The sequence below is a fragment of the Streptomyces sp. NPDC059201 genome (assembly GCF_042754585.1).
In the GTDB taxonomy this organism is placed as follows: Bacteria; Actinomycetota; Actinomycetes; order Streptomycetales; family Streptomycetaceae; genus Streptomyces.
In genome coordinates this window covers 162227-345558 of the sequence record NZ_JBHZBB010000011.1, presented here as the reverse complement: position 1 = coordinate 345558, position 183332 = coordinate 162227, and the positions used below count along the sequence as shown (strand labels likewise).

Here is a 183332-nt window from a genome sequence, read left to right as displayed (position 1 = left end):
TCGTCGACACGCACCTGTCCCGCGCGGTCGACAAGGCACAGGGCTGACCGAACGCAGACGCAGACGGCCGCTGGGCTCCGAATTCGGAGCCCAGCGGCCGTCTGCGTTCCCCGTCGAGCAGTGGCGCGCGGCACTTCATCTGCAAGCATGGCTCCGGCCCTCGCCGTCAGTGATCACCTTCGCCGTGACGGTGTGGCCCCGCCGCACCCGCAGCCCGCGTCCCATCGGATCCAGCCGGTGCAATGCGGTGTGCGGGGCCCGCGGTCGACGAGCTCGTCGTCGCCGGCCAGGTGGCACGGTCCCAACAGTCATAGGCGTTCTGGTCCCCTGCCTGCCATCTCGGATCGCGCTACCCGGAGATTGCTCGGCCGTTCGAGACGACCATGCCTCCAACCTGACAGACTTTCCTTCCATTTTCCGGCAAAGCGGGCTCCCGCCTGGCAGGCCCATGGATGCCTGTGAGCCAGGGCACGATGGCCCGCCAACGCTCTCCGCCGATAGTCGCGCGCCCGCTCGCGGCAGCCCGCACGCTCACCCTCGTCAAAGCGTCTTGACCAGGGTTGGGGTCCCTCTCGGGAAGCGACGCGGGATACCAAAGTTCGCCTTTCGGCCGGAGCGCGCCAGTGATGCCCTCACCTCCCCCTTGCGATCAGGGTGAGACCACACACAACTCCCCATAACAAGCGTCGAGTTGCTAGGAATCCGATGGTCAAGCACGGTCATCACCAGTAGGTTCACGGCATTCGAACGAGGCCCGCTTGTTCGACGCTCAAGGGGAGGTAGCAGATCGTGAAGCCCAGGGGGGGAACCTTGGCTATAGGACTCGCGGTTCTGGCGCTGACGCTGGGGATGGCCCCGGTAGCGGCGTTCGGTGAAGATTCCGCACCTCAGCAGGAGGGTGCGGCATCGCCACCGGTGACCGAGCCCTACGCACCGCAGACCAGGTCCGCGTGGACCATCGAGCCCGGACCCGCGCCGGCCAGCCTCGACGCGACCTCACCGACCGATGACGTCATGCCGGTCGTCGCGGACCGCATCTACGAGCTCGGGGCGGAACGAGGATTTACGCGGCAGCAGACGGACTACGCCAGCCGATCGATCTCAGTGCTCTGGAAGGGCACTCCGCCGGCAGACGTGGCGGCCTATGCGGCGAGCAGCCCGCTCGGCGTGACAGTCAAAATCACGGGCGGTGCGAAGTATTCGCGCGCCGAAGCCGAGGCCGCGCGCACGCGTGTCCTCAACAGCCCGGAGGCCGCCCGCCTGGGTATCACCTGGAGCGATCTCAACGACGACGGCAGCGGGGTCACCGTCGGCATCGCCGCACGCTCGCACATTGCGGTCGCGGACGAGCAGCTGACTGAGCTGCGCGAGGCCGCCCAGATACCCGACGTAGCGCTCAAGACGGGTGTGCAGGCGCCTGTCGGCTATTCGCGTGGCAATGACGCGCCGCCGTGGAAGGGCGGCATCCGGACCCGTCACCCGGACGGAGGCTGTTCCAGCGGGTTCGCCGTACTGGCCGGGTCCGCCGGACGGTTGATCAGCGCGGGACACTGTGACCGGACCGGTAACGGGTCCGTCTCTGACGGTGCAGGGCAGCTCATCGCTTCCGGCAGCTCCTCCGTGGCGTATCTCCCTGGCATCGACTCCCTTCTGATCGATCCTGCGAGCTCCCCTGCCACCACCCCGAGCATCTTCCGCGGCGGATACTCGAGCACGTCCACTTCGCTCGTGAAGAACTGGGCTTCCAACTGGCCTGGAGACCCGGTGTGCTCCTCGGGTGCGAGCACGGGCGAGCACTGCGGCACGGTCTACGACGACGGCGACGTCGTCACGCTCCACGGTGCGAACGTCGGCGTGATCCAGGTCGCGGCCCCGTCCGGACAGATCATGGGCGGCCAGGGGGACAGTGGCGGACCGATGTTCAAGAAGGTCACGGGAGGGGTACAAGCCCGGGGCATTCTGCTCGGCCCGGACCTCGCCACCGGCTCCTCCACGTACTCCTGCGGTTCCACGGATCCGAACGTCGGTCTGATCCAGTGCTCGCGCTGGATCAACTACGTGCCCATCAGCACCATCCTGAACACCTGGGGTGTCTCTCTCGAGACCGGATGACAGTCCCCGGTCTCCGGCCGGAACCAGCACCATCGGCCCGCACCGCTCGTCTCGGCGACAGGGCGGGCCTCACCCTCTTGCACACACCGTGTCGGAATGACCCCATCACGCGAAGGAGCGGGACCTGATGCCCAGAACCCCGGACCGGCACGCCAACGGCGGCGGCAAGACAGCGCAGACGATGCAACGGCGAACCAGCCGAACGCTCCGTGGCACAGCCGTCTTCGCAGGCTGCCTGCTCCTCGCCACGGCGACCGCAGCGTGCGGCAAGGCAAGTGAGAAGCCTACGCAGACCGGGGACAACCCCGCAGCCGTGAAACCGGCGAGCACCAGCTCGGCAGCGACCTCGAGCCAGAAGCCCCCCGCCCAGATCGTGACCCGTGAAGCAGACGACCCCTTCCCTGGGCTCTACGCCCATCTTCCCGGAACTCTCGTGATCACCGAGGGCAACTGCGTCGGGGTGAAGACCGCCGAGAACAAGAAGCCCGAGCTGATCGCATGGGGCAACGGCTGGTCGGCCCGCGAGGAGAACGGCAAGACGGCCGTGTACGACTCCGAAGGCAAGCTCTTCGCCCGGGAAGGCGACAAGGTGGGACTGGCCGGCGGGTACCTGGACCAGTTCGCCGACCACCCCTGCGCCACCGGCCGTGTCTTCGAGGCGAACAACGCCCAAGCTGCCCCGTAGGGAGCCGAGGAGGCCCTCCGCGCATCTTTCGGCGCGAACCAGGAGAGGCGGGCACTGCCTTGCTCGCCTGGCTGATCATTTCAGGACGAACTCAGCCACGGGCGTCCCACCCCGGCGATCACGTCGGCAGAGTGCGCTCCGTGAGTCCCCAGCTTGTTCCTGACGGCCTGTGGGGGCGGGTAGCCCGAATTGCCGCCCGCCCCCGAATACCGTGCCGATCTCCACCAGAGCCTGCACAAACAAGTCTGCAGCCTCATGCGGCTCCGCCGACCGCAAACCTCGTCCTGGAACGATCACCCAGCCCGCGGGGACCTGCTTGGTCTCAGGGCTGGCTTCTACCCGGCCCGAGCCCTTGCGAGAACACCGCTAGTGCTCTGACCGGGAAGGTTCGCCGGGTCGACGGTTCTAGCGGTTGGATGCGCGGCGACGTCCGTTCCGACCGCTGGGGGTGTGGTGGCAGAGCCCGTCCGTGTGCGCAGGTTGACCGACCAGGAGGGGCAGAAGCTGCAGCAGATCGTGCGCCGGGGCAGTTGTCGGCGTACACCTGAATGTGCTCATGCGGGTACGGGTGAACGTGCACAGTTCATGTAGTACGACAGGCGTTCCCGAGCCTGTGCAGGGGAAGGCTGCCACTGGTGTTTACGCACGGGGCTCTGGGTGTGTCAGCGGTGGCTGCGATCCTGTACCCCGTGGGCGAGAAGACCTTGTGAGCGCTCATGGATGAGCTGAGCTGTCGCCGTGGTGACCGGCACAAACGGTTTGGAGTGGCTGCGCGGGGAGCTCCTCTTCAGGTCTGGCCTCGCGGCGCAGCCACGCCGGCCAAGCGCACCCCATGGCCGCCGTGGTCTCGACACAAGGCGCCCGAGAGAGCGACCGCGGATCTCTGTTCGCGAGAAGGCTGGTGCCCCTACCCTCGTTGCACGTGAAGACGTACGGGGGAGGACGGGACATGCACGCTTCGGAGTTAGCAGCGGCAGCGGTCAGGCTGCTCACAGATGAAGCACCTACTCGAGCTGAACAGCAGGCGGCCGTCCGGGAACTGGTCTGGGGGCGGCTGGGCCGAAGTGCGTTGGGCGCCTCCGCGCTTTTACGATTCCATGAGCAGCCCGGCGAGGGCTCAGCGGCGATCGTCGCCTCCGTGCTGGCCGACGAGTTGCGCGCGGACCAGGATTTCGCCGGGCTCATGATCCGAGTCCTGCGTCTCCCTCCTGCATCCTCGGTTCAGGTACCGGCTGCCAACAGTGTTACTCAAGGCCCGGTGGCACCTCCGGTTGCACCGCCCCCACCGACCGTGTCGCCCGCTGCAGGCCGTCCAGATCCGGCTGTAGTCCGGGAGGTGTGGCTCCTCGGGCTCCCGCAGGCACTTTTGGCCTACATCGTCCTCAGCGTGGTGGTGGCGAACGATGCAGGGAAGTTCCTGGAGGTCGCCATTCTCTTGGTGTCATCCGGCTTGGCCGCCTTCGGTGTGTGGATTGGAGTACAACTCCTGCGTCGACGCATACGTGGGCATCTACTCGAAGCCGGGATCGTGCTCGACGTACTCGTGCTGGCCAGGCTGGTCCTGTGGATGGTGCAGCTCTAAGCGCCTCGTCCGGCAGTCATCAGATGCTGCAGATGTCCAACAGCGGTGCGTCCCTACTTCGGCCGTGAGGTCTTCTCGGGCCGGCTGCCGGGCACAATCCTCGGTGGATAGTGCTTTCTTTCACCACCGATCCATCCCTGCGGCCTGGCTTGTCTCGCTGAAGACCGCGTCGATCATCTGCAGGCGAGGCAGCACCACTGGGCTGAGCTGCCTCTCCCTGACCAACTGCCCAGCCAGCCGGAAGGCGTCATCGAAACCCAGGGCTTTCTCGTCCGGCGGCACGTCGTATTTCTCCAGCCAAGCCATCTGAGCCTTTGGAGCTGCCGCGACCGCGACCACCGCCTCGATCAGCATGCGACGACGCGCCGAAGGAGCAGGAACGTTCGTGAGGTCATCGTGACACTGCTCCCCTCGAGTCGAGCGGTCACCCTGTCGTCCCGCTGAGCACGTTCGCCCGTACTTCATTGAGCACATTCCTGGGTACCCCGACAGCAGTACCAGTTCGGTGCGCTACCGGCGCGCGATGATGCTGCTGGCCTCGGCCGATGGGAACCGGGTCCCGGTGATCGCGAAGCTGGTGCAGGCCGACGAGGACACCGCCCGGGATGTGATCCACCGGTTCAACGAGATCGGCCTGGCCTGTCTGGACCCTCGGTGGGCGGGGGGCCGTCCCCGCCTTCTCAGTCCTGACGACGAGGACTTCGTCGTCCAGACGGCCACCACTCGCCCGGCCAAGCTGGGCCAGCCGTTCACCCGCTGGTCCGTCCGCAAACTCGTCGCCTACCTGCGGAAAGTGCATGGTCGCGTGATCCGCATAGGTCGGGAGGCGTTACGGTCCCTGCTCGTCCGTCGCGGCGTCACCTTCCAGCGCACCAAGACGTGGAAGGAGTCCCCCGACCCTGAGCGCGATGCCAAGGTCGACCGCATCGAGGAGGTGAAGGAACGCTTCCCGGACCGCGTGTTCGCGTTCGACGAGTTCGGCCCGCTCGGCATCCGCCCCACCGCCGGAGCCGGCTGGGCTCCCACCGGTCACCCCGAGCGCCATCCCGCGACCTACCACCGCACCCACGGGGTGCGGTACTTCCACGGCTACTCGGTCGGCGACGACACACTGTGGGGCGTCAACCGGGCCAGGAAGGGCGCCGCGAACACCCTGGCCGCGCTGAAGTCGATCCGTGCGGCCCGCCCGGACGGCGCCCCCATCTACGTGATCTTGGACAACCTGTCCGCACATCGAGGCGATAAGCTCCGCAGCTGGGCGAAGAAGAACCGTGTCGAGCTGTGCTTCACTCCGACCTACGCGTCCTGGGCCAACCCGATCGAGGCCCACTTCGGGCCGCTGCGGCAGTTCACCATCGCCAACTCCCATCATCCGAACCACCCGGTGCAGACCCGGGCGCTGCACGCCTACCTGCGCTGGCGCAACCAGAACGCCCGACATCCCGACGTGCTGGCCGCCCAACGCAGGGAGCGGGACCGGATCCGCAGCGAGAAGGGCGTCCGTTGGGGCGGACGGCTGGCGAAAGCCGCGTGACCTGGCGAACAGCACCATCAACACTGACACTATGACCGTTGATCATGAGGCGCTTCACGCCAGCTGGAACCGGACCCGCAGCCACCTCGACGACGCCCGAGCCCACCTGGCAGGCCGGCCGGACACCGATCTCGCAGCCACGCTTGAGTTCTTGGAGCACAACGAGTTGGGACTCGCCTTCGACTGCCTGGTCGACGTTGGTGACGACCTCGACCTGCCGCTCGCCTTCTGGCAGCACCTGGACCGAGCAGCCCGTGAGATGCGGCTCTACAGCGAGGCGCTGCACAAGCCCCACCTGACAGCTGCCGACCTCTGCCGCCGCCACCTCGCCGCCGCCTCCGAGCGCGAATGACCCACCAACCCGGCGAACCTTCCCGGTCAGAGCACTAGCGACGCGATCCCTGGTGACAGCCGGGGCATTCGGTCAGCTGCTGAGGATCGATACGCCACGGGCCGAACCACAACTTGCGCACCTCGGCTTCATGTCGGGCCCTCTCGACGCAGCGCCCACTCATCCCGTCACTGATGCCTGTTCAGGTGGTGTGCGGTGCGGCGAGGAAGACCACGTGGCACGAGAACCTCCTGGATTACGAGCCGTTGGCGCGGGGTCGCGTCAGGTTGCCGGTGTGACGAAGAGGTGGCCGGCCGCGCTCTCCGGCGGGTTGCGGCGCAGCACCGGGGTGGGTGAGGCGAGAGATGCGGCGAAAGCGGCGACGAGATCATGGGGAGCGCTCGCGCTGAAGGCCGCGGTCCACTGGTAGGGAGCGCCGATCACCGGCGCGGCCCACGTCTGCCAGCCCGGCAGACCGGGGCGCGGGTCGCTGTCGCAGACCAGCTCTGGCAGCTCGGCCCAGGCGAACCCCGCGGACATGCCCGGGTCCCAGACTCGGGTGTCGGGGGTGTCGATGTCACGGGCCCAGCCGTGCGCGCACAGGGCGTCGAGGACGCGCTCGGGGCTGTCGTAGTTGACGGCGGGGTCGGTTCGCGCCTCGGTGGCGAGGAGGAAGTCGGCGATGGCTTCGGGGGGTGTGCCATTGGTGAAGCAGGCTGTCCAGTCCATCACGGCGCTGGCCGGGTGCTGGCGGGCCGAGACGTGCCAGGCGACCTGGAGATCGCTGAGAAGGAAGTCGTGGGAACCGCGCACCCACTCGGCTCCGGCAAGTCCGCGGGGGCTCAGGTGCAGCAGGGTGGAACGGGCCGTCGTCCATGTCGACCAGCCGGCCTCCGCCAGGACATCGGCCACGCGGTCGGCGAGCTCGTCGTCGTCGCCGGCCAGGTGGCGCGGTCGCACCCAAAACGCGGGTGGCGAGGGGTAGAGGAAGTGGTGCGGGTTCAGGGGCGCCTCCAGGCGGTAGAGAGTGGGGCTACTGCGCGACGATGCCCGTGCGCGAGCGGCGGGGCGCTTCGGCCGGCTCGTGCCAGCCTGCGGCGACGGTGACCACCGGCGGGACGGGGCCGAGCTGTTCGCCGTTCTCCGTCACGTAGACCGTGGTACGGCCGAGCGCATCCTTCATTGCAATGACGTCGGCGATGCCGTGCCGCAGAGGGAAGAACGGGTTGATGGCGAGGCGCACGGGGGCGTCGGGGTCGATGGCGGAGAGCCGGTCGATGAGGTCGCGTGCGGTGAGGATGGAGGACAACAACAGCTCCTAACGGAATCGGGCGAAAGGGGCGCGATCAGCCGTGGGCAGCGGGAACGGACGTGGCCAGCACGTGGTCGACGGCTGTGGTGACGACGCCTGCCGGGGTCTCCCTCTGGAAGGAGACGCCGTAGCCGGGCATGTCCGCGGTGCCAGTAACGGCGAGTTTCATGCCCTCTCCGTCGGTGATGACGTCCATCGGGTGCCCGGGGCCGAGCAGCCACCGCAACTTCGGCTCGGCGACGGTGGTGGAGAAGCTTGGCTCGCAGCATCGACGGTCATGGGCATTCACCTCTCTGACCTGGTGCTTTTCGGGAAGGGGTCTACGGTGACATCCCTTCCCGCCTGTCCACCAGTCCTTCCGCCCTACTTCTCGTCTGCCTCCGGCGAACCGAATGGTTCGGGCGCTGGAGTAGGGTCTCGGCTTCTGTGGCCAGACCTCGGGCAGGGTGGCCAGTGAGCCTTTTCCATCTTGATTAGCTGGCGAGTTCGAGGGCGACGACGGCCCGGACGAGGGCTGCGATCCGGGTGGTGCTGCAGCGGATTTTTCGCAGGAGCCGCCAGCACTTGAGGGTCGCCATAGCGCGTTCGTCGAGGCTGCGGATCGTGGCGTGGTCAGGGTTGTGACGTCGGCGCCGGCCGCGCAGGTGCCTCCCCCGGATCGGGACGCGTATCGCGGCGTCGGCACTCTGATACGCCTTTTCGGCCCAGCACTTGATGTTGTCGGCGGCGAGGGCGTCGGGGATGCCGTGGGTCCGGGCCGCGGTCAGGTCGTGGGTGGCTCCCGGCAGGGCGTCGGAGGCTCAGATCAGGCGTCCTGCGGGATCGGCGAGGACCTGCACGTTCATCCCGTGGTGCTTCTTCTTGCCCGAGTAGTACGGCCGGTCGGCGGCGATGCGGTCGATCGGGAACACGGTGTTGTCGAGGATCACGTACGCCTTCCGTCGAACGGTCTCCATGGCCTGCTCCAGGGTGGGCGCGAGGGCGGCGAGCAGATCGACGGCCTCGCGTATGTAGCGGTAGACCGTGGCGATTCCGATCTGGAAGCCCGTGTCGAGACGGGCGTAGGTATCGCCGCACCTCAGATGGGCCAGGACGAGCAGGGCCTGCCGGCCGCAGACCAGGCGGCGCCACCGGGAACCGATCCGGCGACGGTGGTCTGCGAGCAGACCGGCGAGGTACCGCAGGGTGCGGGGGGACAGATCGATGGCGGACGGGTAGATAAGCGCGCGAAGCTCCTGGCGGACTGGTGATCTTGGTCGTGAACCGTCTACCAGGAGCTTTCTTCATGCCCACCGCCGGGGCTGCCGATCCGACCACCCGTTAGGTTGGAAACGGCTGACTGGCGCGACGACTCCGGGTCGACATCCGACTCCCGCGCCACCAACCCGGACCGCCGCCCACTGGACTCCACCAGCGTGACCGCGTCCCTCTTGAACTCCCCGAGTACCTCACAGCACCCATGAGGACACCCTCTCCACGGCCCCGAAGATCCGCTTCTCTGAAGTGTCCACAATCCGGGGTGAAGCCCAGCTCCGACATTGCCCGATCAAGTTCGGTGGTCGTGGCCGATGGAGGCGAAATACGATCTCGCCATTCAGGACAGTCCATTTGAAGGGCCGAAATCCAGGATCGTCCCGGGTGGAACCGGTCCCTCCCCCGCGTAGGTAGCGCCCAGCGGTGCCGCCGGTGAGTCGTCCTCGGCGAGCGTCAGACTGGGCCAGGGCCCGGCGAGGGTCGCGTCGTCCAGAGTGATGCCGAGGTGGTCGAGTACGAGGGCCACCACGGGCGCCACCCCGCCGCCCTCGCTTTCGTGTGCGGCGAGCACCTCTTCCACCCGATCCCACCAGGGGCCGAGTGGTTCGGATCGGCTGTGCTCCATGCCGGGCTCGAAGTGCTCGACGCACTCGCCGTCGCGCCAGTGCTGGAAAACGTCGATTCCCTCGGTGGTCGCCATGCTGTACGTCTCGGTTCCCCGAGACAACTCCGTGAGCAATTCCTGCCCAAGACCGATGTGGCCTTCCTCCTCGACGCAGAAGGCCCATTCGCCGATCCTGCCGGCCCGCAGCAGCGAAACCATCCCGTTGCCCGAGTAGCCCGAGGGCAGATCCGAGGCCGCATCCCAGTCGAGCAGGCGCGCCCGTTCCGGATCGACCCCGTACCGGGCGAACACCTCCTCAGGGCCCAGACCGCGGGTGAAAGTAACGCATATCCAGGACCTCGCCCACTCCAGCGAAGCCACGTCCACGCCTGCACTCATGATCTGTCTCCGTCATTCACGCCTGACACCGCCCGCCAGAACCCAGCCGCCCAGGCTCTACCTGGTGAGCCAAGCACGGCGGGGAGCCCTGATCATGATGCCTGGCTCGTGCGGCGAGGTCGGTGCCTGGTAGGACTCCCAGTGGCGTCCTACCAGGCCAGGACACTTCAACAAGACTTTATTGTGCGCTCGTAGAGGCCGAATGCAGGCGTCGCTACAGGATCCGGCGGGGCCGTCGATGATTCAGCGACTGCCGGTGGCAAGTGGCGACACGCTGAAGGCTGCGGTCCGTACGACCGAGTGAGACCATGCGGGCCGCCGCCGTGCCGGTTCGGAGAGTGAGCGTGCTCGCCGAGACAGCGGATCTTGGCGTGGGTGATGTTGTGGCGGCGCTTCCACTGCTTGAGGCGCCGGCCCCGAAACGGTACGCGGACGAGTCCACCGGTGCCTTGATACGCCTTGTCCGCCCAGCATTTGAGTCCTGCTTCGGTGGGGGCTTCGATGATCCCGTGCTGTCGCGCGGCGGTCAGGTCGTGAGTCGAGCCGGGCAGAGCCGGCGAGGCCAAGAGCAGTCGTCCGAAGGGATCGGTGAGGACCTGCACGTTCATGCCGTGGCGCTTCGTCGCGGACCGGCGAGCGCCACGCGAGTGAGGTGTCAGAGCGGCGCTGTACGGCGATAACCGCGTTGCGCACGTGGGGAGTTGGTCGAGGGAGATGGGGCCGGAGCCGTGGGGGCCGAGCGTCGTGCGGGGGAAGGGTGCCGCCGGAGTGGCCGCGGTCGTGATGCTGCTGGTGGGGTGCAGTGGCGGCGGGGGCAACGGCGGGCAGAAGCCCGAGGGGCAGGAACGTACGGCCACGACGGGCGCTGCGCCCACAGAGGAGCGGAAGCCCCGGGTGGAGGTGCCCGCCGCCTTCGACGGCACCAAGGGGTGGGCCGTGGAGTCGTCGGAGGGGCTCAGCCGTCCCGTGTACGCGCCACGTACCAAGGAGGTCCTCTTCCTCAAGAACGCCCGGGACGGCAGGTCCACGCAGGTGGTGGCGCGGGATCTGCGGACCGGTGTCGTGCGCTGGACCGGCGCGCCGGTGGAGCTGCCGGTGTCGGGGCAGGACGGCTCGGTGGACGGCGAGGTGACGCTCCTCGTGACCTCGAAGGGCGAGACCGACTACGCGGTGGTGAAGTTCTCGGGCGAGACGGGCGGCGACGGGGCGTCCAAGTCCCGCGACATCACGCGGCTCACAGTGTTCCCGGCCGGCGGTTCGGGCGAGGTCGAGGCCGGCCGTACCTTCGAGTTCCCGCACAAGAGGGAGTTCTTCGCCGCCCAGGACAGCGGCGGCGTGGTCTACACCTCAACCAAGCTGTGGGGCACGGAGGCGAAGCCCGTGTCGGTGGACGTCGCCACGGGCGAGCGGACCACCTACACGACGCGCGAGCTCGCGGCCCCGAACGGGGTCCAGGGGCCGCTGGCCGCTGTGCCAGCTGCCTCCTCCTTCTGGCTCGGCGGCGGCAGCTGGCACAGCGGCCAGAGCGAGCCGTCCGACGCCACGCAGGGCATCCTCGGGTTCGTAGAGCCGCGCTACCTCGGCGGCGTGATCGTCGCGAACTGGTCCGCCGGACAGCAAGGCGCGATCCGCCGGTACGAGGTCCGCGACCCCGGCACCGGCAAGGTACGGGTCACCGTGCGCTGCGAAGGGAAGCCCGTCGACGCGGACGCGGGCCGCCCGCGACGACCTGGTCCGGCGGCCGCTACGTCCACGCGGGCCCGTCGTGCTGGACCTGCGCGAGAACAAGGGCTACTGCTTCGAGGACACCGAGGACCGCAACAGGGTCACGTTCACGTCCGTTGACGCCGAGCGCCGCATCGCCTACGGAACGGTCCCGGCCGACCGCGCCGGCTGCCCCCCGCTCCCGGTCGAGGTCGACCTGGCCACCGACAAGGTCACCCCGCTCGGCCCTGACGTCGAGCCTCCCGCCTGGGTCGCCGAGGGCGTCACCGCGTACGTCCCCGAGCACGGCGAGCGCTCGTGGGTCGCCAGCTTCACGGCGGGCTTCTACCCGTCGAAGTAAGTCGCAGCTCCGCTGCAGCACCAACCGAATCACCGACGTCGTGAAGGCCGTCCTCGTCCTTCACCACTCATCAGCAAGAGGTTGGGAAACGCTCAGTGTGTGGAATGCTCGCTGGAGAGCTCACGCCTCGGGAGTTCACCTTCCGGATTCACCAGCGCCACGGTCAGGGGCTGCCCCTGACCAAGCGCCTCGCTGAACTCGACGACGAGCACGACATCCTCGAATACGGCGACAGGACCGTGGACCAGGTGGATGCCGAGGTCACCGCGGAAGCCCGCCGCCTCGCAGCCCACCCCACGGCTCCCGCCGAACCCACGGATTCGCCTAGCGGATACACACGGACCGACCCGCGAGTTCCCGCTGAACAGACTTCGGTTTCCCTGAACCTACGGGCCTCTCGGGGCTTGGTACTGGTGGACTCGCCTATTCGACTGTCGACAGTTTCGCCTGGGGGTCAGCCTGCTGGTGACCGTACGTGGTCGTCGGCGTGGCGACTCCCGTCTTCTCCGACCTCGGATGCGGGGCGGGTCGCGATGACGTCGTGGTAGCCGAGGGCGTCGACGACGGGGCGGTCATCTCCAGGACCCACTGTGACGGATCGCTCCGGTCCGGGCGGCGGCTGTGGGGACGCCGAGGTCGTTGCGCCGACCGGAAAGGACAGCCGTTCTTCACGGTGGCGTCGGCGAGGGCGAGCCAGGCCGACATCGACACCACGGGCTCAACGAGTCACCCCGACAGGTCGCGACACCTGGTTGCGGCACTAACCTGCGGTGGTGACCGGAACCGAGCTGGATGAGTTGATCGTTGCCGACGGCGCGGCGCTGCGCGCGTGGCTGCTGGACAACCACACCGCCTCTCCTGGCGTGTGGCTCGCCCTGACCAGGAAGGGCGGCACCGTCACCACACTGACCTGGCAGCAGGCGGTCGACGAGGCACTGTGCTTCGGCTGGATCGACGGGCAGGCCCGCAAGCGCGACGAGGAGAGCTCCTGGCGGCGGTTCACCCCGCGCCGGCCGCGCAGCGTCTGGTCCCAGCGCAACGTCGCCAACGTGGCCCGGTTGGAGGCGGCCGGCCTGATGCAGCCCGCAGGCCGCGCCGCGGTCGACGCCGCGAAGGCCGACGGGCGGTGGACGGCCGCCTATGCGCCGTCATCGGAAGCGGAGGTGCCGGCCGACCTGCGCTTCGCAATCGCCGCCGACCCAGCGGCGCAGGCGATGTTCGAGGTACTCACCAAGACCAACCGCTTCGCCCTCATCAGCCGGGTCAATGCCGTCAAGCGGGCCGAGACGCGAACCCGGAAGATCGCCGAGTACGTGGCGATGCTGGCCCGGCACGAGACGATCCACCCGCAGAGAGCCAGGCCGGCGGACCCGCCGGCGTCGTGACCGGGCTCCTGCCGGAACGGACAAACCCAGCCTATTGAGCCGAACTGTTCTCGAAGCCCTGCCTCGTCCGCTTCAAGACGGGTGAAGGTCTCCGCTGGTGCGCGGCCGGCCGTATCGTTCGACGAGGGCGTTGCCGATCGAGGCCAGTTGGTCTCGGACCTCCGGAGGGCCGGTCACCTCGACCCATTCGACCAGCCCGGAGAGCTCGCCGGCGAGGATGTACTCATGGGGGCCGCGGATCACGACCTCGATGCGGCCATCGGTCGTGGAACCTCCCACGTCGAGCCGGTCGCCGAGCGCCATCCGGAGGATGCCTATCCCGTCGGGTGTGCATACCGCCTGGACCTCCAGCGGCGTTCGTTTGCGATCGACCTCTTTGGCGATCTCGTACCAGCTCTCGGCAAGGTCGAAGTCCCCGGGTCGGTGCACGGGGTCGCCGGTCGGGTCGGCGGACGACACGCGGTCGATCCGGAAGATCCGTCGGCCGGTCTCGGTGTTGGAGACGAGATACCACACAGGACCTTTGGCGACGATGCCCAGCGGGTGGACGGTTCTCCGGGTTTCGACGCCTTTGCTAGCGAGGCGGCCGGTGCTCGATCCGGCTCGCCCCCCATCGCTGCGGGTCTACGACCAGCGACGCCGCCGCTGCCTCGGCCTGCACCTGGAAGGGCTTCGGTAGAGCATGGACGAGCTTGCGCAGAGCTGCTTTCATCGCCGGCGTCGCATCCGAGGCCGGACCGACAGCCAGGAACAGGGCGCGTGCCTCACTGGCGGTCAACCCGGACAGGTCGGTACGAGCGCCGCCCACGAGGCGCCAGCCGCCGCCTCGGCCCTGCACGGAGTACACGGGCGCCCCGGCCATGGCCAGGGCGTCGAGGTCACGTCGGGCGGTGCGCTGCTCAAGGGCCACACCCGCGGGCCCGTGTTCGTCACGCACCGGCGCCCCGGTCCGGGGAAGGTCGTCAGACCCGTGACATCTGCCCGGACACCGGCTTCGCCCGGTTGTCGTACGGGCAGGCCCGCGCCCTGCTAGACGAACACACCGCTGTGTGCGGGCCGGGCACCGGCTGGGACCTGCACGAGTACCGGCACTCCTCCCTGACCCGATTCGGCGAGCAGGGCGCCTCCCTGCTGATGCTGATGGCCAAGTCCCGGCACAAGAAGCCGGAGAACGTCCGCCGGTACTTCAAGCCCTCCCCAGAGGCCATCGCGGAACTCACCAGCCTGCTCGCCCCCCGGGATGCCCTGCGCTGTCCGGCAGACGGCACGTCTAGGCTGCTCGGAGTAACACCGGGAGGGAAAGACCGTGGCGGACGAGCAGGAGCTGGCCGAGACCCCGCGTCGGCACTGGCAGGACACCTACGCCGCCCACCCGGGCATGTACGGCGAGGAGCCGTCCGAGCCCGCGGTCCACGCCGCCGCCGTATTCCATGCTGCGGGGGCCCAGGACGTGCTGGAGCTGGGGGCCGGGCACGGCCGCGACGCGCTGTTCTTCGCCCGCGAGGGCTTCACCGTCCAGGCCACCGACTTCAGCCCCGTCGGGCTGGAGCAGCTGCGCGGCGTCTCCCGTTCTCAGGGGGTCGAGGAGCGGGTGACCACCGCGGTGCACGACGTGCGCGAGCCCTTGCCGCTTCCGGGCGACTCGGCGGACGCGGTCTTCGCGCACATGCTGCTGTGCATGGCGCTATCGACGAAGGAGATCCACGCCCTGGTCGGCGAGGTCCGCCGCGTCCTGCGGCCCGGCGGCGTGTTCGTCTACACCGTGCGGCACACAGGCGACGCCCACTACGGCGCCGGAATCGCGCACGGCGACGACATCTTCGAGCACGGCGGCTTCGCGGTCCACTTCTTCGGCCGCGAGCTGGTCGATGCCCTCGCCGACGGCTGGACTCTGAACGATGTCCATGCTTTCGAGGAGGGCGAGCTGCCCCGCCGCCTGTGGCGCATTACCCAGTCTCTGCCCCGCTGAACGAGATCCCCGCTCCGTCGGCGTACATCACCGTCGACGGCACCGGCCTGCTGCGCGTCACCCTCCTGCTGAGGCTGCGCGCCCGCATCGCCGACGCAGGAGCGGGCACGGTCGTCCACGTCGTCGCCACGGACCCCGCCGCCCCGCTCGACCTGCCCGCCTGGTGCCACATGACCGGCCACAGCTACCTCGGCCCGGTCCCCGACGACGCCGGTCGGCCGGTGTACGCCCTGCGGCTGGCCGCTGACGCGCGGTCCACCCGGCCGGACCCCCCTGGAACCCGGCCGCGCCGGGCCGCTGAAGACGTCTCACTCCTCCTCGGCGGCGTCCGAGTCGCGCAGCGGCCGCAGGCCGCCGGGCAGGTCCGGCACGGAGGGTTCAACCCCGTCGGCCGGCAGCGGGGTCGCGCTCGGCGACGTGCCGCGCAACCGCGTCGACGCCAGGGCCGGCCGTAACGCCCCAGGGAGCGCACGGAGGTGTGGCGCGAGCCCGCACCGTGATCGTTCTCAGCGCTGGGTGGTCGGGGTCTCCTGCTCGTCCTTCGTCTTCTTCCGCCGCACCGCGATCAGGGCCCCGCCGCCGACAGCGATCAGGAGGCCGCCGGCCGCGAGGAGCCAGGTGTTGGAGTCCGCCCCCGTGTTCGCGAGGGAGCCCTTGGCAGGCGGGGTGGTCGGCGGGAGCACGGGTGCGGTGGCGGTGGACTGGCTCGGGGTCGGGGTGACCGGCGGGGTCGTCGCAGGCGTGGTGGGCGGGGTGCTCGGGGTGACTGGCGGTGTGGTCGGCGGGGTCGTCGGAGGCGTGGTGGGCGGCGTGGTCGGCGGGGTCGGGGGCGTGGTGGGCGGCTGGGTGGGCTTGCCCTTCTTGGTGTTGGTGAAGGTGGCGGTGGTCTTCTCGGCGGGCTTCGCGGTGATCTTGACCGGGGTGGTGTCGAGTTCGTAGCCGGTGGGGGCCTTGGTCTCGGTGCCGATGTAGGCGGTGCCCTTGCGGGAGGAGACGAGGAGCTTGGTGGTGGCTGTGCCGTCCTTGCCGGTGGTCAGGGTGACCGCCTTGCCGGTACTGGTGGCGGGGGTGATGTTGATGACGGCGCCGGCCAGGGGCTTGCCGGTCTTCTTGTCGGTCTTTTTCACCAGCAGCTCGGCGGGCTTGAAGGTGTCAATGATCGTGAGCTTCGCGGTGTACTCGGGGGTGACGATGACGTCCTGGTCGGGGGCCAGGTCGTGGAGGGGGCTGCCGGAGTCGGTCTCCTTGAGGCGGTAGGTGCCGGGGAGGACGCCCTCGAAGAGCAGGATGCCGTCAGCGTTCGTCTTGCCGGTCAGGGCCTTGGTGCCGTTGAGGGTGTCGAGGAGAGCGAACACTGCTCCGGCCAGGAGGGTGCCATCCGGGTCCTTCTTGGTGATCTCGACGGCGCCCGGCGGGATTTCGGGGGCGCTGGCGAACGCGGTCGGGGCCCAGATCAGGGAGCTGGTCGCCAGGGTGGTCGCGGCGACGGTGGCCGCGGTACGGCGGGGGGCACGCATGAAGAAGGGGTTCTCCTCGGTCAGGTGATTGGTGGGACGCCTCGCGGGCGGAGTCAGTGGGAGCGGGCAGCCGGCGTTGGGCTGGAGGCCGGGACGGAGCGTGCGGGAGGCGGGCTCGTCCGCAGGGGGGTGGAGGTGGCTGCGTGCCGTCGGGAAGCGGCCTGGACGATGGCGCGCTGCCTGTCCATCGGCATGCTGGCGATGCGTTCGACGGCGTCGGCGGTGTCGGGGCCGAGGCGGCGGCCGGTGAGCTGGGTGACGGCTGCGGCTTCGGCGAGCATGCCCTGGTCCAGCGGGAGGCCGAGCATGTCCATCACGTAGAAGCGGGCGTTGCTCAGGGTCTCGGTGACGGGCATGCCGTCGTGGGTGCCGCTCTCGGCGAGGTCGAGTACGGCCTGGGTCGCTTCGTGGAGACGGGTGAGCAGGACGGTGTCGGTCGCCCAGAGCGTGGCGTGCCACCGATCGGCCCACGGGCCGGGTTCGGCGACGCTCCGGGCCGCGGTGAGGGCAGGGCACGAGACCTGGACGAAGTCGATGATCGCGGTGCGCAGGCCGGTGAGGTCGGCGCCGCCCCAGGGAGGCAGGCCGTCCTCGTGCCAGTCGCGTACGACTCCGTGGGCGGCGCCGGGCCCGAGTTTGGCGTCGCGGCGGGTGAACGTGCCGTGGTCTGCGAAGCGGAGGTGGCAGACGTCGAGTTCTCCTCGGTCGGTGTGGATGACGGACAGGCGCAGGCCGTCGAACTCCCCGGCCCTGATCGTCCGGGCGAACTCGATGCGCAGCCGGATCGGCGAATCGGCCGGGGAGGCGTAGTAGACAGCCGTCTGATGGGTGTGGTCACCCAGGGACCGGCGCCGATGTAGGCACGGTCGGCAAGAACGGGGACCCCCTGGCGTTCGCAGATCCGGATGATGCGGTGCGCGGGCCGCGGTCAGGTCATGGGTACGGCCGGGCAGCGCGGGCGAGATCCACAGCAGCTTGCCCGCGGGATCGGCGACGACCTGCACGTTCACGCCGTGACGGCGGTGCTTCTGGGAGAAGTCGGCCCGACTGTCGCCGACCCGGTCACACTCGGCGAGCGTCCCGTCGAGCAGGACGTAGTCCGGATCGGCCTTGCGCAGAACCCGCAGGAGGCCCGGCGCCCGGCCGGACAGGTGCCTGACGACGGCCTGGACGTAGGCGTGGGCGGTGCCGACGGATATGCCGAACCCGGCGGCGATCTGCGCGAGCGTGTCGTGCCGGCGAAGGTAGACCAGGCCCACGAGAGCACGCTGGTGGGGCGGGAGCTTACAGCGGCGGTCACCCTCACGGGTGACGATGAGCATGGATACCCACTCGACCAGAGCATGAGGCAGGTCGAGTGCGGCAGGATGGGGAACCAACAGGGCTCCTGTGCCGATGGGTTGAGACTTCGAACACCTCCCTCAACGGCACGGGAGCCCTGTGCGTTGCGGTCCTCATCCTGACTCGGCCTGGATCACTCGATCAGTGGCCACTCTGAAAGAGCTCAGTGCTCGCCCAGCACACACAAGGTCGCTGACCTCATCAAGGCCGATAGAAAGGGCTAGAAATCCAGCCCGGCGTGTGGTGAGAGGACGCACGTCGGCCCTTCGAGCATCCGGACCCCGCCGGCAGTCGGCGTCGCTCCCATGGTCTTCTCTGACGGGATTCATGGCGGCCTGTTTATAGTCGCCAACCGCGCTGTCGGTCGGGCCGTGAGGGCGGAGGCCTGTGGGGTCAGCTTTGGTGAGTGGGTTGTCGTGGCCGTAGGTGTCGGCATCAACGGGGTAACCTCAAGTACGGGGCAGCCCACTACACTGACACAGAACCACGAGCCGAATGATCACCGGCCAGCAAAATACCGGCAGGAAAGTCAGAATGGTTCACAGACATGGGGCGACTATCGTGCAGCAGCAGCGCAACTCACGGTCTCATCTCATGAGCCGATGAACATCGATGCCACGAGGCAGGCCACCCCTGCCAAAGCAAAGACGTCCGCCCTCCACTCCCATGTCAGAGCCCTCTCCACCACACCACCTGCCCGACCGTTCCTTCGCCTGCGGACATGTCTCTCTATGCGGTCGGCAGCCTTTGTCGATGTCCCCACGAAATGGTCAATCAGCGATCTGCCAAATGCCATCGAGTTAATCTCACGACCATCAGAGGTGGCCAAGGAAAGACCCTGCGAACTCGCGATTGAGCGTACTGAACCCACTGGAACGGTGTACGTAAGAAGCGGATTTACGATCTTCACGGTTGATCCCAGAAGGAGAATCCTGGACCCAGCGAATCGCCAGATCACAAAAAGCATCTCCAGCATCAAAGAAGCCGCCTGAAGATCTTCCCTTTTAATGTCTCCCCACCCCTCCGCCATCACATCGGCAAGGATGACCAAAATGACCAAAGTGAACAGCATCGAAAACACCAGAAGGGATCGACGCCTCAACACCATCTTGCTCTTTGTCATCTAATTACCCCAGATTTCCATCACCGCAAGGGTGTGACACTGCGGCGAGGCGGCGTCACACCCTTGACAGCTTACCTTCAGCAGGACCCCTGATAGGAACTAGACCATTCGACTCCATTTCCTCCGTAAGCGCCAAGGCTAGTTCCACCTGCCCCGCAGAACCCTACGTTGAAGCCCGCATTCACGGCCATGTTGCCGTAAGTGGCTCCCCAGTTGATGGCTCCATTGGGATTTTCGACGGTCGTCCACGACTTCGGACTACCGCCGACACCTCGCACCCCGGGAACCTTGGTTTTGATAGCGGTCGGCACGCGACTGAGCGCCTTGGTGCCGAAGGCCTGCGTCCAACTGGTGGCACCGCCGAAGGAGCGGCCGAAAACGCCTGCGGCCCCGCCACCGGCTGCCGTCCATGCCAGGTCCTTACTGAAGGACCTCACATCCGGCTGCCCCGCCATGTCCCAATTCACTCCGAATTTCACAGTCGCAATGCTAGCTCCGGCGATGATGCAGGACCCCGCCGAGACAACAATACAGGTCCCGAATCCGACTACCGTCAATCCGGTTTGAATTCCATCCCAGTTGTCGGCGACTAGAAGTTTGGTGTTGGACCAGGCGGATCCCCAGTTCCCCTTCTTTATGCTGCCCAGGATGCCATCACTCTTGCGCTGCTCAATGGCTCGCCTCTCGGCAGCCTTGGACTTTATTGCGGCAACTTCCTTCGCGTCGTAGTGATAAACTTTGTAGTTTGCCGGGTCCGCGCGGTACGCCTTGTATTTCCGTTCGGAATCGCAGTCCTTGCGCGGGCTCTGGTTCCAGACATACTGGCCGCTCTTCTGAGTGTAGTAGCCGGTGGTCATGCCCCGGTCCTGGGCCCAGTAGGAGTCGGCGACGCCGTTGCCGCCGACCGGGCCGTCGGGGCGCAGGCCCGTCGGGTCCGACTTTGTGAGCGGGTTGTTGTGGCCGTAGGCGTAGGCGTTCATCTGGGCCGGGTCGGCGAAGTCGATGATCGGGTCCACGGAGAGGAAGCGTCCGAGGGTCGGGTCGTATTCGCGGGCGCCGAGGTGGGTCAGACCGGTGGGATCGTTCGTACCGCCGACGAAACCGCGGGTGCCGAAGGCCGCCGGCTGGGAGGTGCGCAGCTCGCCGAAGGGGAGTTGCTTGCGGTGGGTGACAGCCAGAGTGCTGACGTTGATGGCGGTCAGGGCGGTGCCCTGGTGGTCGCCGACGAGGTAGGAGATGGCCGATCCGGTGTGGACCGCGACGGTCTCGCCGGCGTGGGTGTAGTAGCGGGTGGCGGTCTTCGTGGTGCCGTTGGCCGCCAGCTTCAGTTCGTCGCCGTTGGGCAGGGTCAGCACCTGAGTGCCGTCCGCGTTCTTGGCGAGGAGGCGGTTGCCGTCGGCGTCGTAGAGATAGCTGGTGGTCTCGCCGCCCTCGGTGAGGGTGGCGAGGTGGCCTTCGACGTCCCAGGTGAGGCTCTGGGCCCTGGTGCCGATGGCGCGGTGGGTGGTGTTGCCGGTCGCGTCGTACTGGAAGGTGCTGATGCGGCCGTTGTCCGGGCCTCCGGTGACGGTGGCCTGGTCCACCGCGTGCGGTCGCGCGGCTCCGCCGGGGGTGTACGCGGTGGTGGCGCCGGTGAGCTTGTTCTGCTGCTCGGTGCGGTTGCCCAGTTTGTCGTACCCGTAGGTGAGCCAGTATGCGTTCGGGCCACCGACGCTGGTGGTGGTCGGTGCCGTGGCGCAGTCGGTCTTCGCCGTCCATGCCTGGGTCAGTCGGCCGAGCTGGTCGTTGGTGAAGCACTGGCGGTCGGTGGATGCGGTGGCGTCCTGGCCAGTGGTGCTGGTGATGCCCGTGACGTTACCCGCCGGGTCGTAGGTGTAGAGGGAGCGTTCGACCCGCTGGGGGGCGAGGTAGCGGTCGGTGACGCGCTCGACGAGCCGGCCGGTGTGGGGGTCGTATGCCTGGTCTCGCCAGACCTTCTTGTCGAGGGAGTCGCCAAACTCGGTACGAGTGGGCCGGCTGAAGTGGTCGTACCTGACGTTGGCGACGAGCACGATATCGCCGCCCCGCGTCGTGCGGTACGGAAGGTCCTCGGCGTTGTAGCCCGTTATGACCGTCTCTGCACCGATGTTTCCGATCGCCGGATTCTCCGTCCAGCTCAAGGCGCCGGTCTTCTCGTCGTATCCGTATCGCCAGCTGTAGGTGCCGGCAAGGCCGCCTGCGGCTGTGGGGACGGTGAGGCTTGACGAGGTCGGCTGGTACCGGTCGTTGTATCCGCCGACCTGTTCCTTGTACTCGACGCCGTCGGCGTAGCGGCTGCTGCTGGTGAGCTGGCCCTTGGCGAGTGTGTCGTATGTCCACTTCGCGAGGGTGGTGGTGCCGTTCTTGAGCTCGGTCTTGCGGCCGAGCTTGTCGTAGACCGTGGTGAGGGTGTTGCTGCGGGCGTCCTTCGCGGTGACGATCCGGCCCAGGGCGTCATAGGTGAGGGTGCTGAGGCCCTTGTCGGGGTCGTCTACCTCGGTCTTCTGTCCTCGGCTGTCGAATGTGTACGACCAGGTGTTGCCGGCCGGGTCGGTGACCGAGGTCGGCTCGCCGTATTTGCCGTATGTGTAGGTCGTGGTCTGCGGCTGGGTCTGTCCGGCGCCGGCGTACTGGGTGAGCTGGGTCGTGCGGCCTCTGGCGTCGGTCACCTTCGTGGTGGCCGTCCCGCCCTTCGGCGGAGTGACGGTGACCCGGTCGCCGTCGTAGGCCGTGTTCGTCTCCCATTTGAAGTCGCCGAGGTAGTAGGAGGCTGCCTTGGTGACGCGGCCCAGGCCGTCGTAGGTGTTCTTGGTGACGTTGTCGACCTGGTTCTCCTCCTTCGCCGTGTAGAGGTTGGTGGAGGGAGCGACGTCGCCGTAGTAGGCAGCGAAGGTCTTCCACGCCCAGCCGCGGGTGTCGTAGCGGGTCTCGGTCAGGACCGTATGGGTGGTGCCGTAAGCCGGCGTCTGCGTCTGGCGCTCGCGGAAGAGGCCGTCGTAAAGCGTGTACGTGACGCGGTACTCGCCGTTCTGCTTGATCGTCTTCGTGGTGACGGCGTTGGCCTGTGTCTTGGAGATCTTGTATTCGTATGCGACCGACGGCTGGGTCGCATGGTCGGCCTTGGACCAGCCGGGCTGCCACACCTTCAGGACACGCCCGAGGCCGTCGTGGACGGCGTCGGTGCGCTTGCCGTTGGCGTCCACGGTGGCGGTGGCGACGCCGCGCAGCGGGTCGTAGGTCGTCGTCGTGGTGTGGTTGAGGGCGTTGGTGACCTTCACCGATGTGGGGATGCCCGTCGCCGGGGTGTATGCGGTTGTTGTGGTGTTCCCGAGCGCGTCGGTGTCCGTGAGTTCACGGCCGTGCTGGTCGTAGGTGTGCTTGGCGGTGGTGAGGTACCCGGTGCCCGCAGCGTCCTGCTCGTCGAGGCGGGTGACGTCCCCCTTCACCGGGACGGCGGTGAGCGAGGTCGCGTTGTCGTAGTAGCGGCGCTCGGTGGAGATCAGGTCGGCCGGCAGGATCGTCGGCGCACCGCAGGACTTCGCCACGGTCTTGATCTCGGAAGGCAGGCCGAGGATGTCACCGGGCGCGTAGGTAGTCGTGGTGCACTCCTCGTCGCCGGACTTGGCGGTGTCGCCCAGCCGGGATTCGGTGAGAAGGTTGCCGTTCCCGTCGAAGGTCCGCTGGGTCTCGGTGGTGCGCCAGCCTTGGCCGACGGCGGTGCGGGTCCTCTCCTTCGCCCCGCCAGTGATGTAGGCGTGACGGGCGGGCAGTCCTCCTGCGCGGTTCTCGGTAGCGGTTGCGGCGGATACCCACGGGGTGTAGCTCGTGGCGCTCACCAGCTCGCCGCCGTCGCCGTTGTAGGTGGCCTCTTCGCGGACCATGCCGGCGAACGCCTCGTGATCGGTGACCGCGACAGGGGTCGTGCTGCTGTCCTTGACCTCGTCACCGGGGATGCCGCGGAAGTAGCGGTACTCCTTCAGCGTCTTCGCGAAGGGGTCCGCGCCGACGCGCACCTGGACCCGGCCGAAGCCCTTGCGGTCGCTGTAGGTGAGGTGCTTGGCCTGGGTGAACTCGTCATCCTGGGCGAGCGTCCACTTCATGCCGTCGGGGTAGCTGTATCCGGTGCGCTTGGCCGGGGCGCCGCCGGTCTTGTCCTCTTCGAGAACAAATTCCACGGCGTAGGCGTGGAACCAGTCGAGGTAGGGCTCGTAGTTCTCGCCGGGTGCCTGGGGCGGGGACCACTTCACCGGGTAGCAGCGTCGGTTGTTCGAGGAGGGCGAGGGAACGCTGCTCGCGGAGCAGTCCTGAGGGGTGTATCCGATGCCGATGGTGCCGCCGGACTCGGTGTGGATCGCGGTGACGCGGTAGCGGCGTAGGGCGTCTACCGGGTCTGGCTTTCCACCGGTCGTCGCGCCCAGGACCCGGTTGGGCAGCGAGGTGCCGTTGAAGCCGACCGGGGGCAGTGTGACGTCTCCTGTGCCGGTGTGGCCGGTGCGGGTGATGGACTTCAGCCACAGGGGGGCTGTGCCGTCGCCGGTTCCGGGGAAGTTTGAGTCCAGGGCCCAGGTGTCGACTGGCGTCCACGCGCTCCCGGACCAGTTCTGGGAGGCGATGGTGGTGAGCTTGTAGCGGGTCCAGAAGGACGGTGAGTAGCGGTTCTTGCATTCGGTCCCGGAGGCGCAGTACTGGTCGAAGGGTACGTCCGGCCAGTTCTTCGCGTTGGTCGCGTCGAAGGTCGAGCAGCCGGTGATGCAGCGCTCGGAGTAGACGAAGGCGACCCTGACGGGGGGCTGGGTGTAGACGGTGTCCTTGTTGAAGCCGTACTCGATGCGCTTCAGGTAGCCGCTGCGGTCGTACACGGTGGCTGTGGAGGAGCCGGTGTTCGGGTCGACGTTGCGGCCGTAGTAGTTGGTCTCCTCGCCCCAGTAGTACGTCATGGCGTCGCCGTGCGGGTCGATGACGTAGTCGAGGTTCCAGCGCCATGCCTGCTGGCACCAGGCGTCCTTGAAGGAGGCGTTGTAGCAGGGCTCGTCTACGTGGTTGCCGAAGACGGGGACGGTCCAGGTGGAGCGGGTCTCCTGCTTGCCGGAGACCCAGCCGTCCAGCCGGTTGGCGCCGAAGTAGTACTGGGTGCCGTCAGGCGTGGTCACCTTCCAGTACTCGCCGTTTTCGTCACCGTTGTTGTCGCCGTAGTTGTTCCCGGCGACGCTGACCGCCTTCTCGATCGTGGTGCCGTCGTCGGACTGCAGGTGCCACTTCCCGGTGGCACTGTTCCTGATCAGCTGGTTGGTGCGGCCGTTGAGGTTAAGGACGGCGTTGTCCTTCTTCCAGCACAGGTCGCCGACCTTGGCGGTCGCGTAGTTGCTCCCCGCCTTGTCGTCCATGCAGGAGACGTACTGGCGCTCGATGTAGCCGGGCTCCATCGTCCAGCCGTCACCGATGCCGCCAGGCTGGTTGTTGGTGGCAGCGGTGCGTCCGTCGAGAGAAGTGGAGCTGTAGCCGATGGACAGCTTGGGGCTGACGTCACCGGGGACGTCAGGAACGGTTAGGTCGTAGCTCCAGTTGAAACCGCCGCTGCTGCCGCCCGCCGACCACGAACCGGAGGGGGACAGGGGTGTCGCCGTGTAGTTGCCGGAGGCGCCGCTGGCGCCGGCGGTGGCCGCCAGAACGGTGGCTTCTCCGGCCATGGCCGAAAGCGAAACTGGCGCGCTGAGCTTCCCGGACTCGGTGTCGTTGACCGTGGGCAGGTCGGTCGCCTTGTCACACCCCTCAGTCTCGGGAGTGGTGAGCGCGCAGGCCGGCAGGGTCTTCAACTGCAGACGCGAGGCCCAGTCGCCTCCATAGGCGTGGCGGAATGCCTCATAGTCGACCTCCACTTGGACCTCGCCCGTTGCCGTCTGCAGTGGCTGGACGGCGATCACGACGCCCTCGACCCCGAGCCGATCCGCGGCGTCCCGGCCCAGAACGCGAACCCGAGTCCTTTCTCCGCTCTTCGCGCCCGGCTGAATGACCCGGACACCGGAGACGGTTGAGTCGGCCAGCGGGAGTTGCGAGGCGTTGGTCTTCGCGGACCGCAGGAGTATGGATGCCTGGCTGAGGCTCTGCTCGCCCGAGGCCGCGGCGGGCCATGTGACGTTTGGGGCCTTCCACGTGGTGTCGGTAGCTGCCCGGTCGTCGGCCGGCGTTGCCAGAGGCGTCACGGGTTCGACCTGTATGGGGTCGACCTGTTTCGGTGCGGCCGGTGTCCAGGCGACGGCAGCAGCTGAGACGGGTCCGCCTAGGAGGCCCGCCGCCAGAAGCCCAGCCGTCAGGACTGAAACCGTCCCGACCATCTGACTGGATCTAGATGTTCTTCTCATGTGCGGTTGCCCCACCCCTTTGGTACATGCGCGATACACGCAGATCATGAACCGACCGAAGCTAACAAGCCCACGGACGGAAGTGAACATCTGACTGAAAAGCAAGCTGCTACTAGATCAAGTTGTGACTAAACCTGCAGGCCAGAACACTTCATGTCCTTCTGAACCTGCATCAGATGGATGAATTCCAGACAAGTGGCAAGGTTGGGCCCCCTGGAGTCGGGACCACCGCTCATGCGACCTACTGTTCGAGGCGATCCATCCAGGGAGGGGAAGCGTGAAGAATCGCACCACCAGAAAGAGACCGGCGCTGGCCGCCGTCGTCGTGGCGTCCACGGCAGCGGCGTTGCTCGGCACCGCGCTTGCGCCGCAGGGAACGGCAGCGCCTGCCGCCGATGGCACGGAACCGGGACTGACCGCCTCACCGCCGCCGTCGCCCGAGGAGCTCGCCCTCCAGGAGGCGAAGGAGACCGGCGGGCAGGCCGAAGTCATCGCTCGTCGTACCGAGAACTCTCAGCTCTTCGTCGACGCATCGGGCACATTCACCGAAGACCGCTATGTGCTTCCCCGGTGGACGCTGCAGGACAACGCGCTTGTCCCCATCGACACGACGCTCGTCAAGACCGATGACGGCCGCGTCACCACGCGCGCGACCAAGGCCGACATCTCGTTCTCCGCCGGCGGTACAGGCACGACCGTCACACTGGGCCACAACAACCAGGCTTTCGCCCTCAGCTGGCCGCAGGCGCTCCCAGAGCCAAGGCTCAACGGTGACACCGCCACCTATCCCGAGGTACTGCCGGGCGTCGATCTGCTTCTGCGCGCGGGTAACTCAGGGTTCAGCCAGCTCCTGGTCGTCAAGACGCCCGAGGCAGCCGCGAACCCCGAGCTGGACACCATCCGTTTCGGCATGTCCACCGACGGCGTCGATGTCGCGACAGACCCCCACGGCAATCTGACCGCGACCAACTCGCTCGGCCAGGAAGTCTTCACGGCTCCGGCACCCCGCATGTGGGACAGCTCTGCGCCCGCCGGCCTCGCCCGGACAGCCATGGCACGGGCCCAGACGACCTCACCCGACAATCTCTTCGAGCCTGGACAGGCAGCCAAGCAGGCCGATCTGGACGTATCTGTCGGTGCCGGCTCGCTCTCGCTGACTCCGGACCAGTCCCTGCTCACCGGCGAGGACACGACCTACCCGGTGTTCATCGACCCCGAGTACGCGATTCCCGGCGCACGGGAGGCGTGGGCCATCGCGTACCAGCGCACCCCGAACACCGCCTACTTCGGTGGGGCGGGCTGGCACAACTCTGACGAGTCGGTCGGGACGAACACCGCTCGTGTGGGCTACGAGAACGTCACCAACGGCCTTGCCCGCTCCTTCTTCCGCATGGACACGAACAACCTGTGGAACACCAAGAAGGACATCAAGTGGTCCACATTCTTCATTGAGAACAACTGGTCCTGGTCCTGCGAGCACCGCCCGGTCGAGCTCTGGCTCACCGGCGGGATCTCCTCCGCGACCACCTGGAACAACCAGGACAACGATGACATGTGGGCGACGAAGAGCTACGTCGTCGACGACGCCCGCGGCTGGAGCAGCGCGTGCCCTGGGGGGAACCTGGCCTTCGACGTCACCCCGGAGGCGGTGAAGGCACAGAACGGAAAGTGGGGCGCCATGACGTTGGGGCTCCGCGCCTCCAACGAAAGCGATGTCTTCGCCTGGAAGAAGTTCGACGCGGGCTCGGCCAAGCTGAGGACGGTCTACAACACGTACCCCAACGCGGTGAGGTACCCCGACACCAACCCCGACACGGGCACGACAGAGTGCGTCGCCAATCAGGGCATGCTCACCAAGACACTGGGCAACACCGATCTCATGCTCCGGGGTGTCTTCTCCGATCCTGACGGCGGCATGGTCAAGGCCCGCTTCGTCCTCTGGCCCTCGGGGCACCACGACTCGGGGCCGAAGATCAACACCACCGTCGACGTGACGTCGGGCAATGGTGCCAGCCTCATCGTCACCAAAGAAAAGCTGGAGAAACTCGCAACCGCCTCAGGCACGGAAACCTTCTTCTGGTATGCCCGAGCAGAGGACGGCGAGCTCAGCGGAGCTTGGACCAAGTCCTGCCAGTTCGTTTTCGACTCCAGCAGTCCCGAGACTCCTCCGACGGTCTCCTCGACAACGTTCCCGGACGGAACGAACGGCTGGCCCGCGACCACCGGGATGGCGCGCGATCCCGGATCCTTCAACGTGATCGCCCACGACTCCGGTCCCTCACCGAAGATCGAGTACTGGACCGACTGGGACCCCACCGTCCGCAAGACGACCGGAACGTGGGTGACCCTCACCCTCAGACCGCCATCGGCCGGCCGGCACATCCTCAGCGTGCGCTCCATCGACGCGGGCGGAAACATCTCCCTCACCACCCGGTACTCGTTCTACGCCAACAGCCCTGGAACTCCCGATGCACCCGGTGACCTGAACGGCGACGGCACAGCCGATTTCTACGGCGTCCGCACCGACGGCGAACTGTGGATCTACAGCGGCCAAGGTGACGGCGGCCATGCCGCCGCCAGCGTCGCCTCGGGGCAGGACTTCAGCGGGTCCTCGATCTCCCACCGCGGAGACTGGAACCAGGACGGATACGAAGACCTCATCGCCCTGGTCCCCGGCGCCGACGGCAAGAAGGAGCTCAAGCTCTACCCGAACAACGGCTTCGGCTATGCCTGCACGTCGTCGGTGGACGAACAAGCGGACGGCGCCAAGTACTGTCAGTACGACGTGGTGACGTTCGACCTTCCGAAGCGTGCTGCCAACGTACCCCTGCTCTGGGCAGACGCCAGTGAGATCCTTGCGGTGGGTGATGTCGACGGCTTCATCGACCAGGACACAGACGGCGTATACACCGAGGGCAAAGATATCCCCGCCCGCCCCGACCTGCTCGTCAAGCGAGCCGGCGAGCTTTGGCTCGTCTTCGGAACCTCAAGCAAGAACCTCGATACGGTCAAGGACCCGATCAAAGTTGGCACCGGTGGCTGGACAAACCTCAGCCTCGTCGCGCCTGGTGACTACGACAAGAACGGACACGTCGACCTCCTCGCCCGGGACAAGGCCAGCGGCGAACTGAAGCTCTACCGCGGCATCGACAAGAGCGGCATGGGCCTCGGGAACGGATCGGCCTCCAGCGTCATCGGCGTCGGCTGGACCGTTGCCAACCGTCCGCTCTTCACCGCCGTGCCCGACGCGAACGGTGACGGAAAGTCGGACCTCTGGGCCACGAGCGGCGATGGAAAGCTCCTCTTCTACTCGAACCCCGCCGGAGTGGGCACCGTCGTCGGTAACGGGGGCTGGAGCGAGTTCCAGAGCCTCTCCTGACCCCGACACCAACACCATCAGCAAGAAACCGTCCTGCTCGCAGGAGAGCCGCAAGCGTCGATAGGGCCGCCAAGCGGTAAGGCAACGTGCAGGCGCTCGGCTGGAAACAGCCGAGCGCCTGCCATCACGATGGCCGACCGCAAGGCTGCAGTCACTGGTCTCGCGGTCACGTCACTCACCTCCGCGTCCGGTGATCTCAAACTCGTTCGGTTCCCGCTCGCCAGACGCAACGGACGGCCGGATCCCGGGGCTGTACGGGGCATGAGCCTGGCCCGAACCGACTTCTGGCAGCCCTGTCTACGGATCCGTACAACCTTGAACGGCTGTTACAAGTCTGGTGTGAGTGATGTGAACGTCCCTCACACCGCAGCACAGGAGGTCCCACCCTTGAAGCACCTCAGCCCGGCCATTGCCCTAGCTGTCGCCTTGAGCGCAGGTGCCTTGAGCACACCGGCGTTCGCGGCTCCCACGGCTGAGTCGGGACCCGGGATGACGGCGGACGCGATCGCACCGCTGGCCATACCCGCCGATTCCGTACTGCTCAGCGCCGGGAAGACAGGCATGCTCAGCCGGACCGGGACCGGTGGCGCGGCGGTGCACCGCTGGACGCGTCTGTCGGACGGTGCCACCACTGTGCTGCCGGCCGGGTCCTACTGGGGGAGCGCAGGTACCGATCTGGTCGTGTCCCAGAAGGGGGCCGTGTTCACGCTCACCGACATGAGCGGGACGACGGGGCCGGTGGTGATCGACACCTCGGCGTTCAACACCGCCGCCACCCGGTACACGCTGGACCGTGTCGTGGGCGAGTCGCTGCTGATGACAGCGACCGTGGGCGGCGCCGAGGAGTTCCATCTCGTCTCCCGGGGCGAGGACGGCCAGGTCGGGGACCGCAAGCTCGACCTGGCCAAGGGTTCGCGGCCGATGTTCAGCTACTCCTCCGGCCCAGACAGCCTGGCCATCTCCTACGGGGAGCCGATACAGAACGGCTACTACCGTGGGCGGCTCAGCACGGTGGACGCGGCCACCGGGGAGATCACCGCCTCCCACTACTTCCTCCCGGAGGCGCTCGACACCGCGATCGCCGTGACGCCGAACCACCTGACCTGGGTGCTCGGCCCGTACGGGGACAACCCGCAGCTGCAGGTGCTCTCCCGCGCCACGGACGCACCGGTGGCCACCACGCCGCTGCTGCGCCGGCAGATACACGGCCTGACGGTGCACCACGTGGGCGACTGGGTGACGCTGGTCAAGCCGGGCGGCGGCACCGCGACCTCCCCCCACCCGTACACCCCGCTCACCGCGAGGTCACTGAACGGCGCGGCGGACGTGCCGCTGCTGGACCACGCGGCCTCGGTGGCGAACAGCCCCGACGGGAGCCTGCTCGTCCTCGGCGGCACCCTCACACACGGCGAAGGCCTGTACCGGATCGCCCAGGACCCCGCCACCGGCAAGCCCACCGCCACCCTCCTGCGCTCCTTCAACCGGCCGACCGCCCTGGCCGTGGTGAAGGAGAACCTGCCGCCGGCCGGCACGCTCGACTTCGACCGCGCGGGCGGAAAGCTGAACGCCGGCTGGACTCTCAGCCGCTTCAACGCCGGCACGACCCTGACGCTGACACACACGGCGTCCGGCCGGACCGTGAAGATCGTCCAGCAGCCGCGCGCGGGCATCACCACCCACTCCCTCACCTGGAACGGCCTCTACAAGGACGGCCTCCCGGCCTTCAACGGCGGCTACACCTGGACGATGAAGGCCGCCCCCGCCAACGGCGTCGGCCCGTCCATCGAGCGCAAGGGCTCCTTCACCCTCACCCGCGCGCCCCGGCCGCACGACTTCGACGACAACGGCTCCCCCGACGTCCTCGCCCGCCACTGGGACGGCCATCTCTCGTCGTACGACATCCGGCAGATATGGAGCCTCGAGCCGTACGAGTCGCCCTACGAACTCCCGATCGGCGGCGGCTGGAACGTCTACGACCGGATCCTCGCCGCCGGAGACCTGGCCGGCACCCGCACCGGCGACACCGTCGCCCGTGACAAGAGCGGCATCCTGTGGCTCTACCAGGGCAGAAGCGGCCACAAGACGCCCTTCGCCCCGCGCACCCGGATCGGCGCCGGCTGGGGCATCTACAACCAGCTGGCGGCCGGCTCCGACCTGACCGGTGACGGCCGCCCCGACCTCCTGGCCACCGACAAGACCGGCGTGCTGTGGCTCTACCGCTCCACCGGCAACCCCCAGAGCCCCTTCGCAACCCGCAAGAAGGTCGGTGGCGGCTGGGGCGTCTACAACCAGCTCACCGCCACCGGCAACCTCGCCGGCGCGGGCGCGGGCGACCTCGTCGCCCGCGACAAGGCCGGAGTCCTCTGGCTCTACCTCGGGAAGGGCGACGGCACCTTCGCCGCCCGGACACGGATCGGCGGCGGCTGGAACACCTACGACGAGATCATCGGCATCGGCGACGTCGACGCGGACGGCCGCAACGACCTCCTCGCGTCGAACGGGTACATGACGGACGAAACCGTCCTGTACGTCTACCGGGGAACCGGCCAGTGGAAGACGCCCTTCACCCCGCGGCAGTCCGACTCGGTCGAACAGCGAGCCTGGCTCGGAAACCTCTTCTGACCCAGCAGAACCTCCTGCCAGCGGCATGCCTGAGGCCCTGGCCTGAACCTAGGCATCGCGCTCACACGACGACGAGGCGCCCCCCCTGGGACTGGGCGGCGCCTCGTCGCCGTGCCGGCAGTCAGCAAACGGGCTTGAGGTGGGCGGCCTTGAGAGGAGTGACGATTCACTTAGGGCTTGCCGGGAATCAACACGTTGGTTTGATCTTGTTTTGGTCGGGGTTGAGGAACCTGGTGATGTCTTCCCGTGTGCGGAATCGGGCTGTTGAGGCGGGGAGGTGGACACCATGGGCTTCCAGGAGTGGGCGGACATCTTTCGCTGCGCGGCTGATGGTCATGGGGGTGGTGTTGAAGAGCTGGCCCAGGAGGTCCATGGCCGCGAGTTTTCGCAGGTGGAGCACGGTGACCAGGACCCGGTCGGCTGAGGTGAGTTTGGCTTTGGCACCTGCGCCAGGGGCCACCAGACGCTCGTGACCTCGACGTGTGCGGAGGATTTGCTCGCGTCCAACCTCCATCGCTGGGGTCATCAGGTCGATGAGTTCGCTGAGCTGCCGGCGGGTCATCCCGGTCAGTTCCGGGTCCTGGAGCAAGTGCCGTGTGAGGTGAGTCGGTCTGTCTGCCGGGGCCTCGCCAGGTGTGCTGCTGGTGGTCGCAGCGTCTGTCGGATGCTGGGGGTGGAGAGTGTAGTTCCAGTAGCCGTGGAAGCGGTGGCAGGTGATGGGCAGGGCGGCGATCTCCTCGTCGCTGATGCGGATGCCGGTGGGGTACTCACCGCTGTCGAGTTCGGCATGCACGGTGAGGCCGGTGCGGCTGGTGGTCGCGGCGATGGTTTGGAGCATGACTTCGTGGCTGGTCAGGGGCCTGCCGCGCCAGTTCATGGTGATGTGAGAGAACAGCCGGTGCTCGATCTTGTTCCACTTCGAGGTCCCGGGCGGAAGGTGACACACCGTGATCTCAAGGCCGGTCTCGGCAGCGAGGTCGGCGAGCTGGGTCTTCCAGCCGCGGGTGCGGTAGCCGTTGGAGCCCCCGCCATCGGCGGTGATCAGCAGACGGCGGGCGCGGGGATAGTCGTGCCGGCCGCGGGCCTGCCACCAGCGCCGGATCGAGGCGACGGCGAACGCCGCGGTGTCGTGATCGGTGCCGATGCTGACCCAGCCAGTGTTCGCCGCCATGTCATGGATTCCGCAGGGAATCGCTTTCTCGGCCTGGCCGGGGAAGTCGTGCGTCTTGACCCTCACAGGCTGCCCTGAGGGCTGCCATTCGTGCCCGGCGTTCTTGTAGTCGCCGATCAGTTCCTTCTTCTTGCTGTCCACGCTGATCACCGGGTCACCGGCGTCCCTGTGGTCTCGTGCCTGGTCGTTGAGGCAGCGGAACTGGCCGTCCCTGTCGGAGTGCTGGGCACCTTCGATGGTCTTGGAGTTGGCCTGCAGACTGAAGCCTTCCTCCCGCAGCAGGCCGGCGACCGTGTCGGCGGAGACTCGATGGCCCTGCCGGGTCAGCACCACAGCCAGCTTCCGGGTCGACTTCGTCGTCCAACGCAACGGCGACATCGGATCGCCCCGCTCGTCGGGCTCGACCAGCGCAAGCAGTGCCGGCCGCAGCCCCGGATCAAGGTCCACAGCCTTTTCCGACCCCCGCCAGAACGACGGACCCGCCCGACCAGAACCTGACCAGACTCCACTTCAGCCGCACCGCGCGAGACCGTGCCCTCTCGAACCCCGGCCGCGGCAGCGACGAGCCTGATCCCACCATGCCCGAGCGACAGCGCTTCCGCCCCTATGGCCAGCCGACGCTGCCGCTCGTCCAGATGCGGCAACCATGCCTGGAACTTCGCAGCCAGGACGGCCTCGATCCCCTCCGGTCTCCCCATACCAGAACAACGACTCCCACAGCCGGAAGCCACGACTTGATTCCCGGCAAGCCCTTACGAGTTGGTGCGTGATAGTGGGTGAGGCATCCGTGCTGGTGGGTGGCATGATCCGATCGTGACGATCATGTTCGACCGGATGGTTCTCGCGGATCAGGTGTTCACGGGCATCTCCCGGCTTCATCTCGCCCGCCTGCTTGAGGAGTTGGCCGACCCGTGGCAGGCCGCTGTCGAAGGACGATGCCACCAGACACGCGGTGGGGCCAGGAAGCGAGCGGCAGGGGCAGGCGCCCGGCATCAGTTGGTGTACATCGATCGGCTGGTCGCCACACTGATCCACCTGCGGCACGACCTCCCACACTCTCTCCTTGCCCTGCTGTTCGGTGTCGACCGCTCCACCGTCACCCGCGCGATCGGAGAGATACGCAGGCTCCTGGCCGAGCGGGGATGCGCGGTCCCCGACCGCCCTGGCCTGCGGCTTCGAACCCTGGCGGACGTGTTCGCTTATGCCCAGGCCGAGGGCGTCGAGCTGCGGCTGGATGCCACCGAGGTCCAGGTCCGCAGGCCCCTGGCCGGCCGTGGCGGACGCCGTGCGTTCGTCTCGGGCAAGAAGAAGCAGAACACGATGAAGGCCACCGTCGTCGCCGACCGTCAAGGCCGAACGCTCTGGACCGACGCCCTGCGGCCGGGGCGGATGCACGATGCGACCGCCGCACGCAATGAGGGCATCGGCGTCTGCTTCCAGCACTTTCCGGACGTGGAAGTACTGCTGGACGACGGCTACCTCGGTCTCAGACGCGATCATCCTGGCCAGGCCATCACGCCACCCAGAAAGCCGAACAAGATCGCCCTCGCCCGCCCCGCCGGCAGTCGTGCCCGACCGCACCGAGGCGGCGGAGGAGAGGCAGTTGCTGCTCGCGACCGCCACCGCCCACCCGCTTAGCGGTCCCGGCATCGCTGAGCAGACCGGTCGCCCTCGCCTCCCAGCCCGACGGTGCCGGTCTCGAACAACAGCGGGCCCGCACGTACCAAGTACGTGCGGGCCCTCTTGCTGAAGAGATCAGACCTTCCAGGCCGGTCAGATCTGCAGGATCAGCGTCTCCACCTGGTCGAGCGACGTCACGCTGGCCCGGGCCGCGTCCCGCGCCTTCGACAGCTTCTCCATCCACTCGATCCGCTGATCGGCCGGCAGCGGATCCTCTCCGAGCTGGGCCCGCAGACGGCGTGCCTCCTCAAAGTCCGTCATCAGCGTGTGGGCGGAGTCCACGGCCCGCTGGTAACTCCCCTCGACGAGCTCGACACGGGCGGGCAGCTGCTGCCGCAGCGCGTCCAGCTGGTCTCGGGGGTCGACCCGCACCTCCTCGCGGGAGGTGCCGCCGTCGCCGGCACCAGCACTGTTCCCGGTGCCCATGGAAGTGCTGGCGTCTCCTCCGGCCGGGGCCGGGCGGCCGAGCTCCACGGGGAACATCTCGTCGAACCACGCCTTGTCGGCGACGTAGCCGGTGGGCCGGCCCTCGATGTCCGGGGCGATCACCATGCCCGCGGTGATCGGCGTCCGGTCCTTCTCGCTCCAGTGCTGCTCGCCGTAGCAGACCATGGGCGTGCCGTCCTGCGCCTCGGGCGGCTGCGTCGCGTCCGGGTGCTCCAGCACGGCCTTCGCGAACGCCAGGAGAAGGGCCCGGCTGATGTTCGGGACGTTGCTCTGCGTGTACGCCAGGGTAAGAGCGGCGAGGGCACTGCTGGGGGTGCGGCGCACGCCCTTGCGCCCTTCGTTCGCCTCACTGCCCTGGCCGGGCGTGATGAACGGCTGCGGCGCGTGGATCAGCGCAGGCGCCATCCGCTGGACCAGGGCGGTCCAGGCGGTCGGGTCACCGGCCTCCGCCCCGAGGAACAGCTCCTTGAGCGGCCGGGGGTCCTGCCCGGCGCCCTCCTTGATCTCCGTCGTACCGAAGAAGCCCAGCGCGGAGAGGATGTTGCCCCGGTGCAGAAACAGCTGCGCGACAGCCGCGGACCACAGCCGCGTACGCGCCTCGGCCGTCTTCGCCCGGATCTGGCTCCACGCCGGCTCCTGCAGTGCGCACCGCACGATCGGCCAGAACCGCCCCGTGTCACGGACGGTCCGCCTGCTCGACTTCGGCGTCGTCTCGGGCGGGATCCCGGGAAACACGAGCGCGGTGATGGCCCGCACCGCGATGTCGCGCAGCACGACGGGCGAGACCTCCTCGCCGGCGGGGACGAGCGGCTCGAGCGGGTCGAGCGGCCCGTTGGCGGTCAGCGCGTCGCGCACGCCGGCCAGGTCGAGGAGGTCCGCACCTCGGGCGTTGGGGAACGCCCCGGCAAGGGCCGTGGCCAGGAGCGACGCACTGGCATAGGAGTCGACGAGCGTCGCGAACAGGGCGATCAGGCGCGCATCCTCGTCGTAGGGCTGAATGCCGCGCAGGTGGTCGTTGACGTTCAGCGTCCTCAGGACGTGTTCCAGCGCCTCCGGCCTGCTGCAGCCGATCACGATCTCCGCAGACACCGTGGCGATCTTCCCCGCCCGCAGCGACGGGTCGGTCAGCTCCGTTTCCGGGTGGGCAGCGTCATGGTTGAGCCGGGTGGAGATCCGGTTCAGGATCTCCCGCAGACTCAGCAGCAGCAGCCCGGGGTCGGCCTTCTCCTTCGGAAGGGACACCAGGGACTGGGGCAATCCCGTCACCAGGTGCTCCGGACGCACGCGGAAGACGTCCAGACGGGCCAGCGCCCGGTTGTTGCCGGTCACGGCGGCCAGCCGCCACGGCTTCGACACCGTGCCGTCGGAGCTGGTGATCTGCCACTGCTGAAGGACGTTCATGCCCTTGGAGAGCTGGCCCGCGTCCACCAGGGACTCCACCAGGTCGTACCCGCGGGTCCTGCCGGCACGCTCCAGGCTCTCGGCGGCGTAGCGCTGCAGGTGGAAGGCCACCGCGTACGGCTGCTCCGCCAGGACGAGCGCTGCCTTCGGCTCCCCCTCCTCCTCCGCGGAGCGGACCACGGGGCGCGGCCTCCGGTTACCCAGGGCAGCGAGGAGGACCTGACGCCTGTCCTCAAGCTCGGTCACGCGGCGAAGGGCGTCCTGGTGCTTCTGCGTGGCCGCCGCCAGCGCCTGCGCGGTGTACGGCTCGTCTCCCGGCGCGCGACGGCAAGCCTCCGCCTCCTTCTCGGCGGACTTCGCGGCCTTGGTGGCTTCCTCCAGCGCCGCCTCGGCGGCGACGAGGTCCTCGACGCGCTGGTTGGCCTCCGGGAGGGGCGGGGACCAGGCCGGGACAGTGCGGTCGTTGAGGTGCCACGGGGCAGCCGCGGCCCCGTGGATATCGCACATCAGCAGCAGCACCTGGTCGGTGCCGGCCTGCACGAGCCGGTGAGCAGTCTGCTTGAGAACCCTCTTGCCCCGCTGGGTGGAGATCAGGTTCTTGATCTCGGTGTCCGGGAGAGCGGTAGCGAGACCCTCGGTGATCGCCTGCCGGGGAGGCGGCACTACCTCCAGGGCGGCGCAGGTGTTCTCGACCGCGTCCGCGAGGCGCTCACCCCAGATGGTGGTGCCGATGTAGGGGTAGTCGCCGTCAGGCCGCTTCGTGGCCATGGTGTCGTCCTTCCACCCGGCCGTGCCGGGGCAAGCACAAGCCCCGTCTCTCGGGGACATGACACGCGCCCGAGCGCAAAGCCTCGTGCCGGCAAGACGTGAACCGGCACCCATGAACGGAGATGCGCGGAATTCCCTGCCCCGTACGGTCCACCTGCCAACGTCCGAAGAAGGATCAACCCGACAGCACCATGGGGCGCTTGGGAATCTCGCAGCTTGCTCCTGCTCCGCCGACGGCGGCATGAGGCGGACGCCGGTGATGAGCCACCGACGTGCACCGCCGAATGTGCCACCGGTCTCGGCGCCCCGGCGAGCCGAAACGGCAGAGTTCACTAGATCAGGTGAACGGCCCCCACGAAGCCTGAGTGCAGAGCGAGTTGAGGTAAGAACAGTGCGCCGGGAGTCAGGGCCGCCAAGGGCGCACCTCTCCCACCGTGCTCCCATCTCCCCGCCGACCACGCAGTACGCGAGCAGGGCCAGCCCGGCGACCGGAGTGCCCCATGGACAATGGCGTCGTGGCCTTGACCGGAGAGAAGTACGCCCAGCTCAACCAGAACGAGCCGACCTCGGACGACGCCGGCGGGGGACGCTGGATCGCGTGCGACGAGTCTGGATGGGATGGCGAGCAGCTCGTCGGCCGGCAGCGCCGTTTCCTTGTCTTCGCGTCCGTCGCCATCGACGACGCCGAGGCGGCCCCACTGATCGACACTCTGCGTAAGCAGGCCCGGATCCAGCAGGCCGGGGAGCTGAAGTTCCGCCTGTTCAAGGACCGCGAGGAGCGGTGGTCCCTGCTGAAGGATCTGTGGGGCCCCGCCTGCGCTCTGCACGAACGCTGCTCGGTGTACGTGGTCGACAAGGAGTACGCCGTGGCAGCGAAGGCGATCGATCTGCTGCTGGAGGAGAAAGCGCACGCCGAAGGGCGGAACCTGTACGCCGAGGGCAAGGCGCGCGCCATGGCTCGGACCCTGGCGCTCCAGGGACCGCGTGCCCTTCCGGGCGCGCTGTTCGATGCGCTGATGTCCTCGTTCGTGGCCCTGGCTTCCCAGCGCGCCCTGGGACGGGAGGAAGCCGCGTTGGGGGCGTTCTTCGCAGCGGTCGAACAGGCATGGGGCGCCTCGACGCGGCGGCCCGTAACTGAGGTGCTGGCCCAGGTGCGCTCCGCCCGGCCGTACGCAGCGGCCCTCCACCAGGAGGACTCCCCGTTCCCGTCGCTGGAGATGCTCATCCCTGCGGTCACTCAGACAGCCCGCCGATGGGGACACAGCCTCGGGCTCGTCAGTGTCCTCACCGATGAACAGCGCGTATTTACCGACGACGTCCTTCGCACGGTGCTGGAGTACGCCACCAGCCCGATAGGCATGACTCTCCTGACCCGCGAGAGGGGCGCCCCCGTGCACACCGTGCTCCGCGGCTCTTCCGCCGGCCACCCGTCCATCCAGCTGGCCGACCTGCTGGCGGGGGCCGCAGCGGCCGTGACCGAACGCCAAGTAGGCAACCCCTCCCCCGCCGCCGAGGGGCTGTGGCCGGTCATCGTGCCCTTGGTCGAACAGAGCTCGTTGATGCCCTACGACAACCCGGGCCGCCAACTCGCCGGGATCGAGACCCGCCGCACGCGGCGGTCCGGGTAGTACTCGCAGGGCAACCTGCCGAGATCCTCGTTCGGACCTTCAGGGCAACATGCGTGGCGAAAGGTAACTGAGAATCCCCGGTTAGCCTAACCGGGGATTCTCTCGATGATGGGTACTCCACCGCCACTTCCTGCCCGCCCGTCGAAAGGCCCCGACCGACAGAGATGCCGAAGGAACACGCCACCCCCGACCGCACTGCAATCACGCCCGGCCGGCCTTCACGCCGCCGCGTAACTGGCACGGAACAAGTCCTGGGCTTGCTCCAGGTCCTTCTCGCTCCGCAGGCGAACCTCCAAGTCACCTGTTCCGTGGTGCCCCACGCCCGTCACATTCCTGATGAAGCCAGGGACAAGGTCAACCTGGGCGGGGTCGAGGGACAGATACACGTGGACCTTGGTGCGCTGAGGAGGGCAAACGCTCGCGAAGTTCTGCAGCCGCCGATAAGCGCTGTAATGCTTGCGCTGCACCTTGGTGATCCCATCACCGAGGCCCAGAAGGACTTCGTCGATTGCAGCGGCCAGCTCCGCGATCCGCTGGTCCCCTGCCGGGGCGCCCCGATCCGCCTTTGAGTGCTGCTCCGCGCCACCCTGCGTAGGCAGCCCAGAGGCTGTGACCAGGGTCTCAAGCCCGAACAGATCCGCGCCGAAGAATCGGTAGCGGACGAGGTCGATACTGCGGCGATGCTCGCGTACGGCATGGAGGTCATAACGGGTGTAGTCGCCGGCGACACAGATCAGTCGAGGTCCGCTCCAGAGCACCTGGGCCGCCGCCGCTGCCCCGAGCTGTTCGCGGACCAGGTGCTCAAAATCGCTTCGGTGGTCCACGAGCCAATTCAAGTAGAAAAGTCCCTGGTTGATGACCTGTTGACTGAACCACTGGCGGAGTTTTCGCAGGTCAGTGACCTTGCGCTAGAGGCATCGTTGAGTTGGCCATGGAGGCATCGAGAGACCTGTCAGCCCTGACCGTCCCCTTGGTCGGAGAGCTGGTGGTCATGGCTGATCCCTGGGACCCCTACCGGCTCATCGACCCGGCTGGGCAGCCGGTCGAGGGAGCTGGCGCCTTCCTGCGGGATCTGCAGGGCGCGGGTCGTTCGGCGGCGACGGCCCGTTCCTACGGGATGGATCTGTTGCGCTGGTTCCGCTTCTTGTGGGCTGTCGAGGTGCCGTGGGACCGGGCGAGCCGGATCGAGGCGAGGGACTTCTCCCGCTGGCTTCAGATCGCCGGCCAGCCGAGGCGTCCGCACTGGCGGCGCCCGAGTGAGGCGGGTCGGTGGGCCGCGGGCGGGAAGCCGTACGCACCGTCGGTACGAGCGCACAGCGAGACGGTGCTGCGGACCTTCTACGACTTCCACCGCGACATCGGCACCGGACCGGTCCTCAACCCGTTCCCGCTGGACCGGTCACGTCGCGGCCGACGGGCTCACGCTCACCGCAACCCGATGGACCCGCCTCGCAACGAACGCACCGGGCTCTACCGGCCAAGAGTGCCCAAGAGGGTGCCCCGCAGTGTCCCTGATGAGGAGTTCAACGAGATCTTCGCCCGGCTCCCGTCGCACCGGGACCGCGCACTGGTCGCCTTCTACATCTCCACCGGCGCCCGGGCCAGCGAACTGCTCAGCACATGGCAGGCCGGCGTCGATCCGGGGCGCCAGCTGATCTCGGTGGTCCGCAAGGGCACTCGGGAAGTCCAGGAACTCCCCGCCTCGACCGACGCGTTCGTCTGGCTGCGGCTCTACCAGCTGGAGATGGACGACGCGATCCCGCGAGGGCGACGCCTTCCGCTGTGGTGGACCCTACGCTCGCCGTCGAGACCGCTGACCTACCACGCGGATCACCGCATGTTCGAGCGGGCGAACGCCAAGGCGGGGACGTCCGCGACGCTGCACGCGCTGCGGCACACCGCCGCCTACCGGATGTCCGAGGATCCCAGTCTGCCCCTCACCGATGTCCAATTCGTTCTTGGCCACGTCCAGTTGACCACGACACAGCTCTACCTCACGCCCCGCAAGGAGGTGGTGATCCGGCGACTGCTGGCCCACCACTCCGAACAGGCGCGGCAGGCAGCCGTCCGCATCGCACCGCCTCCCGCAGCCGACTACCGGCCGGAGAGCCTCGATGTGCTGTTCGGAGCCGGTGCTCGATGAGCACCATCTTGTCGGCGGACGCCGACCGCGCACTGGCTCTCGGAGTTTCACCTGGGCGCAACCGCGCAATGGCCGCCCAGAAACGCTTCCCCGCCCGGACCGTTCCTGACAGTTGGCCGGGCACCGAGCGCTCGCGCGCCGAGGCGGCCCGACTGCTGTCTCGTCCGCCTTACACGCTGGAGAACGCCGGCAGCGAACTGCACCACAAGCATGGCATCGTCATGGTGCTGGACTGGCTGGAAGACCAGCCCGGGCAGACCTGGCAGGAACGGTGGCAGGCCAGCGGTATCGAGCAGGCCGGCGCCGCCTGGCGGCCGGTGATCAATCAGTGGCTTCACGAGCGCGGCCTGAAGGCAGCCTGGCGCATGCCAGTGGTGGGCCGGGCCCTGACAACGTTGATCAGCGCTGAGCTCCTGCGGCCGTCGGTGGAGTGGCTGGCCGCCGGCGCCAGCCGCCAAGGAGTGTTGGTCCGCTCCATGGCACACAGCCGTGATCCGCGCGGATTTGAGCGCCTGCGCGAGCTGGGCGCTCAGGTCCAGGGCGTGAGCCCGGGCGCTGTCAGCACGACGCTCTGCCGCAGCGCCCTCATCCTCGCGGCGAAGGGCGGCAGGCTGGCCGACATCACCGTCGGTGATGTCCTGGAACTTCTTGTGATCCAAGCCGTAGTGCTCAAGCGGGCGATGGCGGGGACCGAGGTATTTTACCGCCTGCTGCACCAGTTCGGGGCCCTCGGGGAGGGCGCCCCGCAGAATCTGCGCGAGGTCCGTAACCTGGGACAGCGGACACCGGAGGAGCTGATCGACCGCTACGGGCTGATCTGCCGTCCCATCCGTGACCTGCTGGTGGACTACCTGCGGGAACGCCAGCCCGCGCTGGACTACAACAGTCTGAGGTCCCTCTCCTACCACCTCGGCAAGTGTTTCTGGCAGGACATCGAGCACCATCATCCCGATGCCGACAGCCTCCGCCTCGCCTCGGACGTCATCGGGCAGTGGAAGCAGAGGATCCGCACCAAGGACAAGACCGTCACCGGTCCCGACGGCCGGCGCACGAGCGCAAAGGTCGAGAGGCTCAATCACCGGGACACGCTCACCCAGGTGCGGGCCTTCTACCTCGATATCGCTCAGTGGGCCCTGGAAGATCCCGGCCGCTGGGGCCCGTGGGTGGCACCGAGCCCGGTGAGGGCTGACGAGTTGGAGCACCGCAAACTACAACGACGACGCAAGGCGCGGATGGACGCCCGCACCCGTGAGCGCCTGCCGGTGCTGCCGATTCTTGTCCGCTCGGTCGACCAGCTTCGCAGGGACGCTGCCGCGGAATTGGAAGCCGCCCGACACACCAGCCCCGGCGAGGTGTTCACCGCAGCCGGTCAGCAACTCGTACGCGCCGTGGTTCCGCACGGAACGGCCGGCCGGATCTGGGCCGAGGACCCGGACACCGGCAAACGCCGCGATCTGGGACTCGAGGACGAGCGAGCCTTCTGGACCTGGGCCGTGGTCGAGGTCCTGCGGGCCACCGGCATCCGCATCGAGGAACTACTCGAACTCAGCCACCACAGTTTGGTCCAATACCGGCTGCCCACCACCGGTGAACTCGTCCCCCTCCTTCAGATCGTCCCGTCGAAGACGGACACCGAGCGGCTGCTGCTGGTCAGCCCCGAGCTCGCCGACATCCTGAGCGCGATCATCTGCCGAGCCCGAGACAGCTCCGGGGCCGTTCCCCTGGTCCGTTCCTACGACCGCCGCGAATGCGAGTGGCAGGCGCCAGCCCCGTTGCTGTTTCAACGACGCATCTCCGGCGAGGACCGCGCATTCACCGAGGAGACCGTCCGCACCATGCTGGACCAGGCCCTCATCACCACGGGCCTGACCAATACCACCGGCGACCCACTGCGCTACACACCGCACGACTTCCGCCGCCTGTTCATCACCGACGCCATCCTCAGCGGACTGCCACCGCACATTGCCCAGGTCATCGCAGGCCACCAGGACATCAACGTCACCCTTGGTTACAAGGCCGTCTATCCCGAAGAAGCGATCCAGGCACATATGGCCTTCCTGACCCGCCGCCGATCCATCCGCCCAAGCGAGGAATACCGCGTCCCCACCGATGATGAATGGCAGGAATTCCTGGGACATTTCGAGCGGCGCAAGGTTTCCATCGGTGCCTGCGGCCGCGCGTTCGGCACCCCCTGCATCCACGAACACGCCTGCGTGCGCTGCCCGATGCTCTGGCCCGACCCCACCCAACGCGACCGGATGGTCGAGATCCGCGACAACCTAATCGCTGGTATCGCCGAGGCCGAGCGCGAAGGCTGGCTCGGAGAAGTCGAGGGGCTCCAGGTCAGCCTCGCCGGGGCAGAAGACAAACTCGCTCAACTCGATCGCCGCCGCGGCCACCACACCGTTGTCGACCTCGGGATCCCCACTCGGCCGCCAGCTACCAGTCCCGCGACCAGCACCTCGTGAAGGTAAAATGATCAGAGGATATCCGTGGTCGCCGAGAAGCTGTGCCGCCTACACTCCAGCCCATGCGCAGTGTGTTCGTGTTCCCCACAGTTGAGCGAGCTGAGACCGTCGCCTTACTCGATCGGCACCTTCCCCAGCAGCGCGATCCATGGACTCTGGACGGCAACCTCTACATCGAGATCGACGATGAGCAGACCGGCTACCTCTTCTACTGCTGGGATCCCGACGACGTGGCGGCCATCGAAGCGGCCGTCGGATACCACCCCACCTGGGCTGTGCAGATCGACATCTCCGGGCGGATAGATGGCACCGCAGAGATCCACCAACTGACCGCGCTGCTGCTTGAGCACGGAGGCGTGGCGATCGACGACTACTCCGCCCACCCCTGGACCTTGCAGGAAATCGAGACCGGAGCAGTGAACGAAGGTCTGCACTTCTTCGACTTTCGCGCCTACCACGAACTCAACCGCGGGCAAGCACATTCCTGACTGATCGGCACTCGAGGTCAAGTTCAGAGAAGACTCCCGGGTCCAGCCCCCGCTTGTACTCGACAACGACAGGTGCACCATTCCTGTCCAGCCCGAGCGAGTCGATTCGACCGGCGTGGACCGGCCCCGTGCCGTACTCGGACGCAAGAAAAGTCACACCAAGCAGTGTCTGCATATTGACCTCGAAGAACCGCTGCACGCATGCCTCTGTAGCAGCGAGCCGCGAAGTAACCTCACTGGCCCCGCGACTCGTCGCATGAAACAACCGCAGTCCCAACACCCCCTCCATTAGACCATCGTCAACGCGAAGCGCCCCTCATCTATTTCCTCACGAAGGACTCGTTTCGCAAGGACGTGCTTCAAAGAGTGGATTCCGCTCGGGGCTTCGCGCCACCAAGGGGCAGCAGCACCGCAACGCCAGTGGACTGGCTCGCCAGGGGCTGTGCCTGGAACCTCTGACACCACGCACCGAGCACACACGCTGGCCATGCACCGACTACGCAAGCCAGCCGTGACTCGACTGCCGGCCCCACAGAGGACCGCCAACGCACCTACACCTGCCCTCAGTGAATCCCGAAGCATTTCCAGATTACCCAAAAGCCATTGGAGCATTCGAATTGCACGAGATAAATTGCGCACCCAAGGAATCCGATTACAGCCTTGCTCACATTCGTGCCACATGGAATGGAACAGGCAGCGTGGCGGAAGCATCCCGGGCATTTGGTTTCTCGCGCGCGACCGGCTACGAGTTGATTCGACGGGGCGCGTTTCCCTGTCGCGTGCTACGCATCGGGCGCACCACGCGCGTCGTCACCGCGTCCCTGCTTCGTGTGCTCGAAAGCGGGGAGCCCGAGTACAACACCGGGCCGGTCTGTGTCTGAACTGAGGGCGCTTGGCATCTTCGATCGGAACGGCGCCGCGGTTATCGCCGGCAGAGAGCGGAACGAGGCCGTAGCCCGGGAGCGCCCTGCGGTTGGCATGACTTGGCGAAGCCTCCGTCATGGTCAACCATAACGAAGCCCCGGCTCGGGGGATCCCGGCCGGGGCTTCGCGTGTCACGTGGTGTCACAGTCTCTGCGAAGTGAGGCGGACTGAGCGCCGCGCACCGCGCAGTTTTCGCACTGCATCGACTGTGTGGACTGTCCTGGAAGGGTCCTACGACCTGATCATGTGGAACGCGTAGTCGACCGCGCAGTTCCCGTCCGCCTTCTCCATCCAGGCATCCAGACCAGCCCTGAGTGCCTGCCCCTTCGCCTGCACCGCGAAATCCACGATCGTCGTCGTCCCGCCCCACGCCGCCGCCCGCGTTCCCGTCTCGAACGTGTCCGACGCGAACGTGCCACCGAAAGGCAGCTCCATATGCGTATGCGCGTCCACCCCGCCCGGGATCACGTACTTCTGCGACGCGTCGATCACCCGGTCCGCGGTCCACTCCTGCGTCCCCGGCGCCGCCAGCGCCACCACCCGGCCATGCTCGATCAGCACATCCGCGTGCACCTCGTCCGCGGCCGTGATCACAAGACCGCCGGTAATCAGAGTCCGAGTCATACCCCAGCCATCCCTTCACGCCGACCACCGAACAGGCCACCACCGGCACAGGCCGAGGCCACGCCCTCGCCCGCCGGCCCCCTCACGCCGCCACCTCGCACGACACACGGCCTACTCCGCCAGAAAACCCCTGGTCACGCGACCGAACGAAACCCTTGGCGTACCTCGCGTTGCACCAGGCGAAGTCACCGAGGCCGCCGGGCTTGCCGTCGGCGTCACTGCGGAAGGAGGCGGCGTCAGCGACGTTGGCGGGGCTCTGCTCGGCGGCGTCCCCGACGTCGTTGCCCCACTCGCTTAATCCCGGAACGACAGCTCAGCAGCGTCCGTCCGGGCGTGAATCGGGGTTCGTGCCATGCACGCACTAAAACAGGTCGACGCCCGAAGAGCCGGGATCGGAAGAACCCTCAGGGCAGCGACACTTCACGGCGAATCCGAGAGTGGCCACTCACGTGCGCGGTCATCGGTACGACGTGGTTTCTGCGCTGGGACCTGAGGACAGGCCGCTGGGAAGTGCCCACCGCAGATTGAGGGCGCAGAACATAGCACGGAGTCTCCGGTTAGGCGAACCGGGGAATCTGCGGATGATTACTGAACAGATGCCAAAGGCCAGTGCCGAACCTGAGGCACGCGAAAGTTCAAGCCTCGGGCGCAACATCGGCGGTGCGTTCTCCGTTCGCGAACGACCCCGCCCCTCACTGGACTTCCGCGCCGATCCGTCTAGTCTTCCGTACTCCCAGGAACCCGATCACCCTTGCCCCCCGATCCCATTCCCCCCAGGCCCTGCACCGCGCCATCCTCCGATCAAGCAGCCTCCGTGCGATCTGCGCACGACTGTGAGATGCCCCTGAACGATCCCCGTCCGCTACTTCTCACCAGCGGGTGGTACTCAACCAAGGAGCTTGCCATCCATCTCAGTGTCGACGCTTCGACATTGCGCCGATGGCGTAGCGCTCAGCCGCCGCAAGGTCCTCCCTTCATCTCGGTGTCGGAGCGCGTCGTCATCTACAGCGTGACCGACGTCGAGGATTGGCTGCATAGCCGCCGCACTGCCCCCAACCGGAAGGCTAGATGACCCGCATAGAAACCGTTCCCATAGGCGTGCGGCTCTCAACAGACATCGAATACAGACCCAGCAGGGCAAATCCGTATCGCGCACGTGTCCGCTGGTTCGATCCCATCACCAAACGCCGGAAGTCCCTGTCCGAGGGAAAGGACAGTGAGGACGAGGCGCAGGAGTGGATCCAGTCCATCATGGAGGCCGCCGAAGCGGGACTCGCTCCCTCGACGGCCACGATGCAGCTCTCCACCTACGGTGACTCCAACATGGAACTGGCATTGCGTGGGCTTGAATTGAAGACGCGCGATCCCTATCTCTCGGGATGGAGGCTCCGCGTCGTGCCTTCGCTGGGACATCTGCCCGTCCGAATGATCACGAATGGTGCGGTCGACCGCACCGTACAGAACTGGATCGCCGACGAGCACGGCCTGTCGACCGTCAAGAACACCCTCGCCGTCCTGGTCTGCGTCATGGAACAGGCGGTTCGTGACGGCATCATCAAGATCAACCCAGCTCGCGTCACAGGCTGGCAGAAGCTCTACAAGCAGGCCGAGGACGAGCTCCTCGACCCGCGGGCGCTTGCCCTGCCGAACTGGGAAGCCCTGGTCGAGCTGGCCGGCGCACTCGTTGCCGCCTCCTACGGCGAATACCGGGGCTGGGGCGAGGTCGTCCTGTTCGCCGCCTGTACGGCCGCGCGCATCGGTGAGGTCTCTGGCTGCCGTGTCGGGGACATCAACACGACCAACTGGATCTGGACCGTCCGGCGCCAGACCACCCCCGCTCCTGGCGGCCTCGTCGACAAGGGAACGAAGGGCAAACGGGCCCGCCAGGTCCCCATCATCGAGGAGATCCGCCCCCTCGTCGCCCAGCGCATCCTGGCCGCCGGCCCCGATCCCGACGCGCGCATGTTCACCGGCCCCCGGGGCGGCCGTATCTCCACCGCCGTCCTGCGCGACGCGACCCACTGGGACGACGTCGTCCTGAAGCTCGGTTACGAACACCTGCGCCGCCACGACCTCCGCCACACCGGTCTGACCTGGCTCGCCGACGCCGGCGTCCAGGTACACGTCCTGCGAAAGATCGCCGGCCACGGTTCACTCACCACCACGCAGCGGTACCTGCACCCCGACGTACACAAGATCACCGCGGCCGGCGCCGCGCTGTCGGCACACCTGACCGCACTCCGTGCGCCGCGGTCCCTGCCGAGCCCGATCGTGGTCGCGCGCTGACCGGTCAAGGCCGTTGGTCCCCAACTGGTCCCCACGAACGAGACAGAGGCCGTTTCAGATTGCTCTGAAACGGCCCCTGATCTGCGACTTCGAAAAGTCGGGACGACAGGATTTGAACCTGCGACCCCTTGACCCCCAGTCAAGTGCGCTACCAAGCTGCGCCACGTCCCGTTGCCCGTCTGACCTGGGGTTTCCCCCGGCCTGGCGTGCAAGAGAACCATACCGCACTTCCGCTGGTGGTCACGAACCGCTTTTCGGGCGTCACGGTGGGCGTCGCAGCGGCGCCACGGCGGGCGCCACAGGGCAGTGGCATATGTCAGTGGCATAGGGCATCGGCATGTGGCGGAAAGACGACCCTCCGTGAGGGGGTTCCGACGGAGCGTATAGCTCCAGAACACGCAAAACACATCCGGAAGTGATCGTCAATAGCACCTGTTTCGGACAAATACCGAGGCGATATTGATCCACCCCGGAAAGATCAACACCATGAACGGGTCGGCCTGTTCGGGACGGGACCACCGCCGATGCACCACCTGCTCGGACCACGCCGGGCAGGCGTTTCGCAGGGAGGTACTCGTATGGACAGCTACTTCAGCAGCCGGCTCCATCATCGGCTACGGGAGACGGTCCGTGGCTTCGCGGAACGGGAGGTGAGGCCCCGGATAGACGAGATGGAAGCCTCCCGGACGGTTCACCACGAGCTGTCCCGGCTCATCGCCGAGCAGGGCTGGTTGGGCGCGACGATCAGCCCCGAGTACGGCGGCATGGGTGCGGGACACCTGGCCAAGACGATCATCATCGAGGAGCTGTCCCGGGTCAGCGGCGCCATGGGCGCCATGGTCCAGGCGTCCCAGCTGGGCACCGCCAAGATCGTCCACTTCGGCTCCGACGCCCAGCGCAAGACCTGGCTCCCCCGGGTCGCCTCGGGCGAGTGCCTGCCGACCATCGCCGTGACCGAGCCGGAGTCCGGCGGCCACGTGCTGGGCATGGCGGCGAGCGCGGTACGGGACGGCGACGACTACATCCTCAACGGCAGCAAGGTCTACGTCGGAAACAGCCACGTCGGCGACCTGCACGGCGTCGTCGTCAGGACCGGCCCCGGGTCGAAGGGGCTCACCGCCTTCCTCGTCGAGTCCGACCGCCCGGGCTTCCGGCTCGGGCCGCAGCAGCCCGCCATGGGACTGCACGGCTTCAGCTTCGGCGAGCTGATCTTCGAGGACTGCCGGGTGCCGGCCGCCAACCGGCTGGGCGACGAGGGCGACGGTCTGGCCGTCGCGTACTCCTCCAGCGTGCTCTACGGGCGGGCCAACCTCACCGCCGTCTCGCTCGGGATCCACACCGCGATCCTGGAGGAGACCACCCGCTTCGCCACCGAGCGGATCCGCTACGGCAAGCCGCTCTCCGAGCTGCCCACGGTGAAGCTCAAGCTGGGCCAGATGCAGTCCCGGCTGATGACCGCCCGGCTCGCCGCGTACCACGCGGTGCACCTGCTCGACCAGGGCATGTCCTGCGACACCGAGCTGATGAACGCGAAGCTGGTGAACGTCGAGTCGGCCATCGACTCGGGTCGCAACGCCATGGAGATCCACGCCGCCGCCGGTCTCTTCACCGACCGGTCCATCGAGCGCTACCTCCGCGACGCGCACCACATCTTCGCGCCGGCCGGCACCTCCGACATCCAGCTCCTCCGGCTGGGCGAGGTCGCCCTCGGCCAGGACAAGGGCAGCTGGTCGGAGCGGCTCTCCGAGCTGGTCCGCACCCCGGACCTGGAGCCCGCCTCCGCGTGACGGGACGGGTGAGGGCCCGTACGGCATGCCGTACGGGCCCTCACCACCGCGCGGACGCGGGTCAGAACATGTTGTCCTCACGGCGGTGGATCTGCTCGACCAGCTCCGCCGCCATCGCCTTGATGGTCTCCAGTCCTGACCGGCCCCACGGCCGCACGTCGGTGTCGACCACGCAGATCGTGCCGAGCGCCACGCCGGTGCGGTCGATCAGCGGCGCGCCCATGTACGACCGGATGCCGATCTCGTCGACGACCGGGTTGCCCGCGAAGCGCGGGTAGTCGCAGACGTCCTCCAGGACGAGCGCCTTCCGCCGCACCACGACGTGCGGGCAGTAGCCGTGGTCGCGCGCCATGAACCGCCCGACGCCGCCCGAACCGGCCGCCGTCGCGCCCAGGTCGCTGCCCGAGTGGGAGCCGCCCGGGGTGTGCAGGCCGGCGAAGAACTGCCGGTTCTCGTCGATGAAGTTGACCATCGAGAACGGGGCGCCCGTCACCTCGGCGAGCCGGTGCGCGAACTCGTCGAAGGCCGGCTCCGGGCGCTCCCCCAGGCCGAGTTCGCGCAGCCGCCGGACCCGGTCCGGGGCCTCCTTGTCGATGGGGGTCAGGAGGAGGTGACCGGTCGGGTCGTAGGTCATGACGTGACTCCGAAGCTCGGCTCGCTGGCCGGTGTCGAGTTGAGGAGGTGCTGGACGAGGGTCAGCAGGGTGCTGATGGCGGAGCTGGAGATCCGGGCGTCGCAGAGGACGACCGGCACCGCGGCGTCGAGGTCGAGCGCCTGCCGGATCTCGTCCGGGTCGTAGCGGAAGGCGCCGTCGAACTCGTTGACCGCCACGACGAAGGCGATGCCACGGCGTTCGAAGAAGTCGATGGCGGAAAAACACTCCTGGAGACGCCGGGTGTCGGCGAGGACGACCGCGCCCAGCGCGCCCTCGGACAGCTCGTCCCACATGAACCAGAACCGCTCCTGGCCCGGGGTGCCGAAGAGATAGAGGACGTTGCGGTCGTCGAGGGTGATCCGGCCGAAGTCCATCGCCACGGTGGTCGTGGACTTGCTCTCCACGCCCTCCAGGCTGTCGGTGGCGGCGCTGACGGAGGTCAGCAGCTCCTCCGTGCTGAGCGGTTCGATCTCGCTGACCGCGCCGACGAAGGTGGTCTTGCCCACGCCGAAGCCGCCCGCCACCAGGATCTTCAGCGCGGTGGGAAAGGGATCGGCCGGGAAACCGTCATGGCGTTCAGAGCCGCTGTCGTAGGCCATCGAGCACTGCCTCCAGCAAGGAACGGTCGGATGGGTTGGCGTGGAAGCGCGGGGCGCGCGCGGTGAGGGCACCGCAGTCCACGAGGTCGGAGAGGAGGACCTTGGTGACGACGGCCGGGAGCCTTAAGTGCGCCGCGATCTCGGCCACCGAGGTAGGCCCGTCGCACAGCCGGAGGGCCAGGCTGTGCTCGGGGCCCATGTGCGCCTGCGGGCCGGATCCGGTCGCCATCACCAGGGAGAGCAGGTCGAGCGAGGCGGTGGGCTTGGTCCGGCCGCCACTCACGGTGTACGGGCGGATCAGCCGGCCGGCCGCGTCGTCGAGCCAGGGCCCTTCCTGCGGAGGAGACACGTTCACTGACCGGCGCCACCCGCCGCTGCGGCCGCCTGGCGGGCGGGCGTCACCAGGTACGGACGGACGCTCTTGACCAGCATCGCCATCTCGTAGCCGAGGACGGCGGCGTCGGCCTCGCGTCCTGCGAGGACGGCCAGGCAGGTGCCGGATCCGGCGGTGGAGACGAAGAGCAGGGTGGAGTCGAGCTCCACGACGACCTGCCGGACCTCGCCGCCGTCGCCGAACCGGACGCCGGCGCTGCGGCCGAGCGAGTAGAGCCCGGAGGCGAGGGCCGCCATGTGGTCGGCCGCGTCGGGGTCGAGTCCGTGGACGGATTTCACCAGGCCGTCGGAGGAGAGCAGGACCGCGCTGCGGGTGTACGGGACCCGCTGGACCAGACCGCTCAGCAGCCAGTCGAGATCCGAGGAATGGCCGGTCGGCACATTGCTCGCCATCGTGTATCTACTCCTTGTGAGCGTCGCCGTGACGCAGCGACTCCTGGGGGGTGGGCTGGGATTCGGCGAGGCCGATCCCACGCTGGAACGCGGCCATCAGGCCGGGGTCGTGCAGGGCGTGCTCCTCGCCGTGGCGGGCCTGCGGCTCGTCGCGCAGCTGCGGGACGAGGTGTTCCTGGGCGCGCCGCTTCGGCAGATCGGGACGGGCGGGCGCCTGTGCCCGGGGTGCCGGCGGGGCCGGCGGTGCGGAGGAGCCATAGCCCGCGGGGACGGCGGGCGCGGGGGACGCGGCCGGCGCCACGGGGGCGGGGGGCTGGTAGGGGTACGCGGCCGGGGCCGGCGCTTCCGTCGGTACGGAGACGGGGGCGGCGGCCGGGGCGCCGAAGGGGCCGGGGGCGGGCGTGGGCCCGGGGGCCGGGGCCATGGCGGGCGGGAGCGGCGCGGAGGGGGCGTCGGGCCGGGGGTTCGGCTGGGGCGCCTGCGGCGGCTGCGGTGCCTGCTGTGGCTGCGGTGCCTGCTGCGGCGGGGTGTGCCGCGGCGGGGCCTGCTGCGCGGGGATGTGCGACTGCGGGGCCTGCTGCGGGGTGCCGCCGCCGGTGACCGCGGCGGTCTGCCGCTCGTGTTGGGCGAGGCCCTCCGGGTCGGCGCCGAGGAGGCCCTGCGGGAGGACGAGGACGGCCTGGATCCCGCCGTAGATGTTCGACTGGAGGCGGACGGCGATGCCGTGGCGCCGGGCCAGCGCGGAGACGACGAAGAGGCCGATGCGGCCGTCCTGGAGCAGATGGGCGACGTTGACCTGGTCGGGGTCGGCGAGCAGGGCGTTCATCTTGCTCTGCTCGGCGACGGGCATGCCGAGTCCGCGGTCCTCGACCTCGATGGCGAGGCCGGCGGTGACGTACTGGGCGCGCAGCAGCACGGTGGTGTGCGGCGCGGAGAAGACCGTGGCGTTCTCGACGAGTTCGGCGAGGAGGTGGATGACGTCGGCGACGGCGTGGCCGCGCAGGGTGCCGTCGATCGGCGGGACCAGCTTGACCCGCGGGTACTGCTCGACCTCGGCGATGGAGGAGCGGAGCACCTCGGTCATGGTGACCGGGTTCGACCACTGGCGGCGGGAGATCGCGCCGCCGAGGACGGCGAGGTTCTCGGCGTGGCGGCGGATGCGGGTGGCCAGGTGGTCGACGTGGAAGAGGCCCTTGAGCAGCTCGGGGTCCTCGACCTCGTTCTCCAGTTCGTCGAGGAGCTGGATCTCGCGGTGGACGAGGGACTGGAGCCGTCGGGCGAGGTTCACGAAGACCTCGACCTTCTGCTCGTCGCCGACGCTGCTGGAGAGCCGGGACGCCTGGACGACGGCGGCGACGGCGACCTCGTGGGAGCGGGTGAGCTCGGCGCCGAGCCGGTCGAACTCGTCGCCGCCCGTGGTGACGGGGAGGGCGGGCCGGGGGGCCAGGTCCTCGCCGCGGCGCAGCTGTTCGACGACCGTGCGCAGTTCGCCCTGGGCCTGGGTGGCCTCGCGGCGGAGCGCGGCGGCGCGGTCGAGCACGGCCCGGGCGACGCGGTCGGCGCCGAGCGCCGCGGCGGTCACCGAGGCGATGGTGAGGGCGGCGGCTCCGGTGAGCGCGGCCCACAGGCCGGCGGTCGGGGTGGTGCCGGTGGAGCGGAGGGTGAAGAGGACGGCGGCGGCGCCGCCGAGGGCGACCGCGACGGCGGGGAGGACCGAGGTGCGCAACAGCTGGGGGCGTATGCGGACTTCGGCGGGGGTGGCCGTCGCGGACCTGGCCGGAGGGGTGCCGGTGGACGTGGTGCGGGCGCCCGATCGGCCGTGCCGCCCGCCCTCGCGGCGGTCGGACCGCGGGGCGGGTGCGCGAAGTTGTGACATGGGAGTCCTTGGTACGTGCCCGGGATTGCGGCGTACTGAGGGGTACTTGGGGGTACTCGTGGGCTGGGGGTCTGCGGGGGAGGCTGCGGGTGGGACGGCAGGTGCGATGAGCCTACCGATGATCACCGACCACTCACTGTAGTCGTCAACCGTTCATGTGTGGTGTTCAGTTGGCAAACTTGCCCGTAGACCTGCGGAGTCTGCTACCGGCGGCGGTATGCGTGGCTGATATCGATTGGCCGAAAGTCGCCCAACCGTCAAGAGAGTTGCCGCGAGCGGAACCGTACGAAAGAGGGCGGAGACGCCAATTGACCTCCTTCCTCTGCGGAAACGCGCCCGGTCCGCGCCCGACCGGAATCCCCGGAAGAGGACCGAACCGGCTTCCTCAGGCCATACTTGTGACACAGCGTCACCGGGTTCGAGTGCGACACCGGCGCCTGCCGGCGCCTGCCGGGGTCGGCTCCGGCCATAACCGTCGGTAAGACCGGAACCGGCCACACCGACGGGGCCCGTCAGCGGGTACGGAGGGCGGATGCCGCCCGCCCGGCTCCGGCGAGCAGCGGGAGGAGGACGCATCCGGCCAGCGCGAGGACGGCTCCGCCGAGCAGCGAGAGCCGCAGGCCGGAAAGCGACAGGGCCTCCCCCGGCGCGAGGCCGCCGGCGAGGAGGAGGGCCGCGAGGCCGAACGCGACGCCGAACTGCTGGGTGGTCACGAGCAGTCCGCCCGACACCCCGTGCTCGTCGGGCCGCAGGACGGCCGCGGCGGCGACCGCCGAGACGACACCCACGAGGACCAGCCCGAACCCCGTCAGACAGCTGCCCACCACGACGAAGCCCCAGGCCCCCGCCCCGAGGGGCGTCAGCGCGAGGACCGCCATGCCCGCGGCGACGGCCCCCAGACCGCACCCGTACGCCCGGACGGCTCCGAGACGGGCATGGAGCGGCCCCGCCACCCGCGCGCCGAGGGCAGCCGCGGCGGCGTCGGGAAGGAGCATCAGCCCGGTGGCCGACTGGGACCACCCGAGCGGCCCCTGCATGAGCACGGTGACGAAGAAGACCATGGACCCCCCGGCGGCAGGCGCCCAGGCACCGGCGAGATTCGCCAGCCGGACGGGCGGCCGGGCCAGCAGTCCCGGCGGGATCAACGGCTCGACGGGCTCGCGCCCGTCGCGCGCCCGCCTGTCGTGCGGTCGCCCGCCGTTCAGCCGGGCCCGCAGGGCGAGGGCGCAGGCCGTGCCGGCGGCCAGGATCAGGGTCGTCACCGGCCATCCGCCGACCGACTCCGGGGAGAGGGCCGCGGTCGCGGCGACGACGCAGGCGGCGAGGAGGAGAGCGCTCGCCGTGTCCGGGCGGCCCGTTCCGGCGCCCGCGCGGTGTTCGGGGACCCAGCGGGTGACCATCAGAAGGGCGGTGGCGGCCAGGAGGGCGCAGGCGGCGAAGATCGCGGGCCAGCCCAGGGCCTCGGTGATCACCCCGCCGAGGACGGCTCCGCAGGCGAAGCCCAGGGACGCGCCCGCTCCCCACCAGCCGAGCGCGAGCGCGCGGTCGCGGGGCGAGGGAAGCGAGGTGATCAGGGCGAGGGCGGCGGGCGTGGCGAAGGCCGCCGCCGCGCCCTGGGCGATCCGGAGCGCGACCAGGGCCGCGAAGCCGGGTGCGCCGGCGGCCGCCAGGGAGGCGAGGGTGAAGGCCCCGAGTCCCCAGAGGAGCAGTCGGCGCGGGCCGAGGACGTCGGCGAAGCGGCCCGCGCAGAGCAGGAGGGAGCCGTACGCGAGGGCGTACCCGGAGAGCACCCATTGCAGCCCCTGCGCGCTCACCCGGAAGTCCTGCCCGATCGCCGGCAGCGCGACGTTCGCGATGGAGAACTCCAGGGCCACCAGCAGCTGTACGGAGGAGAGGGCGACGACGCGGCGCCAGGGGCGGTCGCCGGAGGTCATCCGGCGCTACCGGTTCCCGGGTCGCGCGGGAACACGGGCAGGTGGACGAGCGAGACGATCGACGGGCGCGGGTCGCCCTCGGTGGCGACGGCGAGGGTCTGCGCCACGGTCCCGCGCGCCGCGGCGACCAGGGACTCCAGGGCCAGGAGGGTGCCGCCGCTGCTGACCACCTCGTCGACGAGGGCGACCCGGCGGCCGGCGATGAGGGCGGCGTCCGCGTCGTCGAGGATCAGCTCCTGCTCGCCGGGGGTGCCGATGCTGCGGACCGGGACCCGGATCGGCTCGACCATGTGCGGGCGGAGCTTCTTGCGGGCGACGGCGCAGGGCAGGCCGGTGCGCTGGGCGAGGAGGTGGGCGAGGAGGATGCCGCCGGACTCCGGGCCGAGGATGACCTCCGCGCCGGAGTCGAGGCGCTCGGCGAGCACGGTGACGGCCTTCTCCAGGAGGGGCAGGTCGCCATACAGCTTGAGGAAGGCGATGGAGACCTCGTCGCCCACGGGGACGATGGGGAGGTCGCGGCGCAGACCGCCGATGTCGATGGTGTGGACGGACATGGTGCTGCTCCTGATCGGGAGGGAGGGGCTTCCAGGGAGGAGGGGGGCTTCCTGGGGGGGGGGAAGGGGGTGGCCTCAGGCCGGGTAGGGGCGGGGCTGGGCGGCCAGGGCGGTGCGGAGTTCGGCGAGGCGGTTGAGGCGGGGCGAGCGGTGCGGGAAGACGGTGCTGCCGAGGACGAGCAGGTCGGCCCCGGCCTCCGTCATGCCCGGCGCGGTGGCCGGGCCCATCGCGCCGTCGACCTCGATCTCCCGGATCGCCCCGCTGTCGCGCAGGGCCGACGCGGCCGCGACGGTGGCGCGGGTCTCGGGCCGGAAGGGGCGGCCCGCGCCGCCGGGTTCGACGCTCATGACCGTGAGGCGGTGCGGCCGCAGGTCGTGGACGAGGGCGCGCGAGATCGTCTCGCCGGGGTCGACGGCGAGGCCGACGGCCGTGCCCCGGGCCGCCGCGTCGCGCAGCGCCGCGCCGGTCCCGTCCGCCGCGCCGGTGAGCGACCGCTGGTGGACGGTGACGGTCGTCGCGCCGCGCGCCGCCGCCTCCCGTACGGCCGCCGCGGGGTCCACGAGCATGATGTGGACGTCGATCGGCAGGTCGCAGGCGTCCCGCAGGTCGCTGATCGTCTCCAGGGGCAGGCCGAGTCCGCCGCCGAAGGCGGGCTCGACCAGGTCGACGTGGAGGCGGGTGACGCCGAGGCCGTACAGCGCCTCGACATGGCTGCCGATACGGGTCTGGTCGAGGCAGACCACGGAGATGGCCAGCTCGGGGCAGGGGGCGGCGGCTTTGGCGCCCACCTGCTCAGCGGTGAGTGTCATGAAGGGGCTTCCGTTCGGGCCCCGCCGGCGGGGCCGGGGGCTTGCGTTCGGGCGTTCGGTCCTGTTTCCGTTCCGGCTGACCTGCGGGCGTTCGGTCCGGTGGTCCTGCCGGCTTTCGGACCGGGGGCGGGAGGGGCGCCGTGGTGCCGAGCCAGTCGGTGAGGGCGGGGGCCAGCCAGGGCATCGCGGGGCTGACGGTGAGGCCGGGGACGTCCGGCCGGTGGCCCGCCGCGTCGGTGGTGTGGACCCCGCGCAGCACGCCCGTACCGAGCAGGCGCTCCAGCCGGCGGGTGCCCGGCGCGGTGAGCCGGAGGTGGGTGGCGACGACGTCCATCGCGACGTCCGGATCGCGGGCGCGCAGGGCGGCGGCGACCTGCTCCACCGTCGCCGCGCTGGTGATCAGGTCGTCGACGACGACCGCGTGCCGGACCGGACCGGCGCCGCGGGGCGCGTGCAGGGCGACGGTGACTGTCTCGGGGCCGGTACGGCGCTTGTCCGCGACCAGCAGCGGGAGTTCGAGCGCGGAGGCGAGCGCCCCGACCTGTCCTGCGGCGCCCGCGTCGGGGGCCACCAGCACCGTCCCGTCGCGCAGCAGGGGGCGTATCAGGCCGGTCCTGAGGCCGTCCGCGGGGAGGAAGGCGAGCCGGGTGCGGGTCCGCGCGAAGAGCTCCTGGAGGAGGTCCTCGGCCCCGGAGGCGAGCGAGACGATGGCGTCGAGGCCGGCGGCGGCGGAGAGGTCGGCGAGCAGGCCGGCCATCACAGGCCGCCGCTCGCCGGGCACCCGCCGGTCGTGGCGCGCGTAGGCGAGGTGCGGGAGGAGGGCGATGACGCGGGTGGCGCCGTGCTCGCGGTAGCACCGGGCGGTGGCGAGCAGGCTCATGAGCGAGAGGTCGGAGGGGGTGCCCGCGCCGGTGACGGACTGGCAGATCACGACCGTGCGCCCGGCCGGGTCCTCGGGGAGGTCGACGCACAACTCGCCGTCGGGGAAGGTCCCGTCGGGCGCATGATGGGCCGTCACCGACCAGCCGGCCCGGCGCAGGGCGGTGTCGAGGGCGGTGGGGTGGCCGGGGAAGGCGGTGGTGAAGTCCCGGCAGTAGGCGACCACGACGGCGGGGCGGCTCACCCGACCGCCTCCACGCCCGCACCGGCCTCCGCACCCGCACCGGCCTCCACGCCCCCACCACTGCCGTCGGCGTCCGGCACCACCATGCGCAGCGCGTGCGTGATGTCGTCGCCGTCATAGTGGTACGCCGCCAACTCCCGCAGGTTCGGCGTGGAGTTGACGGCGACGGTACGCGTCAGCGTGCGGAACAGCGGGACGTCGGAGTCCGCGTCCCCGAAGGCGACGACCTCGTCCACGGCGAGCCCGAGCCGCCGCCGGAGGCGGTCCACGATGAGCGGCTTGTCCTCCGGATCGAGGATGTCGGTCGGGTAGGTCGAGGCGAAGACGTGGTCGAAGCCGTCGAAGAGCTCGGCGAAGGGCAGCGGCGACATGGTGATCAGGCAGGTGACGACGGAGCGGGCCCGTAAGAGGGCCAGCGTCTCCGGGATTCCGCCGATCTTGGGGCAGCCGGCGAAGGCGGTCGGGTAGAGACCGGCTCCGGCGCGTTCCCAGGAGGTCAGGCAGTGGTCGGCGAAGGCGGTGCTGTCGATCAGTCCTTCGCGGTACTCCCGCTCCAGGCGTTCGACCGTCGCCACGTCCCCCGCGGCGAGCCCGATCTGGCGGCACGCGGTGGTGCCGGGGATCAGGGTCCCGTCCATGTCGAAGACGGCGAGTCCCGGCCAACCCGCGGCCGGCCGGCGGGTGTCCGGGTCGAGGGGTGTCATCAGTCGGCCTCCTCACGCCGCCGAGAAGAGGTGCGGCAGGCTGCGGTGGTGGGCGAGGGCGTCGAGCAGCTCCCCCGGGTCGGACGAGATGGCGATGTTGTCCAGATACTGCCGCCGGACGAAGCCCTCCTCGACGGCGTGCCGGACGTAGGCCAGCAGCGGCTGGAAGTAGCCGTCGACGTCGAGGAGTCCGCAGGGCTTGCCGTGCAGGCCCAACTGGGCCCAGGTGAGCACCTCGAAGAGCTCGTCGAACGTGCCGAAGCCGCCGGGCAGGGCGACGAAGGCGTCGCCGAGCTCGATCATCCTGGCCTTGCGCGCGTGCATGCCGGGCACGACGTCGAGCCGGGTGAGACCGGGATGGGCGACCTCGTGGGCCACGAGGTGTTCCGGGATGACGCCGATGACGGGGGCGCCTCCGGCCAGGGCCGCGTCGGCCAGCGTGCCCATGAGACCGCCGCCGGCCCCGCCGTAGACGAGCCCCAGGCCGAGGGTGGCGATTCGGCCACCGAAGTCCGCGGCGGCGTCGGCGTAAGAGGGCCGAAGTCCGGACGAAGCTCCGCAGTACACCGTGATGTGACGCACGAGGAATCCTGTTCTGAGTAGTACAGGTGGAACGGAATCGAATTTCGGACAGATGGCGCGTCCGAAGCGTCGCGGAAAGCGGCGACGATCATTTCTCCGGGGCCGCCGAACACGCTTCGGCGAGGAATGGATCCGGACACTCCGCGATCGTTTCCGGCCGATCGAGGGCTGGTTTACGCGGGGTCCGTCTGGCTCAGTCATACGTACGAGCAGGTCGGACTGTAGCGCACATCCGTAACGCTCTGTCCAGTGCAAATCCCAGTCTTGTCACGCAGTCATGCGTATGACTACTGTGACGCCCGCTTGCCCCGGGGCATTCCGGTCCTGGGGCTTATCGCGCTGCGCTACGTGAGTTCGACCATTCGTCTCTTCCGACGGGAAGGTTCCACGTGAGTCAGTCTGTCCAGCTTCTTGTCGACGCCCTGCTCGTGATCGGCTTCGGGGTCCAGCATTCCGGCCTCGCCACACTCCGGGTCAAACGCGTCGTCAAAGCGAAAACCGGTATAGAACCCTTGGCCTGGCGTTCCGTCGAATCCCTGGCGAACGTCGTCTACATCCTGGCCGCCGCGGCCCTCTGGCAGCACACGGACACGGTGGTCTGGGAGCTCTCGGGCTCCGCCATGGTGATCATGTACGCGCTCGCCGTGGCGTCCTGGCTCTGGTACTGGCAGCTGCACCTCTTCGAGTACGACTGCGGTCTGGCCTTCGGCTCGACGACCCTGGTCTCCGAGGCCGCCGGTGCCGGCCGGCCGAAGATAACCAACTGGAAGGTCGGCAGCCGCCGTTGGATACGGTTCCCCGTCCACACGGCGTTCTTCGGCATGTTCTTCCTGCTGCCCACGATGACCACCGACCTGCTCGTCCTGGCCATCGTCGTCAACGTCTACAACGTGGTCGGCAGCATCCTCTACGACAAGCGCCTCATCAAGACCGCCGGTGAGCCCTACCTGCGCTACCTCGACGTCACCGGTCTGATCTTCCCGCCGGTCTACCGTGCCCCCAAGGGCGCGGGCGACATGCCGATGCCGGCCCCGTCGCACTGGCGCAAGCCCTCGATGCACCTGCCCGGTCTGGTCGTCGGCCTCGGGCTCGGCGCGCTCTACCACGTCCTCCTCGGCCCGACGGCCATCACCCCGATGGACATGCTCAAGGCGGGCGGCGCGGGCCTGCTGGGCGCCGTCGTCACCGGCCTGCTGCTCGGCGCGATCCTGAAGCCCAGGGCCGCCGACTGGGCGCAGCAGCAGACCGACCTCTCGACCACCGTGGCCCTCAACGCCGCGACCGGTGTGGTGACATGGGCGACGATCGGCTGGATCCAGACGGGTCAGGCGCCGTCGTTCGCGGCCTTCCTGCCGCTGTGGTTCATCGTCCAGTACCTGGGCCACGTCTTCGCCTTCCTCGCCGGCCGCCGCAAGTGGACGGTCTCGCTCGCCGACGACGCGACCGCCGGTGCGCACGCCGACGCGGCCGCACCGGCCGCCTCTCCGGCCTCCACTCCGGCCGCCGCGCCGGAGAAGCCCCGGATCGGCGTCACCGCGCGGACGAACACCGCGGGGGGCATCAGTTGACGGACACTCTCGTCTCCCCCGGGCAGCTGCCCCAGGAGCGGACCCGGAGCCTGGACATCCCGCTCCGCCGCCCCACGGGTCAGCACCCCTACTGGCACCGGGACGAACCCGTCCTGGCCGTCGCCCGCGTCGACCCTGGCTACAGCGGCCTGATCGAGCACTTCCCGGCCGGCTGGAGCCACCTCGTCCGGGCCAAGTCCCTCCTCGACGGCGTCGCCGCCCTGGACGTGCCGGCCCTCGGCGGCCCGGACGGGGAGCGCGAGCAGAGCGCCTCCCTCGTGCGGGCGGCGGCCGGTGAATTCCGCGCCTTCGCGGCGGCGGAGAGCGCCCCCGGCACCGAGGTCGCGGTCCTGCACGCGCGGGACGCGGCGCGGCGTCTGGACGCGTACGCCCTGACGGGTGCCTGGGAACCGGGCGTCGTCCGGGAGCCCGAGCCCCGCGCGCCGTGGCTGTACTGCGGCCCCATCGCGAGCTGGGCCATGCGCACGGCGGACCGTTCCATCGGCCTCCTGGTGGCCGCGCCGGCCGCCGAGGACCTCCAGGCCGAGGTGGACGTCGTCACCCTCCACACGGACCGGGTCGCCGAGCGCGTCGGCCAGGTCCTGGGCGGCGAGGTCCGCCCGGCCCAGCCCGTCCAGCCTGCGATGCACGTGCTGCACCTGCTGCTCGGCGGCGGCGAATCGGCCCTCGGGCACAAGAACTTCGCGCACTTCTTCCCGCTGGAGGCGGAGGGGGCCCAGGTCCTGGGGCGCGAGTTCACGGTGGTCTTCGCCAACATCCACCAGGCCCGTCTCCGGCACTGCTCCCTGCGGCTCTTCGAGGAGATCCAGGGGCGGGAGGCCGAGACCCGTCCGGACGGACTCCTGCGCGCCTCGCTGCGCTGGTTCCGCGGCCACGACCTGGCGCACTTCTGGCGCCGGACGACGGTGACCGGCGAGGGCACGCCCGCCGAGGGGCTCACACCCTTCGAGCGGATGTCGCTGGAGGAGACGTACGCGGACATCCTCGGACTGGTCTCCGCCCTGCTGTTCGTCTCCGACCTGCACCTGTCGGAGGCGTACCGGGCCGAGATGTACCGCTACCTCTCCCGCCGGCACCACCACTTCGCCGACACCGCCGCGGCGGTCCTCACGGCGGGCTGGCTGCGCCGGAACGACGTGCCGCTGGAGCCGGAGGCGGGCGTCCGCTGGCTCCAGGCGGGGCTGCCCGCGCTGGAGGAGCTGGCCCGGGTGCTGCACCGCACGCTGTGGGAGGGGGACGGATCGGCCCTGCCGGCGCTGCGCTCCGCCCTCGCCGCCGGAGGCGCGTACCAGCACCACCGCGCCGACGCCTTCCGGCTGCTGCCCACCGATCTCTCGTACACCTTCGGCTGAAAGACACCATGAAACAGCGCACTGTCATCATCTCGGGCGCCTCGTCCGGCATCGGGCTCGCCACGGCGCGCCGGTTCGCCGCGGCGGGCGACCGCGTGGTCAACCTCGATCTGACCGCTCCGGCCGACGGGGACGCCGTCGGTGAGTGGATCAAGGCCGACGTCACCGACTGGAGCGGGCTGCGGGCCGTCGTCGACGGGGTCCGCGCCTCGTACGGCTCGATCGACGTCGTCGTCGCCAACGCCGGTATCAGCATCCGGCGTTCGTTCACCGACATGACGGAGGACGAGGTCCGGTCCCTGCTCGACATCAACCTCATGGGCGTCATGGCGCTGTGGCAGGCCGCGGCCCGCCACATGATCGAGGCGAAGAGCGGGGTGCTGCTGGCCACGGCCTCCACCAACGCCTCGGCCGGCTACCCCTATTACGCCGACTACAACGCGTCCAAGGCCGCGGTGCTCGCGCTCGCCCGCAGCGTCGCCCTGGAGCTGGCTCCCCACGTCCGCACCGCCTGCGTGAGCCCCGGCTACGTGATGACGCCCATGCAGCGGGCCGAGTACACGGACGAGATGTTCGCCGAGGTCAACGCGAAGATCCCGGCGGGGCGGCACGCCGACCCCTCGGAGGTCGCCGAGGCGTTCTACTTCCTCGCCTCCGACGGCGCCCGCTTCGTCACCGGCCAGCAACTCGTCGTGGACGGCGGCGAACTCGCCGGCGGCACGGCCTCGTCCCACGGAACCGTCTTCAACTGAGGGGAGCACCCGACATGCAGAACGATCTCGTCCTGAGCCGCCACGGCGGCGGCTGCGGCACCCTGATCACCGCGGAGAACGGCCGGGCACTGGACAGCCTGGACCGCGGGTGGCTCCTGGAGGAGCTCGCCCGCTCCGGCCACCTGGTGCTGCGCGGCTTCGCCCCGTCGATCGACCAGTTCAACGCGCTGGTGAACACGGTCTGCACGCGCACGACCCTGGACCCCGCGCGGGAGTTCAGCGAGGGCACCACCGTCCAGAAGGTCGACCTCGGCACGGACGCCGTCGGGCTCCACACGGAGCACGGCACCAACCCGCTGACGCCGGACGTCACCTGGTTCATGTGCGAGAGCGCGGCGCGCGCCGGCTCGCAGACCACGGTCTGCGACGGCTACGACGTGTGGGACCGGCTGGCCCCGGAGACCCGCGAGCTGTTCGAGCGTCAGGACATCGTGTACTCCCGCAACATCGCGGAGCACGCGTGGCGCGCGCTGGCGTCCAGCCTCCTGAACGGCTCCAAGCCGGACGAGGAGATCACCGTCGGCGACCTGATCGGGCTGGCCGCGCTCTTCGGCGAGGACAAGCTGCGGATCCGGGCCAACGAGGACGGCTCGATCCACTACGTCTACAAGGTGGCGGCGGCGCATCCGACGCTCTTCGGCGAGCGCCTCGCCTTCGCCAACAGCATCCTCGGGCCCTCGTACCACTACGAGAAGCCGCGGATCGCCTTCGCGGACGACACCGAGCTCCCCCAGGAGGTGCTGGCCGACATCGAGAAGGTGACGGCGGAGCTGACCGAGAACATCGAGTGGCAGGACGGCGACGTCGCCATCGTCGACAACACCCGTGTCATGCACGGGCGTCGGGCCATCGAGGACGCGGGCCGCCGAAAGATCTACGTCGCCCTGGGCTACGTGGACGACCGGCGCTGACCGGCCGGCGCCGGGGCCGTGCCACAGGGCACGGCCCCGGCCGCTCGGCACCCCCCACACCCCCCACACCCCGCCCCTCCCCCACCTCCCCCGCGTCCGAAAGGAGCCCGTCATCTCTACGTCCCACGCCACCCACAGCCTCGGCGTGCTGCGCGCCGCGTCACCGGACAAGCTGCCGCTGTACCGCCTGAAGGACGGCTGGTCCTACCTCCGCTGGAGCGACACCTCGAAGTTCTCCGAGGAGTTCCAGTCCACCGTCTTCTCCCTCCTCGTGGAGATCTCGACCAAGGCGTTCGGCGCCGACATGACGCCGTACTGGCGTGACCGCAGGGCGGGCCGCTTCTTCGAGAAGATCACCACGTTCTGCCTGCTCGTCGACCCGCTGGGCAACGTCAGCGGCTGGACCGGCTACCACCGCCGGGTCTTCGGCAACGCCCACTGCCTCTACCTCGACTCCAGCGGCGTGCTGCCCGACTCGCAGGGCGGAGGCCTGATGGGCCACATCCACTCCAAGATGATCATCCAGGAGTGTCTGCGCTACGCGCCCCGCCCGGTCCACCTGCTCGCCCGCACCGAGAGCCCGGTGGTCTACCGGCTGCTGCGCAACGGCTGCGGCGCCGACAACATCTGGCCCTCGCCGCACAACGAGGTCAGCCGCGAGGTGTCGCTGATCGGCGTGGACGCGGCCGAATGGCTGGGCCAGAGCGAGAAGTTCGACCGCGCGAGCCTGAAGATCGTGGGCGCGTACGACAACCTCGACGCGCTCTACGGCGACCTGCCGACCTGCGGCGAGCCCGGCATCGACACGTTCTTCCGGGAGAACCTCCGCCCGGAGGACGCCTACATCGTGGTCGCCCGCGCCGAACTGCCGCGCATCGCCCGCGAATGGGCCCGCCGCGAGGTGCGGGCCGCCCGCGCCCGCCGCGCCCGCACCGCGGGCCGGCGTCCGGCCGGCGCGGCCGGGGGTCGCTGACATGACGTCACAGGACTTCTCCGCGGACACGCTCGCCGAGCGGGCCAAGACCGTGCTCGCACCGCTCGGCACGGGCTACCTCGACGAGATCGAGCGGCTGTACGTCGACCTCCACCGGCACCCCGAGCTGTCCGGCCAGGAGGAGCGGACGGCCGGGATCGCGGCGGACTCGCTGCGCGCGGCCGGATACGAGGTGACCACCGGGATCGGCGGCCACGGCGTGGCGGGGCTGTTGCGCAACGGCGAGGGACCGGTCGTCCTGCTCCGCGCCGACATGGACGCCCTGCCGGTCCGCGAGGCGACCGGCCTGGCGTACGCGAGCACGAGCGAGGCCGTCGACGGCGAGGGCGCCACGGTGCCGGTCGCCCACGCCTGCGGGCACGACGCCCACCTCGGCGCCCTGCTCGCGACGGCCACTCTCCTGGCCCGGTCCCAGGACTCCTGGAGCGGCACGGTGCTGGCCGTCGCTCAGCCCGCGGAGGAGACCGGGGACGGCGCCGCGGCGATGCTCGACGACGGGCTGTACGCCAAGGTGGCCAAGCCCGACGTGGCGCTGGCCCAGCACGTCGTACCGCTTCCGGCGGGCATCGTCGGGCACCGTACGGGTCCCATGATGGCCGCCTCCGCCGTCGTACGGGTCCGTGTCCACGGGCGCGGCGGCCACAGCTCGGCGCCGCAGGCCACGGTCGACCCCGTCGTCATCGCCGCGCACATCGTGACCCGCCTCCAGACCATCGTCGCGCGGGAGACCGACCCGGCGGACTGCGCGGTGGTCAGCGTCGGGTACCTGCACGCCGGCACCAAGGCGAACATCATCCCGGAGACCGCCGAGCTCGGCATCAGCGTGCGCTGCTACGACAACGCGCTCCAGGTCCGGCTGCTCGACGCGATCCGCCGCATCGCGGCGGCCGAGGCGGCGGCCTCCGGGGCGCCGCGTCCGCCGGAGGTCACGGTCACCGAGGGCGTCCCGGTCAACGACAACTCCGCGGAGCACACCGAGACGGTCAGGGCGGCGCACCTGGCCCACTTCGGCGAGGGCCGCGTGGTGCCGATGCCGCTGCTCGCCGCCAGCGAGGACTTCCCCTACTTCGGGGCCGCGGGCGCCGGGCCGCACTACGACGGCGACGCGGTGCCGACCGTCTACTGGGTCGTCGGCAGCGCGTCGCTCGACGCGTGGCTCGCGGCGCCGGGCGACACTCCTCAGGAGAAGGTGAAGAGCCTTCCCGTCAACCACTCCCCGCAGTTCGCGCCCGATCCCCGGCCGACCCTGCACACCGCCTCGGAGGCCCTGGTGACGGCGGCCCTCGCGTACCTGACCGGAACCACCAGCCAAGGACTCTGATGTCGACGAAAACCACCCAGAAGATCGGCTTCCGGGAGGCCACCGCCCTCGGCGTGGGGGGCATCATCGGTGCGGGCATCTTCGTGCTCAGCGGCACCGCCAGCGGCATCGCCGGTCCGGCGGTGGTCGTCTCGTTCGGCATCGCGTTCGTCGCGTCGCTGATCCTCAGCCTCTGCTACGCCGAACTCAGCTCCATGCACGACGACTCGGGCGGCCCGTACGCCTACGCCAAGCGCCATCTGCCGCCGTTCGTGGCGACGGTGGTGGGCTGGGCGAACTGGGGCGCCTGGATGTGCGCCAGCTCGTACGTGGGCATCGGCGTGGGCAGTTATCTGCACCTGCTCGTGCCGTCGCTGAGCCAGCCGGTGGCCTCGACGCTGGTGATCGCCGTCTTCACCGGCCTCAACCTGCTCGGCATCCGCTTCTCGGGGAAGGTGCAATTCGTCGCGCTGGTCCTCACCGTGCTCGTGCTGCTCGGCTTCATCGCGCTGGGCGCCACGCACGTGGACACCGCCCTGTACACGCCGTTCATGCCGCACGGCATGAGCGGCGTGCTCCAGGCGGCGCTGATCGGCTTCCTCGCCCTGACCGGCTGGGACGCCATCGTCGTGTCGGCGGAGGAGATCACCGAGCCTCGGCGGACGATCCCCCTGTCGATCCTGACGAGCCTCGGCATCTCCTTCATCCTGTACGCGGGACTGCTGCTGATCGAGAACGGCATCATCCGCTGGGACCGGCTCGGCGCCTCGGAGACCCCGGTCGTCGACGTCAGCCGGGTCTTCTTCGGCACGCACGGCCCGTTCGTCGTCAACTGCATCGTGCTCATCGCGCTGTTGGCGGCGGTCAACGCCAATCTGATCGTGATCTCGCGCTCGTCGATGGTGCTCGCCCGGGACCGGCTCGCCCCCCGCTTCCTGGAGTCCACGGCGACGAGCCGGCAGGTGCCGGTCATCGCCATCGTCTGCGCGGGCATCGCGCAGGTGGTGATGTCCACGGCGGGGAATCTGCGCTTCGCGGTCTCGGCCACCGGATTCCTCTACACCCTCACCTTCATCACCTCGATCGTGGCGCTGTTCATCGCCCGCCGGCGCGGACTCACCGCCTCGTTCAAAACCCCGCTGTACCCGGTCGTACCGGCGCTCGCCCTGCTGCTCTGCTTCGTCTTCATCACCTCCGCGGGCACCCTGGGCATCCTCACCGGCATCGGCTGGATCCTCCTCGGCCTGCTGGTCGCCCGCTGGACGAAGCGCTCCAAGGGCGACGCGGTCCCCGGCCCGGAGGCGGTCCGGGACGACGAGGTGCCGGCCGAACGCGGAAGCGTCTGAGAAGGCGACGGCCCATGAGCCCCTTACCGATCGAGGCCGAGGCCGAGCACGCCACCGGCCTCGTCATGCCGCCATAGCTGTGGGCCACCGGCTTCTTCTCGTCCGACGCCTCCGCGCGTACCGCCGAGCCCCTGGAAGGGCCGGCGGTACGGCCGTTCGAGATCCACTCGGAGCCGTACGAGATCCACTCGGAGCCGTCCGTGTGACGACGCCGTCCTCCTCCGCCCCTGTCCCGAGACTCCTTGCCGGGTGGCCGATCCGATGACCGCAGAGACCCATGTCCACTCGCTCGACCTCCAGTTGGATATCACGCTCCCCCACCGGCGGGGCCGCAGCGACCAGTTGACCTCCGCGCTGCGGCAGGCCATCGAGAGCGGGCGGCTGCCTCCGGGCGCCCGGCTGCCGTCCACGCGCGGCGTCGCGTCCGATCTCGGGCTGGCCCGCGGCACGGTCATCAGCGCCTACCAGCGGCTCGTCGCCGAGGGGCTCCTGGAGACGGCGCACGGCTCGGGCACCCGGGTCGCCTCGGCCCCGCCGCGCGCCGCCGCGCCCTCCGCCGCCCGGCAGCCGGGCGACGGCGCCGCCGCCTGGCGCTGGGACCTGCGGCCGGGGCTGCCGGACATGACCCTGTTCCCCCGCGTGGCCTGGGTGCGGTCCACCCAGCGCGTCCTCGTGAAGGCGCCGGCCGGGGCGCTCGACTACGGCGATCCGCGGGGGCAGCCGGAGCTGCGCCGCGCCCTCGCCGACTATCTCGGGCGCAGCCGCGGGGTGGTGACCCATCCGGACCGGATCATCGTCTGTCACGGCTTCACCCAGGCCCTCGGGCTGGTCGCGGGCGTGCTGGCCGAGCGGGGCGTGGGCACGGTGTCGGTGGAGGACCCCTGCTATCCGCTGTTCCGCGAGGTCGTACGGCTCGCGGGGCTCCGTGCCCACCCGGTGGGCGTGGACGGGCGGGGGCTGCTGCCGTCGGGGTTACGGGGCGGCGCCGTCGTCGTGACCCCGATCCACCAGTACCCGCTGGGCGCCGCCCTCGCCGAGGACCGCCGCAGGGAGCTGGTGGCGTGGGCCGAGAAGGCCGGCGCCGTGATCGTCGAGGACGACTACGACGGCGAGTTCCAGTACGGGCGGCGCCGGCTGGGCGCCCTCCAGGCGCTGGCGCCGCACCGCGTCCTCTACGCGGGGACGACGAGCAAGACGCTCGCGCCCGGGCTGCGCCTCGCCTGGCTCGCCGTGCCCCCGGCGTGGGTGGAGCCGATCACCGCCGCCAAGCGCGTCGCGGACCAGCACTCGGCCGCGCTGACCCAGATGATCTTCACGGACCTGCTGCGCTCGGGGACGTACGACCGCCACATCAGGAAGTGCCGCAACCACTACCGCGAGCGCCGTGACCGGCTCGGCGCGATGCTGGCCCGCGAGGCGCCCTCGGCGCGCCTGGTCGGCGAGGACGCCGGGCTGCACACCCTCGTACGGTGGGACGCCGACGGCCCCTCCGAACGCGACGTCCTGCTCGCCGCCCGCCGGGAGTCCCTGGCGCTGACGGGCCTGAGCCCCTACTGGGGAACCCCCGGCCCGCACCCGCCCGGCCTGGTGGTCGGCTACGGCACCCCTCCCCAGCACGGCTACGCGGGCGCCCTGGCGGCACTGGCCCGCACGCTCCGACGCGGTTTCCAGGACTGATCGCTTCCGGATCCCCGGCCCGCCGGGAGGCTTCGCCTAACACCTCGCCGAGCACCTCGCAGGGACGCTTCCGAAAAGACTTCCTCAGCCCTCCCGTATTTCTTCTCCGCGGAATTCCCCCGGGCGATTTCCCGGGCTTTCCCGACCCCGAAGGAATACGCGCCCGCCGAATGGACCACCTGGTCGCGGCCTCGCTGAACCACTCGCCCGACGCGAAACGAATGACGACTATCATCGACAAGCTCGCTCAAGGCGAGACAAGTCCACAAGGTCTCACAAAGGGGGCCGAAGCGGTAAAATTGCGTGTTTTCGATGATTTGTACATCTGCGTTCTGGATGGATGAGAGTGAATGAGAGAAAGTGAAGCCCCCCGCCCGGTGACCGCCGCCGACGTCGCCCGGGTCGCGGGGGTCTCCCAGTCCACCGTCTCCCTCGTACTCAACGGCAAATGGCACGGCCGGGTACGCGAGGAGACCGCGCACCGCGTGAAGCTGACGTCCGACAGCCTCGGCTACCGGATCAACCAGGCGGCCCGCACCCTGCGCCTGGGCGGCACCGGCACGGTCCTGCTGGTCGTGCCCACCCTGGAGAACCCGGTCTTCGCCGCCGTCCACGCGGGCGCCGCGCGCGCCGGGGCCGAACACGGCCTCGGCGTCGTCGTCTTCCCGCTCGGCTCTGAGGACGGCTGCGGTCCGTTCCCCGTCCCCAAACAGTCGATCGACGGAGTCCTCGCCTGCTCGATGCCGGCCGACGACGTCGCCGGACTCTCCACCGGGCTCCCGCTGGTGATCCTCGACGACACCCCGTACGGCCACGCCCCGACCGTCGGCATGGACGTCGGCGACGGCATGGCCCAGGCCCTGGCCCATCTTGTCGCCCTGGGCCACCGCCGCATCGTCCACGCCCGGGCCACCCGCCCCACCTGGACGTTCACCCGGCGGACGGAGGTCCTGAACCAGGCGCTCCTCGGTCACCCCGAGGTCGTGAAGCTGGACATCCCCGTCACCTTCAGCCCCCTGGAGGTCCGCGACCGGGTGACCCGGGCGCTCACCGGCCCCTTCGAACCGACCGCCGTCATCTGCGACGACGACAACATCGCCACCGGCGTCTGCCACGCGGCCCGCGCCCTCGGTCTGACCGTCGGCGAGGACCTGTCCGTCGTGGGCTTCAACGACCTCCCGGTCGCCTCCCTCCTCGCCCCCACGCTCACCACGGTGCGCCTCCCGCTCACCGACCTGGGCTTCCGGGGCATCGAGATGTTCATGGCGCTGGCCGCGGGCGAGACCCCCGCCTCCGTGGTCCTCCCGACGGAGCTCGTCGTACGGGAGTCGACGGTACCGCCCCGCCTCACCGCGTAACCCTCCGCGAGGCCGCCGGCCGCACCCGGCCCCCTCCGGACCGCACCACCCCGCGCACGCGCCCCGGGTCCGCGGCGGACGAGGGCCCACCAGGCCCGAACCGCACCCCCCTCACCCGGCCCGCGAGCGCAGAGCCACCCCCCACTTCACACCCCCCACTTCACCCCCCACACACCCGCACGTCGTCGACGCCGGCCGCGAGCCGCCGACCGCCGTGGGGGCATCACGCGTGCCCCGCTGCCATCCTGGTGCCATGAACACCGAAGACCCCTCCCTCCGCCCGCTGCTCGTCGTGGACGGAGCCAACGTCGTGGGCTCCGTGCCCGACGGCTGGTGGCGCGACCGCCGCGGGGCCGCCGAGCGGCTGCGGGACCGCCTCGCCGCGCACGGCGGGCCGGCCGACGGGCCGTGGCCGGGGCCGTACGAGCTCGTGCTGGTCGTCGAGGGGCGCGCGCGGGGCGTGGAGTCCGTGCCGGGCGTGCGCGTGGAGGAGGCCGCCGGCAGCGGCGACGACCTCATCGCCGCACTCGCGCGCGAGGCCCACGACCGGCCGTGCCTGGTGATCACGGCCGACCGCGAACTGCGCCGCCGCGTCGAGGAGACGGGCGCCCACTGCGCGGGACCCCGCAGCCTCCCCGGGGCGACCGGCCGCCCCTAGAGGGGCGGAGCGGCTGGTCCCGCGCGGGGCGCGTCAGTGGCGCTCGGGCAGGTCCCGCTCGGCCGGCAGCGGGGCGACGTCAGCGCCCGGCGCGGCGGAGGCCGTACGCGCGCCCGGCGTGCCGGAGGCCGTACGGGCCGTCGGCGCGGCGGCCGGCGCGGCGGTCGGCTTCGGGCCGCAGAAGGCCGCCTCCAGCGTGCCGCCGAGCGCCGTGTTGGCGGCGCCGCGGTTCGAGGTGTTCGCGACCGCCGACAGGCTGCGCCGCCCGTCGCGGGTCGAGAAGGCGTACGTGTAGTAGCCCTGCACGGTGCCGGTGTGGCCGAACACCTGCGCGCCGCAGGACAGGTCGTACCGGCGCAGACCGAGCCCGTAGAAACGGGTCTGGGTGGTGTCGGTCGGCGTGACCGTCGTCATCTCCGCCAGCATCGCCGGGGAGAGCAGCCGGCCGCGCATCAGCGCGCTGGTGAAGGTGTTCAGGTCGGCGGGGCTGGAGATGACGGCACCGGCCGACTGCGCCCAGGAGACGGTCTGTTCGGTCGAGTCCACCAGCGGCTCACCCGCCGCGTCCGGGTGCAGGTAGCCGCGCACCCGCAGTCCCTTGATACGGGTGTCGGGGTGGACGTACGACGTGTCGCGCAGCTTCAGCGGCTTGAAGATGCGGCGCTCGTAAGCCCGTTCCACCGGCCGTCCGGTGAGCTCCTCGATGAGCATGCCGACGACCACGAAGTTCGCGTTCGAGTAGCGGTACGCGACACCCGGCTCGGTGGTGCGCGGCTCGCTCAGCGACAGGTCGACCAGCTCCTGGTAGCCGAACACCCGGTTCCGCACGCCCTCGAAGCCCGGGACGGTGTCGGCGAACATCGCGTTCGTGTAGTCCGCGAGACCGCTGCGGTGGGAGAGGAGGTGCCGGACCGTGATCCGGTCGTCGGGCAGCAGGCCCGGCAGGTACCGGTTGACCGGCTCGTCGAGCACCAGCCGCCCCTCGTCGACCAGTTGGAGCAGCACGACCGTGGAGAAGGTCTTGCTGACACTGCCGATCCGGAAGCGGGCGTGGATGTCCATCGGCGCGCCCGAGGCACGGTCGCGGACGCCGACGGTCAGGCTCTCGACCCCGCCGGGGCCGGAGAACCGGGCCATCGCGCCCGGAGCGCCGTTGGCCATGGCCGAGTTCAGGGCGGCGGTGATCCCGGCCAGGTCCGGGGCGGGCGTCTCGGGGACGGTAGGGGAAGAGGAGGAAGAAGGGAGGGGCGCGGCGCTCGCGGTCGCGGCGGGTGCGAGTCCGGCCGCGAGCGCGGCGATCAGGGTGGCGGCTGCGCCGGCGGTCAGGCGGCGGTGGGAGGTCAGGGACACGGCGAATCCTCGGCTGCTCACGTGGTGTTCGGCGCGGCACACGCCCACCGTGGCCGCGGGGCCCGGGCACACGTGCCGACGATGCCGGCCGTGCCCCCGTGCCTACCGATCATGAGGGTCCGGAGCGCCGAAGGGTTCCAGGCGCGGGGGCGCGTCCGGAAGTTCCCACCCCTGGGGAGGCCGGAAGGGGCCTTCCCACACCGGGAAAGCCCCTCCTCGACCGGTCTTCCTCAGAAGCCGAAGCCCTGCCGTCCGCCGGCCGTAAGGCCCTGCGGTGCCGGGAGCGGGAGCCGCAGCGCGTCCCCGGCCCGCTGGGGCGTGGCCCGGCAGGTCTGGTCGGCGGCGGGCAGCCGGCCCGTCGTCAGGTAGGCGGTGGCGGTCGCGTCGGCGCAGGACCGGGAGCCGTACACGCCGTGGCCCTCGCCGCCGAGGACGGTGACCATGCGGGCGCCCTTCAGGGCCTTCCGCAGGCCCTGGCCGCTGACCAGCGGCGTCTGGGAGTCCCACTCGTTCTGGAGGATGAGCGCGCCGACGGTGTTGCCGATGCGGGTGGCGGGCTCGGAGCCGTACTGCCAGAAGGCGCACGGCTTGATGCTGGAGCCGAAGTCGCCGTAGAGCGGGTACGTCACCTTGTCGCGGACGGCGTCGCGGCGGTACTGCTCCGGGTCACGCGGCCACGCGCGGGTGTCGGCGCAGACGACGGACCAGAAGCCCGCGTCCATGTTGTCGGCGGGGACCTCGCGGGCGAAGGACGGCGGCGCGGGGCGCGTCGGGTCGGCCTGCGACGGCGCGGCCGACGGGGTCCGGCCCTCGGCGGCCTGCTTCAGGCGGACGATCGACTCGGCGGCGGACCTCGGGGCGAAGAAGCCGGCCCGGGCGCCGACCCGGATGTCGTCGCCGGTCAGCCGCATGCCGTCGAGTTCGATGGGCGCGCGGTCCGCCTGGGCGACCAGGCTCCAGAAGGTCGCGGCGACCTCGTCCGGGGTGTCGCCGAGCCGGTACGTGGCGTGCCGCCGCGCGGTCCAGTCGGCCCAGCGGGTGAAGGCCGGTTCGGCGCCCTCCGCCCACACCTGGATCATGCCGCGCCAGATCCGCGCCGGGTCGACGGCGCTGTCGAGCACGAAGCGGTCGGTGCGGCGCGGGAACATCTGGGTGTACACGGCGCCGAGGTAGGTGCCGTAGGAGTAGCCCAGGTACGAGATCCTCTTCTCGCCGAGCACGGCGCGCAGGACGTCCATGTCGCGCGCGGTGTTGCGGGTGGTGAGGTGGGAGAGGACGGCGCCGTGCTTCGCCCGGCACTTGTCGGCCACGGTACGGGCCCAGCGCACGTCCTTCGCGAACGTCGCGGCCTTGTAGGGGCGTTGCCAGTTCATCTCGTCGTCGGTGAGGTTGCAGCCGACGGGCGAGCTCTGGCCGATGCCGCGCGGGTCGAAGCCGATGAGGTCGTACGTCCGCTGCACCGCGCCCGGCAGCTCCGCCCTCAGGTACAGGGGCATGTCGAGCCCCGGTCCGCCGGGGCCGCCGGGGTTGATGAGGAGCACGCCGCGCCGCTCCCGGGCGCTGGTGGCCTTGATCCGGGAGATCGCCAGGTCGAGCTTCCGGCCGCCCGGACGGGCGTAGTCGAGGGGGACCTTGATGGTGGCGCACTGGAACGCGGCGGGCCCCCGGGGGTCGCAGCGCGCCCACGCCGGCTTCTGCCGGGTGTACTGCGCCAGCGCGACGGCGGACGGCACGGCGGTGGTGTCGGTCGTCGCCGCCGGCGGGACGGCGGCGGTGGCAGTGGCGGCGGGCGTGAGGGCGGGCAGGAGCGCCGCCGCGGCGGCGACCGCCACGACGGAGGCGACGGAGGCTATTCGGCTTCGCACAGGGCGTCAGTTCCTCAGGGGTGCGGGCTGATCGGTCCGCAGCACCCTTTCGCGGAATGCCCCGCACCGGAATCCCGCTGAGGGCCGGATCGTGTACGACCCGAGGAGGAGCCGCCGCCCGGAGAATGGTCCCCGAGGTGGTTTGACCGGCGCGCCGGCGGTGAGGCGAAGCCCATGGAGAACTCGCTGCGGCTGTTGATCGCCCTGTGCGGCGCCGCGCCCGCCGCGTACGCCGTCGTGCGGGTGGCGGACCTGGTGGCCCGGCGCGCCGATGCCCGGCGCCCCGGCACGCCCCTGTGGGGGCTGCTGCGCCGCTGTCGCACCCCCCTCTTCGTCGTGCTGTTCACGGCGCTGCTGGGCTGGGCGGTGCGCCTCACCGGCTGGGCACCGGCGCAGGACCACGCGGGTCTCGCCGACCGGATCCGGGTGCTGTGCCTGATCGGCAGTGGCGCCTGGCTGACGGTGCGGTTCGCGTCCGCGCTGGTGGAGTCCTCGTACGCGCGCTACGCCGGGCGCACGCCGGACCGGGCGCGGGTGCGCCGGGTGCGGACCCAGGTCACCCTGATCACCCGGGTCGTGTCGGTGGCCGTCGGGGTGATCGCCTGCGCGGTGGCGCTCGTGACCTTCCCCTCGTTCCGCGCGCTCGGCACCTCGCTGCTCGCCTCCGCCGGGATCATCGGCATCGTGGCGGGCGTGGCGGCGCAGTCGACCCTCGGCAACCTCTTCGCGGGATTCCAGATCGCGTTCGGCGACATGGTCAGGATCGGCGACACCGTCGTCGTCGACGGGGAGTGGGGGCTCGTCGAGGAGATCACCCTGACCTTCCTCACTGTGCGCACCTGGGACGAGCGGCGGGTCACCCTCCCGGTCTCGTACTTCACCTCCCGGCCCTTCGAGAACTGGTCGCGGGGCGGCGCCGAGATGACGGGCACGGTGTTCCTGCACTGCGACCACGCCACGCCGGTGCCGCTGCTGCGGGCGCGGCTGCGCGCCTTCCTCGACGACTGCCCCGGCTGGGACGGGCGCGGCTGGGACCTCGCGGTGACGGACACCTCGCCGACCGGCATCACCGTCCGCGCCCTGGTCACGACCAAGGACCCCGACGAGCTGTGGACGCTGCGCTGCGCCGTGCGCGAGGAGCTGGTCCGCTGGCTCACCGAGGAACACCCGTCGGCCCTCCCGAAGGTGGTCACGGGCCCGGCCCCGGAGCGCGGCGGAAGGCTGGAGCGCGAGCGGCCGCTGGAGCGCGAGAAGCCCCTGGGGCGGGAGAAGCCCCTGGGGCGGGACGACTGAAGGGACGGCGGGGCCGCGCGTGGTCAGCCGCAGCCGCCACACCCTCCGCACCCGCCGCCGCCACCACAACCGCCGCCACAGCTACTGCTGTTGCCACCGGCGCCGCCGTTGTCCTTGTCCTTCGACTTGCCCGGCGGTTCGCCGCCGGACGAGCCGCCGAAGGCCCTGACGAGCCCCCAGACCACCAGGACGACGACCGCGAAGCCCATCACTTCGGCCATGGCTCCCCCTACTCCCCCGAGGCGGTGAAGGTCCCGAGATGGGTGTACCCAACTACCCATTGTTCAGAGCCTTTTCACAGTACTGCGACGAGGGTCACGCGCGCCCGAGGATGCCCCGGTCGTATCCGGCGGCGACGGCTGCCGCCCGGTCCTTGACGGCGAGCTTGCCGTAGATGTGGGTGAGGTGCGTCTTCACCGTCGCCTCGCTGATGAAGAGTTCGGCGGCGATCTCGCGGTTGGAGGTGCCCCGGGCGACGAGGGCGAGGATCTCGCGCTCGCGGGCCGAGAGGGTGTCGTCGACGGGCGCGGCGGGCCGGCGCACGGCGCTGACGAGGCGGGTGGCGACCGTCGGGGAGAGGACGGTACGGCCCTCGGCCGCGGCCCGCACCGCGGCGAACAGCTCCTCGCGCGGCGCGTCCTTGAGGAGGTACCCGGTCGCGCCCGCCTCGATCGCGGGGAGCGTGTCGGTGTCCGTGTCGTACGTGGTGAGCACGAGGACCCGGGCGCGGGCGCCGTGCCGGGCGAGCGCGGCGATGGCGTCGACGCCGCCGCCCTCCGGCATCCGCAGGTCCATGAGGACGACGTCCGGATCGAGGGCGAGGGCCAGCTCGACGGCCTCGACGCCGCCGGACGCCTCGCCGAGGACCCGGAAGCCGGGGTCGCTCTCGAACATGCCGCGCAGACCGTCCCGGACGACCGGATGGTCGTCGACGACGAGCAGGGTGATCTCAGTCATGGTGCGCCAACGGTACGCGAACGGAGATCGCCGTGCCCTCGCCCGCCGCCGACTCGACGGCGACCGCCCCGGCGAGGCGCTCGGCGCGGGCCCGCATCCCGGCCAGGCCGAAGCCGCCGTGGGAGCTTCGGGCGGGCCGCGCGGCCGGGTCGAAGCCGCGGCCGTCGTCCGGGATGTCGAGGACGACCTCGTCGCCCATGTACGAGAGCGTGACGCCGGCGCGGGAGGCGCCGGAGTGGCGTTCGGCGTTGGCCAGCGCCTCCTGGGCGATGCGGAGCAGCGTGGCGGCGACCTCGTCGTGGAGGGGGCTCTCGGCGCCGGTGGCCGTGAACCGCGCGGCGATGCCGGTGCGTTCGGCCCAGGTGTTGACGGTCTTCGCCAGCGCCCGGGGCAGGGTGTCGTGCTCCAGGGCGACCGGGCTGAGGTCCTGCACGGAGCGGCGGGCCTCGCCGAGGCTGTGCCGGGCGAGGTCGGCGGCCCTCTGGTGGTGGACGCGGGCCTGGTCGGGGCCCGCGGCGTCGGCGGCCTGGAGCTGGGCGATGATGCCGGTGAGCCCCTGGGCGAGCGTGTCGTGGATCTCGGCGGCGAGCCTGCGGCGCTCGTCGGCGACGCCCGCTTCTCTTGCCTGGAGGACGAGTTGGGCCTGGAGGGTGGCGTTCTCGGCGAGCGCCTGCTCCAGCCGGGCGTTGGCGCGGGCGAGTTCGGCGATGGTCGCGGTCCGCTCGACGGCCTTCTCCGCCTCCTTCGCGCCGAGGTGGGCGAGTCCGACGGCGAGGCCGCCGTTCAGGAGGAACAGCCCGCCGAACGCGACCCATTGGAGCACGGAGGACGGCGGCAGCCCGCCGGCCTGGGACCCGGCCATGGTGAGCGCGACGACCAGCAGCCCGGTTCGGACGAACACCGGGCGGGGCGGCAGCAGTTGCACGGCGTCGAAGTACCCGACGCACGCGTAGACGGAGAAGAACGGGCTGAACCAGGTGAGCGCGAGCCCGAGCACCGTACGCACGGTGAAGTAGGCGACGGAGGCGGGTCCCGGCGCTCCGGGGACGAGCACGGCCCCATCGGCGCAAGCCTCCGCATCGCCCTCCGCCTCGCCTTCCACTCCCGGGGGTCGGCTCTGGCTCCGCTGCCGTACGTGCCAGACCAGTTGGAGGACAAGGGCGGCGGCGACGAGGACGCCCGCGACGGCCATGTCGCGTGCCGTCATCAGCTGGCCGGCGGTGGCCGCCGCGAGCCCGGTGGCGATGCCGAGGAGCGCGTAAGGCCCCCAGCGGAAGAACTGCCGCCACCTCTCCTCGACGGTCGCCGCGGCCATGCCCCGTACCCCCTCCACCGTTCGCTCCCCGTCCCTCATTCCCAGCGGAAGCGGCGAACGGCCGCCCCCGTCAGCGCGACCGCCCACAGCGCCACCACCCCGAGGGCGGCCAGGCTCGGCCATCCGCCGCGGGTGGCCTCGTCGAGGGCGCGCGAGGCGGCCCCGAACGGGGTGAACTGGACGATCTGGCGCAGGGTATCGGGCATGGCCTGGACGGGCACCCAGACGCCCGCGGTGAACATGGTGGGGAAGAAGACGACGGATCCGACGGCGGTGGCGATCTTCTGCGTGCGGGAGAGGGCGCAGACCGCCGCGCCGAGGGCGAGTCCGACCGCGACGGCGAGCAGCAGCGCGAGGAGGTATCCGGCGAGGTGGGCGGGGAGGGCGACGCCGAAGGCGGCCCGGCCGACCGCGATCACCAGCAGGGACGAGACCAGCGCGGCGGCGGCGTGCAGGACGAGCTGGGCGGTGAGCAGCGCGGCCGGGCGGACCGGGGTGGTGGACATGCGGCGCAGGATGCCGCGCTCGCGGTAGCCGGCGAGGACGGGCGGCATGGCCTGGAGGCCGGACATGATCAGGGCGAAGAGGACGGCGACGGGGACGTAGAGGTCGATGACGCGCCGTCCGCCGAGGTCGGCGGAGGGTTCCCGGAAGGACGGGATGAGGCCGAGGATCACCAGGAGGACGGTCGGCGAGACCATCACCCAGAACAGGGAGCCCGGTTCACGGGCGAAGAGGCGGGCCTCGGTCCTGAGGACCGCGCGCGTGGCGGAGGCCGGTGCGGTGGTGCTGGCCATGAGAGGGGCTCCCGTCAGGAGGTGAGGTCGAGGTACGCGTCGTCGAGGGTGGTGTCCGTGATGCGCAGGCCGCGTGCGGTGACGGCGCGGCGGGCGAGGAGCGACACGAAGGCGTCCACCGTGGCGTCGGTGCCGGTGACGACGGTGCGGCCGTCGCGCGTGGCCACGGCGGCGGCGCCGGGCAGGGCTTCGAGGTCGGCGTGCTCCAGCGGGCTGTCGGCGGCGAAGGAGATCACCCGGGCGGTGGCGGAGCGGCCGATGAGTCCGGCGGGGGTGTCGAGGGCGGTCACCCGCCCCCGGTCGATCACGGCGATCCGGTCGCAGAGGCGCTGGGCCTCCTCCATGACGTGGGTGACGAGGAGGACGGTCACGCCGTTCGCCCGGATGTCCTCGACGAGGTCCCAGGTGTCGCGGCGCGCGCGGGGGTCGAGGCCCGTGGTGAGCTCGTCGAGGACGACGGCGCGGGGGTCGCCGACGAGGGCGAGGGCGATGAACAGCCGCTGCTTCTGTCCGCCGGACAGCTTGCCGAACCGCACGTCCAGCCGGTCGTCGAGCCCGAGCCGCGCGGCGAGCGCGCGCCAGTCGGCGGGCCGCTCGTAGAAGGAGGAGTACAGCTCCAGCGCCTCCCGGACGGTGAGCTTGGCCTGGAGCTCGCTCTGCTGGAGCTGGACCCCGAGCAGCCGGGTGACCCGGTCGTGGTCGGCGACGGGATCGAGCCCCGCCACCCGCACGAGCCCGCCGTCGGGGACCCGCAGCCCGGCCACGCACTCGACGGTGGTGGTCTTCCCGGCCCCGTTGGGCCCGAGGATCCCGAAGATCTCCCCCTCCTCCACGGAGAAGGAGACCCCGTCGACGGCCTTCCGCCCCCCGTACGCCTTACGCAGTTCCCGTACTTCGATCATCGCCATGCACCCAGAGTCGCCCGCCCCCGACCCTTCGCACATCGGCCGTCAGGCTCGCCCCGCGATCAACCGATCGTCGGATCCCCTTACGACCCCCGGCCAACCGATCGGGCGGATCCCCTACGCCCCCCGGCCCGGTCTTCACCCATGGCGAGGGCCACACACGCACCCAGGCCCACCGATCACCACTGGCTTCGGAGGGTCCCTGGAGACAGGGAGCGCTGGGGCCGGCGGCCTGTCCGCCACCGGCCCCAGTTCTGTGCCGTCGCCCTACGACGCCGTGCTCACGCGATACGGGCCGGTCTGCTGCCGGGTGGAGGCGGCCACGCTCAGGAGGTGCCGAACGGACCGGGAGCGGTTCGCGAGGAGGAGGCGCCGGCCGCGCTGGGGCCACCAGTCCAGGACGGCGAGGAGCGCGGAGTCGCAGAAGGTGACGTGGGCGGTGTCCAGGACGAGGCCGGTGTAGCCGTCGTCCGCTGCCGAGGCCAGAAGGGTTCGCAGCGGTACGGCGCTGTAGTGGTCGATCTCCCCGGTGAGGTGGACGACCAGGGTGGTGCCGAGGGTCGTGCAGGAGGCGACGACTATCTCGCCGGGCGCGGCGTCCGCGCCCGAGTCGTGCACGGCAGGAGGGACGGGGGCATCGAGAGGAACGGTCAGTATGGGAGCTGTGCTTGCGGTACTCACACCCTCCCCAACGCCGCCCCCCAGGCACCAGGAACGGCCCCCGGCTGCTGTTCACCCCAAGTGACCAGCAGCGATCCCCGAAAAGAGGGAAGTCAGCGATCGCCCGCCAGGTCGAGATCGCGGCGGGGAGCCTCGCCAGGGTCCTTCACCGGCTTCGGGCGGTGCCACGGGCGGGCGAGGGGCTGGGAGACGCCACGCCACCACGGCTCGCCCGGCACCTTTCCGGTGGGCTCGAAGGGCTGGCCGGGCTGAGGGAGGGCCACCGTCTGACCGGCTTCCTCGGCCGCGTCCCGGGTCCACTCGCCCGGCTCCGCCCACGGGTGGGGGGCCAGGTTGAAGGTGCCCCAGTGGATGGGGAGGAGGACGCCTCCGGGGGCGCCGCCCTGGAGGTCGAGGTGGGCGCGGACGCCTTCCGCGGGGGTCATGTGGATGTCGGGCCAGAACTCGGAGTAGGCGCCGATCTGGATCATGGTGATGTCGAAGGGGCCGTGGGTGGCGCCGATGTCCTTGAAGCCCTGGAAGTAGCCGGTGTCGCCGCTGTGGAAGACGCGGTGGCGGGGGCCGCGGATTGACCAGGAGGCCCAGAGGGTGTGCTGCTGGTTGCGGATGGCGCGGCCGCAGAAGTGGCGGGCCGGGGTGGCGGTGAGGGTGAGGTCGCCGATCTCGGTGGACTCGTGCCAGTCCAGCTCGCGCAGGCGGGAGGCCGGGACGCCCCAGTGCTCCAGGTGGGCGCCGACGCCGAGCGGGACGGCGAAAAGGGTGTCCGTGGAGGCCAGCGCCTTGATGGTCGGCAGGTCCAGGTGGTCGTAGTGGTCGTGGGAGATCACGACGACGTCGACGGGGCCGAGCGCGGCGAGCGGCGCGGGCGCCGGGTGGAGCCGCTTGGGGCCGACGAAGGAGAACGGAGAGCAGCGCTCTCCCCAGACCGGGTCGAAGAGGATCCGTACGCCGTCGATCTCGGCGAGCACGCTGGAGTGGCCCAGCCAGGTGATCCGCAGACCGCTGGCGGCGGGGCGGGCGAGGTCGGCCACCGTCGTCGGGTGGACCGGGATCACCCCCGCCGGGGCCCGGCGGGCGCGCGCCTCCCGCTCGAAGTAGATCTTCATAAGTTCGGTGGTCGAGCCGGAGGGACCGCGCCGGGCCTCCTCGGGGTTCTGGAAGACGCCGTCGGCGAAGTGCGGCGAGCGGCGGATGCGGGCCAGCCGCTCCCCCGTGGGGTCGGCGCCGAAGGACTCGGGCCGCAGGGCGCGCAGCCGGGCCCGCAGCGAGCGGTCGGGGCCGGTACCGGTCACAGGTCCTCCTGAACTCTGGGGGTCGTTCCATTATGGGCGGCCGCGCCGGGGACCGTCCCTCCCCGTCCGTCATACTGTCCCCGTACTGAATCGTCATTCAGTAAATGAGCCGCCGCCTCGGAGGAATGCCTTGACCCCCCTGCCCGCCGCCCCGCTCCTCTCCCTCACCTGGACCGACCACGTCACCGGCCGCCAGGGCCATCTGGTCGTCGACCGGCTGATCCGGGGCGTGGCGAGCGGCGGACTGCGGATGCGCGCGGGGTGCACCGCCGAGGAGGTCGCCGGGCTCGCCCGCGGGATGACCATGAAGGAGGCCCTGCACTACGACCCGTCCGCGCGGTACGTGCCGCTGGGCGGCGCCAAGGGCGGCATCGACTGCGATCCGCGCTCCCCCGAGGCGTACGGCGTCCTCGTCCGCTACCTGCGGGCGATGCGGCCGTACGTGGAGCGGTTCTGGACCACCGGGGAGGACCTGGGGCTCACCCAGGAGACCGTCGACCGGGCCGTCGCCGAGGCCGGGCTCGACTCCTCGGTGCAGGCCGTCTTCCCGCTCCTGGAGGACGAGGCGGCCGCCCGGAAGCGGCTCGCGGACGCCTTCGCGATCGAGGTCGACGGGATCGGCCTGGACGCCCTGGTCGGCGGGCTCGGCGTGGCCGAGTCGGTGCTGGTCGCGCTGGACCGGGCCGGGCGGGCGTACGCGGACACCCGGGTCTCCGTGCAGGGCTTCGGCACCATGGGCGCGGCCACCGCCCGCTTCCTCGCCCGCGCCGGGCTGCGGGTCGTCGCCGTCGCCGACGTGCGCGGCACGGTCGTGAACCCGGACGGGCTCGACGTCGAGGCGCTGATCGCCGCCCGGGACGGGCACGGCACCGTGGACCGCGCGGCCCTGCGCCCCGGCGACCGCGAGGCCCTTGGGGACGCCTGGCTCGCCGTCGACGCGGAGGTGCTGGTGCCGGCCGCCGTCTCGTACGCCATCGACGCCGGGAACCAGGAGCGGATCACGGCCCGCTGGATCGCCGAGGCCGCGAACATGCCGGTGCTCCCCGAGGCCGAGGCGGCCCTCGCCGCGCGCGGGGTCACGGTGCTGCCGGACGTGGTGGTCAACTCCTGCACCAACGCCTGGTGGTGGTGGACCCTCTTCGGCGACGTCGAGGCCGACGCGGACCAGGCGTTCGCCCGGGTACGCGGCGCGATGCGGGACCTGACGGGCCGGGTGCTCGACCGGGCCGGGGCCGACGGCGTGCTCCCCCGCGCGGCGGCGCACGCCCTGGTGGCGGAACGGCTGCCGGTGATCGCGGAGCGGTACGGCTGGTACTGACCGGGCCACCCGCCCCGGCCCGTCCCCGCTCACCCCGCCCACCCCCCGGCAGCACGGAGATCATGACTCCGGCATGTGCTGTGTAGGCTGCTCGACGTGGCGAGAGTGCGGTTGAGCGTGGCCGAGCGGCGCGAGGAGCTGCTGCGGGCCGCCGTCGAACAGATCGAGGCCCGGGGCGCCACCGCTGTCCGGATCGCCGACGTGGCCGCCGCCCTCGGCGTCAGCAACGCGCTGGTGCTCTACCACTTCTCCACCAAGGAACAGCTGGTCGCGGCGGCCTTCGCGCACGCGGCCGAGGGCGATCTCGCCCAGCTGCGCAAGATCCTCGGGCGCCGCTCGACGGCGGCGCGGCGGCTGCGGGCCGCCGTCCGCTGGTACGCCCCTACCGGGCAGGCCAAGGGCTGGCGGCTGTGGATCGAGGCATGGGCGGCCGGGCTGCGCGACCCGGAGCTGCGCAGGGTCGCCGCCTCGCTCGACCGGGAGTGGAAGGCGGCGCTGACCGCCGTGATCGAGGAGGGCGTCGCCGCCGGCGAGTTCCCCTGCCCCGACCCGACCGGTGCCGCGTGGCGGCTCACCGCCTACCTGGACGGCCTCGCCGTCCAGACGACCGTCTACGCCGGCGGCCTCTCCCGGACGGCGATGCTCCAGTGGGCGGACGCCGCCCTCGACCGCGAGCTCGGCGTCTCCCGCGACCAGGGCTGACCCCCCACGCGGACGCGCGTCAGAGCAGTTCGAAGACCGCCGAGACCGTGACCTGCTCCTCGATCTCGCCGGGGGCGAGCGGGACACTCGGCTCGTCGGCCGGCATGGACGGGACCGCGCCGTGGCCGGGGCGCAGCGAGTCGCCCTCGCTGAGCGAGACCAGCCGGCCGAGGCGGTGGCCGCTCAGCCGGGCGTGCTGGGACGCCTTCTCGTACGCGTCCCGGAAGGCGGCCTCGCGGGCCTTGGCGCGCAGCTCCTTCGGGTCGGCCACGTCGAAGACGACCCCGTGCACCCGGCCGGCGTTCCCGGTGGCGCCGTTGACGGCCCCGATGACCTGCCCGGTCCGGTCGATGTCCCGGACCTTCACGGAGAAGGTCTGGCCCGCCTGGTAGCCGGTCACCTTGGACTCGCCGCCGGTCGCCTGGGTGTACACGGGGTTGAGGGAGAGGCTGTCGGTACGGATGTCCCGGTCCTCGATGCCCTCCTTGCGCAGGACGGCGAGCAGCGCCTCGGCGGCGGTGCTCTGCGCCGCCATCGCGTCCTTCGCCGTCGCCCTGGTGGCCTCCACGCCCACCGACAGGATCGCCAGGTCGGGCGCGGCGGAGGCGCTGCCGCTGCCCGTCACGGTCACCGTGGCGGGCGCCTCGGCCTTGACGGCGGCGGGCGGGGCGGAGCGCTCCGACGCGGCGGCCACCGCGGGGGCGGAGGCGGCGAGGAGCCCGCCGAAGACGACGCCGGCAGCGGTGGCGGCGGCGAGCAGCCGGGCGGCGCGGGCGCCGCGGTGCGGGAGGGTGGGCGCGGGGCGGTGCGGCACGGGCGGTCCCTTCGGGGATGGGGTGCCGGTGGGACTCCGGCGCGCACATCCCAGCACCCGGGGCCGCCGCCTCCCGGGCGCCACTCCTGACCGGCGCCGCCCTTCACCTCTCCGTACCAGCGGCGGGGCGGTTCAGGTCTGGACGAGCGGCTCGTACACCTCCTCGCCCAGGCCGAAGGTCCAGGCCACGCCCTCGCGGGCGGTCCGGGTGCGGGGCGGCACGCGGAGCCAGTAGGTGCGGTGGCTGCCGTCGGGTTCGGGCGTCGAGTTGACCACCTCGACCATGACGACGTCCTCGTCGTCGTCCAGCGCGATCCGCCACAGGACACCCGCCTCGTCCCGGCCCTCGGGAATGGCCCCTGAGGCTTCGAGGTAGCGCTCGTAGCCGTAGAACTCCAGCATCACGCGGCGGAGTTCGGCGTTCTCCTCCTCCCGGATCCGCTCCGGGGTGAGGTCCCCGAGCCCGGCGAGGAAGTCGGGCGTGACGGGCATGCCCCGCCAGGCGTGGAGGGCGAAGCCGTCCCGGTGGGCGAGCGCGGGGCCGTCGCCCCGGTCGAGCCGGCCGGCCTCGTCCCGGTGCAGTTCGACGGGGCGTTCGCAGACGACGACGGCCTTCTCGTACGGCCACCACCAGCCGGCCCGCTCCGCGACGGCGGCGAGCCCGGCGAGCCGGTTCCCGTGCCCGTCGAAGGCGGCGAGCCAGGCGGCGTCCTGCTGGCCGAGCACCGCGTCGTACAACAGGTCGCGCCCGGCGAGTTCGGTGAGGGCGCCAGGCTCCTCCCGCTCCCCGAGCACGTCCAGGATCCCGGCCCTGATCCGCTCGGCGAGCGCCCGCGTCGGCTCCCAGAGCCGGGCGCCGGTGGCCTGCCAGTGCGCCGTCCACCCGGCCGGTCCGAGCGCGTCGTGCAGTCTGCGGCGCTCCTCCGCCCAGGGCAGGGTCCGCACCTCCTCCCGCACCGAGCGCCCCCGGTCGGCGAGACCCGCGACGAGCTCGACCCCGGCGAGCGGCGAGTCCGCCCACACCACCCGCTCCGGCGCGGGCAGCCCGGCGGAGCCGTAGGCCAGCCGGATCCCCGCCTCGACGGCGGTCCGGTCGGCGGGCCCGGTGGCGGCGGCGACACGCCGCCACTTCTCGTACACGTCAACCCCGTCGAGACCCCCGACCACGCCACCGTCGCTCATCGTCCCGTCCCCCACGCCCTCATCCCCCACACCCTCGTCCCCCGACATCCGCTTCCCCATCCCCGTCCCCATCCCCATCCCCGTCCTCGTCCTCGTCCCGCTCCCGACTCTCATCCCCCGGCCCCTCAGTCCGCCACGATCCGGAACGCGCCCGGCACGTACTCCCGCTGCCGCACCACGCGGTACCAGCCCCGGGGCAGGACGATCGGCGCGTGTTCCTCGTGCACCAGCCGCCCGCCCTCGGGCAGTTCGAGCAGGAAGGGGCCGTACGGCCCCGGTTCGGGCACCAGGCGGCCGGGGCCGGGGACCGCGTGGGCGTGTCCGGTGACCTCGCCGAACGCGAGCACGAGCCGTCCCCGCCCGTCCCTCGGCTCGCCCTTCGCGTCCTTCGCCCGGGCGGGCACGGCCCGCTCGTCGACGGGCACGATCAGCACGTCCCCCTGCCGGTACATGGCTCTCCCCTTCCCCGTCCGGAACCCAGTGCCCGAACACGAGAACGACGCTAGAGGCCGCCACTGACAACGCGTCGGATCAAGCACCCGATCCGGCACCCGCGGGACCCCGTTGTCGGTGCCGCTTGGTAGAACTCTTGCCGTCAGTCCGTACTGTCGTCCGCCCGTACTGCCGTCAGCCCGTACTGTCGTCCGTCCGTACAACCGTCCGTCGTCTGGAGCACCGTCATGACCATTGGGGCCCACCTGGAGGAGTTCCACGGCCTCCCCGTCTTCGACCTCCCGGACGCCGAGTCGCGCGCCGAGCTGCCCGACGCGGCCGCCGTGGCCTGGCGGCTGTCGAGCCCGACGTACCGCGACGCCGACGAGGAGAGCTGGGACGCCGTCTTCGCGCGCTTCCTGAAGACCGTGGAGACCGGACGTGTCCGCGCGATCGTCGTGGGCGGCTGGGAGGACGCGTACGACACCTCCTCGGCCGCGATCGTCACCGCGCTCATCGGGGCCAACGACCGGTTGACCGCCCTGGAGGCGGTCTTCCTCGGGGACATGACCTTCGAGGACTGCGAGATCTCCTGGATCGTCCAGTCCGACGTGACGCCGCTGCTCGCCGCCTACCCGGCGCTGCGGGAGTTCGGCGTGCGCGGCGGCAACGGACTCGCCTTCCCCTCGGTGCGTCACACCGGCCTGGAGACCCTGGTCGTGGAGACCGGCGGGCTCGGCGCCGAGGTCGTGCGCGGCATCGCCGGGAGCGACCTGCCCGCGCTGGAGAACATCGAACTGTGGCTCGGGACGGACGAGTACGGCGGCGACTCCTCGCCCGGCGACCTCGCGCCGCTGCTCTCCGGCGAGACCTTCCCCGCCCTGCGCAGCCTGGGGCTGTGCAACAGCGTCGTCCAGGACCAGGTGGCCGCCGCCGTGGCGGGCGCCCCGGTCGTCGCCCGCCTGGAGCGGCTCGACCTCAGCATGGGCGTGCTCACCGACGAGGGCGCGGCCGCGCTGCTCGACGGGCAGCCGCTGACCCATCTGCGGGAGCTGGACCTGGAGCACCACTACCTCTCGGAGCCCATGCGGGAACGGCTGACCGCCGCGCTCGTGCCGCACGGGGTACGGGTCGTGCTGGACGACCCGCAGTCCCCGGAGGACGACGGCGACGGGGACGTCTGGCGCTACGTCGCCATCGCGGAATGACCTCCGGCCCGCGCCTCGTCGTCGTCGGCGACCCGGCGGGGCGGCGCGTCGCGTTCTTCCAGGACGCGCTGCGCGCCGCCGGGCTGCCCGGGGCGCGGGTGGTCGGCTGGACGGACGTCCTGCACGGCCGGGCCCGCTTCGCGGCGGGCGAGACCGTGCGGGTCGACTCGCCCGGGGAGGTGCCCGAGGTGGACCGGCTGCTGCGCGGCACCGAGGATCCGGCCCGGGTGGAGGGCGGCCGGGTCTGGTACGAGCGGTTCACCGCCGCCGTCGCCGGGCTGGCCGCCGAGGCCGCGCGGGCCGGCGCGGTGCTGGTGGACGACCCGGCCGAGACGGCGGTCCTCTTCGACAAGCGGCTCACCCACGGGCGGCTCGCCGCCGCCGGGGTGCCCGTCCCGGCCTCGCCGACCTCCGGTCCCGGCGGGGCTCCGGTGCGGGGCTGGGACGACCTGGTGGCGCTGATGGCCGGCACCGGGCTGCGCCGGGTCTTCGTCAAACCGGCCCACGGCTCCTCCGCCTCCGGGGTGCTGGCCGTGGAGACGGCCGGCGCGGGCCGGGTGCAGGCCGCCACCTCCGTCGAGCGGGACACGGCCGGACGGCTCTTCAACTCGCTGCGGGTGCGCCGCTACACGGGCGAGCGGGAGGTCGGCGCCCTGGTCGACGCGCTCGCGTCGGACGGGCTGCACGTGGAGCGCTGGCTGCCGAAGGCGGTCCAGGGCGGCCGGGCGGCCGACCTGCGGGTGGTCGTGACCGGCGGGCGCGCCACCCACGCGGTGGTCCGCACCAGCCGCTCGCCGCTGACCAATCTGCACCTCGGCGGCGCCCGGGGCGACCTCGCCGCCGCGCGGACCGCGATCACCGCCGCCGGCTGCCGCTGGGAGGACGCCCTCGGCGTCTGCGAGCGGGCGGCGGCGGCCTTCCCCGGCACCCGGTGCGTCGGCGTGGACCTGCTGCCGGGCGCCGGCTGGCGCCGCTTCGCGGTCGGCGAGGTCAACGCCTTCGGGGACCTGCTGCCCGGCCTCACCGGCCTCCCGGACAGCGGCGCCGAGGGCCTGGACACCTACGGGGCACAGGTCGCCGACCTGCTCAGCGCCTTCCCCACGCCGCACGACACCGCGATACGTACCCCAGGCACCACAGGAACGAGCACCACGTGAACCAGCCCCACCCCGCGACCCGGCCCGACCCTGTGAGCCGACCCGACCCCGCGAACCGGCCCCACCCCGTGAGCCGACCCGACATGAACACGATCGTCGGTAGCCACGACCTGCTCCTGGTCACCCTCGACACCCTCCGGTACGACGTGGCCGCCGAGCTGGCCGCCGCCGGCCGCATCCCGAACCTGGCCCGCCACCTCACGGACGGGCGCTGGGAGCGGCGGCACGCCCCCGGCAGCTTCACCTACGCCTCCCACCAGGCGATCTTCGCGGGGTTCCTGCCGACGCCGGCCGCGCCCGGCCCGCACCCCCGGCTCTTCGCCGCCCGGTTCGCGGGCAGCGAGACCACCGCCGACGGCACGTACGTGTACGACTCCCCCGACCTGGTCTCGGCGCTCGCCGCCGACGGCTACCGGACGGTGTGCATCGGCGGCGTCGGCTTCTTCAATGGACAGCCCCCGCTCGGCTCGGTGCTGCCCGGACTCTTCCAGGAGAGCCACTGGGAGCCCTCCTTCGGCGTCGCCTCGCCGACCTCCTTCGAGGCGCAGGTCGCGCGCGCCGAGAAGGTGGTGGCGGCGCTCCCGGCGGACCGCCGGCTCTTCCTCTTCGTGAACGTGTCGGCGCTGCACCAGCCCAACTGGTTCCACACGCCGGGCGCGAGCCGCGAGGCCGGCGACACCCGGGCCACCCACGCGGCGGCCCTGGAGTACGTCGACCGGCACATCGGGCGCCTGTTCGCGGCGATGTCCAGCCGCCGCCCCTGCTTCGCCGTGGTCTGCTCGGACCACGGCACGGCGTACGGCGAGGACGGCTTCACGGGTCACCGGCTCGGCCACGAGGTGGTGTGGACGGTGCCGTACGCGCAGTTCACGCTCGACGGCCCCCGGAAAGGAGCCGACGCGTGACCGGCGGCCCGCTCCCGCGCCCGTACCGCTCGTACGTGTACGCCTACCCGCACAAGACGGCGTACCGCCCGCTGCCCGCCCGGCCGGAGCTCGCCTCGCTCTGGGCGGACGAGCCGAAGGACGCCCTCTCGCTCTACGCGCACATCCCGTTCTGCGAGGTCCGCTGCGGCTTCTGCAACCTCTTCACCCGGATCGGCGCCCCCGACGAGCTGACGACCCGCTATCTCGACGCGCTCGACCGGCAGGCCGTGGCGGTCCGGGAGGCGCTGGGCGACGCGGCGCCGGTGCGGTTCGTGGCGGCGGCGTTCGGCGGCGGCACGCCCACCTTCCTGACCGCCGCCGAGCTGGAGCGGCTCTGCGACATCGCCGAGCACCGCATGGGCGCCGACCTGCGGGCGGTGCCGCTCTCCGTCGAGACCTCCCCGGCCACCGCCACCGCCGACCGGCTCGCCGTCCTCGCCGCGCGGGGCGCGACCCGGCTCAGCATCGGCGTGCAGAGCTTCGTCGACGCCGAGGCGCGGGCGGCGGTCCGGCCGCAGCGCCGGGCGGACGTGGAGGCGGCGCTCGGCCGGATCCGGGACGCCGGGGTGCCGGTGCTGAACATCGACCTCATCTACGGCATCGACGGGCAGACCGAGGAGTCCTGGCGGTACTCGCTGGACGCGGCGCTCGCGTGGCGGCCCGAGGAGCTGTACCTCTACCCGCTGTACGTGCGCCCGCTGACCGGCCTCGGCCGCTCGGGCCCCGCCGAGTCGGACCGGGCGTGGGACGAGCGGCGGCTGCGGCTCTACCGGCTCGGCCGGGACCACCTCCTCGCGCACGGCTACGAGCAGGTGTCGATGCGGATGTTCCGCCGGGCCGGGGCGGCCCCGTCCGGTCCGGACGACCACGCCTGCCAGACGGACGGCATGATCGGCCTGGGCTGCGGCGCCCGCTCGTACACCGCGTCGCTGCACTACTCCTTCGACTACGCGGTCGACATGCGGGAGATCCGGTCGATCATCGACGCCTACACGGAGACCGGGGACTTCTCCCGGGCGCAGGTCGGCCGGTGGGTGGACGGGGCGGAGGCGCGCCGCCGCCATCTCCTCCAGTCGCTGCTCCAGGCGGAGGGCATGGAGCTCGCCGGGTACGAGAAGCGGTTCGGGTCCCCGGCGTACGAGGACTTCCGTACGGAGCTCGACCGGTTCGCGGCCCTCGGCTGGCTGGACGGGGCGGCGCCGGACGGGCTGCTCAGGCTGTCGGCGGAGGGGCTCGCGTACTCGGACGGGCTCGGTCCCGAGCTGTTCTCCCCCGCCGTACGGGCCGCGATGGCCGCGTACGAGCCGAAGTAGGGGCCGGCCGTGGACCTGACGCTGCTGTACCGGGGGCCGCTCGCCTCCTGCGACTACGACTGCCCGTACTGCCCCTTCGCCAAGCGGCGGGACAGCCCGGAGACGCTGCGGGCGGACCGGGCGGCCCTGGAACGCTTCACCGGCTGGGCCGCCGGGCAGACCGGGGACCGGCTGCGGATCCTCTTCACCCCGTGGGGCGAGGGCCTGGTCCGCTCCTGGTACCGGCGGGCGATGGTCGAGCTGTCGCGGCTGCCGCACGTGGAGCGGGTGGCGATCCAGACCAATCTGAGCTGCCGGACCGCGTGGCTGGACGAGGCCGACCTCGGGTCGCTGGCCCTGTGGTGCACGTACCACCCCGGCCAGACCCCGTACGACCGCTTCCTCGGCAAGGCGCTCGACCTGGCGGCCCGGGGCGTCCGGTTCAGCGTGGGCGTCGTGGGCCTGCCCGAGCACCACGCGGAGGCGCTGCGGCTGCGGGCCGCGCTGCCCGGCCACGTCTACCTGTGGGTGAACGCCGCCGAGGGGCACACGTACACCGACGCGGAGGCGGCGGCCTGGTCGGAGATCGACCCGCTCTTCGGCTACAGCCGGCATCCGCACCGCTCGGCGGGGCTGCCCTGCCGGACCGGCGAGTCGGTGGTGTCGGTGGACGGGGAGGGGACGGTGCGGCGCTGCCACTTCGTCAGGGCCGAGCTGGGCAACCTGTACGACGGCTCGTACCGTGCCGCGCTGCGGCCGCGCGCCTGCCCCCTCGCCATCTGCGACTGCCACATCGGGTACGTCCACCTGGAGACGCTGCCGCTGTACGACGTCTTCGCCGGCGGGGTCCTGGAGCGGATCCCCGCCGGCCGTCCGGGAGCTACAGGGGCATGAGGTCGGGGCGCTTGGCCTCGACGTGGTCCCCTGAGCTCTCGCCGCGCAGCCGTCGGCCGATCCACGGCACCAGGTACTCGCGCGCCCAGAGGATGTCGTCGCGGCGGACCTCCAGCGGACCGCGGACGGGCAGCGGCGGCCACGCCTGGTCCGGGTCGGCCGGCACCGGCAGGCCGAGGACCTGGGCGGCGCGCAGCGCGACCCGGGTGTGGCCCTCGGGCGAGAGGTGCAGCCGGTCGTCGTCCCAGGCGCGCCGGTCCTGGACCGAGCGCAGCGACCACAGGTCGAGGACCGGGCAGTCGTAGCGGTCGGCGATGGCGCGGACATGGGCCGTGTACGTGGCGATCTTGCCGCGCAGGTGCTTGAGGACCGGCACGTCGCGGGTGTCGAAGCCGGTGGTCACCATGACGGTGCCGACGGCGGAGGTGAGGTCCCGCACGGCCCGCTCGAAGCGCTCGGCGACGTCGTCGGGGTCGGTGCCGGGGCGGATGATGTCGTTGCCGCCCGCGCAGAAGGTGACCAGGTCGGGGGCGAGCTCCTTCGCCCGGGGGACCTGTTCGGCCACGATCTGGTCGAGGAGGCGGCCGCGGACCGCCAGGTTCGCGTAGCGGAAGCCCTCGTGGTCCGGAAGCTGGTCGGCGAGGAGCACCGCGAAGCGGTCCGCCCAGCCGACGAACGTCCCGTCGGGACCCGGGTCCCCGACGCCCTCCGTGAAGCTGTCACCGATCGCCGCGTACGACCCGAAGGACCCGAACGTGTTCTCGTCTGTTGCTCTCGAATCGTCTGCCACGGAAGCACATCCTTCCTTTTCGGATGTGACCTACGCGACCGTAAGGAGGGGTTGACGGCGGGTGATATATGCCACCGATAAAGAGTTTGCCAAGCCGGAATAGGGCGAAGGCCCGGCACCAGGGGTGCCGGGCCTTCGTGTGGCCGTGGGGCCGGACGGGTCAGATCGACACGCCGTGCTGGCGCAGGTAGGCCAGCGGGTCGATGTCCGCGCCGTAGCTCGGCGAGGTGCGGATCTCGAAGTGCAGGTGCGGGCCGGTCGAGTTGCCGGTGGAGCCGGAGAGACCGATCTGCTGGCCGCCGCTCACGGACTGGCCGGAGGAGACGGAGAGGGAGGAGAGGTGGGCGTACTGCGAGTAGTTGCCGTCGGCGTGCTGGATGACGACCTCGTTGCCGTAGGCGCCGCTCCAGCCGGCGGAGACGACCGTGCCGGCGCCGACGGCGCGGACGGTGGTGCCGGAGGAGGCGATGAAGTCGGCACCGGTGTGGTAGCCGGAGGACCACATGGAGCCGGAGGCGCGGTAGGGGGTGGAGACGCCGCCGCCGGCGACGGGGGCGACCCAGCCGGAGGAGGTGGACTGCGCGGCGGCCGGGGCGGCGGCGCGCTCGGTGGAGCGCGAGGCGCGGGTCTGCTCGCCGGAGGACTGGGTCTTCTGGGCGGCCTTGCGCTCGGCCTTCGGAGCGGCCTTCGGGGCGGCCTTGGCGGCGGCCTTGGGCGCGGACTGCGCGGCGGCGGGCTTCGGGGCGGCGGCCTTGGCGGGGTTCTTGGCGCCGAGGGTGAGCTTCATGCCCGGCAGGATCAGGGAGGGGTTCCCGCCGACGACCTGGCGGTTGTCGGAGTAGAGCTTCTGCCAGCCGCCGGCGACGTTCTGCTCGGCGGCGATCTTCGACAGGTAGTCGCCGGCGACGACGGAGTACGTCTTCGGGGCGGCGGCCTGGGCGGCCGGCGCGGCGGCGGCCTGGGTGTGGACGTGCGCGGCGGCGCTCACCACGGCGCTGGAGACGGCGGCCGGGGCGGCCTGCTCGGCGGCGTGGGCGCCGGTGGCGCCGAGGAGCGGCAGGGCGACGACGGCGCCACCGGTGCCGGCGGCGACGAGGCCACGGGTGATGAGGGTGGACTTCTGGCGGCGGTGCTTACCCTTCACGGGCATGGCGAATTCCTCTCCGGCGCCTGCGAGGTGAGCTGTCGGGTTCGGACTGGAGATGCCCGGCCGCGTTTCTCACGCGGCTTCACCCCTAGCCGTCCTGCGTCGCGGGACCGGCGTACTTCCTTGGGTCCCCCGCTCCTGCCACGCGATGGGATGGGGTCGAATTCCGGGCGGTGGCAGGATTCGGCGGTCCGACCGGATTGACGGCGACGCTAGACGAGCGGGGTCGGCGCGAACAAGCCACGGAATTCGACGGGCATTCCGGGACGATCTTCGGGCCCGGAATTCCGGTCACCCTCCGTCGATGACGGTCCCTCGATTCCCTTTTCAGGGAGGGTGATTGATCCGGGCGGTCGGCCACGATCCGTCACTTCTATGACCCTGCTCACGCGCCGCATTCCATCTCCCCCGCAACCAGGGCGCGTTACCGCAAGACCCTCCAATACGGACAGATCGCCCATTACCGACCAGGGGGGTGCGCCAGGCCCTGCGCGCCGGGATGATTGCGGGGGGAACCGATCTCGTCCCGGTCCCGCTGACGCCTACCCCCAGGAGCATCCGTGACGCAGCAGTCGCCGCAGGTCCACCCCCTCGAACCCGGCGAGCCCGAGCTCGCCGAGGTCCGCAACTTCCGGGACGTGGGCGGCCTGCCGACCACGGACGGGCGGGCCGTCCGGCCCGGCGCCCTCTTCCGCAGCGGTCACCTCGCCGACGCCACCGAGTCCGACGCGGCCTTCCTCTCCGACCTCGGGCTGCACACGATCTTCGACTTCCGCAACGCCGCCGACGCCAAGGTGGAGGGGCCCGACGTCGAGCTCCCGGGCGTACGGAACGTGAACATACCCCTGAGCGACCCGGCCGACGGCAAGGAGTTCTGGCGGATGGTCCGCGAGGGCGACCTCGGCACGCTGCGGAACCTGCTGGGCGACGGCAAGGCGGCGGACCGGATGACGTCCTCGTACCGCCGGATGATCGTGGAGCGGACCGCCGAGCACAGCCGGGTCCTGCACTCCCTCGCCGAGGAGTCCGTCCCGGCCCTGATGCACTGCGCGGCCGGCAAGGACCGCGCCGGGCTCTCGATCGCGATCACCCTGCTCGCGCTGGGCGTGGAGCGCGAGGCCATCGAGGCCGACTACGTGAAGTCCGACGCGCCGCACCGCCGCTACAAGGTGCGCCGCAGCTCCACCGCCCGGGACGCGATGGCGCCCGAGGTGATGGAGCTGCTGAGCCCGCTCTTCGACGCGCGGGTGGAGTACCTGAGGGCCGCCTTCGAGACGATCGACGCGACCTGGGGCTCCGTCGACACCTACCTCGCGGAGGGCCTGAAGCTCGCGCCCGAGACCCTGGCGCGCCTGCGGGAGCGGCTGCTCACGGCGGCGTGAGTGCCAGCGGGCCCGGAAACCGCTACTGCGCGACGACTACTGGTTCTGCCCGCCGAGCATGAAGAGCAGGTAGAGGAAACCGGCGAAGAGGTGACCGGCGATCAGGTAGGCGAAGAGGCGGAGCACCAGCCCCTTGGGGAACTTCCCCTCGCCGCGCTCTTCGCCGGTGCCCGGGGCGGAATGTGCTGACTTGTCGGACATGTCGACCAACCTTCGGAGGCTCAGCGGGAGTGCGGGGCGCCGCCGCCCAGGCACAGCTCGGCGGCGGGGCTCTGGAGGAGCGTGTGGACGAACAGCACCTCGGCGCCGGCGCGGCCGGCCGCGCCGATCCGGTGCGGGGTGAGCGAGTCGAAGTGCGCGCTGTCCCCGGGGTCGAGCAGGTGCACCGCCTCGCCGAGGGCGAGCCGGACCTGTCCTTCGAGGACGTGCAGCCACTCCTCGCCGGGGTGGACGCGCACGATGTCGGCCCGGGTGGCGTACGGCACATGGACGCGCAGGCACTGCATGGCCCGGCCGGCGCCGCCCGCCTGCCGGTAGACCCAGCCGTCCGCCTCGACCGGCTCGGAGCGGCCGGCCCGGACCACCGGGTCGCGTTCCGGCGGGGTCTCCCCCAGCAGCTCGGCGACCGTCGTACCGTAGATACGGGCCAGGGCCAGCAGCATCGGCAGCGAGGGCTGCCGGTTCCCGGTCTCCAGGCGCGAGAGGTGCGCCGGGGAGAGCCCGGCCCGCTGGGCGGCCGCCTCCAGGGTGAACCCCCGGCGCCGGCGCAGGGCCCGCAGCTGCGGGGCGACGTCGGGCAGGATCTCGGGAGCGGCGGTTTCCGGGGCGGGGCCCCGGGGGACGTGGTCCATGGGTCCATTCCGCCAGGAACGTGCCTCTGAGGCAAGTTTCTTGCCCCAGAGGCAAAAACGCGGGACGCCGGCGGCTCAGCGCTGCGCGACCGCCTGCTTGACCAGCGTCTTCCCGAAGTCCCAGAGCAGCCCGCCACCGCCGTGGGCATCCTCCATGACCTCCGTGAAGGCGGTCACGAAGCGGTCCACGTCCGCCTCGTCGATCACCAGCGGCGGGATGAGCTTGATCACCTCCAGGTGGTCCCCGGAGACCTGGGTGAGGATCCGGTGCCGCTGGAGCAGCGGGACCACCACCATCTGCGCGAAGAGCCCCTTGCGGGCCGTCTGGAGCATCGCCCACCGCCCGCGCAGCCCCAGCGAGCTCGGCCGCCCGAACTCGATGCCGATCATCAGCCCCCGGCCCCGCACCGCGTGCAGCAGCTCGTACCGGGGCACCAGCTCCTCAAGCCGGCTCTTCAGCAGCCCGCCGACCCGCCGCACGTGCGCGACCGTCCCCTCGGACTCCATCACCGACAGCACCGCCAGCCCCGCCGCCATCGCCTGGGCGTTGCCGCCGAAGCTGGCGGAGTGGACCAGGACCCGGTCCATGGACGAGTAGACCTTCTTGAAGATCCAGTCCTTGCCGAGGGTCGCGCCGACCGGCACGTACCCGCCGGAGAGCGCCTTCGCCACGCACACCAGGTCCGGCTCGACGCCCTCCTCGTGCTGGTACGCGTAGAAGTCGCCGGTCCGGCCGAGGCCGGTCTGCACCTCGTCGGCGATCAGCAGCGCCCCGTGCCGGTGCAGCAGCTCCTGCGCGGCGGCGAGGAAGCCGGGCGGGGCCTCGTGGACGCCCTTGCCCTGGATCGGTTCGACCACGAAGGCGGCCACGTCGCCCTTGCGGAGCTCGCGCTCCAGGGCGTCGAGGTCGCCGAGCGCGATCGGCGTGTCCGGGAGCAGCGGGTCGAAGCCCGCCCGGAAGCCCTGCTCGCCGTTGACGGAGAGGGCGCCGGTGGTGAGCCCGTGGAAGGCGTGGTGGCAGTAGACGATCCTCGGCCGGCCGGTGGCGTACCGGGCGAACTTCAGCGCGGTCTCGACGGCCTCGGTGCCGCTGTTGCCGAAGAAGACCCGGTCGAGGTGGGGGCTGTGGGCGAGCAGCCGCTCGGCGAGGAGTCCGGGCAGCGGCGGGCAGTCGAAGCGGGTGAGGTCGGGAAGGTCCGCGTCGAGGACGTCGTGCAGGGCCCGCCGGACGACGGGGTGGTGCCGTCCCAGGCCCATGACGCCGAAGCCGGCGAGCATGTCGAGGTGGTCGTTGCCCTCGGCGTCCCAGAAGTGGGCGCCCTCGGCCCGCTCGTAGACCTTGTCGAAGCCGATGGTGCGCAGCATCCGCGGGAGCTGCGGGTTGAGGTAGCGGGCGTGCAGCGCGTACCGCTCGCCGCCGCGTGCGGCGAGCAGCGCCCGCAGGTCGAACCCGTCGGTCATGGCCCGGCCCTCAGTTGCCCGAGACGGTCTCGCGGACCGCCCGCAGCGACTCCTTGAGCGAGCCCATGGTGGCGAGGACGGCGGTCGGTTCGTAGCCGCAGTGCGCCATGCAGTTGGCGCAGCGCGGGTCCTTTCCGCGGCCGTACTTGTCCCAGTCGGTCTCCTCGACGAGTTCCCGGTAGGTGGGGACGTAGCCGTCGCTCATCAGATAGCAGGGGCGCTGCCACCCGAAGAGGGAGTAGTTGGGGATCGCCCAGGCGGTGCAGGGGAAGTCGGCCTTTCCTTCGAGGAAGTCGAGGAAGAGCGGCGAGTGGTTGAGCCGCCAGCGGCGCCGGTTGCCGCCCGCGAACGCCTTCTTGAAGAGTTCCCTGGTCTGTTCGACGCCGAGGAAGTGCTCCTGGTCGGGGGCCTTCTCGTAGGCATAGGCGGGCGAGATCATCATTTCGTCGACCTGGAGGTCGTCGTTGAGGTAATTCAGCACCTCGATGATGGTCTGCGGGGTGTCGGTGTTGAAGAAGGTCGAATTGGTGGTGACGCGGAATCCGCGCCGCTTGGCCTCCTTGATCGCCGCGACGGCCTCGTCGAACACGCCCTCCTTCGCCACCGATTCGTCGTGGCGTTCGCGCAGTCCGTCGATGTGGACGGCGAAGGCGAAATAGGGCGAGGGGGTGAAGTTCTCGAGCTTCTTGCGCAGCAGCATCGCGTTGGTGCAGAGGAAGACGTATTTCCGGCGGGCGACGAGCTGGCGCACGATCTCGTCGATCTGAGGGTGCATCAGGGGTTCGCCGCCGGCGATGGAGACCATCGGGGCGCCCGACTCCAGGACGGCGCCGACCGCCTGGGCGACCGGCATGCGCTGCTTGAGGACGCCTGCCGGGTGCTGGATCTTGCCGCAGCCCTCGCACTTGAGGTTGCAGGCGTAGAGCGGCTCCAGCTCCACGATCAGGGGGAACTTGTCCCGCTTGCGGAGCTTCTGTTCGAAGAGATAGGTCCCGACCCGGACGGACTGACGGAGCGGCATGGCCATGACCGGCTCACCTCCTGGGGAGCAGCAGAGAACGGTGCCATTCGAAGAAAGCGGGAAGGACGGCACGGAGGACACGGAAGGCCGATATTCCCCCGCGTACGGTGCCGATCCGGACCAGTTCGTGTTCGGGGGCGTCCACGACCACCCGTACGGCCGCAAGCGGGCGGGGTCCGGCCGCCCGTGCGGTACGGAGCGTGGCGGCGGACTCCATGTCGACGGCGATCGCCCCGCCGGCGGCCAGCGCGGCCCGCTCGGGGCCCCGCACCACGTGGTCGGAGCCGGTCAGCGGGCCGGTGTGCACGGTCCGGCCGGGCACGGCCCTGGCCAGTGCCTTGACGAGGAGGTCGGTCCCGTCGCAGACGAGGGCGCCGCCGGGGTCGCGGGTCTCCTCGGCGACGACCAGGTCGCCGGGGTGCATCCCGGGGGCGAGCCCGGCGCAGAAGCCGGAGGCGATGACGGCGGCGCCGCCCCAGCCCTCGCGGGCCAGCGCCCGGGACACCCCCCGGGTCGCGTGGGCGGGTCCCATGCCGGTGCGCACGACCCGGACGGGCCCGGGCGCGCCTTCGCGCTCGCCGCCGCGCAGGGCGAGGCGTTCGATGCCGAGGGCGCAGGCGATCAGCAGCGGCGGCGGGGCCTCGGCCCCGGGGTCCTCCGGCGGGCGGTCGCGGTCCATCACGGTCTCCCGCCGGGGGTGGGCTCGCCGTGCACGTACCGGCCGAGCGCGGTGAGCGGGAAGACCTGCCGGTAGAGGTGGTAGTTGATGGAGAAGTCCCAGGGGAAGCCGGTGCCGGTGAAGTACGGCTCGTCCCAGGAGCCGTCCTCGTGCTGGGTCTCCACCAGCCAGGCGACGCCGCGCCGGGCGGTCTCGGAGTCGCGCTCCCCGGCGGCGAGGAGGGCGATGAGGGCCCAGGCGGTCTGGGAGGCGGTGGAGGCGCCCCGGCCGATCCAGGAGCGGTCGTCGTACGAGCGGAGGTCCTCGCCCCAGCCGCCGTCCGGGTTCTGCGCGGCGGCGAGCCAGGCGACGGCCCGGCGGATCGCCGGATGGGAGGTGGGGAGTCCGGCGGCGGTGAGGGCGGGGACCACCGAGCCGGTGCCGTAGACGTAGTTGACGCCCCAGCGGCCGAACCAGGCGCCGTTGGGCTCCTGTTCGGCGAGCAGCCAGTCGACGCCCCGGCGGGTGCGCGGGTGGTCGGCCCGTCCCTCGTAGGCCAGCATCTCGACGACGTGGGCGGTGACGTCGGCGGAGGGCGGGTCGATGACCTCGCCGAAGTCGCAGAAGGGCAGCTTGTTGGGCAGGACGCTGGTGTTGTCGGCGTCGAAGGCGGCCCAGGCGCCGTTGCCGGACTGCATGCCGGCGGTCCAACGGGCGGCGCGGGCGACGGTCGCGTCCACCCGGGCGGGGTCGGGGTGGCGGACCCGGCGCAGGGCGAGGATCACCTCGGCGGTGTCGTCGATGTCCGGGTAGTTATCGTTGTGGAACTCGAACGCCCAGCCGCCGGGCGGGAGTCCGGGGCGCCGCACGGCCCAGTCGCCGGTCCTGGTGATCTCCTCGTCGAGCATCCAGTCCACGGCCTTCACCAGCGCCGGGTGGTCGGCGGGCAGGCCGCCGTCGGCGAGGGCGATGGTGGCGAGGCAGGTGTCCCAGACGGGCGACTGGCACGCCTCGATCATGCGCACCGGGCCGTCGGGTTCCTCGCGCCAGACGGCGAACCGGTCCAGGGACTCCAGTCCGGCCCGCATGACCGGGTGGTCCAGGTCGTAGCCGAGGAGGTGGAGGGCGATCACCGAGTAGACGGCCGGCGGCTGGATGCCGCCCCAGCAGCCGTCGTTCTCCTGCCGCTCGACGATCCAGCGGGCGGCGGTGTTCATGGCCACCCGGCGCGGCCCGCGCGGGGCGAACCGGTGGTAGACGTGGAGGGCCTTGTCGAGGCGCTGGAAGAGCCCGTCCCAGCCGGTGAGCGGGGCGAGCGGGCGGCGCGGCGCCGGGCGGTCCGGGTCGGTGTGCAGCTCGTCGAGCGGGAAGGGCGCGGGGCGCACCGGGCGCTTCGCGGAGACGACGGTGAGCGGCACGATGGTCTGCCGGGCCCAGCAGCCGAAGTCGTAGATGTTCAGCGGGAACCACTTCGGCAGGAAGATCAGCTCGGGCGGCAGCTCGGGCAGGTCCTCCCAGCGCCACCAGCCGAAGAGGGCCAGCCAGATGCGGGTGAAGACGCGGGCGGAGGCGATCCCGCCGTGGGCCCGGACCCAGGAGGCGGCGCGGGCCATGTGCGGGGCCTCGGGCCGGTCGCCTGCGAGCCGGAGGGCGACGTACGCCTCGACGGTGGCGGAGACGTCGCCGGGGCCGCCGTAGAAGGTGGGCCAGGTGCCCTCCTCGTACTGCCGGCTCCTGATGTGGCGGGCGGCGGCCGCGAGGGTGTCCTGGTCGAGGATGCCGAGGAACTGGCGGAGCAGCAGGTCCTCGGCGTCCATGGTGATGTTGGTCTCGAGGTCGCCCTTCCACCAGCCCTCGGGGGCCTGGCGGGCGAGGAGGTGGTCGGTGGCCCGGACGGTGGCGCGGGCGGCGGCCTCGTCGAGGCGCCCGGGGGCGGCGGCGAGGCCGTCCGCGGGGGTGGTGCGGTGGTGTGGTGCGGTGCTGGCCGCGGGCGCGAGGGGGCCGAGGGCCCCGGCGTTTCCGTCGGTCGTCGCTGTCATGGCTTCCCCTTCGTGGCAGTCGGTTTCCTCTGCTCCTGCGGGTCTGCCGTCGGCCGGTGCCGGGTGGCACCGGCCGGCGACTGCGCACTCATATCTGGCTGTGGGTGATCATTTCTTCCGTACGACGACGAAGTCGGCGAGGGCGATCAGCTGGTCGCGCACCCGCGCGGGCATGTCGACCTCGTGCAGGGCGCGGAGCGCGACCGCGTGCTGGCGGCGGGCCTCCTCGGCGGTCCACTCGCGGCCGCCGGCCTCCTCGATGAGGGCGGCGCGGTAGGCGAAGTCCTCCTCGGTGAAGGAGTCGAAGGCGGGGGACTTGGCGTCCTCGGCGAGCAGCCGGCCGAGCCGCTCGGACGCCTCCCCGCCGGCCGCGAGGGCGGCGACGACGGGCAGCGACTTCTTGCGCTGCCGCAGGTCGCTCCAGGTCTGCTTGCCGGTGGCGTCCGGGTCGCCCCAGATGCCGAGGAGGTCGTCGACGGCCTGGAAGGCGAGGCCGAGGTGGTAGCCGTACTCCTCCAGCTTGTCGGCGGTGCGGTCGTCGGCGCCGCCGAGGACCGCGCCGATGGAGACGGCGCAGGCGAGGAGGGCGCCGGTCTTGTTGCCCTCCATCTCCAGGCACTCCTCGACGGTGACCCGCTCGCGGTGCTCGTAGGAGATGTCCTGGGCCTGGCCGTCGATCAGCTTGCGGTTGGCGGTGGTCAGCCGGCGGGTGGCGCGGCCGGCCTCGACGGTGCCGAGCTCCAGGAGGATCTCGTTGGCGAGGGCGGAGAGCGCGTCGCCGACCAGGATGGCCTGGGCGGGGCCGAACACCTTCCACACGGTGTCGCGGTGGCGGCGCTGCTCGTCGCCGTCCATCAGGTCGTCGTGGAGCAGCGAGAAGTTGTGCACGAGCTCGACGGCGACGGCGCCGGGGACGCCGACCTCGGGCGCGGCGCCGGCGGCCTCGGCGGAGAGCAGGGCGAGCGCGGGGCGCACGGCCTTTCCGCTGTCGGCGTCGGTGGGGTTGCCGTGGGCGTCGATCCAGCCGAAGTGGTAGGCGGCCACGGTGTCCATGGGCGATGCGAGACGGCCGACGGCCGCCCGCATGACGGGGGTGGACAGGGTCCGCCCCCTCTCCAGCAGGGCGCTGACGTCCGCGGTGTCGACGGCCGGGGTCCCCGGGGGCACGGTCGGCACGGTCTCTCCTCTGGTTCCTGTGATCACACTCATGCCGCCTCCTGTAGCGGATGGTCGTGGCGGCGGCCGAAGGCGGAGAGCGCGGCGCCCGCGGCGCTGAAGCCGCTTCGGACGGCACCCTCCATGGTCGCGGGCCAGCCGGTGGCGGTCCAGGCGCCGGCCAGGTAGAGGCCGGGCGCACGGGTGCGGGCACCGGGGCGGAGGCGCCCGACGCCCGGGGTGGGGGCGAAGGTGGCGGTCCGTTCCCGGGTGACGAAGAAGTCGCGGACGCCGGCGCCGCGGGCGGCGGGCAGCAGCCGTTCCAGCTCGGGCAGGTAGCGCTCGCGGAGCGCGGCGACGGGCTCGTCGATCTCGTCCTGGGCGGCGGACTGCGAGACGGCCAGGTACTGGCCGCCGCCGGTGAGTCCGGAGGACGCGGTGCGGTCGAAGACCCACTGGACCGGGGAGCCGAGGGCGGTGAAGAAGGGCCGCCTGAGCACCTTGCGGTCGTAGACGACGTGCAGGTCGAGGATGGGCGCGGTGCCGATGTCGAGGAGCCGGTCGGCGTCGTCGAGCGCGTCCTCGGGGAGCAGGGCGTGGGTCTCGGTCTGGGGCACGGCGAGGACGACGGCGTCGGCGTGGAGGGTCTCGCCGGGCACCTCGACGGTCCAGCGGCCGTCGTCGGTACGGGAGATCCGCTCGGCCTTGGTGCGCAGCAGGGTCCGGACGCCGAGTCCGTCGAGGGTCTTGCCGGCGAGGGTGTCGTGGAGGTGGCCGAGCGGCACGTGGGCCCAGCCGATGTCGGCGGCGCCGGGGTCGGTGAGCAGCCCGGTCTTGAAGACCATGGCGGCGAGGCCCATGGAGGCGTCCGGGGCGGGGGCGTTGAGGGTGGGGATGCCGACCAGGTCCCACAGCGCCTCGATGGCGCGGGCGGACTGGCCGTGCCGGCCGAGCCAGGTGGCGAAGTCGATGCCGTCGAGGGCCGGGTCGGCGGGGTCGAGCTTCTTGAGCGCGAGGGCGGCGCGGCCGACGGAGGCCCGCTCGGCGAGGGAGAGGTGGGGGTACGTGGCGAGGCTGCGGGCCAGGTGGAAGGGGACCGGCAGCGCGTCGCGGCGGATCCGGCCGAGGCGGGGGCCGCGGGGGTGGGCGACGTCGAGGACGGGTACGTCGAGCCGGTCCTGGAGGGGAGCGAGCCGGGCGCCGTCGACGCGGTCGAGGAACCAGCGGTAGGCGGTGCAGCAGCGCAGGTAGACGTGCTGCCCGTTGTCGACGGTCAGTTCGCCCCGCCGGAAGGAGAACGCGAGCCCACCGAGCCGCGGCCGCCCTTCGAGCAACGTGACGCCAACCCCGGCGTCGGCAAGCTGCACCGCCGCGGTGATCCCCGCAAGCCCACCCCCGACGACGACGGCACTGGGCCGCACCGCCCCCGAGGAGCCACTGTCCACGCCGCCCCGCCGCGAGGCGCGGGGCACGTCACCGGCGGCCGCGGGGACGCCCTGCGGCCCCGGCGTGTCGGGGGCGTCGGTGGGGGGCATCAGGCGCGCCTCCTGACGGTGGTGCGGGCGATGTGGCGGGCGTCGAGGCCGGAGAGGCCGCGGACGGCGACGTACGCCTTCTCGGGGCCGGGCAGCGAGACCCGGCCGCGGAGGACGGCCCCGGGGTCGCGCTCGATGCGGTCGAGGAGCCGGCGGTAGATGCCGGCCATGGCGGCGACGCAGGCGCCGCTGCGCCGGTCGAGCATCGGCAGCAGCCGGTAGCCCTCGGCGAAGAGGGCGCGGGCGCGGCGGACCTCGAAGTGGACGAGCCCGGCGAAGTCGGCGCCGGGCGCCGGGGTGGCCGAGCCGAAGCCGTCCTGGCAGCCGAAGCGGGCGAGGTCCTCTGCGGGGAGGTAGGTGCGGCCGTTGCCCGCGTCCTCGCGGACGTCCCGGAGGATGTTGGTGAGCTGGAGCGCGAGGCCGAGGGTGTCGGCGTACTCGGCGGCGCGTCCGGCCTCCGCGGCGCCCGGCTGGGTGCCGAAGACGCCGAGGGAGAGCCGGCCGATGGCGCCGGCGACGCACCGGCAGTAGACCTTGAGGTCGTCCCAGGTCCGGTAGGTGGCGCCGCGGACGTCCATGAGGACGCCGTCGATCAGCTCGTCGAGCCCTTCGAGGGGGATCGGGAAGCGGCGCGCGGAGTCGGCGAGGGCGACGGCGACGGGGTCGGTGTCGTCCTCGGCGACGTCGTCCTTGCGGACCCGGTCGAGCAGGGTCCGGGTGGCTTCCAGGCGCTCGTGCTTCACCTCGGGCGCGAGGGTGCCGTCGCCGATGTCGTCGACCCGCCGGGAGAAGGCGTACAGGGCCGACATGGCCTGCCGCTTCTCGGCGGGCAGGAGGCGGATCCCGTAGGCGAAGTTGCGGGCCTGCTGTCCGGTGACGGCCTCGCAGTAGCTGTACGCGGCCTGCACCGGCGCGGACGGCCGGGTCAGTTCCTCCACGGTCACGTTCCCCCCTCTCGGCGCGCCCGGAGCAGGACCGCTCCCGCCTGGCGCGTCAGGCTCGGCTTGGTGGGCTTCGGCGGTCCGGCGAGGACGTCGAAGCCGGCGGCGGCGATGGCGTCGAGCGCGGCGAGTCCGCCGGCGGTGAAGCCGGTGAGGAGCAGGCGCAGGCGGCCGTGGACGCTGCCGACGAGCGGGGTCCCGGCGTGCAGCAGGGCGCGGGCGCGTTCGGCCTGGAAGGCGACGAGGGAGCGTACGGCGGAGCCGGCGGTGGGCCGGGCGAGCTCGTCCTCGGTGACGTGGAAGCGCTTGAGGTCCTCGGCGGGGAGGTAGATCCGGTCGCGGGCGAGGTCCTCGGCGACGTCCTGGAGGTGCTCGACGATCTGGAGGGCGGTGCAGATCTCGTCGGAGCGGCGGATCCGCTCGGGGGTGGCGGTGCCGGTGATGCCGAGGACGAGCCGGCCGACGGGGTTGGCGGAGAGCTCGCAGTACGCGAGGAGGTCGTCGTACGTCTCGTAGCGGCGGACGAGCTGGTCCTGCCGGTTGGCCTGGATCAGGCCGAGGAACGGGCCGGGGGTGAGGCCGCGGCGCCGGACGGTGGGCTGGAGGGCGCGCAGCAGCGGGTGACGGGGGGTGCCGTCGAAGACCCGGTTCAGGTCCTCCTCGAAGGCGTCGAGGAGGAGGAGCCGGTCGGCGGCCTCGTCGGGGCCGAGGCCAAGGAAGGCGGCGTCGGCGCCGCCGGGGGCGAGGTCGCCGTCGCCGATGTCGTCGACGAGGCGGGCGTATCCGTAGACGGCCATGAGGTCGTCGCGCCAGTCACGGGGCAGGAAGAAGGGGGCCACGGGGAAGTTCTCGTCCGCGGCCTTGCCGAGTGTGGTGCGCGAGGGGTCGTCGGCGCGCACGTGCCGGGGAGCCGTCACCGGGCGGCGCCCGGCGCGGGGACGGCGACACCCACGTGAAGCTGGAGATTCTGCGTCATGGCCGTCATATCTCCCGTTCTACACTGCCGATCCAATCCATCCTATTTCGGACACGCCGCCGCGCACGAGCACGCGCCCGCCGGGGGGTTCCGGGGGCGCCGTGGGGCGATGTTGGATCAGACCGGTACAGCTTACGTTGTACGAGAGATGTCGCCATTCGGGGGGCAGGTCAGCGGGGGCAGGTCAGCGGGGGCGGGCTCCGGAGACGACCATGGCGAGGGTGGTCTCGACGACGTCGTCGCGGCGCCGGGCGGAGAGCCGGCGCAGCGGGCCTTCGAGGAGGAGCAGCGAGAGGCCGTGCACGGCCGACCAGGCGGCGGCGCCCGCGGCGGGCCTGCGGCCGGTCCTGTCGAGCGCCTCCAGGGTCTCGCGGAGGAGGACGAAGGCGCGGATCTCGGGCTCCGGGGGCGCGGGGGCGCCGGCCGGCGGTCCCCCGGCGGCGGGGCGGACGGTGCCGAAGGCGGCGCGGTAGAGGCCGGGGTGCTCGACGGCGAAGCCGACGTAGCCGCGGCAGAGGGCGGCGAGCCGGCGCTCGGCGGCGAGCACGGGGTCGTCGGCGCCGGGCTCGCGGGCGGCGGCCCGCTCCATGGCCTCGGCGAGCCGGGCCCTGGCGTGGGCGCGAACGGTACGGAGCAGTTCGCCGCGTCCGTCGAAGTGCCGGTAGGCGGCGGTGGGCGAGACGCCGACGCGGCGGGCCGCCTCGCGCAGGACGACCCTCTCGGGGCCGCCCTCGGTGGCGAGGTCGACGGCCGCGCAGATCAAGGCGTTGCGCAGGTCGCCGTGGTGGTAGTTCTTTCCGCCCGAGATCCCTGGCATGGGCTCATCCTGCCCGATGTTGACCGCATGAACATTCCGGGCGGGGGCGCGGGGGCGAAAACCGGAACGCCCCCTGCCGGTGGCGGGGGGCGTTCGGTACGCGGTGCGGCGCGGAGTTCAGCGGGCGGTCTCGCGCTCGTACGCCTTGAGGACCTCGTCGGTCGGGCCGTCCATCAGGAGCTGGCCCTTCTCCAGCCAGAGCACCCGGTCGCAGGTGTCCCGGATGGACTTGTTGCTGTGGCTGACCAGGAAGACCGTGCCGGCCTCCTTGCGCAGCTCGCGGATGCGCTCCTCGGAACGGATCTGGAACTTGCGGTCGCCGGTGGCGAGGGCCTCGTCGATGAGGAGGACGTCGTGGTTCTTCGCGGCGGCGATGGCGAAGCGGAGCCGGGCGCCCATGCCGGAGGAGTACGTGCGCATGGGCAGGCTGATGAAGTCGCCCTTGTCGTTGATCCCGGAGAAGTCGACGATGTCCTGATACCGCGCGTGGACCTCCTCGCGGCTCATGCCCATGGCGAGTCCGCCGAGGATGACGTTGCGCTCGCCGGTGAGGTCGTTCATCAGCGCCGCGTTGACGCCGAGGAGCGAGGGCTGGCCGTCGGTGTAGACCCGGCCGCTCTCGGTGGGGAGCAGGCCCGCGATGGCGCGCAGCAGGGTGGACTTGCCGGAGCCGTTGGTGCCGATGAGGCCGATGGCCTCGCCCCGGTAGGCGGTGAAGGTGACGCCGCGGACGGCGTGCACCTTGCGGACCCCGCGGGTGACCTCGGCCTTGCCCTTGCCGACGATCCGGCTGAGGGCCGCCGTGGCGCTGCCCTTGCCGCCGCCGCCGGTGTTGACGCGGTAGACGATGTGGACGTCGTCGCAGATGACGGTGGGCGTCTTGGCGCCCTGGATGCTGTCAGCCACGGCCGTACCTCTCCTCGGCCTTCCAGAAGTAGACGAAGCCGCCGATCCCGAGGAGCAGTGCCCAGCCGAGGCCGGTGGCCCAGACGTGGTCGGGCAGGTTCTCGGGGCCGTAGCCGTCGATGAGGGCGAAGCGGATCAGGTCCATGTAGACCGCCGCCGGGTTGTACATGAGGATGTCCGCGATCCACTGCGGCTTGTCCTTGAGCATCACGGGGATCGAGAACATGACGCCGGAGGCGTACAGCCAGGTCCGCATGACGAAGGGCATCAGCTGGGCGAGGTCGGGCGTCTTGGCGCCGGCCCTGGCCATGATCAGGGCGAGGCCCACGTTGAACACGAACTGGAGGAGCAGCGCGGGGATCACCAGCAGCCAGCTCGCCGTCGGGTAGCTGCCGGAGACCATGACGATCGCGACGAGCACGATCATCGAGAAGAGCAGTTGCTGGAGCTGCTGGATCGAGAAGCTGATGGGGAGGCTGGCGCGCGGGAAGTGCAGGGCCCGCACCAGTCCGAGGTTGCCCGAGATCGCCCGTACGCCGGCCATGACGGAGCTCTGCGTGAAGGTGAACACGAAGATGCCCGTGACCAGGAAGGGGATGTAGACGTCCTTGTCCATGCCCTTCCCCGCGCCCAGGATCAGCCCGAAGATCAGGTAGTAGATCAGGGCGTTGAGCAGCGGGGTCGCCACCTGCCAGACCTGGCCCAGCTTGGCCTGGCTGTACTGGGCGGTGAGCTTGGCGGAGGAGAAGGCCACGATGAAGTGGCGATGGCTCCACAGCTGCCGGACGTACTCGAACAGCCCGGGCCGGGCGCCGCTGACCGCGAGGCCGTACTTCGCGGCGAGGTCGCCCGGGGCCAGGCCCGCGTCGACGGAGGACGGAGGCGCGCTCGTCGCGACCGCCCCGCCCTGGTGCATGTCACTCACAGTCGAAACTTTCGTGTTCACGGTGTGCGGCACATCGGGGTGCCACGATGTCAGCTGACCGGTGGGCGGCCCCCGGCACCGGGTCCGCCGCCACACCGTACGCCATCCGGGCGGCCCGCCGGGACGCCGGTTCGATCTTCGGCGGGCGGCGGGCCGGGGTACCGCTACTTCAGTCTGCTGGACGCCAGGATCGAGACCAGGTGCAGGACGGTCTGGAGCAGGGCGATGCCGGCGAGGACGGCGACACCGAGCCGGGAGAAGAAGAGGTCGCCGCGCAGGTGGTCGGCCACGGCCAGGACCAGGATCAGCAGCGACGCCTCGATCCCGAGGATCAGCCGGTGGAACTTGAGGGCGCCGGCGGCGCGGCGGGCCAGCGCCATGCCGGAGGAGCGCGGCTCCGAGGCCGCCTCCTTGACCGGGGCCATGCCGTTCTGGTGGCGGGCGACGCCCACCAGGTCGGTCTCGGCCTTGATCAGGATGGCGCCGAGCGCGGCCAGGGTGCCGAGGAAGGCCCAGAGCCAGTCGATCCGGCCCTCGCCCCACAGGTCGGCGGCGCGCAGGCCGAAGCCGACGAGCACGGCGGCGTCACACAGGTAGGCGCCGACCCGGTCCAGGTAGACCCCGGCGAGCGAGTACTGCTTCTTCCAGCGGGCCAGCTCGCCGTCGACGCAGTCGAGCAGCAGGTACAGCTGCACCGCGACGACACCGAGCACGGCGCCCCACACGCCCGGCAGCAGCAGCGCCGGGGCGGCGAGGACGCCGGCCAGGGTCATCAGGTACGTCAGCTGGTTCGGCGTCACCCGGGTGTCCGCCAGCCGGCGGGTGATCCTGAGGGAGATCTCCCGCATGTAGAGGCGGCCGCCCCAGTGCTCGCCGCTCCGCCGGTCCTTCACACCCGGAGGGTGGACGACCGGGCGGAGCTCAGCTACCGATGGCTTTGGCATAGTCGGCGTACGCGTCCCTGATCTCGTCGGTGGACAGGTCGAGGTGTTCCAGGATGGTGAACCGGCCCGGCCGGGTCTGCGGAGCGAACTCCACCGCCCGCGCGAACTCGTCGACCGTGAAGCCCATCTCCTCCGGCAGCACGGGCAGGCCGTGCCGGCGCAGGGTCTCCACGATCACGCCGGACTCCTCGCGGGCACCGCGCAGGTGCATCGCGAAGGCCGCGCCCAGGCCGCACTGCTCGCCGTGGCTGGCCGCGCGGGTCGGGAAGAGCAGGTCGAAGGCGTGGCTGATCTCGTGGCAGGCGCCCGAGGACGGGCGGGTGTCGCCGCTGATCGACATGGCGATGCCGGACATCACCAGGCCCTCGGAGAGGGTGACGAGGAAGTCGTCGTCGCCGACGCCGCCGGGGTGCCGGAGGATCGCCTCGCCCGCGCTGCGGGCCATGGCGGCGGCGAGCCCGTCGATCTTCTCGCCAGTCTCGCGGTGGGAGAGCTCCCAGTCCGCGAGGGCGGAGATGTTCGAGATCGCGTCGCCGATGCCGGAGCGGATGAAGCGGACCGGGGCGTCCCGGATCACGTCGAGGTCGATGACCAGCGCGAGCGGGGTGGGCACACCGTAGGAGCCGCGCCCGTTGTCGTTGTCCAGGGTGGACACCGGGGAGCAGATGCCGTCGTGCGACAGGTTGGTCGCGATGGCCACCAGCGGCAGCCCGACGCGGGCGGCCGCGTACTTGGTGACGTCGATGATCTTGCCGCCGCCGAGGGCGACCACGGCGTCGTACCGCTTGCCGCGCATGGCGTCCGCGACCTTGACCGCCTCGTCTATGGTCCCGCCGGAGACGGTGTACCAGTCGGCGCCCGGGAGCTCCGGGGCGAACTGGTCACGCAGCTTCAGGCCGGAACCACCGCTGATGACGACGGCGATCTTGCCGTTGCTGGAGATCCGCTGGTCCGCGAGGAGCGCGGACAGGTCGTCCAGCGCTCCCCTGCGGATGTCGACGACGACCGGCGACGGGATCAGTCGGGTCAGTACCGGCACGCGATCTCCCGGCCCTTGGCGAGGTCGTCGTGGTTGTCGATCTCGACCCAGGAGACCTCGCCTATGGGCTCGACGTCGACGGTGAAGCCGCGGTTGACGAGCTCCTGGTAGCCGTCCTCGTAGTACAGGTCGGGGTCGCGCTCGAAGGTGGTCTTCAGGGCGTCGGCCAGCTCCTCGGCGGCCTCGGCCTCGATGAGCGTGACGCCGATGTACTCGCCGGTCGCCTCGGCCGGGTCCATCAGCTTCGTGATCTTCTGGACGCCCTTGCCCTCGGCGGCGACGACCTTCATCTCCTCGTCGGCGAGCTGCTTCACCGTGTCGAGGGCGAGGATGATCTTCTGGCCCTTGCCGCGGGCGGCGAGCAGGGTCTTCTCGACGGAGACCGGGTGGACGGTGTCGCCGTTGGCGAGGATCACACCGCGCTTGAGGACCTCACGCGCGCACCACAGGGAGTAGGCGTTGTTCCACTCCTCGGCCTTGTCGTTGTCGACGAGGGTGATCTTGAGGCCGTACGTGGCCTCCAGCGCCTCCTTGCGGGCGTAGACGGCCTCCTTGCGGTAGCCGACGACGATCGCGACCTCGGTGAGGCCGATCTCGGCGAAGTTCTTCAGCGTGAGGTCGAGGATGGTGGTGTCACCGTCGACCGGCACGAGGGCCTTCGGGAGGGTGTCGGTGTACGGGCGAAGTCGCCGTCCGGCACCGGCTGCCAGAACGAGGCCGATCATGCTGTTTCTCCTTCGTCGTGAACGGCGGGTGCTCCGGAGGAGACCCAGAAGCGGATGGACTCCACGAGCACCACGAGGGCGAGCGCGCCCGCCAGGGCGGTGAGCGCCAGGGTGAAGTCGTCGCCGCGGTCCACCAGGACGGCGGCGAGGACGGTCACCAGGAGCGTGCGCCCCTCGTGTCCGCCGGTGATCCGCACCAGCCAGGCGGGCGGCGCGCCGGTGCCTCCGCGAATGCGGTACACCGTGTCGTAGTGATGGTAGGCGACCGCCGCGACCAGGCCGAATGCCGCGGGGACGGCCTGCGGTACGTCCGATCGGGTGGCGAGCAGCAGGATCGTGCCGTACTCGGCGGCGCGGAAGAGCGGCGGGAGGAGCCAGTCGAGGCCGCCCTTGAGGGGGCGGCGGACGGCGATGCCGGCGAGGAGCGCGTAGCCGCCCGCCGCGCCGACGGTGGCCCAGCCGCCGACCGGGGCGGTGGCCGCGACGGCGAGCATCAGGGCGGCGGCGAGGAGCGCGGCGACCGGTGCCGGAGCCGGGAGGCGGCGGGTGACCCGGCCGATCCCCAGGGCCAGTGGCCCCGAGTCCGCGAGGGCGGCCAGGGCGTCGGCGGCGCGGTCGGTGCGCGGGCCGCGCCGCTTCACCGAGCGGAGCAGTCGCCCCGCGGTGGTGTAGCAGGCGGCGAAGGCGCAGCCGATGATCAGCGCCCAGAAGACGATCCGGGGGCTGGTGACGGCGGTGAGGACGGCGATCATCGCCCAGCGCTCGCCGATCGGCAGGATGATCATGCGGCGGGCCCAGACCGTCCAGCCCACGCCGTCGAGCCGGCTGGAGAGGGCGAGGCCGGTCTTGGCCGTGGTGCCCGCGGTCGCCTCGTCGGGCGTGTTCGCCTCGTTGAAGGCGAAGTCCACGACGTGCCGGCAGGTCATGAGGATCATCGCGCCGAGCGCGAGCGTCCACACGTCGTCGCCGTCGCGGGCCGCGCCGAGGGCGAGGCCCGCGTAGAAGGCGTACTCCTTGGCCCGGTCGAAGGTGGCGTCGAGCCAGGCGCCCATCGTCGAGTACTTGAGCGCGTACCGGGCGAGCTGCCCGTCGGTGCAGTCCAGGACGAAGGAGACCAGCAGCAGGACGCCGGCGGCGACGTAGCCGCCGAGCTCGCCGGTGGCCGCGCAGCCGGCCGCGATCAGGGCGGTGAGCAGCGAGGCGGTGGTGACCTGGTTGGGGGTGAGGCCGCGGCGGGCGCACCAGCGGGCGATGTACCGCGAGTACGGGCTGATGAAGAAGGTGGTGAAGAAGCCGTCGTGGGCCTTCACGGCGGAGCGGAGGCGGACGGCCTCCTCGTCGACGGCGTCGACGGCGGCGCGGGCCTCGTGGCGGGCCGCGGCGTCGGCGGGGACGGTGGCGACGAGGGTGCCGAGCGCGGGCCGGTGCACGGCGACGCCGTCGGCGTCGAGGGCGTCGGCGAGGGCTCCGGCGAGGTCCTGGTCGGCCTCGGGGGCCGCCGGCGCGGTGAGCACCGGGGCGGCGGTCAGCGCGCGGGCCAGGGCCGGACGGGCCTCGGGCTGCGCGGAGAGCGCGCCGGGCACGGCCGCGGCCGGGAAGCGGGGGTCGGTCAGCGCGAGGCGCAGGGCGTGCGGGTGCCCGACGAAGCGGGAGTCGACGAGGGCGACGCGCTCGCTCGCGGGGACGGCGGCCAGGAGGGTACGGGCCTCCTCGGCGCCGTCGGCCCGGCGGACGTCGAAGCCGAGGGACCGCAGATCACCGTCGAGCGAGGATCCGGGTGCCGGCGGGCCGGTGAGGATGGCGGTCGACAGACGAACTCACTCCTTGGAACGGGCAGAGGGCCGGCGGGTCCCTGGCGGGCCCGGCCACGTCGGTGCGCCCCGGCACCGGGCGGCGACACGTCGGCTGAGGCTATCGGATGGACGGAGCGTGAGTTCACCGAGGCTTCGCACGCCGGACTCCCCTCGGTCCACCCCTCGCCGCCGGGGTGCGCCGCGCTCCGCGTGATCATCATCGGTGATCGGCGGCCCGCCCTCCAAACCGGTCTCCGGGGCCCCTCGGAGGACGTTCCGGCAGGTGATCGCACGAATGGCGCAGCGGAGGGCATCGTCGCAGGTCAGAGCAATGACAACGGTGTTCAGTATCGTGTTGCGCATACCCCCCACCCGTAGTTCACTGGCGGCCTGGGGCACCGTTGGAACAGGACTTGGGAGGCCATGTCATGGGGGCTGGACACGACCACGGGCACAGCCACGGGGGGACGCCGCCGAGCGGCACCGCGGGCGCCGCGTACCGGAACCGGTTGCGGATCGCGCTCGGGATCACGCTCTCCGTGATGGTGATCGAGATCGTCGGCGGTCTCGTCGCCGACTCGCTCGCGCTGATCGCCGACGCGGCGCACATGGCGACCGACGCGGTCGGTCTGGCGATGGCGCTGCTCGCGATCCACTTCGCCAACCGGCCGCCGTCCGGGAACCGCACCTTCGGCTTCCTCCGGGCGGAGATCCTGGCGGCGCTCGCGAACTGCCTGCTGCTGCTCGGTGTCGGCGGGTACGTGCTGTACGAGGCGGTCCAGCGGTTCATGGAGCCGGCCGAGACCAAGGGCGGGCTGGCCATCGCCTTCGCCGTGGTCGGTCTGGTGGCGAACATCGTCTCGCTGTCACTGCTGATGCGGGGCCAGAAGGAGAGCCTGAACGTCCGGGGCGCCTATCTGGAGGTGCTGGCCGACGCGCTCGGCTCGGTGACGGTGATCATCTCGGCGGCGATCATCCTGGCGACCGGCTGGCAGTACGCCGACCCGATCGCCTCCCTGGTCATCGGCCTGATGATCGTGCCGCGCACGCTCAAGCTGCTGCGGGAGACCCTGGACGTGCTCCTGGAGGCGGCGCCCAAGGGCGTGGACATGGCGGAGGTACGGGCCCACATCCTGGCCCTGCCGGGCGTCGACGACGTGCACGACCTGCACGCCTGGACGATCACCTCCGGCATGCCGGTCCTCTCCGCGCATGTGGTGGTGGACGCGGGGGCGCTGGACTCGGTGGGCCACGAGAAGATGCTGCACCAGCTCCAGGGCTGCCTGGGCGACCACTTCGACGTGGAGCACTGCACCTTCCAGCTGGAGCCGGCCGGGCACGCCGAGCACGAGGCGAAGCTCTGCCTGTGACCCGCGACCCGCGGCCCGCGACCTGTGAGATGCTCTTCGTACGAACACGTGCGTGAGAGGAGCTGAGGTTGATGACCGTCGCGATGGAGGCCGCTGTCCGCGGCCGTACCCGGTCCAGCTTCAGCTCCCGGGTCTCCGGCTGACCTGATCCCGGTTCTTCCACCGGTCCGTCACGTCGTCGGCCGGGACCCTTTCACACCAAGGGTTTCCACGTTGTCCGACAACGACATCCAGAACGCTTCCGCGTCCCGCGACGCCTTCTTCGCCCTGCACCACGGTCTTCCGCGGCAGGGTCCGGGCTCGGACGCCACCACCCGCCGTCTCCTGGCGCTCGCGGGACCGCTCCCCGAGCGTCCGCGCGTGCTCGACCTGGGCTGCGGCCCCGGCCGCTCCGCGCTGCTCCTCGCCGCCGAGGCGGGGGCCGAGGTGACCGCGGTCGACACCCACGAGCCGTTCCTCGACGAGCTGCGCGCGGCGGCCGCCGCGCGCGGTCTCGGCGACGCGGTCCGTCCGGTCCTGGGCGACATGGGCGCGCTGCCCTACCCCGACGGCTCCTTCGACCTGGTCTGGGCCGAGAGCTCGGTCTTCGTGCTCGGCTTCGACCGGGCGCTCGCCGAGTGGCGCCGGCTGCTCGCGCCGGGAGGGACGCTCGTCCTGACCGAGTGCGTGTGGACCACCGACACCCCCGCCCCGGAGGCCCGCGCCTTCTGGGACGAGCACTATCCGCTCCGCACGGTCACGGAGCTCTCCGCCGCCGCGGTCGGGGCCGGGTACCACGTCCTCGGCGCCTTCACCCAGCCCGACGGCGACTGGGACGAGTACTACGTCCCGCTCGCCGCGCACGCCGACGCCGCCGACACCTCCGTGCCGGGGATGGCGGGGGCCGTGGCGGGCGCCCGGGCCGAGATCGAGATGCGCCGCGCCCACGGCGGCGACTACGGCTACGCGGGGCTGGTGCTCCGTCCGGCCGACCCGCGCTGGCCGACCCGTCCCGAGCGGGCGGCCGACCACGCGGCCGTACGGGAGCTGACCGCGGCGGCCTTCGGGTCGCCCGCCGAGGCCGATCTGGTCGACGCCCTGCGCGCCGACCCGGACGCCTGGCTGCCCGGGCTCTCGGTGGTCGCCGAGGCCCCGGACGGTTCGGTCGCCGCGCACGCGCTGATCACCCGCTGCCGGGTGGGCGGGGTGCCGGCGGCGGCACTCGCGCCGGTCTCGGTGGCGCCTGAGCACCAGCGGACGGGGGCCGGACAGGCCGTCACCCGGGCGGTGCTCGACGCGGCGCGGGTCGCGGGCGAGTCGCTGGTGCTCGTGCTCGGGCATCCGGAGTACTACCCCCGGTTCGGCTTCGTACGGGCGTCCGAGTATGGAATCAAGCCAGGTTTCGAGGTTCCGGACGAAGCGATGATGGCGCTCGTCCTGGACGGTTCCGCGCCGGTCCCGGCGGGCACGATCGCCTATCCGGCGGCTTTCGGGGTCTGACCTGCCCCTGACGGATCCCGCCGCTCCCCCGGCCGGTGTACTCCGGTCCGGTGGGAGCGGCGGGCTCCGGCCGCCGAAGTGCGGACAAGCCGCTTTTGTACGGCAGACTGGGGTCGCCCCCAGGGGCCGAGGACCGAAGCGAAGGATGGGTATGCCGACCACACAGGGCACCGCGGCCGCGATCGCGCCGGGGCTTGCGTCTCAGCTCTCGTCGAACGGCGCGGAGCCGTCCGCCACCCCGGAGCCGATCATGCTGGAACTGGTCGACGAGGCCGGGAACACCATCGGTACGGCGGAGAAGCTCGCCGCCCACCAGGCCCCCGGGCTGCTGCACCGCGCCTTCTCGGTCTTCCTCTTCGACGAGGAGGGCCGGCTGCTGCTCCAGCGCCGCGCGCTCGGCAAGTACCACTCCCCCGGCGTCTGGTCGAACACCTGCTGCGGGCACCCCTACCCGGGCGAGGCGCCCTTCGCGGCGGCCGCCCGGCGCACCTTCGAGGAGCTGGGCGTCTCCCCCTCCCTGATGGGCGAGGCCGGCACCGTGCGCTACAACCACCCGGACCCGGCGTCGGGCCTGGTGGAGCAGGAGTACAACCACCTCTTCGTCGGCCTGGTGCAGGCCACCCCGAAGCCGGACCCGGAGGAGATCGGGGACTACGCCTTCGTCACCCCGGCCGAGCTCGACGAGCGGCACGCGGCCGCGCCGTTCTCCGCCTGGTTCATGACGGTGCTCGACGCGGCGCGCCCGGCGATCAGGGAGCTGACGGGTCCTGCCGGGGGCTGGTGACCCGGCCGTCCGGCGCCCCCGGCCCCGGTGCCATCGGGGCCAGGGGCAGCGCCGCCCAGATGATCTTGCCGCCGCCCGCGGTGTGCTCGACGTCGCAGGCGCCGCCGGCCTCCAGGGCGATCTCCTTCACCAGGTGCAGCCCCCGGCCGCCGGTCTGGCCGTAGTCCGCCTCCAGCGCCTTGGGCCGGTAGGGATGGTTGTCCTCGACGGACACCCGGACCCACTCCGGCCCGATGGCCACCTCGACCGCTATCTCCGGGGAGAGCAGCGCCGCGTGCCGCACGGCGTTGGTGACCAGCTCGGAGACGATCAGCAACAGCCCGTCCCGGATCGACTCGTGGACCGGAACTCCCTGCCGGGCCAGCAGGTCGCGTACCGCGTGCCGGGCCTGGGGGACGGAGACGTCGACCGCGGGAGCGGTGAAGCGCCAGACTCCTTCGTAGGACGGTGGCCGGGCGGGGACACCTCCGCGGGTCTCCATGGTCCGGTTCCCACCCTCGTGCTCGATTCTCGCCACACTGGGAGTCTTGGCAATCCGGAGGGGTCTCCCGACCTACTGACCAGAAGTCGACACCTATCGACCACCTTCTGATCGATGGAGTATGCCGACGTCAGATGTTCGACTGATCCTGCCCGCTTTCCGGAGGGCGCTTCGGCTCCGTATCCGTGGCCGATTCCGGCTTCGTCTCCGGCTTCCCGTCCGGCTTCGTCTCCGGCTCGGTCTTCTGTACGGGCTCCGCCTGCTCTACGGGCTCCGCCTGCGGTTCCGGCTCCGGCTCCGGTTCCGGGTGGGGGTGCGGGGTGACCAGGCCGACGATCCTACGGCCTCCGACGCCGATCGCGATCAGGCCGAGGCCGTCGAAGAGCAGCGCCAGGGAGAAGAAGCAGCCGAGGACGTACCGGCTGCTCTCCGGCCAGTCGAAGAGCACCAGCAGACCGAGCAGCAGCCCGAAGGCGCCCTGGAAGAGCGTCCAGCCGAACTGCGGGCCGCGCACCACCACGCTGCCGACCAGCCGGAACACCCCGCCGGTGAGGAAGAGGAGGGCGGCGAACATCGTCAGCGCCTCGGCCGAGCCCTCCGGGTGACGGATCACCACCAGGCCGGCCGCGAGGTTCAGCGCCGCGACCACCGCCGCGAGCCAGAAGTAGCTGGTGCCCCGGGACTGCACCGCCTGGAGCAGCCCGACGAAGCCGCCGACGAGGAGCAGCCAGCCGAAGAGGAACATGGAGGTCAGGGTGGCGAACCCGGTGTAGACCAGGCCGACGAGTCCGCCGATCACCAGCAGCGTGCCCAGGGCGGTGAGCCAGCCGAAGCTCCGGCCGAGCCGCTTCCCCTCGCGCTCCATCTCCCGCACGGGATCGAGGCCGTCGTCCCGGGGGTCCTTGGCCATCGCTCCTCCTCAGGGCCGTACGCCGACCCCTTCCTGATCGTACGTTCGGCACCGGTGGATAGCATCCGGCCCATGGAGACCCTGGAACCGCGGCTCGTCGACAGCGTCACGGACGGGGTCGCGACCCTCGTCATCAGCAACCCCGCCAAGCGCAACGCCATGACGGCCGGGATGTGGCGGGCGCTGCCCGGCGTCCTCGACCGCCTCGCCGCCGACCCGGCGGTCCGGGTGCTGGTGCTGACCGGCGCGGGCGACACCTTCTGCGCGGGCGCGGACATCTCCACGCTGCGCGAGCCGGGCGACGAGCAGCAGACGCTGGCCGTCCGCGCCGAGGAGGCGCTCGCCGCCTTCCCCAAGCCGACCCTCGCCGCCGTCCGCGGCTACTGCGTCGGCGGCGGCAGCCAGCTCGCCGGCGCCTGCGACCTGCGCTTCGCGGCGGAGGGCACCCTCTTCGGGATCACCCCGGCGAAGCTCGGCATCGTCTACCCCTCCTCCTCCACCCGGCGGCTGACCGCCCTGGTGGGCCCGGCCACCGCCAAGTACCTGCTCTTCTCCGGCGAGCTGATCGACACCGAGCGGGCGCTGCGCACCGGCTTCGTGGACGAGGCGCACCCGGCCGAGGGGCTGGCGAAGCGGGTCGAGGAGTTCTGCCGGGTCCTCGTCTCCCGCTCGCTGCTCACCCAGGCGGCGGCCAAGGAGTTCGCCGACGGGCGCCTCGACCGGGACGCGCACTGGACCGCGCAGGCGCGCGGCAGCGGCGACACCGCGGAGGGTGTCGCCGCCTTCCTGGAGCGCCGGCCGCCCCGCTTCACGTACGGCCTCTGAGGCTCAGCCCTGGGCCGCCGTGGCGGTGGTCTCGGCGCGCCACCTCGCCACCAGCTCGGCCGGGGCCTTCTCCGGCGAGCCGGCGTCGTACGGGGGCTGCGGGTCGTACTCGGTGAGCAGCTGGACGGTCATGGCGACGTCGTCGCCGGCGATCCGGCCGAGCAGGTGCAGGCCCATGTCGATGCCGGACGAGACGCCGGCCGCCGTCACGTACTTGCCGTCGAAGACGACCCGGTCGCCGGTGGGTTCGACGCCCAGCTCGCGCAGCTCGTCGTAGGCCAGCCAGTGGGTGGTCGCGCGGCGGCCTTCGAGCAGCCCGGCGGCGGCGAGGAGCACCGAGCCGGTGCAGACCGAGGTGGTCCAGGTGCTGGTGGCGTCGGCGGTGCGCAGCCACTCCTGGATCTCCGGGTCGTGCATGGCCTGCCGGGTCTCGGGGCCACCGGGGACGAGGACGATGTCCGGGTGCGGGACGTCGGCGAGGGCCTTGTCGGCGACGAGCGCGAGGTTGCCCTGGTCGTTGCGGACCGGGCCGGGCTCCTTGGCGACGAAGACGGTCTCCGCCCCGGGGAGCCGGGAGAGGATCTCGTACGGGCCGACGGCGTCGAGCGTGGTGAAGCCCTCGAAGAGCAGGACGGCGATCTGCATGGGTGTGATCCCTTTCAGCTGACGGGTGCGGTGAGGGGTGCGTGGAAGCGGCGGCGGTACTCGGCGGGGGCGGTGCCGAGCGCCTTCAGGAAGGCGCGGCGCATCGCCTCGGGGGTGCCGTAGCCGGCGGCGCGGGAGACCTCCTCGACCCCGCGGGTGGTCTCCTCCAGGAGCCTGCGGGCGTGTTCGAGGCGGATCCGGTCGACGTAACGGCCCGGGGTGACCCCGGTCTCGGCCTGGAAGGCGCGGGCGAAGTGGCGGGGCGAGAGCCGGGCGCGGGCGGCGAGCCGTTCGACCGACAGGTCCCCGTCCGGGTGCTCGGCGATCCACGCCTGGAGGTCGCGCAGCGGTTCGCGGCGCGCGGTCTGGGCGGCGAGCTGGGCGCTGAACTGGGCCTGGTTGCCGGGCCTGCGGAGGAAGACCACGAGCAGCCGGGCGATGGTGAGGGCCGCCTCCCGGCCCAGGTCCTCCTCCACCAGCGCCAAGGCCAGGTCGATGCCGGCGGTGACCCCGGCGGAGGTCGCGATCCGGCCGTCCCTGACGAAGATCGGGTCGGGGTCGACCTCGACCTCCGGATGCCGGGCGGCCAGGTGCTCGCAGGCCATCCAGTGGGTGGTGGCCCGGTGCCCGTCGAGGAGTCCCGCCTCGGCGAGCCGCAGCGCCCCGGTGCAGACCGAGACCAGCCGCTCGGCGCGCGGGCCGTGGACGCGCAGCCAGTCGACGAGCGCCGGGTCGGTGCCCCGGGTGCCCTCGCCGCCGGGGACGACGAGGGTGTGCGGCGGTCCTTCGGCGACGGCCTCGGCGAGTGCGGTGTCGGGGAGGATCCGCAGGCCGCTGCTGGTGCGGACGGGTCCGCCGTCCAGGGAGGCGGTACGGATCGGATACGGGTCCTCAGCGGCGTCCGAGGCCCAGGCGGCGGCGTGGAACACCTCGACGGGTCCGGTGACGTCGAGGCTCTGCACGCCGTCGAAGAGGACGACGAGGACGGGGCGCGGGGTCATGGCTCCATCCTTCGGGCCCGGCGGGGATGGCCGCAAGGACGAGGACCCCACCTTTCCTGCCACCGCCGCCGGGGCCGCGTTCCCCGCGTACCAAGCAGTCGGTTAGGTTCTGGTGCCATGACGACCTCACTGCCGCCGAAGGCCGGGCGCCGCTGTCACAGCGCCCTCAACTCGCTCCACTCGACGCTGTACTTCTCCCCCGACCTGGACCGGGAGTTCGGGGCGCTCGGCTTCACCGACCCCACCTCGATGCGGCTCGCCGCGCGCAGCGCCCCGCTCGGCGCCGTCGGCGCGGGGACGATCGCCGCGACCTTCTACAACTACAACCACGAGCTGCTGGCCCGGCACCTGCCGGGCGTCTGGGAGACCGCCTCCCCCGCCGCCGTCCTCGACGCCCGGCTGCGGACCGTCGACGCCACCCTGCGCCGGCTGCTCGGCGAGGAGGCCGTCGCCTCCCCCGAGCTGGCCGAGGCCGCCGGTCTCGCCCTGCGGGCCGCCGAGGCGTGCACCCGGCACGCCCGCCCGATGTACTCCGCCAACGCCGACCTGCCGGTGCCCGAGGAGCCGCACCTCGCCTTCTGGTACGCGGTGACCCTGCTGCGCGAGCACCGCGGCGACGGGCACCTGGCGGCCCTGCTCACCGCCGGACTCGACCCGATCGAGGCGCTGGCCTCCCACACCGCCACCGGCAAGGGCATGTCGCCGCGCTGGGTCCTCGGCTCCCGGGGCTGGGGCCGGGCCGACTGGGAGGCCGCCCGGGAGCGGCTGCGCGAGCGCGGGATCCTCGACGCCGACGGCGAGCTGACGGAGACGGGCGCCGGGCTGCGGGCGGAGCTGGAGGAGGTCACGGACCGGCTGGACGCCGCGCCGTACGAGCACCTCGGCGCGGCGGGCGTGGCGCGCCTGACCGAGCTGGGCCGCGGCTTCCTGGTCGCCGCCGCGGGCGCGGGCGCCTTCCCCGCGGACCTCATCGGCAAGGGCTGAACCGCCCGGTCACGGCCCCGGCGGGCCCGGTTCCGGCGCGCGGAACCGGGTCGGTTGCCGCGTCCGGGTGACGGACGCGGCACAATGCACGGGCAAGCCAGTGGTACGAGCAGACGGGTCGGGACACGGTGACGACGTCCATCGAAGCAAGGATCGCCGAGGAGCTCGGCGTACGCGAGCGACAGGTGAAGGCGGCGGTCGAGCTCCTCGACGGCGGCTCCACCGTGCCGTTCATCGCGCGCTACCGCAAGGAAGCGACCGAGATGCTCGACGACGCGCAGCTGCGCACCCTGGAGGAGCGGCTGCGCTATCTGCGGGAGCTGGAGGACCGGCGGACGGCCGTCCTCGACTCCGTGCGCGAGCAGGGCAAGCTGACCGAGGAGCTGGAGGCCCGCATCCTGGCCGCCGACACCAAGGCGCGCCTTGAGGACATCTACCTGCCGTTCAAGCCGAAGCGGCGCACCAAGGCGCAGATCGCGCGCGAGGCCGGTCTCGCGCCGCTCGCGGAGGGGCTGCTGGCCGATCCGTCGGTGGAGCCCGCCGCCGCGGCGGCCGCCTTCGTGGACGCGGACAAGGGCGTCGCGGACGCCCCGGCGGCTCTGGAGGGCGCGCGGGCGATCCTCACCGAGAAGTTCTCCGAGGACGCCGACCTCATCGGCGAGCTGCGCGAGCGGATGTGGGTCCGTGGGCGGCTCGCGGCGAAGGTGCGTGAGGGCAAGGAACAGGACGGCGCGAAGTTCGCCGACTACTTCGACTTCGCCGAGCCGTTCACCGAGCTGCCCTCCCACCGGGTCCTCGCGATGCTGCGCGGCGAGAAGGAGGACGTGCTCGGCCTGGAGCTGGTGCCGGAGGAGCCCACGGACGGGCCCTCGTCGTACGAGCCGATCGTGGCGGGCCGCTTCGGCATCGCCGACCGGGGGCGCCCCGGCGACAAGTGGCTCCAGGACACGGTCCGCTGGGCCTGGCGCACCCGGATCCTGGTGCACCTCGGGATCGACCTGCGGCTGCGGCTGCGGACGGCCGCCGAGGACGAGGCGGTCCGGGTCTTCGCGGCGAACCTGCGGGACCTGCTGCTGGCCGCCCCGGCGGGCACCCGGGCGACGCTGGGCCTCGACCCCGGCTTCCGTACCGGCGTGAAGGTGGCGGTGGTCGACGCGACCGGCAAGGTCGTGGCCACGGACACGATCTACCCGCACGTCCCGGCCAACAAGTGGGACGAGTCGCTGGCGAAGCTGGCGCGGCTCGCGAAGGAGCACGCGGTCGAGCTGGTCGCCATCGGCAACGGCACGGCCTCCCGCGAGACCGACCGGCTCGCCACCGAACTCCTCGCCAAGCACCCCGAGTTGCAGCTGACGAAGGTGATGGTCTCGGAGGCCGGCGCCTCCGTGTACTCGGCCTCCGCCTTCGCCTCGCAGGAACTCCCGGGCCTGGACGTGTCGTTGCGCGGCGCGGTGTCGATCGCGCGGCGCCTCCAGGACCCGCTGGCCGAGCTGGTGAAGATCGACCCGAAGTCGATCGGCGTCGGCCAGTACCAGCACGACCTCGCCGAGACGAAGCTCTCGCGCTCGCTCGACGCGGTGGTCGAGGACTGTGTGAACGGTGTCGGTGTCGACGTCAACACCGCGTCGGCGCCGCTGCTTTCACGGGTCTCCGGGATCAGTGGCGGCCTCGCGGAGAACATCGTGGCGCACCGCGACGCCAACGGCCCCTTCCGCTCCCGCAGGGCGCTCAAGGACGTGGCCAGGCTCGGCCCGAAGGCGTACGAGCAGTGCGCGGGCTTCCTGCGGATCCGGGGCGGCGACGATCCGCTGGACGCGTCGTCGGTGCACCCGGAGGCGTATCCGGTGGTGCGGCGGATGGCGAAGACCACGGGCGGTGAGGTGGCCGCGCTGATCGGCGACACCGGCACGCTGCGGTCGCTGCGGCCCGCCGACTTCGTCGACGACTCCTTCGGTCTGCCGACCGTCACCGACATCCTGCGCGAGCTGGAGAAGCCGGGCCGTGACCCGCGGCCCGCGTTCCGGACCGCGACGTTCAAGGAGGGCGTCGAGAAGATCGGCGACCTGCTGTCGGGGATGGTGCTGGAGGGTGTGGTGACGAACGTCGCGGCCTTCGGGGCGTTCGTGGACGTCGGTGTGCACCAGGACGGGCTCGTGCACGTCTCCGCCATGTCGAAGACCTTCGTCAAGGACCCGCGCGACGTGGTGAAGCCGGGTGACGTGGTGAAGGTGAAGGTGCTCGACGTCGACATCCCCCGGAAGCGGATCTCGCTGACGCTGCGGCTGGAGGACGAGGTGTCGGGCGAGGGGGGTGCGCCGAAGCGGGAGCGGGAGCGGGAGCGGGGTGGACGGCCGCCTCAGCAGAGGCAGGGCGGGCAGGGGCAGGGGCGTGAGCGCGGGCAGGGGCAGGGGCAGGGCCAGGGCCAGGGCCAGGCTCGTGGGCAGGCCCGTGGGCAGGCTGCGGCCGCGCCTTCCAACTCCGCGATGGCGGACGCGCTGCGGAAGGCGGGGCTGCTCGGGGAGGGCGGGCGCAAGAAGCGCTGAGGCGCGAGGGGCGGGCACGACGGAGCGGAGGCGCCCGCGAGGGCGCCGTTCCGGTGTGCCCACCCGTTCCGCCCCTTGCGGAACGCCTGCCCACACCGGGGGTGGGTGGGCAGGCGGGACGGCTGCCCACGCCGGGAGTGGGCGGCTGGCCGCCGCCGGGGGCGGGGCGGCTGGCCGCGCCGGAGCGGGGAACCGGGGTGGGGTGGGGTGGGGGCTACGGGAGGAAGCGCAAGGCCCAGTCGGCGCGGTTGGCGACCGTGAGGTCGTCGTCCCCGGTGAGGGGCCGCAGGACGCGCTCGGCGGTTTTGGGGTCGGCTTGGACGAGGTCGACGATTTCCGTGGCCAGGCCGTCCTGGTCGTCGCCGAGGTCTGCCGCCGAGGCGCGGACGAGGACCGGGAGGGTGTCGGGGCCGCCGAGGGCGGCGAGGACGCCGCCGAGGAGTTCGCGGGCGTAGCCGTTGCGCTCGGCGACGGCACGGTCCAGCTCGGACTCCAGGCGCGGCAGCAGCGTCAGGTCGCCGCCCGCCCCGATCTCGTCGGCGAGGTCGATCGTGGCGTCGACGTCCGCGTCGAGGTCGTCCAGCATCGCGAGGAGCCGGGTCACGCTGTCGTCGGTCATGGTGCCTCCTGGAATGCGCCGTCCACGAGGACGGGGACGGTGGTCGACGCGTCGAGCTCGGCGGCCACCTCCACGTCCCGCGGACAGCCGTACTCGTACAGTTCACGGCCCGAGTCGCAGCCGTGCAAGGCGGCGGCCGGGTCCTCCGTGGCGGCCCACAGCGTGGCCGCCGCGGTCGCCTCCGGGGTCAGGTGGAGCCCCGGCGCGAGGGTGCGCAGGGCGTCGAGGACCGCGCCGGCCCCGAGGTGGTCCTCCAGGGCGGGGCGGAGCGAGCCGTCCGGCCACCGCTCGCCGGAGGCGATCACGGCGAGGGGCCGCTCGCCGGAGCCGTACCCGTGGCGGGCGAGCCACCGGGCGACGGCGGTGCGGTTGCGGAGGGAGGCGGCGACGACGGCCGCGCCGTCCGCCGCCTCGGCGGCGATGGTGGAGCCGTTCGGGGACGGCAGGACGAGCCGGGCCGGTGCGGGGGCGGTGCGGAGCGCCGCCGGGGAGAGCGACCAGGGGTGGTCCGGGGTCGCCTCGCGGCGCCCGACGGCGAGGGTGGCGTCGCGCTCGCGGGCGTACGCGACGGCCGTGGCGTCCCTCCAGCGGTACGGGTGGACGGCGCTGCCGCGCTCGACGGCGACGCCGACCGCCGTCGTGAAGGAGAGCACGTCGACGACGACCACGCACGCCGCCGCCGGGGCGAGGGCCCGTGCCTCGACGGGCCCCCAGCCGAAGGCGACGCTCATCAGAGTTCGGTGACCTTGCCGTCGGCGACCTCGACGCGCCGGTTCACCCGGATCGCGTCGAGCATCCGGCGGTCGTGGGTGACCAGGAGCAGGGTGCCCTCGTAGGCGTCGAGGGCGGACTCCAGCTGTTCGATGGCGGGCAGGTCGAGGTGGTTGGTGGGCTCGTCGAGGACGAGGAGGTTGACGCCCCGGCCCTGGAGGAGGGCGAGCGCGGCGCGGGTCCGCTCGCCCGGGGAGAGGGTGGTGGCGGGGCGCAGCACGTGCTCGGCCTTGAGGCCGAACTTGGCGAGCAGGGTCCGCACGTCGGCGGGCTCGGTGTCCGGGACGGCGGCGCAGAAGGCGTCGAGGAGGGTCTCGGTGCCGTGGAAGAGCTTGCGGGCCTGGTCGACCTCGCCGACGACCACGCCGGAGCCGAGGACGGCGTGGCCGGAGTCGAGCGGGAGGCGGCCGAGGAGGGCGGCGAGCAGGGTGGACTTGCCGGCGCCGTTGGCTCCGGTGACGGCGACGCGGTCGGCCCAGTCGATCTGGAGGGTGACCGGTCCGAAGGAGAAGTCGCCGCGGCGGACCTCGCCGTCGCGCAGGGTGGCGACGACGGCGCCGGAGCGGGGTGCGGCGGCGATCTCCATCCGCAGCTCCCACTCCTTGCGGGGCTCCTCGACGACGTCCAGGCGCTCGATCATGCGCTGGGTCTGGCGGGCCTTCGCGGCCTGCTTCTCGCTGGACTCGCCGCGCAGCTTGCGGCCGATCTTGTCGTTGTCGGTCGCCTTGCGGCGGGCGTTGCGGACGCCCTTGTCCATCCAGTTGCGCTGCATGAGGGCGCGGCCCTCCAGCGCGGACTTCTTGTCGGCGTACTCCTCGTACTCCTCGCGGGCGTGCCGGCGGGCGGTGGCCCGCTCCTCCAGGTAGGCGTCGTAGCCGCCGCCGTAGAGGGTGATCTGCTGCTGGGCGAGGTCGAGTTCGAGGACCTTGGTGACGGTGCGGGCGAGGAACTCGCGGTCGTGGCTGATGACGACGGTGCCGGCCCGCAGGCCCTTCACGAACCCCTCCAGGCGCTCCAGGCCATCGAGGTCGAGGTCGTTGGTCGGCTCGTCGAGGAGGAAGACGTCGTAACGGGAGAGGAGGAGGGAGGCGAGTCCGGCGCGGGCGGCCTGGCCGCCGGAGAGGCCGGTCATCGGCTGGTCGAGGCCGACGGTGAGGCCGAGGGAGGAGGCGACCTCCTCGGCGCGCTCGTCGAGGTCGGCGCCGCCGAGGTCGAGCCAGCGCTCCAGGGTGGTGGCGTACGCGTCGTCGGCGCCGGGGGTGCCGTCGACGAGGCCCTGGGTGGCCTCGTCCATCGCGGTCTGGGCGGCGGCGACGCCGGTGCGGCGGGCCAGGAACTCGCGCACGGTCTCGCCCTCGCGCCGCTCGGGCTCCTGCGGGAGGTGCCCGACGCTCGCGGTGGGCGGCGAGAGGCGGACCTCGCCCTCCTCCGGGGTGTCGAGCCCGGCGAGCAGCCGGAGCAGGCTGGACTTGCCGGCGCCGTTGACGCCGACGAGGCCGATGACGTCGCCGGGGGCGACGACGAGGTCGAGGCCGGCGAAGAGGGTGCGTTCGCCGTGGCCGGCGGCGAGGTCCTTGGCGACGAGAGTGGCAGTCATCAGACCACGCATCCTACGTGGGCGGCGGGGGCCGGGCGGGTACGGTCCCGGGCATGGAGAGCGACGTGATCAGCGATGTGATCGTGGTGGGCGGCGGGGTCGTCGGGCTGGCGACGGCGGTGACGCTGGCGGAGCGGGGTCTGCGGGTACGGCTCTGGTCCCGGGACCCGGCGGAGGCGACGACCTCGGCGGTGGCGGGCGCCCTGTGGTGGCCGTACCGGATCGAGCCGGCGGAGGAGGCCGGGGCCTGGGCGCTGGAGTCGCTGCGGGTGTACGGGGAGCTGGCCGCCGCGCCGGAGGAGACCGGGGTGCGGTGGGTGCCGGGCGTCCACGCGGACACGGTCCTGGACGGCCTCGGCGCCTGGGCGGCCCGGGTGGAGGGGCTGCGGCAGCTACCGGCCGGCGAGGTGCCGGGGCCGTACGCGACCGGGCTGGCCGCCCGGCTGCCGCTGATCGACATGCCGGTCCACCTGGCCTGGCTGCGGGCCCGCCTCGAAGCGGCCGGCGGGGTGGTCGAGCGGCGGGCGGTGAAGGACTGGGAGGAGCCGGCCGCGGCGGCACCCGTGGTCGTGAACTGCACGGGCCTAGCCGCGCGGGAACTGGTCCCGGACGACGGACTGCGCCCGGTGCGGGGTCAGTTGGTGCTGGTGGAGAACCCCGGCGTCGAGGAATGGTTCACGGCAGCGGACGCCGGGGCCGCGCAGACCACGTACTTCTTCCCCCAGCCGGGCCGCCTGATCCTAGGCGGGACAGCGGAGGAGGACGCGGAGGACCTGGCCCCCGACCCGGCGACAGCGGCCGCGATCGTGGCCCGGTGCGCCCTGATCCGACCGGAAATCGCCGAAGCCCGCGTACTGGCCCACCGCGTGGGCCTACGCCCGGCCAGAACCGGCGGCGTACGCGTCGAGGCAGAGCCCCTGCCGGGCGGCGGGCGCCTCGTGCACCACTACGGGCACGGGGGCCCCGGGGTGACGGTGGCGTGGGGGTGCGCACGGCGGGCTGCGGACTTGGTGACGGGCTGAGCGGCCGGGCGGGGAGGGGCGGGACAGAGCGCGGCTGGGCGGGGTGCGGCCGGGCAGGGTGCGGCAGGGCCGGGCAGGGCCAGGCAGGGCCAGGCAGGGCCAGGCCGGGCAGGGCCAGGCAGGGCCAGGCAGGGCCGGGCCAGGCAGGGCCGGGCAGAGCGGCGCCGGGCGGGGCGTGGCCAGGCAAGGCCGGGCCGGGCAAGGCCGGGCAAGGCAAGGCCGGGCAAGGCCGGGCCGGGCAAGGCCGGGCCGGGCAAGGCCGGGCAAGGCCGGGCCGGGCAAGGCCGGGCCGGGCAAGGCCGGGCAAGGACGGACGGACAGAGCGCGGCTGGGCGGGGCGCGGCCAGGCAGGGCGCGGCAGGGCAGGGCCGGGCGCGGCCGGGCAGAGCGCGGCTGGCCGGGCCGGGCCGGGCCAGGCAGGGCAGAGCCGGGCCAGAGAGGGCAGGGCCAGGCAGGGCAGGGCAGAGCGCGGCCGGGCAGGGCGGGGCGGGCAGAGCGCCACCGGCCGGGCGTGGCCAGGCCGGGCCGGGCAAGGCCGGGCAGAGCGCGGCTGGGCGGGGCGCGGCCAGGCAGAGCGCGGCCAGGCCGGGTGGGGCGGGCAGAGCGCGGCCGGGCCGGGTGGGGCGGGCAGAGCGCGGCCGGGCCGGGTGGGGCGGGCAGGCCGAAGGCCCCCGGCCGTGAGGGGCGGGGGCCTTCGGTCGGGCGGGGGTGTCCCTTGCTGGGTTACTTCCAGAGCGGGGGCGAGACGGTCTCGTCGGCTCGGGCGCACTGGTGGGCGCGGCGGTCGAGGGCGTCGGCTCGGGCGGCGGCTCGGCGGGCCTCCTCGCGGGCGCCTAGGCGCTTGAGCTGGGCGGCGCGGTCGCGCTCGTCGCGCGCCTGGTTCTTCAACTGCTGGACGTTGCAGGTGCGGTGCGGTGCCGCCTCGGCCTCCGGGGCGGCGGCGGCCTGTCCGAGCAGCAGGCCCCCGGCCAGCAGCGTCGTGGCGGACAGGGCGGTCAGGATGCGGCGCGCGGGCGTCGCGTGGTGCATGGGTGTCTCCAAGTCGGGGCTGTGGCAGCCCGGATGAGGCATGGTCAGTACCGGTCGGTAACTTTACCCGGACCGAAGGGACCGATCGCACCAGACCCGCCGCATCCACCCCATCGTCAACACTCCTCCACAGGACGCCCACTGACGAGGTGGTAGGTCGCCCGGGCGTCGAGGAGCAGCGGGATCAGGAGCCGCTGGGACTGGCGGAGGGGGACGTACGCGCCGCCGCCGGGTTCGCGGCGCGACGCGACACCGTGCAGGGCGAGTTCGTCGCCCGCCTCGGCGTACTGGGCGGCGTCGAGGCGGTAGCCGCAGGGCGGGTCGGCGATGATCTCGGCGGGCTCGGGCGGTTCGTTGTCGGCGCCGCCGAGGTAGACGGGGCCGCGGTCGGCGAGGCCCTTGAGCCGGGCGGCGGAGGTGGCGGCGGCGAGCGGGCCGCGGCGCTCGGAGACGTACGCGAAGACGTCCTTCAACGCGGTGAGGTGGGTGGCGACCCTGCGCCGCTGGCTGAGGGCGGGGTCGCGTTCCTCGGCCTCGCCGAGCGGGTCCTCGCGGGTCTCGGCGAGGATCGCGGCCATGTGCTTGATCCCGGCCGTGTTGCGCAGGATGCGTTCCTGGCCGTCGCCGGCGACCTGCCGGATGGGGCGTCCGGTGAGGGGGTCGGTCCAGATGCCGTAGACGCCGTGGGTGTGGCCGGCGAGACCGGCGCCGGGGCGGACGTACTCCTCGGACAGGGTGCGGGACTCGGCGTGGACGCGGGCGTCGGTGTCGAGGCTGCGCGGCCAGAGGGCGAGCAGGTCCTTGTCGTAGTACTCGGGGGTGGAGCCGTACTCGTGGAGGTCGTGGACGAGGTCGGGCCGACGGTCGCGGATCAGGGCGGCGAGGGCGCGGGCCTCCGCGGTGCGCAAGGCGAGGTGGTCGCGGTTGACGTCGATGCCGGCGGCGTTGCCCCGGGTGTCGGCCTCGCGCCCGTCGGGGTTGGCGTTGGGCACGACGAGGACGGTGGTGGTGGCGAGGAGGCGCAGCGTCCCCGGGTCGCGGGTGCGGGCGAGGTCGCGGACGGCGGTCAGGCACGCCTCGCGCCCCGCGGGTTCGTCGCCGTGCTGGCCGCAGACGAGCAGGACGGTGGTGGCGCCGCGCGCCGGGCCGAGGGCGGCGAGCCGCAGCGGCCGGCCCTGCTCGGTGGTGCCGAGGGTGGTGACCGTGACCCGGTCGCTGCCCCGGTCGACGGCGGCGAGGAAGTCCCGCTCCTCCGCGTCGGTGGTCCAGCGGGCACCGCCGCTCGTCTCGAACCCGGTCCGGGGCGGGGCCGCCGGGCCCCCGGGGGCGGCCTTCGCCGGGAAGCTGACGAGGGGCAGCCCGAGCACGGCGGTCCCGGCGGCGAGTGCCAGGGCGCGGCGCGCGGCGCGGTATCGCATCGGCATGGGGCGGAACGTACTCGCCGGGCCCGGCGGGACGGAAGACCGCGTGCGGGAAACGGGTGAACCGGCGCTTCATGTCGGCCGAATGGCGATCATGTGACGGAAGGCGCCCTTTACGTGACGCTGCGTCGCGTGATTCATAGAGTCCGAAGCGTACGAACTAAGGACCGACGCCCACCCACGCGTCTTACCTTGCTGACGTTGCCGACGATTTGGAGAGCATCCCGTGCACCGCAGAATCATCGTTCCGAGCGCCCTCGCCGCCTCTCTGCTGCTGGCGATCCCGGCATCGGCGGCCGACTACGTCCCGGGCGCGCCGGGCATCGGCGACTCCTACTACCCCGCCAGCGGCAACGGCGGGTACGACGTCTCCCACTACGACCTGCGGCTGAAGTACCAGCCGGCGACGGACCTCCTGGAGGGCACGGCGACGATCCTGGCGACGACCACGCAGAACCTCTCCCGCTTCAACCTGGACCTGGGGCTGAAGGCGAGCGAGGTCCGCGTCGACGGGCGGCTCGCGAAGTTCACGGCCACCGGCGATCACGAGCTGGAGATCGTCCCGGCCGTGCCGCTGCCGAGGAACAAGCAGGTCACGGTGGTCGTCCGCTACGCGGGCAAGCCCTCGGAGTTCAAGGTCGACGGCTGGTCGGCCTGGCACCGCACCCCGGACGGCGGGGTCGCCGCGCAGGAGCCGGACTCGGCCGCGTGGTGGTTCCCGTCCAACGACCACCCGCGCGACAAGGCCACCTTCGACGTGTCGGTGTCGGTGCCGGACGGCACCCAGGCGATCAGCAACGGCGTGCTCCAGTCGCAGTCCTCGCGGCTCGGCTGGACGCGTTTCAACTGGCGTTCCAACAAGCCGCAGGCGACGTATCTGGCCACGCTCGCGGTCGGGAAGTTCGACATCACGACGGACCGGACGGCGAACGGGCTGCCCGTCCTCAACGCCTACAGCAAGGACCTCGGCGACAACGCGGGCGCGGCCCGCGCCTCGATCGAGCGGACCACCGAGGTCGCGGAGTGGCTGGAGGGGGTCTTCGGCCCGTACCCCTTCAACGCGCTCGGCGGCTACGTGCCCAACGTGACCAGCGGCTACGCGCTGGAGACGCAGACCCGGCCGTTCTACAGCCCGCGCCAGTTCGCGAACGGCGCGAACGTGTCGGTGGTCGTGCACGAGCTGGCCCACCAGTGGTACGGCGACAGCGTCTCGGTGCGCGACTGGAAGGACATCTGGATCAACGAGGGCTTCGCCCGCTACAGCCAGTGGCTGTGGTCGGAGAAGGAGGGCGAGGGCACGGCGCAGGAGCTGGCGGACTACGTGTACGCGATTCGGACGGCCGAGGACCCGTTCTGGACGGTGAAGCCGGGCGACCCGGGGCCGGACAACCAGTTCCACATCGCCGTGTACGACCGGGGCGCGCTGGCGCTCCAGGCGCTGCGGAACGAGATCGGGGACGAGGACTTCTCCGCGATCCTGAAGGGCTGGCCGCAGCGGTTCGCGCACGGCAACGCGCGGGTCGCGGACTTCGTCCGGTACGCGGAGCAGGTCTCCGGCAAGCCGCTGGCGGCGCTCTTCGACACCTGGCTGTACGAGCCCGCCAAGCCGGCCGCGGGACCCGCGCCGGCCGCGGGACCCGCGCCGGCCGCGGCGTCCTCGGCTCCTGCGGCGCGGTCGACCGCGCCGGAGCTGCTCCGGGCGAAGCCCGTCCAGCCGAAGTCGTGGAAGAAGATCGCGGCGACGAACACGGTCCACGAGCGCGAGGACCACTGACGCGGCCGCCCGGGAGGCCCGTCCGTCAGCGCGCGGCGCTGCGGGCGGCCTCCCGGGCACGCCGGGCGAGCGGCAGATAGCGCAGCCGCTCGGGCAGGACGGGGACGACGGCGCGGACGACGCGGGCGAGGCGGCGCAGCCGGCGCTCCTGCTCCGGCGTCCACTCCAGGCCGATGGCGGCGCGGGCGTCCGGCGGCATGAGGCCGATGGTGAGGAAGGCGCGGATCCGCTGGAAGGGGCGGCGCAGCAGCGGCCAGAGGGGGCGAAGCGCGAGCCGCAGGAGCAGCGGGCCCCGGTCGGGGGCGGGCACCGGCGCGTCCGGGTCGAGGAGCTCGCGGACGACGGCGGTCGCCTCCAGCTCCTCGGCGAGGACCTCTCGGTAGTACGGCCAGAACTCCTCGGGAGTCTGCGGCATGTCCCGGTCGTGGATGCCGAGGATCCGGCCGACCTGGAGCCACTCGGCGTACAGCCTGCGGTCCTGGGCCTCGGTGAGGGGCCGGTGCAGCAGGGCGAGGCCGTGCCGGTAGACGGGGTAGCCGGTGGCGTGGACCCAGGAGTAGTACGCGGGCGTCAGCGCGTGGTAGCGCCGCCCGTGCGCGTCGGTCCCCTGGATGTCCCGGTGCAGCGCCCGCAGCCTGCGCCCCTCGGCGACGGCCTCCTCCCCTCCGTACACCCAGAGCTGCACGGACCGCAGCGAGCGCTCACCGCGCCCCCACGGATCGGTCCGGAACACGGAGTGCTCGTCGACCCCGGCCCCGATCGCCGGGTGCGCGACCTGCATGGTCAGCGCGGCGGGCAGCATCAGCAGCGCCCGGACGTCCCCCGCAACACTCCAGAGCACACCACCGACGGGGGGCGGGGTGGGGTCGGTGGCTGGCGCGGGACGGGGGCGGGGCGGAGGTACGGGCTCGGCGCCGGACGCGGGGGCGGGGCGGGGAACGGTGGCGGCGCTGGGCGCGCGGGCGGCACTGGGCACGGGGGCGGCGCTGGGCGCGCGGGCGGCACTGGGCACGGGGGCGGCACTGGGCGCGCGGGCGGCACTGGGCACGGGCACGGCGCTGGGCACGGGCACGGCACTGGGCGCGGGCTCGGCGCCGGACGCGGGGGCGGCGCTGCGCCCGGGGGCGGGTTGCGCGCCGGCGCCGGGCTCGCCCGCGGTTGTGGTGCCGGGTGCGGCTGCGGCTGCGGATGCCGGTTCGAGGCCGGCCGCGGGGCCTGCTTCGGCGGCGGGTCCCGTGTCCGTTGCCGCTCCGGTGGCGTCCATGCGGGGTTCCTTGCCTCTTGCCTCGGTGGTGTCCCTCCAGGGTGCACCCTGCCCGGGGGAGGGACGACGTCGGGGCCGTTCCCTGGGGCTCTCGCCCCGGGAACGGCCCCGGCGTGGTGGTGTGCGGGTCGTCGGTCGCGGTCAGGCGCGGTCGGCGCCGACCGGCTCGCCGACGATGCGGCCGGCGAGGGCGTGGGCCCAGGCGTCGACGTCGGCGTTGAGCTCGCGCTCGGCGGCCTCGCGCTCGGCGGCGATCTTCGCGGTGCCGGCGGCGAGGATGCCGTCGCGCTCGCTCTGGCCCTCGGCGCGGGCGGCGGCGATGGCGACGGAGCCCTCCTCGACGGCCTTGGAGCGGATGCGGGCGGCCTCGTGGCGCGCCTCGGCCAGCTCGGCCTCGTACTGGGCGCGGATCTCCGCGGCCTGGGCGCGCAGGTCGTCGGCGCGGCCGGTGGCGCCTTCGGTGGCGTCCTCACGCTGCTCGATCGTGCGCTTGATCTTCGGGAGGATCACCTTCGCCAGGAAGAAGAAGGTCAGGAAGAACACGGCGAAACCGAGGATGAGCTCGGCCCAGACCGGGTTGAGCGGGCCGAGGTCCATGTCGAAGATCTTGGCGTTGGAGGCGAGGGTCGTCATGGCGCGCATCCTACCTGGTCCCCGGAGCGGCGGATCGTACACCCCCGCGATCGTTGGCGCGCTCGTACGACGCGGGCAAGATTCGCGGCACCTAAAGGCTACCGGAAGGTAACTATGGCTGGTTGTATGGCCCGCGCCGAGATCAACCCCCCACCACTCGACGGGAGTTCACGTGCCCCTCAACACGTTCCGCCGTATCCCCGGCGCCGCCGTGTCCCTGGCGCTCGCCGCGGCCACCCTCGCGGCGACCGCGCCCGCCGCCTCCGCCGCCCCGGCGACCGAGGCGCCGCGCCTGAAGGTGCTCACCTACAACGTCTTCCTCTTCAGCAAGACGCTCTACCCGAACTGGGGGCAGGACCACCGGGCCCGCGCGATCCCCGCGGCGCCGTTCTTCCAGGGCCAGGACGTCGTCGTGATCCAGGAGGCGTTCGACAACTCCTCCTCCGACGCGTTCAAGGCGAACGCGGCGGCCGCCTACCCGCACCAGACGCCCGTCGTGGGCCGGTCCAAGAGCGGCTGGGACGCCACCGGCGGGTCCTACTCGGCGACCACGCCCGAGGACGGCGGCGTGACGATCCTCAGCAAGTGGCCGATCGTCCGCAAGGAGCAGTACGTCTACAAGGACGCCTGCGGCTCCGACTGGTTCTCGAACAAGGGCTTCGCCTACACGGTCCTCGACGTGAACGGCAGCCGCGTGCACGTCGTCGGCACCCACGCCCAGTCCACCGACCCGGGCTGCTCGGCGGGCGAGGCGGCGCAGATGCGCAGCCGCCAGTTCAAGGCGATGGACGCCTTCCTCGACGCCAAGAACATCCCGGCGGGCGAGCAGGTGATCGTCGCGGGCGACATGAACGTGGACTCCCACACGCCCGAGTACGCCTCGATGCTCGCCGACGCGGGGCTGGCCGGCGCGGACGCCCGCATCGGCCACCCGTACTCCTTCGACACCGAGCTGAACTCGATCGCGGCGGACCGCTACCCGGACGACCCGCGCGAGGACCTCGACTACGTCCTGTACCGGGCCGGCAACGCGCGCCCGGCGAACTGGACGAACCACGTCGTCCTGGAGTCGGCCCCGCCGTGGACGGTCTCCAGCTGGGGCACGAAGTACACGTACACCAACCTGTCGGACCACTACCCGGTGACCGGCTTCTGATTCAGTAGCCGGGGCCGCCGAAGGCGCTGTACGCCCAGGCGGCCACGGCGATGCCGACGAGCGCCAGCACCACCCAGGAGCCGGCGCTCGTGTGCCGCCCCCTGGTCTTGCGCGCCTTCCCCGGCTTCCGCTCCTTCCGGGGCCGCTTGGGTCCGCCCCCGGGCCGCCCCGCCCGGGACGGCCCGGGGCCGGGCTCGGCCGCCGCGGCGACCTCGGCGAGCATCCGGCGACAGACGGTGGCCAGCTCGGCGACGGGCGCCGTCAGGTCCACCACGACCTCGGTACGGGCCGGAGCCGTCGTCCCCCCGTCGAGCAGCCGCCCGGCCCGCAGCAGCGCCCGGTCCTTACCGCCCGTCGGGGCGAGGCTGATCCACCGCCGGACGTGCTCGCCCCGGATCACGACGCCCCCGCCCCGCTCCCGGTACACCGTGTGCTCCCGCCACAGGACCCCGGCCAATTCCGCCGCCGTCTCCCTGAGTTGCGCGTACATCCCACTCCCCTGTTCCCGCCCGCAGACGCGGACCGGCCGCCGACTCTAACCCCCGCGCGCCCGTCCCCCGGGCCCGCCCCCGACCGCCGCCCCTTACGCGCCGAAGTCGTACACGGTGACCGCTATCCCCCGCTCCACCAGCCGCTCCCGCACCAGCGGCTCCACCCGGTCCCAGGTGCCACCCGCGAGCCCGCAGCCGATCCGGGGCATGTGGACCGACGCCCCGAGCTCGACGGCCCGGTCGGCGAGCCGCTCCAGCGCCCGGTCGATCGCCTCGTACCGCACGGGGACCCCGGTGCTCCGCCCGGTGCGGATCCCCCGCTGGCCCACCAGGTTCGCCACCCAGAGGTACGGCGAGACCTGGACGAACTGCGCGGCGCCGAGCCCGAAGTCGTTGGCCGCCCGCTCCCGGTGCCAGCGGCGGAAGGCCGCCTCGGGCTCCGGCCAGCGCCGCGAGACGGCGACCACGAAGCCCTTGCCCCAGCCGCCGATGTCGTTGCAGACGTGGGCGATGATCCGGACCCCCTTGCCCTGGGGCGCGGTGGCGTCTCCTCGTACGTACGTGATCTCGGTCATGGGGGCAGCGTAGGAGGGGGGACTGACAGTGGGGGTGGAGAGCGGCGGGGACGGTGTCAACTGGGGTTGACAGGTCGGTGGTGTCAACCTAGATTGACGGTATGACCGATGCGACCGATCTTGCCGCTCGGGCGGGTGACCGGGATCCGCGGGTGGGACTGCGGGCCGTCTCCGCTCTTCGGCGGCTGTTGGAACAGCTGGAGGCCGTCCAGGTGCGCAGTGCGCGCAACCAGGGGTGGTCGTGGCAGGAGATCGCCACCGAGCTGGGCGTCAGCCGGCAGGCCGTCCACAAGAAGTACGGGAGGCAGTGATGTTCGAGAGGTTCACCAAGGCGGCGCGAGCCGTGGTGAAGGGGGCGGCCGAGCACGCGGAGCGCGGCGAGGACACCTCCGTCACGCCGGAGCACCTGCTGCTGGCGCTGCTCGACCGGGAGGGCACCCGCGCGGCGGTGGTCCTCGGCCGGCTGTGTCCGCCGGAGCGGCGGCCGTCCCTGCTCGCCGCGCTCGCCGACGCCCGCCGCCGGGCCGGGCTGTCCCGGGCGGACGCCGAGGCCCTGGCGGACCTCGGGATCGACGTCGGCGCGGTCGTCGCCCGGGTCGAGGAGACCCACGGCGCGGGCGCGCTGGCCGGCGACCGCAAGGACGCCGGGTGGTGGGCCGGCCGCCGCACCTTCTCGCGGGAGGCGAAGACCGTCCTGGAGAAGTCGCTCCGCGTCGCGCTGGCCCGCAAGGACCGGGAGATCGGCGACGAGCACCTCCTCCTCGCCCTCACCACCACCGGCGGCGCCGTCGCGGAGGCGCTGGCCGACCACGGCGTCACCTACACCGCCGTCGACGCCGCCCTCGCCGCGCCCGCGCCGCTCTGATCCCCGCTGATCCCTTCCGATGTCTCCCAGGGCTTTTACAGTGCTGGTGAGACAGCAATACTGTTGAACCATGGAGGACGCGAGCGACGAGGGACTGCTGCCCGGCTACACCGTCGACGAGCTGGCCGCGCGGGCCGGGGTCACGGTGCGGACCGTACGGTTCTACGGCACGCGGGGGCTGCTGCCGCCGCCGGTGATCGGGCCCCGCAGGGTCGGGCGGTACGGGCAGGAGCACCTGGCGCGGCTGGCGCTCATCGAGGAGCTCCAGCGGCAGGGCATGACGCTCGCCGCGATCGAGCGGTACCTGGAACAGCTGCCGCCCGACCTGAGCGCGCAGGACCTCGCGGTGCACCGGGCGCTGGTGGCGTCCTGGGCTCCGGAGTCCGCCGAGACCATCACCCGGCGGGAGCTGGAGCGGCGCGCCGGGCGGGAGTTGGGCGACCGCGACCTCGAACGGCTTGCGGCCCTCGGGGTGTTGGAGCCGACCGTCGACGACGGGGTGTTCCGGCTCGACGCCTCCCTGCTGCGGCTGGGCGTCGAACTCCTCGACGTGCCCATCGGGCACGAGACGATCCTCGCCTCCCGGACGGTGCTCCTCGACCACGCCCGGTCCGCCGCCCAGGAGTTGGCGCGGCTGTTCCAGGAGGAGGTGTGGAACCCGTACCGGGAGACCGGGGAGGACCCGGACCACCTGACCGCGATGAAGTCGCTCTCGGCGCACATGCAGCCGATGGTGGTCCAGGCCCTCGTCACCGCGTTTCAGCGGTCCCTGAGCGAGGAGTTGCGGTCCGCCTTCAGGAGTCGCTGAAGGTCTCGCCGCGCTCGGCCTTCTCCACCAGGAGGGCCGGCGGGTCGAAGCGCTCGCCGTACGTCTCCGACAGCTCGCGGGCGCGGGCCACGAAGCCCGGCACGCCGCCCTCGTAGCCGTTGACGTACTGGAGGATGCCGCCGGTCCAGGCCGGGAAGCCGATGCCCATGATGGAGCCGATGTTGGCGTCGGCGACCGAGGTCAGGACGCCCTCCTCCAGGAGGCGGACGGTGTCCAGGGCCTCCGCGAAGAGCATCCGCTCCTGCATGTCGCGGAAGGGGATCTCGTACCCCTGCTTGGTGAAGTGCTCGCGCAGGCCCGGCCACAGCTTGCCGCGCTTGCCCGCCTCGTCGTAGTCGTAGAACCCCGCGCCGCCGCTGCGGCCGGGGCGGCCGAACTCGTCGACCATGCGGTCGATGACGGCCTCGCCGGGGTGGGTGGCCCAGACGCCGCCGGACTCCTCGATCGCCTTCTTCGTCTCGTTGCGGATCTTGCGCGGCAGCGTGAGGGTCAGCTCGTCCATCAGGGAGAGGATCTTGGCCGGGTAGCCGGCCTGCGCCGCGGCCTGCTCGATCGAGGCGGGCTCGATGCCCTCGCCGACCATCGCCACGCCCTCGTTGAGGAAGTGGCCGATGACGCGGGAGGTGAAGAAGCCGCGCGAGTCGTTGACGACGATCGGCGTCTTGTTGATCTGCCGGACCAGGTCGAAGGCGCGGGCCAGCGCCTCGTCGCCGGTGCGCTCGCCCTTGATGATCTCGACCAGCGGCATCTTGTCGACGGGCGAGAAGAAGTGCAGGCCGATGAAGTCGTCCTGGCGCTCGACGCCCTCGGCGAGGACGGTGATCGGCAGGGTGGAGGTGTTGGAGCAGAGCAGCGCGTCGGGCGCGACGACGTGCTGGATCTCCTGGAAGACCTTGTGCTTGAGCGTGGTGTCCTCGAAGACGGCCTCGATGACCGCGTCGCAGCCCGCGAGCGCCTGCGGGTCCGCCGTGGGGGTGATGCGGGCGAGGAGGGCGTCGGCCTTCTCCTGGGTCGTACGGCCCCGGGCGACGGCCTTGGCGCAGAGCTTCTCCGAGTACGCCTTGCCCTTGGCGGCCGCCTCGGCGGTGACGTCCTTGAGGACGACCTCGATGCCGGCGCGGGCGCAGGAGTAGGCGATGCCGGCGCCCATCATGCCGGCGCCGAGCACGGCGACCTTGCGGACCTGGGTCTTCTCGATGCCCTTGGGTCGGCTGGCGCCGGAGTTGACGGCCTGGAGGTCGAAGAAGAACGCCTGGATCATGTTCTTCGCGGTCTGGCCGGTGACCAGCTCGGTGAAGTACCGGGACTCGATGACCTGCGCGGTCTCGAAGTCGACCTGGGAGCCCTCGACGGCGGCGGCCATGATGTTGCGCGGGGCCGGGTAGGGGGCGCCGTTGAGCTGCTTGCGCAGGTTGGCGGGGAAGGCCGGCAGGTTGGCGGCGAACTTGGGGTTCGACGGGGTGCCGCCGGGGATGCGGTAGCCGGGGACGTCCCAGGGCTGGACCGACTCCGGGTGCGCGTCGATGAAGGCGATGGCCTTGGCCATCATCTCCTCGGGCGTGGCGGCCAGTTCGTGGACGAGGCCGCTGTCGACGGCGCGCTTCGGGGTGTACTGGGTGCCCTGGAGGAGGACCTTCAGGAGGGCGTCGGTGATGCCCATGAGCCGTACGGTGCGGGCGACGCCGCCGCCGCCGGGCAGCAGGCCCAGGGTGACCTCGGGCAGGCCGATCTTGGAGCCGGGCGCGTCGAGCGCGATCCGGTGGTGGGAGGCGAGCGCGATCTCGTAACCGCCGCCCAGGGCCGCGCCGTTGAGGGCGGCGACGACGGGCTTGCCGAGGGTCTCGATGCGGCGCAGGGCGCGCTTCATGTCCATCGCGGCGTCGAAGATCGGCCGGGCGTGCTCGGGGCCCGCCTGGATCATGTCCTTGAGGTCGCCGCCGGCGAAGAAGGTCTTCTTCGCGGAGGTGTAGATGACGCCGCGGATAGAGTCCTTCTCGGCCTCCAGGCGGTCGGCGACGGCCATGATCGACGTGCGGAACGCCTGGTTCATGGTGTTGGCGGACTGGTTCGGGTCGTCGAGGACGAGGGTGACGATCCCCGTGTCGTCCTGCTCCCAGCGGATGGTGGTGCTCTCGCTCATGGCTGATGCTTCTCCGGTATGAGGGGTGCGGACGGGGAGGTCAGACGCGCTCGACGATGGTGGCGATGCCCATGCCGCCGCCGACGCAGAGGGTGGCGAGGCCGTAGCGCTTGTCCTGGCGCTCCAGCTCGTCGACGAGGGTGCCGAGGATGATCGCGCCGGTGGCGCCGAGCGGGTGGCCGAGCGCGATGGCGCCGCCGTTGACGTTGACCTTGTCCAGGGAGACGCCCATGTCCTTGACGAAGCGGAGGACGACCGCGGCGAACGCCTCGTTGATCTCGATGAGGTCGATGTCGTCGATGGTGAGGCCGGCCTTGGCGAGCGCCTTGCGGGCGGCCGGGGCGGGGCCGGTGAGCATGATGGTGGGCTCGGAGCCGGAGACGGCGGCGGCCACGATCCGGGCGCGCGGCGTCAGCCCGTACCGCTCGCCGATCTCCTTCGAGCCGACGGCGACGAGCGAGGCGCCGTCGACGATGCCGGAGGAGTTGCCGGCGTGGTGGACGTGGTCGATCTCCTCGACCCAGTGGTACTTCTGGAGCGCGACCGCGTCGAAGCCGCCGAGCTCGCCGATGTCCTTGAAGGACGGCTTGAGCCGGGCGAGGGAGTCGGCGGTGGTGCCGGGGCGCATGAACTCGTCGTGGTCGAGGACGGTCAGCCCGGCCCGGTCGACGACGGGCACGATCGAGCGGGCGAAGCGACCCTCCTTCCAGGCGGTCGCGGCGCGCTCCTGGGAGAGGGCGGCGTACTCGTCGACGTCGCGGCGGCTGAAGCCCTCGATGGTGGCGATGAGGTCGGCGCCGATGCCCTGCGGGACGAAGTTCGTCTCCAGGTTGGTCATCGGGTCGGCGAACCAGGCGCCGCCGTCGGAGGCCATCGGCACGCGGGACATGGACTCGACGCCGCCGGCGAGGACCAGGTCCTCCCAGCCGGAGCGGACCTTCATCGCGGCCATGTTGACCGCTTCGAGGCCGGAGGCGCAGAAGCGGTTCTCCTGGACGCCGGCGACGGTGTCGGGGAGACCGGCGGCGATGGCGGCGATCCGGGCGATGTCGGAGCCCTGGTCGCCGACCGGGCCGACGACGCCGAGGACGATGTCGTCGACGGCGGCCGGGTCCAGGCCCGGGTTGCGGGTCTGGACCTCGCGGATCAGGCCGGTGACGAGGTCGATGGGCTTGGTGCCGTGCAGGGCGCCGTTGGCCTTGCCGCGTCCGCGCGGGGTGCGGATCGCGTCGTACACGTACGCTTCGGTGCTCACGGGAAGCCTTTCGCGGTGAGGGTTTTTCGACGAGCGGGAGGTCTGTGGTCAGCCGAGGACGGAGGTCTGCGGTCAGCCGAGCAGGGAGCGGCCGATGATCTCCTTCATGATCTCCGTCGTGCCGCCGTAGATGGTCTGGATACGGCCGTCGGTGAAGGCGCGGGCGACCGGGAATTCGCTCATGTAGCCGTATCCGCCGTGCAGTTGCAGGCAGCGGTCGGCGACGCGCTTCTGGAGTTCGGTCGCCCACCACTTCGCCATGGAGGCGTTGACGGGATCGAGGCCGAGGCCGGTCGGGTCGGCATGCTCGGCGATGCAGCGGTCGACGAAGGTGCGGGTCACCGCGCACTCGGTGGCCATCTCCGCGATCTCGAAGCGCACGTGCTGGAGCTTGGCGAGCGGCCGGCCGAACGCCTCGCGCTCCTTGACGTAGCGGGTGGTGAGCTCCAGGAGGTGCTCGGCGCCGGCGATCCCGGCGACGGCGATGGCGAGGCGCTCCTGGGCGAGGTTGGTCATGAGGTGGACGAAGGCGCCGTTCAGCTCGCCCAGCAGGTTCTCCTTGGGGACGCGGACGTCCGTGAAGAAGAGCTCGGCGGTGTCCTGGGACTTCTGGCCGATCTTGTCGAGGTTGCGCCCGCGCTCGAAGCCCTCCATGCCCCGCTCGACGACGAGGAGGGAGAGGCCGTGGGCGCCGCCCTCGGGGGTGGTCTTCGCGACGACGATCACCAGGTCGGCGAGGATGCCGTTGGAGATGAAGGTCTTGGAGCCGTTGAGGACCCAGTGGTCGCCCTGGTCCTCGGCGGTGGTGCGGATGCCCTGGAGGTCGGAGCCGGCGCCGGGCTCGGTCATCGCGATGGCGGTGACGATCTCGCCGGAGCAGAAGCCGGGCAGCCAGCGGCGCCGCTGCTCGTCGGTGGCGAGCTTGGTGAGGTAGGGGCCGATGATGTCGTTGTGCAGGCCGATGGCGAGGCCGGGCGCGGCGGCACGGGTGAACTCCTCGGCGAGGACGGAGGCGTACCGGAAGTCGGGGTTGCCGCCGCCGCCGTGTTCCTCCTCGACGGCGAGGCCGAGGAGGCCCTGGCGGCCGGCGGCGAGCCACGCCTCGCGGGAGACGATGCCGTCCTTCTCCCACTGCGCGTAGTGGGGCAGCACCTCCTTCTCCAGGAAGGTGCGGACGACCGCCCGGAAGGCTTCGTGGTCCTCGGTGTAGAGCGTGCGCTTCATGCGGTCTTCGACTCCTGGGTGGGCGGGGCGGCCTGGGTACGCAGGGTGGGGACGGCCCAGTCGCGGGCGACCTCGGCGGTGTCGGCGCCGGGCAGGGCGGGGCCGGTACGGAGCGTGCCGGGGGTGGCGGAGAAGCGGGGCGCGGGCGCCGGCTGGACGAGTCCGCCGTGCTCGGCGAAGGTGCCGCGCGCCGCGAGGTGCGGGTGGGCGGGAGCCTCGCGGAGCGAGAGGACGGGCGCGACGCAGGCGTCGGTGCCCTCGAAGACCTCGGTCCACTCGGCCCGCGTACGGCTCCGGAAGCGCGCGGCGACGGCCTCACGCAGCTCGGGCCAGCGGGCTAGGTCGCGGCGGAGGGCGGTGGGGTCGACTCCGGCTTCGGCTCCGGCTCCGGCGTCGGCCCCGGCGTCGGCCTCGGCGCTGGCGTCGGCGCTGGCGTCGGCACCGCCGAGGCCGAGGAGGCGGGTGAACTCGTCGTAGAAGCGTTCCTCCAGGGCGCCGACGGCCATGTGGCCGCCGTCGGAGGTCGCGTACACGCCGTAGAAGGGGCAGCCGCCGTCGAGCAGGTTCGACGCGCGCCGGTCCTGCCAGCCGCCCGCCACCAGCATGGCGTGGATCATGGTGGTGAGGTGGGCGGTGCCGTCCACGATGGCGGCGTCGACGACCTGGCCCTCGCCGTGGGCGCGGGCGTGCTGGAGGGCCGCGAGGACGCCGATGACCAGGTAGAGGGAGCCGCCCGCGTAGTCGCCGACCAGGTTGGCGGGGACGACGGGCGGGCCCTCCGGGTCGGGGCCGATCATGCCGAGGGCGCCGGTGACGGCGATGTAGCCGATGTCGTGGCCGGCGGTGAGGGCGAGCGGGCCGTCCTGGCCCCAGCCGGTCATCCGGCCGTAGACCAGCCGGGGGTTGCGGGCGAGGCAGGCGTCGGGGCCGACGCCGAGGCGTTCGGCGACGCCGGGGCGGTACCCCTCGATCAGCACGTCGGCGCGCTCGACGAGGTCGAGGACGGTCGCGGGGCCGTCCGGGGCCTTGAGGTCGACGAGGACCGAGCGCTTGTTGCGGTTGGTGAGGTCCTTCGCCGGGTCGACGCCCAGGCCGGGGCCGCCGGGCCGGTCGACGCGGACGACGTCGGCGCCGAGGTCGGCGAGGAGCATCGCGGCGAAGGGACCGGGGCCGATGCCGGCGAGCTCCACGACCCGGACACCGGCGAGCGGGCCCGTCCGCTCGGTCTGCCTCGTGTTCATCGAGCCCCCAGAAGTGTGTGACACCAATGATGTAACACCGGAGATGCTAGGAACGTGTTCCACTCGGCACAAGCCCCCCGGCCGAGCAAGCGCTTGGAAATTCGGCGGGGCCGCCGGGTCCGCTATCCTCCGCCGACGACGTGACGGCGAGGCGTGACGGCGAGACTTCTACGGCGGTACGAGAAGGCGGGAGGGGTGGCTCGATGGCTACAGGGGCGGACGCGGGGCGGGAGGCCGGAGCGCGGCCGTACGACGTGGTCCTCTACGGGGCGACCGGGTTCGTGGGCGAGCTCACCGCGGAGTATCTGGCCGAGCACGCCCCCGCCGGGTGCCGCTGGGCCCTCGCCGGGCGCTCGCCCGCGAGACTGGCGGCGCTGCGGGACCGGCTCGCCGCCGGCCGGCCGCACCTCGCGGACCTGCCGCTGCTCGTCGCCGACTCCGGCGACCCCGCCTCGCTGCGCGAGCTCGCCGTGTCGGCCCGGGTCGTGGCCTCCACCGTCGGCCCGTACGTCTGGTACGGCGAGGGCCTGGTCGCGGCCTGCGCGGACGCCGGCACCGACTACCTCGACCTGACCGGCGAGGCCGAGTTCGTCGACCTCATGTACGTCCGCCACGACGCCCGCGCCCGGGAGACCGGCGCCCGGATCGTGCACGCCTGCGGTTTCGACTCCGTCCCGCACGACCTCGGCGTGCTCTTCACGGTGGAGCAGCTCCCGGAGGGCGTACCGCTGCGCGTCGACGGCTTCGTCCGGGCCGGCGCCGTCTTCTCCGGCGGCACGTTCGCCTCCGCGCTGACCGCCTTCGGGCGCGGCCGCGAGATGGCCAGGGCCGCGCGCGAACGCCGCCTGCACGCACCCCGGTTGGTGGGCCGGCGGGCCCGCGCGCCGCTGGGCGCGCCCCGGTTCAGCACCGAGACGGGGACCTGGGCGCTGCCGCTGCCCACCCTGGACCCGCAGATGGTGGCCCGGTCGGCCGCCGCGCTGGAGCGGTACGGCCCCGACTTCCGCTACCGCCACTACGCCTCGGTGAAGACGCTCCCGATGGCGCTCGGCGGCACGGCGGCGCTCGGCACGGCCGTCGCGGCGGCCCAACTGCCCGCGGCGCGGCGGTGGATGATGGACCGGTACGAGGCGGGCTCCGGCCCCTCGGCCGAGCGGCGCGCCCGCAGCTGGTTCACGGTCCGCTTCGTCGGCGAGGGCGGCGGGCGGCGGGTCTTCACCGAGGTGTCGGGCGGCGATCCCGGCTACGACGAGACGGCGAAGATGCTCGCCGAGTCCGCGCTCTGCCTCGCCCTGGACCCGCTGCCGAAGGCGGCGGGTCAGGTCACGACGGCGGTGGCGATGGGCGACGCCCTGATCGCCCGGCTGCGGGCGGCGGGGCTGCGCTTCCGGGTGGCGCACGCGGAGTGACGCGTCCGGGCGGCACCCGCGGGGCGGCCGCCCGGCGTGGGGCTCACCAGCCGATCATGTCGGGCGCGGTGTGGTCGGTGACGACCGCGTCGATCTCGATCTCGACCAGCCACGCGGGGTCGATGAACCGGGACACCTCGATGAAGGTGCAGGCGGGGCGGACGTCGGCGAACCGCTCGCCGTGGGCGCGGGCGGCCTCCCGCCAGGTGGTGACGTCGGTGAGCAGGACGCGGGTGCGGACGACGTCCGCGAGGCGGGCGCCCGCCTCGCGCAGGGCCGCCTCGGCGATGTCGAGACAGCGGACGGTCTGGGCGTAGACGTCGCCGGGCGCGCTGGTGGTGCCGTCGGGCGCGATCGGAGCCGTACCGGCGACGGAGACGTACGAGCCGTGCCGTACGGCGCGGGAGAAGCCGATCTCCGGTTCGAGCGGGGAGCCGGAGGAGACGAGCCGTCGGGGTGTGGTGTGCAGGTCCATCCGCACATCCTTCCCACCCCGCGCGCCGGTCAAAGCCCGGCCGGAGGACGGTCTCGGGGGCCCCGCCGGCGTGCGTGAACCCCGCGCCTCACCGCCCGCTCATCCGGTGGTCCAGTCGGCGAGGACGTACAGGATGCCGCAGGTCCAGGCGAGCGCCGAGAGCGCGGCGACGGCAAGGGCGACGGGCAGCGCGCGGCCGCCGGAGCGACGGCGGGCACCGGGGTGACGGCGGGCGTCGGAGTGACGGCTGGCGTCGGAGTAACGGCGAGTGTCGGAGTAACGGCGGGCGTCGGTGGTCACGGGCGTGGTCATGACGGCCACTGTGCCGTGGGGGTCTGACAACGGGTATCCGTACGGATACTCAGCCGCTGCCGGTACTCCCTACGCGGTGGCCAGTGCCTCGGCGAGGGCGCGGCGGCAGAGCGCGTCCGCGTGGCGGGTGGTCTCGGGGATCCGGTAGCGCGGGGAGAGCGCGAGGGCGTGCGCGCAGGCGTTGTCGAGGGAGACGCGGTGTCCGACGGAGACGAAGACGGGTTTGACCGCGCGCCGGGTGCGCAACGCCCGTCCCACCTCCTCCCCTTCGGCGAGCAGCGGAGCGAAGTCGCCGCGGTCCGGGCCGGGTTGCTCGTACGAGAAGGTGAAGGGGTTCTTGGCGACGCCGATCGCGGCCCGGCCGGTGAGCACGCCGAGGTGGCTGGCGAGCCCGAACCGGCGCGGGTGGGCGAGGCCGTAGCCGTCGCACACGAGGAGTCCGGGATCGGCGGTGAGCGCGTCCAGCGCGGCGAGCACGGTGGGGATCTCCCGGAAGGCCAACAGCCCTGGTACGTAAGGGAAGGACACCCGCCCCACCGCGGTCGACTCCTCGACGACCTCCAGCGTCCGGGCGTCGAGTACCACGGCGGCCGCGGCGACGAGGTCGCGCTCGTCGTCGTACGCCACGTCGAGCCCGGTGACGTGGCCTTCCCCCACCGCGGGCCCGTCCTCGTCCAGCACCAGCCGCTCCCGCAGCCCGCGCTGCATGTCCCGTGCCGCCGCCTCGTCGGCGGGCCACCCCGCCGGAACCCCGATGATCCCCATGCGGACCACCCTACGGCGGCGGCACCGGGTAACCTCCCGGCCGTGACCGCGATAGACGACCTCGTACGCCTCTGCCCGCCGCCCGCCGAACGGCCGCCCGCCGTGGACTGGGCGGCGGCCGAACGCGCGCTGGGGGTGCCGCTCCCCGACGACTACAAGCGGCTGGTCGACACGTACGGCGCCGGGGTCTTCGACGAGACGGTGTGGCTGCTCACCCCGGGCGCGGTCCGCGACGACTGCGAACTGATCGGGCAGACGCGGGAGCGCGACGAGATCCTGGAATCGCTGTGGGAGATCGGCGAGGAGCGGCCCGTGGAGCTGGAGGAGCCGGGCGCGCGGGTGGTGCCCTGGGCGTACGAGGAGGGCTCGGGCGCCTTCCTGTACTGGCTGGTGCGGCCGGGTGTGCGTCCCGACGCGTGGCCCGTGCTCTACAACGAGGGGCGCGGCCCGCTCTGGGAGTACCACGGGCCGGGCTGCGCGGCCTTCCTGCACGCGGTGCTCACGGGCACGGCGGAGACGGCGTACTTCGGCTATCTGTACGAGGTGCGCAAGCCCACCGTGCACCGCTTCGAGACCGCCGCCTCGACCCTCGGGGCGTGATCGTCCCGGCGGGCCCCGCCGGTAGCCTTGGACGCATGTTCGTACTGGAATTGACCTACACCGCGCCCGTCGAGCGGGCCGACGCCCTCATGGACGCGCACATCGCCTGGCTGGACGAGCAGTACGCCGCCGGGGTGTTCCTCGCGTCCGGGCGGAAGAACCCGCGGGACGGCGGGGTGATCCTGGCGGCCGGGGTCGACCGGGCCGAGATCGAGCGGATCGCGGCGGCCGACCCCTTCAGCGCCGAGGGCGTGTGCGCGTACCGGATCACCGAGTTCTACGCCTCGAAGACCGTGGAGAGCCTGGCCGGCCACCGCGAGCAGCCGCCGGCCTGACATCCTCGCGCCCGGCACTCCCGTGCCCGGAACCCCCGTGCCCGACGCGCCCGCGCCCGACGCGCCTGGCGCTCAGCGGTGGGCGAGCCGGGCGACGCGGCCCTTCTCGCCCGAGGCCCAGCAGCCGCCGTCCGGGGTGCAGTCCACGGTGTCGTACGAGCCGGTGTCCACGGTCCGCCAGGTGCGGCCGCCGTCGCGGGTGAGGTCGGTGCCGGTGGGTCCGACGGCGAGGGCGGCGCCCTTGGCGTGCGGGAGCCAGGCGGCTCCGGAGCGGTAGGCGGGCGGGGGCGTGGCGGCCGGGGTCCAGGTGCGGCCGCCGTCGGCGGTGACGGCGGCGGCGCGCGGGGAGGGCTGTCCGGCCCGGTAGTCGCCGCCGGCCGCGAGGCCGTGGTGGCGGTCGCGGAAGGCGAGCGCGAAGACGCCGCGGGCGGGGTCGCCGGCCGGGACCGGGCTGTCGGTGACGGTCCAGGTGCGGCCACGGTCTGCCGAGTGGAAGACCCGGGCGGTGGCGGCGCCGCCGGTCGCGAACCAGACGTCGCTCCCGCCGCGGCCCGCGGTGACCAGGCACTGGCCGCTCGCGGCGAATCCGGCCTCGCCGGGAAGGGCGGCGGGCATCCCGGAGTCCGGCAGGACCGCCCAGGTGCGCCCGCCGTCACGGGTGGAGAGGATCCGGAACCGTCCGTCGACCGGGTCGCTCAGGGCGAGGCCGTGCCGACGGTCGAGGAAGGTCACGCAGTCGTAGAAGGCGCGCGGGTCGGTGTTGCGGAAGGACTCGGTCCAGGTGGCGCCGCCGTCCTCGGTGCGCAGCAGGCGGGACGCCTCGCCCTCGCCGATGGCGAGGACGACGGCCCTGCGGGCGTCGAACGCCTCGACGTCGCGGAGTTCCAGGCCCTCCCCGCCGGGCGGCGAGACGTCGCGCCAGTTGCGGCCGGCGTCGGTGGTGCGCAGGACGGTGCCCTTCGAGCCGGCGGCCCAGGCGGTACGGCGGTCGACCGCCGCGAGGCCCCGGAAGCGGACGTCGGTCCCGGTGGGGGTGAGCTGCCAGCCGATCCCGACCCCGGGGGCGGAGGCGGGGGCAGAGGCTGCGGGAGCCGCGGGGGCCGTGGGGATCGCCCCGGCCCGCGCGGGGGCCGCGAGGGTCAGCGCCAGCGCCGCCCCCACCAGTCCGGCCAGTCCCGCCGTCATCGTGCGTCGCGTCTTTCGCACAGGTGTCATGGCGCCGGAAGCTAGCGGCGGCGGCCCGGCCCGTCCAGAGGGCGTCGGGGGCGCCAGGTGCGCCGGAGTGCACCGGGTCCGCCAGGGGGCGCCGGGGTGCGGGACGCACCGGGCGTTTCTAGGCTGGGCGCATGAGCGAGGGAACGGCGGAGAAGGGAACGGCGGAGACGGGGCCGGAGTCCCCGATCGTCGAGAAGCCGCGGCTCAAGGAGTACGAGGGTGAGGGCATCACCGTCACGTTCGAGCCGCGCCGCTGTCTGCACGCGGCCGAGTGCGTCCACGGACTGCCCGAGGTCTTCGACCTGTCCCGCCGCCCGTGGATCCTGCCGGACGCCGCCGCCCCGGACCGGGTCGCCGAGGTCGTCCGCCGCTGCCCCTCGGGCGCGCTCCAGTACCACCCGGCGGAGGGCACCGGCGCGGAGGAGCGTGCCGGGGAGGAGCCCCCGGACGTCCCCACCACCGTGCGCCGCACCCCGACCGGGCAGCTGGTGGTACGCGGCGACCTGCTGGTCTCGGGCGAGCGCGGCGTCCGGCGCGAGACGCGGGTGATGCTCTGCGGCTGCGGGGCCTCGGGGAACCAGCCGTACTGCGACCACTCGGGGCCGTGCGCGGGTCCGCCCGAGGACGCGGAGGACGCCCGGGGGGCGTGAGCTTCCGTTTCGTCCCGCGGTGACGCACCTCACGTGGGGGGTGAATGCACGTTCCGGCGGTTCCGCACGTCTTCATGGGTGTCAGGTGCCCTGGTGTCGGGGAGACGCTCAGGATCGCAACCACGCGAGAGGAGTCCGCCGTGTCCGCCGTGATCGAGCAGCCCGTCCAGGCCCGTCTGGTCGCTTCCGCTCCCCGGATGGAGACCGTCCCCGCCACCCTTCGCTACGACCGCGAAGACCCCTACGCGGTGAGCATGGCCTTCCCTCCCCCGGCGACCCTGGAGGGCGTCGAGGTCTCCTGGGCGTTCGCCCGGGAGCTGCTGGTGCAGGGGGTCGAGCGGCCCGCCGGCGACGGCGACGTACGGCTCCGTCCGTACGGCTACGACCGCACGGTGGTCGAGTTCCACGCCCCGGAGGGCGTGGCGATGGTGCACGTACGCACCTCGGAGCTGCGTCTCTTCCTGGAGCGCTCGCAGCACCTGGTGCCGGCCGGGCGCGAGCACCACTACCTGGACTGGGACCGGGACCTGGCCGCGCTCCTGGGCGGACTGCCCTAGGCGCCGCCGTAATTCGCTTGCCTCCTCTCCGGGCGGGTCCTACGGTCGACGAGGTCAGATCGCCTCCCGATCGGAGAAGGAACGTTGTTCATCTGAGGTCCCGAGACACCGTGCCGCGCGCGTGCCCCCTGTGCCGTGCGTGCCGTTCTCGACCTCGGTGGACGAGCTGTTCCTCATGCTGGCCGCGCCCCCGGTGTCTCACGCGTCGCACCACGCCCACGCCCACACCGTGCTCGCGGCACCGGAGGCCCTCATGTCATCTCATCACCCCGTTTTTCTCTCCACCTCCTCCCTCTCCTTCTCGTGGCCTGACGGCACCGAGGTCTTCGACGGCCTCGGGGTGACGGTCGGTCCCGGCCGTACCGGTCTGGTCGGTACGAACGGTTCGGGGAAGTCCACCCTGTTGAGGCTGCTCGCCGGGGAGCTGACGCCCACCGCCGGTTCCGTGCGGACGGCCGGCGAGATCGGCTATCTCCCGCAGAACCTGGTCCTGGACACCGGCCGGCGGGTCGACGCGATCCTCGGGATCGACCGGAAGCGGGCCGCGCTGCACGCCGTGGAGGCGGGCGACGCCTCGGAGGAGCACTTCACCGTCATCGGCGACGACTGGGACGTGGAGGAGCGCGCCCGGGCGGCGCTCGACCAGCTCGGGCTCGGCTCGATCGGCCTGGACCGCACGGTCGGCGAGGTGTCCGGCGGCGAGTCGGTGCTGCTGCGGCTCGCGGCGCTGCTGCTGGCCCGCCCGGACGTGCTGCTGCTCGACGAGCCCACCAACAACCTCGATCTGTACGCCCGTTCGCGCCTGTACGAGGCGGTGGCGGGCTGGTCCGGGGTGATGGTGGTGGTCAGCCACGACCGGGAACTGCTTGAGCGGGTCGACCAGATCGCCGACCTCCACGAGGGCGGGGTGAGCTGGTACGGCGGCCCGTACTCGGCGTACGAGGAGGCGCTCGCCGCCGAACAGGAGGCGGCCGAGCGGATGGTGCGGGTCGCCGAGGCGGACGTCCAGCGGCAGCGGCGGGAGCTGTCGGACGCCCAGATGAAGCTGGCGCGCCGGAGGCGGTACGCGCAGAAGAGCTTCGAGAACAAGGTCGTGCCGAAGGTGGTGGCCAACACCCGCAAGGGCGCGGCGCAGGTGTCGGCGGGCAAGCACCGCAACCTGCACGCGGACCGGCTGGCCGAGGCGCGGGAGCGGCTGGACGTGGCGGCGGAGGCGGTGCGGGACGAGGACGAGATCCGCGTCGAGCTGCCGCACACCTCGGTGCCGCCGGGGCGCGAGGTGCTGCGGATCAGGAACCTGGAGCTGCGGTACGGGGCCCGGGTCGAGGGCGCGTTCGAGCTGCGGGGCCCGGAGCGGATCGCGCTGGTGGGCCGTAACGGGTCCGGTAAGACGACGCTGCTCAGGACGGTCGCCGGGGAGCTGGAGCCGGTGTCGGGGGAGCTGGAGACGCTGGTGCCGCTCCGTTTCCTGCCGCAGCGGCTGGACATCCTGGACGACGGGCTGAGCATCGTGGAGAACGTGGCCAGGTTCGCGCCCACGGCGTCGGGGAACGCGATCAGGGCCCGGCTCGCACGGTTCCTGTTCCGCGGTGCCCGGGCGGATCAGCCGGCGGGCACGCTGTCGGGCGGGGAGCGGTTCCGGGCCGCGCTCGCGGCGCTGCTCCTGGCGGAGCCCGCTCCGCAGTTGCTGTTGCTGGACGAACCGACGAACAACCTGGACATCGCGTCGGTGCGGAAACTGACGGCGGCCCTCCACGCGTACGAGGGGGCGCTGGTCGTGGCCAGTCACGACCTGACGTTCTTGGAGTCGCTGGGGATCACCCGCCGGCTGCTCCTCGACGGCCGGTTGCGGCCGACGTCGGCGGAGGAGCTCCGGGCGGTGCCGGGGTCAACGATGCAGTAAGGCCCAGGACTTGGTTCCGCCCTCGGGTGTCAGGGCGGGTGCCAGGCCCCAGTCGCCGCCGTGTTCCTCGACGGCCGCGGCCAGCAGCCACATGCTGCGGCTGCGGCTGTCGCGGCAGCGTTCGGCCTCGTCCGGTTTGTGGTGGACCGGATGCTGGTCGTAGAGGACGATCCGCAGGGCGTCGTACTGCCAGCGGATGCGCAGGGCCATCTCCCGGTCGGGGGTGAACCGGTAGGCGGCGGCGACGAGTTCGGAGGCGGCGAGGGAGGCGGTGTCGCCGAGTTCGGCGAGACCGTGGCGGGTGAGGAGGCCGTGGACGGCCCCGCGGGCGAGGCCCGCGCAGTAGGCGCCACCGGGGAGCAGCATCGAGTAGCTGAGGTTCTCCGTGGCGGGGGGTATGGGCCCGGCCGCCGTGACGGCGGCCGGAAGGCAACGCAGGGCGCCCTTCATCGGATTGCTCACATTTCCTGTACATGGGGGTGCTCTGCACACGGTCGCGGTCGCCCCGTGTGAGACTTGCGCTACCGACCGTAGCGCAGAAGCGGAGCACAGTGCTACTACTTGCACGTAGTGGCGCCGTTTCCGGACAGAGAGCGATCGGCGGCGCGGGAACGGGGGCGGCAGGGGCCGCCCGGCAGGACGAGGGAGAACGACGTGCCACCCAGGAGCAGCCCCACCGCGCGCCAGCAGCGGCTCGGCGCAGAACTGCGCAAACTGCGCGAACAGTCGGGGATGTCGGCCCAGCAGGCCGCCGCCCTCCTGGGCGTCGACCGCACCCGCATCCCCAACGTGGAGTCCGGCCGCTTCGGCATCAGCCCCGAGCGGGTGCGGACCCTGGCCTTCAACTACGGCTGCCCCGACACGGGCCTGGTCGACCTGCTCGCCTCCATGGCGCAGGAGCGGGACCGCGGCTGGTGGGAGGAGCACCGCGGACTCCTCCCGCCGGCCCTCCTGGACATCGCCGAACTGGAGTTCCACGCGGCCGAGTTGTCCACCGTCGTGACCACCCACATCCCGGGCCTCCTCCAGACCGAGGAGCAGGCACGGGCGGTCTTCGACACCGCCGTGCCCCTCCTGCCCGGCCCCGACCTGGAGGCCCGGCTCGCCCTGCGGCTGCGCCGCCAGGAGGTCCTGGACCGGCCGGTGCCGTACGAGGCCGTGATCCACGAGGCGGCGCTGCGCATGCAGTTCGGCGGTCCCAAGGTCGCCCGCGCCCAGCTCGAACACATCCTGGAGCAGTCCGAGCGGCCCACCGTCACCGTGCGGGCCATCCCGTTCGCCGCCGGGGGTTTCCCCGGGGCCGGACAGTCGTTCACCTATGTGTCCGCGCCCGTACCGCAGCTCGACACCGTGCAGCTCGACTCCTCGCACGGCTCGATGCTCCTCGACGCCGACATGAAGCTGCGCCGGTACCAGGGGCTGCTGGAACGGCTGCGCGGACTGGCCCTGTCCACCGCCGACTCCCGCGCGTTCATCCGCTCGATAGCCCTGGACCTGTGAAGGACCCCCGACACACCATGAACGTCACCGTGAACGTCACCGCCCCCGCCCACGCCGCCGTCGACATCGCCTGGGGCGACGCCTTCTGCAGCGAGGGGGCCAACTGCTTCCGCTTCGGCCTCGACGACTCCGGCCGGGCCTACATCGGCTCGACCCTCGCCCCGGGCGAGTACGTCAGCGACTCGGTGGAGGCGCTGCGCGCGCTGATCTCCGCGGTGAAGTCCGGCGCGGCCGATCATCTGCTCTGAGTAGCCGATCAGTTGTTCACGGGTGACCGCCCGGGACGTGACCTGCGTCTCTTTTGGCTGACGCGAGCTGCGTACATAACGGAACGTAACCGGACATCGTTCAAGTGGGGCTTGGTCGCCGCCTTACGGAGCCTTAACCTACGGTCTCGTAACCTACGAAGCCGTAGGTAGTTCCGTTTGCCCTTTCTCCGTCCCCAGGAGTCCCCGTGACGCTCACCTCTCCCCACCTCGGCAGCTCGGCAGGGTGGACCGACGCCCGCTTGCTGTACGCGCTGGAAGAGGTGGTGGAGAAGGAGCTCAACCGGCACCTCAAGGTCGTCAAGGACTGGATGCCGCACGAGTACGTGCCGTGGTCGGACGCCCGGAACTTCCCGGGCTTCTTCGAGGACGGCGAGGCGTGGGACCCGGCGCAGTCCAAGGTCACGGACATAGGGAAGACCGCGCTCGTGGTCAACCTCCTGACCGAGGACAACCTGCCGAGCTACCACCACGAGATCGCCAGCCTCTTCGGCCGCGACGGCGCCTGGGGCACCTGGGTGCACCGCTGGACCGCGGAGGAGGGCCGGCACGGCATCGTCATGCGCGACTACCTGCTCGCCTCCCGCGCCGTCGACCCGGACAAGCTGGAGCAGTTCCGGATGTCGCACATGAGCGAGGGTTTCGAGTCGGACAACCGCCACTCGATGCTGCACTCCGTGGCGTACGTGGCCTTCCAGGAGCTCGCCACCCGCATCTCGCACCGCAACACCGGCCACCAGTCCGGCGACCCCGTCTGCGACCGGATGCTCGCCCGCATCGCGCTCGACGAGAACCTGCACATGATCTTCTACCGCAACCTGCTGAAGGCCGCCCTGGAGATCGCCCCCGACCTGTCGATGCAGGCCGTCCGGGACGTGGTGGTCGACTTCCGGATGCCCGGACACGGCATCCCCGGCTTCGAGCGGGCCGCCGCGCAGATGGCGATCGGCGAGATCTACAACATGCGCATCCACCACGACGACGTCCTGGAGCCGGTCCTGCGGCACCTGAAGGTCCTGGACATCACCGGTCTCGGCCCCGACGGGCTGCGCGCCCAGGAGGAGCTGGGCCTCTACATGAACGGGCTGGACGCGGAGGCCACGAAGTTCGACGCGAAGCTCGCCGCCCGCAAGGCCCGGATGGCCGCGCGCGCCGCCGGCTGAGCACCGCCGCACTCCCCCGGGGGCGGTTCAGGAGCGCTGTGCGCGCCTGAGCCGCCCCCGCTCCTTCTCCGAGAGGCCGCCCCACACCCCGAAGCGCTCGTCGTGCGTGAGCGCGTAGTCCAGGCACGCGAGGCGCCCCTCGCAGGCCCCGCAGAGCTGCTTGGCCTCGCGGGTCGACGAGCCGGGGGCCGGGAAGAAGAACTCCGGTCCGGCCTGGGCGCACAGGGCGTTCTCGCGCCAGGAGAGGTCGGGGGCGGTGAGCACGTCGGTATCCGTCTGCATGCCCCTACCGTCTCGTGACGGCGTAAACACGCCCTCAACGTTCGATCAATGGCGCACGCCCGGCGGTCACGGCCGCACGCCCAGCGCCGGCAGCACCGTCTCCGCGACCCGGTACGCCTCCTCCAGGAGCGGGTTGCCGGACAGGATGAAGGTGTCCGCGCCCAGCTCCCGGAACTCCTGGAGCCGCTCCACGACCTGGGCCGTGGAGCCCACGACCGCCGTGCCGGGCCCTGGCCGGAAGAGGCTCATGCCCGGCCACAGGTTGGGGTACGTCTCCAGCTCCCGGGCCCGGGCCGGGACCCGCCCGCCGTGCTGGCGGAACTGCCGCTCCCAGCCCACGCCGTCCTCCCCCGCCCGCTCGCCGAGCTGACGGGCGTACGTCGCCGCGCTGGTCACGTCGAGGAGCCGGTCGGCCGCGGCCCACGCCTCGTCCTCCGTGTCCCGCACGATCAGGTGGAGGCGAAGCCCGATGCGCAGGGTCCGCCCGTACGCGGCCGCCCGGGCGCGCACGTGGTCGAGCTTCTCCTTCAGCAGGTGCGGCGGCTCGCCCCAGGTCAGATAGACGTCGACGTGCTCGGCGGCCATCTCGACGCCGGGCGCCGAGGAGCCGCCGAACCAGAGCGGGACGTGCGGCGCCTGCACCGGGCGCAGGTCCCGGAAGGAGGCGCCCGCGTTCCTGAGGTCGTAGAAGCGCCCCTTGTGGTCGAAGACCTCGCCGGCCGTGAGCCGCTTCACGATCGACCAGTACTCGGCGCTCAGCTCGTACCGCTCGTCGTGTCCGACGTGGAGCCCGTACTCCTGGAGGGAGGCGGTCGAGCCGTTGACAACGTTGAAGCGGAGCCGGCCGCCGAAGAGGTTGTCGAAGGTGAGGGCCGTCTTGGCGAGCAGGGTGGGCGAGATCAGGCCGGGGTGGACGGCGAGCAGCGGCTTGAAGCGGGTGCTGGTGGAGGCGGCGAGCGCCGAGCCGAGCGGCCAGACGTCGTAGAGGTCGGTGGCCAGCAGCGCGCCGGTGTAGCCGAGGCGTTCGACGGTGCCGGCCAGGTGCTGGAGGTAGCCGAGGTCGACGGGCCTGCGGCCCTCCGGCTCCCAGGGGTAGGCGCCTTCGCGCGGGATGATGTACCAGAGGACTTCCGGTGCGGGGAGCGTCATGGGTCAGACCTTCCGGGGCAGCGCGTCCGCGACGGTGATCGCGCGCTCGATGAAGCCGGTGCGGTGGAAGACGTCGGCCGCCCGCTGCTGCTCGGCGAGGAACTCCTCGGTGACTTCCTCGATCGTCCACGGCAGGGCGCGCAGGGCCGTCTCCCAGTCCTCGGCGGTGCCGCCCTGGTCGGCGGCGGCGATCGCGGCGGCCTCGCCGGGGTGGGCGGCGGCCCACGCGTCGGCCCGGCGGAGCGCCCGGGTCAGCGCCTCGACCAGCTCGGGGCGCCGCTCGGCCAGGTCGCGGCGGGTGAAGAAGACGGACCGGTCGGTGATGACGTCGCCGGTGCGGATCAGGGTGCGCAGGCCGCCGGCGCGGCGGGCGGCGGCCAGTTCGGCGCCCTGGGCGACCCAGGCGGTGATCTCGCCGGAGCGGAGCCGCGCCTCGCTGCCGGAGTCGCCGCGCACCGGCGTGATGTCGGTGGCGTAGGAGAGTCCGGCGTCGTCGAGGGCCTGGGCGACGAGGTGGGTCTGCCAGGAGCCGACGGCGAGGTGGACGGTGCCGCCCTTCAGGTCTGCGACGGTGCGGACCGGGCTGTCCTCGGGGACGAGGAGGGCGCCGTGGTCGGGGCGGGGCGCCGAGATCGCGGTGTAGACGATGTCGTGGCCGGCGGCCTGGGCGGTGACGGGCGGGGTGGAGCCGGTGCCGCCGAAGTCGATGGTGCCGTCGGCGAGGAAGGCGCCGGTGCGGACGCCGTCGGTGTACGCGTGCCAGCTCACCGTCTCGCCGAGGGCGGCGAGCTCCTCCTCCGCGTAGCCGAGGCGGGAGAGGTGGTAGAGGGAGGGGTTGCTGCGGTGGACGCCGATGGTGACGGTCATGCGGAGAACTCCTTCTGGAGGGCGGGGGTTTCGGCCGGTGCGGGGGTGGTGGGCGCGGGGGTGGTGGTGTGGACGCCGAGGTCGGCGAGGAGGCGGCGGCGCAGGGCGACCACGCCGGCGTCGCCGGGGTCGCGGGGGTGGGTGACGGTGACGGGTTCGTCGGTGACGAGCCGGCCGTCGCGCAGGACGGCGACCCGGTCGGCGAGCCGCACGGCCTCGTCGACGTCATGGGTGACGAGCAGGACGGCGGGCCGGTGGATCCGGCGCAGTTCGCCGACGAGGTCCTGCATCCGGAGCCGGGTCAGCGCGTCGAGGGCGGCGAACGGCTCGTCGAGCAGCAGGAGTTCCGGCTCGCGGACCAACGCCCTGGCCAGGGCGACCCGTTGGGCCTCGCCGCCGGAGAGGGTGGCCGGCCAGGCGTCGGCGTGCCGCTCCAGGCCGACCTCGGCGAGGGCCCGCAGGCCGGTCTCGCGGGTGGCGGCGCCGCGCGGCAGCCCGACGGTCACATTGGGGAGGACCTTCTTCGAGGGGATGAGCCGGGGCTCCTGGAAGACGATCGTGCGGGCCTCGGGGACAAGCACCTCTCCCCCGTCGGCGCCGTCGAGGGCGCCCAGGATGCGCAGCAGGGTGGTCTTCCCGCTGCCGCTGGCACCGAGCAGGGCGACGAACTCGCCCCGCCCGAGGGTGAGATCGAGGCCGTCGATGACGGCGCGGTCACCGAAGACCCGGCGCAGTCCCCGTACGCGTACGGCGGTCATCGTGTCGTCCCTCCGGGTCCGGCGGTGCGCCAGGGCATGAGGATCCGCTCCAGTCCGCGGACGAGGACGTCGGCGGTGAGGCCGAGGAGCCCGTAGACGAGGATGCAGACGGCGAGGATGTCAGTGCGGGCGTAGCTCTGGGCCTGCGACATCAGATAGCCGATGCCCGCGGTGGCGTTGATCTCCTCGGCTGCGATGAGCGCGATGACGCTGAGCGTCATGGAGAGGCGCAGTCCGGCGAGCAGCGACGGCAGCGCGCCGGGCAGCACGACCTGGCGGACGATCGCGAGGCGGCCGAGCCCGAAGCTGCGCATGGCCTCGACGAGCTTGCGGTCGGTGTTGCGGACGCCGCCGCTGGTGGAGACGTACATGGGGAAGGTGGTGGCGACGGCGATGAGCAGGATCTTCGCGGTCTCGTTGATGCCGAACCAGACCATGAAGAGCGGCACGAGGGAGAGGAAGGGGATGGTGCGCAGGGTCTGGAGGGAGGAGTCGAGGAGTTCGTCGCCGAGCCGGGTGAAGCCGGTGGTGATGCCGAGGGTGAGGCCGGCGGCGAGACCGATGACGAGTCCGATCCCGGAGCGGGTGAGGGAGGTGGCGAGGGCGTCGGACAGCTGCCCGTTGCCCCACAACTCCCCTACCGCGTCCAGCACTTGTGCGGGAGAGGCGAGGACGTCGGGGGTGAGGAGGCCGGTGGCGGACGAGGCCCACCAGAGCACGAGCAGGGCTACGGGTCCGAGGGCGCGGACGGTGACCGCGTACGCCCGGGAGCGGGGGCGGCGGACGGGCGGGCGGGGGGCGACGAGGCCGGCGACCGCCGGGGGCGCCGTCATGCGAGGGACTCGACGTCGAGGAGATGGGCGGCGATGTCGACCGTGCCGGGCGTGACCTTCTGGTCGGCGTAGAACCGGGCGACGGTCTCGAAGCGCGCGATGTCCTCGGGGCCGATGGGGTCGACCGTCCCGCCCTCGCGGGTGAAGTCGATCTGGACCTCCCTGGCCTTGCCGGTGACGGCGGTGGGGCCCGCGTCGGTGAAGACGTTGAGGTAGGCGGCCGGGTCCTTCCGCTCCTTGGCGCTGTGGTCGTGGAGGTAGGAGTAGAGCGCCTTCACGATCGCCGGGTGGTCCTTCGCGAAGTCCGAACGGACGGCGTTGAGGCTGTAGTTGTCGGAGCCGATGGCCGCCCCGTCGGTGAGGAAGCGCGCCTTGCCGCTGCCGATCTCGGCGACGGCGTAGGTGGACCAGACGGCCCACGCGTCGACCTGGCCGGCGTTGAAGACGGCGGCGGTCTGGTCGGGCCGCAGGTAGACGCGCTCCACCTTGTCGGCCGGGATGCCCTCCTTCGCGAGGGCCTTGAGGAGGAGGTACTCGCCGGTGCCGCCCTTGTTGACGGCGACCTTGCGGCCGACGAGGTCCTGGACGGAGTCGATGTCGGAGCCCTCGCGGACGAGGATGCCCTCGCCGACCGGGTCGGGGTCGGTGGCGGTGAAGAAGGCGAAGCCGGGCTTCTGGGCGAGGGAGGTGATGCCGGAGGTGATGGAGCCGGTCGCGAAGTCGAGCTGGTCGGCGTTCATCGCCTGGGCGGCGGGGGCGAAGGGCCCGGCGCTGCCGGTCCAGGCGACCTTCGCGCCGACGGCGGCGAGGGCCTTGTCCAGGCTGCCGTCCTGCTTGCCCCGGGCGAGGACCCCGGAGTTCCCGGGGTCGGGGATGCGGACGGTGACCGTGCCGCCCTTCGCCCCGCCGCCGCTCCGGCCGGAGCCGGAGCCGTCCGCTGGGTCGGCGCCGCAGGCGGTGAGGGCGGCGAGAGCCGCCAGAGCGGTGAGGCGGGAGAGTGGGCGCATGGCAGTCGTCCTTGGTGGGCGGAGTACGGAAAGGGGTGCGTGGGGGGGATCGGGTTACGCGACCGGGCTTGGCGACGGGGTGGCGGCGAGGAGCCGGTGGGCGCGGCGCAGCGACTCGGGGTCGGCCCACGCCCGGACGTCGACGGCCTCGGGGAGGAAGCCGTGGGCACGCAGGGCCGCCTCCTGCCGGGCCAGCAGGTCGAGTCGGGTGTCGGAGAGGTCGGGGTGCAGGGTGCGGTGGGTGCCGGTGCGGTAGGCGCCTGCGACGCCCTCCGCGCCCGCGCCGGTCTCCGCGCCGAGGATGCGGGCGACCTCGTCGGGCTCGCCGGCCGCCCAGTCGGCCGCCCGGAGCAGGACCGCGAGGAAGCGGGAGACCAACTCGGGGTGCCGGTCGAGGAGTTCCTGGTGGACGGTGAGGGGGCGCGGGGTGCCGTTGTTGACGCGGTGCGCCGGGTCGGGGAGTTCGTCGAGTTCGACGGCCACCTCGGCGCCGGCGCGCCGGGCCGACTCGACGGCGAGGGCGCCCTTCACGTACACGGCGTCGACCTCGCCCCGGCGCAGCGCGTCGAGCTCGGCGGCCCACTGTCCGGCGTGCCCGGCGGCGGGGACGTCGACGAGCCGGGCGTCGTCGAGCCCGAGACCGGCGGAGGCGAGGGCGCCCTCGAAGCCGCGCAGCGCCATGGCCCGCCAGAAGTCGATGGGCACCTCGTGCCGGGGCACGGCGAGCCGGAGTCCGCGCAGGGCGGCGGCATCCCGGACCGGGGAGCCGGGGGCGACGAGCACCGCCTGCCGCTCCTCGATCCAGGTGAGGCCGACGAGCCGGGTGGCCTGTCCGCGCGAACGGGCCCACAGGGCGGGGACGTTGCCGCCCTCGCGGAAGAGACCGGGGAGGTCGTGGGTGTAGTGGGTGGCGCGGTCGGCGCCGGGGTCGGCGTCCTGGAGCGAGCGGACGGCGATGCCGTCCGGCGCGAACTCGGCGGCCAGCCAGCCACGGTCGGCGGCGACGCCGGTGGCGGTGGGAACGGGGCAACGGGTGAACCAGAGCGTGCCGGGCACGCGGGCGTCGGTCATGAAGGTGTCCAGGGGTGAAGGGACGAAAAAAAGGAGGGCCCGCGCCGAAGCACTGCGGGCGCGGCGGGCACGGCGGAGACGGCGGCGCATGGCGGGCACGGCAGGCACGGCGGCGCATGGCGGGCACGGCGCAGGGCAGGCACGGCAGGCACGGCAGGCACGGCGGCGCACCGGTCCGGGCACGGCGGCGCAAGGACCGCGCCGGCGTCAGGACCCGGGACCCCCCGTCACGGCCGGGGACGGCACGGGAGGAGCCGGAGCGGCGTCAGCTACAGCGACAGCCGGTGCCGGTGACCCGCGCCAGGTCTATGTGACGGCGGCGGGTGAGCCCGAGGAGGGCGGGAGAGACGGCGGGAGCGGCGTACGACGCCGTACGGCACATGCTCATGGCGGGCCTGCTCCCTCCGGTGTGGCGGTCCCGCGGTGTGGTGATCCCGCGGTGTGTGGGCTGGCCGGAACCATGACACGGCGGTCCGGCTCGCCACAACTCGCTTCCCATCATGTGGGATTGCACATGAACGGCGTGTTTCCTCCCGCCCCGGGGTGTCGCTCCCGCTCCCATCATGTGGGAGCGTGAGGCGACGATCACCCGAAGGGGGGCCCGCGAGCGCCATGACCACCGAGGCCGAGGCCGTACGGGCCCCGACGGGCGCGCAGGCGGTCCGCCGCGCGCTCGACGTGCTGCACAGCTTCCACGACAACCGCCCCGACCTGAGCGTCTCCGACCTGGCGCGCAGGCTGGGCCTCTCCACGTCGACGGCCCACCGGCTGGTCCGGACCCTGCTGGCGGCGGACTTCCTGGAGCAGGACGCCCGCACGGCCCGCTACCGGCTGGGGCCCGCCGTGACGGAGCTGGGCCGGCTCTCGTACCACCAGCGGGGGCTGCACCTGGCCGCGCCCGAGCTGGCCGACCTGGCCGAGCGGACCGGCGCCACCGCCGACCTGGCGCTGCGCAGCGGCCCGTACGCGGTGATCGTGGCGGGCGGTTCGGTGACGCCGAAGGTGGGGTTGCGGCGTCCGCTGCACTCGACCGCGCTGGGCAAGGTGCTGCTCGCCTGGCCCCGCGCGGGCGAGGCGGGCCCGCTCGCGCTTCCTCCCCTGTACGCGTTCACCGACCGGACGATCGTCGAACCGGGCGCCCTCGCGGCGGAGTTGGCGCGCGTGCGGCTGGCGGGCCACGCGGTCAACGACGGGGAGTCGGCGCCCGGGGTGCGGACGGTGGCGGTGCCGGTCCTGGAGCGGGCGGGACACGCGCGGTTCGCACTCGCGGTCCGCGCGACGCCGGAGGTGATCACGGACGCGCGGCTCGACTGGTTCCTGACGCAGGCGCGGTCCTGTGCCCGGGCCCTGGAGGTGCTGCTCCTGCCCCCGTCGGAGCGCCGGAGCCCGGAGGCGTAACCACCCCGGCAAAGCTCACTCCTCCTTCTCCTTCTTCGCCCGGCTCGGCTGCACCCGCTTCGGCTCGCCCGGCATCTTCGGGTACTCGGGCGGATAGGGCAGGTCCCCGAGGGCGTGCTCGGCCTCGTCGCGCCGGGCCAGTTCGAGGAGCGGCTCCAGGTCGAAGCGCTCGTCGTCCATGTCGGCGTGCACGTCGCCGAGTTCGGCGTACCGGGCGGGCATCGTGCGGATGTCGAAGTCCCGCGGCACCGCGTCGTCGATCTCGTCCCAGCGCAGCGGGGCGGAGACGGGGGCGTGCGGCCGGGGGCGGACCGAGTAGGCGGAGGCGATCGTGCGGTCGCGGGCGGTCTGGTTGTAGTCGACGAAGATCCGCTCGCCGCGCTCCTCCTTCCACCACTTCATGGTCACCCGCTCCGGCATCCGCCGCTCCAGCTCCCGCCCGCAGGCGATGGCGGCGCGCCGGACCTGGACGAAGGTCCAGTCGGGGCGGATGGGGACGAAGACGTGCAGCCCGCGTCCGCCGGAGGTCTTGGGCCAGCCGCGCAGCCCGTACTCGCCGAGGACGGCCCGCAGCTCGTGGGCGGCGCGGACGGCGTCGGCGTAGTCGGTGCCGGGCTGCGGGTCGAGGTCGAGGCGGAGCTCGTCGGGGTGGTCGGTGTCCTCGCGCCGCACGGGCCAGGGGTGGAAGGTGACGGCGCCGAGGTTGGCGGCCCAGAGGACGGCGGCCGGCTCGGTGGGGCACATCTCGTCGGCCGAGCGCCCGCTGGGGAAGGTGATGTGCGCGGTGGGGATCCAGTCCGGGAGGTACTTGGGGGCCCGCTTCTGGAAGAAGGACTCCCCCGTCACCCCGTCGGGGTAGCGCTCCAGGGTCGTCGGCCGGTCCCGCAGGGCGCGGGTGATGCCCTCGCCGACGGCGAGGTAGTAGGTCACCATGTCGAGCTTGGTGTAGCCGGGCTCCGGGAAGTAGACCTTGTCCGGGTTGGAGACGCGGACGGTGCGCCCGCCCGCCTCCAGTTCCACCGCTGCCGTCTTGCCTGCCATGTGCGCCACCCTAGAGCTCGCCGACACATGCCGCATACCGGACAATCGACCCATGGATCTGCCGGTGATGCCGCCCGTGAAGCCGATGCTCGCCAAGTCCGTGAAGCGGATTCCGCCCGGGATGCAGTACGAGGCCAAGTGGGACGGCTTCCGGGCGATCGTGCACCGCGACGGCGCCGAGCTGGTCATCGGCAGCCGTACCGGCAAGCCGCTCACCCGCTACTTCCCCGAGCTCGTCGAGGCGCTGGGCGAGCGGCTGCCCGAGCGGTGCGTGGTGGACGGCGAGATCGTCATCGAGCACGGCGGGCGGCTGGACTTCGACCGGCTCAGCGAGCGGATCCACCCCGCCGACTCCCGGGTGCGGATGCTCGCGGAGACCACCCCGGCCCGGTTCGTCGCCTTCGACCTGCTCGCCCTCGGCGACGAGGCCCTCCTCGACACCCCGCTGTCGGCGCGGCGCGAGGCCCTGGAGCGGATGCTCGCCGGCACCACCGCCCCCCTCCACCTCGCCCCCGCCACCCGGGACCCGGAGCTCGCCGCGCGCTGGTTCGAGCAGTACGAGGGGGCGGGGCTCGACGGGGTGATCGCCAAGCCGCTGGACCTGCCCTACCGGCCGGACGCCCGCCTGATGTACAAGATCAAGCACGAGCGGACCGCCGACGTCGTCGTGGCCGGGTACCGGTTCCACAAGAGCGGCCCCGTCGTCGGCTCGCTCCTCCTCGGTCTGTACGACGACCGGGGCGCCCTCCAGCACGTCGGCGTCTGCGCCGCGTTCACCGCCGCGCGCCGCGCCGAGCTGGTCGGGGAGCTGGAGCCGCTGCGGATGGACCCGCCCGACGGGCACCCGTGGGCGGCCTGGGCCGAGGAGGCCGCGCACGCGGGGGCCAGGCTGCCGGGCGCGCCGAGCCGCTGGTCGGGGAAGAAGGACCTGTCGTGGGTGGCGCTGCGGCCGGAGCGGGTGTGCGAGGTCGGCTACGACCACATGGAGGGCGACCGCTTCCGGCACACCGCGCAGTTCAAGCGCTGGCGCCCGGACCGGGCTCCGGAGTCCTGCGGATACGCGCAGCTCGACGAGCCCGTCTCGTACGACCTGTCGGACGTACTGAGCTGACGATCGTCCCGGTCCTGGCGTCCGGGCGCCACGTGATTTCCTTCACACCGGTAGTCCCGTCCCGGGGCTTGCGCGTCGCCCGTCCGGGTCCGCCGCCGGCCGTCCGCGCCCTCGATACGCAGGGTCCTTGCGCGCCGCCCGTCCGGCGCCGTGCCCCGTACCTGCGAGAACGCCGGTGCGCGCGATCACCGGGGCCGGGCGGTGCCGGAGGGGTGCGCCCGCGCACGCCCCCCGGGCCGGGCGCCCCCGTCGCGCACCGACCCCGGAGCCGTACCGGAACCGCTCCCGCCATCCGGTACGTATGGAGGTGAGAGCCCTTCCCGACCGCCCCCACGAACCGCTAGGACTGACCCGTGATCGCCTCGTCATCCCCCCTCGTACCCGTCCCGATCCCCGACCGCGTGGCCGCCCTCATCGGCGCCTGTCTGCCCGCGCACGTCCTCCAGGCGGAGATCGAGGCGGACTGCGCGGCGCGCGAGGTCTACCGCTTCCGCGGGCCGCTCTGCGCGGAGGACCGGGCCGACCGTGAGCACGCGCTGGCCGCCCTCGCCCGGGCGAACAAGATCCTGGCCAAGCACCACCCGACCCTGCCGGTACGCCCCTGACGGCCTCGCCCGTTCGGCGGAGCCCCACGCGCAACGGCGGCGGCGCGGTGTGACGCTGCGAAGGTGACCACGACCAGCGACGCAGCACCGGCGGCAACGGCCGCGCCCGCACCGCTCGACGGCCGCCGCCGCAACATCGTGTTCGGCACGATCATGCTGGGCGTGCTGCTGGCCGCGCTCGACCAGACCATCGTGGGCACCGCCCTGCCCACGATCGTCGCGGACCTCGGGGGCGCCGCCCACATGTCGTGGGTCGTCACCTCCTATCTCCTCGCCGAGACCGTGGCGACCGTGCTGGTCGGCAAGTTCGGCGACCTCTTCGGCCGCAAGCTGATCTTCCAGATCTCCGCGATCGTCTTCATCACCGGCTCCTTCCTCTGCGGTCTCGCCACCAACATGACGCTGCTGATCGTCTGGCGCGGTCTCCAGGGCATCGGCGCCGGCGGCCTCATGGTCACCTCGATGGCGCTGATCGCCGATGTGATCCCGCTGCGCGAACGCGGCAAGTACCAGGGTGCGATCGGCGCCGTGTTCGGCGTCTCGACGGTTATCGGGCCGCTGCTCGGCGGCCTGTTCACCGACCACGCGAGCTGGCGCTGGGCGTTCTACGTCAACGTCCCGATCGCGATCCTCGTCGTCATCGCCGCCGCCCGCACGATCCCCTCGGTCCGCTCGGCGAGCCGGCCGGTCATCGACTACCTCGGCATCGCGCTCGTCGCGATCGGCTCCAGCGCCCTGATCCTGGCGACCAGTTGGGGCGGCAACGAGTACGCGTGGAGCTCCGGCGTCATCATCGGGCTCTTCGTCGGCGGCATCCTCGCCCTCGGCCTGTTCTGCTGGGCGGAGTCCCGGGCGGCCGAACCCATGCTGCCCATGCGGCTGTTCCTCAATCCGGTCTTCACGGTCTGCTCGGTGCTGAGCTTCGTCGTCGGCTTCGCGATGCTCGGCGCGATGACCTTCCTGCCGACCTATCTCCAGTACGTGGACGGGGATTCGGCGACGGTCTCCGGCATCCGGACCCTGCCCATGGTCGTCGGCCTGCTCATCGCCTCGATCTTCAGCGGCAACGTCGTCAGCAAGACCGGGCACTACCGGATCTTCCCCATCGTGGGCTGCGCCGTGATGGGCGTCGGGCTCTATCTGCTCTCCCTGATGGACGAGAACACCAGCACCTGGCTGGAGTCGCTGTACATGTTCGTCCTCGGCGTCGGCATCGGCCTGTGCATGCAGGTCCTCACGATCGCCGTGCAGAACACCGTCGACTACGCCGACCTCGGCACCGCCACCTCCGGCGTCACCTTCTTCCGCACCCTGGGCAGCTCCTTCGGCACTGCCGTCTTCGGCACGATCTACGCCAACTCGCTCAAGCCCAACCTCGCCACCGGGGTCGCCGAGGCGTCCGTCCTCGCCGGGCCGCTCGGCATCGACCCGCCGACCGTGGCGAAGGCCGCGCAGAGCCCGCAGGGGCTGCACGCCCTGCCCGGCGGCACCGCGGAGCCGATCGTCCGCGCCTACGCCGAGACGCTGCACACCGTCTTCCTGTGGACGGTGCCGGTCGCCGCCGTCGGCTTCGTCGTCGCCCTCTTCCTCAAGCAGGTGAAGCTCCGCGACTCGGCCCGGGAGGCCGCCCCCGACATGGGCGAGGGCTTCGCCTCCCCCACGAGCGGCGGCGACTCCGCCAAGCTCCTCGAACTCGCCGTGGGACGGCTGCTGCACCGCATGGACATGGACACCGCCCGCCGGATCGTCGCCGACTCCGACACCCGGCTCGACACGGCCGGCGCGTGGGCGGTCATGCAGGTGGAGCTGTACACGCGGACGGTCGGGCACGCGAGCCTCGGACTCATCGCGGCGGGCCGGCGCCTCCCGCCCGAGGTCATCCTCCCCACCTTCGAGCGGATGGTCGACGAGGGCTTCCTCACCCGCGACGGCAACCTCCTCTCCCACACCCCGGCCGGCGTCCGCGAGGCCGAGGTCATCACCCACGCCTGGGGCGACTGGCTCGCCGACCGCCTGGAGCAGGAGCGCGGCCGCCCCAGCGGCCCCGAACTCCGCGCCGCCGCCGACGCCATCGCGAAGAAGGCCGTCGCCGAGGACCTCTCCACCGGCCTCGCACCCGTCCGCACGGAGAAGCGCGCCACGGTCGCGTCGGGGCGGTGACGCCGCGCCGTCAGTCCTCCAGGAACTCACCGTCGACGTAGACCCAGGCGCCGTCGTGGCGGGTGAAGCGGCTGCGTTCGTGGAGGGAGCCGGGCTCGCCGGCGTGGACGTAGCGGGCCAGGAAGGTGACCGTGCCCCGCTGGTGGAAGGCCGTGCCGTCGGTGGTGTCCCGGATCTCCAGGCCCGTCCAGCGCATGCCGGGGTCGAGGTCGAGGGTCGCCGGGCGGGTCTCCGGGGCCCAGGTGCGCAGCAGGTACGCCGCGTCGTGGGCGACGAAGGCGCTGTAGCGGGAACGCATCAGCAGTTCGGCGGTGGGCGCGGTGGCACCCGTACCGGCGTGGAAGCGGCCGCAGCAGGAGCCGTACGGGGCGTCGAGCCCGCAGGGGCAGGGCGAGGCGGCGGTGACCGGGGCGGGCGCGGGCGTGCGGGGGCGGGTGCCGGAGCGGGGGCCGGCCTTGCGTCGGGACATGCGGTCATTCTCCCCCAGCCTCCCTCGGCGCCTGCCCGGGATGCGGACGGCGGCGTGGACGCCCGGGCCGGTCCCGGCCGTCCGGCGGGCGCGGCCGAGTAGCGTACGGAGCATGCGACTGACGATTCTCGGAGGCGGCGGATTCCGGGTGCCGCTGGTGTACGGCGCGCTGCTCGGCGACCACGCCGAGGGGCGGATCACCCACGTCACCCTGCACGATCTGGACGGGGACCGGCTGACGGCCATCGCGCGGGTCCTCGCCGAACAGGCCGCGGGGGTGCCGGACGCGCCCGTCGTCACGGCCACCACCGATCTCGACGAGGCCCTGCGCGGGGCGGACTTCGTGTTCTCCGCGATCCGGGTCGGCGGTCTGGAGGGCCGGGCGGCCGACGAGCGGGTGGCGCTGGCCGAGGGGGTGCTGGGGCAGGAGACGGTGGGCGCGGGCGGGATCGCGTACGGCCTGCGGACGGTTCCGGTCGCCGTCGCCGTCGCCCGCCGGATCGCCGCGCTCGCCCCCGACGCGTGGGTCATCAACTTCACCAACCCGGCCGGGATGGTGACGGAGGCGATGTCCCGGATCCTCGGCGACCGGGTCGTCGGCATCTGCGACTCCCCCGTCGGCCTGGGCCGCCGCGTCGCGCGCGTCCTCGGCGCGGACCCGGACCGGGTGTGGATCGACTACGTGGGCCTCAACCACCTGGGCTGGCTGCGCGGGCTGCGGGTGGACGGGCGGGACGAGCTGCCGCGGCTCTTCGCGGACGAGGCGCTGCTCGGCTCCTTCGAGGAGGGGAGGCTCTTCGGCACCGAGTGGCTGCGGTCGCTGGGCGCGGTCCCCAACGAGTACCTGCACTACTACTACTTCAACCGGGAGGCGGTCGCCTCCTACCGGGGCGCCGAGAAGACCCGGGGCGCGTACCTCCTCGACCAGCAGGCCGGTTTCTACGCGGAGGCGGGCAAGCCGGAGACCCGGGCCCTGGACGCCTGGCACCGCACGCTGGCCGACCGGGAGGCGACGTACATGGCGCACAACCGGGAGGCGGCCGGGGCCGGCGACCGGGCCGAGGAGGACCTGGAGTCGGGCGGCTACGAGAAGGTGGCGCTGGCGCTGATGCGGGCGATCGCGCGCGGTGAGCGGGCCACCCTCATCCTGAACGTCCGCAACGGCACGACGCTGCCGGGCCTCGACGCGGACGCGGTGGTCGAGGTGCCGTGCCTGGTGGACGCCAACGGCGCCCGTCCGGTGGCGGTGGACCCGCTGCCGTACCACGCCATGGGGCTGGTGTCGGCGGTGAAGGCGGTGGAGCGGGAGGTGCTGTCGGCGGCGGAGAGCGGTGCGCGGGCCGACGCGGTGAAGGCGTTCGCGCTGCACCCGCTGGTGGACTCGGTGGCGGTGGCCCGCCGGCTGCTCGACGGCTACACGGCCGTGCACCCGGGGCTCGCGTACCTGCGGGGATGACGGCGCGGGAAGGCCCGTGGAGCGGACTCCACGGGCCTCTCGACCGTACGGTTACGGGTGTACGGATCAGGGCTTGCGGGCCACCGCGGCCCAGCCCGGGATGGGGTCGTCGCCCTGGACCTGCACCGGCTCGCCCAGCTCGGGGTGCCACTCGGCGGTGAGCGACACTCCGGGCTCGACGAACTCCAGGCCCTCGAAGAAGACCGCCAGCTCGTCACGGGTGCGCGGCCGCAGGGTCAGGCCGCGGGCCTTGTACATGCCGACGGCCTTCGCCGCGCCCTCGGGGTCGAAGTCCCCGGTGACCTGCGAGAGGACCAGGTAGGAGCCGGGGGCGAGCTGGTCGACGAGCTTGGCGACGATGTCGTGGGCGCCGTCCTCGTCGCCCAGGAAGTGCAGCAGGGCCAGCATCGACAGCGCGATGGGCTTGTCGAAGTCAAGGACCTTTCCGGCCCTTTCGAGGATGGTCTCGGGGTCGCGGGCGTCCGCCTGGATGTACTCGGTGGCCCCCTCGGGGGTCGAGCGCAGCAGGGCGGCCGCGTGCGCGAGCACGATCGGGTCGTAGTCGCAGTAGACGATCCGGGACTCCGGCGCGGCCCCCTGCGCGATCTGGTGCAGGTTGGGCTCGGTCGGGATCCCGGTGCCGACGTCCAGGTACTGGCGCACGCCCTGGGCGCTGAGCCAGCGGATGGCGCGGTGCATGAAGGCGCGGTTGACCCGGGCCATGTCCCGCCCGCGGGCGTCCACGGTGAGGAGCTGGCGGGCCATCTCCTCGTCGACGGGGTAGTTGTCCTTGCCGCCCAGGAACCAGTCGTACATCCGCGCGGGGTGCGGCTTGCTGGTGTCGATGCGTATCTCGCTCCGCGGGGAAGCGGGTTCCTGGGTCATCGGCTCTCCTGGTCGGGACGAACGGGTGGCGCTGCTACAAGAGTTACGTGACGGAGGTGGTGGGACGGAAGGGTTCAGGTGAGGAGAAAGTCAGCCTGACCGGATTTGGCTCCCGCGATGAACGCGGCGATCTCCCCGTGGGTGTAGATGAGAGCGGGTCCTTCAGGGTCTGCGGACTGTCGCACGGCGACCCTGCCGTCGGCCAGCTTCATGGCCTCCACGCAGTTGCCCCCGTTCCCGCCGCTCCAGGGCTTGTGCCATCCCTCGGCACCGAGCTCCGCGGCGGGCATGCCGTTGTATATGCGATCCATTCACAGCTCCTTGCGGAGATCCTTGAGGATCTCCTTCGTGCGTTGTGCAGTCGCGGCCTGCGCCGCCATACGGTCCATGACCTCCAGGTGGGACGCCACCTCGGGGCGCGCGTCGAGGTAGACGGCGCCGGTCAGGTACTCGCTGTAGACCATGTCCGGGAGTTCGGGCATGGCGAAGCGGAAGAGGACGAAGGGCCCGTACGTGCCGGGGTGGTGGCCGGACGCGAACTCCGCGATCTGCAGGGTGACGTTCGGCAGCTCGGACGCTTCGAGCAGCCGGTCGAGCTGGTCGCGCATCACCTCGGGCCCGTCGCCGACCGGCCGGCGGAACACCGTCTCGTCCATGATCACCCAGAACTTCGGGGCGTCCTCCCTGGTGAGCAGGGACTGACGCTCCATCCGCAGGGCTACATGCCGATCGATGTCCTCTTCCCTGGCGGCGTCGTCGCCGCCACCGACCGCTCCGCTGCGCAGGATGGCGCGGGCGTACTCCTCGGTCTGGAGCAGACCGGGGACGAACTGGGGTTCGTAGGCCCGGATGAGGCTCGCGGCCCCCTCCAGGCTGACGTACATGGAGAACCAGCCGGGCAGCACGTCGTGGAACCGCTGCCACCAGCCGGGCAGGTTGGCCTCCTCGGCGAGGGCGACGAACGCCTCCGCCTCGGGGTCGTTGATGCCGTACGCGCGGAGCAGCAGCTGCACGTACGGGATCTTCAGCGCGACCTCGGCGGTCTCCATGCGGCGGATGGTGGCCGGGGCGACGTGGAGGACCTTGGCGGCCTCCTCGCGCTTCAGGCCCGCGCGCTCGCGCAGGTCCTGTAGACGCCGGCCGAGTACGACCTGTCCCACCGTGGGGGCGGACCGCGGCTCGCTCACTCCCAGACCTCCCCGACGCACTGTTTCGACGAGTGTGCCACGAAGCCCGGCCAGAGAGAACACAGCACTCTGCAATTTCCAGAGTGCTACTTGCCAAGTGTCCGAGTCAGGAGGACAGTGTTCCGGTGAACCAGTACAGACTGCCGCCGGTGCGCCCCCGGGCCCCGGCGACAGTGACGTACGGCAGCCCTGCCCACTGTTGTGAGGAACCGGTCGTGGCTTCTGGTAACGCGCAGCCCTCAGGTCTCATGAGCTCCATAGCCATGGCCCAGCGCCCCCAGCCCCGCCACGATCCCGCCCACCACGATCCCCGGCACCGCGATCCGCACCGCCGTGAGGCGCTCCACCGCGATCCCCTGCACCGCTTCGCCTTCGAACTGCCCGCCCGCACCGAGTCCGTGGGCCGCGCCCGCCGCCTCACCGAGGAGCGGCTGATCCTCTGGGCCCGCGGACCTGAGATACGCGACACGGCCGCCCTGGTCGTCTCCGAACTGGTCACCAACGCGGTGCTGCACACCGCGAGCAGCCGGATCGTCTGCGAACTCCGCGAGGCAACCGACAGCCTCCGCATCGCCGTACGGGACGAGGGCGGTCCCGCCGGCCCCCGGATACGCGACTGCGGCGCGGACGAGCGCGGCCGCGGACTCCTCATCGTCGACGCGCTGTGCGCGTCCTGGGGCGCCGAGCGCACCGGGCACGGCACGGCGCAGATCGTCTGGGCGGAACTCCCGTACGTCCTGGGGGAGCCATGCTGAAGTCGATGGCCGACCTGCTCGCCCCCCGCGTCCCCCGCGCCCGCCGCTCCCCGGAGAACGGCCCCGGCCGCGACGGCACCGTCGCCGCCACCCGCCTCGCGGTCCCCACCGGCCTGACCACCGGCCTCGGCTGCGACGCCGTCGGCGTCCCCGCCCGCTTCGGCTTCAAGATCCTCTCCCGGCTCCCCGCCAAGGGCTGTGTGTACGCCGACACCGACTGGTGGTGGTGGCTCGTCCCGGCCGGCTCCGACCTCGACCTGGCCTGGCCGCTGCCCGCCTGTTACGCCCCCGGCGCCGAGATCCCCGACCGCGGCCCGCGCCTGATCCACCACCCGGACGGCACCTCGCCCTACACCCCGCCGATCCCCCTCTACCTGCTGACCTGCCAGCTCACCGGCATCGCCCCGGCCTGGCCGGCGCCGCAGGTGCGCAGCGCGCTGTGACGGCACCGGCGTCCGGCTGCGTAGAGTCGGGTCCATGTTCACCCCGCAGGGCCCGACCCTCCGCGAACTGACCGCCCAGGCGCTGTCCTCGGTCGAGCACGGCTACGACCTGCTCGCCCCGAAGTTCGACGCGACGCCCTTCCGCACCCCGGAACGGATCCTCACGTCGGTGGCCCGCGCGCTGGCCGACCTCGGCCCCTTCGAGACGGGCCTGGACGTCTGCTGCGGCACCGGCGCGGGCCTCCCCGTCCTCCGCTCGGTCTGCGAGGGCCGGGTCACGGGCGTCGACTTCAGTGCGAACATGCTGGCCGAGGCCCGCCGCCGCCACCCCGCCGCGACCCTGGTCCGCGCCGACGCCCTCGCCCTCCCCTTCGCCCCGTCCTTCGACCTGGCGGTCAGCTTCGGCGCCTTCGGCCACTTCCTCCCCGCCGACCAGCGCACCCTCTTCGCCCAGGTCCACACCGCCCTCCGCCCCGGCGGCCTCCTCGCCTTCCCCCTCCCGGCCCCACCCCCGGTCGGCTCCCCCACCTACTGGACCCTCTGGGCCTTCGACGCGGCCATGCGCGTCCGCAACACCCTCTGGCGCCCCCCGTTCGTCATGTACTACCGCACCTTCCGCCTCCAGGACGTCCGCACCCGCCTGGAGGAGACGGGCTTCGAGGTCACCCACCACCCCCTCCCCGACTTCGGCACCCGCCCGGACGGCAGCCCGAACTGCCGCCTGGTGGTGGCGCGGAAGGTCTAGCGCTTCGGGCCGTCGGCCCCGCACCCGGTCCGGGCGGAGTCCACCGGGACGAGGCGGAGCTTCTCCAGCGGGACCTTCAGGCCGGCGCGCTCCTCCGCGTCCCAGAGCACCACCACTCCCCCGGAGTCGCCGAGCTTCAGATAGGGCCGGGCGGGGTCCAGGACCCCTCCGTCGACCGGGATCTCGGCGAGCCTGCCGACGGGGGCGGGGCAGACCCACTCGGGGTCGATGCCGTAGTAGCCGACCGGGGTGCGGCCCGCCGCGGCGGCGGTGGCGGCCCGCTCGCCCGCCCGGCCGGCGCCGAGCAGTCCGATCTCCAGGAAGCCGGTGACGACCAGCAGGACGCTCAGGGCGAGGACCACCAGGTTGCCGAACACCCGGTCCTTGACGTGCAGGTGGAAGTGCTTCATGTAGCCGAGGAAGCTCGGGGCGAGGAACCACAGGCTCAGGCAGGCGGCCAGCTTGAGCATCGCCATCAGCTGGTAGGCCCGGGGTATCTCCACGTCCTCCAGGTCGACCCCGAAGGCGTCCAAGTACATGACGTGCAGGGCGGTGCCCACCCCGGGCAGCAGCCCGAAGGCGAGCGGGATCAGGGCCGGCAGCAGCCAGGGGGCGACCCGCTGCCAGCTCCACTGGCGGATCAGGAGGCGCACGCCGTTCGCGACGGCCGTCCCCGCCGCCAGGGCGACGAGAACGGGGGCGGTGATCCCCGGGTCGGGGACCGTCCACGCCAGGTAGGCGCCCAGCCCGGCACTGCACAGGACGAGGCCGGCGGCGACGGCCCCCGGGACCGCCCGCGAGCCGTCCCCCGGGTGCCGGGAGAGGAGGGCCGCGGCGGAGCCGACGACGACGGCGAGGAGCACCGTGCTCGTCCACGACCACCGGTCCTGCACCAGGAGGACGTCGGCCTGGCGGGCGCCGAGCAGCAGACCGAGCAGCAGACCGAGCAGGGCGACGACGATGAGGCGGCCCATCGCCCGGGAGGACTCCCGGCGGCCGCCGATCTGACGCGCGGGCGTCGGTGCGGCGCCGGAGGGGCGCCGGACCTCCGCCTCCGGCCGCGCCCGCGCACCGGGCAGCGGCCGGGCGGCCAGCCACCGGGCGGCCTGCGGTGTCCTCGCCGTGATCAGCCGGCCCGTGTCCCGGGTGCCGAGGTTCTCGGCGGCCCAGCGGGCGAGCCGTCCCCGCACCCGGGCCGCCGCGCCCGCCTCGGCGGGCAGCCGCGGGGGCTCGTAGGCGAACCAGTGCGGCAGGTCCCTGGGGTCGCGCTCCACGCACTCGACCGCCTGGACCTGGAGGTCGAGTCCGCACGCGTCGGCGATCAGCTCGATCCGCTGCCGGGCGCCGGAGACCGCGTTGAGCCGGCTGCCGGGGAAGCGGGCCTCGATCAGGTAGCGGACGCGCCGCTCGACGAGCGGGAGCGGATCCCGGCCCTGCCGGTCGAGCACCGGCCACCCCCGGGCCGCGAGGGCCTCCTCGAACAGTTCGTGCTCGCCGCGCAGCCCGCGCAGTTCGACGAGGGCCGTGGCCCGCCGGTCGAATCCAGACACCCGCGGCATCCGCCGCTCCCTCCCCCGAAGGTGCAGATGACGAGAAAGGCCGGTCGATACGAGATCGACCGGCCTGCTCCGTGGTGTCCGAGGGGGGACTTGAACCCCCACGCCCGATAAAGGGCACTAGCACCTCAAGCTAGCGCGTCTGCCATTCCGCCACCCGGACAAGGTGTGTGTCGTGACCGCGGGTGTTCCCCGCGGCGACATGGATAACTCTACCAGGGGTTCGCGGGCGCTTTCACCGGCGTTTTCCGTGGTCAGTCGTGGGGTGTGGGAGGGGGCGGTCCCGTGCGCCGGTGGACCCCGGGTCGTGACCGGGCGCACGGGGACCGCCCATCCCCGGGGATGCCGCCGTGGCGGCCGGGAGCCTGGCGCCCCCCGACGCCCGCTCCGGGTACCACGATGGCCCCGGGGGGTTGGTCCAGGCCAGCGCGTGTCCGGAATACGTCAGGTCAGCGGACGGCGGTGAGGCGGGCGGAGACGACGACGTTGCCGGTGTAGCCGGTGGCGCGGGTGTAGGTGCCGCCGCAGGTGATCACGCGGAGTTCGGGGGTGCGGCCTGCGGCGTACACGCGCTCGGCGGGGAAGTCGTCCTTCGGGACGAGTTCGACGGCGTGGACGGTGAAGACGGCCGTGCGGCCGTCCGCGCGGCGGACCTCGACCGTGCGGCCTCGGGTCAGCGCGCCGAGGGCGTGGAAGACGGCCGGGCCGGACGGGGTGTCGACGTGGCCGACGACGACGGCGGTGCCCGGTTCGCCGGGGGTGACCGCGCCCGCGTACCAGCCGGCCCGGCCGGGGTGCTCGGGCGGCGGGGCCTCCAGCCAGCCGTCCGCGTCCAGGCCGACCCGGGTGAGCGGCGCGTCCACGCCGATCGCCGGGATGGTGACGGCGAGCGGGGCGGAGGCGGGGAGGCCCGCGCGGGCCGGGGGCGGGGGCGCCGCCGGGGCCGGGGCGTCCGCCGCGAGGGGCTGGGGCGGGCCGGTCGCGGTGAGCTGCTCCGTACCGCCGCGGACGAGGTGGACCCCGACCAGGAGGAGGATCGCGACGATCCCCCACGCGCCCCGCCGGCCGTGTGCGCTGTCCACCGGCTCGGCCCTCCTCGTCTCGGGTGCGTGCTGGTCGCCCCTCCGTCCCGGACCTCGTCACACCGGGACGGAGGGGCCGTCTCAGGGGCGGCCGCCGGCCCGGCCGCGGCGGCGGGCGAGGACGACGGCGGCGGCGACGGCGCCGGCGATGAGGGCGGCTCCGGTGGCCAGCTCGGCGGCGCCGAGCGCGTCGGAGCCGGTGGAGCTGCCGAAGCCCGCCTTGACGCCCTTGTGCGGGGTGACCGGGTCGTGCGGGGCGACCGGGGGCGGCGGCGGGGCGGTGCCGTGGTCGACGGTCAGGGTGGTGGTGCCGCGCTCGCCCTTGCAGTCGAAGGCGATCTCGTACGCGGCGCCGGCCTTGGCGTCGATGTCGACGGTCGCGCTGCCGGGGCGGCCCTCGGTGAGGGTCACGGTGTCGAAGATCCCGGAGGTGACGGTCACGGACGGCACTTCGCAGCCGTCGGAGGTCAGGGTGACGGTGCCGCCGGGGGCGACGGTGCGGGGCGTGACGGAGAAGCCGAACGAGGTGACGTTCCGGCCGCCGCCGTCGTCGGCGAGGGCCGTGGGGGCGCACAGTGCCACGGCCGCGGTGGTGAGCAGGGCGGCGGAAGCGGTACGTATCGCGCGCATGCGGTCCTCCGGTTCACGGCGGGGGCACGGGCGCGGAGCGGCTCCGCGTCCGGGTCCGGGGCCGTCGGCACCGGTACCCCCACCGCGATCGAAGCTAGGTGCGCCCGGGGGGCGCCGCCACCGGGCTCCCCCTCGCGCTCCGCCGAACGGGGCAAGGGCCCCGGCCGGTCGGGCGCCGTTCAGGGGATCCGGACGACCTGACCGGCGTAGGAGAGGTTGCCGCCGAAGCCGAAGAGGAGGACGGGGGCGCCGGCGGGCAGCTCGCCGCGCTCGACGAGCTTGGCGAGGGCGAGCGGCACGGAGGCGGCGGAGGTGTTGCCGGAGTCGACGACGTCCCGGGCGACGACCGCGTTGACGGCGCCGATCTTCGCGGCGAGCGGCTCGATGATCCGCAGGTTGGCCTGGTGGAGGACGACGCCGGCGAGGTCCTCGGGGGCGATGCCGGAGCGCGCGCACGCCTCGCGGGCGAGGGCGGGGAGCTTCTGGGTGGCCCAGCGGTAGACGCTCTGGCCCTCCTGGGCGAAGCGGGGCGGGGTGCCCTCGATGCGGACGGCGTGGCCCATCTCGGGGACCGAGCCCCACAGGACGGGGCCGATGGCGCCGGTGTCGGTCTCGGTCGCCTCGACGATCACGGCGCCGGCGCCGTCGCCGGTGAGGACGCAGGTGGTGCGGTCGGTCCAGTCGGTGATCTCGGTCATCTTGTCCGCGCCGATGACGAGGGCGCGGCGGGCGGCGCCCGCGCGGATCGCGTGGTCGGCGGTGGCGAGCGCGTGGGTGAAGCCGGCGCAGACCACGTTCAGGTCGAGGGTCGCGGGCGAGCCCATGCCGAGGCGGGCGGCGACCCGGGCGGCGGTGTTGGGCGAGCGGTCGATCGCGGTGGAGGTGGCGACGATGACGTAGTCGATGTCCCCGGGGGTGAGCCCGGCGGCGGCCAGCGCCTTGCCCGCGGCGTGCGCGGCGAGCTCGTCGACCGGCTCCTCGGGGCCGGCCATGTGCCGCGTGCGGATGCCGACCCGGCTGAGGATCCACTCGTCGCTCGTGTCCACCAGCTCGGCCAGCTCGTGGTTGGTCAGTACCTTGGCGGGCTGGTAGTGCCCGAGCGCGGAGATGCGAGTTCCCGTCATCCCGGGACCCCCTCGATGGTCGTTCAGTGGCAGGAACCACCCAGTCTTGCCAGCGACTCATGGGTAACCGGTGACGTAAACCACCAAGATTCCCCCGGGTGGCTTGGCCGACCGCGACAAGGGGTCAGGCGGCACACCGGGTCGGGCGGGCGTTCCGGGGGTGGCGCAGAATGGCACGGTCAGGGACAGGATCGACGAAAGAATCGAAGGCGGCGGGGATGGGACGGGTCACCGAGCGACGGCGGGTCACGCGGATCCGGGGCGGCGCGGTGAGCGCGCGGCCGGACACGCTGGTGGCGGAGGAGCCGCTGGAGATCCGGCTGAACGGGCGGCCGATCGCGATCACCATGCGGACGCCGGGCGACGACTTCGCGCTGGCGGCGGGCTTCCTGGTGAGCGAGGGCGTGCTCGCCTCTGCGGCCGACGTGCGGTCGATCGTGTACTGCGCGGGGGCGAAGGAGGACGGGACCAACACGTACAACGTGGTGGACGTGAAGCTCGCGCCGGAGGTCGTCGTCCCCGACATCACGCTGGAGCGGAACGTCTACACGACCTCGTCGTGCGGGCTGTGCGGCAAGGCGAGCCTGGACGCGGTGCGGACCACGGCCCGCTTCCCGATCGCCGACACTCCCCCGGTACGGATCTCCCCGGCGCTGCTCTCGGAGCTGCCGGACCGGCTGCGGGCGGCGCAGAAGGTCTTCGACACGACGGGCGGACTGCACGCGGCGGCGCTCTTCTCGGAGGACGGCGAACTGCTCGACGTACGGGAGGACGTCGGCCGGCACAACGCGGTGGACAAGCTGGTCGGGCGGGCGCTGCGGGAGGACCTGCTGCCGCTGGACCGGGCGGTGCTGCTGGTGTCGGGGCGGGCGTCGTTCGAGCTGGCGCAGAAGGCGGTGATGGCGGGGATCCCGGTGCTCGCCGCGGTGTCCGCGCCGTCCTCGCTGGCGGTCGACCTGGCGGCGGAGACGGGCCTGACGCTGGTCGGCTTCCTGCGCGGACCGGACATGAACGTGTACGCGGGCGAGCACCGGATCGTGCTGTAGGAGGGGTCTTTACGTGGTGCCCCCGGGGCTCAGTTCTTCGGTGGGTCGATCAGCTGGAGGGCGAGGGTCGCCGGGGGCGGGGCGAGTCCGGGGCCGCCGGCCTCGGTCCAGGCGAGGATGTCGTCGAGGCAGTCGTCGTCGAGGCTGAAGCCGATCCAGGCGGCCCGGCCGCCGCGCCTGCGGCCCTCGGTGGAGGGCTGGACGACCACGATGTTGGCCTGGGCGCAGGGGCCGAGGCAGTCGCTGGTGCGGACGGCGAGCTTCCCGCCGGAGGCCGCGGCGGCGGCGCGGAGCCGGTCGAGCTGGGCGGCGTGGTCGGTGCCAGGGTTCTTGCGGGGGTCTCCGCAGCAGCACCCCCGGCAGACGACGAGGGAGCAGGGGCGGGCCCCGTACCGTATCGGGACGCGGTTCATCCGCGGCCGTCCAGGACGATCCCGGGGACGGTGGCGACGGTGCCGAGGCGGGGGAAGTCGAGGTCGACGGAGGCCCGGTGCTCGTCGGCGGTGAGCGCGGTCATGGCGTCCTCGGCGAAGACGAGGTCGTAGCCGAGGTCGGCGGCGGCGCGGGCGGTGGACTCGACGCCGAGGTTGGTGGCGATCCCGGCGAGGACGAGGGTGCTCACGCCGAGGGTGGTGAGCAGCTCGTGCAGTCCGGTGTCCTGGAAGCCGCCGATGGTGCGCTTGACGACGACCGGTTCGCCCGCGCGCAGGAGGTCGGGCACGAGTTCGCTGCCGGGCGGCTGGACGGGGACGCCGGGCCGTTCGACGCGGAGGTGGACGACGGGCGCGCCGGCGGTGCGGAAGGCGGTGGCGAGCCGGCCGGCGGCGGCGAGGACGTCGGTGCCGGGCCGGGGGGCGAGCGGCAGCGCGACGATCCGCTCCATCAGGTCGACGAGGAGGAGCGCGGTGCGGCCGGGATCGAGTGAGGGCATGGGAGCACGGTAGCGGCCCGGATGATCACCGGGGTGGGGGCGGTGGCGCGATCCGGTCGGGGGTGGTCGTGTCCGTACCGATGGTCACGGCGGCGTCCGGCTCGGGCGCCTCGGGCGTCTCCGGGTCGCGGGCGCGGCGTTTGGCGAGGACCGCGCAGACCATGAGCTGCATCTGGTGGAAGAGCATCAGGGGCAGTACGGCGAGGGAGGCGTGGGCGCCGAAGAGGACGCTCGCCATGGGCAGGCCGGCGGCGAGGCTCTTCTTGGAGCCGGCGAACTGGATGGCGACGCGGTCGGCCCGGCCGAAGCCGAGCCGTGCCGCGCCGTACCAGGTCAGGGCCAGCATCAGCGCGAGCAGGACGGCCTCGGCGGCGAGCAGCAGGGCGAGCCGGCCGGGGGTCACCAGGTGCCAGATGCCGGCGACCATGCCCTGGCTGAAGGCGGTGTAGACGACGAGGAGGATCGAGCCCCGGTCGACGTACCCGAGCACCTTCTTGTGGCGGACCAGGAAGCCGCCGATCCAGCGGCGCAGGGCCTGTCCCAGGAGGAAGGGCACCAGGAGCTGGAGGACGATCCTGAGGACGGAGTCGGCGGAGAGGCCACCGGTGCTGCCGCCGAGCAGGGCGGCGGCGAGCAGCGGGGTCAGCACGATCCCGGCGAGCGAGGAGAACGAGCCGGCACAGATCGCGGCCGGGACGTTGCCGCGGGCGATCGAGGTGAAGGCGATGGACGACTGGATGGTCGACGGGACCAGACAGAGGAAGAGGAAGCCGCTGTAGAGCTGCGGCGTGAGCACGGCGGGCACGAGGCCGCGCGCGGCGAGCCCGAGCAGCGGGAAGAGGAGGAAGGTGCAGGCGAGGACGGTGAAGTGGAGCCGCCAGTGGCGCAGGCCGTCGAGCGCCTCGCGGGTGGAGAGCCGCGCGCCGTAGAGGAAGAAGAGGAGCGCGACGACGCCCGTGGCGGCGGACTCGGCGACGTCGGCGGCCGCGCCGGACGCGGGCAGGAGAGCGGCGAGGCCGACCGTGCCGAGGAGGGCGAGGACGTAGCCGTCGACCGGGAGCCAGGAGGGCAGGAGGGGGCGTCGGTTCATGGCTCCACTTGTGCACGGGTGGGTGGGAGGGAGGGGTGGTTCCCATACTGGTCCACGGGGCGGTCATCGGGAATCCCGTACATCCCACTGACTGTCATCACGATCCACGATAACGTCGGCTGATGTACGAGCCCGCGCAGCTGCGCACCTTCCTCGCCGTCGCCCAGACGCTGTCCTTCACGCGGGCCGCGCGCCGGCTGGGGCTGCGGCAGTCGACCGTCAGCCAGCACGTGCGGCGTCTGGAGGAGGCGACCGGGCGGCCGCTGTTCACCCGGGACACCCACAGCGTGGAGTTGACCGGGGACGGGGAGGCGATGCTCGGCTTCGCGCGCACGATCCTCCAGGCGCACGAGCGGGCGGCGGCCTTCTTCGCCGGGACGCGGCTGCGCGGCCGGCTGCGGTTCGGGGCCTCGGAGGACTTCGTGGCGACCCGGCTGCCGGAGATCCTGGAGGCGTTCCGGCGCGCGCACCCGGAGGTGGACCTGGAGCTGACCGTCGAGCTGTCGGGGACGCTCCAGGCGCGGCTCGCTGCGGGCCGGCTCGATCTGATCCTGGCCAAGCGGGGCCCCGGGGCGGACGGCGACGGCGGGGTGCCGGTGTGGAGCGACGCGCTGGTGTGGGTCGGGGCGCCGGGCCTGCGGCTCGATCCGGAGCGCCCGGTGCCGCTGATCGTCTACCCGCCGCCGGGCATCACCCGCGCGCGGGCCCTGGCGGCCCTGGAGGCGGAGGGCCGCGCGTGGCGCATCGCGTGCACGAGCTCCAGCCTGAGCGCCAACGTGGCAGCCGCCCGCGCGGGCCTGGGCGTCATGGCCCACACCCGCGGCCTGATCCCCCCGGGCCTCACCCCCGTACCCGCCCGCGCGGGCCTCCCGGACCTCGGCGAAGTCGACTTCGTGCTGCGCAAGGGCCGGCGCGGCGGGGCCACGCAGGAGGCGGCCGACGCGCTGGCGGAGGCGATCCTGGAGGGCGGGGACGGGTTGCGGCGGCAGGACTGAGGGGGGTGGGGCGGAGCCGGGCCGGGCTGGGCCGGGCCGGCTGGATCGGTGCCGGGGGCGCGGCGGCACGACGGCCTGGCGGTGGTAGCGGGTTGCCCGGCGGTGGTTACCGGCCGGAGGGGGTGGGGTGGTCGGGGGGTACGGATTCGGTGGAGACTTCGGGGGGTACGGACCTACCGGACGGTACGCAACGGCCCCGCCCGGGCCCTCACTTCGCTCCTCACCTGCCCTGACCTGTACGAACGGGGGAATGTCGCGGCTTGGTGAAGGTCCTGTCACCGCGCCTCCGGGTGGGGTACCGTCACGGCGCCGCGGCCGTCACAGCGGCCCCTTTCAGCCACCGAGCCGTCGAGGGAGGAGCAGGTCCGTGCGCGAGTTCACCGTGCCGCCCATCGAGGCGGCCCCGCTGAGCGGCGGCCTTGCGGACGCCGTCTTCGCCCGCGCCGCCGACACCCCCGACGCGGTCGCCTTCGGGCGCCGGACGCCCGACGGGTCCTGGGAGGACGTGACCTGCGCCCGGTTCAGGGACGAGGTGCTGGCGCTGGCGAAGGGGCTGGTGGCGCACGGGGTCCGGTTCGGCGACCGGGTCGCGATCATGTCGCGTACCCGCTACGAGTGGACGCTCTTCGACTTCGCGCTGTGGACGCTCGGCGCGCAGCCCGTACCGGTCTACCCGACCTCCTCCGCCGACCAGGTCCACTGGATGCTGCACGACGCCGAGGTCACCGCCTGCGTGGTGGAGCACGAGGACCACGCCATGACCATCGGGTCGGTCGTGGACCGGCTGCCGCGGCTCCAGCGGCTGTGGCAGCTCGACCCCGGCGAGGAGGCGGGTCCGGGCGCGGTCGCCGAGCTGACGGCCGCCGGGGAGGGCATCGACGAGGAGGTGGTGCGGCGGCACCGCCGCGCGGTGACTCCCGAGTCGGTGGCGACCGTCATCTACACCTCGGGCACCACCGGCCGCCCCAAGGGCTGCGTGATCACCCACGCCCACTTCATGTTCGAGACCGACGCGCTGCTCACCGGCTGGGAGCCGCTCTTCCGCTCCCGGCCCGGCGACCAGGCGTCCACCCTGCTCTTCCTGCCGCTCGCGCACGTCTTCGGGCGGATGGTGGAGGTCGCGGCGGTGCGGGGCGGGGTGAAGCTGGGGCACCAGCCGTCGATGACCGCGTCGGCGCTCCTGCCGGACCTGGTGTCGTTCCGGCCGACCTTCGTCCTCGCCGTGCCGTACGTCTTCGAGAAGATCTTCCACGCGGCGCGGCGCAAGGCCGAGGCGGACGGCCGGGCCGGCGTCTTCGACAAGGCGGTGGACGTGGCCGTGAAGTACGCGGAGGCGCTGGAGCACAAGGCGTTCGGGCAGGGCCCCGGCCCTTCGGCGGCGCTGCGCGTGCAGCACCAGTTCTTCGACAAGACGGTGTACGCGCGCGTGCGGGAGGCGCTCGGTGGGCGGATCAAGTACGCGATGTCGGGCGGCTCGGCGATGGACCGCAGGACCGGGCTGTTCTTCGGGGGCGCCGGCGTGACCGTCTTCGAGGGGTACGGCCTGACGGAGTCGACGGCCGCCGCGACCGCGAACCCGCCCGGGCGGGTCCGGTACGGCACGGTCGGTCGGCCGGTACCGGGCACGACGGTGCACATCGCGGAGGACGGCGAGGTGTGGATCCACGGCGGCCAGGTCTTCTCCGGCTACCTGGGCGACCCGGCGGCCACGGCGGCCGTCCTCAACGACGGCTGGCTCGCCACCGGCGACCTGGGCGCGCTCGACGCCGAGGGCTATCTGACGATCACCGGGCGGAAGAAGGAGATCCTGGTGACGTCCGGCGGCAAGAGCGTCGCCCCGACCGGCCTGGAGGAGCGGGTGCGGGCGCACCCCCTGATCGCCCAGTGCCTCGTCGTCGGCAACGACCGCCCGTACATCGCGGCCCTCGTCACCCTCGACCAGGAAGCGGTCGACCACTGGCTCGCCATCCAGGGCCGCCCCCCGCTCTCCCCCGCCGAGCTGGTCCGCGACCCCGACCTCGAAACGGAGATCCGCCGCGGCGTCGTCGCCGCGAACACCCTCGTCTCCCAAGCCGAATCGATCCGCACCTTCCGCATCCTCGCCCA

Annotated in this window: 167 protein-coding genes, 2 tRNA genes, 9 pseudogenes and 1 riboswitch (1 of these 179 cut by a window edge); of the genes and pseudogenes, 73 read left to right on the top strand and 105 right to left on the bottom strand. The window is 72.0% G+C overall.

Going from position 1 to position 183332, the window contains the following annotated elements; genetic code table 11:
* Positions 1-915 precede the first annotated feature (915 nt).
* From ACFXMG_RS31290 to ACFXMG_RS31280, 3 genes are all read left to right on the top strand, one after another.
* The gene (locus ACFXMG_RS31290; RefSeq protein ID WP_383830712.1) at positions 916-2112 is read left to right on the top strand and encodes a hypothetical protein; all 1197 of its coding nucleotides are present in this window, start codon (positions 916-918) and stop codon (positions 2110-2112) included.
* Positions 2113-2485: 373 nt separating this feature from the next.
* Positions 2486-2797 (top strand): hypothetical protein, encoded by a 312-nt coding sequence (locus ACFXMG_RS31285; RefSeq protein WP_383830709.1) that lies wholly within the window; start codon positions 2486-2488, stop codon positions 2795-2797.
* Between the two features lie 949 nt (positions 2798-3746).
* Positions 3747-4379: a hypothetical protein gene (locus ACFXMG_RS31280; protein WP_383830707.1), complete on the top strand. Its 633-nt coding sequence runs from the start codon at positions 3747-3749 to the stop codon at positions 4377-4379.
* A gap of 120 nt (positions 4380-4499) precedes the next feature.
* On the opposite strand, the gene ACFXMG_RS31275 is transcribed toward ACFXMG_RS31280, so the two are convergent.
* Positions 4500-4733, bottom strand: coding sequence for a hypothetical protein (locus ACFXMG_RS31275; protein ID WP_383830704.1), 234 nt, complete (start codon positions 4731-4733; stop codon positions 4500-4502).
* 139 nt (positions 4734-4872) lie between these two features.
* Between ACFXMG_RS31275 and ACFXMG_RS31270 the strand changes: the two are divergent.
* A pseudogene (locus ACFXMG_RS31270) lies at positions 4873-5913 on the top strand (IS630 family transposase); the annotation flags it as partial.
* 31 nt (positions 5914-5944) lie between these two features.
* Positions 5945-6265: a MafI family immunity protein gene (locus tag ACFXMG_RS31265; RefSeq protein ID WP_383830702.1), complete on the top strand. Its 321-nt coding sequence runs from the start codon at positions 5945-5947 to the stop codon at positions 6263-6265.
* Between the two features lie 261 nt (positions 6266-6526).
* Here the strand turns inward: ACFXMG_RS31265 and ACFXMG_RS31260 are convergent, their stop codons facing one another.
* The 6 genes and pseudogenes from ACFXMG_RS31260 to ACFXMG_RS31235 all read right to left on the bottom strand — a co-directional run.
* Complete coding sequence (locus tag ACFXMG_RS31260; protein WP_383830699.1) at positions 6527-7204, bottom strand: DUF317 domain-containing protein; 678 nt, start codon at positions 7202-7204, stop codon at positions 6527-6529.
* A gap of 73 nt (positions 7205-7277) precedes the next feature.
* Entirely contained in the window at positions 7278-7553 is a 276-nt protein-coding gene (locus ACFXMG_RS31255) for a hypothetical protein (protein ID WP_383830696.1), read from the bottom strand.
* A 37-nt stretch (positions 7554-7590) separates the two neighbouring features.
* On the bottom strand, positions 7591-7845 hold the full coding sequence (locus ACFXMG_RS31250) for a hypothetical protein (protein WP_383830693.1): 255 nt from the start codon (positions 7843-7845) through the stop codon (positions 7591-7593).
* Between the two features lie 184 nt (positions 7846-8029).
* Positions 8030-8830, bottom strand: a pseudogene (locus ACFXMG_RS31245) (transposase family protein).
* Between the two features lie 320 nt (positions 8831-9150).
* Complete coding sequence (locus ACFXMG_RS31240; RefSeq protein ID WP_384120229.1) at positions 9151-9813, bottom strand: DUF6461 domain-containing protein; 663 nt, start codon at positions 9811-9813, stop codon at positions 9151-9153.
* A 341-nt stretch (positions 9814-10154) separates the two neighbouring features.
* Positions 10155-10478: pseudogene (locus tag ACFXMG_RS31235) on the bottom strand (transposase family protein); the annotation flags it as partial.
* Positions 10479-10581: 103 nt separating this feature from the next.
* Between ACFXMG_RS31235 and ACFXMG_RS31230 the strand changes: the two are divergent.
* Together ACFXMG_RS31230 and ACFXMG_RS31225 are read left to right on the top strand one after the other, a co-directional pair.
* Complete coding sequence (locus ACFXMG_RS31230) at positions 10582-11658, top strand: hypothetical protein (RefSeq protein ID WP_384339149.1); 1077 nt, start codon at positions 10582-10584, stop codon at positions 11656-11658.
* Complete coding sequence (locus ACFXMG_RS31225) at positions 11579-11878, top strand: hypothetical protein (protein ID WP_383830851.1); 300 nt, start codon at positions 11579-11581, stop codon at positions 11876-11878. Before ACFXMG_RS31230 ends, ACFXMG_RS31225 begins: the two co-directional genes overlap by 80 nt.
* Before the next feature lie 92 nt (positions 11879-11970).
* On the opposite strand, the gene ACFXMG_RS31220 is transcribed toward ACFXMG_RS31225, so the two are convergent.
* Entirely contained in the window at positions 11971-12171 is a 201-nt protein-coding gene (locus ACFXMG_RS31220) for a hypothetical protein (protein WP_383830854.1), read from the bottom strand.
* A 477-nt stretch (positions 12172-12648) separates the two neighbouring features.
* Here ACFXMG_RS31220 and ACFXMG_RS31215 point away from each other — a divergent pair, with 477 nt between their 5' ends.
* Complete coding sequence (locus tag ACFXMG_RS31215) at positions 12649-13263, top strand: YdeI family protein (protein ID WP_383830857.1); 615 nt, start codon at positions 12649-12651, stop codon at positions 13261-13263.
* 72 nt (positions 13264-13335) lie between these two features.
* On the opposite strand, the pseudogene ACFXMG_RS31210 reads toward ACFXMG_RS31215, so the two are convergent.
* Positions 13336-14167: pseudogene (locus ACFXMG_RS31210) on the bottom strand (helix-turn-helix transcriptional regulator); the annotation flags it as partial.
* Here ACFXMG_RS31210 and ACFXMG_RS31205 point away from each other — a divergent pair.
* The 3 genes and pseudogenes from ACFXMG_RS31205 to ACFXMG_RS31195 form a co-directional block, all read left to right on the top strand.
* Positions 14159-14514 (top strand): annotated as a pseudogene (locus ACFXMG_RS31205) (site-specific integrase); the annotation flags it as partial. The pseudogenes ACFXMG_RS31210 and ACFXMG_RS31205 overlap by 9 nt on opposite strands.
* Positions 14515-14569: 55 nt before the next feature.
* Complete coding sequence (locus ACFXMG_RS31200) at positions 14570-15232, top strand: class I SAM-dependent methyltransferase (RefSeq protein ID WP_383830860.1); 663 nt, start codon at positions 14570-14572, stop codon at positions 15230-15232.
* Positions 15202-15687, top strand: coding sequence for a sulfurtransferase TusA family protein (locus ACFXMG_RS31195; RefSeq protein ID WP_383830869.1), 486 nt, complete (start codon positions 15202-15204; stop codon positions 15685-15687). The genes ACFXMG_RS31200 and ACFXMG_RS31195 overlap by 31 nt, the downstream gene beginning before the upstream one ends.
* Before the next feature lie 51 nt (positions 15688-15738).
* Here ACFXMG_RS31195 and ACFXMG_RS31190 read toward each other — a convergent pair whose 3' ends face one another.
* From ACFXMG_RS31190 to ACFXMG_RS31170, 5 genes and pseudogenes are all read right to left on the bottom strand, one after another.
* Positions 15739-16749 carry a SpaA isopeptide-forming pilin-related protein gene (locus ACFXMG_RS31190; RefSeq protein WP_383830863.1) on the bottom strand — a complete coding sequence of 337 codons (1011 nt, stop codon included), beginning with the start codon at positions 16747-16749 and terminating at the stop codon, positions 15739-15741.
* A 53-nt stretch (positions 16750-16802) separates the two neighbouring features.
* Positions 16803-17105 (bottom strand): hypothetical protein, encoded by a 303-nt coding sequence (locus tag ACFXMG_RS31185; RefSeq protein WP_383830866.1) that lies wholly within the window; start codon positions 17103-17105, stop codon positions 16803-16805.
* Positions 17106-17571: 466 nt separating this feature from the next.
* Positions 17572-18128 (bottom strand): annotated as a pseudogene (locus ACFXMG_RS31180) (transposase family protein); the annotation flags it as partial.
* Positions 18129-18682: 554 nt separating this feature from the next.
* The gene (locus ACFXMG_RS31175) at positions 18683-19213 is read right to left on the bottom strand and encodes a hypothetical protein (RefSeq protein ID WP_383818492.1); all 531 of its coding nucleotides are present in this window, start codon (positions 19211-19213) and stop codon (positions 18683-18685) included.
* Positions 19214-19290: 77 nt separating this feature from the next.
* Positions 19291-25107, bottom strand: coding sequence for an RHS repeat domain-containing protein (locus ACFXMG_RS31170; RefSeq protein WP_384119895.1), 5817 nt, complete (start codon positions 25105-25107; stop codon positions 19291-19293).
* A 760-nt stretch (positions 25108-25867) separates the two neighbouring features.
* Between ACFXMG_RS31170 and ACFXMG_RS31165 the strand changes: the two genes are divergently transcribed.
* Together ACFXMG_RS31165 and ACFXMG_RS31160 are read left to right on the top strand one after the other, a co-directional pair.
* Positions 25868-28969: an FG-GAP repeat domain-containing protein gene (locus ACFXMG_RS31165; RefSeq protein WP_383818495.1), complete on the top strand. Its 3102-nt coding sequence runs from the start codon at positions 25868-25870 to the stop codon at positions 28967-28969.
* 717 nt (positions 28970-29686) lie between these two features.
* Positions 29687-31591, top strand: a complete 1905-nt coding sequence (locus ACFXMG_RS31160; RefSeq protein ID WP_383818497.1) for an FG-GAP repeat domain-containing protein — start codon at positions 29687-29689, stop codon at positions 31589-31591.
* 187 nt (positions 31592-31778) lie between these two features.
* Here the strand turns inward: ACFXMG_RS31160 and ACFXMG_RS31155 are convergent.
* A pseudogene (locus ACFXMG_RS31155) lies at positions 31779-33460 on the bottom strand (ISAzo13 family transposase).
* A 124-nt stretch (positions 33461-33584) separates the two neighbouring features.
* Here ACFXMG_RS31155 and ACFXMG_RS31150 point away from each other — a divergent pair.
* Positions 33585-34400, top strand: coding sequence for a transposase family protein (locus tag ACFXMG_RS31150; protein ID WP_383818628.1), 816 nt, complete (start codon positions 33585-33587; stop codon positions 34398-34400).
* A gap of 135 nt (positions 34401-34535) precedes the next feature.
* Here the strand turns inward: ACFXMG_RS31150 and ACFXMG_RS31145 are convergent, their stop codons facing one another.
* Positions 34536-37058, bottom strand: a complete 2523-nt coding sequence (locus ACFXMG_RS31145; RefSeq protein ID WP_383818499.1) for a hypothetical protein — start codon at positions 37056-37058, stop codon at positions 34536-34538.
* Between the two features lie 500 nt (positions 37059-37558).
* Between ACFXMG_RS31145 and ACFXMG_RS31140 the strand changes: the two genes are divergently transcribed.
* Positions 37559-38686 carry a hypothetical protein gene (locus tag ACFXMG_RS31140; RefSeq protein ID WP_383818501.1) on the top strand — a complete coding sequence of 376 codons (1128 nt, stop codon included), beginning with the start codon at positions 37559-37561 and terminating at the stop codon, positions 38684-38686.
* 218 nt (positions 38687-38904) lie between these two features.
* Here the strand turns inward: ACFXMG_RS31140 and ACFXMG_RS31135 are convergent.
* A pseudogene (locus ACFXMG_RS31135) lies at positions 38905-39546 on the bottom strand (DUF5655 domain-containing protein); the annotation flags it as partial.
* Positions 39547-39617: 71 nt separating this feature from the next.
* Here ACFXMG_RS31135 and ACFXMG_RS31130 point away from each other — a divergent pair.
* From ACFXMG_RS31130 to ACFXMG_RS31120, 3 genes are all read left to right on the top strand, one after another.
* Entirely contained in the window at positions 39618-40829 is a 1212-nt protein-coding gene (locus ACFXMG_RS31130) for a tyrosine-type recombinase/integrase (protein ID WP_383818630.1), read from the top strand.
* Positions 40826-43297 (top strand): tyrosine-type recombinase/integrase, encoded by a 2472-nt coding sequence (locus ACFXMG_RS31125; protein ID WP_383818503.1) that lies wholly within the window; start codon positions 40826-40828, stop codon positions 43295-43297. Before ACFXMG_RS31130 ends, ACFXMG_RS31125 begins: the two co-directional genes overlap by 4 nt.
* Positions 43298-43359: 62 nt before the next feature.
* A complete protein-coding gene (locus ACFXMG_RS31120) occupies positions 43360-43785 on the top strand; it encodes a hypothetical protein (protein ID WP_383818505.1) in 426 nt (141 codons plus the stop codon).
* Here ACFXMG_RS31120 and ACFXMG_RS31115 read toward each other — a convergent pair.
* Entirely contained in the window at positions 43760-43984 is a 225-nt protein-coding gene (locus tag ACFXMG_RS31115; RefSeq protein ID WP_383818506.1) for a hypothetical protein, read from the bottom strand. The two genes, ACFXMG_RS31120 and ACFXMG_RS31115, sit on opposite strands and share 26 nt — an antisense overlap.
* Positions 43985-44351: 367 nt before the next feature.
* Here ACFXMG_RS31115 and ACFXMG_RS31110 point away from each other — a divergent pair, with 367 nt between their 5' ends.
* Positions 44352-44666: a helix-turn-helix transcriptional regulator gene (locus ACFXMG_RS31110; RefSeq protein ID WP_383818507.1), complete on the top strand. Its 315-nt coding sequence runs from the start codon at positions 44352-44354 to the stop codon at positions 44664-44666.
* 277 nt (positions 44667-44943) lie between these two features.
* Here the strand turns inward: ACFXMG_RS31110 and ACFXMG_RS31105 are convergent.
* Positions 44944-45333, bottom strand: a pseudogene (locus tag ACFXMG_RS31105) (amidohydrolase family protein); the annotation flags it as partial.
* A gap of 1068 nt (positions 45334-46401) precedes the next feature.
* On the opposite strand from ACFXMG_RS31105, the gene ACFXMG_RS31100 reads away from it, so the two are divergent.
* Positions 46402-47619, top strand: a complete 1218-nt coding sequence (locus ACFXMG_RS31100) for a tyrosine-type recombinase/integrase (protein ID WP_383818509.1) — start codon at positions 46402-46404, stop codon at positions 47617-47619.
* 97 nt (positions 47620-47716) lie between these two features.
* Here ACFXMG_RS31100 and ACFXMG_RS31095 read toward each other — a convergent pair.
* Positions 47717-47790, bottom strand: a tRNA-Pro gene (locus tag ACFXMG_RS31095).
* 407 nt (positions 47791-48197) lie between these two features.
* Here ACFXMG_RS31095 and ACFXMG_RS31090 point away from each other — a divergent pair.
* A complete protein-coding gene (locus tag ACFXMG_RS31090) occupies positions 48198-49406 on the top strand; it encodes an acyl-CoA dehydrogenase family protein (RefSeq protein ID WP_383818511.1) in 1209 nt (402 codons plus the stop codon).
* Positions 49407-49467: 61 nt separating this feature from the next.
* Here ACFXMG_RS31090 and ACFXMG_RS31085 read toward each other — a convergent pair whose 3' ends face one another.
* The 11 genes from ACFXMG_RS31085 to ACFXMG_RS31035 all read right to left on the bottom strand — a co-directional run bounded on the left by ACFXMG_RS31085 (position 49468) and on the right by ACFXMG_RS31035 (position 59029).
* On the bottom strand, positions 49468-50040 hold the full coding sequence (locus ACFXMG_RS31085; RefSeq protein WP_383818513.1) for a GAF domain-containing protein: 573 nt from the start codon (positions 50038-50040) through the stop codon (positions 49468-49470).
* Complete coding sequence (locus ACFXMG_RS31080) at positions 50037-50660, bottom strand: ATP/GTP-binding protein (RefSeq protein ID WP_383818515.1); 624 nt, start codon at positions 50658-50660, stop codon at positions 50037-50039. Before ACFXMG_RS31080 ends, ACFXMG_RS31085 begins: the two co-directional genes overlap by 4 nt.
* Positions 50638-51009, bottom strand: coding sequence for a DUF742 domain-containing protein (locus ACFXMG_RS31075; RefSeq protein ID WP_383818632.1), 372 nt, complete (start codon positions 51007-51009; stop codon positions 50638-50640). The genes ACFXMG_RS31080 and ACFXMG_RS31075 overlap by 23 nt, the downstream gene beginning before the upstream one ends.
* A gap of 2 nt (positions 51010-51011) precedes the next feature.
* Positions 51012-51446 carry a roadblock/LC7 domain-containing protein gene (locus ACFXMG_RS31070; protein ID WP_351105369.1) on the bottom strand — a complete coding sequence of 145 codons (435 nt, stop codon included), beginning with the start codon at positions 51444-51446 and terminating at the stop codon, positions 51012-51014.
* Between the two features lie 7 nt (positions 51447-51453).
* Entirely contained in the window at positions 51454-53322 is a 1869-nt protein-coding gene (locus ACFXMG_RS31065; protein WP_383818516.1) for a sensor histidine kinase, read from the bottom strand.
* 512 nt (positions 53323-53834) lie between these two features.
* Positions 53835-55256, bottom strand: coding sequence for an MFS transporter (locus ACFXMG_RS31060; protein ID WP_383818517.1), 1422 nt, complete (start codon positions 55254-55256; stop codon positions 53835-53837).
* Entirely contained in the window at positions 55253-55810 is a 558-nt protein-coding gene (locus ACFXMG_RS31055) for a phosphoribosyltransferase family protein (RefSeq protein ID WP_383818519.1), read from the bottom strand. The genes ACFXMG_RS31060 and ACFXMG_RS31055 overlap by 4 nt, the downstream gene beginning before the upstream one ends.
* 75 nt (positions 55811-55885) lie before the next feature.
* Positions 55886-56620: a hypothetical protein gene (locus tag ACFXMG_RS31050; protein WP_383818521.1), complete on the bottom strand. Its 735-nt coding sequence runs from the start codon at positions 56618-56620 to the stop codon at positions 55886-55888.
* Positions 56604-57743 (bottom strand): ribose-phosphate pyrophosphokinase-like domain-containing protein, encoded by a 1140-nt coding sequence (locus tag ACFXMG_RS31045; RefSeq protein ID WP_383818522.1) that lies wholly within the window; start codon positions 57741-57743, stop codon positions 56604-56606. Before ACFXMG_RS31045 ends, ACFXMG_RS31050 begins: the two co-directional genes overlap by 17 nt.
* Positions 57740-58447 carry an HAD family hydrolase gene (locus ACFXMG_RS31040; protein ID WP_383818524.1) on the bottom strand — a complete coding sequence of 236 codons (708 nt, stop codon included), beginning with the start codon at positions 58445-58447 and terminating at the stop codon, positions 57740-57742. Before ACFXMG_RS31040 ends, ACFXMG_RS31045 begins: the two co-directional genes overlap by 4 nt.
* Positions 58448-58459: 12 nt before the next feature.
* Positions 58460-59029, bottom strand: a complete 570-nt coding sequence (locus ACFXMG_RS31035; protein WP_383818525.1) for a TIGR00730 family Rossman fold protein — start codon at positions 59027-59029, stop codon at positions 58460-58462.
* A 512-nt stretch (positions 59030-59541) separates the two neighbouring features.
* Here ACFXMG_RS31035 and ACFXMG_RS31030 point away from each other — a divergent pair.
* The 11 genes from ACFXMG_RS31030 (at position 59542) to ACFXMG_RS30980 (ending at position 70987) form a co-directional block, all read left to right on the top strand.
* A complete protein-coding gene (locus ACFXMG_RS31030) occupies positions 59542-60597 on the top strand; it encodes a hypothetical protein (RefSeq protein WP_384902796.1) in 1056 nt (351 codons plus the stop codon).
* The gene (locus tag ACFXMG_RS31025) at positions 60594-61970 is read left to right on the top strand and encodes a hypothetical protein (protein ID WP_383818529.1); all 1377 of its coding nucleotides are present in this window, start codon (positions 60594-60596) and stop codon (positions 61968-61970) included. The genes ACFXMG_RS31030 and ACFXMG_RS31025 overlap by 4 nt, the downstream gene beginning before the upstream one ends.
* Before the next feature lie 8 nt (positions 61971-61978).
* Positions 61979-62722, top strand: coding sequence for an SDR family NAD(P)-dependent oxidoreductase (locus ACFXMG_RS31020; protein WP_383818530.1), 744 nt, complete (start codon positions 61979-61981; stop codon positions 62720-62722).
* A 14-nt stretch (positions 62723-62736) separates the two neighbouring features.
* Positions 62737-63654, top strand: a complete 918-nt coding sequence (locus tag ACFXMG_RS31015) for a TauD/TfdA family dioxygenase (protein ID WP_383818532.1) — start codon at positions 62737-62739, stop codon at positions 63652-63654.
* Between the two features lie 145 nt (positions 63655-63799).
* Entirely contained in the window at positions 63800-64627 is an 828-nt protein-coding gene (locus ACFXMG_RS31010) for a hypothetical protein (protein ID WP_383818534.1), read from the top strand.
* Between the two features lies 1 nt (position 64628).
* Positions 64629-65969 carry an amidohydrolase gene (locus tag ACFXMG_RS31005; protein WP_383818536.1) on the top strand — a complete coding sequence of 447 codons (1341 nt, stop codon included), beginning with the start codon at positions 64629-64631 and terminating at the stop codon, positions 65967-65969.
* On the top strand, positions 65969-67294 hold the full coding sequence (locus tag ACFXMG_RS31000; protein ID WP_383818538.1) for an APC family permease: 1326 nt from the start codon (positions 65969-65971) through the stop codon (positions 67292-67294). The genes ACFXMG_RS31005 and ACFXMG_RS31000 overlap by 1 nt, the downstream gene beginning before the upstream one ends.
* Before the next feature lie 261 nt (positions 67295-67555).
* Positions 67556-68971 carry a PLP-dependent aminotransferase family protein gene (locus ACFXMG_RS30995; protein ID WP_383818540.1) on the top strand — a complete coding sequence of 472 codons (1416 nt, stop codon included), beginning with the start codon at positions 67556-67558 and terminating at the stop codon, positions 68969-68971.
* A 170-nt stretch (positions 68972-69141) separates the two neighbouring features.
* Positions 69142-69315: a hypothetical protein gene (locus tag ACFXMG_RS30990; RefSeq protein WP_384119888.1), complete on the top strand. Its 174-nt coding sequence runs from the start codon at positions 69142-69144 to the stop codon at positions 69313-69315.
* Positions 69316-69321: 6 nt separating this feature from the next.
* Positions 69322-70329, top strand: a complete 1008-nt coding sequence (locus ACFXMG_RS30985) for a LacI family DNA-binding transcriptional regulator (RefSeq protein WP_383818542.1) — start codon at positions 69322-69324, stop codon at positions 70327-70329.
* A gap of 253 nt (positions 70330-70582) precedes the next feature.
* Entirely contained in the window at positions 70583-70987 is a 405-nt protein-coding gene (locus ACFXMG_RS30980) for an NTP pyrophosphohydrolase (protein WP_383818544.1), read from the top strand.
* A gap of 33 nt (positions 70988-71020) precedes the next feature.
* Here the strand turns inward: ACFXMG_RS30980 and ACFXMG_RS30975 are convergent, their stop codons facing one another.
* The gene (locus tag ACFXMG_RS30975) at positions 71021-72337 is read right to left on the bottom strand and encodes a serine hydrolase domain-containing protein (protein ID WP_383818546.1); all 1317 of its coding nucleotides are present in this window, start codon (positions 72335-72337) and stop codon (positions 71021-71023) included.
* Positions 72338-72567: 230 nt separating this feature from the next.
* Complete coding sequence (locus ACFXMG_RS30970) at positions 72568-74202, bottom strand: alpha/beta hydrolase (protein WP_383818548.1); 1635 nt, start codon at positions 74200-74202, stop codon at positions 72568-72570.
* 174 nt (positions 74203-74376) lie between these two features.
* On the opposite strand from ACFXMG_RS30970, the gene ACFXMG_RS30965 reads away from it, so the two are divergent.
* The gene (locus ACFXMG_RS30965) at positions 74377-75495 is read left to right on the top strand and encodes a mechanosensitive ion channel family protein (protein WP_383818550.1); all 1119 of its coding nucleotides are present in this window, start codon (positions 74377-74379) and stop codon (positions 75493-75495) included.
* A 23-nt stretch (positions 75496-75518) separates the two neighbouring features.
* Here ACFXMG_RS30965 and ACFXMG_RS30960 read toward each other — a convergent pair whose 3' ends face one another.
* The 7 genes from ACFXMG_RS30960 to ACFXMG_RS30930 all read right to left on the bottom strand — a co-directional run bounded on the left by ACFXMG_RS30960 (position 75519) and on the right by ACFXMG_RS30930 (position 81442).
* A complete protein-coding gene (locus ACFXMG_RS30960; RefSeq protein ID WP_383818552.1) occupies positions 75519-75716 on the bottom strand; it encodes a hypothetical protein in 198 nt (65 codons plus the stop codon).
* Between the two features lie 94 nt (positions 75717-75810).
* Positions 75811-76452, bottom strand: coding sequence for a response regulator (locus ACFXMG_RS30955; protein ID WP_383818554.1), 642 nt, complete (start codon positions 76450-76452; stop codon positions 75811-75813).
* On the bottom strand, positions 76445-77767 hold the full coding sequence (locus tag ACFXMG_RS30950) for a sensor histidine kinase (protein ID WP_383818556.1): 1323 nt from the start codon (positions 77765-77767) through the stop codon (positions 76445-76447). Before ACFXMG_RS30950 ends, ACFXMG_RS30955 begins: the two co-directional genes overlap by 8 nt.
* A 35-nt stretch (positions 77768-77802) precedes the next feature.
* Positions 77803-78564: an ABC transporter permease gene (locus tag ACFXMG_RS30945; protein ID WP_383818558.1), complete on the bottom strand. Its 762-nt coding sequence runs from the start codon at positions 78562-78564 to the stop codon at positions 77803-77805.
* Between the two features lie 14 nt (positions 78565-78578).
* On the bottom strand, positions 78579-79472 hold the full coding sequence (locus ACFXMG_RS30940) for an ABC transporter ATP-binding protein (RefSeq protein ID WP_383818560.1): 894 nt from the start codon (positions 79470-79472) through the stop codon (positions 78579-78581).
* Positions 79473-79736: 264 nt separating this feature from the next.
* A complete protein-coding gene (locus tag ACFXMG_RS30935) occupies positions 79737-80087 on the bottom strand; it encodes an STAS domain-containing protein (protein WP_383818562.1) in 351 nt (116 codons plus the stop codon).
* A gap of 155 nt (positions 80088-80242) precedes the next feature.
* Complete coding sequence (locus tag ACFXMG_RS30930) at positions 80243-81442, bottom strand: MBL fold metallo-hydrolase (protein ID WP_383818564.1); 1200 nt, start codon at positions 81440-81442, stop codon at positions 80243-80245.
* Positions 81443-81572: 130 nt separating this feature from the next.
* Here ACFXMG_RS30930 and ACFXMG_RS30925 point away from each other — a divergent pair, with 130 nt between their 5' ends.
* Together ACFXMG_RS30925 and ACFXMG_RS30920 are read left to right on the top strand one after the other, a co-directional pair.
* Positions 81573-82760, top strand: a complete 1188-nt coding sequence (locus ACFXMG_RS30925) for a Glu/Leu/Phe/Val dehydrogenase dimerization domain-containing protein (protein WP_383818566.1) — start codon at positions 81573-81575, stop codon at positions 82758-82760.
* Between the two features lie 96 nt (positions 82761-82856).
* Complete coding sequence (locus ACFXMG_RS30920; protein WP_383818568.1) at positions 82857-83462, top strand: TetR/AcrR family transcriptional regulator; 606 nt, start codon at positions 82857-82859, stop codon at positions 83460-83462.
* A 19-nt stretch (positions 83463-83481) separates the two neighbouring features.
* Here the strand turns inward: ACFXMG_RS30920 and ACFXMG_RS30915 are convergent, their stop codons facing one another.
* The 3 genes from ACFXMG_RS30915 to ACFXMG_RS30905 form a co-directional block, all read right to left on the bottom strand.
* A complete protein-coding gene (locus tag ACFXMG_RS30915) occupies positions 83482-84276 on the bottom strand; it encodes an SIMPL domain-containing protein (RefSeq protein WP_383818570.1) in 795 nt (264 codons plus the stop codon).
* 132 nt (positions 84277-84408) lie between these two features.
* Positions 84409-85458, bottom strand: coding sequence for a DUF6745 domain-containing protein (locus tag ACFXMG_RS30910; protein WP_383818572.1), 1050 nt, complete (start codon positions 85456-85458; stop codon positions 84409-84411).
* 125 nt (positions 85459-85583) lie between these two features.
* A complete protein-coding gene (locus ACFXMG_RS30905) occupies positions 85584-85910 on the bottom strand; it encodes a hypothetical protein (protein ID WP_383818574.1) in 327 nt (108 codons plus the stop codon).
* 228 nt (positions 85911-86138) lie between these two features.
* Between ACFXMG_RS30905 and ACFXMG_RS30900 the strand changes: the two genes are divergently transcribed.
* The 5 genes from ACFXMG_RS30900 to ACFXMG_RS30880 all read left to right on the top strand — a co-directional run bounded on the left by ACFXMG_RS30900 (position 86139) and on the right by ACFXMG_RS30880 (position 91367).
* The gene (locus tag ACFXMG_RS30900) at positions 86139-87098 is read left to right on the top strand and encodes an STM4015 family protein (RefSeq protein ID WP_383818576.1); all 960 of its coding nucleotides are present in this window, start codon (positions 86139-86141) and stop codon (positions 87096-87098) included.
* Entirely contained in the window at positions 87095-88255 is a 1161-nt protein-coding gene (locus tag ACFXMG_RS30895) for an STM4014 family protein (RefSeq protein WP_383818578.1), read from the top strand. Before ACFXMG_RS30900 ends, ACFXMG_RS30895 begins: the two co-directional genes overlap by 4 nt.
* 83 nt (positions 88256-88338) lie before the next feature.
* On the top strand, positions 88339-89160 hold the full coding sequence (locus ACFXMG_RS30890) for an STM4013/SEN3800 family hydrolase (protein WP_383818580.1): 822 nt from the start codon (positions 88339-88341) through the stop codon (positions 89158-89160).
* Positions 89157-90494 (top strand): STM4012 family radical SAM protein, encoded by a 1338-nt coding sequence (locus tag ACFXMG_RS30885; protein ID WP_383818582.1) that lies wholly within the window; start codon positions 89157-89159, stop codon positions 90492-90494. The genes ACFXMG_RS30890 and ACFXMG_RS30885 overlap by 4 nt, the downstream gene beginning before the upstream one ends.
* A 9-nt stretch (positions 90495-90503) precedes the next feature.
* Positions 90504-91367 carry an STM4011 family radical SAM protein gene (locus ACFXMG_RS30880; protein ID WP_383818584.1) on the top strand — a complete coding sequence of 288 codons (864 nt, stop codon included), beginning with the start codon at positions 90504-90506 and terminating at the stop codon, positions 91365-91367.
* Here ACFXMG_RS30880 and ACFXMG_RS30875 read toward each other — a convergent pair.
* Together ACFXMG_RS30875 and ACFXMG_RS30870 are read right to left on the bottom strand one after the other, a co-directional pair.
* Positions 91354-92157, bottom strand: coding sequence for an SGNH/GDSL hydrolase family protein (locus ACFXMG_RS30875; protein ID WP_383818586.1), 804 nt, complete (start codon positions 92155-92157; stop codon positions 91354-91356). The two genes, ACFXMG_RS30880 and ACFXMG_RS30875, sit on opposite strands and share 14 nt — an antisense overlap.
* 160 nt (positions 92158-92317) lie before the next feature.
* Positions 92318-93307, bottom strand: a complete 990-nt coding sequence (locus ACFXMG_RS30870) for a peptidoglycan DD-metalloendopeptidase family protein (protein ID WP_383818588.1) — start codon at positions 93305-93307, stop codon at positions 92318-92320.
* Positions 93308-93311: 4 nt separating this feature from the next.
* Positions 93312-93475, bottom strand: a riboswitch (cyclic di-AMP (ydaO/yuaA leader).
* Positions 93476-93864: 389 nt separating this feature from the next.
* On the opposite strand from ACFXMG_RS30870, the gene ACFXMG_RS30865 reads away from it, so the two are divergent.
* On the top strand, positions 93865-94686 hold the full coding sequence (locus ACFXMG_RS30865; protein ID WP_383818590.1) for a tyrosine-protein phosphatase: 822 nt from the start codon (positions 93865-93867) through the stop codon (positions 94684-94686).
* A 36-nt stretch (positions 94687-94722) separates the two neighbouring features.
* Here the strand turns inward: ACFXMG_RS30865 and ACFXMG_RS30860 are convergent, their stop codons facing one another.
* The 17 genes from ACFXMG_RS30860 to ACFXMG_RS30780 form a co-directional block, all read right to left on the bottom strand.
* Positions 94723-94887, bottom strand: a complete 165-nt coding sequence (locus ACFXMG_RS30860) for a DUF6126 family protein (RefSeq protein ID WP_383818592.1) — start codon at positions 94885-94887, stop codon at positions 94723-94725.
* Positions 94888-94907: 20 nt separating this feature from the next.
* Positions 94908-95537 carry a helix-turn-helix domain-containing protein gene (locus tag ACFXMG_RS30855; RefSeq protein ID WP_383818595.1) on the bottom strand — a complete coding sequence of 210 codons (630 nt, stop codon included), beginning with the start codon at positions 95535-95537 and terminating at the stop codon, positions 94908-94910.
* Between the two features lie 75 nt (positions 95538-95612).
* Positions 95613-96998 carry an aspartate aminotransferase family protein gene (locus ACFXMG_RS30850; RefSeq protein ID WP_383818597.1) on the bottom strand — a complete coding sequence of 462 codons (1386 nt, stop codon included), beginning with the start codon at positions 96996-96998 and terminating at the stop codon, positions 95613-95615.
* A 10-nt stretch (positions 96999-97008) separates the two neighbouring features.
* Positions 97009-98025: an adenosyl-hopene transferase HpnH gene (gene hpnH, locus ACFXMG_RS30845; RefSeq protein WP_383818599.1), complete on the bottom strand. Its 1017-nt coding sequence runs from the start codon at positions 98023-98025 to the stop codon at positions 97009-97011.
* Between the two features lie 7 nt (positions 98026-98032).
* Positions 98033-98698 carry a 1-hydroxy-2-methyl-2-butenyl 4-diphosphate reductase gene (locus ACFXMG_RS30840; protein WP_383818601.1) on the bottom strand — a complete coding sequence of 222 codons (666 nt, stop codon included), beginning with the start codon at positions 98696-98698 and terminating at the stop codon, positions 98033-98035.
* Entirely contained in the window at positions 98698-100716 is a 2019-nt protein-coding gene (gene shc / locus ACFXMG_RS30835) for a squalene--hopene cyclase (protein ID WP_383818603.1), read from the bottom strand. Before shc ends, ACFXMG_RS30840 begins: the two co-directional genes overlap by 1 nt.
* A 108-nt stretch (positions 100717-100824) precedes the next feature.
* A complete protein-coding gene (locus ACFXMG_RS30830; protein WP_383818606.1) occupies positions 100825-101925 on the bottom strand; it encodes a polyprenyl synthetase family protein in 1101 nt (366 codons plus the stop codon).
* Positions 101922-103406 (bottom strand): hydroxysqualene dehydroxylase HpnE, encoded by a 1485-nt coding sequence (gene hpnE / locus ACFXMG_RS30825; RefSeq protein ID WP_383818608.1) that lies wholly within the window; start codon positions 103404-103406, stop codon positions 101922-101924. The genes ACFXMG_RS30830 and hpnE overlap by 4 nt, the downstream gene beginning before the upstream one ends.
* The gene (gene hpnD, locus ACFXMG_RS30820; protein ID WP_383818610.1) at positions 103406-104350 is read right to left on the bottom strand and encodes a presqualene diphosphate synthase HpnD; all 945 of its coding nucleotides are present in this window, start codon (positions 104348-104350) and stop codon (positions 103406-103408) included. Before hpnD ends, hpnE begins: the two co-directional genes overlap by 1 nt.
* Positions 104347-105264, bottom strand: coding sequence for a squalene synthase HpnC (gene hpnC / locus ACFXMG_RS30815; protein WP_383818612.1), 918 nt, complete (start codon positions 105262-105264; stop codon positions 104347-104349). The genes hpnD and hpnC overlap by 4 nt, the downstream gene beginning before the upstream one ends.
* Positions 105265-105507: 243 nt before the next feature.
* Positions 105508-106140: a TetR/AcrR family transcriptional regulator gene (locus ACFXMG_RS30810; protein ID WP_383818614.1), complete on the bottom strand. Its 633-nt coding sequence runs from the start codon at positions 106138-106140 to the stop codon at positions 105508-105510.
* A gap of 117 nt (positions 106141-106257) precedes the next feature.
* Entirely contained in the window at positions 106258-107046 is a 789-nt protein-coding gene (locus ACFXMG_RS30805; protein ID WP_383818616.1) for an ABC transporter ATP-binding protein, read from the bottom strand.
* Complete coding sequence (locus ACFXMG_RS30800) at positions 107039-107962, bottom strand: ABC transporter permease (protein WP_383818634.1); 924 nt, start codon at positions 107960-107962, stop codon at positions 107039-107041. Before ACFXMG_RS30800 ends, ACFXMG_RS30805 begins: the two co-directional genes overlap by 8 nt.
* Positions 107963-108135: 173 nt before the next feature.
* A complete protein-coding gene (locus tag ACFXMG_RS30795) occupies positions 108136-108915 on the bottom strand; it encodes a CDP-alcohol phosphatidyltransferase family protein (protein ID WP_383818618.1) in 780 nt (259 codons plus the stop codon).
* Positions 108893-109954, bottom strand: a complete 1062-nt coding sequence (locus ACFXMG_RS30790; protein WP_383818620.1) for an iron-containing alcohol dehydrogenase family protein — start codon at positions 109952-109954, stop codon at positions 108893-108895. Before ACFXMG_RS30790 ends, ACFXMG_RS30795 begins: the two co-directional genes overlap by 23 nt.
* Positions 109942-110679, bottom strand: coding sequence for a sugar phosphate nucleotidyltransferase (locus tag ACFXMG_RS30785; RefSeq protein ID WP_383818622.1), 738 nt, complete (start codon positions 110677-110679; stop codon positions 109942-109944). Before ACFXMG_RS30785 ends, ACFXMG_RS30790 begins: the two co-directional genes overlap by 13 nt.
* Positions 110676-112490 (bottom strand): DUF5941 domain-containing protein, encoded by a 1815-nt coding sequence (locus ACFXMG_RS30780; protein ID WP_383818636.1) that lies wholly within the window; start codon positions 112488-112490, stop codon positions 110676-110678. The genes ACFXMG_RS30785 and ACFXMG_RS30780 overlap by 4 nt, the downstream gene beginning before the upstream one ends.
* A gap of 410 nt (positions 112491-112900) precedes the next feature.
* On the opposite strand from ACFXMG_RS30780, the gene ACFXMG_RS30775 reads away from it, so the two are divergent.
* The 3 genes from ACFXMG_RS30775 to idi all read left to right on the top strand — a co-directional run bounded on the left by ACFXMG_RS30775 (position 112901) and on the right by idi (position 116105).
* Entirely contained in the window at positions 112901-113842 is a 942-nt protein-coding gene (locus ACFXMG_RS30775) for a cation diffusion facilitator family transporter (RefSeq protein ID WP_383818624.1), read from the top strand.
* A 213-nt stretch (positions 113843-114055) separates the two neighbouring features.
* Entirely contained in the window at positions 114056-115321 is a 1266-nt protein-coding gene (locus tag ACFXMG_RS30770; RefSeq protein ID WP_384119885.1) for a GNAT family N-acetyltransferase, read from the top strand.
* A gap of 151 nt (positions 115322-115472) precedes the next feature.
* Positions 115473-116105: an isopentenyl-diphosphate Delta-isomerase gene (gene idi / locus ACFXMG_RS30765; RefSeq protein ID WP_383819983.1), complete on the top strand. Its 633-nt coding sequence runs from the start codon at positions 115473-115475 to the stop codon at positions 116103-116105.
* On the opposite strand, the gene ACFXMG_RS30760 is transcribed toward idi, so the two are convergent.
* Together ACFXMG_RS30760 and ACFXMG_RS30755 are read right to left on the bottom strand one after the other, a co-directional pair.
* Complete coding sequence (locus ACFXMG_RS30760; RefSeq protein WP_383819985.1) at positions 116071-116586, bottom strand: ATP-binding protein; 516 nt, start codon at positions 116584-116586, stop codon at positions 116071-116073. The genes idi and ACFXMG_RS30760 overlap by 35 nt on opposite strands.
* 130 nt (positions 116587-116716) lie before the next feature.
* Positions 116717-117496: a DUF308 domain-containing protein gene (locus tag ACFXMG_RS30755; RefSeq protein ID WP_383819986.1), complete on the bottom strand. Its 780-nt coding sequence runs from the start codon at positions 117494-117496 to the stop codon at positions 116717-116719.
* 72 nt (positions 117497-117568) lie between these two features.
* Between ACFXMG_RS30755 and ACFXMG_RS30750 the strand changes: the two genes are divergently transcribed.
* A complete protein-coding gene (locus ACFXMG_RS30750) occupies positions 117569-118321 on the top strand; it encodes an enoyl-CoA hydratase/isomerase family protein (RefSeq protein WP_383819989.1) in 753 nt (250 codons plus the stop codon).
* Between the two features lie 3 nt (positions 118322-118324).
* Here ACFXMG_RS30750 and ACFXMG_RS30745 read toward each other — a convergent pair whose 3' ends face one another.
* Together ACFXMG_RS30745 and ACFXMG_RS30740 are read right to left on the bottom strand one after the other, a co-directional pair.
* Positions 118325-118966, bottom strand: coding sequence for a DJ-1/PfpI family protein (locus ACFXMG_RS30745; protein ID WP_383819991.1), 642 nt, complete (start codon positions 118964-118966; stop codon positions 118325-118327).
* 14 nt (positions 118967-118980) lie between these two features.
* Complete coding sequence (locus tag ACFXMG_RS30740; protein ID WP_383819993.1) at positions 118981-119967, bottom strand: GlxA family transcriptional regulator; 987 nt, start codon at positions 119965-119967, stop codon at positions 118981-118983.
* A gap of 117 nt (positions 119968-120084) precedes the next feature.
* On the opposite strand from ACFXMG_RS30740, the gene ACFXMG_RS30735 reads away from it, so the two are divergent.
* On the top strand, positions 120085-120951 hold the full coding sequence (locus ACFXMG_RS30735; RefSeq protein WP_383819995.1) for a hypothetical protein: 867 nt from the start codon (positions 120085-120087) through the stop codon (positions 120949-120951).
* 128 nt (positions 120952-121079) lie between these two features.
* On the top strand, positions 121080-123494 hold the full coding sequence (locus ACFXMG_RS30730; protein ID WP_383819997.1) for a Tex family protein: 2415 nt from the start codon (positions 121080-121082) through the stop codon (positions 123492-123494).
* Positions 123495-123708: 214 nt separating this feature from the next.
* Here ACFXMG_RS30730 and ACFXMG_RS30725 read toward each other — a convergent pair whose 3' ends face one another.
* The 3 genes from ACFXMG_RS30725 to ACFXMG_RS30715 are packed head-to-tail and all read right to left on the bottom strand — an operon-like array spanning position 123709 to position 126481.
* Complete coding sequence (locus ACFXMG_RS30725) at positions 123709-124113, bottom strand: hypothetical protein (protein WP_383820000.1); 405 nt, start codon at positions 124111-124113, stop codon at positions 123709-123711.
* On the bottom strand, positions 124110-124844 hold the full coding sequence (locus ACFXMG_RS30720; protein WP_383820002.1) for a 2-phosphosulfolactate phosphatase: 735 nt from the start codon (positions 124842-124844) through the stop codon (positions 124110-124112). The genes ACFXMG_RS30725 and ACFXMG_RS30720 overlap by 4 nt, the downstream gene beginning before the upstream one ends.
* Positions 124844-126481: an ABC-F family ATP-binding cassette domain-containing protein gene (locus ACFXMG_RS30715; protein WP_383820004.1), complete on the bottom strand. Its 1638-nt coding sequence runs from the start codon at positions 126479-126481 to the stop codon at positions 124844-124846. The genes ACFXMG_RS30720 and ACFXMG_RS30715 overlap by 1 nt, the downstream gene beginning before the upstream one ends.
* 53 nt (positions 126482-126534) lie before the next feature.
* On the opposite strand from ACFXMG_RS30715, the gene ACFXMG_RS30710 reads away from it, so the two are divergent.
* On the top strand, positions 126535-127503 hold the full coding sequence (locus ACFXMG_RS30710; protein WP_383820007.1) for an NAD(P)/FAD-dependent oxidoreductase: 969 nt from the start codon (positions 126535-126537) through the stop codon (positions 127501-127503).
* Positions 127504-128226: 723 nt separating this feature from the next.
* On the opposite strand, the gene ACFXMG_RS30705 is transcribed toward ACFXMG_RS30710, so the two are convergent.
* Positions 128227-128532 (bottom strand): hypothetical protein, encoded by a 306-nt coding sequence (locus tag ACFXMG_RS30705; protein WP_383820009.1) that lies wholly within the window; start codon positions 128530-128532, stop codon positions 128227-128229.
* Between the two features lie 116 nt (positions 128533-128648).
* Positions 128649-129950 (bottom strand): M14 family metallocarboxypeptidase, encoded by a 1302-nt coding sequence (locus ACFXMG_RS30700; protein ID WP_383820176.1) that lies wholly within the window; start codon positions 129948-129950, stop codon positions 128649-128651.
* A 229-nt stretch (positions 129951-130179) separates the two neighbouring features.
* On the opposite strand from ACFXMG_RS30700, the gene ACFXMG_RS30695 reads away from it, so the two are divergent.
* Positions 130180-131727, top strand: a complete 1548-nt coding sequence (locus tag ACFXMG_RS30695) for a M1 family metallopeptidase (protein WP_383820012.1) — start codon at positions 130180-130182, stop codon at positions 131725-131727.
* A gap of 25 nt (positions 131728-131752) precedes the next feature.
* On the opposite strand, the gene ACFXMG_RS30690 is transcribed toward ACFXMG_RS30695, so the two are convergent.
* Complete coding sequence (locus ACFXMG_RS30690; RefSeq protein ID WP_383820015.1) at positions 131753-132568, bottom strand: oxygenase MpaB family protein; 816 nt, start codon at positions 132566-132568, stop codon at positions 131753-131755.
* A gap of 564 nt (positions 132569-133132) precedes the next feature.
* Complete coding sequence (locus tag ACFXMG_RS30685; RefSeq protein WP_383820018.1) at positions 133133-133624, bottom strand: hypothetical protein; 492 nt, start codon at positions 133622-133624, stop codon at positions 133133-133135.
* Positions 133625-133796: 172 nt separating this feature from the next.
* On the opposite strand from ACFXMG_RS30685, the gene sph reads away from it, so the two are divergent.
* Positions 133797-134780, top strand: coding sequence for a sphingomyelin phosphodiesterase (sph, locus tag ACFXMG_RS30680; RefSeq protein ID WP_383820021.1), 984 nt, complete (start codon positions 133797-133799; stop codon positions 134778-134780).
* 1 nt (position 134781) lies between these two features.
* Here the strand turns inward: sph and ACFXMG_RS30675 are convergent, their stop codons facing one another.
* Together ACFXMG_RS30675 and ACFXMG_RS30670 are read right to left on the bottom strand one after the other, a co-directional pair.
* Entirely contained in the window at positions 134782-135270 is a 489-nt protein-coding gene (locus tag ACFXMG_RS30675; protein WP_383820023.1) for a hypothetical protein, read from the bottom strand.
* A gap of 93 nt (positions 135271-135363) precedes the next feature.
* Positions 135364-135846, bottom strand: coding sequence for a macro domain-containing protein (locus ACFXMG_RS30670; protein ID WP_383820026.1), 483 nt, complete (start codon positions 135844-135846; stop codon positions 135364-135366).
* 101 nt (positions 135847-135947) lie between these two features.
* On the opposite strand from ACFXMG_RS30670, the gene ACFXMG_RS30665 reads away from it, so the two are divergent.
* The 3 genes from ACFXMG_RS30665 (at position 135948) to ACFXMG_RS30655 (ending at position 137519) form a co-directional block, all read left to right on the top strand.
* Complete coding sequence (locus ACFXMG_RS30665) at positions 135948-136157, top strand: helix-turn-helix domain-containing protein (protein WP_030315760.1); 210 nt, start codon at positions 135948-135950, stop codon at positions 136155-136157.
* The gene (locus ACFXMG_RS30660; protein WP_383820029.1) at positions 136157-136711 is read left to right on the top strand and encodes a Clp protease N-terminal domain-containing protein; all 555 of its coding nucleotides are present in this window, start codon (positions 136157-136159) and stop codon (positions 136709-136711) included. The genes ACFXMG_RS30665 and ACFXMG_RS30660 overlap by 1 nt, the downstream gene beginning before the upstream one ends.
* A gap of 70 nt (positions 136712-136781) precedes the next feature.
* Positions 136782-137519 carry a MerR family transcriptional regulator gene (locus ACFXMG_RS30655; protein WP_383820031.1) on the top strand — a complete coding sequence of 246 codons (738 nt, stop codon included), beginning with the start codon at positions 136782-136784 and terminating at the stop codon, positions 137517-137519.
* Here ACFXMG_RS30655 and ACFXMG_RS30650 read toward each other — a convergent pair.
* The 4 genes from ACFXMG_RS30650 to ACFXMG_RS30635 all read right to left on the bottom strand — a co-directional run bounded on the left by ACFXMG_RS30650 (position 137506) and on the right by ACFXMG_RS30635 (position 143400).
* Positions 137506-139680 carry a 3-hydroxyacyl-CoA dehydrogenase NAD-binding domain-containing protein gene (locus ACFXMG_RS30650; RefSeq protein ID WP_383820034.1) on the bottom strand — a complete coding sequence of 725 codons (2175 nt, stop codon included), beginning with the start codon at positions 139678-139680 and terminating at the stop codon, positions 137506-137508. The two genes, ACFXMG_RS30655 and ACFXMG_RS30650, sit on opposite strands and share 14 nt — an antisense overlap.
* Positions 139681-139720: 40 nt before the next feature.
* Positions 139721-140935 carry an acetyl-CoA C-acetyltransferase gene (locus tag ACFXMG_RS30645; protein ID WP_383820037.1) on the bottom strand — a complete coding sequence of 405 codons (1215 nt, stop codon included), beginning with the start codon at positions 140933-140935 and terminating at the stop codon, positions 139721-139723.
* Positions 140936-141007: 72 nt separating this feature from the next.
* Complete coding sequence (locus tag ACFXMG_RS30640) at positions 141008-142159, bottom strand: acyl-CoA dehydrogenase family protein (protein ID WP_383820039.1); 1152 nt, start codon at positions 142157-142159, stop codon at positions 141008-141010.
* Positions 142156-143400, bottom strand: coding sequence for a CaiB/BaiF CoA transferase family protein (locus tag ACFXMG_RS30635; RefSeq protein ID WP_383820041.1), 1245 nt, complete (start codon positions 143398-143400; stop codon positions 142156-142158). The genes ACFXMG_RS30640 and ACFXMG_RS30635 overlap by 4 nt, the downstream gene beginning before the upstream one ends.
* A 203-nt stretch (positions 143401-143603) precedes the next feature.
* Between ACFXMG_RS30635 and ACFXMG_RS30630 the strand changes: the two genes are divergently transcribed.
* The gene (locus ACFXMG_RS30630) at positions 143604-144809 is read left to right on the top strand and encodes a saccharopine dehydrogenase family protein (RefSeq protein ID WP_383820043.1); all 1206 of its coding nucleotides are present in this window, start codon (positions 143604-143606) and stop codon (positions 144807-144809) included.
* Positions 144810-144852: 43 nt separating this feature from the next.
* Here ACFXMG_RS30630 and ACFXMG_RS30625 read toward each other — a convergent pair whose 3' ends face one another.
* From ACFXMG_RS30625 to ACFXMG_RS30615, 3 genes are all read right to left on the bottom strand, one after another.
* A complete protein-coding gene (locus tag ACFXMG_RS30625; RefSeq protein WP_383820045.1) occupies positions 144853-145284 on the bottom strand; it encodes a RidA family protein in 432 nt (143 codons plus the stop codon).
* A 99-nt stretch (positions 145285-145383) separates the two neighbouring features.
* On the bottom strand, positions 145384-145596 hold the full coding sequence (mmpA, locus tag ACFXMG_RS30620) for a morphogenic membrane protein MmpA (RefSeq protein ID WP_383820046.1): 213 nt from the start codon (positions 145594-145596) through the stop codon (positions 145384-145386).
* Between the two features lie 69 nt (positions 145597-145665).
* A complete protein-coding gene (locus ACFXMG_RS30615) occupies positions 145666-146361 on the bottom strand; it encodes an endonuclease V (RefSeq protein ID WP_383820049.1) in 696 nt (231 codons plus the stop codon).
* A gap of 42 nt (positions 146362-146403) precedes the next feature.
* Here ACFXMG_RS30615 and ACFXMG_RS30610 point away from each other — a divergent pair, with 42 nt between their 5' ends.
* Together ACFXMG_RS30610 and ACFXMG_RS30605 are read left to right on the top strand one after the other, a co-directional pair.
* Positions 146404-146961: an SMI1/KNR4 family protein gene (locus ACFXMG_RS30610; protein ID WP_383820051.1), complete on the top strand. Its 558-nt coding sequence runs from the start codon at positions 146404-146406 to the stop codon at positions 146959-146961.
* A 35-nt stretch (positions 146962-146996) separates the two neighbouring features.
* Positions 146997-147296, top strand: a complete 300-nt coding sequence (locus ACFXMG_RS30605; RefSeq protein WP_383820054.1) for a YciI family protein — start codon at positions 146997-146999, stop codon at positions 147294-147296.
* A 72-nt stretch (positions 147297-147368) separates the two neighbouring features.
* Here ACFXMG_RS30605 and ACFXMG_RS30600 read toward each other — a convergent pair whose 3' ends face one another.
* Positions 147369-148511 (bottom strand): WD40/YVTN/BNR-like repeat-containing protein, encoded by a 1143-nt coding sequence (locus ACFXMG_RS30600; RefSeq protein WP_383820056.1) that lies wholly within the window; start codon positions 148509-148511, stop codon positions 147369-147371.
* 131 nt (positions 148512-148642) lie between these two features.
* On the opposite strand from ACFXMG_RS30600, the gene ACFXMG_RS30595 reads away from it, so the two are divergent.
* The 3 genes from ACFXMG_RS30595 to ACFXMG_RS30585 all read left to right on the top strand — a co-directional run bounded on the left by ACFXMG_RS30595 (position 148643) and on the right by ACFXMG_RS30585 (position 151621).
* Positions 148643-149161 carry a (4Fe-4S)-binding protein gene (locus tag ACFXMG_RS30595; protein WP_383820059.1) on the top strand — a complete coding sequence of 173 codons (519 nt, stop codon included), beginning with the start codon at positions 148643-148645 and terminating at the stop codon, positions 149159-149161.
* A 140-nt stretch (positions 149162-149301) separates the two neighbouring features.
* Entirely contained in the window at positions 149302-149718 is a 417-nt protein-coding gene (locus tag ACFXMG_RS30590; RefSeq protein WP_383820061.1) for an SsgA family sporulation/cell division regulator, read from the top strand.
* A gap of 253 nt (positions 149719-149971) precedes the next feature.
* Positions 149972-151621, top strand: a complete 1650-nt coding sequence (locus tag ACFXMG_RS30585) for an ABC-F family ATP-binding cassette domain-containing protein (protein ID WP_383820179.1) — start codon at positions 149972-149974, stop codon at positions 151619-151621.
* On the opposite strand, the gene ACFXMG_RS30580 is transcribed toward ACFXMG_RS30585, so the two are convergent.
* Positions 151607-152083 (bottom strand): ATP-binding protein, encoded by a 477-nt coding sequence (locus ACFXMG_RS30580; protein ID WP_383820064.1) that lies wholly within the window; start codon positions 152081-152083, stop codon positions 151607-151609. The genes ACFXMG_RS30585 and ACFXMG_RS30580 overlap by 15 nt on opposite strands.
* A 192-nt stretch (positions 152084-152275) precedes the next feature.
* On the opposite strand from ACFXMG_RS30580, the gene ACFXMG_RS30575 reads away from it, so the two are divergent.
* From ACFXMG_RS30575 to ACFXMG_RS30565, 3 genes are all read left to right on the top strand, one after another.
* On the top strand, positions 152276-153121 hold the full coding sequence (locus ACFXMG_RS30575; protein WP_383820067.1) for a helix-turn-helix domain-containing protein: 846 nt from the start codon (positions 152276-152278) through the stop codon (positions 153119-153121).
* 17 nt (positions 153122-153138) lie between these two features.
* Entirely contained in the window at positions 153139-153369 is a 231-nt protein-coding gene (locus ACFXMG_RS30570) for a hypothetical protein (protein WP_383820070.1), read from the top strand.
* A gap of 206 nt (positions 153370-153575) precedes the next feature.
* Positions 153576-154550, top strand: a complete 975-nt coding sequence (locus ACFXMG_RS30565; protein ID WP_383820074.1) for an acyl-ACP desaturase — start codon at positions 153576-153578, stop codon at positions 154548-154550.
* A gap of 27 nt (positions 154551-154577) precedes the next feature.
* Here ACFXMG_RS30565 and ACFXMG_RS30560 read toward each other — a convergent pair whose 3' ends face one another.
* The 8 genes from ACFXMG_RS30560 to ACFXMG_RS30525 form a co-directional block, all read right to left on the bottom strand.
* Positions 154578-154832 (bottom strand): WhiB family transcriptional regulator, encoded by a 255-nt coding sequence (locus ACFXMG_RS30560; protein ID WP_383820076.1) that lies wholly within the window; start codon positions 154830-154832, stop codon positions 154578-154580.
* A 66-nt stretch (positions 154833-154898) separates the two neighbouring features.
* On the bottom strand, positions 154899-155981 hold the full coding sequence (locus tag ACFXMG_RS30555; protein ID WP_383820079.1) for an LLM class flavin-dependent oxidoreductase: 1083 nt from the start codon (positions 155979-155981) through the stop codon (positions 154899-154901).
* A 3-nt stretch (positions 155982-155984) separates the two neighbouring features.
* Complete coding sequence (locus tag ACFXMG_RS30550) at positions 155985-156848, bottom strand: ABC transporter substrate-binding protein (RefSeq protein ID WP_383820082.1); 864 nt, start codon at positions 156846-156848, stop codon at positions 155985-155987.
* Positions 156845-157606 (bottom strand): ABC transporter ATP-binding protein, encoded by a 762-nt coding sequence (locus tag ACFXMG_RS30545; RefSeq protein ID WP_383820085.1) that lies wholly within the window; start codon positions 157604-157606, stop codon positions 156845-156847. The genes ACFXMG_RS30550 and ACFXMG_RS30545 overlap by 4 nt, the downstream gene beginning before the upstream one ends.
* Entirely contained in the window at positions 157603-158439 is an 837-nt protein-coding gene (locus ACFXMG_RS30540) for an ABC transporter permease (protein WP_383820087.1), read from the bottom strand. Before ACFXMG_RS30540 ends, ACFXMG_RS30545 begins: the two co-directional genes overlap by 4 nt.
* Positions 158436-159446 carry an ABC transporter substrate-binding protein gene (locus ACFXMG_RS30535; protein WP_383820090.1) on the bottom strand — a complete coding sequence of 337 codons (1011 nt, stop codon included), beginning with the start codon at positions 159444-159446 and terminating at the stop codon, positions 158436-158438. Before ACFXMG_RS30535 ends, ACFXMG_RS30540 begins: the two co-directional genes overlap by 4 nt.
* A gap of 54 nt (positions 159447-159500) precedes the next feature.
* Entirely contained in the window at positions 159501-160517 is a 1017-nt protein-coding gene (locus ACFXMG_RS30530; protein ID WP_383820093.1) for an ABC transporter substrate-binding protein, read from the bottom strand.
* 265 nt (positions 160518-160782) lie between these two features.
* Positions 160783-160905, bottom strand: a complete 123-nt coding sequence (locus ACFXMG_RS30525) for a hypothetical protein (RefSeq protein ID WP_383820095.1) — start codon at positions 160903-160905, stop codon at positions 160783-160785.
* Positions 160906-161129: 224 nt separating this feature from the next.
* On the opposite strand from ACFXMG_RS30525, the gene ACFXMG_RS30520 reads away from it, so the two are divergent.
* On the top strand, positions 161130-161915 hold the full coding sequence (locus tag ACFXMG_RS30520; RefSeq protein ID WP_383820098.1) for an IclR family transcriptional regulator: 786 nt from the start codon (positions 161130-161132) through the stop codon (positions 161913-161915).
* A 15-nt stretch (positions 161916-161930) separates the two neighbouring features.
* On the opposite strand, the gene ligD is transcribed toward ACFXMG_RS30520, so the two are convergent.
* Positions 161931-162956: a non-homologous end-joining DNA ligase gene (gene ligD / locus ACFXMG_RS30515; protein ID WP_383820101.1), complete on the bottom strand. Its 1026-nt coding sequence runs from the start codon at positions 162954-162956 to the stop codon at positions 161931-161933.
* A gap of 52 nt (positions 162957-163008) precedes the next feature.
* Between ligD and ACFXMG_RS30510 the strand changes: the two genes are divergently transcribed.
* From ACFXMG_RS30510 to ACFXMG_RS30500, 3 genes are all read left to right on the top strand, one after another.
* On the top strand, positions 163009-164067 hold the full coding sequence (locus ACFXMG_RS30510) for an ATP-dependent DNA ligase (protein WP_383820104.1): 1059 nt from the start codon (positions 163009-163011) through the stop codon (positions 164065-164067).
* Positions 164068-164420: 353 nt separating this feature from the next.
* Positions 164421-164672: a hypothetical protein gene (locus ACFXMG_RS30505; RefSeq protein WP_383820106.1), complete on the top strand. Its 252-nt coding sequence runs from the start codon at positions 164421-164423 to the stop codon at positions 164670-164672.
* A 63-nt stretch (positions 164673-164735) separates the two neighbouring features.
* The gene (locus ACFXMG_RS30500) at positions 164736-166832 is read left to right on the top strand and encodes an MDR family MFS transporter (RefSeq protein ID WP_383820108.1); all 2097 of its coding nucleotides are present in this window, start codon (positions 164736-164738) and stop codon (positions 166830-166832) included.
* A gap of 10 nt (positions 166833-166842) precedes the next feature.
* On the opposite strand, the gene ACFXMG_RS30495 is transcribed toward ACFXMG_RS30500, so the two are convergent.
* Positions 166843-167301, bottom strand: a complete 459-nt coding sequence (locus ACFXMG_RS30495; RefSeq protein WP_383820111.1) for a YchJ family protein — start codon at positions 167299-167301, stop codon at positions 166843-166845.
* Positions 167302-167413: 112 nt separating this feature from the next.
* On the opposite strand from ACFXMG_RS30495, the gene ACFXMG_RS30490 reads away from it, so the two are divergent.
* On the top strand, positions 167414-168757 hold the full coding sequence (locus ACFXMG_RS30490; RefSeq protein WP_383820112.1) for a 6-phospho-beta-glucosidase: 1344 nt from the start codon (positions 167414-167416) through the stop codon (positions 168755-168757).
* A gap of 66 nt (positions 168758-168823) precedes the next feature.
* On the opposite strand, the gene ACFXMG_RS30485 is transcribed toward ACFXMG_RS30490, so the two are convergent.
* The 3 genes from ACFXMG_RS30485 to ACFXMG_RS30475 form a co-directional block, all read right to left on the bottom strand.
* Positions 168824-169642, bottom strand: a complete 819-nt coding sequence (locus ACFXMG_RS30485) for an SAM-dependent methyltransferase (RefSeq protein WP_383820115.1) — start codon at positions 169640-169642, stop codon at positions 168824-168826.
* Between the two features lie 74 nt (positions 169643-169716).
* On the bottom strand, positions 169717-169953 hold the full coding sequence (locus ACFXMG_RS30480; protein ID WP_030495614.1) for a DUF397 domain-containing protein: 237 nt from the start codon (positions 169951-169953) through the stop codon (positions 169717-169719).
* Positions 169954-170829, bottom strand: a complete 876-nt coding sequence (locus ACFXMG_RS30475; protein WP_383820119.1) for a helix-turn-helix domain-containing protein — start codon at positions 170827-170829, stop codon at positions 169954-169956. It abuts the gene before it with no gap.
* A gap of 215 nt (positions 170830-171044) precedes the next feature.
* Here ACFXMG_RS30475 and ACFXMG_RS30470 point away from each other — a divergent pair, with 215 nt between their 5' ends.
* Genes ACFXMG_RS30470 through ACFXMG_RS30460 form a run of 3 tightly spaced genes read left to right on the top strand, consistent with a single transcriptional unit; the run spans position 171045 to position 172772 of the window.
* Positions 171045-171584, top strand: coding sequence for an ATP-binding protein (locus tag ACFXMG_RS30470; RefSeq protein WP_383820122.1), 540 nt, complete (start codon positions 171045-171047; stop codon positions 171582-171584).
* On the top strand, positions 171578-172027 hold the full coding sequence (locus ACFXMG_RS30465; protein ID WP_383820125.1) for a hypothetical protein: 450 nt from the start codon (positions 171578-171580) through the stop codon (positions 172025-172027). The genes ACFXMG_RS30470 and ACFXMG_RS30465 overlap by 7 nt, the downstream gene beginning before the upstream one ends.
* A 34-nt stretch (positions 172028-172061) precedes the next feature.
* Entirely contained in the window at positions 172062-172772 is a 711-nt protein-coding gene (locus tag ACFXMG_RS30460; RefSeq protein WP_383820128.1) for a class I SAM-dependent methyltransferase, read from the top strand.
* Here ACFXMG_RS30460 and ACFXMG_RS30455 read toward each other — a convergent pair.
* From ACFXMG_RS30455 to ACFXMG_RS30435, 5 genes are all read right to left on the bottom strand, one after another.
* Positions 172769-174331 carry a hypothetical protein gene (locus ACFXMG_RS30455; RefSeq protein WP_383820131.1) on the bottom strand — a complete coding sequence of 521 codons (1563 nt, stop codon included), beginning with the start codon at positions 174329-174331 and terminating at the stop codon, positions 172769-172771. The genes ACFXMG_RS30460 and ACFXMG_RS30455 overlap by 4 nt on opposite strands.
* A gap of 72 nt (positions 174332-174403) precedes the next feature.
* A tRNA-Leu gene (locus ACFXMG_RS30450) sits at positions 174404-174491 on the bottom strand.
* A 286-nt stretch (positions 174492-174777) separates the two neighbouring features.
* On the bottom strand, positions 174778-175410 hold the full coding sequence (locus ACFXMG_RS30445) for a class F sortase (protein WP_383820134.1): 633 nt from the start codon (positions 175408-175410) through the stop codon (positions 174778-174780).
* Between the two features lie 81 nt (positions 175411-175491).
* A complete protein-coding gene (locus tag ACFXMG_RS30440; protein WP_383820136.1) occupies positions 175492-176040 on the bottom strand; it encodes a hypothetical protein in 549 nt (182 codons plus the stop codon).
* A gap of 179 nt (positions 176041-176219) precedes the next feature.
* The gene (locus ACFXMG_RS30435) at positions 176220-177164 is read right to left on the bottom strand and encodes a beta-ketoacyl-ACP synthase III (protein WP_383820139.1); all 945 of its coding nucleotides are present in this window, start codon (positions 177162-177164) and stop codon (positions 176220-176222) included.
* A gap of 218 nt (positions 177165-177382) precedes the next feature.
* Here ACFXMG_RS30435 and fdhD point away from each other — a divergent pair, with 218 nt between their 5' ends.
* A complete protein-coding gene (gene fdhD / locus ACFXMG_RS30430) occupies positions 177383-178210 on the top strand; it encodes a formate dehydrogenase accessory sulfurtransferase FdhD (RefSeq protein ID WP_383820141.1) in 828 nt (275 codons plus the stop codon).
* Positions 178211-178239: 29 nt separating this feature from the next.
* On the opposite strand, the gene ACFXMG_RS30425 is transcribed toward fdhD, so the two are convergent.
* From ACFXMG_RS30425 to ACFXMG_RS30415, 3 genes are read right to left on the bottom strand one after another with little or no spacing between them, the layout of a single operon-like run.
* Positions 178240-178623, bottom strand: a complete 384-nt coding sequence (locus tag ACFXMG_RS30425) for a (2Fe-2S) ferredoxin domain-containing protein (protein WP_383820144.1) — start codon at positions 178621-178623, stop codon at positions 178240-178242.
* Positions 178620-179141: an isochorismatase family protein gene (locus tag ACFXMG_RS30420; protein WP_383820146.1), complete on the bottom strand. Its 522-nt coding sequence runs from the start codon at positions 179139-179141 to the stop codon at positions 178620-178622. Before ACFXMG_RS30420 ends, ACFXMG_RS30425 begins: the two co-directional genes overlap by 4 nt.
* A gap of 25 nt (positions 179142-179166) precedes the next feature.
* Entirely contained in the window at positions 179167-180231 is a 1065-nt protein-coding gene (locus tag ACFXMG_RS30415; RefSeq protein WP_383820149.1) for a bile acid:sodium symporter family protein, read from the bottom strand.
* A 122-nt stretch (positions 180232-180353) separates the two neighbouring features.
* Between ACFXMG_RS30415 and ACFXMG_RS30410 the strand changes: the two genes are divergently transcribed.
* Positions 180354-181226: a LysR family transcriptional regulator gene (locus tag ACFXMG_RS30410; protein WP_383820152.1), complete on the top strand. Its 873-nt coding sequence runs from the start codon at positions 180354-180356 to the stop codon at positions 181224-181226.
* Positions 181227-181617: 391 nt separating this feature from the next.
* A protein-coding gene (locus ACFXMG_RS30405) for an AMP-dependent synthetase/ligase (protein WP_383820182.1) crosses the window boundary here: on the top strand, positions 181618-183332 show its 5' portion. The gene runs 103 nt beyond the window's last position; the window shows 1715 of its 1818 coding nt (coding positions 1-1715); it begins with the start codon at positions 181618-181620; its stop codon lies beyond the right edge, outside the window.

What these genes read in the sequence shown, in the direction of transcription:
- ACFXMG_RS31090 (WP_383818511.1), top strand. Translation starts at nt 48,198, where the DNA reads ATGGACAGCTACTTCAGCAGCCGGCTCCATCATCGGCTACGGGAGACG.
- ACFXMG_RS30855 (WP_383818595.1), bottom strand. Translation starts at nt 95,537, where the DNA reads ATGGACCACGTCCCCCGGGGCCCCGCCCCGGAAACCGCCGCTCCCGAG.
- ACFXMG_RS31160 (WP_383818497.1), top strand. Translation starts at nt 29,687, where the DNA reads ATGAGCGGGACGACGGGGCCGGTGGTGATCGACACCTCGGCGTTCAAC.
- ACFXMG_RS30725 (WP_383820000.1), bottom strand. Translation starts at nt 124,113, where the DNA reads ATGACCGACGACAGCGTGACCCGGCTCCTCGCGATGCTGGACGACCTC.
- ACFXMG_RS30905 (WP_383818574.1), bottom strand. Translation starts at nt 85,910, where the DNA reads ATGTACCGGCAGGGGGACGTGCTGATCGTGCCCGTCGACGAGCGGGCC.
- hpnH (WP_383818599.1), bottom strand. Translation starts at nt 98,025, where the DNA reads ATGGCCATGCCGCTCCGTCAGTCCGTCCGGGTCGGGACCTATCTCTTC.
- ACFXMG_RS31055 (WP_383818519.1), bottom strand. Translation starts at nt 55,810, where the DNA reads ATGTCCGTCCACACCATCGACATCGGCGGTCTGCGCCGCGACCTCCCC.
- idi (WP_383819983.1), top strand. Translation starts at nt 115,473, where the DNA reads ATGCCGACCACACAGGGCACCGCGGCCGCGATCGCGCCGGGGCTTGCG.
- ACFXMG_RS30895 (WP_383818578.1), top strand. Translation starts at nt 87,095, where the DNA reads ATGACCTCCGGCCCGCGCCTCGTCGTCGTCGGCGACCCGGCGGGGCGG.
- ACFXMG_RS30535 (WP_383820090.1), bottom strand. Translation starts at nt 159,446, where the DNA reads ATGCGCCCACTCTCCCGCCTCACCGCTCTGGCGGCTCTCGCCGCCCTC.
- ACFXMG_RS31175 (WP_383818492.1), bottom strand. Translation starts at nt 19,213, where the DNA reads ATGACAAAGAGCAAGATGGTGTTGAGGCGTCGATCCCTTCTGGTGTTT.
- ACFXMG_RS31185 (WP_383830866.1), bottom strand. Translation starts at nt 17,105, where the DNA reads ATGCCCGTCACCGAGACCCTGAGCAACGCCCGCTTCTACGTGATGGAC.
- ACFXMG_RS30910 (WP_383818572.1), bottom strand. Translation starts at nt 85,458, where the DNA reads ATGAGCGACGGTGGCGTGGTCGGGGGTCTCGACGGGGTTGACGTGTAC.
- ACFXMG_RS30545 (WP_383820085.1), bottom strand. Translation starts at nt 157,606, where the DNA reads ATGACCGCCGTACGCGTACGGGGACTGCGCCGGGTCTTCGGTGACCGC.
- ACFXMG_RS30570 (WP_383820070.1), top strand. Translation starts at nt 153,139, where the DNA reads ATGAACGTCACCGTGAACGTCACCGCCCCCGCCCACGCCGCCGTCGAC.
- ACFXMG_RS30495 (WP_383820111.1), bottom strand. Translation starts at nt 167,301, where the DNA reads ATGTCCCGACGCAAGGCCGGCCCCCGCTCCGGCACCCGCCCCCGCACG.
- ACFXMG_RS30960 (WP_383818552.1), bottom strand. Translation starts at nt 75,716, where the DNA reads ATGGCCGAAGTGATGGGCTTCGCGGTCGTCGTCCTGGTGGTCTGGGGG.
- ACFXMG_RS30625 (WP_383820045.1), bottom strand. Translation starts at nt 145,284, where the DNA reads ATGGACCTGCACACCACACCCCGACGGCTCGTCTCCTCCGGCTCCCCG.
- ACFXMG_RS30900 (WP_383818576.1), top strand. Translation starts at nt 86,139, where the DNA reads ATGACCATTGGGGCCCACCTGGAGGAGTTCCACGGCCTCCCCGTCTTC.
- ACFXMG_RS30525 (WP_383820095.1), bottom strand. Translation starts at nt 160,905, where the DNA reads ATGAGCATGTGCCGTACGGCGTCGTACGCCGCTCCCGCCGTCTCTCCC.
- ACFXMG_RS30735 (WP_383819995.1), top strand. Translation starts at nt 120,085, where the DNA reads ATGACGACCTCACTGCCGCCGAAGGCCGGGCGCCGCTGTCACAGCGCC.
- ACFXMG_RS31275 (WP_383830704.1), bottom strand. Translation starts at nt 4,733, where the DNA reads ATGCTGATCGAGGCGGTGGTCGCGGTCGCGGCAGCTCCAAAGGCTCAG.
- ACFXMG_RS30685 (WP_383820018.1), bottom strand. Translation starts at nt 133,624, where the DNA reads ATGACGACCCTCGCCTCCAACGCCAAGATCTTCGACATGGACCTCGGC.
- fdhD (WP_383820141.1), top strand. Translation starts at nt 177,383, where the DNA reads ATGGGACGGGTCACCGAGCGACGGCGGGTCACGCGGATCCGGGGCGGC.
- ACFXMG_RS30995 (WP_383818540.1), top strand. Translation starts at nt 67,556, where the DNA reads ATGACCGCAGAGACCCATGTCCACTCGCTCGACCTCCAGTTGGATATC.
- ACFXMG_RS30715 (WP_383820004.1), bottom strand. Translation starts at nt 126,481, where the DNA reads ATGACTGCCACTCTCGTCGCCAAGGACCTCGCCGCCGGCCACGGCGAA.
- ACFXMG_RS30750 (WP_383819989.1), top strand. Translation starts at nt 117,569, where the DNA reads ATGGAGACCCTGGAACCGCGGCTCGTCGACAGCGTCACGGACGGGGTC.
- shc (WP_383818603.1), bottom strand. Translation starts at nt 100,716, where the DNA reads ATGACAGCGACGACCGACGGAAACGCCGGGGCCCTCGGCCCCCTCGCG.
- ACFXMG_RS30710 (WP_383820007.1), top strand. Translation starts at nt 126,535, where the DNA reads ATGGAGAGCGACGTGATCAGCGATGTGATCGTGGTGGGCGGCGGGGTC.
- ACFXMG_RS30510 (WP_383820104.1), top strand. Translation starts at nt 163,009, where the DNA reads ATGGATCTGCCGGTGATGCCGCCCGTGAAGCCGATGCTCGCCAAGTCC.
- ACFXMG_RS30615 (WP_383820049.1), bottom strand. Translation starts at nt 146,361, where the DNA reads ATGGGGATCATCGGGGTTCCGGCGGGGTGGCCCGCCGACGAGGCGGCG.
- ACFXMG_RS30965 (WP_383818550.1), top strand. Translation starts at nt 74,377, where the DNA reads ATGGAGAACTCGCTGCGGCTGTTGATCGCCCTGTGCGGCGCCGCGCCC.
- ACFXMG_RS30785 (WP_383818622.1), bottom strand. Translation starts at nt 110,679, where the DNA reads ATGATCGGCCTCGTTCTGGCAGCCGGTGCCGGACGGCGACTTCGCCCG.
- ACFXMG_RS30520 (WP_383820098.1), top strand. Translation starts at nt 161,130, where the DNA reads ATGACCACCGAGGCCGAGGCCGTACGGGCCCCGACGGGCGCGCAGGCG.
- ACFXMG_RS30830 (WP_383818606.1), bottom strand. Translation starts at nt 101,925, where the DNA reads ATGAGTGTGATCACAGGAACCAGAGGAGAGACCGTGCCGACCGTGCCC.
- ACFXMG_RS31000 (WP_383818538.1), top strand. Translation starts at nt 65,969, where the DNA reads ATGTCGACGAAAACCACCCAGAAGATCGGCTTCCGGGAGGCCACCGCC.
- ACFXMG_RS31005 (WP_383818536.1), top strand. Translation starts at nt 64,629, where the DNA reads ATGACGTCACAGGACTTCTCCGCGGACACGCTCGCCGAGCGGGCCAAG.
- ACFXMG_RS30760 (WP_383819985.1), bottom strand. Translation starts at nt 116,586, where the DNA reads ATGGAGACCCGCGGAGGTGTCCCCGCCCGGCCACCGTCCTACGAAGGA.
- ACFXMG_RS31120 (WP_383818505.1), top strand. Translation starts at nt 43,360, where the DNA reads ATGCGCAGTGTGTTCGTGTTCCCCACAGTTGAGCGAGCTGAGACCGTC.
- ACFXMG_RS31020 (WP_383818530.1), top strand. Translation starts at nt 61,979, where the DNA reads ATGAAACAGCGCACTGTCATCATCTCGGGCGCCTCGTCCGGCATCGGG.
- ACFXMG_RS30585 (WP_383820179.1), top strand. Translation starts at nt 149,972, where the DNA reads ATGTCATCTCATCACCCCGTTTTTCTCTCCACCTCCTCCCTCTCCTTC.
- ACFXMG_RS31080 (WP_383818515.1), bottom strand. Translation starts at nt 50,660, where the DNA reads ATGGCCTACGACAGCGGCTCTGAACGCCATGACGGTTTCCCGGCCGAT.
- ACFXMG_RS30460 (WP_383820128.1), top strand. Translation starts at nt 172,062, where the DNA reads ATGTTCACCCCGCAGGGCCCGACCCTCCGCGAACTGACCGCCCAGGCG.
- ACFXMG_RS30490 (WP_383820112.1), top strand. Translation starts at nt 167,414, where the DNA reads ATGCGACTGACGATTCTCGGAGGCGGCGGATTCCGGGTGCCGCTGGTG.
- ACFXMG_RS30605 (WP_383820054.1), top strand. Translation starts at nt 146,997, where the DNA reads ATGTTCGTACTGGAATTGACCTACACCGCGCCCGTCGAGCGGGCCGAC.
- ACFXMG_RS31240 (WP_384120229.1), bottom strand. Translation starts at nt 9,813, where the DNA reads ATGAGTGCAGGCGTGGACGTGGCTTCGCTGGAGTGGGCGAGGTCCTGG.
- hpnE (WP_383818608.1), bottom strand. Translation starts at nt 103,406, where the DNA reads ATGCCCCCCACCGACGCCCCCGACACGCCGGGGCCGCAGGGCGTCCCC.
- ACFXMG_RS30420 (WP_383820146.1), bottom strand. Translation starts at nt 179,141, where the DNA reads ATGCCCTCACTCGATCCCGGCCGCACCGCGCTCCTCCTCGTCGACCTG.
- ACFXMG_RS31050 (WP_383818521.1), bottom strand. Translation starts at nt 56,620, where the DNA reads ATGACACTCACCGCTGAGCAGGTGGGCGCCAAAGCCGCCGCCCCCTGC.
- ACFXMG_RS31100 (WP_383818509.1), top strand. Translation starts at nt 46,402, where the DNA reads ATGACCCGCATAGAAACCGTTCCCATAGGCGTGCGGCTCTCAACAGAC.
- ACFXMG_RS30980 (WP_383818544.1), top strand. Translation starts at nt 70,583, where the DNA reads ATGAACACCGAAGACCCCTCCCTCCGCCCGCTGCTCGTCGTGGACGGA.
- ACFXMG_RS30655 (WP_383820031.1), top strand. Translation starts at nt 136,782, where the DNA reads ATGGAGGACGCGAGCGACGAGGGACTGCTGCCCGGCTACACCGTCGAC.
- ACFXMG_RS30745 (WP_383819991.1), bottom strand. Translation starts at nt 118,966, where the DNA reads ATGCAGATCGCCGTCCTGCTCTTCGAGGGCTTCACCACGCTCGACGCC.
- ACFXMG_RS30410 (WP_383820152.1), top strand. Translation starts at nt 180,354, where the DNA reads ATGTACGAGCCCGCGCAGCTGCGCACCTTCCTCGCCGTCGCCCAGACG.
- ACFXMG_RS30985 (WP_383818542.1), top strand. Translation starts at nt 69,322, where the DNA reads ATGAGAGAAAGTGAAGCCCCCCGCCCGGTGACCGCCGCCGACGTCGCC.
- mmpA (WP_383820046.1), bottom strand. Translation starts at nt 145,596, where the DNA reads ATGACCACGCCCGTGACCACCGACGCCCGCCGTTACTCCGACACTCGC.
- ACFXMG_RS31060 (WP_383818517.1), bottom strand. Translation starts at nt 55,256, where the DNA reads ATGACCTCCGGCGACCGCCCCTGGCGCCGCGTCGTCGCCCTCTCCTCC.
- ACFXMG_RS30810 (WP_383818614.1), bottom strand. Translation starts at nt 106,140, where the DNA reads ATGCCAGGGATCTCGGGCGGAAAGAACTACCACCACGGCGACCTGCGC.
- ACFXMG_RS30740 (WP_383819993.1), bottom strand. Translation starts at nt 119,967, where the DNA reads ATGACCCCGCGCCCCGTCCTCGTCGTCCTCTTCGACGGCGTGCAGAGC.
- ACFXMG_RS30555 (WP_383820079.1), bottom strand. Translation starts at nt 155,981, where the DNA reads ATGACGCTCCCCGCACCGGAAGTCCTCTGGTACATCATCCCGCGCGAA.
- ACFXMG_RS30540 (WP_383820087.1), bottom strand. Translation starts at nt 158,439, where the DNA reads ATGACGGCGCCCCCGGCGGTCGCCGGCCTCGTCGCCCCCCGCCCGCCC.
- ACFXMG_RS31085 (WP_383818513.1), bottom strand. Translation starts at nt 50,040, where the DNA reads ATGACCTACGACCCGACCGGTCACCTCCTCCTGACCCCCATCGACAAG.
- ACFXMG_RS30530 (WP_383820093.1), bottom strand. Translation starts at nt 160,517, where the DNA reads ATGACCGACGCCCGCGTGCCCGGCACGCTCTGGTTCACCCGTTGCCCC.
- ACFXMG_RS30595 (WP_383820059.1), top strand. Translation starts at nt 148,643, where the DNA reads ATGAGCGAGGGAACGGCGGAGAAGGGAACGGCGGAGACGGGGCCGGAG.
- ACFXMG_RS30700 (WP_383820176.1), bottom strand. Translation starts at nt 129,950, where the DNA reads ATGCGATACCGCGCCGCGCGCCGCGCCCTGGCACTCGCCGCCGGGACC.
- ligD (WP_383820101.1), bottom strand. Translation starts at nt 162,956, where the DNA reads ATGGCAGGCAAGACGGCAGCGGTGGAACTGGAGGCGGGCGGGCGCACC.
- ACFXMG_RS30940 (WP_383818560.1), bottom strand. Translation starts at nt 79,472, where the DNA reads ATGGCGATGATCGAAGTACGGGAACTGCGTAAGGCGTACGGGGGGCGG.
- ACFXMG_RS30485 (WP_383820115.1), bottom strand. Translation starts at nt 169,642, where the DNA reads ATGACCCAGGAACCCGCTTCCCCGCGGAGCGAGATACGCATCGACACC.
- ACFXMG_RS30665 (WP_030315760.1), top strand. Translation starts at nt 135,948, where the DNA reads ATGACCGATGCGACCGATCTTGCCGCTCGGGCGGGTGACCGGGATCCG.
- ACFXMG_RS30755 (WP_383819986.1), bottom strand. Translation starts at nt 117,496, where the DNA reads ATGGCCAAGGACCCCCGGGACGACGGCCTCGATCCCGTGCGGGAGATG.
- ACFXMG_RS30850 (WP_383818597.1), bottom strand. Translation starts at nt 96,998, where the DNA reads ATGACCGACGGGTTCGACCTGCGGGCGCTGCTCGCCGCACGCGGCGGC.
- ACFXMG_RS30465 (WP_383820125.1), top strand. Translation starts at nt 171,578, where the DNA reads ATGCTGAAGTCGATGGCCGACCTGCTCGCCCCCCGCGTCCCCCGCGCC.
- ACFXMG_RS31130 (WP_383818630.1), top strand. Translation starts at nt 39,618, where the DNA reads ATGGAGGCATCGAGAGACCTGTCAGCCCTGACCGTCCCCTTGGTCGGA.
- ACFXMG_RS30415 (WP_383820149.1), bottom strand. Translation starts at nt 180,231, where the DNA reads ATGAACCGACGCCCCCTCCTGCCCTCCTGGCTCCCGGTCGACGGCTAC.
- ACFXMG_RS31150 (WP_383818628.1), top strand. Translation starts at nt 33,585, where the DNA reads ATGTTCGACCGGATGGTTCTCGCGGATCAGGTGTTCACGGGCATCTCC.
- ACFXMG_RS31145 (WP_383818499.1), bottom strand. Translation starts at nt 37,058, where the DNA reads ATGGCCACGAAGCGGCCTGACGGCGACTACCCCTACATCGGCACCACC.
- ACFXMG_RS31280 (WP_383830707.1), top strand. Translation starts at nt 3,747, where the DNA reads ATGCACGCTTCGGAGTTAGCAGCGGCAGCGGTCAGGCTGCTCACAGAT.
- ACFXMG_RS30795 (WP_383818618.1), bottom strand. Translation starts at nt 108,915, where the DNA reads ATGCCAAAGCCATCGGTAGCTGAGCTCCGCCCGGTCGTCCACCCTCCG.
- ACFXMG_RS30440 (WP_383820136.1), bottom strand. Translation starts at nt 176,040, where the DNA reads ATGCGCGCGATACGTACCGCTTCCGCCGCCCTGCTCACCACCGCGGCC.
- ACFXMG_RS30630 (WP_383820043.1), top strand. Translation starts at nt 143,604, where the DNA reads ATGGCTACAGGGGCGGACGCGGGGCGGGAGGCCGGAGCGCGGCCGTAC.
- ACFXMG_RS30870 (WP_383818588.1), bottom strand. Translation starts at nt 93,307, where the DNA reads ATGCCCGTGAAGGGTAAGCACCGCCGCCAGAAGTCCACCCTCATCACC.
- ACFXMG_RS30945 (WP_383818558.1), bottom strand. Translation starts at nt 78,564, where the DNA reads ATGGCCAGCACCACCGCACCGGCCTCCGCCACGCGCGCGGTCCTCAGG.
- ACFXMG_RS30990 (WP_384119888.1), top strand. Translation starts at nt 69,142, where the DNA reads ATGGACCACCTGGTCGCGGCCTCGCTGAACCACTCGCCCGACGCGAAA.
- ACFXMG_RS31190 (WP_383830863.1), bottom strand. Translation starts at nt 16,749, where the DNA reads ATGCGTGCCCCCCGCCGTACCGCGGCCACCGTCGCCGCGACCACCCTG.
- ACFXMG_RS30950 (WP_383818556.1), bottom strand. Translation starts at nt 77,767, where the DNA reads ATGGCCGCGGCGACCGTCGAGGAGAGGTGGCGGCAGTTCTTCCGCTGG.
- ACFXMG_RS30890 (WP_383818580.1), top strand. Translation starts at nt 88,339, where the DNA reads ATGAACACGATCGTCGGTAGCCACGACCTGCTCCTGGTCACCCTCGAC.
- ACFXMG_RS30660 (WP_383820029.1), top strand. Translation starts at nt 136,157, where the DNA reads ATGTTCGAGAGGTTCACCAAGGCGGCGCGAGCCGTGGTGAAGGGGGCG.
- ACFXMG_RS30705 (WP_383820009.1), bottom strand. Translation starts at nt 128,532, where the DNA reads ATGCACCACGCGACGCCCGCGCGCCGCATCCTGACCGCCCTGTCCGCC.
- ACFXMG_RS30435 (WP_383820139.1), bottom strand. Translation starts at nt 177,164, where the DNA reads ATGACGGGAACTCGCATCTCCGCGCTCGGGCACTACCAGCCCGCCAAG.
- ACFXMG_RS30650 (WP_383820034.1), bottom strand. Translation starts at nt 139,680, where the DNA reads ATGAGCGAGAGCACCACCATCCGCTGGGAGCAGGACGACACGGGGATC.
- ACFXMG_RS30480 (WP_030495614.1), bottom strand. Translation starts at nt 169,953, where the DNA reads ATGGATCGCATATACAACGGCATGCCCGCCGCGGAGCTCGGTGCCGAG.
- ACFXMG_RS31140 (WP_383818501.1), top strand. Translation starts at nt 37,559, where the DNA reads ATGGACAATGGCGTCGTGGCCTTGACCGGAGAGAAGTACGCCCAGCTC.
- ACFXMG_RS30800 (WP_383818634.1), bottom strand. Translation starts at nt 107,962, where the DNA reads ATGCACCAGGGCGGGGCGGTCGCGACGAGCGCGCCTCCGTCCTCCGTC.
- ACFXMG_RS30675 (WP_383820023.1), bottom strand. Translation starts at nt 135,270, where the DNA reads ATGTACGCGCAACTCAGGGAGACGGCGGCGGAATTGGCCGGGGTCCTG.
- ACFXMG_RS30640 (WP_383820039.1), bottom strand. Translation starts at nt 142,159, where the DNA reads ATGAAGCGCACGCTCTACACCGAGGACCACGAAGCCTTCCGGGCGGTC.
- ACFXMG_RS30600 (WP_383820056.1), bottom strand. Translation starts at nt 148,511, where the DNA reads ATGACACCTGTGCGAAAGACGCGACGCACGATGACGGCGGGACTGGCC.
- ACFXMG_RS30775 (WP_383818624.1), top strand. Translation starts at nt 112,901, where the DNA reads ATGGGGGCTGGACACGACCACGGGCACAGCCACGGGGGGACGCCGCCG.
- ACFXMG_RS31015 (WP_383818532.1), top strand. Translation starts at nt 62,737, where the DNA reads ATGCAGAACGATCTCGTCCTGAGCCGCCACGGCGGCGGCTGCGGCACC.
- ACFXMG_RS30455 (WP_383820131.1), bottom strand. Translation starts at nt 174,331, where the DNA reads ATGCCGCGGGTGTCTGGATTCGACCGGCGGGCCACGGCCCTCGTCGAA.
- ACFXMG_RS30425 (WP_383820144.1), bottom strand. Translation starts at nt 178,623, where the DNA reads ATGAACCGCGTCCCGATACGGTACGGGGCCCGCCCCTGCTCCCTCGTC.
- ACFXMG_RS31070 (WP_351105369.1), bottom strand. Translation starts at nt 51,446, where the DNA reads ATGGCGAGCAATGTGCCGACCGGCCATTCCTCGGATCTCGACTGGCTG.
- ACFXMG_RS30720 (WP_383820002.1), bottom strand. Translation starts at nt 124,844, where the DNA reads ATGAGCGTCGCCTTCGGCTGGGGGCCCGTCGAGGCACGGGCCCTCGCC.
- ACFXMG_RS30860 (WP_383818592.1), bottom strand. Translation starts at nt 94,887, where the DNA reads ATGTCCGACAAGTCAGCACATTCCGCCCCGGGCACCGGCGAAGAGCGC.
- ACFXMG_RS31065 (WP_383818516.1), bottom strand. Translation starts at nt 53,322, where the DNA reads ATGTCACAACTTCGCGCACCCGCCCCGCGGTCCGACCGCCGCGAGGGC.
- ACFXMG_RS30955 (WP_383818554.1), bottom strand. Translation starts at nt 76,452, where the DNA reads ATGACTGAGATCACCCTGCTCGTCGTCGACGACCATCCGGTCGTCCGG.
- ACFXMG_RS31265 (WP_383830702.1), top strand. Translation starts at nt 5,945, where the DNA reads ATGACCGTTGATCATGAGGCGCTTCACGCCAGCTGGAACCGGACCCGC.
- ACFXMG_RS30560 (WP_383820076.1), bottom strand. Translation starts at nt 154,832, where the DNA reads ATGCAGACGGATACCGACGTGCTCACCGCCCCCGACCTCTCCTGGCGC.
- ACFXMG_RS30550 (WP_383820082.1), bottom strand. Translation starts at nt 156,848, where the DNA reads ATGACCGTCACCATCGGCGTCCACCGCAGCAACCCCTCCCTCTACCAC.
- ACFXMG_RS31125 (WP_383818503.1), top strand. Translation starts at nt 40,826, where the DNA reads ATGAGCACCATCTTGTCGGCGGACGCCGACCGCGCACTGGCTCTCGGA.
- ACFXMG_RS30670 (WP_383820026.1), bottom strand. Translation starts at nt 135,846, where the DNA reads ATGACCGAGATCACGTACGTACGAGGAGACGCCACCGCGCCCCAGGGC.
- ACFXMG_RS30635 (WP_383820041.1), bottom strand. Translation starts at nt 143,400, where the DNA reads ATGAACACGAGGCAGACCGAGCGGACGGGCCCGCTCGCCGGTGTCCGG.
- ACFXMG_RS30840 (WP_383818601.1), bottom strand. Translation starts at nt 98,698, where the DNA reads ATGGACCGCGACCGCCCGCCGGAGGACCCCGGGGCCGAGGCCCCGCCG.
- ACFXMG_RS31040 (WP_383818524.1), bottom strand. Translation starts at nt 58,447, where the DNA reads ATGACACCCCTCGACCCGGACACCCGCCGGCCGGCCGCGGGTTGGCCG.